Origin of the sequence: Paenibacillus antarcticus, from assembly GCF_001637225.1 — a bacterium.
GTDB classification, from domain to species: domain Bacteria; phylum Bacillota; class Bacilli; order Paenibacillales; family Paenibacillaceae; genus Paenibacillus_AQ; species Paenibacillus_AQ antarcticus.
Map to the genome: position 1 here is coordinate 57,672 of NZ_LVJI01000001.1, position 230,686 is coordinate 288,357.

232 protein-coding genes, 3 tRNA genes and 4 riboswitches (2 of these 239 only partly in view) are annotated in these 230,686 nt (G+C 40.3%); of the genes, 54 read left to right on the forward strand and 181 right to left on the reverse strand.

From position 1 onward, the window contains the following. The 5 genes from PBAT_RS00275 to PBAT_RS00290 all read right to left on the reverse strand — a co-directional run. Positions 1-675, reverse strand: partial view of an AraC family transcriptional regulator gene (locus PBAT_RS00275; RefSeq protein WP_068645764.1) — the 5' end (the start) only. The gene continues 939 nt to the left of window position 1, outside the view; only the first 675 of its 1,614 coding nucleotides appear in the window; it begins with the start codon at positions 673-675; its stop codon lies off the left edge, out of view. 107 nt (positions 676-782) lie between these two features. Further along, positions 783-1,754: an ABC transporter substrate-binding protein gene (locus PBAT_RS00280; protein ID WP_068645765.1), complete on the reverse strand. Its 972-nt coding sequence runs from the start codon at positions 1,752-1,754 to the stop codon at positions 783-785. A gap of 296 nt (positions 1,755-2,050) precedes the next feature. Continuing rightward, positions 2,051-2,124 (reverse strand) — tRNA-Arg (locus PBAT_RS00285). 127 nt (positions 2,125-2,251) lie between these two features. Next, positions 2,252-2,383: a hypothetical protein gene (locus PBAT_RS26145; RefSeq protein WP_276326507.1), complete on the reverse strand. Its 132-nt coding sequence runs from the start codon at positions 2,381-2,383 to the stop codon at positions 2,252-2,254. Positions 2,384-2,470: 87 nt separating this feature from the next. Next, positions 2,471-2,800 (reverse strand): hypothetical protein, encoded by a 330-nt coding sequence (locus PBAT_RS00290; protein WP_068645766.1) that lies wholly within the window; start codon positions 2,798-2,800, stop codon positions 2,471-2,473. Positions 2,801-2,957: 157 nt separating this feature from the next. On the opposite strand from PBAT_RS00290, the gene asnB reads away from it, so the two are divergent. After that, positions 2,958-4,802 carry an asparagine synthase (glutamine-hydrolyzing) gene (asnB, locus tag PBAT_RS00295; RefSeq protein ID WP_068645767.1) on the forward strand — a complete coding sequence of 615 codons (1,845 nt, stop codon included), beginning with the start codon at positions 2,958-2,960 and terminating at the stop codon, positions 4,800-4,802. Positions 4,803-4,877: 75 nt separating this feature from the next. On the opposite strand, the gene PBAT_RS00300 is transcribed toward asnB, so the two are convergent. From PBAT_RS00300 to PBAT_RS00310, 3 genes are all read right to left on the reverse strand, one after another. Next, positions 4,878-5,501 (reverse strand): XTP/dITP diphosphatase, encoded by a 624-nt coding sequence (locus tag PBAT_RS00300; protein WP_068645768.1) that lies wholly within the window; start codon positions 5,499-5,501, stop codon positions 4,878-4,880. Between the two features lies 1 nt (position 5,502). Then, the gene (gene rph / locus PBAT_RS00305) at positions 5,503-6,264 is read right to left on the reverse strand and encodes a ribonuclease PH (RefSeq protein ID WP_068645769.1); all 762 of its coding nucleotides are present in this window, start codon (positions 6,262-6,264) and stop codon (positions 5,503-5,505) included. 92 nt (positions 6,265-6,356) lie between these two features. Next, positions 6,357-7,427, reverse strand: a complete 1,071-nt coding sequence (locus PBAT_RS00310; RefSeq protein ID WP_068645770.1) for a GerMN domain-containing protein — start codon at positions 7,425-7,427, stop codon at positions 6,357-6,359. 122 nt (positions 7,428-7,549) lie between these two features. On the opposite strand from PBAT_RS00310, the gene PBAT_RS00315 reads away from it, so the two are divergent. Beyond that, the gene (locus PBAT_RS00315; RefSeq protein ID WP_068645771.1) at positions 7,550-8,125 is read left to right on the forward strand and encodes a phosphatidylglycerophosphatase A family protein; all 576 of its coding nucleotides are present in this window, start codon (positions 7,550-7,552) and stop codon (positions 8,123-8,125) included. Positions 8,126-8,260: 135 nt separating this feature from the next. Here PBAT_RS00315 and PBAT_RS00320 read toward each other — a convergent pair whose 3' ends face one another. From PBAT_RS00320 to PBAT_RS00330, 6 genes are all read right to left on the reverse strand, one after another. Then, the gene (locus tag PBAT_RS00320) at positions 8,261-8,410 is read right to left on the reverse strand and encodes a hypothetical protein (RefSeq protein WP_157091279.1); all 150 of its coding nucleotides are present in this window, start codon (positions 8,408-8,410) and stop codon (positions 8,261-8,263) included. A 130-nt stretch (positions 8,411-8,540) separates the two neighbouring features. Then, entirely contained in the window at positions 8,541-8,750 is a 210-nt protein-coding gene (locus tag PBAT_RS00325) for a hypothetical protein (RefSeq protein WP_068645773.1), read from the reverse strand. A gap of 51 nt (positions 8,751-8,801) precedes the next feature. Continuing rightward, positions 8,802-8,954: a hypothetical protein gene (locus tag PBAT_RS25055; protein WP_157091280.1), complete on the reverse strand. Its 153-nt coding sequence runs from the start codon at positions 8,952-8,954 to the stop codon at positions 8,802-8,804. A gap of 67 nt (positions 8,955-9,021) precedes the next feature. After that, positions 9,022-9,183, reverse strand: coding sequence for a hypothetical protein (locus PBAT_RS25060; protein WP_157091281.1), 162 nt, complete (start codon positions 9,181-9,183; stop codon positions 9,022-9,024). A gap of 64 nt (positions 9,184-9,247) precedes the next feature. Continuing rightward, complete coding sequence (locus PBAT_RS25065; RefSeq protein WP_157091282.1) at positions 9,248-9,415, reverse strand: hypothetical protein; 168 nt, start codon at positions 9,413-9,415, stop codon at positions 9,248-9,250. 205 nt (positions 9,416-9,620) lie between these two features. Then, positions 9,621-10,622 (reverse strand): MBL fold metallo-hydrolase, encoded by a 1,002-nt coding sequence (locus PBAT_RS00330; protein ID WP_149466381.1) that lies wholly within the window; start codon positions 10,620-10,622, stop codon positions 9,621-9,623. Positions 10,623-10,979: 357 nt separating this feature from the next. Between PBAT_RS00330 and PBAT_RS00335 the strand changes: the two genes are divergently transcribed. Then, entirely contained in the window at positions 10,980-11,789 is an 810-nt protein-coding gene (locus PBAT_RS00335; protein WP_068645774.1) for a TerC family protein, read from the forward strand. An 88-nt stretch (positions 11,790-11,877) separates the two neighbouring features. Here PBAT_RS00335 and PBAT_RS00340 read toward each other — a convergent pair whose 3' ends face one another. From PBAT_RS00340 to PBAT_RS00385, 10 genes are all read right to left on the reverse strand, one after another. Further along, positions 11,878-12,630 carry an ABC transporter permease gene (locus PBAT_RS00340; RefSeq protein ID WP_068645775.1) on the reverse strand — a complete coding sequence of 251 codons (753 nt, stop codon included), beginning with the start codon at positions 12,628-12,630 and terminating at the stop codon, positions 11,878-11,880. After that, positions 12,624-13,400, reverse strand: coding sequence for an ABC transporter ATP-binding protein (locus PBAT_RS00345; protein ID WP_068645776.1), 777 nt, complete (start codon positions 13,398-13,400; stop codon positions 12,624-12,626). Before PBAT_RS00345 ends, PBAT_RS00340 begins: the two co-directional genes overlap by 7 nt. Next, the gene (locus PBAT_RS00350) at positions 13,381-14,367 is read right to left on the reverse strand and encodes an ABC transporter substrate-binding protein (RefSeq protein WP_248912392.1); all 987 of its coding nucleotides are present in this window, start codon (positions 14,365-14,367) and stop codon (positions 13,381-13,383) included. The genes PBAT_RS00345 and PBAT_RS00350 overlap by 20 nt, the downstream gene beginning before the upstream one ends. A gap of 273 nt (positions 14,368-14,640) precedes the next feature. Then, entirely contained in the window at positions 14,641-14,865 is a 225-nt protein-coding gene (locus tag PBAT_RS00355) for a helix-turn-helix domain-containing protein (RefSeq protein WP_068527177.1), read from the reverse strand. Between the two features lie 249 nt (positions 14,866-15,114). Continuing rightward, positions 15,115-15,954, reverse strand: a complete 840-nt coding sequence (locus PBAT_RS00360; protein WP_068645778.1) for a YhcN/YlaJ family sporulation lipoprotein — start codon at positions 15,952-15,954, stop codon at positions 15,115-15,117. A gap of 218 nt (positions 15,955-16,172) precedes the next feature. After that, on the reverse strand, positions 16,173-16,526 hold the full coding sequence (locus PBAT_RS00365) for a hypothetical protein (RefSeq protein ID WP_068645779.1): 354 nt from the start codon (positions 16,524-16,526) through the stop codon (positions 16,173-16,175). An 85-nt stretch (positions 16,527-16,611) separates the two neighbouring features. Beyond that, positions 16,612-17,376 carry a glycosyltransferase family 2 protein gene (locus PBAT_RS00370; protein ID WP_068645780.1) on the reverse strand — a complete coding sequence of 255 codons (765 nt, stop codon included), beginning with the start codon at positions 17,374-17,376 and terminating at the stop codon, positions 16,612-16,614. Beyond that, positions 17,373-18,272, reverse strand: a complete 900-nt coding sequence (locus PBAT_RS00375) for a glycosyltransferase family 2 protein (protein WP_248912393.1) — start codon at positions 18,270-18,272, stop codon at positions 17,373-17,375. The genes PBAT_RS00370 and PBAT_RS00375 overlap by 4 nt, the downstream gene beginning before the upstream one ends. Positions 18,273-18,275: 3 nt before the next feature. Further along, positions 18,276-19,088, reverse strand: coding sequence for a glycosyltransferase family 2 protein (locus PBAT_RS00380; RefSeq protein WP_084402738.1), 813 nt, complete (start codon positions 19,086-19,088; stop codon positions 18,276-18,278). 184 nt (positions 19,089-19,272) lie between these two features. Continuing rightward, positions 19,273-23,934 (reverse strand): WIAG-tail domain, encoded by a 4,662-nt coding sequence (locus PBAT_RS00385; protein ID WP_068645781.1) that lies wholly within the window; start codon positions 23,932-23,934, stop codon positions 19,273-19,275. A 209-nt stretch (positions 23,935-24,143) separates the two neighbouring features. Here PBAT_RS00385 and PBAT_RS00390 point away from each other — a divergent pair, with 209 nt between their 5' ends. Both PBAT_RS00390 and asd read left to right on the forward strand, forming a co-directional pair. Continuing rightward, entirely contained in the window at positions 24,144-25,265 is a 1,122-nt protein-coding gene (locus PBAT_RS00390; protein ID WP_068645782.1) for a YheC/YheD family endospore coat-associated protein, read from the forward strand. A gap of 206 nt (positions 25,266-25,471) precedes the next feature. Then, positions 25,472-26,281: an archaetidylserine decarboxylase gene (gene asd, locus PBAT_RS00395; protein ID WP_068645783.1), complete on the forward strand. Its 810-nt coding sequence runs from the start codon at positions 25,472-25,474 to the stop codon at positions 26,279-26,281. On the opposite strand, the gene PBAT_RS00400 is transcribed toward asd, so the two are convergent. The 3 genes from PBAT_RS00400 to pdxR form a co-directional block, all read right to left on the reverse strand. Then, positions 26,278-27,138 (reverse strand): SDR family oxidoreductase, encoded by an 861-nt coding sequence (locus PBAT_RS00400; protein WP_246168293.1) that lies wholly within the window; start codon positions 27,136-27,138, stop codon positions 26,278-26,280. The two genes, asd and PBAT_RS00400, sit on opposite strands and share 4 nt — an antisense overlap. A gap of 112 nt (positions 27,139-27,250) precedes the next feature. Further along, the gene (locus PBAT_RS00405; RefSeq protein ID WP_068645785.1) at positions 27,251-28,045 is read right to left on the reverse strand and encodes a helix-turn-helix domain-containing protein; all 795 of its coding nucleotides are present in this window, start codon (positions 28,043-28,045) and stop codon (positions 27,251-27,253) included. A 45-nt stretch (positions 28,046-28,090) separates the two neighbouring features. Further along, complete coding sequence (gene pdxR / locus PBAT_RS00410) at positions 28,091-29,554, reverse strand: MocR-like pyridoxine biosynthesis transcription factor PdxR (protein WP_068645786.1); 1,464 nt, start codon at positions 29,552-29,554, stop codon at positions 28,091-28,093. A gap of 152 nt (positions 29,555-29,706) precedes the next feature. Between pdxR and PBAT_RS00415 the strand changes: the two genes are divergently transcribed. The 3 genes from PBAT_RS00415 (at position 29,707) to PBAT_RS26150 (ending at position 31,973) form a co-directional block, all read left to right on the forward strand. Beyond that, positions 29,707-30,321, forward strand: a complete 615-nt coding sequence (locus PBAT_RS00415) for a pyridoxamine 5'-phosphate oxidase family protein (protein WP_068645787.1) — start codon at positions 29,707-29,709, stop codon at positions 30,319-30,321. Positions 30,322-30,422: 101 nt separating this feature from the next. After that, the gene (locus PBAT_RS00420; RefSeq protein WP_068645788.1) at positions 30,423-31,721 is read left to right on the forward strand and encodes an aminotransferase class I/II-fold pyridoxal phosphate-dependent enzyme; all 1,299 of its coding nucleotides are present in this window, start codon (positions 30,423-30,425) and stop codon (positions 31,719-31,721) included. Positions 31,722-31,844: 123 nt separating this feature from the next. Continuing rightward, complete coding sequence (locus PBAT_RS26150; protein ID WP_276326509.1) at positions 31,845-31,973, forward strand: hypothetical protein; 129 nt, start codon at positions 31,845-31,847, stop codon at positions 31,971-31,973. 75 nt (positions 31,974-32,048) lie between these two features. Here the strand turns inward: PBAT_RS26150 and PBAT_RS00425 are convergent, their stop codons facing one another. The 5 genes from PBAT_RS00425 to PBAT_RS00445 form a co-directional block, all read right to left on the reverse strand. Next, positions 32,049-33,266, reverse strand: a complete 1,218-nt coding sequence (locus PBAT_RS00425) for an ABC transporter permease (protein ID WP_068646330.1) — start codon at positions 33,264-33,266, stop codon at positions 32,049-32,051. Positions 33,267-33,268: 2 nt separating this feature from the next. After that, on the reverse strand, positions 33,269-34,015 hold the full coding sequence (locus PBAT_RS00430; protein WP_068645789.1) for an ABC transporter ATP-binding protein: 747 nt from the start codon (positions 34,013-34,015) through the stop codon (positions 33,269-33,271). A gap of 110 nt (positions 34,016-34,125) precedes the next feature. Further along, a complete protein-coding gene (locus PBAT_RS00435; protein ID WP_068645790.1) occupies positions 34,126-35,607 on the reverse strand; it encodes a DEAD/DEAH box helicase in 1,482 nt (493 codons plus the stop codon). A gap of 249 nt (positions 35,608-35,856) precedes the next feature. Further along, positions 35,857-36,633, reverse strand: a complete 777-nt coding sequence (locus PBAT_RS00440; protein ID WP_068645791.1) for an SDR family NAD(P)-dependent oxidoreductase — start codon at positions 36,631-36,633, stop codon at positions 35,857-35,859. A gap of 88 nt (positions 36,634-36,721) precedes the next feature. Beyond that, the gene (locus PBAT_RS00445) at positions 36,722-37,180 is read right to left on the reverse strand and encodes a chemotaxis protein CheX (RefSeq protein ID WP_068645792.1); all 459 of its coding nucleotides are present in this window, start codon (positions 37,178-37,180) and stop codon (positions 36,722-36,724) included. A 376-nt stretch (positions 37,181-37,556) separates the two neighbouring features. Between PBAT_RS00445 and PBAT_RS00450 the strand changes: the two genes are divergently transcribed. Next, positions 37,557-38,459, forward strand: coding sequence for a LysR family transcriptional regulator (locus PBAT_RS00450; protein WP_068645793.1), 903 nt, complete (start codon positions 37,557-37,559; stop codon positions 38,457-38,459). Positions 38,460-38,484: 25 nt separating this feature from the next. After that, positions 38,485-39,297 carry a histidinol-phosphatase gene (locus PBAT_RS00455; protein WP_068645794.1) on the forward strand — a complete coding sequence of 271 codons (813 nt, stop codon included), beginning with the start codon at positions 38,485-38,487 and terminating at the stop codon, positions 39,295-39,297. A 138-nt stretch (positions 39,298-39,435) separates the two neighbouring features. Here the strand turns inward: PBAT_RS00455 and PBAT_RS00460 are convergent, their stop codons facing one another. From PBAT_RS00460 to PBAT_RS00485, 6 genes are all read right to left on the reverse strand, one after another. Continuing rightward, the gene (locus tag PBAT_RS00460; protein ID WP_068645795.1) at positions 39,436-40,011 is read right to left on the reverse strand and encodes a GNAT family N-acetyltransferase; all 576 of its coding nucleotides are present in this window, start codon (positions 40,009-40,011) and stop codon (positions 39,436-39,438) included. A 12-nt stretch (positions 40,012-40,023) separates the two neighbouring features. Then, on the reverse strand, positions 40,024-40,863 hold the full coding sequence (locus tag PBAT_RS00465) for a metallophosphoesterase (RefSeq protein WP_084402791.1): 840 nt from the start codon (positions 40,861-40,863) through the stop codon (positions 40,024-40,026). 45 nt (positions 40,864-40,908) lie between these two features. Beyond that, entirely contained in the window at positions 40,909-41,691 is a 783-nt protein-coding gene (locus tag PBAT_RS00470) for a DUF3891 family protein (protein ID WP_068645796.1), read from the reverse strand. A 134-nt stretch (positions 41,692-41,825) separates the two neighbouring features. Beyond that, positions 41,826-42,590 (reverse strand): succinate dehydrogenase iron-sulfur subunit, encoded by a 765-nt coding sequence (gene sdhB, locus PBAT_RS00475; protein WP_068645797.1) that lies wholly within the window; start codon positions 42,588-42,590, stop codon positions 41,826-41,828. A 48-nt stretch (positions 42,591-42,638) separates the two neighbouring features. Further along, positions 42,639-44,381: a succinate dehydrogenase flavoprotein subunit gene (gene sdhA, locus PBAT_RS00480; RefSeq protein ID WP_068645798.1), complete on the reverse strand. Its 1,743-nt coding sequence runs from the start codon at positions 44,379-44,381 to the stop codon at positions 42,639-42,641. A 12-nt stretch (positions 44,382-44,393) separates the two neighbouring features. Continuing rightward, the gene (locus tag PBAT_RS00485; protein ID WP_068645799.1) at positions 44,394-45,062 is read right to left on the reverse strand and encodes a succinate dehydrogenase cytochrome b558 subunit; all 669 of its coding nucleotides are present in this window, start codon (positions 45,060-45,062) and stop codon (positions 44,394-44,396) included. A 242-nt stretch (positions 45,063-45,304) separates the two neighbouring features. On the opposite strand from PBAT_RS00485, the gene PBAT_RS00490 reads away from it, so the two are divergent. Next, entirely contained in the window at positions 45,305-46,210 is a 906-nt protein-coding gene (locus tag PBAT_RS00490) for a LysR family transcriptional regulator (protein ID WP_068645800.1), read from the forward strand. An 83-nt stretch (positions 46,211-46,293) separates the two neighbouring features. On the opposite strand, the gene PBAT_RS00495 is transcribed toward PBAT_RS00490, so the two are convergent. Together PBAT_RS00495 and PBAT_RS00500 are read right to left on the reverse strand one after the other, a co-directional pair. Continuing rightward, positions 46,294-46,962, reverse strand: a complete 669-nt coding sequence (locus PBAT_RS00495; RefSeq protein WP_068645801.1) for a potassium channel family protein — start codon at positions 46,960-46,962, stop codon at positions 46,294-46,296. 39 nt (positions 46,963-47,001) lie between these two features. Continuing rightward, positions 47,002-48,291 (reverse strand): TrkH family potassium uptake protein, encoded by a 1,290-nt coding sequence (locus PBAT_RS00500; RefSeq protein ID WP_068646334.1) that lies wholly within the window; start codon positions 48,289-48,291, stop codon positions 47,002-47,004. A gap of 174 nt (positions 48,292-48,465) precedes the next feature. Beyond that, positions 48,466-48,606, reverse strand: a riboswitch (cyclic di-AMP (ydaO/yuaA leader). Between the two features lie 249 nt (positions 48,607-48,855). Between PBAT_RS00500 and PBAT_RS00510 the strand changes: the two genes are divergently transcribed. Further along, the gene (locus PBAT_RS00510; RefSeq protein WP_068645803.1) at positions 48,856-50,505 is read left to right on the forward strand and encodes a CPBP family intramembrane glutamic endopeptidase; all 1,650 of its coding nucleotides are present in this window, start codon (positions 48,856-48,858) and stop codon (positions 50,503-50,505) included. Here PBAT_RS00510 and uvrC read toward each other — a convergent pair. Together uvrC and trxA are read right to left on the reverse strand one after the other, a co-directional pair. Beyond that, positions 50,477-52,483, reverse strand: a complete 2,007-nt coding sequence (gene uvrC, locus PBAT_RS00515; RefSeq protein WP_068645804.1) for an excinuclease ABC subunit UvrC — start codon at positions 52,481-52,483, stop codon at positions 50,477-50,479. The genes PBAT_RS00510 and uvrC overlap by 29 nt on opposite strands. A 145-nt stretch (positions 52,484-52,628) precedes the next feature. Then, a complete protein-coding gene (gene trxA, locus PBAT_RS00520) occupies positions 52,629-52,946 on the reverse strand; it encodes a thioredoxin (RefSeq protein ID WP_068583151.1) in 318 nt (105 codons plus the stop codon). 231 nt (positions 52,947-53,177) lie between these two features. Between trxA and PBAT_RS25070 the strand changes: the two genes are divergently transcribed. Beyond that, complete coding sequence (locus tag PBAT_RS25070; RefSeq protein ID WP_149466384.1) at positions 53,178-53,336, forward strand: YqzM family protein; 159 nt, start codon at positions 53,178-53,180, stop codon at positions 53,334-53,336. Positions 53,337-53,419: 83 nt separating this feature from the next. Here the strand turns inward: PBAT_RS25070 and zapE are convergent, their stop codons facing one another. The 3 genes from zapE to PBAT_RS00535 all read right to left on the reverse strand — a co-directional run bounded on the left by zapE (position 53,420) and on the right by PBAT_RS00535 (position 56,444). Beyond that, positions 53,420-54,373 (reverse strand): AFG1/ZapE family ATPase, encoded by a 954-nt coding sequence (zapE, locus tag PBAT_RS00525; RefSeq protein WP_068645805.1) that lies wholly within the window; start codon positions 54,371-54,373, stop codon positions 53,420-53,422. A gap of 49 nt (positions 54,374-54,422) precedes the next feature. Continuing rightward, positions 54,423-55,937 carry a replication initiation and membrane attachment family protein gene (locus PBAT_RS00530; RefSeq protein WP_068645806.1) on the reverse strand — a complete coding sequence of 505 codons (1,515 nt, stop codon included), beginning with the start codon at positions 55,935-55,937 and terminating at the stop codon, positions 54,423-54,425. Between the two features lie 213 nt (positions 55,938-56,150). Continuing rightward, a complete protein-coding gene (locus PBAT_RS00535) occupies positions 56,151-56,444 on the reverse strand; it encodes a YuiB family protein (RefSeq protein WP_068583144.1) in 294 nt (97 codons plus the stop codon). A gap of 220 nt (positions 56,445-56,664) precedes the next feature. Between PBAT_RS00535 and hemQ the strand changes: the two genes are divergently transcribed. Then, positions 56,665-57,414 carry a hydrogen peroxide-dependent heme synthase gene (gene hemQ, locus PBAT_RS00540; protein ID WP_068645807.1) on the forward strand — a complete coding sequence of 250 codons (750 nt, stop codon included), beginning with the start codon at positions 56,665-56,667 and terminating at the stop codon, positions 57,412-57,414. Between the two features lie 123 nt (positions 57,415-57,537). On the opposite strand, the gene PBAT_RS00545 is transcribed toward hemQ, so the two are convergent. After that, complete coding sequence (locus tag PBAT_RS00545) at positions 57,538-57,783, reverse strand: hypothetical protein (protein WP_068645808.1); 246 nt, start codon at positions 57,781-57,783, stop codon at positions 57,538-57,540. A gap of 1 nt (position 57,784) precedes the next feature. After that, the gene (locus PBAT_RS00550) at positions 57,785-58,978 is read right to left on the reverse strand and encodes an NAD(P)/FAD-dependent oxidoreductase (RefSeq protein WP_068645809.1); all 1,194 of its coding nucleotides are present in this window, start codon (positions 58,976-58,978) and stop codon (positions 57,785-57,787) included. A 411-nt stretch (positions 58,979-59,389) separates the two neighbouring features. Between PBAT_RS00550 and PBAT_RS00555 the strand changes: the two genes are divergently transcribed. Next, positions 59,390-60,391: an NAD(P)/FAD-dependent oxidoreductase gene (locus tag PBAT_RS00555; RefSeq protein WP_068645810.1), complete on the forward strand. Its 1,002-nt coding sequence runs from the start codon at positions 59,390-59,392 to the stop codon at positions 60,389-60,391. A 170-nt stretch (positions 60,392-60,561) separates the two neighbouring features. Here PBAT_RS00555 and sda read toward each other — a convergent pair whose 3' ends face one another. Continuing rightward, positions 60,562-60,705, reverse strand: coding sequence for a sporulation histidine kinase inhibitor Sda (gene sda / locus PBAT_RS00560; RefSeq protein WP_139331558.1), 144 nt, complete (start codon positions 60,703-60,705; stop codon positions 60,562-60,564). Between the two features lie 299 nt (positions 60,706-61,004). Beyond that, positions 61,005-61,670 (reverse strand): YheC/YheD family protein, encoded by a 666-nt coding sequence (locus tag PBAT_RS00565; RefSeq protein WP_068645811.1) that lies wholly within the window; start codon positions 61,668-61,670, stop codon positions 61,005-61,007. 199 nt (positions 61,671-61,869) lie between these two features. On the opposite strand from PBAT_RS00565, the gene PBAT_RS00570 reads away from it, so the two are divergent. Then, positions 61,870-62,082 (forward strand): hypothetical protein, encoded by a 213-nt coding sequence (locus tag PBAT_RS00570; RefSeq protein WP_068645812.1) that lies wholly within the window; start codon positions 61,870-61,872, stop codon positions 62,080-62,082. A gap of 339 nt (positions 62,083-62,421) precedes the next feature. Here PBAT_RS00570 and PBAT_RS00575 read toward each other — a convergent pair whose 3' ends face one another. Beyond that, positions 62,422-62,784: a HesB/IscA family protein gene (locus tag PBAT_RS00575; protein ID WP_068583128.1), complete on the reverse strand. Its 363-nt coding sequence runs from the start codon at positions 62,782-62,784 to the stop codon at positions 62,422-62,424. Between the two features lie 280 nt (positions 62,785-63,064). On the opposite strand from PBAT_RS00575, the gene mqnE reads away from it, so the two are divergent. Both mqnE and PBAT_RS00585 read left to right on the forward strand, forming a co-directional pair. Continuing rightward, on the forward strand, positions 63,065-64,171 hold the full coding sequence (gene mqnE / locus PBAT_RS00580; protein WP_068645813.1) for an aminofutalosine synthase MqnE: 1,107 nt from the start codon (positions 63,065-63,067) through the stop codon (positions 64,169-64,171). 37 nt (positions 64,172-64,208) lie between these two features. Next, positions 64,209-65,270 (forward strand): NAD(P)/FAD-dependent oxidoreductase, encoded by a 1,062-nt coding sequence (locus PBAT_RS00585; RefSeq protein WP_068645814.1) that lies wholly within the window; start codon positions 64,209-64,211, stop codon positions 65,268-65,270. On the opposite strand, the gene PBAT_RS00590 is transcribed toward PBAT_RS00585, so the two are convergent. Then, complete coding sequence (locus PBAT_RS00590; protein ID WP_068583119.1) at positions 65,267-65,521, reverse strand: YuzB family protein; 255 nt, start codon at positions 65,519-65,521, stop codon at positions 65,267-65,269. The two genes, PBAT_RS00585 and PBAT_RS00590, sit on opposite strands and share 4 nt — an antisense overlap. 83 nt (positions 65,522-65,604) lie before the next feature. Between PBAT_RS00590 and PBAT_RS00595 the strand changes: the two genes are divergently transcribed. Further along, on the forward strand, positions 65,605-65,850 hold the full coding sequence (locus PBAT_RS00595; protein WP_068527273.1) for a NifU family protein: 246 nt from the start codon (positions 65,605-65,607) through the stop codon (positions 65,848-65,850). A gap of 187 nt (positions 65,851-66,037) precedes the next feature. Here PBAT_RS00595 and PBAT_RS00600 read toward each other — a convergent pair whose 3' ends face one another. From PBAT_RS00600 to PBAT_RS00630, 7 genes are all read right to left on the reverse strand, one after another. After that, positions 66,038-66,802: an SDR family oxidoreductase gene (locus tag PBAT_RS00600; RefSeq protein WP_068645815.1), complete on the reverse strand. Its 765-nt coding sequence runs from the start codon at positions 66,800-66,802 to the stop codon at positions 66,038-66,040. A gap of 147 nt (positions 66,803-66,949) precedes the next feature. Continuing rightward, entirely contained in the window at positions 66,950-67,741 is a 792-nt protein-coding gene (locus PBAT_RS00605) for a MetQ/NlpA family ABC transporter substrate-binding protein (RefSeq protein WP_068645816.1), read from the reverse strand. An 87-nt stretch (positions 67,742-67,828) separates the two neighbouring features. Next, positions 67,829-68,497 carry a methionine ABC transporter permease gene (locus PBAT_RS00610; protein ID WP_068645817.1) on the reverse strand — a complete coding sequence of 223 codons (669 nt, stop codon included), beginning with the start codon at positions 68,495-68,497 and terminating at the stop codon, positions 67,829-67,831. Next, entirely contained in the window at positions 68,497-69,513 is a 1,017-nt protein-coding gene (locus PBAT_RS00615; RefSeq protein ID WP_068645818.1) for a methionine ABC transporter ATP-binding protein, read from the reverse strand. The genes PBAT_RS00610 and PBAT_RS00615 overlap by 1 nt, the downstream gene beginning before the upstream one ends. A 95-nt stretch (positions 69,514-69,608) precedes the next feature. Continuing rightward, positions 69,609-69,749: riboswitch (SAM riboswitch) on the reverse strand. A gap of 85 nt (positions 69,750-69,834) precedes the next feature. Further along, entirely contained in the window at positions 69,835-70,599 is a 765-nt protein-coding gene (locus PBAT_RS00620; RefSeq protein ID WP_246168294.1) for a Cthe_2314 family HEPN domain-containing protein, read from the reverse strand. A 129-nt stretch (positions 70,600-70,728) separates the two neighbouring features. Continuing rightward, a complete protein-coding gene (locus tag PBAT_RS00625; protein WP_068645820.1) occupies positions 70,729-71,646 on the reverse strand; it encodes a COX15/CtaA family protein in 918 nt (305 codons plus the stop codon). A 144-nt stretch (positions 71,647-71,790) separates the two neighbouring features. Beyond that, positions 71,791-72,135, reverse strand: a complete 345-nt coding sequence (locus PBAT_RS00630) for a thioredoxin family protein (protein WP_068645821.1) — start codon at positions 72,133-72,135, stop codon at positions 71,791-71,793. 112 nt (positions 72,136-72,247) lie between these two features. Between PBAT_RS00630 and PBAT_RS00635 the strand changes: the two genes are divergently transcribed. Continuing rightward, positions 72,248-73,573: a DUF2515 family protein gene (locus PBAT_RS00635; RefSeq protein WP_068645822.1), complete on the forward strand. Its 1,326-nt coding sequence runs from the start codon at positions 72,248-72,250 to the stop codon at positions 73,571-73,573. 17 nt (positions 73,574-73,590) lie between these two features. Here PBAT_RS00635 and PBAT_RS00640 read toward each other — a convergent pair whose 3' ends face one another. The 7 genes from PBAT_RS00640 to PBAT_RS25510 all read right to left on the reverse strand — a co-directional run bounded on the left by PBAT_RS00640 (position 73,591) and on the right by PBAT_RS25510 (position 80,736). Beyond that, a complete protein-coding gene (locus PBAT_RS00640; protein ID WP_068645823.1) occupies positions 73,591-75,222 on the reverse strand; it encodes a putative polysaccharide biosynthesis protein in 1,632 nt (543 codons plus the stop codon). Between the two features lie 61 nt (positions 75,223-75,283). Then, entirely contained in the window at positions 75,284-75,769 is a 486-nt protein-coding gene (locus PBAT_RS00645; protein WP_068645824.1) for a DUF456 domain-containing protein, read from the reverse strand. 188 nt (positions 75,770-75,957) lie between these two features. Next, positions 75,958-76,698, reverse strand: a complete 741-nt coding sequence (locus tag PBAT_RS00650) for a Cof-type HAD-IIB family hydrolase (protein ID WP_068645825.1) — start codon at positions 76,696-76,698, stop codon at positions 75,958-75,960. A gap of 62 nt (positions 76,699-76,760) precedes the next feature. Then, on the reverse strand, positions 76,761-78,812 hold the full coding sequence (locus PBAT_RS00655) for a peptidoglycan D,D-transpeptidase FtsI family protein (RefSeq protein WP_068645826.1): 2,052 nt from the start codon (positions 78,810-78,812) through the stop codon (positions 76,761-76,763). Between the two features lie 202 nt (positions 78,813-79,014). Next, the gene (locus tag PBAT_RS00660) at positions 79,015-79,368 is read right to left on the reverse strand and encodes a helix-turn-helix transcriptional regulator (protein WP_068645827.1); all 354 of its coding nucleotides are present in this window, start codon (positions 79,366-79,368) and stop codon (positions 79,015-79,017) included. Positions 79,369-79,535: 167 nt separating this feature from the next. Then, positions 79,536-80,204, reverse strand: coding sequence for a hypothetical protein (locus PBAT_RS00665; protein ID WP_068645828.1), 669 nt, complete (start codon positions 80,202-80,204; stop codon positions 79,536-79,538). 370 nt (positions 80,205-80,574) lie between these two features. Beyond that, positions 80,575-80,736: a hypothetical protein gene (locus PBAT_RS25510; protein ID WP_169810067.1), complete on the reverse strand. Its 162-nt coding sequence runs from the start codon at positions 80,734-80,736 to the stop codon at positions 80,575-80,577. 166 nt (positions 80,737-80,902) lie between these two features. Between PBAT_RS25510 and PBAT_RS00670 the strand changes: the two genes are divergently transcribed. The 6 genes from PBAT_RS00670 (at position 80,903) to queF (ending at position 84,810) form a co-directional block, all read left to right on the forward strand. After that, positions 80,903-81,298 carry a hypothetical protein gene (locus tag PBAT_RS00670; protein ID WP_157091283.1) on the forward strand — a complete coding sequence of 132 codons (396 nt, stop codon included), beginning with the start codon at positions 80,903-80,905 and terminating at the stop codon, positions 81,296-81,298. 34 nt (positions 81,299-81,332) lie between these two features. Continuing rightward, complete coding sequence (locus PBAT_RS00675) at positions 81,333-82,037, forward strand: AIM24 family protein (RefSeq protein WP_068645830.1); 705 nt, start codon at positions 81,333-81,335, stop codon at positions 82,035-82,037. Positions 82,038-82,164: 127 nt separating this feature from the next. After that, positions 82,165-82,208, forward strand: a riboswitch (PreQ1 riboswitch). Between the two features lie 103 nt (positions 82,209-82,311). Then, positions 82,312-82,989 (forward strand): 7-cyano-7-deazaguanine synthase QueC, encoded by a 678-nt coding sequence (gene queC / locus PBAT_RS00680; RefSeq protein WP_068645831.1) that lies wholly within the window; start codon positions 82,312-82,314, stop codon positions 82,987-82,989. A gap of 1 nt (position 82,990) precedes the next feature. Beyond that, entirely contained in the window at positions 82,991-83,500 is a 510-nt protein-coding gene (queD, locus tag PBAT_RS00685; protein WP_068645832.1) for a 6-carboxytetrahydropterin synthase QueD, read from the forward strand. Continuing rightward, positions 83,493-84,266: a 7-carboxy-7-deazaguanine synthase QueE gene (gene queE, locus PBAT_RS00690; protein WP_068645833.1), complete on the forward strand. Its 774-nt coding sequence runs from the start codon at positions 83,493-83,495 to the stop codon at positions 84,264-84,266. Before queD ends, queE begins: the two co-directional genes overlap by 8 nt. A 46-nt stretch (positions 84,267-84,312) precedes the next feature. Continuing rightward, positions 84,313-84,810 (forward strand): preQ(1) synthase, encoded by a 498-nt coding sequence (gene queF / locus PBAT_RS00695; protein ID WP_068645834.1) that lies wholly within the window; start codon positions 84,313-84,315, stop codon positions 84,808-84,810. A 71-nt stretch (positions 84,811-84,881) separates the two neighbouring features. Here the strand turns inward: queF and PBAT_RS00700 are convergent, their stop codons facing one another. From PBAT_RS00700 to PBAT_RS00710, 3 genes are all read right to left on the reverse strand, one after another. Then, positions 84,882-85,715, reverse strand: a complete 834-nt coding sequence (locus PBAT_RS00700) for an EcsC family protein (protein WP_068645835.1) — start codon at positions 85,713-85,715, stop codon at positions 84,882-84,884. Between the two features lie 32 nt (positions 85,716-85,747). Next, a complete protein-coding gene (locus PBAT_RS00705) occupies positions 85,748-87,280 on the reverse strand; it encodes a potassium/proton antiporter (RefSeq protein ID WP_084402740.1) in 1,533 nt (510 codons plus the stop codon). A gap of 160 nt (positions 87,281-87,440) precedes the next feature. Beyond that, a complete protein-coding gene (locus PBAT_RS00710; RefSeq protein WP_246168295.1) occupies positions 87,441-89,231 on the reverse strand; it encodes a sensor histidine kinase in 1,791 nt (596 codons plus the stop codon). A 318-nt stretch (positions 89,232-89,549) separates the two neighbouring features. On the opposite strand from PBAT_RS00710, the gene PBAT_RS00715 reads away from it, so the two are divergent. After that, positions 89,550-90,479, forward strand: a complete 930-nt coding sequence (locus tag PBAT_RS00715; protein WP_068645837.1) for a hypothetical protein — start codon at positions 89,550-89,552, stop codon at positions 90,477-90,479. A gap of 70 nt (positions 90,480-90,549) precedes the next feature. Continuing rightward, positions 90,550-90,789, forward strand: coding sequence for an NHLP leader peptide family RiPP precursor (locus PBAT_RS00720; protein WP_068645838.1), 240 nt, complete (start codon positions 90,550-90,552; stop codon positions 90,787-90,789). 112 nt (positions 90,790-90,901) lie between these two features. Here PBAT_RS00720 and moaA read toward each other — a convergent pair whose 3' ends face one another. From moaA to PBAT_RS00735, 3 genes are all read right to left on the reverse strand, one after another. Further along, entirely contained in the window at positions 90,902-91,906 is a 1,005-nt protein-coding gene (gene moaA, locus PBAT_RS00725) for a GTP 3',8-cyclase MoaA (RefSeq protein ID WP_068645839.1), read from the reverse strand. Positions 91,907-92,099: 193 nt separating this feature from the next. After that, a complete protein-coding gene (locus PBAT_RS00730; RefSeq protein WP_068645840.1) occupies positions 92,100-92,651 on the reverse strand; it encodes a glutathione peroxidase in 552 nt (183 codons plus the stop codon). 126 nt (positions 92,652-92,777) lie between these two features. Further along, positions 92,778-93,803, reverse strand: coding sequence for a hypothetical protein (locus PBAT_RS00735; protein WP_068645841.1), 1,026 nt, complete (start codon positions 93,801-93,803; stop codon positions 92,778-92,780). Between the two features lie 268 nt (positions 93,804-94,071). Here PBAT_RS00735 and PBAT_RS00740 point away from each other — a divergent pair, with 268 nt between their 5' ends. From PBAT_RS00740 to PBAT_RS00760, 5 genes are all read left to right on the forward strand, one after another. Continuing rightward, a complete protein-coding gene (locus PBAT_RS00740) occupies positions 94,072-94,770 on the forward strand; it encodes a coiled-coil domain-containing protein (RefSeq protein ID WP_246168296.1) in 699 nt (232 codons plus the stop codon). A 302-nt stretch (positions 94,771-95,072) separates the two neighbouring features. Beyond that, the gene (locus PBAT_RS00745) at positions 95,073-96,089 is read left to right on the forward strand and encodes a polysaccharide deacetylase family protein (protein WP_169810068.1); all 1,017 of its coding nucleotides are present in this window, start codon (positions 95,073-95,075) and stop codon (positions 96,087-96,089) included. Positions 96,090-96,259: 170 nt separating this feature from the next. Further along, positions 96,260-97,420, forward strand: coding sequence for a sporulation protein YhbH (gene yhbH / locus PBAT_RS00750; protein WP_068645843.1), 1,161 nt, complete (start codon positions 96,260-96,262; stop codon positions 97,418-97,420). A gap of 234 nt (positions 97,421-97,654) precedes the next feature. Continuing rightward, a complete protein-coding gene (locus PBAT_RS00755; RefSeq protein WP_068645844.1) occupies positions 97,655-98,161 on the forward strand; it encodes a hypothetical protein in 507 nt (168 codons plus the stop codon). Between the two features lie 24 nt (positions 98,162-98,185). Then, positions 98,186-98,941: a basic secretory protein-like protein gene (locus PBAT_RS00760; RefSeq protein WP_276326515.1), complete on the forward strand. Its 756-nt coding sequence runs from the start codon at positions 98,186-98,188 to the stop codon at positions 98,939-98,941. A gap of 132 nt (positions 98,942-99,073) precedes the next feature. Here PBAT_RS00760 and PBAT_RS00765 read toward each other — a convergent pair whose 3' ends face one another. The 8 genes from PBAT_RS00765 to PBAT_RS00800 form a co-directional block, all read right to left on the reverse strand. Beyond that, entirely contained in the window at positions 99,074-100,564 is a 1,491-nt protein-coding gene (locus PBAT_RS00765; RefSeq protein ID WP_068645846.1) for a response regulator transcription factor, read from the reverse strand. Positions 100,565-100,607: 43 nt separating this feature from the next. Beyond that, complete coding sequence (locus PBAT_RS00770) at positions 100,608-102,335, reverse strand: sensor histidine kinase (RefSeq protein WP_248912394.1); 1,728 nt, start codon at positions 102,333-102,335, stop codon at positions 100,608-100,610. A gap of 141 nt (positions 102,336-102,476) precedes the next feature. Continuing rightward, the gene (locus PBAT_RS00775) at positions 102,477-103,310 is read right to left on the reverse strand and encodes a carbohydrate ABC transporter permease (protein ID WP_068645848.1); all 834 of its coding nucleotides are present in this window, start codon (positions 103,308-103,310) and stop codon (positions 102,477-102,479) included. A 2-nt stretch (positions 103,311-103,312) separates the two neighbouring features. Continuing rightward, entirely contained in the window at positions 103,313-104,206 is an 894-nt protein-coding gene (locus tag PBAT_RS00780; protein ID WP_068645849.1) for a carbohydrate ABC transporter permease, read from the reverse strand. A gap of 130 nt (positions 104,207-104,336) precedes the next feature. Further along, complete coding sequence (locus PBAT_RS00785) at positions 104,337-105,677, reverse strand: ABC transporter substrate-binding protein (protein ID WP_068645850.1); 1,341 nt, start codon at positions 105,675-105,677, stop codon at positions 104,337-104,339. 273 nt (positions 105,678-105,950) lie between these two features. Next, positions 105,951-106,301 carry a hypothetical protein gene (locus tag PBAT_RS00790; RefSeq protein WP_068645851.1) on the reverse strand — a complete coding sequence of 117 codons (351 nt, stop codon included), beginning with the start codon at positions 106,299-106,301 and terminating at the stop codon, positions 105,951-105,953. Positions 106,302-106,399: 98 nt separating this feature from the next. Beyond that, on the reverse strand, positions 106,400-106,906 hold the full coding sequence (locus PBAT_RS00795) for a CYTH domain-containing protein (protein ID WP_068645852.1): 507 nt from the start codon (positions 106,904-106,906) through the stop codon (positions 106,400-106,402). A 3-nt stretch (positions 106,907-106,909) separates the two neighbouring features. After that, the gene (locus PBAT_RS00800) at positions 106,910-107,872 is read right to left on the reverse strand and encodes a 3'-5' exoribonuclease YhaM family protein (protein ID WP_068583025.1); all 963 of its coding nucleotides are present in this window, start codon (positions 107,870-107,872) and stop codon (positions 106,910-106,912) included. Between the two features lie 252 nt (positions 107,873-108,124). Here PBAT_RS00800 and PBAT_RS00805 point away from each other — a divergent pair, with 252 nt between their 5' ends. Then, the gene (locus PBAT_RS00805) at positions 108,125-109,561 is read left to right on the forward strand and encodes a SpoVR family protein (RefSeq protein WP_068645853.1); all 1,437 of its coding nucleotides are present in this window, start codon (positions 108,125-108,127) and stop codon (positions 109,559-109,561) included. A 193-nt stretch (positions 109,562-109,754) separates the two neighbouring features. Here the strand turns inward: PBAT_RS00805 and PBAT_RS00810 are convergent, their stop codons facing one another. Continuing rightward, positions 109,755-111,650, reverse strand: coding sequence for a PrkA family serine protein kinase (locus PBAT_RS00810; RefSeq protein ID WP_068645854.1), 1,896 nt, complete (start codon positions 111,648-111,650; stop codon positions 109,755-109,757). Positions 111,651-112,044: 394 nt separating this feature from the next. Between PBAT_RS00810 and PBAT_RS00815 the strand changes: the two genes are divergently transcribed. Beyond that, complete coding sequence (locus PBAT_RS00815) at positions 112,045-112,809, forward strand: DUF2161 domain-containing phosphodiesterase (protein WP_068645855.1); 765 nt, start codon at positions 112,045-112,047, stop codon at positions 112,807-112,809. Here PBAT_RS00815 and PBAT_RS00820 read toward each other — a convergent pair. Further along, the gene (locus tag PBAT_RS00820) at positions 112,806-113,960 is read right to left on the reverse strand and encodes an aminotransferase-like domain-containing protein (RefSeq protein ID WP_149466385.1); all 1,155 of its coding nucleotides are present in this window, start codon (positions 113,958-113,960) and stop codon (positions 112,806-112,808) included. The two genes, PBAT_RS00815 and PBAT_RS00820, sit on opposite strands and share 4 nt — an antisense overlap. A 37-nt stretch (positions 113,961-113,997) precedes the next feature. Next, positions 113,998-114,654: a response regulator transcription factor gene (locus tag PBAT_RS00825; protein WP_068645856.1), complete on the reverse strand. Its 657-nt coding sequence runs from the start codon at positions 114,652-114,654 to the stop codon at positions 113,998-114,000. A gap of 166 nt (positions 114,655-114,820) precedes the next feature. Between PBAT_RS00825 and PBAT_RS00830 the strand changes: the two genes are divergently transcribed. Together PBAT_RS00830 and PBAT_RS00835 are read left to right on the forward strand one after the other, a co-directional pair. Then, positions 114,821-115,228, forward strand: coding sequence for a hypothetical protein (locus tag PBAT_RS00830; RefSeq protein ID WP_420848712.1), 408 nt, complete (start codon positions 114,821-114,823; stop codon positions 115,226-115,228). Next, positions 115,225-116,292: a phosphodiester glycosidase family protein gene (locus tag PBAT_RS00835; protein WP_068645858.1), complete on the forward strand. Its 1,068-nt coding sequence runs from the start codon at positions 115,225-115,227 to the stop codon at positions 116,290-116,292. Before PBAT_RS00830 ends, PBAT_RS00835 begins: the two co-directional genes overlap by 4 nt. 303 nt (positions 116,293-116,595) lie before the next feature. Here the strand turns inward: PBAT_RS00835 and PBAT_RS00840 are convergent, their stop codons facing one another. From PBAT_RS00840 to metA, 20 genes are all read right to left on the reverse strand, one after another. Continuing rightward, complete coding sequence (locus PBAT_RS00840; RefSeq protein ID WP_068594412.1) at positions 116,596-116,847, reverse strand: AbrB/MazE/SpoVT family DNA-binding domain-containing protein; 252 nt, start codon at positions 116,845-116,847, stop codon at positions 116,596-116,598. A gap of 111 nt (positions 116,848-116,958) precedes the next feature. After that, positions 116,959-117,423 carry a tRNA (uridine(34)/cytosine(34)/5-carboxymethylaminomethyluridine(34)-2'-O)-methyltransferase TrmL gene (gene trmL, locus PBAT_RS00845; RefSeq protein WP_068583005.1) on the reverse strand — a complete coding sequence of 155 codons (465 nt, stop codon included), beginning with the start codon at positions 117,421-117,423 and terminating at the stop codon, positions 116,959-116,961. A gap of 129 nt (positions 117,424-117,552) precedes the next feature. Next, the gene (gene serC / locus PBAT_RS00850; RefSeq protein WP_068645859.1) at positions 117,553-118,641 is read right to left on the reverse strand and encodes a 3-phosphoserine/phosphohydroxythreonine transaminase; all 1,089 of its coding nucleotides are present in this window, start codon (positions 118,639-118,641) and stop codon (positions 117,553-117,555) included. 263 nt (positions 118,642-118,904) lie between these two features. Then, positions 118,905-120,329 carry a type I glutamate--ammonia ligase gene (gene glnA / locus PBAT_RS00855; RefSeq protein ID WP_068645860.1) on the reverse strand — a complete coding sequence of 475 codons (1,425 nt, stop codon included), beginning with the start codon at positions 120,327-120,329 and terminating at the stop codon, positions 118,905-118,907. A gap of 254 nt (positions 120,330-120,583) precedes the next feature. Further along, positions 120,584-121,642: a 3-deoxy-7-phosphoheptulonate synthase gene (gene aroF, locus PBAT_RS00860; protein ID WP_068645861.1), complete on the reverse strand. Its 1,059-nt coding sequence runs from the start codon at positions 121,640-121,642 to the stop codon at positions 120,584-120,586. A gap of 251 nt (positions 121,643-121,893) precedes the next feature. Then, a complete protein-coding gene (locus PBAT_RS00865) occupies positions 121,894-122,850 on the reverse strand; it encodes a 4-hydroxy-3-methylbut-2-enyl diphosphate reductase (protein WP_068645862.1) in 957 nt (318 codons plus the stop codon). Between the two features lie 48 nt (positions 122,851-122,898). Next, complete coding sequence (locus PBAT_RS00870) at positions 122,899-124,362, reverse strand: sensor histidine kinase (RefSeq protein WP_068645863.1); 1,464 nt, start codon at positions 124,360-124,362, stop codon at positions 122,899-122,901. A gap of 1 nt (position 124,363) precedes the next feature. Further along, positions 124,364-125,053: a response regulator transcription factor gene (locus PBAT_RS00875; RefSeq protein WP_068645864.1), complete on the reverse strand. Its 690-nt coding sequence runs from the start codon at positions 125,051-125,053 to the stop codon at positions 124,364-124,366. Positions 125,054-125,199: 146 nt separating this feature from the next. Further along, complete coding sequence (locus PBAT_RS00880; protein ID WP_068645865.1) at positions 125,200-126,825, reverse strand: S1C family serine protease; 1,626 nt, start codon at positions 126,823-126,825, stop codon at positions 125,200-125,202. Between the two features lie 152 nt (positions 126,826-126,977). Beyond that, positions 126,978-127,628: a response regulator gene (locus PBAT_RS00885; protein ID WP_068645866.1), complete on the reverse strand. Its 651-nt coding sequence runs from the start codon at positions 127,626-127,628 to the stop codon at positions 126,978-126,980. Positions 127,629-127,630: 2 nt separating this feature from the next. Continuing rightward, complete coding sequence (locus tag PBAT_RS00890) at positions 127,631-128,689, reverse strand: sensor histidine kinase (protein ID WP_068645867.1); 1,059 nt, start codon at positions 128,687-128,689, stop codon at positions 127,631-127,633. Between the two features lie 5 nt (positions 128,690-128,694). Further along, positions 128,695-129,714: a cell wall-active antibiotics response protein LiaF gene (gene liaF / locus PBAT_RS00895; RefSeq protein WP_068645868.1), complete on the reverse strand. Its 1,020-nt coding sequence runs from the start codon at positions 129,712-129,714 to the stop codon at positions 128,695-128,697. A 193-nt stretch (positions 129,715-129,907) separates the two neighbouring features. Beyond that, on the reverse strand, positions 129,908-130,099 hold the full coding sequence (locus tag PBAT_RS00900) for a hypothetical protein (protein WP_068645869.1): 192 nt from the start codon (positions 130,097-130,099) through the stop codon (positions 129,908-129,910). 129 nt (positions 130,100-130,228) lie between these two features. Continuing rightward, the gene (locus tag PBAT_RS00905; RefSeq protein ID WP_420848719.1) at positions 130,229-130,846 is read right to left on the reverse strand and encodes a 3D domain-containing protein; all 618 of its coding nucleotides are present in this window, start codon (positions 130,844-130,846) and stop codon (positions 130,229-130,231) included. A gap of 257 nt (positions 130,847-131,103) precedes the next feature. Beyond that, positions 131,104-133,044, reverse strand: a complete 1,941-nt coding sequence (gene thrS / locus PBAT_RS00910) for a threonine--tRNA ligase (RefSeq protein ID WP_068645870.1) — start codon at positions 133,042-133,044, stop codon at positions 131,104-131,106. Between the two features lie 389 nt (positions 133,045-133,433). Next, positions 133,434-134,336 carry a putative sporulation protein YtxC gene (locus PBAT_RS00915; RefSeq protein WP_068645871.1) on the reverse strand — a complete coding sequence of 301 codons (903 nt, stop codon included), beginning with the start codon at positions 134,334-134,336 and terminating at the stop codon, positions 133,434-133,436. A gap of 284 nt (positions 134,337-134,620) precedes the next feature. Next, the gene (gene mqnC, locus PBAT_RS00920) at positions 134,621-135,754 is read right to left on the reverse strand and encodes a cyclic dehypoxanthinyl futalosine synthase (protein ID WP_068645872.1); all 1,134 of its coding nucleotides are present in this window, start codon (positions 135,752-135,754) and stop codon (positions 134,621-134,623) included. A gap of 131 nt (positions 135,755-135,885) precedes the next feature. Beyond that, positions 135,886-137,061 carry a trans-sulfuration enzyme family protein gene (locus PBAT_RS00925; RefSeq protein ID WP_068645873.1) on the reverse strand — a complete coding sequence of 392 codons (1,176 nt, stop codon included), beginning with the start codon at positions 137,059-137,061 and terminating at the stop codon, positions 135,886-135,888. Next, positions 137,058-138,242: an aminotransferase class I/II-fold pyridoxal phosphate-dependent enzyme gene (locus PBAT_RS00930; protein ID WP_068645874.1), complete on the reverse strand. Its 1,185-nt coding sequence runs from the start codon at positions 138,240-138,242 to the stop codon at positions 137,058-137,060. Before PBAT_RS00930 ends, PBAT_RS00925 begins: the two co-directional genes overlap by 4 nt. A gap of 21 nt (positions 138,243-138,263) precedes the next feature. After that, positions 138,264-139,199 (reverse strand): homoserine O-acetyltransferase MetA, encoded by a 936-nt coding sequence (gene metA / locus PBAT_RS00935; RefSeq protein ID WP_068645875.1) that lies wholly within the window; start codon positions 139,197-139,199, stop codon positions 138,264-138,266. A gap of 125 nt (positions 139,200-139,324) precedes the next feature. Continuing rightward, positions 139,325-139,453: riboswitch (SAM riboswitch) on the reverse strand. A gap of 461 nt (positions 139,454-139,914) precedes the next feature. Between metA and corA the strand changes: the two genes are divergently transcribed. Further along, positions 139,915-140,850 (forward strand): magnesium/cobalt transporter CorA, encoded by a 936-nt coding sequence (corA, locus tag PBAT_RS00940; RefSeq protein ID WP_068645876.1) that lies wholly within the window; start codon positions 139,915-139,917, stop codon positions 140,848-140,850. 60 nt (positions 140,851-140,910) lie between these two features. On the opposite strand, the gene PBAT_RS00945 is transcribed toward corA, so the two are convergent. From PBAT_RS00945 to PBAT_RS01005, 13 genes are all read right to left on the reverse strand, one after another. Beyond that, on the reverse strand, positions 140,911-141,924 hold the full coding sequence (locus PBAT_RS00945) for an HRDC domain-containing protein (RefSeq protein WP_068645877.1): 1,014 nt from the start codon (positions 141,922-141,924) through the stop codon (positions 140,911-140,913). A gap of 164 nt (positions 141,925-142,088) precedes the next feature. Beyond that, positions 142,089-142,970 carry an ROK family protein gene (locus PBAT_RS00950; protein ID WP_068645878.1) on the reverse strand — a complete coding sequence of 294 codons (882 nt, stop codon included), beginning with the start codon at positions 142,968-142,970 and terminating at the stop codon, positions 142,089-142,091. A 180-nt stretch (positions 142,971-143,150) separates the two neighbouring features. Beyond that, positions 143,151-144,275 (reverse strand): phosphodiester glycosidase family protein, encoded by a 1,125-nt coding sequence (locus PBAT_RS00955; RefSeq protein WP_246168298.1) that lies wholly within the window; start codon positions 144,273-144,275, stop codon positions 143,151-143,153. Then, positions 144,276-145,136, reverse strand: coding sequence for a 5'-3' exonuclease (locus PBAT_RS00960; RefSeq protein WP_068646339.1), 861 nt, complete (start codon positions 145,134-145,136; stop codon positions 144,276-144,278). Between the two features lie 119 nt (positions 145,137-145,255). Further along, positions 145,256-145,618: an arsenate reductase family protein gene (locus tag PBAT_RS00965; RefSeq protein WP_068645880.1), complete on the reverse strand. Its 363-nt coding sequence runs from the start codon at positions 145,616-145,618 to the stop codon at positions 145,256-145,258. Positions 145,619-145,620: 2 nt separating this feature from the next. After that, positions 145,621-146,640 carry an RluA family pseudouridine synthase gene (locus PBAT_RS00970; RefSeq protein WP_068645881.1) on the reverse strand — a complete coding sequence of 340 codons (1,020 nt, stop codon included), beginning with the start codon at positions 146,638-146,640 and terminating at the stop codon, positions 145,621-145,623. After that, entirely contained in the window at positions 146,637-147,206 is a 570-nt protein-coding gene (locus PBAT_RS00975; RefSeq protein WP_068645882.1) for a cob(I)yrinic acid a,c-diamide adenosyltransferase, read from the reverse strand. The genes PBAT_RS00970 and PBAT_RS00975 overlap by 4 nt, the downstream gene beginning before the upstream one ends. A 113-nt stretch (positions 147,207-147,319) precedes the next feature. After that, on the reverse strand, positions 147,320-147,928 hold the full coding sequence (locus tag PBAT_RS00980; protein WP_169810069.1) for a hypothetical protein: 609 nt from the start codon (positions 147,926-147,928) through the stop codon (positions 147,320-147,322). Between the two features lie 28 nt (positions 147,929-147,956). Continuing rightward, positions 147,957-148,217, reverse strand: a complete 261-nt coding sequence (locus PBAT_RS00985; protein ID WP_068645883.1) for an aspartyl-phosphate phosphatase Spo0E family protein — start codon at positions 148,215-148,217, stop codon at positions 147,957-147,959. Between the two features lie 107 nt (positions 148,218-148,324). Further along, a complete protein-coding gene (locus PBAT_RS00990) occupies positions 148,325-149,536 on the reverse strand; it encodes an aminotransferase class I/II-fold pyridoxal phosphate-dependent enzyme (RefSeq protein WP_068645884.1) in 1,212 nt (403 codons plus the stop codon). 16 nt (positions 149,537-149,552) lie between these two features. Continuing rightward, positions 149,553-150,053, reverse strand: a complete 501-nt coding sequence (locus PBAT_RS00995) for an Lrp/AsnC family transcriptional regulator (protein ID WP_068645885.1) — start codon at positions 150,051-150,053, stop codon at positions 149,553-149,555. Between the two features lie 181 nt (positions 150,054-150,234). Continuing rightward, the gene (locus PBAT_RS01000; protein WP_084402743.1) at positions 150,235-150,621 is read right to left on the reverse strand and encodes a spore coat protein; all 387 of its coding nucleotides are present in this window, start codon (positions 150,619-150,621) and stop codon (positions 150,235-150,237) included. A gap of 40 nt (positions 150,622-150,661) precedes the next feature. Further along, the gene (locus tag PBAT_RS01005) at positions 150,662-150,880 is read right to left on the reverse strand and encodes a hypothetical protein (protein ID WP_068645886.1); all 219 of its coding nucleotides are present in this window, start codon (positions 150,878-150,880) and stop codon (positions 150,662-150,664) included. 113 nt (positions 150,881-150,993) lie between these two features. Here PBAT_RS01005 and PBAT_RS01010 point away from each other — a divergent pair, with 113 nt between their 5' ends. After that, on the forward strand, positions 150,994-152,241 hold the full coding sequence (locus PBAT_RS01010) for an NAD(P)/FAD-dependent oxidoreductase (RefSeq protein ID WP_068645887.1): 1,248 nt from the start codon (positions 150,994-150,996) through the stop codon (positions 152,239-152,241). A 99-nt stretch (positions 152,242-152,340) separates the two neighbouring features. Here PBAT_RS01010 and PBAT_RS01015 read toward each other — a convergent pair whose 3' ends face one another. Both PBAT_RS01015 and PBAT_RS01020 read right to left on the reverse strand, forming a co-directional pair. Continuing rightward, positions 152,341-152,877, reverse strand: coding sequence for a hypothetical protein (locus PBAT_RS01015; protein ID WP_068645888.1), 537 nt, complete (start codon positions 152,875-152,877; stop codon positions 152,341-152,343). 138 nt (positions 152,878-153,015) lie between these two features. Further along, on the reverse strand, positions 153,016-155,379 hold the full coding sequence (locus PBAT_RS01020; protein WP_068645889.1) for an endonuclease MutS2: 2,364 nt from the start codon (positions 155,377-155,379) through the stop codon (positions 153,016-153,018). A gap of 148 nt (positions 155,380-155,527) precedes the next feature. On the opposite strand from PBAT_RS01020, the gene PBAT_RS01025 reads away from it, so the two are divergent. Together PBAT_RS01025 and PBAT_RS01030 are read left to right on the forward strand one after the other, a co-directional pair. Continuing rightward, positions 155,528-155,884, forward strand: a complete 357-nt coding sequence (locus PBAT_RS01025; RefSeq protein WP_068645890.1) for a phage holin family protein — start codon at positions 155,528-155,530, stop codon at positions 155,882-155,884. 228 nt (positions 155,885-156,112) lie between these two features. Next, on the forward strand, positions 156,113-156,499 hold the full coding sequence (locus tag PBAT_RS01030) for a cupredoxin domain-containing protein (RefSeq protein ID WP_068645891.1): 387 nt from the start codon (positions 156,113-156,115) through the stop codon (positions 156,497-156,499). A gap of 51 nt (positions 156,500-156,550) precedes the next feature. Here the strand turns inward: PBAT_RS01030 and zapA are convergent, their stop codons facing one another. From zapA to PBAT_RS01145, 26 genes are all read right to left on the reverse strand, one after another. After that, positions 156,551-158,416, reverse strand: coding sequence for a cell division protein ZapA (zapA, locus tag PBAT_RS01035; protein ID WP_068645892.1), 1,866 nt, complete (start codon positions 158,414-158,416; stop codon positions 156,551-156,553). Between the two features lie 143 nt (positions 158,417-158,559). Beyond that, on the reverse strand, positions 158,560-161,010 hold the full coding sequence (gene pheT / locus PBAT_RS01040; protein ID WP_068645893.1) for a phenylalanine--tRNA ligase subunit beta: 2,451 nt from the start codon (positions 161,008-161,010) through the stop codon (positions 158,560-158,562). A 27-nt stretch (positions 161,011-161,037) separates the two neighbouring features. Next, positions 161,038-162,072 carry a phenylalanine--tRNA ligase subunit alpha gene (pheS, locus tag PBAT_RS01045; protein ID WP_068646345.1) on the reverse strand — a complete coding sequence of 345 codons (1,035 nt, stop codon included), beginning with the start codon at positions 162,070-162,072 and terminating at the stop codon, positions 161,038-161,040. A 535-nt stretch (positions 162,073-162,607) separates the two neighbouring features. Beyond that, positions 162,608-164,464 (reverse strand): ribosomal protection-like ABC-F family protein, encoded by a 1,857-nt coding sequence (gene abc-f / locus PBAT_RS01050; RefSeq protein ID WP_068645894.1) that lies wholly within the window; start codon positions 164,462-164,464, stop codon positions 162,608-162,610. Positions 164,465-164,869: 405 nt separating this feature from the next. Further along, positions 164,870-165,196, reverse strand: coding sequence for a holin (locus PBAT_RS01055; protein ID WP_068645895.1), 327 nt, complete (start codon positions 165,194-165,196; stop codon positions 164,870-164,872). Between the two features lie 249 nt (positions 165,197-165,445). After that, positions 165,446-166,051: a M23 family metallopeptidase gene (locus tag PBAT_RS26155; protein WP_068645896.1), complete on the reverse strand. Its 606-nt coding sequence runs from the start codon at positions 166,049-166,051 to the stop codon at positions 165,446-165,448. After that, positions 166,048-166,455 carry a phage holin family protein gene (locus PBAT_RS01065; RefSeq protein ID WP_068645897.1) on the reverse strand — a complete coding sequence of 136 codons (408 nt, stop codon included), beginning with the start codon at positions 166,453-166,455 and terminating at the stop codon, positions 166,048-166,050. The genes PBAT_RS26155 and PBAT_RS01065 overlap by 4 nt, the downstream gene beginning before the upstream one ends. 108 nt (positions 166,456-166,563) lie before the next feature. Next, a complete protein-coding gene (locus PBAT_RS26160; RefSeq protein WP_276326512.1) occupies positions 166,564-166,677 on the reverse strand; it encodes a CD1375 family protein in 114 nt (37 codons plus the stop codon). Further along, positions 166,677-167,129 carry a hypothetical protein gene (locus tag PBAT_RS01070; RefSeq protein ID WP_068645898.1) on the reverse strand — a complete coding sequence of 151 codons (453 nt, stop codon included), beginning with the start codon at positions 167,127-167,129 and terminating at the stop codon, positions 166,677-166,679. Before PBAT_RS01070 ends, PBAT_RS26160 begins: the two co-directional genes overlap by 1 nt. Before the next feature lie 12 nt (positions 167,130-167,141). Next, a complete protein-coding gene (locus tag PBAT_RS01075) occupies positions 167,142-169,052 on the reverse strand; it encodes a sialidase family protein (RefSeq protein WP_068645899.1) in 1,911 nt (636 codons plus the stop codon). Positions 169,053-169,068: 16 nt separating this feature from the next. After that, complete coding sequence (locus PBAT_RS01080; RefSeq protein WP_068645900.1) at positions 169,069-169,749, reverse strand: tail fiber protein; 681 nt, start codon at positions 169,747-169,749, stop codon at positions 169,069-169,071. Positions 169,750-169,760: 11 nt separating this feature from the next. Then, complete coding sequence (locus tag PBAT_RS01085) at positions 169,761-170,402, reverse strand: hypothetical protein (RefSeq protein ID WP_068645901.1); 642 nt, start codon at positions 170,400-170,402, stop codon at positions 169,761-169,763. Then, complete coding sequence (locus PBAT_RS01090) at positions 170,395-171,567, reverse strand: baseplate J/gp47 family protein (protein ID WP_068645902.1); 1,173 nt, start codon at positions 171,565-171,567, stop codon at positions 170,395-170,397. The genes PBAT_RS01085 and PBAT_RS01090 overlap by 8 nt, the downstream gene beginning before the upstream one ends. Beyond that, the gene (locus PBAT_RS01095; protein WP_068645903.1) at positions 171,557-171,925 is read right to left on the reverse strand and encodes a DUF2634 domain-containing protein; all 369 of its coding nucleotides are present in this window, start codon (positions 171,923-171,925) and stop codon (positions 171,557-171,559) included. The genes PBAT_RS01090 and PBAT_RS01095 overlap by 11 nt, the downstream gene beginning before the upstream one ends. Next, positions 171,913-172,299, reverse strand: a complete 387-nt coding sequence (locus PBAT_RS01100; protein ID WP_068645904.1) for a Gp138 family membrane-puncturing spike protein — start codon at positions 172,297-172,299, stop codon at positions 171,913-171,915. Before PBAT_RS01100 ends, PBAT_RS01095 begins: the two co-directional genes overlap by 13 nt. Beyond that, complete coding sequence (locus tag PBAT_RS01105) at positions 172,296-173,090, reverse strand: phage protein (RefSeq protein WP_068645905.1); 795 nt, start codon at positions 173,088-173,090, stop codon at positions 172,296-172,298. Before PBAT_RS01105 ends, PBAT_RS01100 begins: the two co-directional genes overlap by 4 nt. Next, the gene (locus PBAT_RS01110) at positions 173,083-173,409 is read right to left on the reverse strand and encodes a phage baseplate plug family protein (RefSeq protein ID WP_068645906.1); all 327 of its coding nucleotides are present in this window, start codon (positions 173,407-173,409) and stop codon (positions 173,083-173,085) included. The genes PBAT_RS01105 and PBAT_RS01110 overlap by 8 nt, the downstream gene beginning before the upstream one ends. 16 nt (positions 173,410-173,425) lie before the next feature. Next, on the reverse strand, positions 173,426-173,980 hold the full coding sequence (locus PBAT_RS01115) for a phage baseplate protein (protein ID WP_068645907.1): 555 nt from the start codon (positions 173,978-173,980) through the stop codon (positions 173,426-173,428). Continuing rightward, positions 173,980-175,836: a phage tail tape measure protein gene (locus tag PBAT_RS01120; RefSeq protein ID WP_068645908.1), complete on the reverse strand. Its 1,857-nt coding sequence runs from the start codon at positions 175,834-175,836 to the stop codon at positions 173,980-173,982. The genes PBAT_RS01115 and PBAT_RS01120 overlap by 1 nt, the downstream gene beginning before the upstream one ends. 43 nt (positions 175,837-175,879) lie before the next feature. Then, positions 175,880-176,068 (reverse strand): hypothetical protein, encoded by a 189-nt coding sequence (locus PBAT_RS25075; protein WP_139331556.1) that lies wholly within the window; start codon positions 176,066-176,068, stop codon positions 175,880-175,882. Continuing rightward, entirely contained in the window at positions 176,031-176,339 is a 309-nt protein-coding gene (locus PBAT_RS01125; RefSeq protein ID WP_068645909.1) for a hypothetical protein, read from the reverse strand. Before PBAT_RS01125 ends, PBAT_RS25075 begins: the two co-directional genes overlap by 38 nt. Before the next feature lie 20 nt (positions 176,340-176,359). Beyond that, on the reverse strand, positions 176,360-176,752 hold the full coding sequence (locus PBAT_RS01130) for a phage structural protein (protein WP_068645910.1): 393 nt from the start codon (positions 176,750-176,752) through the stop codon (positions 176,360-176,362). A 12-nt stretch (positions 176,753-176,764) separates the two neighbouring features. Further along, entirely contained in the window at positions 176,765-177,769 is a 1,005-nt protein-coding gene (locus tag PBAT_RS01135) for a DUF3383 family protein (RefSeq protein WP_068645911.1), read from the reverse strand. Between the two features lie 5 nt (positions 177,770-177,774). Further along, positions 177,775-178,254: a phage neck terminator protein gene (locus tag PBAT_RS01140; protein ID WP_068645912.1), complete on the reverse strand. Its 480-nt coding sequence runs from the start codon at positions 178,252-178,254 to the stop codon at positions 177,775-177,777. Positions 178,255-178,303: 49 nt separating this feature from the next. Next, positions 178,304-178,495 carry a hypothetical protein gene (locus PBAT_RS25080; RefSeq protein WP_149466389.1) on the reverse strand — a complete coding sequence of 64 codons (192 nt, stop codon included), beginning with the start codon at positions 178,493-178,495 and terminating at the stop codon, positions 178,304-178,306. A gap of 5 nt (positions 178,496-178,500) precedes the next feature. Beyond that, positions 178,501-178,863: a hypothetical protein gene (locus PBAT_RS01145; RefSeq protein WP_068645913.1), complete on the reverse strand. Its 363-nt coding sequence runs from the start codon at positions 178,861-178,863 to the stop codon at positions 178,501-178,503. Positions 178,864-179,150: 287 nt separating this feature from the next. On the opposite strand from PBAT_RS01145, the gene PBAT_RS01150 reads away from it, so the two are divergent. Further along, positions 179,151-179,582 (forward strand): helix-turn-helix domain-containing protein, encoded by a 432-nt coding sequence (locus tag PBAT_RS01150; RefSeq protein ID WP_068646347.1) that lies wholly within the window; start codon positions 179,151-179,153, stop codon positions 179,580-179,582. A 16-nt stretch (positions 179,583-179,598) separates the two neighbouring features. Then, positions 179,599-180,009, forward strand: a complete 411-nt coding sequence (locus PBAT_RS01155; protein WP_068594461.1) for an ImmA/IrrE family metallo-endopeptidase — start codon at positions 179,599-179,601, stop codon at positions 180,007-180,009. A 114-nt stretch (positions 180,010-180,123) separates the two neighbouring features. Here PBAT_RS01155 and PBAT_RS01160 read toward each other — a convergent pair. From PBAT_RS01160 to ilvB, 17 genes are all read right to left on the reverse strand, one after another. Beyond that, a tRNA-Gly gene (locus PBAT_RS01160) sits at positions 180,124-180,194 on the reverse strand. Between the two features lie 18 nt (positions 180,195-180,212). Continuing rightward, positions 180,213-180,286: transfer RNA gene (locus PBAT_RS01165), tRNA-Pro, on the reverse strand. A gap of 337 nt (positions 180,287-180,623) precedes the next feature. Further along, positions 180,624-181,583 (reverse strand): aldolase catalytic domain-containing protein, encoded by a 960-nt coding sequence (locus tag PBAT_RS01170; protein ID WP_068645914.1) that lies wholly within the window; start codon positions 181,581-181,583, stop codon positions 180,624-180,626. Between the two features lie 317 nt (positions 181,584-181,900). Continuing rightward, positions 181,901-183,943, reverse strand: coding sequence for a ferrous iron transport protein B (gene feoB / locus PBAT_RS01175; protein WP_068645915.1), 2,043 nt, complete (start codon positions 183,941-183,943; stop codon positions 181,901-181,903). A gap of 80 nt (positions 183,944-184,023) precedes the next feature. Continuing rightward, a complete protein-coding gene (locus PBAT_RS01180; protein ID WP_068645916.1) occupies positions 184,024-184,260 on the reverse strand; it encodes a FeoA family protein in 237 nt (78 codons plus the stop codon). Between the two features lie 19 nt (positions 184,261-184,279). Continuing rightward, the gene (locus PBAT_RS01185; protein ID WP_068645917.1) at positions 184,280-184,495 is read right to left on the reverse strand and encodes a FeoA family protein; all 216 of its coding nucleotides are present in this window, start codon (positions 184,493-184,495) and stop codon (positions 184,280-184,282) included. A 265-nt stretch (positions 184,496-184,760) separates the two neighbouring features. After that, on the reverse strand, positions 184,761-186,065 hold the full coding sequence (locus PBAT_RS01190; RefSeq protein WP_068645918.1) for a DUF4129 domain-containing protein: 1,305 nt from the start codon (positions 186,063-186,065) through the stop codon (positions 184,761-184,763). Then, the gene (locus PBAT_RS01195; protein WP_068645919.1) at positions 186,062-187,183 is read right to left on the reverse strand and encodes a DUF58 domain-containing protein; all 1,122 of its coding nucleotides are present in this window, start codon (positions 187,181-187,183) and stop codon (positions 186,062-186,064) included. Before PBAT_RS01195 ends, PBAT_RS01190 begins: the two co-directional genes overlap by 4 nt. Positions 187,184-187,186: 3 nt before the next feature. Then, positions 187,187-188,155: an AAA family ATPase gene (locus PBAT_RS01200; RefSeq protein ID WP_068645920.1), complete on the reverse strand. Its 969-nt coding sequence runs from the start codon at positions 188,153-188,155 to the stop codon at positions 187,187-187,189. Positions 188,156-188,302: 147 nt separating this feature from the next. Then, positions 188,303-189,406 (reverse strand): ATP-binding protein, encoded by a 1,104-nt coding sequence (locus tag PBAT_RS01205; RefSeq protein ID WP_068645921.1) that lies wholly within the window; start codon positions 189,404-189,406, stop codon positions 188,303-188,305. Positions 189,407-189,638: 232 nt separating this feature from the next. Beyond that, positions 189,639-190,046: a hypothetical protein gene (locus PBAT_RS01210; RefSeq protein ID WP_068645922.1), complete on the reverse strand. Its 408-nt coding sequence runs from the start codon at positions 190,044-190,046 to the stop codon at positions 189,639-189,641. Between the two features lie 226 nt (positions 190,047-190,272). Continuing rightward, entirely contained in the window at positions 190,273-190,812 is a 540-nt protein-coding gene (locus tag PBAT_RS01215) for a peroxiredoxin (protein ID WP_068645923.1), read from the reverse strand. Positions 190,813-190,962: 150 nt separating this feature from the next. Continuing rightward, the gene (leuB, locus tag PBAT_RS01220; protein ID WP_068646350.1) at positions 190,963-192,042 is read right to left on the reverse strand and encodes a 3-isopropylmalate dehydrogenase; all 1,080 of its coding nucleotides are present in this window, start codon (positions 192,040-192,042) and stop codon (positions 190,963-190,965) included. A gap of 228 nt (positions 192,043-192,270) precedes the next feature. Next, positions 192,271-193,812: a 2-isopropylmalate synthase gene (locus PBAT_RS01225; protein ID WP_068645924.1), complete on the reverse strand. Its 1,542-nt coding sequence runs from the start codon at positions 193,810-193,812 to the stop codon at positions 192,271-192,273. 189 nt (positions 193,813-194,001) lie between these two features. Then, positions 194,002-194,994: a ketol-acid reductoisomerase gene (ilvC, locus tag PBAT_RS01230; RefSeq protein ID WP_068645925.1), complete on the reverse strand. Its 993-nt coding sequence runs from the start codon at positions 194,992-194,994 to the stop codon at positions 194,002-194,004. A gap of 211 nt (positions 194,995-195,205) precedes the next feature. Continuing rightward, positions 195,206-195,697 carry an acetolactate synthase small subunit gene (ilvN, locus tag PBAT_RS01235; protein ID WP_068645926.1) on the reverse strand — a complete coding sequence of 164 codons (492 nt, stop codon included), beginning with the start codon at positions 195,695-195,697 and terminating at the stop codon, positions 195,206-195,208. A gap of 1 nt (position 195,698) precedes the next feature. Then, the gene (ilvB, locus tag PBAT_RS01240; protein WP_068645927.1) at positions 195,699-197,441 is read right to left on the reverse strand and encodes a biosynthetic-type acetolactate synthase large subunit; all 1,743 of its coding nucleotides are present in this window, start codon (positions 197,439-197,441) and stop codon (positions 195,699-195,701) included. Positions 197,442-197,982: 541 nt separating this feature from the next. Here ilvB and PBAT_RS01245 point away from each other — a divergent pair. Then, positions 197,983-198,432, forward strand: a complete 450-nt coding sequence (locus PBAT_RS01245) for a GNAT family N-acetyltransferase (protein ID WP_068645928.1) — start codon at positions 197,983-197,985, stop codon at positions 198,430-198,432. A 7-nt stretch (positions 198,433-198,439) separates the two neighbouring features. Here PBAT_RS01245 and PBAT_RS01250 read toward each other — a convergent pair whose 3' ends face one another. The 9 genes from PBAT_RS01250 to PBAT_RS01290 form a co-directional block, all read right to left on the reverse strand. After that, positions 198,440-198,805: a hypothetical protein gene (locus PBAT_RS01250; protein WP_068645929.1), complete on the reverse strand. Its 366-nt coding sequence runs from the start codon at positions 198,803-198,805 to the stop codon at positions 198,440-198,442. A gap of 204 nt (positions 198,806-199,009) precedes the next feature. Next, a complete protein-coding gene (locus tag PBAT_RS01255) occupies positions 199,010-199,972 on the reverse strand; it encodes an ABC transporter permease (protein ID WP_068645930.1) in 963 nt (320 codons plus the stop codon). Beyond that, positions 199,973-201,052, reverse strand: a complete 1,080-nt coding sequence (locus PBAT_RS01260; RefSeq protein ID WP_068645931.1) for an ABC transporter permease — start codon at positions 201,050-201,052, stop codon at positions 199,973-199,975. It abuts the gene before it with no gap. Beyond that, entirely contained in the window at positions 201,045-202,583 is a 1,539-nt protein-coding gene (locus PBAT_RS01265; RefSeq protein WP_068645932.1) for an ABC transporter ATP-binding protein, read from the reverse strand. The genes PBAT_RS01260 and PBAT_RS01265 overlap by 8 nt, the downstream gene beginning before the upstream one ends. Positions 202,584-202,716: 133 nt before the next feature. Next, positions 202,717-203,754: a BMP family lipoprotein gene (locus PBAT_RS01270; protein ID WP_068645933.1), complete on the reverse strand. Its 1,038-nt coding sequence runs from the start codon at positions 203,752-203,754 to the stop codon at positions 202,717-202,719. Positions 203,755-204,078: 324 nt separating this feature from the next. Continuing rightward, positions 204,079-204,438, reverse strand: a complete 360-nt coding sequence (rplT, locus tag PBAT_RS01275; protein ID WP_068582652.1) for a 50S ribosomal protein L20 — start codon at positions 204,436-204,438, stop codon at positions 204,079-204,081. A 30-nt stretch (positions 204,439-204,468) separates the two neighbouring features. Continuing rightward, entirely contained in the window at positions 204,469-204,669 is a 201-nt protein-coding gene (gene rpmI / locus PBAT_RS01280; protein WP_068582648.1) for a 50S ribosomal protein L35, read from the reverse strand. Positions 204,670-204,686: 17 nt separating this feature from the next. Further along, positions 204,687-205,184, reverse strand: a complete 498-nt coding sequence (gene infC / locus PBAT_RS01285; RefSeq protein WP_068645934.1) for a translation initiation factor IF-3 — start codon at positions 205,182-205,184, stop codon at positions 204,687-204,689. A 266-nt stretch (positions 205,185-205,450) separates the two neighbouring features. Further along, positions 205,451-206,692, reverse strand: coding sequence for a glycosyltransferase family 2 protein (locus PBAT_RS01290; RefSeq protein ID WP_068645935.1), 1,242 nt, complete (start codon positions 206,690-206,692; stop codon positions 205,451-205,453). A gap of 583 nt (positions 206,693-207,275) precedes the next feature. Between PBAT_RS01290 and PBAT_RS01295 the strand changes: the two genes are divergently transcribed. Beyond that, positions 207,276-207,803, forward strand: coding sequence for a phosphatase PAP2 family protein (locus PBAT_RS01295; protein WP_068645936.1), 528 nt, complete (start codon positions 207,276-207,278; stop codon positions 207,801-207,803). A 51-nt stretch (positions 207,804-207,854) separates the two neighbouring features. After that, positions 207,855-208,988 carry an MGDG synthase family glycosyltransferase gene (locus tag PBAT_RS01300; RefSeq protein ID WP_068646352.1) on the forward strand — a complete coding sequence of 378 codons (1,134 nt, stop codon included), beginning with the start codon at positions 207,855-207,857 and terminating at the stop codon, positions 208,986-208,988. A 37-nt stretch (positions 208,989-209,025) separates the two neighbouring features. Here PBAT_RS01300 and trmB read toward each other — a convergent pair whose 3' ends face one another. Further along, positions 209,026-209,766 carry a tRNA (guanosine(46)-N7)-methyltransferase TrmB gene (gene trmB / locus PBAT_RS01305; protein WP_068645937.1) on the reverse strand — a complete coding sequence of 247 codons (741 nt, stop codon included), beginning with the start codon at positions 209,764-209,766 and terminating at the stop codon, positions 209,026-209,028. Positions 209,767-209,968: 202 nt separating this feature from the next. After that, positions 209,969-210,154: a hypothetical protein gene (locus PBAT_RS01310; protein WP_068645938.1), complete on the reverse strand. Its 186-nt coding sequence runs from the start codon at positions 210,152-210,154 to the stop codon at positions 209,969-209,971. A 240-nt stretch (positions 210,155-210,394) separates the two neighbouring features. Here PBAT_RS01310 and mnmL point away from each other — a divergent pair, with 240 nt between their 5' ends. From mnmL to PBAT_RS01330, 4 genes are read left to right on the forward strand one after another with little or no spacing between them, the layout of a single operon-like run. Then, entirely contained in the window at positions 210,395-211,348 is a 954-nt protein-coding gene (gene mnmL, locus PBAT_RS01315) for a tRNA modification radical SAM protein MnmL/YtqA (RefSeq protein WP_068645939.1), read from the forward strand. Position 211,349: 1 nt separating this feature from the next. Beyond that, complete coding sequence (mnmM, locus tag PBAT_RS01320; protein ID WP_068645940.1) at positions 211,350-211,931, forward strand: tRNA 5-(aminomethyl)-2-thiouridylate-methyltransferase MnmM; 582 nt, start codon at positions 211,350-211,352, stop codon at positions 211,929-211,931. 31 nt (positions 211,932-211,962) lie between these two features. Continuing rightward, positions 211,963-212,931 (forward strand): type I phosphomannose isomerase catalytic subunit, encoded by a 969-nt coding sequence (locus PBAT_RS01325; protein WP_068645941.1) that lies wholly within the window; start codon positions 211,963-211,965, stop codon positions 212,929-212,931. 57 nt (positions 212,932-212,988) lie between these two features. Continuing rightward, on the forward strand, positions 212,989-213,915 hold the full coding sequence (locus PBAT_RS01330; RefSeq protein ID WP_188016976.1) for an alpha/beta fold hydrolase: 927 nt from the start codon (positions 212,989-212,991) through the stop codon (positions 213,913-213,915). Positions 213,916-213,978: 63 nt separating this feature from the next. Here PBAT_RS01330 and PBAT_RS01335 read toward each other — a convergent pair whose 3' ends face one another. Together PBAT_RS01335 and recQ are read right to left on the reverse strand one after the other, a co-directional pair. Then, positions 213,979-215,751 carry a B12-binding domain-containing radical SAM protein gene (locus PBAT_RS01335; RefSeq protein WP_068646356.1) on the reverse strand — a complete coding sequence of 591 codons (1,773 nt, stop codon included), beginning with the start codon at positions 215,749-215,751 and terminating at the stop codon, positions 213,979-213,981. A gap of 18 nt (positions 215,752-215,769) precedes the next feature. Continuing rightward, positions 215,770-217,635, reverse strand: a complete 1,866-nt coding sequence (gene recQ, locus PBAT_RS01340) for a DNA helicase RecQ (RefSeq protein ID WP_068645942.1) — start codon at positions 217,633-217,635, stop codon at positions 215,770-215,772. Positions 217,636-217,815: 180 nt separating this feature from the next. On the opposite strand from recQ, the gene PBAT_RS01345 reads away from it, so the two are divergent. The 3 genes from PBAT_RS01345 to PBAT_RS01355 all read left to right on the forward strand — a co-directional run bounded on the left by PBAT_RS01345 (position 217,816) and on the right by PBAT_RS01355 (position 219,678). Beyond that, complete coding sequence (locus PBAT_RS01345) at positions 217,816-218,790, forward strand: RluA family pseudouridine synthase (RefSeq protein WP_068646358.1); 975 nt, start codon at positions 217,816-217,818, stop codon at positions 218,788-218,790. A gap of 224 nt (positions 218,791-219,014) precedes the next feature. After that, positions 219,015-219,353: a hypothetical protein gene (locus tag PBAT_RS01350; protein WP_068645943.1), complete on the forward strand. Its 339-nt coding sequence runs from the start codon at positions 219,015-219,017 to the stop codon at positions 219,351-219,353. Between the two features lie 136 nt (positions 219,354-219,489). Continuing rightward, positions 219,490-219,678: a hypothetical protein gene (locus PBAT_RS01355; protein WP_068645944.1), complete on the forward strand. Its 189-nt coding sequence runs from the start codon at positions 219,490-219,492 to the stop codon at positions 219,676-219,678. 99 nt (positions 219,679-219,777) lie between these two features. Here the strand turns inward: PBAT_RS01355 and PBAT_RS01360 are convergent, their stop codons facing one another. The 3 genes from PBAT_RS01360 to PBAT_RS01370 all read right to left on the reverse strand — a co-directional run bounded on the left by PBAT_RS01360 (position 219,778) and on the right by PBAT_RS01370 (position 224,427). Continuing rightward, a complete protein-coding gene (locus PBAT_RS01360; RefSeq protein WP_068645945.1) occupies positions 219,778-220,098 on the reverse strand; it encodes a rhodanese-like domain-containing protein in 321 nt (106 codons plus the stop codon). 126 nt (positions 220,099-220,224) lie between these two features. Beyond that, positions 220,225-221,535, reverse strand: coding sequence for a 2-oxoglutarate dehydrogenase complex dihydrolipoyllysine-residue succinyltransferase (gene odhB, locus PBAT_RS01365; RefSeq protein ID WP_068645946.1), 1,311 nt, complete (start codon positions 221,533-221,535; stop codon positions 220,225-220,227). A gap of 30 nt (positions 221,536-221,565) precedes the next feature. Continuing rightward, positions 221,566-224,427, reverse strand: a complete 2,862-nt coding sequence (locus PBAT_RS01370) for a 2-oxoglutarate dehydrogenase E1 component (protein ID WP_068645947.1) — start codon at positions 224,425-224,427, stop codon at positions 221,566-221,568. 286 nt (positions 224,428-224,713) lie between these two features. Here PBAT_RS01370 and PBAT_RS01375 point away from each other — a divergent pair, with 286 nt between their 5' ends. Continuing rightward, entirely contained in the window at positions 224,714-225,478 is a 765-nt protein-coding gene (locus tag PBAT_RS01375) for a YwaF family protein (RefSeq protein WP_068645948.1), read from the forward strand. A gap of 104 nt (positions 225,479-225,582) precedes the next feature. Here the strand turns inward: PBAT_RS01375 and PBAT_RS01380 are convergent, their stop codons facing one another. From PBAT_RS01380 to PBAT_RS01400, 5 genes are all read right to left on the reverse strand, one after another. Beyond that, positions 225,583-227,169 (reverse strand): copper amine oxidase N-terminal domain-containing protein, encoded by a 1,587-nt coding sequence (locus PBAT_RS01380; protein WP_068645949.1) that lies wholly within the window; start codon positions 227,167-227,169, stop codon positions 225,583-225,585. Positions 227,170-227,511: 342 nt separating this feature from the next. Continuing rightward, entirely contained in the window at positions 227,512-228,477 is a 966-nt protein-coding gene (locus tag PBAT_RS01385) for a glycoside hydrolase family 43 protein (RefSeq protein ID WP_068645950.1), read from the reverse strand. A gap of 53 nt (positions 228,478-228,530) precedes the next feature. Beyond that, entirely contained in the window at positions 228,531-229,379 is an 849-nt protein-coding gene (locus PBAT_RS01390; RefSeq protein WP_068645951.1) for a carbohydrate ABC transporter permease, read from the reverse strand. Between the two features lie 3 nt (positions 229,380-229,382). Beyond that, positions 229,383-230,327 (reverse strand): carbohydrate ABC transporter permease, encoded by a 945-nt coding sequence (locus PBAT_RS01395; RefSeq protein ID WP_084402746.1) that lies wholly within the window; start codon positions 230,325-230,327, stop codon positions 229,383-229,385. 66 nt (positions 230,328-230,393) lie between these two features. After that, positions 230,394-230,686 carry the end of an ABC transporter substrate-binding protein gene (locus tag PBAT_RS01400; RefSeq protein WP_068645952.1) on the reverse strand. It continues 1,039 nt past the right edge of the window, so only the last 293 of its 1,332 coding nucleotides appear in the window; its start codon lies beyond the right edge, outside the window — the gene reads right to left on this strand; its stop codon occupies positions 230,394-230,396.

Consider the following 230,686-nt stretch of genomic DNA (forward strand, 5'->3'; position numbering starts at 1 on the left):
TTTATTTACAAAACTAAGTGGAATTTGACCTGTAAGCTCCTTGAACATTTGCGAGTATTGCCATGGGAACACATTTACATCCGCAGCCAACTGCGCCACTGTCACTTGCACAGCATAGTTATTACTTAAATAATCGATTGAGCTTTTCACAGCACTCTTCAAATCCCGTACAGGGGACATGCTACTATTTTGCTGTAGCATATAGCGAAGGAATTCCCCAAACCGCACATGATTGAGATACCGCATGAATTCTTCTTTATCTTGACTATGTAAGTAGATCTCCTCCAGCAAATCAATGCACCGTGCGAACGGTACGTGGTTCCAGATACCCTTATATGGAAACATAGCAGGCTGTTGTTTATACTTATGCTCCGAGGTATTCAAATCTGGAATCCGAATCGCTTTAAACGTAATAACGTAGAATGAGATACTGTTTTTATATGTATGGATATGAATGACTTGATCTGGTTCCACAATAGCCAGACTTGCTTTGACAATTTCCTGAGTACCATGCCCAATATCTATTTCTGCTATGCCATCCGCAACAGCAAACAGCATATACTCCTCAGCCCCAATAAATTCCTCACTACTCATTTCGTCCAATTGGAGATACCGGATGCCTGTCATCATATAAATGATGGACGGGCAGCAGGAAGATACAACCTCGCTACTCATCATGCCTCCTCCTTTGATAATGAGAATCATTATTACAAGTGTAACGTAAAAAAGAAAGCTCTTCAATAAAATCTAAAGAACTTTCTTATTTGTCTTTCTAAAGCTATTTACTTCACTAAGAATTTCAGCAAATCATCCATTTTCATCGAATTCGCTGTAATCGCCCCTGATTGCCAATGCGATCGTTCTAGTTGATAAACATGGCCGTTTTTGACAGCAGGAATGTTTTTCCATAAAGGGTCATTAAGCAGGGCAACCGCCTTCTCATTGGACTTGGAGTCCCATGTACCATCAGAGGGGAAGATAATAATATGATCAGCAGTAAGCTCTGGTATTTTTTCTTGTGAAATAACATCGTGGGCCTCGATGTTCTTCACCCACGGGAACGGCTCCAAACCAAGGTCTCTGTAAATACTGCCTGTATATGCATTATTCAGACCGAACAGACGCAGCTCCGGCTTGTCCCCGACATCCAGACGAATGACCGCAACCGTCTCACGACCAATTGCCTCTTCCAACTTCTCTTTTGTAGTGGTAATTTTCTGTTTATATGCTTCTAATACACTAGTAGCCTTCTCTGGAATGCCGAGTAAATCAGCAACTATTTTTAGCGTTTCTTCTGCATTTCCAATTACTTCATCAGGCAAGCGATAAGTAGGAGCGATTTTGGAATACAATGGATAACTATCATCCATTCCCCCATTCAATATAATTAAGTCAGGATTATTTTCAAGCATAGCCTCCAAACTGCCGGTAATATCGAATAACGGAACATCCGTCATTCCTAAATAATCTTGTTTACCCCAGCTCGGATGATACCATTGCACAATCGGTTCCACACCCAACGCCAACATATAATCCTCTAAGTAAATACCTGCTACTCTTTGCGGCTTGACAGGAACTTCTACTTCACCAAAAGCATCATTAACCTTTCTTGTAACACTAGTCTCTTGCTTATTTTCTCCTTCATTCGTCGATGTTTCCTTTGCATCGCCACAGCCTGCCAAACTTACCATAATCGCCAGCAGTACGACCAGCCAACGTATCTTTCGTATACTTCCTATTATTTCGACCGCCATATTATTTGCTCACTCCCCTAGTTACTATTCGTTGTAATGAAATCATTATATAATCAATGATAATCATTATCACATTTTACCTGATTCTCATTGTATTCTTTCCATAGAACGATCTCAATGCACATATCCAACTACATTTTGCACAAATATCAGGTGCGTCAACAAGATTGTATATCCCGGGAGGGAGTCTCTCCCTTTGGTCGCTAACAATGATTATGCTCCGACGCCCCTTTTGGGGTTCTCATCCCCTAATACGAAAAAAAAAGCTCTCCATAAAGGAGAACTTTTTTGTGTGATGTCCCAGGAGGGATTCGAACCCCCGACCGACGCCTTAGAAGGGCGTTGCTCTATCCAGCTGAGCTACTGAGACACAATCTTAGATGACATTTAAAATTAATATCATTTAAAAAGGGTGCGTTATTTATTATAACGCATCCCCAGAATAAATCAATACTTATTTTATTTTTATTTATTTCACTACTCAATAAGCGTATTTCTTACTTATTACCACGACGCCAATTTGTTTTATCTTCTGTATGCATAGCTGCATTCTTAGCTACTACTTCTTCAGCAAATTCATTATTATGCGCATATTTGTTACCTTTATTTTTCTTGAATTTCTCAGCCACTTCATATCACCTCCTACTCCCTACGTTTAGTATGGTGATACCGGGGATCGAATATGAGTTATATTATTTGGATGGGATAGATTGTAACTAACCGTCATATGAATTGAGAAATGCGTTCACACCTGATTCCTTCATCTGCTTTCGAGTATCGATCGAACCGTACTCATAAATCCTTTGATATACGTCATCTAGTGCATTCTGATATGTCACATTCACTACACGCTCTGGCTCATCTGGCCAAGGAAACACAAATCCAAGAAATGCATTTTCTTCTTTTTCCTTTACTAATCCCATCAAATTTCTGATCTCCTGGGCCTCATCTTCTGTCGCTTCGATTTCCCATTCATAAGTCGTCGCACCCCTGGCCATTAGAACAGATCTTCCATGCACGGATACAAAATACTTATGTTTATTCACGACAACTTCCCCCTTTGTTCGACTCTGCGTGCATTGTACTCATCTATAGTTTTCCTTAAAGGACAGACATTTTATGCCTTCCTTCGGCATATTCTATATGACTTTGGTAAAAAGAAAGGACAGATAGGGTCAACCGACAAAGAGAGGATGAACCGTTATGTGCGGAATAACAGGATTTATACAGTGGAGCGGCGATTTAACGCAGGATTCGCAATTACTCGTCCAAATGACCAACAGCTTAGATAAACGTGGACCTGATGCATCTGGAACATGGATCTCAAATCCTTGTGCTTTCGGACATCGACGACTGAGTGTCATTGACCCAGAAAATGGTGCTCAACCTATGATCGTACATCAAGAAGATGATGTGTACGCCATTGTATATAATGGCGAACTATATAATGCTGCAGAACTTACGAAAGAACTACGCAATCGTGGATATCAGTTCCGTACGCGTTGCGACACTGAGGTATTGTTGGTGTCTTATATAGAATGGGGACCTGATTGTGTAGATCGTTTCAATGGTATCTTTGCTTTCGCTATATGGGATAGTGTGCAGCAACAAGTCTTTTTTGCGCGCGATCGAGTTGGTGTTAAGCCACTATTTTATAGTCATATCGATGAGACGCTTGTATTTGGTTCCGAGCCCAAAGCACTTCTGCAACATCCAAAAGTCGAACCTATTGTTGGACCTGAAGGATTAGCAGAGATTTTTGTAATTGGACCCGCTCGAACACCAGGACATGGGATATACCGCAATGTAAACGAACTTCGGCCTGGGCATGCCATGATCTTTAATCGTAATGGGCTTCGTACCTACGCCTATTGGAAGTTAGAAAGCCATGTACATGAAGATGATAAGGCAACTACAGCAATCCGCTTAAGAGAAATTCTTCAAGATACCCTCGAACGTCAATTAATATCTGATGTTCCGGTATGTACACTTTTATCCGGTGGATTAGATTCTAGCGCGTTATCTGCATTAGCCGTAGACTATTATCGTCGTTCAGGGCAAGGCCCACTACACACCTATTCCGTTGATTATGTAGATAATGATAAGCACTTCAAGTCTCACACATTTCAACCCGGAGCAGATGCCCCTTGGATAGAACGAATGGTAAACGAGCTTGGGAGCAAACATCACTACATTGAGATCGATACGCCAGAGTTGATAGGTGCACTTGAAGCCTCAACAAGGGCTCGTGACTTACCAGGAATGGTTGATGTGGACTCCTCTCTTCTGTTATTCTGCCATGAGATCAAAAAAGAGGCTACGGTCGCTCTCTCTGGTGAAGCGGCTGATGAAATATTTGGCGGATATCCTTGGTTTCACCGTGATGATATGTTAAATTCAGGAACATTCCCTTGGGCTGTTGCTCCTGAAATGAGAGCAGGTCTGTTATCACCTGAAATTAGGAATTGGATTTCTCCACTTGATTACCTAGGCGATAAATATTCTGAAGCTGTGAATGAAGTTCCTAAACTTGCAGGAGAAACTACCAAACAGGCTCAGATGCGAGTCATGTCTTACCTTAATATTACACGCTTCATGCCTACACTATTGGATCGTAAGGACCGTATGAGTATGGGGGCTGGTCTAGAAGTACGTGTCCCTTATTGTGACCATCGCCTAGTAGAATATGTATGGAATATTCCTTGGGACATCAAAATGACCGGAAATCGTGAGAAAGGTATTCTTCGTAAATCGTTAGAAGGTGTACTCCCTGATGATGTTCTATATCGTAAAAAAAGCCCTTATCCTAAAACACATAATCCCAATTTCTTGTCCGCTGTGAAACAACAGCTACTCACCATATTAGATGATCCGTCTTCTCCACTTCTCCCACTCATTGATGTTGCCAAAATTCGAGAAATAGCTGCTTCTTCAGATGCGTCTTCTAACTTGCCTTGGTTCGGTCAATTATTGTCAGGACCACAGTTATTCTCCTATTTATCACAAGTCGATTATTGGCTTCGCACTTACCATGTCTCGATTCGCTAAATAAAAAAGGTGCTGCCCCGAGGGGGTAGCACCTTTTTTACTTGATGGACACAAAGTTCATTCTTATTCATCCATTCATTTCTTCAATTGCGCGATTAAGTTCCGTAAAGCTATCCCACGATGACTAATAGACTGCTTCTCTTCTAATGACAGCTCAGCCATTGTTTTATCATACTGAGAAAGATAGAAAAGTGGATCGTAACCAAATCCCCCAGCGCCCGCTACATCTGAAGTAATCCATCCTGCCACAGAACCAGAAGTCTCAATATGCTCTCCGGAAGAAGGGTTATATAACACCAATGAACAAACAAAGCTCGCAGGACTTAACAGAGACTGCTCTGTATCTTCACCCATCCTTAATTGAACCAACTCTTGTAATAGCTTCTCGTTGTTTAACTGATCGGTCGCATGCTCACCCGAATAACGAGCAGAGTACACACCCGGTTGTCCATTTAATGCCTCTACACATAAACCTGAATCATCCGCAAGAACGGGGAGTCCTAAGCTATCTCCAACCGTCTTAGCTTTTTTCAGTGCATTAGCTGCAAAAGTAAGTCCGTCCTCTATAACATCTGGTATATCAGAATAGTCAAACATACTTTTCACTTGCTTGCCCAGCTGCGCAAAAGCATGTTCAAATTCTCTGACTTTCCCTTTGTTCTTCGTCGCAACAATGACGATATCTTGATCTAACTTCATGCTAGACTCCTTTTCCTACTGTGCCAGAACCAATAGATAGGGCAATCGGACCAAGAACTTCTTGTTGATATGCGATAATATCGCGGATACCTTGTTCCCCGATCTGAAGTAATGAATCTAACTCCTCACGTGAGAATGGACTTTCTTCACCCGTTCCTTGTAACTCAACGAATTGTCCACTTCCGGTCATAACTAAATTCATATCTACTTTAGCCTTGGAGTCTTCTTCATAATTTAGATCTAGCAACGTGCGTCCACCAACAACTCCTACACTAACGGAAGCCAAATAGTCAGTAATTGGGAATACAGGCAGTTTATGCTGTTGTGCAATCTTGTTCACCGCGATGCACAGAGCTACAAAAGAACCCGTAATAGAAGTCGTCCGCGTACCTCCATCAGCTTGAATAACATCGCAATCGAGTGTGATCGTACGTTCACCTAAAGCGTGTAAATTCACTACGGAACGAAGGGCTCTTCCAATTAAGCGTTGAATTTCCATAGTACGACCAGTAAGCTTACCACGATTTGCCTCACGTTGATTACGAGAATGAGTGGCTCTTGGCAACATAGAGTATTCTGCTGTTACCCAACCTTTTCCTTGGCCCTTTAAGAATGGGGGTACTTTCTCATCCACCGTTGCTGTGCAGAGTATTTTGGTATCTCCCATTTCTATATACACAGAACCTTCCGCGTATTTATTTACGTTTGTCGTTATATTCATTGTACGAAGTTGATCGTTATTGCGTCCGTTTGATCTCACTATTATCTGCCTCCTACATCTTAGCGTCCCTATTTTGCAAACCTTATTTTATCAAAGTGTAGGAATAAAAGCACCTTTTGAAGGAGGACCTTCTTTTAAATTGGTATTTCGTTAATATATTGTGGTCTTGATACCGGCTTACTGTAATTTTGATTATCATCACTTACAACTTTAGTATCACCATTCATTTGTATTTGTACTTTGTTACTCCCTACATTCTCTGTAACAGTTAACACGACAGACTGTAGTAATTGGGAAGGAATCTTCTCTCCTTTAATAAACATGTCCTCTTTGAGAGATACTGTGACTGTCCCGTCTTTGGCCGTCTTCACTGACTCTAAGGAAGTAGCTGATGTCATAACCTGCTCTAAGCCACCTCTTAGTTGTGGACCACGAATGAGCTCATTAAGTGCTGCCTTTAATGTATCCTGTCCAGGTTCCACTAGCCTAGTTACAGGTACATAGTATTGTACGCCTGCTGGAGATTCAGATGAGAAATACACCGTAACAGCGCTAGAGCGGGTAAACGTTGCCCCGTTCCCTTTTTCCAAATTTATTCCCATGCTTCGTCCGAGAGGTTGATCGAGTGGCGTATGTTGTAGAGGCATCTCAGTAATCTTCTCGCCATCTACCCAGAATTGAACCTGATTGATATTAGTATTGCCAGTAAGTGTCCACGTTACCGCCTCTAACATTTTTCGTTCGTTCTGGGCTTCATATTCAGTAAACGATTTATTAAATTCTACCACCGCGAGCTTCTTCTGCTTCTCGATTGTGACCGTCTTCACCTCAGTACCTTCGGGTAATACTGCCGTGAAACCTTCTGGAAGATATGCTGCATAAGGTCCGTCTTTGACCATCACTTCAAGGGATTGACGCAAGAGCATGTTATCCTTATTCTCTAAAGGTGGTAATCCTAATGACACTGGAGCCAAAAGTCCATATTGATCTGCTAAATAAACGGTCGATGTTGGTGTCATAGCCGTACCCTGAGGAGTCGGCGTGACACTACCATTCATAGCCTGCAGCATTTCCGATTCAACTTGAGCTGGCGGTGGATCAATATCCATCGATTGTTTAGTAAACCCTCCGCACCCAGACAATATAATAGGAACAGCCAATAAGCCAACGGCAGAGATGTTACGAATATTCATTTTTTTTGACATAATCTATGTACCTCCCTAACGATTTTAGATATAGTTTGTACTAGTATATATACGAGCTCTTTTCTAAAAAATAACTGTAAATGAAAATTTCCATCACATTACAAAGAATGAGGTGTAGCGCTATGAGCGATGTACGCAATCCATATTGTCTAAATAGTAAAGCCGTTTCAGATGCAACCTTCGAATGGCTCCATAAACGAGGAGTCACTATTCTTGAAATTGCTGAACTCGTCATGTTACTCCAGAAAAAGTACTATCCGACGCTTACAATGGAGGAATGCGTGCATAATGTTGAGATGGTCCTAAGCAAACGTGAAGTCCAGAATGCTGTCCTAACGGGAATACAATTAGATGTATTAGCAGAAGAGGGTAAGCTAATCTCCCCATTACAGGAAATGCTAGTCAATGACGAAGGACTCTATGGTGTGGATGAGATATTGGCTTTTTCAATCGTCAATGTCTATGGAAGTATCGGATTTACGAATTATGGATATGTAGACAAATTAAAACCTGGTGTATTAGAAAGACTCAATGATAAATCCTCTGGACAAGTTCATACCTTCCTAGATGATATCGTTGGTGCAGTTGCTGCGGCAGCTAGCAGTCGTATTGCCCACCGGAAACAAGCTGAGATAGAAGCTATCTACGCTGAAGAACATAATAAATTCGATCCTCTTGCAAAAGGAAGACCTGAGTAATCTTGTGGTAGCATTACGATTGCGATTATGCTAAACCCTGATGTGATTACAACAAAAAACAAAACGAGTAAGGACTCTAAAGCATCCTTACTCGTTATATTTGATGACATAGCTACCTACGCTACACGTTTGGTACTATGGAGTTACTGGTGGAACTACACCACCGCCTGCATAAGCTTCTGTAAAATCAGGATCAATATTTACAAGAAGATTCTTGTTGATATTCTTAGGTTTATTTATGATCTTAACATTCACTTTTATTTTACTAATGAGTTTCATTAGCATTTTATTTTCTTCTTTAAGTCTACGAGATTTTCTTTTAAGATGTCTTATCTTTCTACACCGATGACAATGACACATAGTTATTCCTCCTTTCTTGGAATTAGGATTCATCCTTATTCTTGCGTGCTTGTTATTATGGTGTTACTGGTGGAATTACTGGTAGCAACAATCCACCAGCATAAGCTTCCGTAAAATCGGGATCAAAGTTAATCAGTTTGTTCTTGTTGATATTCTTAGGTTTGTTAGTAATCTTGACATTCACTCTTACTTTACTAGTCAGTTTAGTTGATCTTTTCTCAACTCTGCGAGATTTTCTTCTTCTACATGGATGACAATGACACATGGTTAGTTCCTCCCTTCTAAATTTTTGTTTTTGTGTAGCATAATATGAAAGTTAGCTAATGCCGCCACCTTCACCGCTATATGCTTCTGTAAAATCAGGGTCAAAGTTAATCAGTTTGTTCTTGTTGATATTCTTCGGATTGTTTTTGATGCGCGTTTTGACAGAAACTTCCGTTTTCTTAACTGCTTTGAATTCTCTTGACATGTTGTGTTCCTCCTATCCTCTTGAATGTAGGTCATCAAAGGATGCTAGACTAGAAATGATGATTTGATTAAACAGTCCCACCGAAACCGCCATAATATGCACTAGCCTCCGTAAAATCAGGATCAATATTAATCAGTTTGTTCTTGTTGATGTTCTTAGGTTTATTCTCGATATAAGTTCTGACAGAAACCTTCGTTTTCTTTACCGCTTTGAATCCTCTTCTTGACATGGTGTGCTCCTCCTCCATGAGTATTGATTCCACTGAAAGCTGTCAACGCTAATCTACTAATAGGTTAGTCGATGTCACCATCAGCGATCCCCAATCCATAGGAACTAGCTTCTGTAAAATCAGGGTCAAAATTAATGAGTTTGTTCTTATTGATATTCTTCGGATTGTTTTTAATACGAGTTCTGACAGAAACCTTCGTTTTCTTTACCCATTCGACTTCTCTTCTTGACATTTTGATCTCCTCCTTTCCTTCTGGATTAATATATATTATGAAATCGGTGATAGATTTGTTTATGCTAATCTACTAGTAGATTAGTATATTCTGGCTTAATCCAAAGACAAACAAAGAAAAAGACTATATTCTTCTACTTAATGTAGAAAAACATAGCCTTCTAGCGTCCCATGGATCAACTTCTATACGACTTTTCTTATTAAAGTTAATTTGGAGGTTGAGGAGTTGTGTTAAAGATGGTTGCCCCATCCAACATCGAAACGGATGATTGTACTTTACCACGACGCACCAATTCCTGTAGATGAGCCAGTGCTTCACACATAGCAAACCTCATTTGGTGAAGAGACAGTTTTTTAGGAAATAAGGAAGTACAAATCTCAAACCCATTTTGCGGAGATTGAACGAGAAGCTTCTCGACTTCAATTAACCGCTGTTCGTGATGCGCTAGTAGATCATCTATTCGTTTATGAAACATAGAGAAGGGATGCCTATGCCCCGGAAAGACTTGATTGACCTCATATAGCTTAAGTTTCATCAAGCCATTCATAAAGCTATACAGAGGGTCAGGATCACTCCCTGGAATGAGACTGACGTTCGGTGAAATCTGTGGTAATACAGCATCACCACACATCATAATACCAAGTTCTTCATTATATAAAGAAAGATGTCCTGGCGCATGACCCCCAGTCTCTATAACTAGCCATGAAAGACCACCTAATTTCAGGTAACTTCCTCTTTCTACTATTGTAATATCAGGCGTCGGTGAAACCTGAGGGATGAAATCAAGTAAATGTTGCTCAATCTGACTTGCTAACTCATCAGGCAATCCGTGCTGTTGCAACCATAGCGTTAATTTAACGTTGATATCGGTGTCATTTCCCCACATAAGAAGCGATTCATCATAGGATCTTTGAGACATGTATACCTGAGCCCCACATTGAGATTGAAACCAACCCGCCAATCCATAATGATCGGGATGATGATGAGTCACAAATATTCCACTTACATCCTCGAGTGTATAACCTAACTTATCAAGTGCTTTCTTCCACTCATCTTCTGTTACGCTATTACGTGGTCCTGGATCAACAATCACGATACCCGATGAATTGTGTAGCACATAACTATTCACCCATCGTAGCGGATATGACATCGATATTTTAACTTGGCTGATCCCAAATTCCCAAGTAGTTATTTCCGGTATGTTCACTATGTATAATGACCTACTTCCCAATAATTTATTATCTTCTATTGACAATAACCCTAAATAAATATATGATTTTTCTATATTATTCTAACATATAAGCTAATTATATATATACCCGTAAAGGGGAGTAGCTGTTTAAATAAAGTCGTCAATACGAGAGATGTTTCTCCGGCTTTATTGGCAATTGTCATTTCACAATTGTTAGCGAGACCTTTACCAAATTGGGAAAACCTTTGATTTTTTAGAAGGATTTCACCTCTTTGGTAAAGGTCTTTTTTAATGTTTATCGTTGAAAGTACGTCAATTGACGTTTTTCTTATAGTTTTTGAAACATACTAAAGACACTAAGGGGGAGAAGAAATGGATTTAGGATTATTATTGGAGTATGGTTGGGTTCTTCTCGTACTTGTAGGATTGGAAGGGCTTCTCGCAGCAGATAATGCACTGGTATTAGCTATTATGGTGAAGCATCTGCCTGATGAGCAAAGAAAAAAAGCATTGTTTTATGGCCTTATGGGAGCATTTGTCCTTCGATTCGGTTCACTATTTATCATCTCATTCCTAGTCGATATCTGGCAAGTACAAGCTATTGGAGCCCTTTACTTATTATTTATCGCTGTGAATCATATTTTCAGAAAGCTCATTACCAAACCTAAAACGGATGAAGCTATTGAAGGTAGTAATGAGAAAAAGAAATCTGGATTTTGGATTACAGTAATCAAAGTCGAAATAGCGGATGTTGCCTTTGCCGTTGATTCTATTCTAGCTGCAGTAGCACTTGCAGTAGCATTACCTCCAAGTGGAATCGGACATATCGGGGGATTAGATGGTGGACAATTCCTTGTGATCTTTGCAGGTGGATTAATCGGATTAATCATCATGCGTTTTGCAGCATCTTATTTCGTTAAGTTGCTACATTCCCGTCCTGGACTAGAAATTGCTGCTTTCGTCATTGTTGGTTGGGTAGGTGTAAAGCTATCTATCATTACACTTGCTCATCCTTCACTCGGTGTACTACCTGAATCATTTGCACATAGCACAGCTTGGAAATTAACTTTCTATATTGTACTCATATTGATTGCAGTTGTTGGTTGGTTCATGAGCAGTAAGAATGAAGAGAAAAGCGATGAGAATCCTATCGCTGAAGCTGATAAACAACTAGGTCAATAAATATTTAATGGAATAAACAAGAGGGACCGACTCCTTGGGTAGATAGTAACCCATGGAAATCGATCCCTTTTTATTTCGTGATAAACAATTAATTCCGCCACTTCATAAATCTGTAATCAAGATAGTCCACCAATAGAAATAATACAAATCCCACCAGACTAAACAGCATAATGCCAGCATACATCTCTGTATAATCCATCCTTAACCAGGCATCCATAATAAAAAATCCCATGCCATGCTCTGTTCCATAGATTTCTGTGAAAAAAAGTATGGAAATGGCCGTACCCAACGAAATACGAATCGTACTGAGGATCACGGATAAAGCACCAGGTAATGTTACATGCCAGAATTTCTGTAATGCGCTTGCACCAATACTTGTTAATACATCGTATGTGCTGTCTGGAATTGCCTTTACGCCATCACGTACAGATATAATGACTTGAAAGAGTACAATCAACATGATCATCAGAATTTTGGATGTCTCACCAAGCCCAAAAAATAACATCACCACAGGTAATAAGGCTATTTTGGGTATAGGATACGTCAAATAGACAACCGGATCAAGAAGCTTATTCCATATTCGAGATCGCCCCATAAGCAATCCGATGGACATTCCAATCGTTAAAGCCAACAATACACCGGCAAAAATACGAAATAAACTGTAGCATACATCAAGCCATACCTTTTTTCCTTCCAAATGACCCATAGAGGAATATACAGCGAGCGGGCTTGGAAGAATCGAATGGTTAATAAGTACGTATGCGATATACCAGATCACATTCATACTGACAAATACGAGTAACAGTCTTAACACATGATGGCTCTTCTTATTGTTCACCATTGTTCTTGTATTACCTTTCTAATCCGCTTTGTCTGTTGAAAGAAATCGTCACTATCCCGCTTGTCCTCATGTTTAATACGAAATACGTGATCATTATCAATCAATACTTGATGATTTTCCTTGTTTGAAGGCATTACGATTATTTTTTCTCCAAGCAGAATAGCCTCTTCCACATCATGTGTAACAAATAACGTTGTCGCCGGATGAGCGATCCAATTTTCTAAAAAGAGCCGTTGTATCGTTTCACGTGTGACTGCATCTAGCGCAGAAAAGGGTTCATCCAGCAACATGATCGTTGGCTCAAGTGCAAAGGCTCTGGCGATCGCTACACGCTGCTGCTGACCTCCACTGAGCGACAATGGGTATCTCTTAGCTAAGTCAGCAATACCCATTGCTGCAAGCCAGTGTTGGATCTGCTGTTCTTGACTCTGTCTTTGATTTCTATACGGATGACTAATCTTCATCGCCATGTTTATGTTTGCATGAACTGTTTTCCAAGGAAGAAGTCCGTAACTTTGTGGTACGAGTCCGATCAATGGTTCTTGTGTATGGACGGATATTCCATCAAAGAGGATTTCTCCCTGATATTCTTTAATTAAGCCCGCAATGGTACGTAATAAGGTTGATTTCCCACTACCCGAAGGACCAAGAATGGTGTAAATGCTATGCTCTGGTACCGATAAATTGACACGACCAAGCGCCAATTGCCCATCCTTATATGTAACGGAAAGCTCCTTAATATGAAGTCCACTATTTCTTGAAGGCGACATCAGAGATCACTTCTTCAGGCGATATATTTTTGCTGAGTAATCCTTTTTCTCTCGCCCATGTAAAAGCCGCTTCTACCTCTTGTACGTTCACTTGATTCGCAGGAAGGTAATCAGGCACGACGATATCATTCTTCAGGCTCTCTGGATAACCTACTTCTTTAATAATGAGATCCATGTATTCCGATTGTTCATGAGATTTCATATAAGACACGGCATCATCATATGCCGCATACATGGCCTTAATACCTCGTTCTTTCGTGTCTATGATCGCTTGGGGGAACGCTAGAACAAATGGGTTCACTCCAGCATCCTTCGTTGAGCTTAGTACGCGCAAGCCTGCTGATCGGCCCATCGTAACAAAAGGCTCTGGCAAAATAGCTGCATCTGCCTTATTATTTTTTAACAACTCTAGTCTTGTCGGTATCTGTGGTACTTCTGTAACCTTAATATCTGCTTCAGTCAACCCGGCTTTTTTAAGCATCGTCGCAACTGTATATTCTGTAGATGTATTCTTAGATAGAATAACGGATTTTCCTTTTAAATCCTTAACTTCTTGTATTTCTTCATTTCCTGTTAATAAATCAAATTCTCCAAAGGTTGTACTAGTCACTTTCACATCCAGACCAGCCTCATTATAAATGGCAATAGCAATTAAATCCGCGCTGATTCCATCTAACTTATTCGCTTGAAATGCTACGTCACGGTCTTTCGCACTTTTGAACGTCTGGATATCCAGATTCACACCATGTTTCTTATCAAAACCCTGTTCATGGGCAATTAGAAACGGAATGGCATCGATTGAAGGTAACAACCCCAACGTTAATGAAGACCCACCTTCTGCCTCATTCAATTCCTTGTCTTTCGATGAACTACATCCAACCGCAAGTGCACTGATAAGAACCATCAGCATAAATAACATCATTACCTTTGTCGTCTGTCTTCTCTCCATAATCTCTCTTGCCTCCATATTCTGTCTAATACGTCTGATAAATCTCTTACGCTTCTCATTCATATCTTTGCGAATTAATTCACAAACAAGAAGAGGTTGTCCTTATAAGTCACACCTATGCAACCATAATTAATGCTATTTTACACTAAAGGTTATATTTTGTATATTTTAATTTAAGGTATTTCAGACCATATCGATATGATAATATGACAAAAAAACCTTCCTCTATGTCTTCCTCAAAGGAAAAGAAGACACAGTCAGAAGGTCGAGGGTGCTTTTTGAAGGCAGGATTCAAATAATGAGTTCGCCTTGCTTGATCAACTCAACTACAGCTTGCGAACGGCCTTTAACATTGAGTTTCTGCATAACATTGGAGATGTGGTTCCGCACCGTTTTTTCGCTTATAAATAATAGCCCGGCGATATCGCGTGTCGTTTTGTCCTGAACGAGCAGTTCAAAAACTTCACGTTCACGGTGGGTCAACAAAAATTTGCTATTGTGCTCGTTTCCCTTCAATGGTGTCACCCCTCCTTGCTCGGGTTTTTTATGGTATAACAAGGTAAAGGGATACAGTCAACTCATTCTATGAATAGCAAGGGGTAATGGTGCTTTGAATACATAAAATTAGGCTTATTCGATTGTTATCCTATCACCTCACATTTGATTTCGATAGAATCATGTTCATGAAGAAATAGAAAAATGCCAAGGCACCTGAGTCATTATCTCAGGAGTCTTGGCATTTCATTTATTTCAACTTGTACTGGGTTAGCGCCCCATCTTGTTCAAACTGTTTACAGGTTCATTAGTCACATTGGTTCCTGATGCAGTTGGGAAGATTCGATTAACCAATGTTTGGAATTCATTCACAATCCCACTAATTGGATGACCATTAGACACATCTGTTACAAAATTACCAACGCGATCCACGAATTCAGGGTTCGCTGATACGTATACATTTTTTACGCTAGGATCACTCTTCTTAACGAGATCAGCAATTTTGTCCTTCACTTCTTTAGTCATATACTGATCCTTATCGTTCACGACATCACCGCTCGGTGTAGGAGTAGTTGTTAACCCTCGCATTAAACCATTGCTTTGGTTCCCAACTGTTCCATAACCACTGTTAATATTATCATTAGCAGTAGTACCCATACCTGTACCTGTTATTGATGGTGCTCCAGCCCCCATCATGTTTCCATCATTACCTAGATTACTAATTCCTGTGCCTCGTGCCCCATTCAGGTTTGTTGATGTACCGCGTAAAGAAGTATTATTATCATTTATCGATACAGCAACATAAGCACTGTGGTCTGTTAACATGACATTTGCTGAGTTAACATCTTTCAATTTAGCGATTTTATCCGAAATTGCTTGGCTATGCCTTAAATTACCCATCGTGGTATTACTACGTGTATGCATACCATCGTTCACAGATCTCGTACCGTATCGATTAACATCATTGGTTAAATTTCTGGCAGATTTCATACTCTTGGTACCTACAGTATTGTCTGTTTTCGTTGTCCCACACCCTGTTAATCCAGTCACCGTCATTCCCAGAAGAAGTGTTGCAGATAGTAAGGACAAACTAGTTGTTTTTGCTCGCACTCTAACGCCTCCTTATGATGTTGAAAACTCTAATGTTAACATCATATAGAATGCTCTTTACCACTCAGTGCTATGCTGGAAAGGTTTTGTTTCTAATTCAAATAAAATACATTTTTCCCTTTTTTAATACATATAACAAATTGTCTAGCTCCGTCGCACTTGGTTAGAGAATCTTTATATCAAAAAAGCTGCACGAATGCAGCCTTATCACAAAAGCGCTATTGAGACTTATATCCTAACTGGTTACCATCTTCGAATCCTTGGGCAAATCCAGTATTAAAGCCTTTGTTATATGCTTCATCGTAACTTTTACTGTTTGATAAACCCTTACCAATCTCAGTAGTAGCTGTCTGAACGGGTACTACTGGAACTGAAGCAATTTTAGGTATTGGGATAAGGCGTTTTTTCTTACTAAGTAAAGCCTGTCGTTTTCTTCTAGTTGATTTGACCAATCGATAATATCGAGAATTCCATTTTTTATACTTCTTTAATTTCAACACCCTCGTGCTTACTTTACGTAAAGCACGTGTTCTTTTTAACCTGGACTGTACCTTCTTCTTCATCATCCTCATTATAATGCACCTCCTAGCGCATGCTTGCTACAGCATATGCTGAGGTCATGGGACGGTTCCTGATTTTTTACTAATAAGTGAACTTTTACGTTCCATCTTCTTCTTTATTAGGCAATAAAAAATCATAAGGATCCACATTCCATTTATCGATAAATAGTTGATGGTTTCTTACGACAAGATCGTGCCACCCTTCTGGATATCTTTTCTTAAAGCTAACACTTCCTTCATGATGAACAAGAACATCACCACACATTAACAATTTATATCCATTTGATCGTGCACGAAAGCAATAATCATCATCTTCAAAGTGCCCTGGTGAAAAACGTTCATCCAGCATGCCAATCGTATCCATGAGTTCCCTACGAAATAAGAAACATAAACCTACGATTCGATCCACAACTTGCCATTTTGAACAATTTGGGATGTTCCATTGCCCTGCTAATGCGTGAAATTGTTGCATATCTTCATAGTCACATGCCACTTTTTGTATACCACTCACATTCCTAGTTACAGGACCTACAATCCCGATTTTATCGTCGCTGTACAAAGCACTAAGCATATTCTTTAGCCATCCATCTGATACAATCACATCATTGTTCAGCAAAAGAATTTGGTCTCCAGACGTAGCCGACATTCCTAGATTACATGCAATCGGAAAACCAGTATTATTAGGAAGTGATATGAATATAATCTTTTCATTTCGACAATACTCTAACGTACCATCACTCGATCCGTTATCAACCACAATGATTTCGTAAGGCAAATCAGTATATATACGAATAGACTCTACACAAGAAATTAACAAGGGTAATCCATTAAACGTCGGAATGATAATACTAGTCACGCTCATATTAGATTCCTCCGCATCGCAAGTTGAGATCTTGACTCATTTGGCAATTGAAGCCTGACACCTGTCATTTCCATGACCGCACTTAATGCTTCCATATGATCCCCCATAATGAGGTGAGTAACTTCATTATCTAGGCCTATATTTCTAGCTCTCACACGATTATGGTTCACCACATCAACTCGGTGGACGCAAGCTACCTTAAGTCCTTTCATAATAGCCAGGGCTTGAGCCTTCGGAGGAACGATCAAGGACGTTACCCCTACCATTTGAATCGCACGCCGTGATAATGCATGTGGTACCGCTGTTAGTGAGTTTGCCTTCAGATCATCTCTATTTAATACTCGATTCAGGAAAATTTTACAACGTGTTACACTATCCTGCCGGTAAAAGGGAGGAACCCATGCAGAAATATCATTTAACGCAACGTCTACTCCCTGATCTACAGCAATCAAGAACGGCATAAGTTCACGTGCATTAATGACGATATCCCCATCCACATAAAGAACAATATCCGTATTCGTCAATTTCGTTCCTGCTGCTCTTCCTACATCATGACCTATTCGATCAGGATAGTGAATGATGATTGCCTTCGAGCTTTTTCTTACGACCTGAAAGCTCTGATCTGTACAACCATTTAACACAATCACAATTTGAGAAATAGGTAGCTTTTCCAATTCCTGCAATAATAGCCCTATGGTCTTATCTTCGTTACATACTGATATCACTACGGATGCAGAATGTGTTAATACACTCAATCCTTCATTCATGTTTTCATTCGCACGAAGGTTATTCAACAGCTGAGCTTCATCTTTGTGCTGATGCCAGTGCCGTTTAATGTATCTCGTTCTTCTCCTCAACTCAATTCGTGATTTGTCAGCCATTCGCTTCCTTCTCATCTCTCACCTCACCTTATCCCGCTTCCGCTCTAGATCCGAGTAACCCGCGCGAGATCCCTTTTGTTTCAATAACCAGTTAATGGCTTCCAGATGATCTCCTGTTATCATTGCTTCTAAGGGATCAACTTCATTCTTTTTTACGCGACGAGGATTTAATTTCCCGACCTGTATAGAATGAACTAACTTTACTTTCAACCCCTTGGATACCGCTATCGTTTGAGCAAGTGGAGGAATAGTTAAAGACTCTGCACCTATCTCCTTCAAAGCTCTTCGACTAATTGCATGAGGAACAGTCGTCAGTGAAGCACCCTTTAGATCAGCACGTCCCAACATGACATTTAATGCGTGCTTGGACAATATCACACGATGCACCGGTATCTGATGAATAGGTCCTCTATAATCATTCAGTGCAACATCTACACCAGATAAAACCGCCCTAACAAACGGTGCAAGTTGGAATGATGGAATAACCATATCGCCATCAATGAATAATAGTACTTTCCCCTTTGCCGCTTTGGCTCCAACAAATCGTCCCACATCATGCCCTAATGGGTCTTCTCCATGAATGACGATAGCTCCAAGTCTATTAGCTATCCTGTCTGTACCATCTGTGGAGCCATTGGTTATAACAATAACTTCCGTACTCGGATGAACACGAGCCGCTTCACGTATGACTGCTTCTATCGTTCTTCGCTCATTCAGAGCAGGTATAATGACAGATACCACTGGCAACTGGTGATTTCTAATGCTCACTTGTTTATTTTTAATGGTTGCCTGAGGCCGATGCCTTGTCTTGGATCGGAGCCTTCTCTGCATGGCCAATTTCCTCCTCAAACAAGAAATGGGAAATCATTCCTTCTACTATTCTCTTCACATTTTATGTTTCATCCGTCCCGTGGTAACGGCATTTGAGCAATAAGCTTCATTTACAATACCCACATGAAGAACGAAAAAAGCACGGAATCATCATTCCCGTGCTTAATCATTTATATGAAGAATCTTAGATAGACGGGCCTACAGCAATCCACGAAACAAAACCATACTTATGACGGCTACCTTGATTACGTACGACTTCAATAACTGCTGAGTCCTCTTGCTGGGACTTCAGTGCCGCATAGAAGAATGGATGACTGCACATCGCAACAATAACATAATGAATACTATCGAACGCCTGATCGAATCGTACATCAACCTCAACACTACTCTCATCACCTGTAAACACGAAAGCCGTCATTCCAAATTGCTGCATGGATGGGGCACCACTACTCGTAATTACTGGATCAAATGCTAGATGTGTTAAGGATACGGTATTGTCTGCCAATTTAGCGCCTTGCACCGCTCCATCTGCTAACTTCTCATGTCGGATACTATCATCAGCTAAAGACTCTGTTCCTACAGCTCCAGGCACCAGATGTTTACTGTCTACTGAATGCATAGCCAGATGTTCACCAAAGACTCCTTCCGCAGCAATTTTGGGACCATATACCGCTTCATCTTGAATATGAGCACGGGAGACTGAATTATCTTCAATATGTTCAGAGGACACAGAACCTGGCTGAAGATGCCGTCCACTAATAAGTTGATCCTGAATATGATGGGAAAGAATTATACCTTCCTGAAGATGCTTAGAACGGATTGACCCTGCTTGTAGATGAGATTCAGATATCAAATCTGGCTGTAGGTGATGCGTATATATCATATGGGACTTAATATGATTATCGGTAACTACGCCGTTACCGATATGCTCACTCTGTACAATCTCCTTCGATAAATGCTCGGATTGAATCGCTCCCGGCTGAATTTTATCCGAGCTTACGGCCTCGTCCTTCAAGATATCACTGTCTACTACGCCGCTTTGAAAGTGGGAAGTAACTAGTGAAGCGGATTGCAATTTGTGTCCACCAACACTACCTTCAGGAAGCCATTCTCCAGATTTCAACTCATCGCTCAGATGCGAAAAGGTGACCGAACTATTCTCAATATGATCAGAGGACACAGAACCTAGCTGAAGATGCCGCCCACTAATGAGTTGATCCTGAATATGATGTGGAAGTATGACACCTTCCTGTAGATGCTTAGAGTGGATTGATCCTTCTTGCAAATGTGATTCAGATATCAAGTCTGGCTGTAGGTGATGCGTATGAATGGTATGGGACTTCATATGCTTAGCTGTTACTATTCCGCTACCGATGTGCTCACTCTGTACAATTTCTTTCGATAAATGCTCTGATTGAATGGCTCCTAGCTGAATTTTATCCGAGCTCACAGCCTGATCCTTCAAGATATCACTATCTACTATGCCGCTTTGAAAGTGGGATGTAGCTAGTGAAGCGGATTGCAATTTGTTCCCATTAATACTGCCATCAAGTAGCCATCCTCCAGATTTCAACTCATCGCTCAGATGCGTAAGGGTGACCGAACTATCCTCAATATGTCCTGAGGACACGGAACCCGGCTGAAGATGCTTCCCACTAATGAGTTGATCCTGAATATGATGAGGAAGAATTACACCCTCCTGAAGATGTTTTGAATGGATTAATCCCGCTTGCAGATGTGATTCTGATATCAAATTGGGCTGTAGGTGATGCGTATGAATAGTATGGGACTTAATATGCTTAGCTGTAACCACGCCGCTACCGATATGTTCACTCTGAACTATGTCTTTGGATAGATGCTGGGATTGAATGGCTTCAGGCTGGATTTTATCCGAGCTTACAGCCTGTTCCTTCAAGATATCACTATCTACTACACCACTTTGAAAATGGCCTGTAGCTATTGATGCAAATTGCAATTTACTTCCGTCAATACTATGATCAGGAATCCATTGTCCGGATTTCAACTCATCGCTCAGATGTGAAAGCGTGACCGAACTATCCTCAATATGTCCTGAGGACACAGAACCTGGCTGAATATGCCGCCCACTAATGAGTTGTTCTTGAATATGATGAGGAAGAATTACACCTTCCTGAAGATGTTTAGAATGGATCGATCCTGCTTGCAGATGAGATTCCGTTATCAGCTTCGGTTGAAGATGATGCGAATGAATCGCTTGATTCTGAAGATGATCTGCTGTAACTGATCCGTTACTGAGATGCCCACTTTGCACAATATCTTTCGATAAATGCTGTGATTGAATGGCTCCTGACTGAATTTTATCAGAGCTTACAGCCTGTTCCTTCAAGATATCACTGTCTACGATACCTCTTTGAAAGTGGGAAGTGGCTAATGATGCGGATTGCAATTTACTACCATCAATACTACTGTCAGGAAGCCATTGTCCAGATTTAAGCTCATCTGCAAGATGTGAATATGTTATAATCCCTTTTCTCACATGATAGCCATGGATCGATTCCTGTTCGAGATGTTTTCCAGTAATACTCTCAAGTCCAATTTGTCGTCCGCTAACAGTACCAGAGGCTATCTTTTCACCTGTAACTGAACCATTCTGAATACTATCTGTGCCCACCGATGATGTTCCTAAATGTTCAGCCAGAATAGCTGACGTCTTAATATGGTCTGATTCTACAGCCTTTAGATTAATGTGCTGAGAGGATACCGAGCGTTCTGCTAGAATATCAGATTGTACCGCATTAGGACTCAACTGTTCGTAGCCCACAGATCGTAGCTCCAGCTTTTCTTTGGTAACACTTCCATCGGCTAACTTAGAAGTGGTTACGGCCAACTCACTCAGTTTATCCGTTGATACGCTTTCCGGAGATAACTTAAGCGAAGTAACAATATGATCCCCTAAATGGTGGGAAAGAACCGAGTTTGGTGAAATATGCTCATCTTTAACCGCCCCTGGGGCTATCTTAATGGATGTGATTGCTTGATTCTGCAGTAACGTTTGCCCAATACTCTTCTCTTGCATATGACGGGATGTTACAGCGCCATCTGTTAGATGAAAGGCCTGAATAGAGCCTTCTTGTAAAGCACGCCCACTAACGCTGTCATCCGCTAGATGTAATGCTTGTATTGCTCCTTGTGCAATGTTGTGGGATCGAACACCATCGCCCGCTATTTTCTCAGAAGTGACCGCAGCGTCTGCTAACTTGTCACTAGTGACACTACCCCGATCTAACTTCCCTGTTGTAACACTCTTAGCACCCAATGCTCGCTCTGACACGACTTCATACCCTAAATGAAATTCCTGAACCGAATCTGCCCTGATTTTGTCTGTTGTCACTGCCGCAGCTTGAATATGTTGTTCCGTAATGGCGTGTTTTGCTATGTGCTCAGATAGTACCACATCAGAATTGAGATGATTGGACGTGATTGCATGAGGAGCAATGTGAGTACCCAGTATAGAGGACTTAGCAATATGACGCGTATGAATCGCTTCATCGATGATTTTAGTTGAGATAATACTCTGATCAGCAATTTTTGAAGTTGTTACGGCCTGTTCGATGAGTTGCGTAGTTCCTATAGACTGGTCCACTATTTTCTTAGAGCTTATACTATGATCAGCAATATGGTAGGCGTCCACTACACCTTCAGCAATATGATTACTGCTCACAGCTTCCTTCTGTATATGCTTGCTTCGTATAGAATTTTGTGCCAACTGAAGTGATTCCACAGCACCTTCAGCAATGTGTCCTGATTGAACCGCTCCATGAGCCAATTGTTCGGAACCTATACTACGGCGTAAAAGCTGCTCCCCACCGATAGACTCTAGTGCCAAATGATTTGCTGTAATCACGTTATCCTGTAAATGCTTTCCTTCAATGCTAGCATCCATAATCTTGTTTCCTGTAACCGCATTGTCACGAATTTTGGATGCAGTGATAGCTAAATCAGCAATTTTTGAGTTATCAATGACATCATTGGCTAAATGTACGCTTTGAATGGCACTGTTCTGAACCTTATCTGAGGTTATAGAATGATCCTCTAACAATGCATTTGAAATAATCATATTACTTAAGTGTCTGCTTTGGATAGAAGCATCCGCAATTTTGTGAGATTCTATGGTACGATCACTTAGCTTGTCGGAGCTTATGCTCCCATCCTTCAATTTCTCACCACTAATGGATTTATCGGAAATTTTGTCGAATCCAATGGAGCCATCAACCACGTGTTCTGCATGGATAGAGCCCAAAGCAATTTTAGAAGAAATAACGGCTCCATCTGCGATATGGATACTCCCAACCACATAATCCTGCAATTGCTCACTCTGTATGCTACCTTTTTTCATTTTGGATGCATCAATTGCTCTAGGAGCTATTTTGTCTGCTGTAACAGCACCATCTGTTAGATCATCCCCATAAATAAAAGCTACTTTTCGGTTAGGATGTTGTTTATCCGTCAGCAACTCTTCTACCTCAATAAGTGAAAGTCCCTCTTCTACTAGAGAAGTAATTTCAATTTCCTCAACTTTATGATCTTCTAGAGTATGTTCTTCCTCCGTCTGATCTTCTGAACTAACTTCATCAATTTCAATCTTTGGAACTTCCTTAACCCTTTTAGCAATAATGGCTTCTAACACTTCATTACTCTGATCTAAAGGCGGAGCGGCTACAGAAAGAATGTTAACTTCCGATTTGTTATGGTGCTGATTTAATTTCGGCTTGTCGAGAAAACTCAGTTCCTGCTTATTCGGATCATCCACATAATAAAGAGGTGCCTTTTTACTTTTACTCGTTTTATTCTTCGTTGGTTTATTCAAAGCAGTTCTCTCCTTCCTGCTGTCTTTCGTCATAGGCATCCTATGCAAGATCATAGGCCATTGTCACAGAAGTCTAAACTTTATACTTATTCATTGAAAATAGGCCATCTTGTTGAGCATATTCGTCCAAACCATTTGTCTTAATTGAAAGTACACTGTTGAGAACACATACTGGACCTGAACTGAACATCAGACAAGGAGGAACGGTCATGCAGCAATTGGTTGGCATACTGCTTAATGCAAGCATGCACCGAGGCATACCTCGCTGCATTACGGGTCAGGAATCACTAGCAAATTATGAAGAAGGAGCTCAGGTCTATGGCTTAATCCCTGTGTTCCTAAAGCTAGAAGATATCGATTTGGAGACGGGTAGATGTGTTGCCTATATTAAGAACGATGCCGATTATGTGTTAATCGATATCCCCATTCCGAAGGTCATTCATAATCGTGCGATTTATATCAATAACAGTTCACATCTACGTATAAGTAGGTTACTCAATAGAGGTATTATTGTCTTCAATGTATGTAATCGTTATGGAAAAGATGAAATCCACCGTCGACTATCCTCCAACCCATCGTTAAATCCATTCCTTCCAAATACGGATACAGCTACACCTATAGCCATCCGTCGTATGATGAAGCAACATCATGATCTCATTCTGAAGCCTTGTCGTGGCAGTATAGGCCAAGGTATTATGCGGCTTCGTAAAGTTAATACGAAATGGATGCTCACTTACTCAAATACTCCTTCAATTGGAGAGTGGAAAACGATCACATTAAACAAAGAACAATTGCCTCCCATTGTGCTGCGTAGAATATCGCTTCAACCCTTCCTCGTACAAGAACGCATTCCTCTTGCTGAATATCAAGGTAATGCATATGATATCCGCGTAACGATACAACGAGGATTACAAGGTCTGTGGCAGATGACAGGGATGTATGCGAAGATAGCTCCATCTAACACTTTTGTAACTAACATCGCACAAGGAGCGACTGCTGTCCCAGTAGAATCCATACTTACAACTAGCATACCTTCCCAATCTCCCCTATCCGTGATCCAATCCATTGAACAGGTCACCTTGGAAATTGCATGGAGTCTCAGCACACAACTACCATGGCTAGCAGACTTCGGAATGGATATTGGGATCACCTCTGAGGGTAAACCCTATTTCATCGAATGCAATGGTCGAGATCAACGTTATGGCTTCCGTAAAGCCAGCATGATATCCACTTGGAGAAAGACATATGAGCACCCTATGGCATACGCTCATCATTTGTTAGAAAGCGATGTATACCGTAGAAACCTTCCTCATTCATACCATTACAATTAATACAAAAAAGAATGGATTGCGACATCAGACCTACCTCTGAAGTCCTATCCATTCTTTTTGTTGTTTGTAGTGATAATGAACTTGACTTAGCACAAGCTGCTACTTCCAAGCAGATGTTGCTAAATAACAAGAAGGAATTGATTTAAAATCTAAACTATGTCAATATATTTCAGAGCGCTTACGTAACCTCTGAAGGGAGAAAAACCATGGCAAAAAAAATACTGCGATTGATGACCGAGCTCTCCTCAAGAAAATCGATATCCCGAATAATGGGTCGTTTTTCTCACAGTAGTGTAAGCCGCTACGTCATCCCAACGTTTATACGAAACTATCAAATCCCCGTGTCTGAAGCGGAAAAAGATATACGTGAGTATCGTTCACTTAACGCATTCTTTACACGTAGACTGAAACCTGGAACGAGACCTATCGATGTGAATGAGCATTCTTTAACAAGCCCTGTGGATGCGCTTATTACAGCAATGGGAAAGATCTCAGCAGGAACTATTTTAAATGTAAAAGGACAAGACTATTCGGTGCAGGATATTCTTCATCATTCTCCCCATCTGGAGCTCTATAAGAATGGTTATGTATTCGTACTTTACTTAAGTCCGAAAGATTATCATCGCATCCACACTCCTGTAACAGGAGTACAGACGGAAAGTGAACATATTAAAGGTCGTGTTTATCCTGTAAATGATTTCGCAATGACTCATATGCGTTCTGTACTGTGCCGTAACGAAAGACTCATCACATATATTGCTCATTCATTTGGAGAAGTGGCCGTTGTAAAAGTTGGTGCAATGAATGTCAGTAGCATCCAATATACAGACGCCTCCGTGAACGAATGGAATAAAGGTGATGATCTTGCCTATTTTGAATTTGGATCGACCGTCGTTCTACTTATGGAGAATGATACCTTTACACCTCGAGAAGATATCAAAGTCGGAGATGCTGTACGTATGGGGCAACGTTTAGGTGATCTCCATGCTTCTGCTGCACAAAGTACAAACCATTAACCTTGGCGATGTAACAGCTTAAGAATGATGCGATGAAACCATCGATCTGGTAACCATTGTTTGGCAAGCATCGTTACTGTAGTCCCACGAGGAAGAGAATAACGAAATGATGGATATTGAACGGTAGCAATCTTAGCTATTAATTGGGCTACATCCAGTGGATTACCGCTACTTGCCGCACTTCGTTGCGAATATTGCAAGATGCGATCCAGTAACCCTTTATACGGAGAATGGGATGCCTGACTCATCTGAGAGAAACTCTTTCCCCAGATAGGTGTCCCATAGGCTCCTGGCTCAACGAGAATAACATCAATACCGAATGGCTTCACTTCCATGGCGAGACACTCGCTGAATCCTTCTAACGCGAATTTAGAAGAAGCATAGGGTCCATACCCTGGGAATCCAACATTCCCACTAATACTACTCATCTGAATAATACGTCCTCCTCCACCTTCTCTCATTAAAGGTAGAACAGCTTGCGTAACACAGACCATCCCTAAGAAATTAATCTCCATTTGCTCTTTCCACATCGATAAAGGAATTTCTTCAATCATCCCGCCTACAGCTACACCTGCATTATTGATCAGAATATCTAGACGACCATAATTATTCTGAATCTGATTCACCACATCCTGTACTTGATCTTCATTTCGAACATCCATTGCCACCACTTGAATAGATGACTCCACACCCGCTATCTGTGAGGCTTTCATTAACGCTTCCTTGTCCTCTGGATTACGCATGCCTGACACAACCATGAATCCCTCACGCGCAAGCTCCACACTAGTTAGAAGCCCAAAGCCGCTAGAACACCCTGTTATGAGTGCAATCTTACCTGTATTGTTGTTCTGAATCACTATGATCGTCACCCCTTTAATTTCATCCTATAACACAAAAAGCAACTTCAGATCAATCACAGGTCCAAAGTTGCTTTCATTCCTATTCATGTGTCTATCAATTCATCTCAATCTAACGAATTTCGGACGGATTCTGACCTGTATATTGCTTAAATTGCCTGCTGAAAAAAAAGATATCGCGGTACCCTAGAGTATCTGCTACTTCTGTAACATTCATGCCTGCATATAGCAGTAAATGTTGAGCTCTTTCGATACGCATCTTTATAATATAGGACTGAACAGGGGAACCTATTAAATCTTTGAATTTAATAGAGAAATAACGTGGCGACAGTCCAGCACGTGCTGCCAAGTCTTCCACGCGATGCTGGATTCCTGGATGTTGGCGTATATAGTTAGCTATTTCATGTATGACCTCAGTTAATTGATTACTTACTATTTTGAGAACAGGCTGATGGTGATCATGATTATCCTCACGCAGCAAATGGATCATCAACTGCTTGAGAATAAGCTGACCTTCCTCCTTAGCAGCATAGGTATTCACTAGAAATAACCGTACGTAACGAGCCAACATATATTCAAAATCAACCGTCTCTTGTAACCTTCGATAAGGACGTGGAATCTCAGTTACGGGCTCTATTACATCAAAGTGAATATAACTCAGCACCAATGGTTTCTGTGGATTGTGAACAGCGCTTGTGTGATCTCCAGGTCGAAATAGAAAGCAGCTTCCCTTACCAATTTCATAAGTTTCATCATTCCTTATGAGCGTACCCTCACCACTCCACACATAAAATAAATCATAATTAGGCAATGCCTTTTCTCTTTTTTGCCATTTCCAACTTGGTTCACACACAATTTTGGCTAATGAAGGTTTGATCTCAAAAGAGGACGGTGAAGCATGTAGCATATCTTAATCCCCCCTTTGTTATGTATTCTACTACACGTTATACGTTCATCTGCATCTAAATAATTGTTGCACATCCTGCCATGCTAGCGCAAGTCGATTTACACCTTCAAAGATCTGTTCATCATGAAGGTGAGCAAAGCCAAAACAAACGGCTATTGGACCGGGTTCGATTGTATATCTTTTAGCATCCATAAACTCCACGCCTCTGCGCTTCGAAGCCACTTTAAAAGCTTCAAATTGTTCAGCAGATCGCTGCCATAGTGCATACACATGAAGTCCAGCATCCCCAGGAATGAACCGGAATATTTCACTAATATGAGCAGAGATCAAGGTGCAGAATCGATCATGCCGTGTGCTATATATTCGAGTCATTCGTCGTAGATGTCGCTTATAATGTCCATGGATCATGAAATGCGCTAACGCCCTTTGTTCTAATAATCCTGGTGATATTGGATCATAGAATGCTTTGGCACGCGCTACAGGCTCAAGAAGTGCGTTGGGAATTAATGCATACCCTAATCGTAAGCCAGCAAACATTGTTTTGGAAAAAGAGCCTAAGTAGATGACTCTACCGTCACGATCCAACGCCTTTAGTGGTTCGATCGGCCGACCTCCAAATCTAAACTCACTATCATAATCATCTTCTATAATAATTGCCTCTCGCTCCTGTGCCCACGCTAAGATCTTCCTACGTCGTTCCAAGGAAAGTACCGCACCTGTAGGAAAATGACGACTAGGCGTCACAAAAAGTAACCTAGCATCCCAATCCTTAGGTATTAACCCTTCTTCATCTACGTCTCCTCGCACCATGGTGCCACCGCATGCTTCTACAGCCTTATGAATACCGAAATATCCTGGATTTTCTACGACAACACGTTCACCTTCGTTCACTAGAAGCTGTGAAAGAATCGCAATTCCCTGCATAGACCCACTAAATAGAACGATATTTGCTGCAGATACTGTAATTCCGCGTGTAATCCGTAGATATCCTGCAATAGCCTCACGTAGCTGAATATCTCCCTCGGGAGGAGTAGGTAACTCTAAATCTCCTCCTCCTTTTCCACCTGCATAAGCTAATGCACTACGCCATGTATCGTATGGGAAGTATTCCATAGGTATGGATTCAGGTAAAAAACTGATGGATCCCTCACATTTTAGACTATAGGAAGTTCGCTGTTGTCTCATCAATCTCAATCCCCAGGAAGATAACGTAATCTCAGCACTCGGTGCGTGCTCTATCGAAGATACTGGAGAAGGACCCGAGTGAGTCACAAAAGTTCCCCTTCCGACTTCCATTTGTACGTATCCTTCCGCAAGTAACATATCGTAACTCTGGGCAACTGAACCACGAGACATATCATAAAGATTTGCTAAATAACGAGTAGATGGAAGTTTGGAACCTCCTGCAAGTCTCCCATCTAGAATAGCGTCACGTAATGCATAATAAATGGCTAAATACTTGTAACGATATTCCTCTAAATAGGAGTCCAAATGCAAAGCAAGTTCCATACATACACCTTCTTCTTATATAAGATTATAAATTGGACTATAAAATATAATCTAAATTGGATCTTTTTACTTGTCAATCAATATCATACGATAAATCTATATTGATGAAGTATTTTAATCATACAAAGGATAGATTAGGAGACTGATGCGTGATGAGAAGACAAGAATTTAGCGTGCAAGAAGAGATGGAATTGAACCAATTCTTATCCGAGAACACCTTTGGGTTTCTAGGAACCGTCGATGATGAGGGGCGCCCACGAGTGACTCCGCTCAATTTTGTATATGATCAGGGTTTCTTTTACTTTCATGGAAGTCGTGTTGGAGAAAAAATGAGTCATATGCGTATTAATGAACAGGTTAGTTTTACAGTAGCCGATGAATATGCATTGATTCCTTCCTACTTTAGTAATGCTGCAATGGCTTGTCCTGCTACCTCCTATTTCAAAAGCGTCATGGTTAGCGGCACTGCTGAGCTTGTGCTCGACCTCTCTGAAAAAGGGCGAATATTCACATTATTTATGCAAAAGCTACAGCCAGAAGGAGGATATGATCCAATTGACCCTACTGATCCTCGTTATAATTCAAGACTACGGGGCGTTGCAGTCATGAAAATCATTCCTGAACACCAATCTGCCAAATTTAAGTTCGGACAAAATTTATCTAAAGCAGCCATAGATAATGTTATTAGTGGGCTTGAACTTAGAGGAAATAGCCGTGATCAAGAAACCATTGCACAAATGAAAAAGTACTGTCCTCATATGCCGTAATAAAGTATTTGTCAGTGACGTTTCCAAGGGTAAGTGGTATAATATGATCCAGTTAAAGCGGTAAATTATAACCATTAAACAGACTTGGAAGGATGGAAAGCATGAACCCACTTGCTGGACAATTGAATGAGAGCATTAAAGCTGGAAATTCACACGTATATGACATGTTATCGACACTTGGAAAAGAGATTTACTTCCCTAAAGAGGGAATTCTTAGCCAGTCAGCAGAAGCTTCAGCCCATGCTAAGAAATACAATGCTACGATTGGAATAGCCACTGAAAATGGAATTCCTATGCATTTAAATGTGATTCAAGACAAGTTGTCCGCATTCCAACCCAAAGATCTGTACAGCTATGCTCCACCTGCTGGTAAACCAGAACTTCGGACTGTATGGAGAAGCAAGATGCTACAAGAAAATCCATCTCTACAAGACAAGTCCTTTGGTAATCCGGTTGTAACAAATGCACTAACACATGGTCTTAGTATCATTGCAGATTTATTTGTAGATGAGGGCGATGCTGTTATTTATCCTGATAAGAATTGGGAGAATTATGAGCTTACTTTTGGTATACGTCGCCATGGTGAGACCGTTAACTATCCACTCTTCACGCAAGAAATGACTTTCAATAGTGCTGGGCTTCGAGAAGCTTTATTGGCCCAAAAAGATAAAGGTAAAGCCATTGTCCTTCTTAACTTCCCTAATAACCCTACAGGATACACTCCGGGGATTAAGGAAGGTGATGAAATTGTCGCAGTCATTAAGGAAGCCGCAGAAGCTGGAATTAATGTCGTTGTCGTAACAGACGATGCTTACTTCGGTCTTTTCTTTGAAGATTCACTTAAAGAATCCCTATTTGGTAAGCTTGCAGGACTTCATCCTCGTATACTTGCAGTTAAAGTAGATGGAGCTACCAAAGAAGAGTTTGTATGGGGATTCCGCGTCGGATTCATTACCTTTGCTTCTGAAAATTCTGATGTGATTGCTGCTCTGGAAAATAAGGCAATCGGTATTATCCGTGCAACAATTTCTAGTGGTTCACATCCTTCTCAGACGTTTATACTTGAAGCGCTCAAAGCGCCAGAGTTCGCTGCCCAAAAAGAAGAAAAGTTTCAAATCATGAAGGGCCGTGCCAATGCTGTAAAAGCAATCCTAAACAATGACAAATACAATGAAGTATGGGGTTACTACCCTTTCAACTCTGGCTATTTCATGTGTTTGAAATTGAAGACAGTAACAGCTGAAGCCCTTCGTACCCATCTGATTCATGAATATGGCGTAGGTACGATTGCTTTAGGAGAACATGATCTAAGAATTGCCTTCTCATGTATTGAGGAAGAATACCTTGAAGATTTGTTCCGTTTAATCTATCAGGGCATTCAGGATTTACAGTCCATTTAACTACAATAACCTTAGATAATGCATTTTTATTGCTTATGGTTTAAGGCCCACGCACCTAGTCCACTTCATTCATACAATACGGTGTATTAAAGAATACATCATGAGTGTGAAAGGGGAATAAACATGAGTGGAATAGAAGAAGTTAGAGGCGGTTGTGGGTGTGGCGTCGGTGGCGGATTATTTAATAACACGGGTGCTATCTTAGTCCTTTTCATCTTGTTGGTTATTATCACACGCGCTTTGTGGGTATAATGGATTATCGAGATTTCTTATAATGAATACAAAGAGAGGCCGAGGAGTATATCCCCGGCCTCTTTCAATATAATTTTACTCGTCATCATTGTCTTTATTGCCTTTACGCGAAAGTATGACACGAATAATACATGACATCACAATTCCAAGCGCAAGTGTACTCAATGTCAGACTGATATGTACCCATCCATCCCGAAGTAAAGGTAGCCAGAGAACCACAGCTACGATTAGGTGAACCTGAAATACAAAGGATGTAACATTATGCTGTCTACTATTCACAGGAATTGGATATATACTTAGCCAGAAAGACTCCTTGTGGAAACGTTGTAAAGACGATATTTGTACGCCTATTAGGAACAAAAAGAACAAATAAATGCCACTACCAAGCATAGTCCCACGTGTCCACCATACAAGTAAGAATCCTAATACTCCCGCACGTAACATAATCCCTAATATATCACTTCGCACAAAACTTTTCGTAAGAAGATACTTATATGCGGCACTTGGTTTCCACACGATTCGATTCCCTGCCTTAGAGAATATTCGCCGTGGATATACCCGTTGCTGTTGCTCAGGGACATTAACAAACCATCCTAACACCAACATAACTCGACCAATCTGGGATTCTTCTTTCGTAATCAATCGCTCCCAAGCTACTAGATGCTTCACGGGATAGGATAATGCGAATAAGTAGGTTACAAGCACAAGAAGTACATAAATAAGACTTTTCCCAACAGGCTCCCATAACCATGCACTCAGTGCCAACGCCATAACTGCCCAGCGAAGCAAGTGAAATCCCTTAGAAGCTCGAAGGGACACCATCGATAACTCTTTCCAACCACCGTAGCTAGATATGATTTTTAGAATACAAAGAAGGATGAGAAAGCTCCAGAATGACTTAGGTGCGACATCACTTCGAACATACAGCGGCCATGCTGTCAAGAATACGAGTGCTAATCCTATGAATTTGTACAAAACACCACTAACCCAACTACCTGATAAATAATCTTTCATTTTCGATTCCTGTGGTAGCAAGAACACAATATCAGGCGATCTTAGATAGGTTCGAACACTGCTACGTACAATCAACGGGAGCAGTAACACCAACATAATCCAACGAATAGGTAATCCTGCAGGAATATGTTGTACAAGAGATGTATACCAAGCTGAAAAAGCAATAAACATGAATAGAAGTAACACAGCCACGCCACTTTGCATGACATACCCTAAATAAGGGATAATTTCTCCCCAAAATTGACGACGGCGTTGAATACGAAGACTCTTCAGGTCCATATTCAAACCCTACCCTGTACGAGCGAATAGAACAGTTCCTCCAGCGGAGCACCCGGTTTACCTGCTTGTTCAGCAATCTGTTGAAGTGTTCCATGAGCGATAATGATTCCCTGATGCATAACGATAAATCGATCACAATAATTCTCAATGGTCGATAAAATATGAGAACTCAACAGAATGGAGGCACCTCCGGCTTTTAACTCCACCATGAAATCGAGCAGTGACCGAATCCCTAGAGGATCTAACCCTAGAAAAGGTTCATCAATAATATAAAGGGACGGACGAGCTACAAAAGCGCACATAATCATAACCTTTTGTTTCATCCCTTTAGACAAATGTATCGACAAACTATCCATCTTATCTTCCATCCGGAATAATGCAGATAACTTTCCTGACCGTTCCTCGAAGTCTTCTTTAGATACACCATATGCTCTTGCCGTAAATTCTAAATGCTCCCTAACGGTCATTTCCTCATAAAGTAACGGAGATTCTGGTACGAAAGCAAGCGCGCTGTGGTAAGTTTCTGAATCTTCCTCCCGCTTCTTACCTTTGACGCGAATATCTCCCTTTTGAGGTGTCATCAATCCCAAAATGTGCTTCATCGTTGTACTCTTACCTGCACCATTCAGTCCAATGAGACCGATCATTTCCCCAGTACCGACTTGAAAGTTAACATCATGGAGCACAGGACGATTGAGACTATAACCTCCAGTAAGTCCTTGAATTTCTAAAACAGGCATATCGCTCATTATTTTCACCTCGATTTTGATAACTATCATTTTACAGGTACGTAGAACCGACCGAGCTTCTTATTAAAGAGTACGAGTGACGTATTCTACGAATGACAGCCTAACTCCTGTTACTCTTTTTGCTTATCTTTCAACCACTTCGGTGCACCTTTATTTTTACGTACGCGTTCCCGCTCTCTTTTACTAGCTCCAGAAAGAGGTCTAGTTGATTTACGAGAAACTTCGGCTGTCTGACTAGGTGTATCAGAGCTTAGTTGCGTTGGCTGAATCGGCTCCGCACGCTTAGCAATTACTGGACTATCAACAGACCGATTCTCTTCACTTGTGATTTCTTTACGCGGTGTTACCTTGTCGCCATCAAACCGTTTACGACTCTCTTCACTTTTGCGGAAAGGAGTAGGCGCAGCTTCTTCTCTAGTTGCAACAAAAGGTGTTCTAGTCGTTACAGGTTCTTCCCCTGGCTTAATGATTTTTCCTCCGAACATCGTACGAAGACCAATTGGCGTTTTTAATTCTTGTATAAATTTCTTCATGATAAACGTCTGTCGGTCTGTAACAATGGAGACTACTGTCCCACTACGTCCCATTCTTCCGGTTCGGCCTGCACGATGCACATAATGCTCAGAGTCTATTGGTGGATCATAGTTTACAACCATCGTTAAACCTTCAATATCCAATCCACGTGCAGCTAAATCACTAGCAACAAGCACTTTGAATTTACCGTTACGGAAACGTTCGAGGACACCACTACGTGCCATTTTATCTGCATCCCCATAAAGCGCCTGCGTGCTAAGTCCTAAATGGTTCATCTTAGCTTCTACTTCTGCGATATCTTTGGTAGCATTCACAAATACAATTACTTTGTTGGGATTGTAATGGCGAATAAGACGGCGAAGCGTATCCGGCTTATCACGTTCTTGAGATACGAAATAGAGATGTTCTAACCCTTTTGCAGTCATTTGCTCTGGTTCAATTCCGACCTCTATGGGGTGCCTCATTTCTTTCTTCACAAGTGCCGCCGTCGCTTTACTAACCGTGGCGGAGAGAAACACCAGTTGGCGGTCGCGCGCCGCACTACGAATAATGCGTTCCACATCGCCTCCTGAACCAAGATCAAACACTTGATCTACCTCATCGACGACAATCGTTGTGACTGTATGCATCTTGATCTTACGCATTTCAACGAGTTCTTTTATTCGCCCTGGCGTACCAACAACTAATTGAGGATGAAGTTTTAGCTTCTCAACTTGACGTTTCATAGCTGCTCCACCAATCAGTCCCAACACACGAATTCCTTTATGTTCTCCATAACGTTCGCTCTCACGCACAATTTGCATAGCCAGCTCTTGTGTAGGTGCTAGAATCATCTTCTGTATCGTCTTAAGTTCAGGGTTAATCCCTTGCAAAATTAGAAGCAAATAAGCAAGCGTCTTTCCCGTTCCAGTCTGTGAATGTGCAAGAATATCATTTCCTTGCAATGCAGCTGGAATCACCTCTGCTTGAACAGGTGAAGGTGCGATTATTTCAAATTCAGATAGCTTATTTACCAAATCGATTGTAATACCTAGTTCTTCAAAAGAAGTTAAATTCATGTATGTCCATCCTTTATGTTCAAATCATTCTTATTCATTATATGCTAAAACAGAATTCCCACCAAATTCTTGTCCAAATTAATATTGAAAGTTCTAACCCCACATCAATTCCCACAAGAAGAAACGGCTACACCGTCCCTTAAGGACAGGCAACTGTCTCTTGAGAGATATTAAGAAATAAAGTATCAAGTGAATCTTTTACTTTCTTTTATTTTCAAAAAAACCGACTCTTATGAGCCGGTTTCCCCTTTATTTCTTATTCATTATTTTGTACGTTAGCTTGTCCGCCAATCGTGGAAATAATTGATAGAAGCGCATACCAATAGCAGCCAACCTTGGAAGGTTAATCTCCTCTTGTTTACGCTCAATCAGTCTTACCATCTTACGCGCAACAAGTTCAGGTTTCATCATAAACCAGCCTATATTGGAGACATATGTCCCTGTTGGGTCGGCCAACTCAAAGAATGGGGTATCTATAGGCCCTGGATTGACCGTAGAAACCGTTATGCCGCTCCCCCTTAGTTCTTGCCGCAGACTATTACTAAATCCATACACAGCGTGTTTAGTCGCCGTATATGATGTGGATCGAGCTGTACCTATCTTAGCTGCCATGGAAGCGACATTGACGATATGTCCATCACCCTTTTGTAGCATATAGGGAAGAACTGCCTTTGTACATCTTACAGTTCCCATATAATTCACATTCATCATTTCGCTGAATTCATCTTCAGACATTTCCAGGATCGATTCAAATTTACCATATCCCGCATTATTTAGAAGGATATCTATTCTACCGTATTCTTCGATCACTTGGTTCATCGACTGTTGCACTTGTTCTGTATCCGTTACATCCATCACAATCAGTTTATGTGAACCCGGAATTCTCTCTCCAATCGAATGAAGACGTTCTACAGAACGAGCCATCAATACAGGAATAGCACCCTGCTCAGATAAAAGAATCGCAGCTAATGCACCAATTCCACTTGAGGCGCCTGTTATGACAACCACTTTGTCTTTCAACATCATATCTGCATCTCCTACCTCAAACTTCGTGTCTAGTGATATTTCTTACTACGAAGTTTGATCTCCTAAGAATGAGCTTACGCTCTCTATTCTAAGAAATCATCACTTGAATATCCAATTCACCGATTCCAGCCATCATAAGTGGAATGCTAAGTGCCTTTTTAGAAAAAAACAAGGGATCATCTTGAGGACTTACAATTTTGGGAGGTGTAATATCTACGTTCACTCCTTGATTGTAAAGAATCGTACTCGCATTACCACTGATCATATTACTAAGCTCAGAGATAGCGCTTTTTCCCATTTCATCCATTTCGGTTATGACAAACCCACCCATCATCGCCGAGACGATTTTTAAAGCAACCGTTTCTTTCAATCCAAATACAACATTACCTGTTAACTGTCCGGTCATACCCACTTGAATCCATATATCGCCTTTAACTATTTCAATGTTTTTAATCCCTAAATCACCTGTAGAAGGTGATATGCAAATAACTTGTTCAATAACGATCCTTGCGGACTCTAGAAAAGGATTAATTATTTCCGCTTTCATATCAAAATGCCCCTTTACACTAGTCTGTTGGTAATGCACCAAAAGTCCCGATTATCGTTAGAATAATTATACTTAAATCCCAGCAATAATACATCATTTATTATACAAAAGTCTCACTTCAAGGTCCTTAGAACCTAATTTACATCAATTCACAGACAGTTATCTTATCCATTTATACAATTTCAATGAGGTGATCAGAAATCCACTTCTTCTTTATCGGTCTTTAACTCCCATTTTTGAATGGCTATTATACATATTATATAAAGAATATGTATTGACCTTCATTGCTCTACCCAAGCGTATCATCTATAATTTTAAATAATATGTATTTGAACGAGATCATAGAAATATAAGAACTATCATGAGGAGGGATGGCGTGAACATCAGTCAGTTAGAAACACTTGTAACCATTTCAAAGACTATGAGCTTTCGAAAAGCAGGAGAATTACTCAATCTTACGCAGCCTGCTGTATCAGCTCAGATCAAAAGCCTCGAGGACGAGTTCAATACTGTGCTTGTGGACCGCAACCAGCCTGTGACGTTAACGGATCGTGGTGAAGTGTTCCTCGAACATTCGAAGCGTATGCTATCTATCGTAGAAGAACTAAAGCAACGCCTCTCGGATTTGAATCACATCCCTCAAGGACATATCGTCCTTGGAACGACAACTTCTATAGCCATACAAATCTTACCTCGTGTATTATTTTATTTTCAAGATCAATTTCCACTCATCAAAACCACAATTCAGTCTATGGCATCCTCTTCGGTGTACAATAGCGTAGAAAATGGGCAAATTGATGTGGGCATCGGATACCTCATTGAACGTAACCCGAACTTAATGACTTCTGTCCTTTACTATGACACTTTCGAACTCGTCGTTTCTCCTAAACACCCTTTAGCCCAGAATCCTGTCGCCTCTATGGAAGCATTACGCGATCTACCACTTATTCTGCTCACACGTGATACAGTTGGCCGGAAGTTTGCTGATGAAATTTTTAAAAAGCATAAAATCACTCCAAACGTAGTCATGGAACTTTCAAGTAGTGAAGAAATAAAACGAATGGTGGAACTCAACCTTGGTGCCGCTATTATTTCTAAAATATCTGTTGGAAGAGAGCTACGTCTGGGTACACTAAAAATAATTCCACTTTTCGAACTTGAAGTCACGCATCCCGTGGGTGTCATTTATAAATCAGGTAGATATCTAAACTCTGCCATGCAGCAATTTCTAAGTGATCTCAAAGGCATGCCCGAGACACAATTTATAAGTTCTGAATAATTGAATATAAGGAGTGCACTAACCATTGAAATTTGATATTCACACGCACCATTATCGTTGTGGACATGCTGATGGAAATATTCGTGATTACATCGAATCCGCCATCTCTTCTGGTCTTCAAGTCATAGGTATCTCCGATCACACCCCGTACTTTGCTAGTCAAGAAAACCAGGCCTTTCCGCTTATTTCAATGGGGAAGTCCGAACTTAGAAATTATGTAGAAGAGGTTCTTCAACTTCAGCAAGAGTATGCCGGTACTATCGATGTATTGCTAGGTATAGAATCCGACTATTTTCCAGACCATGCTGAACTTTACAGACAGACGTTATCTAAATACCCCTTTGACTATATTATTGGTTCCGTCCATCAAGTATACGACGTGAGTATTTTCAATAAGAATCGTTGGAAAAAGTTCACACCTGAACAACATATCTCCGTTAAGAAAGAATACTACCGTCTCATTCAAGCCTCTGCAAAAAGCGGAGGATTCCAAATTCTTGGGCATCTCGATGCCATGAAAGGAAATTATCCTCCCTTTTCAGATATTCCTGCGGTTGAAATCATTGATGAGACGATGCAAGTCATAGCTGAATGTGGAGTTGCGATCGAAATTAATACATCAGGAAAGACGAAGCTTAGTGGGGGTTGGTATCCATCAGATAGTATGTTGGAGAGAGCACTCTATTATGGTGTCGATGTTACTTTTGGATCCGATGCCCATAAGCCTAGTCGCGTAGGAGATGAATTATCAGAGGTAAGCACCAAACTCAGAGAAATCGGTTTTAAAGAATGGGTCTATTATAAACAACAAAAGAAAGTTATCGTTCCCCTAACTTGAGTCATCGAGAAGACAAAAAAATGGACCCGTTATCAACGGGTCCTAATATATTATTCAAAAGGGGGGTTATGTAATAAGTATAACCATGCTCTGTTAGAGTTACGTAACGGCTATATTTCATTTGTGTAACAATAACCCTCACTTTGCATGAACTTGTCTATAGGATGTCTCGCTTAAGCGGAATTCATTGATCTCACTTGCAATACCCACTGCTCCATACCTAGTTGGAATCGTTCGTACCCACGTTAACCCATTGTTGGTCATAACCTTTTCTGAAGGTGCATTATCCTTATAACATCTACCCTCGACTTGTTGCAAGCCAAGCTCCTCAAAGCCGAATTTCAATAGAATCTTCAATGCCTCCGTCGCCAATCCCTGATTCCAGTACATACGATCAAGCATATATCCCAGTGTTGCTTTAGAATGAACTCTACTCCAATGTTGATAAGATATTAATCCTATAAGTTCATCAATGTTCCTTAACCAGATGCCAAAATGAATAAAGTTCTCTAATTCACGACTTAGAATTTGGTTGAGCATCCTCTTAGAACCAAAATAAGAATGATCCATATGAAAATTAGCACAATTTATCATTTGTAGATCAGAGAGAATAGCTCCCAAACGCTCCCCATCTATCTTCTCGATTCGTCTAAGTTGCACCCGCTCCCCTTCAAGTGTAGAAGAGTCCATAAACTCACGATTATCATCGAACATCCTTTTCCCTCATCACATACCCGACTTCTTGAACGTGAATACCGTCAGTTCTGGTCTACATAAGAATCTTATAGGTAGTTGTGTTACTCCAATTCCTCGGTTCACATATAACTTCATGGCACTGGATTCTAGATGATAAAGGCCCTGAATATATCGTTTGGATCCTATAGGTGTAATAACCGCACCCAACATAGGAAGACGCACTTGCCCTCCATGGCTATGCCCGGATATTTGAATATCAAAAGGATACAGCGCTGCAGTATCTGCATAATCCGGTTCATGCATCAGCAGTAAGGAAAAGGTTCCTTCAGGAATCCCTTTCAGTGCCTTCTCTGGATCAGGTAATCCGATTAAAAGATCTTCCAATCCTACAATGGCAATCATACTTTCATTTCTTCTCAAGAGCACATTTGAATTCTGAAGTACGACAAACCCTGAAGCTTCCAGCATCCGAACGATTTCGCCCGGTTGTCCCCAATGGTCATGGTTGCCTAGGATCGCATACTTACCCATTGGCGCTTTAAGAGAAGTTAAATATGGAATGGCTTGTGCCAGCGGCTCCGCACTATTGTCTACGATATCACCTGTGAAACAGATAACATCTGGGGATTGACTCATGATAGACTCCATTAGATTCTTTAGATGTGATTCATAAGAATGAAATCCCAAATGAAGATCACTAAATTGGACAACCTTCAACCCATCAAAGACGGGTGGTAACCTCTTGAATTCAAGCTCAAGTAATTCAAGAGAAAGTTGTCTGGGTTCCCATAACCAAGCATAACTACTTGAAAGTAATCCTGCACCTATCACAGTGGACGCACTAGAACGAAGAAATTGCCTTCTCGTCATCTTCAATTTTTCTCACTCCCCCCAGTATTCTAAGGTTTCACTTCATTACCTTGACTGAATTTGAAAGGAATAGTGTGTTTCTTCTGTCTTATAATAAGCTTCTGTAATTCCCATCTTAACAATATCCCTCTTGGATACGATTCTACAGGTCAGTTCAACCGAAAATGCGCTATCAAAAGGAAACGGTGATAGTTCTACGGTCGTTGGATTCTTCCAATAAGCCTGAATGATTTCACCCTCCGTACAATCGAAATACTCAGACACCGCAAACCCATCACGCCACCATGGAAATTCGTGTTCTTTATCTACGCCTGGTTCATTCAAACACAAATATAGCGATAAATCATCACAGAACTTCAATACGTGAAGATCATAATTAAGTTCACTATTGTTTGTGAAATCGATTAAATCTAACTCTAGTTGTATATGCTTTCTACGTTTCTGTTCCTGTTCCATATACTTCGTAAGGATCGGATGTTCGAAATTGGCTTGTACCAATAGCCTTTCGAAATGCAGACTACATAAGAGTGCTGCATAAGGACTATTCACCTGAATCTCGTCCAATCCTTTACTGTAGAAAGTCAGCTTAACCGCAACAGGGAAATCCATGAATGTATAGGGTGTATCTTGGGTATCATTCCAAAATGGATTGTCATCCAAATAAATCCAACCTCTGTCATGGTCTTTCACGGCATACAGAGCTTCCTTCCAGCGCTTACTGATTCGAAATCTTGCCGAATGCAAAGCTTCCGCAAATTTCCCTGCTAGTAAACCATGTTTGTGCTGATCAAACATGACCCAGTCATCCTTACGTTCTCTGCATATCATATGTATTCCTCCTAAAAATGAAGTGAACCACTTGCTCTATCTATTATAACTGCCCAATCAACGAACAGCACCTCTACGAATCTCACACATGTGACATTCGTAGAGGTGCCCATATTAATCGATTATAATTAAAATTATACGCCTAACCAACGCTTAAACATATGCTTGGTTGTGTCCTTATTCATTTCGGCAATAGATGTTGTTAATGGTATTCCCTTTGGACACGAGCGGACACAGTTCTGTGAGTTACCACAGCCGTCAATACCACCGTCCTCCATTAACGCATCTAAACGTTCATCCGCATTCATCTCACCTGTAGGATGGGCATTAAACAGCCTAACTTGAGAAATAGCTGCAGGGCCAATGAAATCCGTCTTCTCATTCACGTTAGGACATGCTTCAAGGCATACACCACATGTCATACACTTCGACAATTCATACGCCCATTGCCGCTTCTTCTCAGGCATACGAGGCCCTGGTCCCAAATCATACGTACCATCGATTGGGATCCATGCTTTCACCCGCTTAAGTGCTTTAAACATCCGAGTACGATCAATCACAAGATCACGAACTACAGGAAATGTACTCATCGGTTGTAATCGGATAGGTTGCTCCAAATTCTCAATCAGCGCGGCACAAGCCTGACGAGGTTTGCCATTGATAACCATTGAACAGGCACCACATACTTCTTCCAAGCAATTAGAATCCCAACATACGGGAGCAATATTCTTTCCTTCACTAGTTACCGGATTACGTTGAATTTCCATGAGTGAACTAATAACATTCATATTCGGGCGATATGGAATTTCAAACTCCTCTGTATAAGGCTTCGAATCCGGAGCATCCTGACGAGTAATAATAAACTTAACATTTTTCTTTGGTGCAGATGTTTCCGCCATATTTATTCCTCCCATAAGTTTTTGAGCGCGCTAACATACACGATTAGATTACTTTTCTTTCGAATAGTCACGAATACGTGGCGGGATCAAACTTACATCAATCTCATCATATGAGATCTGCGGACCCTCAGGCGTCCACTTCGCTTTCGTTGTCTTCAGGAACCGTTCATCATTACGCTCTGGATAATCCGGCTTATAGTGTGCACCCCGACTCTCATCACGTAACAAGGCACCTACTGTCATCGCATGAGCTAACTCCAACATATTCCATAGTTGACGAGTAAACGCAATGCTTGGATTGTTCCAGCGAGATTTATCATTCATGCTAATATTCTGGTAACGTTGCTTCAATTCTTTGATCTTCTCAATTGTCGCTTCAAGCTTGTCATTATAACGAACAACAGTCATATTATTCGTCATCCACTCACCCAACTCTTTATGAATAACATACGCATTTTCAGTTCCGTCCATAGCAAGAAGCTTCTCATATTTGTCTATATGTTCTTTCTTATAACGATCGAATACAGATGTAGGAACATCCTCTGCCTTCTTCTTAAGACCTTTAATATATTCGACCGCTTTAGGTCCAGAAATCATACCTCCATAAATAGCAGATACGAGAGAGTTAGCGCCCAAACGATTCGCACCATGATATTGGTATTCGCACTCACCTGCTGCAAATAGCCCAGGAATGTTCGTCATTTGATTGTAATCAACCCATATTCCACCCATTGAATAGTGGACAGCCGGGAATATTTTCATTGGAATTTTCCGAGGATCATCGCCCATAAACTTCTCATAGATCTCAATAATTCCACCTAACTTAACATCTAGTTCTTTCGGATCCTTGTGTGAAAGATCAAGATACACCATGTTCTCTCCATTTACCCCGAGCCCCTGATTGACACACACATCGAATATTTCACGAGTTGCAATATCGCGTGGCACTAAATTTCCATAAGCAGGATATTTCTCTTCGAGGAAATACCAAGGCTTACCATCTTTATACGTCCAGATGCGTCCACCTTCCCCACGTGCGGATTCGGACATCAAACGGAGCTTGTCATCTCCAGGGATAGCGGTCGGATGAATTTGAATAAACTCACCATTCGCGTAAAAAGCCCCTTGCTGATAAACTGCACTCGCAGCAGTACCAGTATTAATTACTGAGTTCGTTGTCTTCCCGAAGATAATACCAGGTCCCCCACTTGCTAATATAACCGCATCAGCTACAAAGGTATGGATTTCCATGCTTTTAAGATCTTGTGCACAAATCCCCCGACATACACCTTCATCATCAATAATTGCGGAAAGGAACTCCCAATTCTCACGCTTCGTTACTAATCCTTCAGCTTCATAACGTCGTACTTGCTCATCTAGTGCGTATAATAATTGTTGTCCTGTTGTCGCTCCAGCAAAAGCTGTTCTATGGTACTTGGTTCCACCAAAACGACGGAAATCAAGCAGTCCTTCAGGTGTACGATTGAACATAACGCCCATCCGGTCCATCAAATGAATAATACCTGGTGCTGCATCGCACATCGCTTTAACAGGTGGTTGATTGGCAAGGAAATCGCCACCATACACTGTGTCATCGAAATGCTCCCAAGGTGAATCTCCTTCACCCTTCGTATTAACAGCTCCGTTAATTCCACCTTGTGCACATACGGAGTGAGATCTCTTTACTGGAACTAATGAGAATAAGTTAACATGAGTACCCGATTCCGCTGCTTTAATGGTTGCCATCAATCCAGCCAAACCGCCGCCCACAATAATAATATTTGTTGTCATTTAGGTCACCCCTTAGCTTAAGACTGTCTTTAATGAATCTATAACGTTCAATGCAATATCGAACTCAACACCTCGGAAAGCAATAAGTGAAAGTACAAACAATACCGATACGATTACGAATAATCCCATACACAAGACTGAAGATACGCGTTGCGCACGAGGACCCACGGTAATTCCCCAGCTTACAAGGAAGGACCATATCCCATTGGAGAAATGAAATGCCGTTGAAATAATACCTACTAAATATAATGTAAATGTTAGAGGGTTCATTACGACCGCATGTATTATGCCTCCTAACTCTTCATGTGTTACATTTCCAAGGGCTACTTGTACGCGTGTCTCATAGACATGCCAAATAATAAACATGAATGTAATGACACCTGAAATACGCTGAAACAAGTACCTATAGTTACGTTCATACTTGTAAGAGCCCGCATTCGGTTGTGATTGATAGGCAATATACAGTCCAAATACACCATGATAAAGCAATGGTAACCAAATGAGTAACAATTCCATGAAGAAAACGAGTGGCAGGTTATTAAGAAATGCTACTCCTTCATTAAATTTGGCAAGTCCACCTTCAAATGCGCCAAAGTTCGTCACTAAATGCTCCAAAATAAAGAAACTTAGTGGGATCACTCCAAGTAATGAGTGAATTTTTCTAGCATAATAACCCTTCATAAAATGACTACTCCCCTTTCCAATAACAGCGTTTTCAAGTTTTGTTGTAAATAAATCCTATTAGGAAGTGATAAATGCCGCAAAATTCGACTAACTCATCCACATATTTCGACATTATGTGAACAACTTGTGGCACTTTCATGTTACTCCTTTTTATCTTATAATGGAATTGCAATATAATTATTATTTGTTATAACATAAACGCATATGTTGAATTATTATAGAGATTAGTGGGGTGTACCATGTTTGAATCCTTAGATGTGTTCGCTATCGTTGTGGAGCAATCAAGTCTTAATAAAGCTTCTAAACTGTTAAACCTCTCCCAACCTGCTTTATCACGAAAAATTGCCAAACTAGAGAACGATTTAGGGGTCAGTCTATTCCATCGTCGTGGTAAGCGCTTAGAATTAACCTCCATCGGGCATTTAACATATACCTTCGCGTTGGAGCAGAATAAACATCAGCAACAATTTCTACGGACGTTATCGCAACATAAGGATGGGAGTCAGATCTCAGTTACCTTGGGAGCGAGCCTTACTACATTACAAACAACTCTCCCTCCACTCATTAACACATTCATGGAAAGACATCCTACTGCAGAAATCAAGCTTGTTACAGGCAGAACCCATGAGATCGTCTCCGCACTCCGTGAGAAGAAAATCGATGTTGGAATCGTTGCTTCTTCTATCTACGAACGGGGCTTACACTGCATCCCGTTGTTTGAGGATCATTTGGAACTGGTGTTACCTATACATCATCCACTTGCCGAAACCAAAGTCGTCAATATGAAGCATTTACATGGCATGCCGATGATTAGCTTCTCAAGTGGGACATGGTACCGCAAACTAACAGATGAACTATTTCAAAGTACGGGTATTATGCCTGACATTCGGATGGAAATTGACTCTTTCGAAGCCATTGTACGCTTATTACCTACTTGTAAGGCTGTAACACTACTACCCAAATCTTACTTACATCAACAACTCCTTAATGATAACCAACTAAAGGTTATTCACATTCCCGACCTCAAAGAGACGAGAAGAACGACATCCTTAATCTATGGTGAATATACAGAGTTAAGCAAGGCTGCACGACAATGGATTGAAGAGACGGAAGCCTTATTCAACCGCTTAGATTTACAGTTATAATCTCCTACAAACCAGTATAGCCCAGAAAACCTACGTTTAAGGTTTCCGGGCTATACTGGTTTGTTCTATATGCGTTTAAATTTTTAATTATCATGCATTACTTCATTCTCAAACTGTTCAATATTCGCGTTCGAACCAATAATGACCATAATATCATCCGTTCGAACCTGATCCATCCCTGTTGGAGCTACTATAATTCCCTCTGCTCTGTGTAACGCTACGATACTACATCCAAATCTCGAACGCGTATTTATCTCTGTTAGTGTCTTGCCATTAAGACACACAGGAACTTTCATTTCTACTATGCTGTAGTCTTTAGAGAGTTCAATATAATCCAACAGATTAGGCGTTACCAGTTGATGTGCAACTCGAATGCCCATATCTCTCTCAGGATACACCACCCGATCTACACCTAGTTTCTCAAGTGCTCTTCCATGAAGAACAGAGATCGCCTTAGCTATGACTGTAGATACGCCTAAATCCTTTAGCAGTATAGCTGCAAGAATACTCGTCTGGATATCCTCTCCGATAGCCACAATGCCACAATCGAAATTACGAACACCAAGTGATTTCAACACTTCTTCATCTGAAGCATCTGCTACAACTGCATAAGTCAGCAAATCACTCATATCACTTACAATCTCTTCATTTCGATCAATACCTAGTACTTCATAATTCAGTGCCATGAGTTCTAGTGCTATCGACGATCCAAAACGTCCTAAGCCAATAACAACAAATTGCTGTTTTTTCATTCCTCTTTCAGTACTCCTTCATCTATCTCAATTTCCTTACTATCCTATAATAATTTTGCCTTCTGGATGACGATATAACTCTTTACCTTTTTTCGGTCCAAGAGCATAAGCCATAGTTAATGGTCCAAGTCGACCCGCAAACATCGTAAGGCTGATGAGGATCTTACCTATAAGACTAAGCTTCGTTGTTAATCCCATGGTTAAACCTACCGTACCGAAAGCAGAAGTTGTCTCATATAATATCATTAAAAAAGGACTATCTTCTGTCGTGGACAACACCATCGCTACACTCAATACGAGCAAGAGTGCAAGCAACGTAATCGTTAACGCCTTAAATATCCTTTCTTGCGCAAGACGATACCGGAACAACACGATATCTTCACGGCCACGCAACATCGAAATAACAGCTCCAATAATAATGGTAAAGGTCGTCGTTTTAATACCACCACCGGTCGATCCTGGAGAAGCACCAATAAACATCAGAATAATCATAAAGAATTGAGATGCCTGCCTCATACCTCCTAAATCAATCGTGTTCGCTCCAGCGGTTCTTGGTGTAACCGATTGGAAGAAGGATCCTAGAATCTTCCCTCCCCAATTCAGTGACCCTAGTGTTCTTGGATTGGAATACTCGAATACGAATATAACAATCGCTCCGAACACGATCAAGAATGCTGTCATGGACAGTACCACTTTGGAGTGTAAGGATATTCTACGTGTTCTCTTGAAATCCACCAAATCAGACAGAACAATAAATCCAATCCCACCTGATACAATCAAGAACATGACAACAAAATTCACTAGCGGATCATATACATAACCTGTAAGGCTACGGAAGTCACCGAACAGATCGAATCCAGCATTGTTGAACATGGAAATCGCATGAAAAATACCAAAGTATAAAGCTTTTCCAAAAGGCATATCAATAGACCATCGGATGGTCAAAAGAATGGCTGCAACACCTTCAATAATTAGTGAAAAGAATAATACCTTTCGAATTAAGCGTACGATGCCTTCCATTGTGTTCTGGTTCATCGCTTCTTGAAGCAGTAAGCGATCACGAAGTGAAATTCTACGTTTCAGTATTAGAGCAAATAAGGTCGCCATCGTCATAAAACCAATCCCGCCAACTTGAATGAGCATAATAATAACCACTTGTCCGAACATCGTAAAGAATGTCCCTGTATCTTTTACGACCAATCCGGTTACACACGTTGCTGATGTCGCAGTAAATAAGGCATCAATAAAGGCTAGAGGTTTCCCCGTTGTATTAGCGATAGGTAACGTAAGTAAAAGAGTTCCCAGCAATATAATGCTAGCAAATCCCATTACTAGAATTTGTGGAGGAGATAATTTGAACCAGCTAAACTTCCATTTCAATATGATCACCCCTTTTCAAAAATATAAGAAAGTATGTCGCTTTTTTTCACCAAAGGACTGCGCATCCATTTATATTTGGTCAACGAAAAAAGACACTGGAATTCCAATGCCTCTCGGGTTGGTTCCTGCTAGCATATCGCCTACGAGGTTAGCTGACGGATTCGGGTATGCACAGGTTACCCTATTCGTTGAATAAACAACGAAATTCACCCCATAAAAAATGGTTCCCCCATATTTCTTATGAAAATTCGGCGCATTATTGAATTGCATTCCGATTATAATCTTTATACAGGAACAGTACAAAGTCATTTTTGGAACAAATGTGTTGATATTGAATGAAAAGAAGCTAAATAATGCGTATGAACACTCAATCCCTCTCTTTATATATTATTACCTTCGTAATCATCTTGTTTTCGCACATCACACTTTACAATTACTGGATTTAGCGCTGAAATCTGTGTTATGTTAACTATACTCAAGAAGAAAGACCATCTAAATCTAGGAGGAAATTCAATGAATGTTACAGGACAGCCTTTGAAGCTCAAGACCAATTATAAGGTTCTGAGTTTACTCGGGGCTATCGGTCTGATTCTGTTTATGATTATCCAAGTGTTTCCTGGTACTGCATCGGATACATTGGAGCAGCAAAGCACCGGAATCATCACTAAGGAACAAGCTCTAGAAGTTGCAACGCAATATGCTGAGTCACAACTTCATATACATATATTGAGTAATCCTGACACGCTGGTTACATATCAATCTAACTCTGATATCTACGGTTATTTATCTAAAGAGAAACTAATAAAGAAGTATAATACAACTTTTGAGAAGAGATATCCTTACGATGTGTATCGTGTCCGTCTACAAGAGAGCGAACGTGGACCTTTTCTCAATATTGATGTACATATGAATACAGGGGAAATCGTAGCTTATGCGCAAGAAAAAGAAACCAACTTTGCCTCGACTGAACCTACGAAAGAATCCATGAGTACAACAAATAAGAAAAAACTCGCTGAACCATGGCTTACGAAATTAGGCTATGATCCAGAGAAGCTCACCATTGTGCAAAAAGACAAAAATACGCTTACCTATTCAGATTACAATGTAACCATTGGTGAGGCGGTATTACAGCTTAAGTTCGCTTTTGGCACAGACAGGATTGTATCCTTTCAACCTGCTTTTACAACACCTGCAGAACATACTGCTTATGTTGAAAAAGAACACACCAAAGCCGTCTGGTTAACCCTGCTAGGATATGGCCTTCTAACTTTAGCACTTGGCGTACTCGCTATTGTTTATAGTGCTTTGACAAGACGATATACCTCTTTCGTTAGAGGTATATTCCTAAGTTCCTTTTATTTCATTGTTTCTATGCTAAGCACTTTTAACATGTTACCTGCATTGGAAGCGGAAGGACTCACAGGAACATCCCTAATCTTAGGACTGATCTTTCAAGGTTTACTCACATTGGTCATGGCTGCGTTATTGTACTTCTCCCTGATCGGTGGAGATGGCTTATGGAAGAAGGAAGTTGGACTTAATCCGTGGCCACGTGGCAAAGAATCTGGGTATGGATCGTATGTACTTCATAGCATGTTTGTCGGATATTTATGGGCACTTATATTATTAGGTGTTCAATCGATTATCTATTTCATACTCGATTTAACGCTTCATAGTTGGTCTACAACAGATGCAAGTCAATCTCCAATTAACATGGTATATCCTTGGATGCTACCGCTATTAGCATGGGTTGCTGGAATTTCGGAAGAAGCGGTTTATCGCTTATTCGGAATTAGAATGATGAAGAAGATTGTCAAGAACACCTTTGTGGCCTGCCTGATTCCTTCGATTATCTGGGCATTCGGTCATACGCTTTATCCTATTTATCCCGTTATTTCAAGACCAATAGAGCTTGTCATAATCGGGCTTCTATTCAGCTTTATATTCCTGCGTTATGGCTACATTACTGTCATGTTCAGCCATGTAGTATTTAATAGCATTCTCATGGGTTTCAGCTTATTCACACTGAATGATACCACTAATATTACGGCCGGAATTGTATCTATGATCATGCCATTTATCGTAGCATCCGTGATATACCTGTTTTACGCTAGAAAAAAAGAGAAGCCGTATGTTACGACTCCTCCTGAAGTGCTGCAATAATTTGTGAGGCTAGTTTCTCACCAATAGAGAGAGGCCGGAAGTCTTCGACGCTGGCCTCTCTTATTTTTTTGAGAGAACCGAAATGCTTCAGCATCAGCTTACGGCGTTTCTCTCCCACGCCAGGTATAGCATCGAGCTGGGATGTAACCATCGATTTACCACGTAGTTCACGATGGAAGGTGATTGCAAAGCGATGCACCTCCTCTTGAATACGTTGTAATAGATAGAATTCTTGACTATCCCGAGGCAGTGTTATGACCTCTGCTGGCTCACCGATCATAAGCTGTGAAGTTCTATGTTTAACATCCTTCACGAGTCCACATACAGGAATAAACAACCCTAGCTCATTCTCCAGTACGTCCATCGCCGCAGCAATTTGTCCTTTCCCTCCATCAACTACTATCAGGTCCGGCATCTCCAAATTTTCCTTCAATACTCGTTCATACCGTCTGCGAATGACTTCTCGCATCGTACTATAATCATCTGCTCCAACGACGGTTCGAATCTTGTACTTTCTATACTCTTTCTTATCCGGTTTACCATCTATAAATACAATCATTGCTGATACTGGATTAGTTCCTTGAATATTAGAATTATCAAAAGCCTCAATACGATGTAGTGAATGAATACCAATGGCTTCGCCTAAGTTTGCAGCTGCTATGGATGTACGCTCTTCGTCACGCTCAATTAGTCTGAACTTCTCATCAAGAGAGACTCTAGCATTCTCAGCAGCCATCCCTACCATCTGTTTCTTCAATCCTCGCTGCGGTATATATACTTTAATACCCAACCATTCCTGAAGTGCAGAAACAATATTAACATCATCAACACTTCCCATTAAGAGAGATGCACGTGGATCATTAACAGATTCAGACTCACTTACAGATGTTTCATTTATATCAACCTTGTCACCATTAACTTCTTCAGCGTTCAGCATTACTTCATTCTGACCATTGCCTACGTTATTACCTTGTGTAATCTTAATCTCAATTCCAGCCTCTACCATATTCAGCTCGGGTAATAGAATTTCTTGCGGTAGCGCTGGATTGTCACTGTAATATTGTGTAACGAAAGTCATAAAGTCGCTATAGGCTTCCCCGTAAAATGGAAATACAGAAGCATGCCGCTGAACCATCTTCCCTTTACGCATATAGAGTATCTGAACACACATCCAGCCTTTATCGACTGCAAAGCCCAGAACATCCCGATCTCTTGTATCCGACGTCGTAATTTTTTGCTTCTCCATGATGGCATCAATGTTCATGATCTGATCACGAAGTTCTTTAGCTCGTTCGAAATATAGTTCTTCTGAAGCTTCCAACATCTTACGCTGAAGCTCCTTCTTTATGACCTCGTGTCCACCACTGAGAAAAGAGCTAATCTCTTGTATTATCTGATCGTAAGATTGTTGTTCGACCTCTTTCTCACATGGAGCTAGACACTGTCCCATATGGAAATACAAGCATACTTCCTTCGGTAGTACACCACATTTACGTAATGGATACATTCGATCTAATAACTTCTTGGTCTGCTGCGCGGCATAAGCATTTGGATATGGACCGAAATATTTCGCCTTATCCTTTAAGACACGTCGTGTCACTTCTAATCTTGGATGTAACTCATTCGTAATTTTGATATACGGGAATGTCTTATCATCCTTAAGCAGAACATTGTATCTCGGTTGATGTCCCTTTATGAGATTGCACTCCAAAATAAGTGCCTCCATATTACTTCCCGTTACAATATATTCGAAGTCACGGATATCAGATACGAGCATCTGTGTTTTACCATTATGACTCCCCGTAAAATAAGATCTAACCCGATTCTTAAGTACCTTTGCCTTACCAACGTAAATAATGGTGCCTTCACTATTCTTCATCAGATAGCACCCAGGGAGGTCAGGCAAGAGAGCTAACTTATTGCGAATATGATCCTGCGCCTTCTCTTTCTCTTGTATATCCTTGGTCAAATCATCCATTTGTATGTCATTACCTCCCCCAGTAAAATGACTATTTTCTATATATTAAAATCCAATTATGCTCTATTCTCAATTAGCTTAAGTATCCATCATTCTAATAAAGCGCCCCCGAAAAACCGGAGGCGCTTAGTGTATTGCTCAATTCTTACTGGTGCTTAGAAAGCATGTTCTTCAATGCATCTTTGGAGTTCAATCCAACTACTTTATCAACCGGTTGACCGTCTTTAAAGACAATCAATGTTGGAATACTCATTACACCAAAGCGAGATGCTGTTTCAGGATTCTCATCCACATTCACTTTAGCGATCTTAACACTGTCACCTAGTTCGGAAGATAGTTCATCCAAGATAGGAGCGATCATCTTACAAGGACCACACCAAGGCGCCCAGAAATCAACCAAAACCGTTCCTTGTCCTTCCACTTCTGTGATAAAGGACTGATCGGATACATTAACAATTGCCATGATATTTCTCCTCCTTATTTAGGAAAGTTCAATGAATTTAAACTGATACGTCTTTGTGGACAGTTCAAGTATACCACATTATTATAAGCAAAGGAAAATATCAAATCCAATAATATTCAGTAATTCTTTACAAGTTAATTTAGAATTGAGTATACTTGGGTTAACTCAGGTCTATTTGTATATGATTATTATCATGCGCAAAAACAAGATCTTTATGAGGAGGAATGAAGCATGGAAGCAAAAGTATATTTAAATGATCCTCGGGAACATGTAAATGAAGAACCCCGCGATGATTTTGGAGATTTAATGCTTGGATTTGGTGGAATGTTCTTATTCTTGGCCGTTCTATTCTTCGGAATGATCATCATCAAGTTCATTGTCTCTGGTTAATCTTGGATCATTAAAGGAACACCGAAAAGTCTGATCTCCTAATTTACTAGGGGATCAGACTTTTTAAATTTGGATATAGATAATTAGTGTTTACCGCGTTGATTTTCACCGTGAAGGTTAACCACATCCACGAATGGGGAGATTCGATCCATTAATCGTTGACCTTTATTTCCCTCTTCCCCATCCTTATTCGTAAAGCTAAGATGCTTCTCAAGACCATCAAGTGTGTAATTTGATGTATAGAATGTAGGTTTACGATTCATCCGATAGTTCAAGATAGACCCCATAATATGATCACGCGCCCACGGATTTAAATTCTCTGCCCCAATATCATCAAAAATAAGTAAATCACAGTTCTTCATCAGTTCTGTACTTTCCTTCAACTTCACATTATCCATCATCATAGACTTCAAATCCTCAACGAAGTCTGGCATGTAGACAATGACGCCAGTAAGCCCCGCGATCGCAAGTTCATGTAGCATATAACTCATAAGAAATGTTTTTCCCGTTCCGAAAGAACCATAAAGGTATAACCCTCGTGTGGATAGCCCATTCTCTTTCGTCTCACGAATATAGCGAAACACTTGTTGTACAGCAGGAGCACGCAGACGGTCCTTACCCATAATTTCTACTTCTTTATATCCTTCATTTAAAGCACGCTCATCTACATAGAAGCTCCGAATGCGCTTCTTCACCTGATCATCATGTTGTTTCGTCAAATGAAGCGAGCACGGTGCCTTCCGTTCATATAGCTCAGCATTCCCGTTCACCGTCTGTACACCTAGCTTACTGAAATGACCTTGAAAGTCATTCGGACAATTGGCAAGCCCGGGGCAGTTATCACAATTACGCTTGTCCCCAACATACTGATATAAGCGGCTTACGTTGAGACGCAGCTTAGAATCATCCAATTCAGGATAAAGTGTACGTAATTCCTTAATCAGTGGATGGCTGAACAGTTCATCTTCTATCGCTTGTGACTGTCGCCGAAATGAAGGATTCTTCATCTGCTGAAGTAATTCTCCTAAAGATTCCACGTCTCACCCTCCTTTAAAAGTCAAATGAATATAATGAGACTATTCATACTTAACCTTGTTTCTTACTTGCTTGAATTTCAGCAGCCATCTTCATCATTTCTTCAAATTCTTCTTCAGATACCAAATCACCTTGACTGTTATCCTTAGCAATTGGAATTTCCGGCTTCGCTTTGGTCTGCTTGTTGTTGCCGTAAGTTCGAGTACGCGACCCGCCTGATGCAGCTGCCTGTTTCCCTTTTACTTTAGACTGATCTTTGATGTATTGTACTGCCTTCTCGTAAGAATTTATCTGTTTCAATAGCATATTAGATGCAATAGCCTCTACAAAATTTCGGTTGATACGTTGATCTCCACCAGAAGCCAAAAGCGACATTAAATAATGAATAAGTACATTAATGACTTCACCAGGCAATTTGTAGCTTAGATCAATCTTTTCAAATATATCAATTAAATTATCCGGTACAGCGCCCGGGAAAAAAGTTTTAAGTAATTTCGTATAAGGTTCGTTTCGAAGCATCATATTATACTGATGAACATCACATTTCGATTTAAACTGTATCGGTACCTCAACATAATACTCCATTTGTACCGCATGTTCCAATTGAAGGGATCCCTCTGGATTGTCTTCCTCTTGTCGAATGGATATTATTTTGCCAGCTAACACTTCACGTTGTTCCTGCCTCTTCTTTCCTTGACGGAAGTGTAGGTTGGCTTGATGTTGCAATTCATCGAGGATGATATCTCCTTGCGGTGTAAATATACCATCTTCATCAAGCAGACGACATAAATCTTGAACATTCAGCTCATACTTATTAACAACATAATTCACAATGCCCATTTGTTCAAAGTTAAACCGAAGCTTCTCGACGTATTCTCGATTAACGGATTCTCTTGGAAAACGAAGAATAATATCAGCATAATTCAGGCCATTACTTTCTTCCCCTGCTTGCAGACCAGACTGTCTAGTCGTAGAAACTTCTGAAAGAGCTTGCTCTAACTCATAATCAATTACATGGGTATTCAGTTCAAAAATTTCATAAAAAGGTACTGAAATATTCTCTTTGTTCTGCTTGGCTCCTGACCATTCCTCAGGTTCCTTAATCCATAGTTCCTCTCGCAACGAGAGCACGGCAAATTTACCTATCTTATCTCGTAACAAGAGTGTTAAGTGCTGCGTATTAAAGAATTCCGTTGGAGATAAAGGTGCCGTTAATTCGTACTCGTACATATAATCGTCGTTCTCAGGTACATAGATACGACTTGTTTGTAACAGACCTACCGCTTCAAGCTTGGAAGCTTGCTCGATTAGAAATTTCCGCCCAGTCTCACTAGGTTCCATACCAAGGGTTAAGAAAAGACGGCGTTGTTGTTCTATTCTAGAATAACCAATTTTCTCTATAGGAAGTTGTTGAAACAACAAATGATAGAAACTTATAGCGAATGCACCGACCATGGGTTGATAGATACTATGGAGCATTCTGTTATCAAGACTGCTCAAGCAGAACTCGCGATAAACACAGTATTGATGGTTCTCGGTATAATGTAGAAGACTCTTTATGCGCATCGTTTACCTCCCATCGTTTACATTGACTCCTTCTATTCTATCATAATTCTTACTGTTCGTTCGACGTATTTCGTGTTTATATCACATGAATTTATATCCATCCTATGGGGTTTAATCAAATATCATCACGAACCCTTGATCATAATATGAAATCTTTGTAACAAACAACAAAGCAGCCCTTCCTAGGGAAGAGCTGCTCACAAAAGGCTTTCATTAGAACATGGTGTACCCACCTTGACGCAATTTCTTAATCGCCCATCCACTAATAAAGGCACCAACTAATCCAGCTAAACCCGTAAGATAGTCAACGATATGAAACGAACCTAGATGCGTTCCAAGCGGCATACTATGATCCCACAAAGAATATATAACAATAGGTAAGATGACAATTACAAACAAATAACACGGGAACCACGTCGTTTTCATTAACATATTAAGAATAAAGCCAATGCCGAACATCATCACAAAAAAAAGTACCATCAGTACAAGCACAGGGATAAATTGCATACGGGCTATTTCACCTCTTCTTCATATCGCGCCTATTCCATTATTCCAATAAAAAACGGCATAAATTAACATACGCTAGTAGATAGTTTACTAGAAAAATTGTCATGAAGCAACGAAGATTATGTAAAGATTGTGTCTTCGTTTGCTCTTATACTTATTCATGGGATACAATGTGAGCATAGCAATATGTAATTACCTATACTTAGGAGTGATTAAGCACATGAGTGAAGTCGCAACAACACTTGAAGGATGGTACTCTCTCCACGATTTCCGTTCTATGAATTGGTCCTCTTGGAAATCCGCTGATGATGAAGACCGTGCTATGGCACTGGATGAGCTTCAAGCATTTATGCAGGAATGGTCTACCGTCGAATCCACTCACCAAGGAAGTAGTACGGCGTATTCTATTGTTGGACAGAAAGCTGACTTTGTATTTATGCATCTGAGGGAAACATTAGAAGACCTTAATGCACTTGAAACAGCTTTTAACAAAACCATTTTTGCTCAATATACGACAAAAGAATATTCATATGTCAGTATTGTTGAACTTAGTAATTATATGGGTAGTGCAAATGGTGGAAATCCAATGGATAACCCAGAGGTTGTCGCACGTCTTAAACCCATTCTTCCGAAGAATAGATATATCTGTTTCTACCCGATGAATAAGAAACGTGAGCTTGCGGATAACTGGTACATGCTTAGCATGGAAGAGCGTCGGACTTTGATGCGTAGCCATGGCTTGATCGGACGGAGTTATGCAGGTAAAGTAAAACAAATCATCACGGGTTCTGTAGGATTAGATGATTGGGAATGGGGAGTAACTTTATTCTCTGAAGATGCACTTCAGTTCAAGAAGCTAGTATATGAAATGCGCTTTGATGAAGTTAGTGCTCGTTACGGCGAATTCGGTACATTTTATGTAGGTAGTTTACTAAGTAAACAATCTTTCGAAGACATGCTTAAATTATAATTTGCCGATCTCAATATGTATCTAATCATGGGCCTTCTCCTTATCAACATCTGGAGAAGGTCTTTATTACGTTAAAAAAGATTCATCACATTAGTCCTGTGACAAATCCTTTACTAGCTAATGCTATTCTTCTTCGTTTTGCTTCCTTGAATCAAGATATTCCGCCGTTGCAACATCCCGAGCACGGCCTTTCTCCTTCAGCCTTTCAATCGCCGGAAGAATCAGAATATCTACTTCTTTCTGAATCGTATAAGCCAAATCGTAAGCTTCTTGAGATTCTAAATGAGCTCCGACTTCCATTAGGGCATTATACCGGTCTAATTCTTCTCTCGTCAGTAAACCACGAACTTGTACGCTACAGTGTCTCATATTATAGGAATCTTCCTTTTTTCAGTACGAGTGTGATGCCGCCAATCGTATACAGATATCTCATATCTACAACCTTTTTCAACTGTGCTGCACTCCAACCCTTCATGAGCTTCGTACCTATAACGGCAACACCTTCACCTTTACCAAGCGATGCAACGGTTCCTTTATTAGTGAATTCAAATTTCCTAAGTTGCTGGTTACGGATGCTAGCAACCACGTTCTGTGCACAACATACACCTTGTTGCATAGCAATTTGTGCAGTTGGTGGATAAGGGCGCCCTTCTGGATTAAAGATAAGTGCATTATCACCTATAATGAATACATTGTCATGACCTGGAACGTGTAGTTGTTCGTCTACTTTAACTCGACCTCTCATCGTTTCGAACCCGGCAGCTTCAATCATACGGTTCCCACGAATTCCACCAGTCCACACCACAGTAGCCGCTTTAATCTCTTCACCCGTAGCAAGAAGTACACCCTCAGTTGTGCATTCTTTAATAGCAACACCCATTTTGAATGTAACACCTTTTCTAATAAGAACATCCATTGCATATTCGACCAGTTCTGGTGCAAATCCAGGCAATGCGGTTGGCGCTGCTTCAATATTATAAATGTTAACAAGATGAGGATCTACATCATATTCTTTGCACAGTTTAGGAATACGATCAGCTAACTCAGCTACAAATTCAATGCCACTGAATCCAGCTCCTCCAACCACGAAATTAATGCGTTCTTGAGCATTTCTTTCATTCTTATATTGAGCGAATTGATACTCGATATGTTTACGTATTAAGCGTACTGAGTTAATACTACGGATGGACATCGCATGTTCCGCAAGTCCAGGGATACCAAAGCTCTCAGGCTCTCCTCCTAAGGCAATGATAAGATAATCGTAAGAAAGTGTACCATCTTCTAGTATTATTTTTTTCTCTTGAGGGCGAATCTCTTGCACAGATGACTTCACCAAATCAATCTTGAATTCATCAATCAGATTTGAGATAGAAATACGAGTATTTTCTATACTATCTGTACCTGCAGCAGGCATGTGCAAATGAGTTGTCAAGTAATGATACTCATGTCGATTAACTAATGTAACGTCTGCTTCATTATACTTCAATTCTTTTTGAAGACGTTGTGCGGTTAGGATCCCTCCGTAACCAGCACCCAGTATTACTATTTTCGGAATATTACTCATAATCATTCCTACTCCTTCCAAATTCCTCTTTATATATAGTTTATAGCCAATTCACCCTTATATTTGTGAAAATAAACACATTAATAAAAGGGATAATAACACCATATCCCACTCCTGAGACATCCATTACTCTCTACTTTAGTCGTTTTAATACTTATAATCAAACTCACCAAAAAGCAGTTGTAAATTATATTATACACATCTGACATACTAGCTATATTATGCATAAATATCAAGGTTTTTTTCGAGGTAAAGAATGGCCATTCGACATATTTATATGGTGAAATTTCACATTCATACATTTTTCGCAATAAATCGTCTCTTTCAAACTTTTCATATCATAACGATCCGACTATAATGATTAAGATGTAATAAAAATAATTCACTTATTATACGGAGGTGCTTTACCTAATGACATCCCAACAACTTGGTGATGAAATGACTGACTTAATCATAATCGGGGGCGGCCCCGCTGGTATGTTTGCTGCATTTTATTGTGGAATGCGTCAAGCATCCGTAACTCTGATTGAGAGTATGCCGCAACTCGGTGGACAACTTGCTGCTCTTTACCCCGAGAAATACATCTATGATGTTGCTGGATTCCCTAAAGTAACAGCACAAGAACTCGTAGATAACCTACTTGAACAATTGAAACTGTTCAACCCTAATGTGCGTCTTGAAGAAAAGGTAGTCTCTGTCGTGAAGATAGCAGAACGCCATTTCATCGTTAAGACAGATCAAAATGAATATCATTCCAAAGCAGTAATTATTACTGCTGGTGTAGGTGCATTCGAACCCCGCAGACTTGAGATTCCGGGAGCAGAACGTTTCGAGAAATCCAACCTTCATTATTTCGTTAATGATCTAAATGCTTTCGCAGGTAAGAAAGTATTGATAAATGGTGGTGGTGATTCAGCGGTAGATTGGGCACTAATGCTAGAACCTATTGCTGAACAAGTCACGTTGATCCATCGTCGTGATAAATTCCGTGCACATGAACATAGTGTTGAGAATTTGATGAATTCGAAAGTGAATGTGGTCACTCCTACAGAAATTACTGAACTTCATGGGGATGATATCATTACAAAGGTAACCCTTTCAGATGTGAAAACAAAAGAAACACAAGAAATTGAAGTAGATGCAGTCATCGTTAATTTTGGATTCATCTCTTCTCTAGGACCCATTGCAGAATGGGGCATCGCAATCGAAGGGAATTCAATTGTAGTCGACTCTCGTATGGAGACTAATATTCCAGGTCTTTTTGCTGCAGGTGATATTACTACGTATCCTGGTAAGCTAAAACTTATTACCGTAGGATTTGGTGAAGCGCCAACTGCTGTAAATAATGCTAAAGTATATATCGACCCGGAAGCTCGTCTTTCCCCAGGTCATAGCAGTAACATGAAATTATAATTTTGTACTATTAAAAGGGTATCCAGTACTTGACGATTAATGTTTCAACGTCAACTGGATACCCTTTTTAGTCTGTTATTCTCATGTATGTTAATGATGTACTCACACCCCCGGTAAATTGAGAACCACAATAATTCAACATTTTGTCTACTCAATCAGTACATTCCAACTTAATAAGCGAGTTTCATTTGCTGAATTCCCAATTTACGTTTCTTTATTTCGGCTAATAATAGCTTTATGAAATCACGTTCTAACTTTAACTCTACAGCCAGATGATAAGAATCTAGTAACATTTCATCTGATAATATAGCCATGAATCTCACAACCTTTCCTCTTTTTTCCTAAATCCATCATATCAAACTATCAATAGTAGAACAAGCGTTCCTGATATCCACAGGTATCTGTGGAGAACCTGTGCATATTTTGTTAGTAACTGTCATAGACCTTATCAAAACACGGTGGGTAATGTGGATAAATGTTATACACAGGGGTAATTTCATTTCATTCAAAAAAAAATATATTTTATTTGAGAGCGAATTTTTTGGATTTATTCTGGAAATCTATTTTATTCATACTAGAATTCTCTTAACATTATAATAGATTCTCATTACTATTACTGAGGACGAGTATTCACTTCAAAAATCCATATTTGCCCTTTCATATCTATTCCATAATCGAATCCCAGTTGAGTGATCCCAGGGAATCTTTTTTCCATAATTGTTGTACAAACACTTGTTAATTTACTCATTTCTTGACGTTTAGCATTTACTGATATGTGATGTGATAAAGACCGGCGTAATCCTTCCTTACAAGTAAGCTGTGTGCCTCCTCTGCACAGGTTGGTGACAAATAACCCTGGCTTAGCAAGACGCCCAACCATTGAGCGGAATATCCACTCCTTTCCTTCCTTAACTACCTTAACTCGGTAATCGATGGGACGACCCTCAATCGTGGCAAGTTGAATTCCTTGTTGAATGAGATAGGACCTTGGTTTCTTCATTTTAAGAAGTATACTGTACATTTCTGCAAACCTCGAGTAACTAAAAGAACGTGAACCATGTGTAAGCATATATCCTTCAGCATTATATTTAACTCGTAATATCCCATTGCCACCTGCTCCAACATCGGGCTTTACAACGACCACACCATATTGACGGAGCATCGTTTGTAAATTCGTTATTGTTAAAGACTTCATCTTTGGGATGTATCTTGCCACTCTCGGATCCCTTAACAATGCCTCTGTCTTTAACCACTTACTCGCCAACTGCCGTCCTGACATATGCGACCCTCTCCTATCTTGCCGGTATATCAATAGCATACTCCCCGTCTATTACTCATTCTTGTATGATTGTCTCTTGCTCCACACCTAATTATTAATACTGTTAAATTTACACAAAATTATCTATATATTATTGGCTTACCTTAGAATATCGGATATACTCAAATGTAGTGATTTGTAAAAGGGGGTCTACGCGAGCGTGGCACAGGTATTTCAAATTTTGTATTGGATCGCAATTGTCGGTATGTCCGCAGCACTCGCTTTGACGACGTTAATGATCTGTGCGATTGGATTTAAGTTTATTAAGAGTAAACGAACTGTGTTAGGATTCAGTTGCATTGGCTTCTCTATTGCAATGGCATTGATGATTGTCTTCATGGTGAATCATACGTTTATATTACCCGCTTCGTAGAATTAGAATCGCTAAAAAGCCACTAGATTTAAGGTGATGTCTCACCCTTAAATCTAGTGGCTTTTATTTTAGATTGACCGTTACAATAACGAATTGTCCTTCCGAACAAGACAGTCTTCATCTTGTTCGTTAATCTTACTTCAATTGTCATAACCGATTGGATAGGAATGTTCACTGTTAAAGACAATATTTCCAGTATGTAAATCCGCATGCTCTTACGCAAAACTGCGCCTACTGTCACTTCTCACTCTTTTTTCAAGCACAAAAAAAACCTTTTGGAGTTGTATGTCTGCCACATACAACTCCAAAAGGCTGAAATCTGTAACGCCTAAATCCTAATTAACACTCGCCTTCAGGTGCTGGCTTCCCTGCATCTTTCGCTGTACGGAAACTCGCTCCGCAACCACACGATGCCGAAGCATTCGGATTATTAATCGTGAAGCCACCAGACATACCTGATTCTTCGAAATCAATTTCCAATCCATCGAGGTAAGTCAGGCTTTCTTTATCAACCACAACCTTCATATCATGCACATTCATATATATGTCATTCTCTGTTTCATCATCATCAAAACCCATCGCGTATGAAAATCCTGTGCATCCGCCGGGTTGTACACCAAGACGCAAGAACATATTCGGTGTCTCTTGTTCTGAAAGCATCTCTTTCAGCTTAACTGAAGCCGTATCGCTAATATTAATCATCGTTCAACCTCCTAATTGTGTCGTAGGTTAATTATACTCCAGAACCCTAGTACCCTCAAGTCAGTCAACCTATCTCGGACAATCATTTCATTTTTTTAACTCATCCTCTTATTGCGACCCAGTAATTCGCGGTCTATAATAGGAAATGAATGCATAATTTTTTTTGATGGACAATCTGAAAGCTACGCTACAAAAAAATAAGTCTATGCTTCCGAAGCGAGTTTTTTTTCGATACACAGTCTGGAAGCTACGCTACAAAAAAACTTTTAGGAGGAACTACATGACAACACTTATTACCCCTAATATAGATAGTCGAATGGCTACTATTATAGAAAAGGTGCAACAAGGAGAACGTTTAACTCTTGAAGATGGAGTCTACCTCTACGAGACTGATGATATATTAACGTTGGGACAATTGGCTAATCAAGTTAATCTACGTAAAAATGGAAAAAAAGTGTACTTTATTGAGAATATGAGTCTTTATTTCACCAATGTATGTGAATCTTATTGCGCCTTCTGTAATTTCCGCAAAGATCAAGGAGAAGATGGATCCTATACGCTCACTGGTGAGGAAATGGTCGAATATGTTAACCAACACATTCATCCAGGCATAAGAGAGTTTCATATCGTTGGAGGTCATAATGCTCATGTCCCCTTCCAATATTATGTTGACTCTTTACAGACCTTAACAGATCACTATCCTGATGTAACATTAAAAGCTTATACTGCAGCTGAAATCGAATTCTTCACACGTTTAAGTGGACTTAGCACAACTGAAGTACTACAGAAATTACAACAAGCTGGGTTGAAGTCACTTACTGGTGGAGGGGCTGAAATCTTATCAGATCAATATCGCGAGAAGATGAAGGTAGATAAAGCCAATGTTGAGCAATATTTAGATGTTCATCGTGCAGCTCATAAATTAGGAATGAAGACACATACAACAATGTTATACGGATCTATTGAAAGTCATGAAGATCGTATTCGCCACATGGTTCAGATACGCGAGCTTCAAGACGAAACGCAAGGATTCATGGTATTCATACCTTTATCTATGCAACCGAAGAATAGAAATGCTGGTATTATGAGACGTAATTCGGCTTATGAAGATTTGAAAACCATTGCGATCAGTCGTTTAATGTTGGATAATATCGATCATATTAAAGCCTACTTTATTAATATCGGCGCTCAACTTACGCAAATGGCACTCAGCTTCGGAGCTTCTGACGTGCATGGTACGATTATTAAAGAACGTATTAGTCACGCAGCTGGCGCGCTTACACCAGAGGGATTGACGCGTAAAGAACTAGTATGGCTTATTAAAGGTGCTGGGCGCATTCCTGTTGAACGGGATACTTTCTATAACGAGATTCAAATCTACGAGTAACATTATTCCTGATGTATGAGAGGATTGGAAACCACCCATGAGAAAACTAGTTATTCTCGGCGGCGGATACGGAGGGCTCGCTATTATTCAAGGCCTTCTTGATGACCACCTACCGGAAGATATTGAAATGATATTAGTGGATCGAATGCCCTTTCAAGGTCTAAAAACAGAATACTATGCCTTAGCAGCAGGTACTGCAACAGACTTAGAACTTCGTGTCTCTTTTCCCAAACACCCTCAACTTACAATCAAGTATGGTGAAATTGCCTCGATCGATTTAGAAGGTAGACAGGTTCTTATGGAACAGTCTGAAGATATTATCTACGATTATCTTATTATTGCTCTAGGTTGTACAGATCGTTATCACGGGATTGAAGGTGCCGAACAATTTACAAGCAGTATTCAATCCTTTTCAAATACGCGTAAGACATATCAACAACTTAATGATGTACGGCCTTATGGTCAAGTGAATATTATAGGTGGGGGACTCAGTGGCGTGGAGATGGTGTCGGAATTGAGAGAAAGTAGACCTGATCTGAATATCGCAATTCTCGACCGTCACAGCCGTATTCTCTCGTCCTTCCCATCTAAATTATCTATTTATGTGGAGCACTGGTTTCAAACCCACGACGTCGATACACGTTTTCAAGTTTCAGTTGACCGAGTAGAGGATGGTGGAATCTATAATGGTTCCGAGATCATTATGAGTGACGTTACTGTATGGACTGCGGGCATTCAACCTGTCCGTGTCGTACAGGATCTTCAAGTGGCCAAAGATCCGGGTGGACGAATCATTCTAAATTCCTATTCTCAAATCGCTGAGCACCCAGATGTCTATGTGATAGGCGATTGTGCCAGCCTTCCATTGGCACCAAGCGCACAAGCTGCTGGAGCTCAAGCGGAACAAGTTGCAGAAGTTATACATTCCTTATGGCGTGGAGACACACCTAAGTTACATCCACTCCGTCTAAAAGGAACACTTGGTGCACTAGGTAAAAAAGCAGGGTTCGGACTTATGGGTAATAAAGCCGTTCTGGGTCGCGTTCCCCGCTTACTAAAAAGTGGCGTTCTTTGGATGTCTAAACGTCATTTGGGTTAATCTAGATCCAGATCATCCCATGCTTCCGCTTCCTTTATCTTGGCAATAATAACATCATATAATTCGTCTGCACTCTCAGCAGTTACAATTTCACCATCTACCATGGCATATGGCATGAGGTAGCATTGACCACAATTCGTCAGACATCCATATTCGACGACATCGTAATCTGGGTTGGACTCTAACTTTTCCATCACGGTATCTGTGTCAAAATGCATATTGTTTGTACAAAATTCTATGATTGGTCTCAATTCTAATGCACCTGCTTTACTTATCTATTTTATTTTTATGTTCATTTGTAATATAATGATGAATAGGAAGGAGTTGAACACTTATGAGTGAAAACGTACAAAGCACCATGTATGATGAAGTATTAGACGTATTAGATAAACTTCGTCCATTCCTTCAACGCGATGGCGGTGACGTAGAATTGGTCGATGTCGAAGACGGTATCATAAAGCTAAGATTAATGGGTGCATGCGGCAGCTGCCCAAGCTCCACGATTACTTTGAAAGCCGGTATTGAACGTGCTCTCCTAGAAGAAGTTGAGGGCGTAGTAGAGGTTGTTCAAGTATTTTAATCTAAAACCTTAGAGAAATCTTCTTAATATTTTGAGAAAGTCTTGGACTTCGTGATCAACGATGCCAAGACTTTTTTTTAATATAAGAAAGTATAAGTACCACTTAATATGCCATTCCTTATATCACCTCTGAAACCGGTGCCGTCTTTGAACAAGGACCTCTTTGCCGTTTCGACTTGTATAAGACTTATATCCATGGCCGAATGGGATCAAGTCCTCCCGTAATATCCATGATATTGCCCGTAATAAAATCTGAGTCATCATGACACAAATATTGAATGACCCGTGCGATATCTTCTCCACTTCCCGGTCTTCCATTAGGTGTCTCTAGGTCTTCTATTCCTTCAACTTCAGCGATGGATTTCTCCTTGTTCATTCCCCTAATATCACCAGGGCACACCATATTAACCGTAATGCCATATGGCGCTTCTTCTACGGCTAATGTCTTCGTGAAAGAAACAAGCCCTGTTTTCGCGGCTGCATACACGGCTCGATGTGGCCAAGCCCTCGCTTCTCCTGCATGTCCGAATCCGAAATGAATAATTCTTCCCCATTTCTTCTTCCTCATCGAAGGAATAACCAAGTGGTCAAGTAACATAGCGCCGATCAGATTCCCTTGCATAAGCGAGATAATCTCAGCATGTGTATATTCCGTAAACAAACGTCGTTCCCGTATAAAAGGGCCAGCATTATTCACGATAATATCTGTACCTCCAAATTGATCATTCACTTGATTTATTAACCCTTCAAGTTGTTGTGGATCAGAGATGTCAGCTTGAACAGCAATACATTGCACACCCTTAAGCTCAATCTTAGCTCGCAACTCCTCTGCCTCTACAGCACTATGGACATAGTTCAGAACGATATTACAACCTTGATCTGCCAATGTAAGTGCTGTTCTCTTGCCTAACCCCTTCGCACTTCCCGTAATCAGGGCTACTCTCCCATTCAAATCTTTTCCTCCTCCAATGAGTGGTCATACCTTAATTATAGAAGATTTAGTCGACCTCTACAAATATAATCCCGCAAAAGCAACAAGGCTTTTGCGGGATTATGCATAAGTTCATTCCAACATTGAGGTGAAGGCTCTGCCGTCTATTTAGAATGCTGGGATAACAGCACCTTTATATTCATCCTCAATAAATTTCTTAACGTCAGCTGAAGTGAGTGCTTTCGCTAACTTCTGAATGGCTTCAGAGTCTTTATTATCTGGACGTGCAACTAGAATATTCGCATATGGGTTATCTTTACCTTCGATTAACAAAGCGTCCTTAACCGGATCCAAACCAGAATCAAGAACAAAGTTGGTATTAATAATAGCCAAGTCAACCTCATTCAATTGACGAGGGAGAATCGCCGCATCATGTTCAGTAATCACAAGATTCTTAGGATTCTCTGTAATGTCGCTCAGTTTAGATTCCACTGCTTTCGGATCTTTAAGCTTGATTAAACCATTATTCGCCAGCAGACTAAGCGCACGTCCTCCATTGGTAGCGTCATTCGGAATAGCAATATGAGCCCCATCTTGAAGTTCATCAATTGATTTCAGCTTACTGGAATAAGCACCTAGAGGTTCAATATGAACAGCTGTAACGGATACCAAATCCATTTTACGTTTGCTATTTTCACTGTCAAGATACGGCTGATGTTGGAAGAAATTCGCATCCAATTGCTTCTCGAATAACTGTGTATTAGGTTGTACGTAATCAGTGAACTCAATGATTTGGATCTTGACGCCTTCCTTTTCTAGTGCTGGTTGAATATGTTTCAGAATCTCAGCGTGAGGGACAGATGTTGCCCCAATTTTCAAGGTGTCTGATGACGATTTACCACATGCGGATAGAACGACTACGAGTGAAAGACTTAGAAATGCAAGTGCCCATTTTTTCATTTTCCATTCCCCTTTTCTTCGATAAGAATAATGTGATATATATGCGACCGAATGTACTATTCGGGTACTACCATAATGGAGACATCTTTATTTTCTTGTAAAATGACGAACCAGTCGATCTCCTGCCATCTGAAGAAATTGTACCAATATAACGATTAACACAACCGCTATGATCATAACTTCCTTTTCATAACGGAAGTAACCATATCGAATCGCTAAGTCTCCAAGTCCCCCGCCACCTACTTGACCCGACATTGCGGTGTAGGATACGAGCGTAATAATCGTAATCGTCATGGCTGCAAATAGACCTGGTCTCGCTTCAGGTAGTAGAACGCGTAGAATGATTTGTTGTGTTGATGCGCCCATCCCTTCAGCCGCTTCAATAACACCCCGATCTACCTCACTAAGTGATGTCTCTACCAACCTTGCAAAGAAAGGAGCTGCTCCTACAACAAGCGGAGGAATCGTCCCCAGAACTCCAAATGATACGCCTACAATCTCTCTTGTTATTGGGATCATCGCCACAATAAGAATAATAAAAGGTACCGATCTTAATATGTTAACCACAAAAGAAAGGACAACGTATACAGAATTTACTCTACGAGAAGATGATCGTGATGCAAGATAAAGAATAATACCCAGTGGAAGACCTAGGATAATAGTGAATATTGCCGATGCTCCCAACATTTTTAGTGTATCTAATATGGCAGTCGCTATCTCTTTCCAATCAATTAATGAGAAATCTAATCCACCCATTAGCCCATCACCTCCACTTCAAGTCCTTGTTGTATAAGTCTGTCTTTTGTTACTACAATATCCTCTGGATCACCCTCGAAACGTACAACCAATTGCCCATAAGGCGTATCCTTTATTGTGGAAATCGTCCCTTGTAATATCGCAAAATCGACTCCTGTCTCCCGGACAGTCTTTGAAAGAATCGACTCATAGGTTTTCCCACCCAAATACGTAATCTTCAGAACTTGTGATTTCAAAGGATAGTCCCCACTCATAGCTTGCTTGAAAAGCTCGCTATTGTCCGATTCCCCACGAATAAAGTCACGTGTAACAACATGTTTGGGCTTGAGGAATACGTCAGTTACGGCCCCTTGCTCTACAATGCCACCTTGATGAATGACAGCAACCCGATCACAGATGCTCTGAATGACATGCATTTCATGCGTAATGAGAACGATGGTTAAGTTGAATCTCTTGTTAATGTCCAGCAATAATTTCAAGATAGAATCCGTTGTTTGTGGATCTAAAGCCGACGTAGCTTCATCGCATAGTAATACTTCTGGTTCACTTGCCAATGCACGAGCAATACCTACGCGTTGCTTCTGACCACCCGATAATTGAGCTGGATATTTATCACTATGATCTTGTAATCCCACAAGAGCCAATAGCTCATTCACCTTCTTCTCAATACTACTCTTAGATGTGTGAATAAGACGTAATGGGAAAGCAATATTATCATAGACTGTCGCAGAAGAGAGCAGATTGAAATGCTGAAATATCATCCCTATTTTGCGTCGCTCCGTTTGCAATGCCTTTGTATTCAGAGCAGTTAAATTAACACCATCCACCCATACTTCACCTGATGTTGGACGCTCTAATAAGTTAATACACCGGATGAGTGTACTCTTCCCTGCCCCAGAATGACCGATGACACCAAATATTTCGCCCTTCTCGACTGACAGATCCAGTTCATTCAATGCTGTAGTTATATGCGTTCCTTTACCGTAGCTCTTTGTTAAATGCCTTAATTCAATCAAACGAAAGAACCTCCTTTATTAAAAATTACCCAAACAATATAAAAAGCCCATTTTTCTGAATGAAAAAGGGCTCTCTTTGTGTAAAAGACAATGCCTTCTCATCTACCAGAGTCGCTATTACACGCATCTGAAGGAATTAGCACCTTACATTGGAAGATAAGACTTTATGTCTCAATTCTTCAAATATCGGTTGCCGGGCTTCATCGGGCCTATCCCTCCGCCTCTCTTGATAAGAAAATACAATATGAAATTAAGTATTGTAAGTATAGAATGAATTATTACCTTTGTCAAAAAGAAATTATAACCAAGCTCCAATGATATTTACGTTTGTATATCTTTGCGTATCCATCTTTCACTCGTATAAGCATATACGGTAGATAGTGTTCTACTCACCATATCGACTCCTAGCTTTAATTCTAGCAAATGCTTGTCGACATCTTCTAGTATGATTTTATCATGGAGACCTTGATGGCGTTGCCAGAGATCATCTTCCATCTCGGCGTTCATATAGTGAATTTCCGCATTTCGACGTTTCCTAATATCATTAATTGGCTGGCGATATTCTTCCCTAATCGCTTCAAGTTTGCGCCCAAGTGATTGATGTGTGTGCTTATCTGAGAATTGACGTAACACTGTGAAATAGGAATATTGAGATTTAACCTTCGATGTTTCTAGGTCATAGACTTCGTTCAAGAAAGTTCCTAACTTGTCTAACAACGCAAATACTCGGATAAATCCATTCTTATAAAAGTAAACATACCGTGCGTAGTCCAACTGTTCTTTAACAGACATATCATCCATAAACCCAGCAATAACAATTGACTTTCTAAAAAATTCAGCCGCAACATAACTTTCATCTAGCTCCGTAAGTGAAGATACAAGGCCACGTGTCCAAATTTCGAGCTTACGCAGATCATGCGTCGGATCCTCATAGCGATTCATTTCTTTCTGAAGTAACGAAATCGCCTGTTCCATCTCTTTAAAAGCATTCTCCACATGGGGATTATTGTTCTTATGTGACAAGTCTCCAAATAACTCACTTAACATGGCATGATCTCCTGATCCATATTTAAAATGAAATAACACTACACCTACGTTACTCCTTCATCAATAGTATCCCCAGAAGTTGCTGTTACTATAGACTTGTTTGGCCCAATTTCAAAAGAAAAGCCCTTGAATAAGTTCGTAAACTTAATCAGGACTTTATCTACATAGTTATTTATTTAACTGCCATACTCTCACACTAAGATAACATAGAACGCCAAACAATGAAGATACGAGCAAGTTATGAAGTAACGCGGCAAATATATATAGTTCTGGATTATTTAAAGTGGCAATGATTGCTGCACCACTTAGCACCTGCATAAGACAGAGCGTTACCGCCACAATACCCAAAATTTGCAATTCACGATTCCCAAGGTTTCGGCGATAAGCAAAATGTGCGAGCGTCGCGATCATTATAAATAGTACGAGCGCAGCAACGCGATGCATAAAGGCAATGCCGACACCACCTGACAGTTCCGGAATCCATTCCCCATTACAGAGCGGCCATCCTGAACATCCTCCTCGAGCATCTGAATGACTGACATAAGCACCGATATATACAACCACATAGCAATAAATCGTTGTGATCCAAGTGAAATTCCTAAAAGAACGACTTACCCTTGGTACATTCACAAATTCAAAGTCACTCTTCGCCTTATCAACCCTACGTATTCCTAGCGAGAGCATTAATGCACTAGCAAATGCGATCAGAGAAAATCCAAAATGTAAGGCTCTCACGTATGAAGACTGATCATAAATAACCGCGAGCGCACCCATCACCGCTTGAACTAATACAAAGACTAGCGTCATTGCAGCATACATTCTTAGATCACGACGTTTGCTGTACAGCCAAAAAGCAATAACAACAGCTAGTGCACATAATCCAGCTAGTCCACTTACTAATCGATGGGAATACTCTATCAATGATTCCACCGTATGGGCCGGAATAAACTTCCCGTGGCACAGCGGAAATTCATGACCACACCCAAGGCCTGAATCGGTTTTGGATACAACGGTGCCACCAAACGTGGCAAAAAACATGACAAAAAACGTTAAATAACTGAGCCATTTCAACTGCTTGGTACTCACAATATCTCACCTGCTGATCAAATTATATTTTCAATATTACCATTCCAATTATACCTGAAAAATATCGCTCTTCCATAGCCCTTATGTGACAAATTATATAGAAAAAGAAATCATCACCCCTAGTGTATAGAAGTGATGTGACTTTTACTTATGAATCGAGTTGTATACATCTACCGCAGTATTCAAGAAACCTTCAATTTCTTCACGAGACTTACGAAGTTTATTTACATACCGAACAAGTTCTCTTCCATTGGTATAAGCCACAAAACTAGGTATTCCCAAAATGTTCTGCTCTTGACTCACTGTTCCAACTTGATCGACATCAACTTCCACGATTGTTAGTTGCTCTGAGAATTTCGCTTCTACTTCCGGCATAAATGGATCAATATATTTGCAATCAGAACACCAATCGGCTTTGAATACTGCTACGGTTAATTGGGATGATTGTATGGTCACATCGAATTGCTCTTTTGAAGTTATCTTTTCCATCAAATTCAGTCCTCCCAGTTATTTTTATATAAGTGAACCAAAATAGGGAGTGGAAGTCAAATTTTTGAGACATACTGAGAACAGGAACCTACCGTTAGAAAGGAAGTTAACTATGTCTTACAAGCATTCGGATTCCCACTTAATTGGTGATATGTTGAGTCTTGTTAAGACTCTTCCACAGCAAACAACGGAAGTACTAAAAGGAAAGTATGCCTGTTGGAAATTATCCCGCCCATTTCATAAACATCGCAGGAACTTGAATTGGAATGAAGCCGCAGCCCAAATTATTAGAGATCAAGTTGAACGTACCATTGATGAAATGAGTCGATCCAAAGACGTCAATATCTACAAAGAAGAAATCATTCAACCTTCCTTAACTGAAGTGGATGATGCCATCCTGAGACAAATACAAATCGATACTACAACGGCTAACAAAAGCAATATAACGCGAACCCAAGCCTACCTACAATGCTATAAATCCAATCCCGAGCTCCATTGGGCGTTGTTAGCCCATATGGTTTCACGTAACGGAGGATGGAATATGAGTGATTTGAAGGGTGGTTTGATAGCCGACCTCACGAACACCTCCCTAAGAGATGACATTTATCGAATGTTAGAACGTTGTAATGCGCTTATTTTTCAAGACGCCTATCCTCAACTGCAACTTTACATACATAGCAAGAATCAAGGTCGCAGTTACTTTCATCTATTACCTAAGTTTCATGTATCCTCATTCATGAATTCCTTCTGGAATAACTTTTGGATTGATCGAAACAGTGCCTTATTAACTGTTGGATTGATTATTAATGAGCAGAGCTATATTGAGGGTCGAGTGGTTCAACATAGCTATTTTCAGAAAAATGTCTTTCAAAGACCCGAATATAAGCTCCATCATCTCGCTCATGTGAATCAAATCCTTTTTCCTTTGGATAAAATATGCTCAAATGTTATGGACGATGAAAAACCCAGTCCTTCACCGGGATTAGTAGGCTTAGTATTAGAAAACTTCGGAGATATTGAAGAAAGAATTAATCTTGGAAAGTCTCTATATGGGCTACTTTTTGGATACAAGGACGTCCTAGAACGTGTAACTTCATATGCAACAAATACGACGTACCAAGGCTCAAGAAGTGAATACTGGCCCCATTTATTCACACTAGACAGAGAAACAGCACTGAACTCTCCCATAGAGAGCACAGTGCTGTTAGAACACGAATGGTTACCACCAGGACAGAGGATTTATAGTCCTGTTCTTATTCATGTATGGTTCGATATGCCTTATGACCCTATTCCCCACTACGATTGGCTGAAGAATAAGAATATTACTCAGTATATCTCTAAGCCTTCACGTCCTATTTTAATCGAAATGAGTCATGACCACCGATCTGCTATTCAGAAGACCGCGTTAGCTCATGATATCGTCCGGAGATTCACATAGCACCTACGATATTAATACTACCCTTTGTCATAGTTACGAATGCGCTTTGGTTGTAGTCGCATAAGTGGCTTAAATACTTTTTGTAGCATTCTTGGATAGCTCGCAAGTTCATGTTCCCTTAGAACGCCTAGTACAATTAACATCACCAAGTATATAATGACGACGACAGCTCCTACGATGAAACAGGTGATCAGGTAAGCCAATCTCGCTGGCATAATATGTACAAGTTGAATCCCTGCTTGATTGAGACCATATCCCACGCCCCCAGACACGACTACCGTGATTAGGAAGCTAACCCAACGTGTTCCAAGGATAGAGAATGGTACGATAACCTTAAGTAGTCTAATATTGAGCAGTGTAATAACCAGGAAACAAATTCCAGTTGCTGCAATAATACCGTAGACTCCAAAGAAAGGAGCCAATATGTAACTCGCCCCAAGTTTCACAAGAATTCCAACCATCACATGAACCATCGATACCTTTGCCTTACTGACTCCTAACAAAATTGAATTAGATGTCATCATCGTAATCTGAAATATAGTTCCTAGGGTAAGCAACATGATGATTCCGCTACCTGCCGTGTCCGTAAATATTGCACCATTTACAGAATAAGAGGCCGCACAAAGTGCTATAACCATCGGCATACCTGTTAGAATGGCAATCCTCATAGCCAATGTAATTTGTTGCTTCAGATACACCTGATCACGTCGTGCAAAAGCAGCAGATATAATTGGGATGAGGGAGGTACTAAGGGCGATTGCTAGTATCGGTGGTATCCCTGCAACTGGCTGTGCCCGACTACCCATAATAGCTAGAACTTGTGTTGCATACGCATCCCCTGACTGATCAATTAACAGCCCTTTAATAATGGATGAATCAATGAAGTTCACCGCTGGAACGGCTAGTGAAGTTAATACAATCGGGATAGACAATGTAAAGATATCTTTATAAATTTGAAGCATAGGGATTGAAGAACCTTGTCCCTCTTGAAGATGGAGCGCTCGATCTTGCTTACGCATCTTAAGCGTGAAATATAACATAACCCCGAAGGCACCAATACTACCTAGTACGCCACCGAACGACGCCCCTGCTGCAATGGTACTATCATCGAAACCTGTACGAAGTAATACGTAAGCCAGCACGATTGCTGTACCAACTCTCGCGATTTGTTCAACAATTTGTGAGATACCACCAGCCATCATATTGTTACGGCCCTGGAAATACCCACGCATCATCGCAATGGTGGGAAATAACAATAGTGCAGGTGCTAAAGTACGAATAGCAAACGCCGCTTCTGGTGTCTTTGTACTTCTAGCATAATATGGAGCCCATACATACAGAAGAACCGTCATAATCACCCCTATGACTGCTGAGAAGATTAAGGCAGCATGATAGATTCTTTGTGCCTCATGAGGTTTCTCCAATGCATAACGTTCGGAGACCATCTTACTCAATGTACTTGGAATACCCGCGGTCGCTACCGTTAGTAACATCAAATAGATATTATTGGATATGGTAAAGGATGCATTACCAACATCACCCAACATATGCTGTAATGGTACCCTTTGAACCAACCCAAGCACACGTGCCACAAGGGCTGCTGCTGCTAGAATAAGCGTTCCTTTAACAAACGATTCTTTCTTTCCCAAACTGATTTACCTTCTTTCTCACGAAAAGACAGCTCTCATTTCAACCATTACATAACGAACATTAATAGATGATGATCCATATAAAGAAAATCACAATCATAGCAATCTGCAGAATGATCTTCATAACCATACTACTAAACAATCCCACTAGAGATCCAAAACCAACTTTCGCTGATTTATTAACAGAAGAACCAGATAGCAATTCACCTATTAATGCGCCAAGGAATGGACCAATGATAAGACCAAAGGCTGGAATTATAAAGGGTCCAATAATAACACCTATCGTGCTATATATGACAGACTTACGTGAACCACCGAACTTCTTAGTCCCCCACGCACCTACGACGTAATCTGCTACAATTAGCACGACCACAATTAGCGTCTGAATGATCCAGAACATGACTCCAAACGAGTCAAAACTAAAGAACCAACCATAAACAAAGAAAGCTAAATAAATCGCAAGTGCACCTGGAAGTATGGGATATACAGCTCCAGCAAGTCCCACTGCAAATAAAGCGATGATGAGAATCCATCCAAGTAGGACCATTTAGTCAACTCCTTAAAAGTTTTTGGAAGCATTACTTCATGTTAATACTACGTCAAAAACTTACTTCGAAAGCATATACTTTTAAAGTTTTTGAGCGTTTCTCCATGGATCAACATCGAAAAAACTTACTTGAGAATCATATGCTTAAAAGTTTTTGGAAGCGTTACTTCTTGTAATACTCCAATCATCTATAACTCAAAAATATACTTCTTAATCACTTCCACAATCCCATCATCATTGTTGCTTGCTACGACAATATCAGCGACATCTTGTACTTGCTGTTGCGCATTCCCCATTGCAACCCCAAGTCCACACTGCTGAATAGCTGCTACATCATTCAAGCTATCTCCTACTGCAATAACTTCCGACATCTCAATACCAAGTAACTTACATACCTCGGCAATACCTGTTGCCTTGTTACAGCCCTCTGGATTAATCTCTAGGTTAAATGGTGAAGAGTTCGTAATCTCAAGTCCATTCATGTCCTGTAGCTTCATCAAAATTTGATGCCGGATATCGTCATCTTCCGTATGGTAACCAAATTTCAACCATTCACTATCTTCTAACGGCTCATTAAGCCAATTGTCCTTATTATAGACGTGCTGTACCGAATAAGCCCAGAACCACGTATCTAAAGATACTGCAATTTCGTATAACTCTTTGATCCGCTGTACATCAAATAAAGAACGACGATGAAGTTGATGGGGTGCCTTCCAAACCTCACTCCCATTCACAGTGACCATAGGTGTAGAAAGCCCTAATTGTTCGCCGAATGGCAATGCACTTTCAAAAGAACGACCTGTAGAAAGGCATACATGCACCCCTCTATCGGTTGCGTTCTTAATCCATTTCATCGTTTCTGATGAAATCTGGTGCTCATCATTTAGAAGCGTACCATCCATATCTAACGCTAAACACTTATATTTCATATTCACTGTAGCTTCCTTTCGAGTACATTCTCAACTACACACTTTGTACTTTGAGCAAAGATTTAGTCCGTACTTCCTTCATCTGTAGTATCCTTATTGCCCTTAGGTATTCCATCAAGCCCATACACTTCATCATAAGCGTCAAAAATCTTACGTGCAATCGGAGCCGCACTTTGGGATCCAAAGCCACCTTCAGGTATCATTACAGCTACAGCCAATACAGGGTTTTCACGAGGCGCATAAGCAATAAATACACCGTTATCGACTAACTCCCTACCTACCTGTTGAGTTGAAGTTCCTGTCTTTCGAGCAAAATCATACGGGAAGTCTCCAAATGAAGATACCGCACTATTCATACCTTTCTTAACCACATTCCAATAGGATTTATCGAAATTGACGACATTCAACACTTCTGGTTGGAACTGTTGAACCACATTACCTGCCTTATCAGTAATCTTACTCACAATCTGAGGCTTCATTCGTTTCCCTTCATTTGCAAGTGTAGCTGTATATTGTGCAAGTTGAAGTGTTGTATATTTCCCCTGCTGTCCGAATGATGCATACGCCATCCTAGACTGCACACTTTCAATATCGTTGTTATACTCAAGTAATCCTTTCTGTTCTCCAGGGAGACCACTTTCCGTAACAACACCAAGACCGAATTCCTTCATATACTTATCCCATTCACCAATGGCTCCAGCTCCATATTTACTATTTAGGGGAATCCCTACTTTATCCACCATAAATGCATTTGATGAATGTTCAAGAGCTCCAGCTGGGCTCAAAGGACCATAAACATGCCCTCCCGAATTCTGAATTCGGGTCTGATGCCCTTCCTTACCGAAGTAAGCCGCACCTTTGTCATAATACGTATAATTCTTGGAGAAGAACCCTTCGTTTAAGCCAATAAGCACACTAAGAGGCTTAATCGTTGATCCCAAAAGAACAACAGACTCTGGATGGTATCCTTTTTTACCCGAATTAAAAGAACGAATGGTTCCATTCTGGTAAATATACTCAATATTTTTCCAATTATCTGAAGATACGGCTCCCGATCCCCAAACATTGGTATCATAATCTGGCATACTAGCCATAGATACGATCTTCCCCGTCTTCACTTCCATCGCGACCGCAAAGCCCGTAGTAGCATCCCGATGGAGTTTGCCAGACACAGGATTCTTATGTAACCAATCTAACTGGTCCATAATCGCTTGCTCTGTCTTCATTTGAACATCTTTGTTAATCGTTGACCACACATCATGTCCTTTTTCGGGAGCGACGATATTATCCACACCTTCAGGCATGTTACGAGGATCAACAGGTATTTCCATGTATCCGTTCTTTCCACGTAATTCATCTTGGTACATCAATTCTAATCCATCAAACCCAACAAACTCGGATTCACTATACATTAGACCTGGATCTTTTTGTGTACCATTCTTCATTTCATCCGTAATTGTCTGATATTTATCTAATGTTTTAGATCTTTTGAAATCTTTAATATAACCTATGGTTTGAACAGCCACGGTGTCAGGATCATATTCCCTCTTATTCTCTTCAACAATCGTAATCCCTTGATAATCGGATTTATGTTCCATAAAGTAAGCATACTCTTTATCCGTAATATCCATCTTAATTCTTCTCGGTACATACCCAGAATATAATCTGTAGTTTAAGTCCAACGCCTTCAAAATATCTTCTTTAGTTAAGATTTCCCCGTTAGGATCACCATATTCTTTAAAAGCCGCTGCTAAATCCTCAGCCAACTTCTCAACTTCAGGATAGTTATCTCGCTTCTTGCCACCTTCAAGATCACTATAATTACTCTTCAACGTAACATACATGGACAGTGTTGGTGTAGAATAAGCCAACTTCACACCCTTGTCATCATATATAATCCCTCTTGCTGGAGAAATAGGTACATTCTTTACATCTCTACTCGTTTCTTCTCCTTTTAGCATCGGGCCCTCAACAAACTGTAATATAGCCAAACGTACGATAATAACACAAAATATAAGGAACGTACTGAAAAAAAACAGATTGATACGCAGATTAAAACTATCTTTATGTTTAGGTGATTCTTGCTGCGTTCGATCCGGTACGTAGTCGCTCACCGGTTGTCCTCCTTTAGATATTAACCACTCTCGAAGTTCATTTTCATGGAAATGTCTTTCTCATTCTATCATAAAATAACGACACCTTCATCTTCGCCATCTTCTCTCATTATGGATCATATCTTATAAAACACAAATATAAGAGGCTAAATTGTCATAGTTGCAATTTAGCCTCTTATTCTCACTCATCATTGAAAAAATATTAGAAATCTGAATTGTTTTTATAGCTTACAGCCATAACTTTTTCATAAGCACTTTCAAATTCTTGGGGAAGGAGCGGCTTGATCTGTTCCATAATATTAGATAGTGAGGCAAAGGCATGCATCTCCTTCACCGTCCAATCTAACGGATATAATGAGAAATCACCAATGAACTTATACCCCTTACCATAACCTTGGTGAAAGATAGGAATATGCATCGCGCTTAATACATCCATATCCCGATAGATGGTACGTTCAGTTGTTCCACATCGTTCTGCAAGCTCTCGAGCAAGAATTCCAGGCATGGCTTGTACAAGAGTAATGATACGCATTAACCGAATTAATCTATCTGTCATATTTTCCCCTTGGATGTAGTTATTTGGACTCATATTAAACACTCTATAAGTAGTCCTTTCGACTATCACCAGGGATTATCCTTCTTTTCAATCATTGAATTATGCAACTATTTTCCTAATAAAATTATTAGTTAGTATCAAAAAATCTATTTCAAGATAAATAAATGTTATAAATCTCCATATAGATCAATTACACGGTACATCTTTTCCGCCTCTTCCATCAAACTTAGATCGCCTGATTGAACAGCAGACAATAGCAACTCATCTCCTTTTCTTCTTAATATAAATTCAGCATGTTCTATATCGCCTAATTCAAATATTTCAATTGCTTCTTTCATGATCATAGAAGTCTTAAATAGTTTTACTTGCTTCTCAACCTTAAAATTACCTGTTTTTCGTAGGAGTCCCAAATTGTACGTATAATTCATATAAATCTCCTCAACCGCTTGTTCTTTCATCCGTTCACTATGAGAGCCCTTGAATCTCCATTGGGTGGATATTACTGGACGTTTACAAGCTGCATGAGACTTAAAGGAACATTCGATAACTACACACTGCTTCATATCAGTATATAAATGCCCTAGTGGAAGTTTTAAAAACGAATGTGGTGATTCTACTTTTCCATTACAGCCGTATGTACGAACTACTTTGATACCTGGTTCGAGCCATATCATTAATTCAACATCCCGAGCATAAAGTTTAGAAACTGATTTCGGACTGCTTGATTTCAGTTCTGAAGCATTCCACTCAATTAGTAAATATACGCTATCGGCTCCGGTAGCATATATGTATGAATGATTCCATGTATATGTAGCTTTAATATCTGCTGTATACACTCCACCACCTCCTGCTCTCACTAATATACCAATAGTAGAATGACATCATATTGTCAGGGAACATCAGTTCCCATCAAACCAATTGAGTTTTATTAACGGAAATTTCTGTTAATAACCCAATCCAATAACTAATTACAACGTATTCGAATAAAGTAAAAAAAGGAATACCACCTCATAGTTGAGGGGTATTCCCTTTTTTATATAACGTTCACCATTTACTTATTCTGTAAATATTTCTTTCTTTTGAGGGAGTTTTTCTCCTACCGCTGGAATACCACCAGAAATATTTACGCACCAAAAAATCAAGCCCCTCATCCAAAGAGACTTGATTATTCATGTCTTATTATCATATCACTCATCCTGACCTATTTTAGCTATCCGTTTTTTCAGTGATATTATGGGAATCTCTTTTCGCATGAGGTCCATTTACTATAGGTGCAAAGGTAACTTTATCAATAAGAAGACCATTACCGACTGGCTCTCCATTAACAGTAACCAACAATTTTCTATAATTTTTCTCTTTTTTCTGCATCCTTTTCGTACTCCTTTAAGTATTGTATAGATATATATACCCCAAATCTGATTGTTTGAAACGATAATTACAAATTTCATAACCTAAGCCTTTGGTTATATATTTAACAAATCACATTTCTGGAGGTGACCAAATGAGGATGCCATCATTCTTACTAAAATCCTGTATGACTAGCTTACTGATCTTGACTATTTGCATTTGTTTCTTTCAGTCTACTAAAGCACATGCGAATTACTTCACAGATTTCTATAATGGATTAGAGCAGTTCTCTGAACTTCCATCCGAAATTAAAGAATTAAAGAACAGTTACGAACAATCTCGTTCTGAGCTAAATGAAGCAAAGGAACGTGTTCAAACCTACGCAGAGCAAAATATTCAGCTCATGGAACAGAACCGTCAACTAACAGAAACTGTTCAATTATTAAAGCAAGCAGAGACCTCTCGTCAAAATCGAGCTAATCAAATAAAGAGTGTAGTCATTTGGGCGATAGCGCTAGCGGTAGGTTATTTTATTCTTACTCGAACGATTCGATTCGTAATGAGACGCTCAAATAAATGGTAAGTTCATATAACGTCTGTATTGGAGGTTCCATTTCATGAACATACAAATCAACACTGACAACAATGCCCCTATCGGACAAGCCGTCACCTTCTCTCTTATGAAAGGGGATCTCGTCCATATCCTGCATCCTGAACAGATCGTTGCCTATCGCGGACCTTCTAATGGGCGTAATGATCGTTTCATGAATATGAACCGCATGTATCGTAAGAGGAAGATGATCCAATCCGATATGTTGGGTCCTTCTCAATTCGTTGCTGCTCTGCCTCCTGGGTTTGCTATGAAATCAATAGACATTAATGAGGGTAGTGATCTGCTTTACGATTTCAGAAGTTTATTCTACTTTAGCGATGGAATCACGATGCAGACACGGATATTAAGTATGAAGAATATACTCGTAACTCATGATGTCATTAAAGTAAAGTTTTCAGGTACAGGGCAAATTGGCATCCTTACACAAGGACCGGTATGTCAAACTGAACTTCATCCTTCAGAGCCTGTATATATCGACGCTGGAAGTCTTATTGCCTATCCTGAGAATGCCAATCTAGAGTTGACCGTGTATGGAAATACATTAGCCAGCCAGCGCATGAACTATCATTGGAAAATGACGGGTAAAGGTACCGTACTCTATCAAGCAGGTCGTCAGAATAGACAATTAGAGAATGATCTGAATAATGACGGATTTATAAAGCGTGTGCTTAGAGAGATCATACCTTTTGGTAACATTTTTATAAAATGAGTGATCGATAACATCATTATATTCGTCATCATTAAACCACGTTATTATTGATATATGATTATTTATGTTATAATGGTGCGGTTCCACGTTATCCGACTGGGACAATTGAAGATAATCCATGCTTTGCATGGAAGAGGTTCGCGAACTCCCTCTATAAAAAACTATTCACCTTATTTTGTTGGGATAGAAATAAGGCTTGTTTTTGTGTTGGAATTAAGTTCATGAATCTCTTTTTCTTCTGTAAATCTAAAGAAGAATGAGAGGTTTTTTTGTGATGACTAACGACAAAGCGGTCGTCGTATTTAGCGGCGGCCAAGACAGTACCACGTGCTTATTTTGGGCTTTAAAAAATTTCAGTGAAGTTGAGACAATCACCTTCGACTACGGTCAGCGACATAAATTAGAGATTGAATGTGCTACTAGCATCGCTGCTGATCTCGGTGTGAAGCAGACAATCCTCGATATGAGTCTTTTGAATCAGCTTGCCCCAAATGCACTTACTCGTCATGATGTTGACATTACTCACGATGAGGGGCAGCTCCCTAATACCACTGTAGATGGACGTAATCTTTTATTCATGAGTTTTGCGGCCATTGTTGCCAAACAAGTAGGTGCTAGGCATTTAATTACAGGCGTATGTGAAACGGATTTCAGTGGATACCCTGATTGCCGAGATGTATTCATCAAATCACTCAATGTCACACTCAATTTGTCCATGGATTATGGTTTTGTTATTCATACACCACTGATGTGGCTGAATAAGGCCCAAACATGGCAAATGTCTGACGAGTTAGATGCTTTCAACTATATCCAAGAACGTACACTGACGTGTTATAACGGTATCATCGGTGTTGGATGTGGCGAATGTCCCGCATGTAAACTTAGACAGGCTGGTCTGGATCAGTATCTAGATACACGTAAAGATTCTTCGTCTACTCAAGGTGGTGCCTAATATGAATCCTACACCTGGGGAGTTCCGAATCATCGATAACCTTCAACGCTTAGGAGAAGGTATTCAACGCGACGAGCTAAAGTATCACACCAAGAGAGTGCTCGTATGTAAAGAATTCACCTTCGACGCAGCTCACCATTTACATGCCTATGAGGGCAAATGCAAGAATCTTCATGGCCATACGTACAAAGCGGTCTTTGGAATCAGTGGTGTACCTAATGACATTGGAATCACCGTTGATTTCAGTGAAATCAAGAGTATTTGGAAAGAACGTATCGAACCCTATCTCGATCACCGCTATCTTAACGAGACCTTACCTAAGATGAACACAACGGCAGAGAATATGGTCGTCTGGCTGTTTGAAGAAATGGAGCAAGCACTTCAGGACTCGATTCACCTCGACCATGAAGACATTCCACACGCCAGCGTAATGCGTACAGAGTTTGTAAGACTATACGAGACTCCTACCAGCTATGCTGAATCAAGACGGGAGTGGATGCTAAGTGAGTAGTCAGCATCCTAAAGGTCATTTCGAAGATTCTAAACCAGCTCGTCGTCTCCCGATTCTTGAAATATTTGGACCTACTGTCCAAGGTGAGGGGATGGTCATTGGAAGGAAGACCATGTTTGTTCGTACCGCTGGCTGTGACTATCATTGCTCTTGGTGTGATTCAAGCTTCACTTGGGATGGTAGTGGGAAAGATCTTATTAAGCTCCTAAGTCCTGAGCAAATCTGTCATGAGCTATATCAAATAGGTGAAGATAGATTCTCACACGTAACGCTATCTGGAGGAAACCCAACCCTACTTCCACAACTCGGAGAATTAATCCAGTTGTTACATGATCGGAACATCACCGTCGCAGTAGAGACCCAAGGATCTAGATGGCAAGATTGGCTTATCGATGTTGACGAGGTGACATTGTCTCCTAAGCCACCTAGTTCAGGTATGATCACGGAGTGGAGGACATTAGATATTATCGTAGACAATTTGAAGCAACGACCTGCGAAATATTCCCATAGCTTGAAAGTGGTTATTTTTGATGAAGCCGATTTAGACTATGCCGTTACAGTCCATCTTCGCTATCCTGATACTCTACTGTATCTGCAGGTGGGGAACTCGGATGTACACACGATGGATTCTACACAACTCACAATGACTTTATTACAACGCTATGAATGGCTCATAGATAAGGTCATGGAATCCTCTATTTTAAATAACGTTCGGGTATTGCCTCAGCTTCACACTTTAGTGTGGGGTAATAAACGGGGCGTTTAATACGGAATATACACATAATAAATCGAACTAAAAAAGGAGTATCATCATGCCTGGAAGACAACCTACTGAAATGGAAGACCTTACGTTACTAGGAAACCAAGGAACGAAATACCTTGTGGAATACGATCCATCCATTCTTGAAAGTTTTGATAACAAACATGCGTACCGCGATTATTTCGTCAAATTTAACTGTCCTGAATTCACAAGTCTGTGTCCTATCACTGGCCAACCTGATTTTGCCACAATCTATATTAGTTACATGCCAGATGTTCGTATGGTAGAGAGTAAATCACTAAAGTTGTACTTATTCAGCTTCCGTAATCACGGCGATTTCCACGAAGACTGCATGAACATTATTATGAATGATCTCATTAAGCTTATGGATCCCAAATACATTGAAGTCTGGGGTAAATTCACTCCACGCGGAGGAATCTCCATCGACCCATACTGTAATTATGGACGTCCAGAAACGAAGTATGAAGAAATGGCACAACATCGCCTGATGAATCATGATATGTACCCCGAAACAATAGACAACAGATAATAGTAAATAAGCGGGGGGATGTCCCTAACCATTTCATCAATGATTATTGAACCATCCCCCCAAATATTATTTTATATTTGTTTCAGATCCTCGATCTTTCTTAGAATTCTTCGTTTCTTATACAGCATCTTACCTGCCTCAGATACATCTTCAATCGTTGCTTTATTACTAATAGATCCAAAGACGATACCCGCAACGGGAACAAGTTGAAATAATTTCTTCCATCCGAAGCTATCCATATAAGTCTGAACAACTTCTTGCCATCCTTTTAGTTGAGAAAATACTTGTCCCTCGCGTTCCTCATCATCAAATTGTGCTAATTCTTCAAGTATCGCCTTCTTCCCTACGACATCCGCTGAGGAGAACTGAAGGCACTTTACAATAAATATCCGCTCATGCTTGTCGGTAGGATCAAAACCATAGCACAATGCTAGCTCTTGCAATACTTTGAGAGAGAGACCCAGAACGAGGGGAATATCCGCAGCGATGGTAAATACCCCACCAACACCCGTTGTCGCTCCTTGGGCAGCAGCAAATTTCACTCGTCTGGATATCAAGTCATCTGCAACGCCATCTAATAGAGCCAGTGGTAATTTACCCACATCTTGAAGCGCAAAAGATCCCTCTTCGTTGTGATCAGTGTTATTCTGTGATGCTTTTTCTAAACGTTTCATCATCGTGTTGTGGTGTACCAAGTATTGCCCACCCGTCTGAATAAAACTTCCGATCTCATTTATCACTAAACCTAACTTTTCACGTATCCCTTTGGGTGTTAATTTATCTAAAATCAAAAACGGAACCCGACCAATTTTCTCCCATATAAATACCTTCTTCTGTGTCTTCTCCCACTTTATAATATTGCGAAATTCATCCTGTAGCTGTTCCGATGTCTCTTGATCAACCATTGTTCTAACTCCCCTTTACAAAGTCACCACAATTATGATTCTTCATCCTCTAACATGTCTGTTACTTTTTCCTTTTCTTTAGGTAAACGCACATCCTTTGTTAGTGCGATTGGTAAAGAAGGTGATGTTAATATGGCCTTTAACTGCTTGCGCTTCGCTTTTGGACTTAGAACATAAAGTGTGTCTCCTGCTTCAATCCTAGTATTTCCTCTCGGTGTAATAATCTGTTCATTACGGATGATCGCAGTAAATAAAATATCCTCTGGAAGATCGAGCTCAATGATTTCTTTTCCTGTAATATCCATAGAAGAGTTCACTTCAAGATGATTAATCTCCGATTTGGTCTTACCTAGGGCAGTTAGCTCCAACAGTGATGGATTGGAAGGTTTAATATCTCCCGCTAATCCTAGTTTTTTAGCAAGGGGAGAGATCGTAGCTCCTTGAATCACAGCCGACGTAAGCACTACAAAGAAAACCACATTGAAAAACAATTGTCCATTCTCCAATTTAGCCATTAATGGATAAGTAGCCAGAACAATGGGAACAGCCCCACGAAGTCCTGCCCAAGATATAAGCACTTTTTCTTTTACCGAAAATTTAGTGAACATGGTACTTACAAATACACCTAGTGGTCTCGCGACTACCATTAGAATCAATGATAAAGCTAAAGCTGGCCAAATAATCTCTGGAATTTTTGCAGGAAATACTAGCAATCCTAGCAGTACAAACATCGTAATCTGCATCATCCAAGCAAAACCCTGATTGAAGTGCAAAATTGACCTACCATAGGCCAAATCAGAGTTTCCCATAACAATGGCCGTCACATAAACAGCTAATAATCCACTACCATGCAACATTGAAGTTGAGCCGTACGACAGAACAACAAATCCGAGAGCCATAACCGGATAGAGTCCAGAAGAATCAAAGTTAATATTATTGATAACATAAACAGCTAACTTACCAATAACAATCCCTAAGATCAACCCTAATCCCATCTCCCAGATAAATGAAAAGAACATGGCCCACATCGACTGATCTGGGTTCTGAATCCATTCTATCAATGAGATCGTTAGAAATACAGCCATAGGGTCATTGCTACCCGATTCAGCTTCTAAAGTTGATGTGATCCGTTTACGTATATTCTTGCCTCCAAGGACAGAAAATACAGCCGCAGCATCCGTTGATCCTACAATAGCCCCGAAGAGAAACCCTTCCGCCCAGTCAACACCTAGAATATATTTAGAGCATACACCAACTACAAAAGTCGTTATGAGCACACCCACGGTTGCAAGTGATAATGCAGAACCCATTACCGGCTTAATATCATCAAACTTCGTCTGCATACCACCTTCAAACAAAATAACAATCAATGCAAAAATCCCAACAATTTGCGTTACAAAAGCATTGTCATAATAAATAAATCGACTCACAACCATCCCAACTGCGATAAACAATACAAGCGCGGGCATACCTAGTCTAGAAGAAAACTTCGTCGTGAGCACGCCCACCAATAAAAGACCTGCTACAAGCATAATAAGTGAATTCACGAGTGTAGTAGTATCCATATTCTCACCCCTTATTTCATTTGGATCTAGCTACAATAAATCTATAAGCAATATAAACACAATGGTTCACTCACCAAACATCCCTTATTGTTCCATGAAGTAAAAATTCATTAGAATAACAAATAAAAGGGCGCTACAGTTGTACTGTAGCGTCCTTTTATTATCCTTCAGGAGTTGCATCATGATACGCAGCAGGAAAACGAATGATCGCTTCGGTTCCGACGCCCTTCTCGCTATTAAATATCACGTTCCCTTCCATTGCTTCAATAATGCGGAATGTCACCATGAGTCCAAGTCCTGTACCTTTGGTCTTCTTGGAATAGTAAGGTTCCCCTAATCGCTTAATCTCTTCAGGATCCATACCCTCTCCGTTATCACGGATATGAACGACAACCTGTCCTGCTTCATGATAAGCCCAAATACGAATATGCCCCTCTTGAACTAAAGCTTCTATACTGTTCTTAATCATATTGATGAGTGCTTGTTTAAATTTCGAAGAATTACCATGAATCAACAGACCAGGGGGAATATTTGTGTATACAGTCCCACCTTCAAAATTAGCTAAAGGCAATAAAATCCCTTCTACATGCTTAAATTCCTCAGATATATCAAGTAAAGTGATCTGTTCTAGTCCAGGTTTAGCAAATGTTAAAAAATCGGTTATGATATTCGATGCTCTATCTAACTCTTCAAGGGCAAGTTGTAAATAGCCCTTTTCTTTCTCTTGTGACTTCTCTTCCAATAATTGTAGAAACCCCCTTGTAACTTGTAGCGGATTTCTAACTTCATGAGCTACTGATGCTGCTAATTCGCTAATAATGTCCATCTTCTCAGATCGCTGTAATTCATTATTAAAACGTTCGAGTTCCTTAGAATATTCAACAACTCGACGATGATTTAAGGCGAATTTCCTCCCTAGTAATACAATTAATGAAATTACAAAGCCTATCACTCCCCATTTCCATAGAAATATTTCATAGTTACCATGTTGTGAATAGAACCATATAAATTCTGCTATAACGACCAATGACAATATCGCAAATCCTGCAGCCATAATCAAAGCATCTTTATTACCTTTGATTGCATAATAAGTAGCATTGATTACCAAGATAAGCCCTTGGATAATAATCAATATACCTAAGATGGTTCCCGATACAACATGATAGACACTATATAGTGAGTTATTGAGAAACATATTAATAACGATCACCGAAAAACAAAGAAGGGAGTACATCATTTGAAACTTGCGGAAATTAGTAATAAACCCATAATACCCTTTCCCGATCATATTCTCGAAGATATAGGTTAATCCAGGTAAGAAAGTTAATAATGCCATATCAAATAATATCGTATATACCTTCCCATACTCTCCATAATGAGTGTATAAATATGGCGAGTACGTTATGATTAATATTCCAATTGATACTAATACAATAGCTAACGATAACCAATCAGACATCTGCTCTTTTCTCAAGAAAAATGTACAAATAAACATGACTATAGCAATAAATATGATTGAACTCCCGAAGATGATATCAATTAAGTTATCTTTGACGAACATGGTAAGAAGCGTTTGATAGTTACCTACTAATATCTCCTCAGCCATTCCCATTCTGCCTCTCTCCGAATGCAATTTCATAACCAACTCTTTACCTACATCCTGAGATTTAACTGGCAGTAAAATTCTATTCACATCATACGTGTGGGACCTATTATTCTCATAAATCTTCACATTGTCTAAATAGATGGAAATTTCTTTCGCATAGATTTTATTGATAAATATAGCTGAAGCGGAGTTATCTATAGTTGGTAATCTGAATTTAACCCATACGGTACCGGAATCATGATCAGTATCCATTATCACTTGACTGGAGTTACGCCAAGTCCAGGTACCAGAAGAAGGAATCCCACTTATGTTCTTTCTAATCTCACTATGACTCTGATCCCACATAAATTGCCACCTTGTAATCTCGGTGGAATGATTTCTTTCCTCTATTGTATTAGATGCAAAGATAGTATTAGTGGAAGACATCAGGATTACGATTAATACTATAATTATCTTACTAACCATTCGATTCATAAACACACCTCAAAGAGTTCCGATATATTAGTTTACTTTCCTAACTAAAATTCGACAAACTTCGTGACTTCCCTGCACTAAGAAGCCATGACTTTAAAAAAAAATAAACACATATGTTTAAATTTTACAAATTATTGAATATAATCATTTGGAAGTATATGTTAAAATAATGAAAAGAGGTGTGATTCCATGCAATGGTATAAAGACTTTGCGAACCAAATAACACAAGTCTTTAATGAGTCACAACGAGTAATAGCTACATTCCCGTCGCCACATAACATTAAAGGTCTCGCATACTTAAGTACATTTGATGCCCAAGAAGAAGAAAGCTCGAAGAACTATATTTGCTACCTCTTACCTTTCTGGTTGAAGGAATTGATTCCTTTGAAGGAAGAGGATTATGTCAAATTATCTGTAGGTAATGTGTTTGCTATGTTATATTTCTTTATTCAGGATGACATCATGGATAGTAAATCTACGTTAGATCGAGATCAAATACCCCTTGCCAATTTATTCCATATGCAGTTCTTAGAAATTTACAGATCTTACTTCCCTTCCGATTCTCCATTCTGGGACTACTTCCACCAATACATCATCGAATGGACAGATAGCGTATCCAATGAACATCAACAGGATTACTTTCAAACCAACTTAGTCATGACGGCCCGTAAGGCCAGTCCTCTCAAGCTATCAAGCACAGGCGCTTTGGTTCTATCAGGTCAGTCTGAGCTAATCCCTTCACTATCGGACTTTATCGATCATGTCCTCATTACATTACAAATGTCCGATGACTGGATTGATTGGCAGGATGATTGGGCGGATGGTAGTTATAACGGGTTATTATCTATGATTCAAGCAGAGAATGGTCGTGAGGGTGCTCTGAGCTTAGACCACATTAAGAACGCTATCTACGTCCGAGGTATTATGAAGCGTTATACAGAAATTGCCAGTGCAAATCATACATATATTCAAAAGTTGACATTAAATATTCCATACCTTGCTTCATTCCATGAAACACTTGTTGAGCACTTAATTAAGGATGCAAACCTTATCGAAAAAGATAAATTATTGCAAGAAAAAGGGGGACTCCATTATTGGTTGTCGAAAAATATGATTTAATGATAGATTTGTATAATAATACATGTTATTCTTAATAAGTAAATAATAACCATTTGAAAGGGTGATTCTATTGACGCATCAGGCTCTTCTTCAAACTCAAATCATTAATAAAGCATGGGAAGATCCAAGTTTCAAAGCACAACTCTTGTCTGATCCTAAAAGGGCTATCAAAGAAGCACTCGGGGTCATCATTCCCGAACACATTAAGCTTCAAATGGTGGAAGAAACATCCGATTTATTTTATCTAGTTCTCCCTTCTAACCCATCTGAGAATAACTCCAAAAACAATGTAAGCAAGATAACCTGGTAGTCAGACTACAATTATTATCTGCTCTATAGATGAGTACAAAAAAAGGGTTGGGACTGAGACAATTACTGTCTTCGTCCCAACCCTTTTTGGCATTACAAATCATCATTTAGAATTAACCACCAATACGAGACATTTCAACCTTAGTTCCTTCTTTAATATTCTTACCTCGATCTATAGAATATCGATCATTACGGTTATACCATATATCAACGAGATGCGATGTAATGTCTTCATCAGAAACACCTGAGCGAAGTAATGGGAGTAATTCATAGCCTTTTGTTGCAAATAGGCATGTATATAACGTGCCCTCTGAGGACAATCTCGCTCTTGTACACGTAAAACAGAATGCATCACTTACGGATGAGATGATACCAATCTCTCCTTTTCCATCTAGAAAACGATAGCGTGAAGCAACTTCACCAGAATAATTTGGCTCCATTGGTTCTAACGGCCACTCACAATGAATCCGTTCTATCATCTCTTTCTTACTTACCACTTGATTCCAATTCCACCCATTTGTATTTCCAACATCCATAAATTCAATCAAACGAAGAATATGCCCTCGATCTCGGAAGTAACTTACCATAGGGAGAACGGATTCAACGTTCATACCTTTTTGTACTACCATGTTCACCTTGACCTTAAGTCCCGCTTCTGCGGCTGCCTCAATTCCATTTAGAACAGGTTGCACATGAGAACGACCACCATTCATATGCATAAACGTAGAGTCATCTAATGAATCTAAACTTACTGCCACTCTCATTAACCCGGAATCCTTCAATAATTGAGCATGTTTAGCCAAAAGACTACCATTCGTTGTAAGCGCAACATCCTCAATTTCTGGAATTTGAGATACACGTTCAATAATTTCAGGCAAATCTTTACGGAGTAGTGGTTCTCCACCAGTAATACGTATCTTCTGTACACCAAGAGCCGTAAATAGTTGAGCTAAGCGTATAATCTCGTCAACACTCATCATTTGTTTCTTAGGTAGGAAAGCATAATTTGTATCAAATATCTCTTCTGGCATACAATATCTGCATCGAAAATTACAGCGGTCTGTTATTGAAATCCTCAAGTCTCTTAGGCTGCGATTGTATTGATCTTGTGTCTGCATCTCATCACTCCATTAAAGTCTTCTTCAATAGATCCAGCCTATTTATCTACATTATAAACGATTAATAGGGAATTAAGCTCATCATGTTTCAATAAAATCTACACAAAGTACATTTCAACTATTTCCATTCTAATATATATAAAAAGCTCCAGAAGCTATTGATAAGCTTCTAGAACTTTTTTTATTCTATATTTTATTTGTTCAATTCAGCTTCAATGGCAGGCTCTAAATCTAATGGATCGACTGGTGCCTCAAATCGACTAACCACTTCACCATCTCGGTTAATCAAGAATTTAGTGAAATTCCATTTTATATCGTTGCCTATTAATAACTCTGGATGTCTATCATTTAACATAGCATTCAGCATTTTGGCTGAAGAATTGTTCAGTACAAATCCTTCAAATGGTGCTTGTTCAGTTAAATATGAGAATAATGGCATCTTCTCTTGCCCTCGTACATCCACTTTCTCAAACAGTGGAAACGTAACGCCATAATTTAATTGACAGAAGGTATGTATTTCATCATTACTGCCGGATTCTTGCTCAGCGAATTGGTTACATGGGAATCCTAATATTACCAACCCTTGTTCCTGATATTTATCATATAACTTCTGAATATCTGAGTATTGTGGAGTAAATCCACATCCACTTGCCGTATTCACTATTAACACTACTTTCCCCTTGAATTGTTCAAGGCTTGTCTCTACCCCACGAATATTGTTAGCTGTAAATGAATAAATACTCATTATCTCATTCTCCTCTGTTGAATCCTTATGTTTCGTAGGAAGAATCTATCATTTCAAAAACTCAATGTCAAACTCTGCCTCTCATATTGATATCAACTTAAGGCTTCTATAAAGAGGATAGAATGATTACTGTCCTCCCAAATGATATTCATATGCGCTCCATGTGTCATACCCCAAATCATACACGGTATTCTGAAATTGGTTCAACCATTCTCTACTCCGAACCATTGCTGATAACGAACCAATATCCGTCTGAATACCTAATGGGAGGCTAGGATATGTCGCTCTAATCTGTGATGCAAAGACTTGATAACCCTTAACATAATCGGGTGACAATAACCTTTGCATCCAGTCTGGCCAATGCGTCTGTAGAAAGTGAATATCTGGCTTCACAAGCCCAATCATAGATACCGCGTCAACCCCTTGCCATTCCTTTATTTTCTCTACTGCATTTGGTGAGTTCACAGCAAGAGACCAAGTTGCTACTCGTATATCTGGACGAACCGACCTTACGCCATCCACCCCATTGATCATCTCATCAACAAATCCATTTACAGCCCTTACTCGAAATGAAATCCACTGACTATATATTTCAGGAGTGTTCAGATAATAATTGGACGCTTGCTTATTCGTGAAATTCGGTATGTCCATACCACACTCCTTATGGAAGGCTGCACTTGCGAAGTTCCCTACATCCCCATATATCCCTCTTTGTATACCATCCCATTCAGGAAAATAAGGTTCTGCAATTTCGATTCCATCAAAAGGGTACTCTTGCACCAGTCGAGATAATGCTGCTTTCTTCCATCCTATATATTCCGGAGCAAAAAGAGACAATCTCTCGAATCCATCCTTAGGATCTTTCAGCATACCCATCCGCCAATCTTGCCAATGTGTGGGTAAATGACGCGTATCGAAGGTTCCGTTCCCAATAACCATTGCCCATACGGTAATCCCCCGTTTATGAAAAGCACCAATTAAATCGCTTGATACATTGTACTCATCCACAACGAAATAATGGACGATAAGATAACCCGCATTTTTAATTTCATCAGCTATACTCTCCGCTGTACGATTTAAGTAATAGGGAAACAAAGGATCTATCTGAATACTAGGTCCTAGTAATATGGATTTTGTCGAAATTCCATTCATTTTCTTATCAACTCCTACATTACGAATCGTCGTTAAACGCTATCGATTTTCCCTGTAAAGTCTTATACAACTAGACCTGCAGTTATAATTACCTATGAATTTATCGAAAATCCAAGCCTACAGACACGGGCTTTTTATGTCGAAATAACACTAAAAATAATCGATCTAAAAACCGATATTATATAGTAGGATTTTTTAATTATGATCTTTAATTGTCATTTTATACGAACAACTAAATAATGAATCGATTTAAAGGGAGCTGTATTTTGTGGCTGATAACATTAATTCCACTAGTAAAACAAGGGGATGGTTTAAAAATGTTCTAACCGCTCGCACCGAGTCAGAAAGTAATCATATAATCACGCAAGCGGGTCATGAAATTGAGCATGTGGAGACGAGTAACGATCCTTCGAAACTTGACTATGAATTACTAAAACAGGATAAAACAGCTTTCGATTTAGTTGTTGCTGTTGAGAATTTATTGAATGACCGCCAATTGTCCCAATTTAAAAGTAAAGATACCGAAGATCAATTATTTAACGCAAATGAAAGTATTAATCGTCTTAAGAATGAGTTAAGTAAGAGGGAACATTTGATTCTTGAGAAGGAGAATGAATTCAGAGGTCTTGAGGATAAATTGACGAGTAAACAAATGAGCTATGATCAACTCCTTGAGGATTATAAAGACTTTCAGAGCTCCTCCAATAGCGGAATCGAGAATTTAAAATATCAGCTTGAAAAAGAAAGAAATAAATACGCTCATCTAAGCGAAGAGTTTACCAAACATCAATACGAAAGTATGCAAAAGACTCAAGAACTAGAAGAGAAACTAAGAGATTCAGAAGCAGAGAACTTAAACATCTCAAGCCAACATCAAAAAATTGTGGAAGAAAAAGCTCAACTATTACAGACCATTACAGATTTCACGACACGCATGTCTTTTTCATTTGCACCTCCAAGTGAATGAACATCTCTACTCACTCCTGAAAGGAGGGAAACTCTATCCACTCTTACACTGAGAAATGGCTGGAACTTCTATCTGTTGATAAAGGAACCAATACCTATACCATTCATATCAAATTTGCCTTTAAAGAATCTATACTATTGCAATGGGAACTTGATGCTTATACAGCAGATCATATTATAAATATTACTGATGTAACGCAGAGGGTCAAATACAGATTATCCTTGCAGTGCTATTTCAATGCAACGCATAATCATCACTATAGTTACTTAACGAAATATAATCGTGGAGTTAGCGAAAAGATTATGTTTGCATGCTCTGAGTCCTATTCAGCACAAATTTCAACCTTGAGAGAAATTCAAAATCTGGATGCATTAAGTCTCATGCCCTTTATTACACCTCAACCCGTTGTAGAGGAAGCTCAAATGGTGAATGTCGAGTTGAGCGGGATTACCTCTTTGAAATCAAATAGAAAATTGATGACTAGAGGGTCACGATTACTCATATCCACCGTAATCATAGCTATGTTATCCTTTCTCTACATTCCAGAGTATTCGTATATAAGTGAGAAAGTATTTGCGAATGTCTTCACCGTATCTCCTAATATACCCGCGCCAGTTACATATGCATCTGAAGAGAATCCTGAGAATTATGAATCAAATCTAACTGCTCCTTTAGAGGAAAAGATCCTACCAGAGGTAATCCTGACTTCGGAAGTTGCAGAACCTAAAATACCAACTAAGGTTACTCTGGTCAAGGCAGTCAGTTTCAATGTACCTTCTGGATCAGTCGCCTTAACCTTTGATGATGGTCCTTCCATTTATACGAAGGAAATCGTTAATATTCTGAATACATATAATGTTGGGGGAACCTTTTTTTTCGTTGGAACCCAAGTTCGCAAATTCCCTGAAGCTGTCAAGTATGTAGATGCTAACGGATTTTCTATAGGAAATCATTCTATGACTCATGCTAATCTACCGCAATTATCTGCTACCGATCAGCAATATGAGCTACATCAAACCAATCAATTCATTCAGCAAATCATAAACAAACCTGTTCTTCTGTTCAGACCTCCTTATGGATCGCGAGATGACAATCTCAATGCACTTGTCGCAAATAGCAACATGAGAATGGTATTGTGGAATAATGATCCTGAAGATTGGAATACACGAGATTCGCAAAAAATACTTCATTACATTATGAATAGCAAGTCCACTGGATCCATTATTCTCTTACATGAATCCAAAGAAACATTAAAAGCCCTCCCATTAATTATTCAATTTCTACAAAAGCAACAACTTGAAATTTCAAGTTTAATCTAAATGTATGATTTCCATTAACAGATTTCGTTACATATCGTAAGACTGCTGAGTCACAACAGCAGTCTTTTTGTTTATTCACACTTATCTATCACATAACCCCTCTCCCCGTGAATATACTTACTTAATAACAGACCACACTGTGCCGTATAAACCATTGGGAGGTGTCTACTATGTCATCGTCACCCCAGCCTTATTCGTTCATTGTTTCTCGCGAAGACTGGTCTCTTCACCGAAAAGGATACCAAGATCAAGTCCGCCATCAACAAAAAATACGTGATGTGATTAAGCAGAACTTACCTGACCTCATCACCGAAGAAAATATCATCATGTCTGATGGAAAACAGATTATTAAAGTTCCCATTCGAAGTCTGGACGAATATAGGTTTGTTTATAATTTCCAGAAGCAAAAACATGTTGGGCAAGGCGATGGGGATAGCCAAGTTGGAGACGTTCTCGGTCGGGACCCCGCACAGAAACCAGGCAAGGGTGATAAGGCAGGCGATCAACCAGGCCAAGATACTGTAGATGCAGAAATCAGTATCGAAGAGGTAGAGAACATGCTTTTTGAAGAGTTAGAACTTCCCCATTTACAATCGAAAGACAAGGAACAGATTGAGACGCACAAGATCATCTTCAATGACGTTCGTAAGAAAGGAATGATGTCCAACCTAGATAAGAAAAGAACAATCCTTGAGAACTTACGTAGAAATGCATCAGCTGGTGACCCAGGTATTCATGGCATCAATCCTGATGATCTAAGATACAAAACATGGGAAGACGTTGTGGTTCCCGATTCCAATGCTGTCATTATCGCAATGATGGATACTTCAGGCTCCATGGGCTCATTCGAGAAATATTGTGCTCGTAGCTTCTTCTTCTGGATGAATCGTTTCTTGCGCAAACAGTACGAGAATGTTGATATTGTATTTATTGCCCACCATACGGAGGCTAAAGAAGTAACCGAGAATGAGTTCTTTACGCGTGGGGAAAGTGGTGGCACCATCTGTTCATCTGCCTATCAGAAGGCACTCGAGATTATTGATCAACGTTATCCTCCTGCCAAGTTCAATATCTATCCCTTCCACTTCTCCGATGGTGACAATTTAACATCAGACAATGAGCGCTGCGTGAAGCTGATTGGTGAATTACTTAAGGTCAGTAACATGTTCGGATATGGCGAGATCAATCAATACAACCGGAGCAGCACCCTGATGTCTGCCTACCGAAACATTAAAATAGATCAATTCATGTATTACGTTATCAAAGAAAAAGGTGAGGTATATCAAGCACTGAAGACCTTTTTTCATAAGCGTGAAGTTATACAAAATTAAGTTGTCTGAGTATCATTTCGCATGATGTTACATGAAATAGGAACATAACGCCATTGCTACCTCCTCATTACAGGAGGTAGCAATGGCGTTTTTAATGACTCAATGGAATGACGTCCAATTCTACTAAACTCTTATTTTTCATCCTTTTATTCCATTTTAGACATATTTCAACCAAAATCAGACAATATAACTCCATTAACTCAATAGGGATAATGATAGTATTTAAACCTATAATTGGTAGATTTAGGAATATGTAGTAATTGGACTGAAATTGATTCGAAGGATAACGAAGTTTTCTTTAAGCGTCATCAAAAAATCCACTACTTTTTAGATTCTAATACTGCTTATCAATACTATCGGCTGGAGTTACAGAATAACAGCGGTGACAAACTCCAGGTTGGAGAAGTAACGTTATCCAGTACGAAAGATAAATGGCATGCGATCGATCCGATCTATGTGTTGAATGATATCGATACTGCTGACAACAGTCATTTATTCGAAGAAGCCCTACCGAACTATCAGCAGGAAATAACAGCAATAGCACGTGATGTTGCCAGCAAGCTATTTAATGATCCGAAAGAGCTTACTAATAATCCCAAGAAAATTGATATTGGTCTCCATACCCCCGGTGACGTTGCAGGCACAGACTCTCAAAGGGGGTACGTCGATTTCTCCAGTACACACCTTAGAGATACATATAATGTTACCTCCACAATCCAACCACTAAGAATGATGCTATAAACTATAAAGCTGCTTAAAGAAGAAATCAAAGGCATGCTTTATCACGAGCTAGGTCATCTGTATCAATACAATAGCCAAAGCACTCTTCCCGGCTATTTGACAGAAGGTGTAGCTGATATGGCACGTTCGGTTTACGGATATAACGATCGTTATACCGAGAAAAAAGGGGGAACATGGGATGATGGCCAACACACTGACAACTTTTTACTTTGGCTCACTGAAAACAAACACGCCGGAATCCTACGCATCATCAATGCTAGTCAGGTGAATTGGACGGAAGACGTATTTAAGACAGTCTTAGGGGAAGATGTAGACTCATTATGGGATCAATACCAACAGTCATTCGCACCAACAAAACCAACACTTCCTCCATTTCCTGAAATAACTGTTAGTGGTGAAAATGCTCCTAATGGGATTAAAGAATATGCCATAGACGGCGACAATAATACGAAATGGCAGACAACTGAGAATCGTGGTTGGTTGGAGCTTAATTATGGTGTACCTACTTTCATCAATAGTTATGCCATTACTGCTGCCAATGATCTGAAAGAGGCGGACCCTAAGAACTGGACCTTAAGAGGATCTCATGACGGCATTAATTGGACATGGCTTGATATGAAGGAAAATGTAACATTCGTTAATCGCAATCAAAAGAATACCTACTATTTGAACCCTCATATCGTTGATAGAGCTTTTCAATACTACCGTCTGGAGTTACAAAACAACAGAGGTGACAAACTCCAGGTTGGAGAAGTCATCTTATCAAATATTCAAAGTTAATGATCGATGAAATCCGATTATGAAGATCAAGAATTTGCATAAATAACTATAAAAAGAGTGTCCCAAATGTCATTGATACTATGACTAGGGACACCCTTTTTTTAGTAACGTTCATCACAATTTCAGCTTTATCTATATCGAAATACGTTTATACTCATTAGGCGTGATGCCAACAACACGCTTGAATAACTTGTTGAAATAAGCAGGATCCACATATCCGACCTCTGCTCCTATTTCATGCACTTTCATATCAAGTGAATTTCTAAGTAATTGTTTGGCTTTCGTAATACGGACTTCAATAATGTAGTCCGTAAGGGTTAGCCCTATTTCCTGCTTAAACAGCTTGCTCAGGTAACTTGGTGTTAAATATACCATGTTAGCTAATGTATTCAGTTCAGCATGTTGATTATAGTTGGCCGTAATCCAGCGCTTTACAACTTCTACCGCTTTATCCGATCCTTTTAGACGCTGGACACGGATTTCAGTCAACTTAGCTGAAAAAGAAGTGTTAAAGAGGGTCTCAATCTCATTCACAGACATGCTAGACTGGATTTTTTTATACCCGACTGCGTTATTTCCTCTGTCGATTACCTCGAACTCTGGTAGTTCTTTTTCTGCTGTTTCTTCAACCATACGGCAGATACTAATAATCATGTTTGTCGAACAACGCTGAGTCCTAACAGCAGAGAATACATTATGAAGTTCTTTCATTATTCCAGTCAAATTTAGAATCTGAAGCTCATGAATTAGTGAATCGCGGAAAGTATTAAATAGTTCCGCGATATCCGCAACCGACTGTTTGAGATCTCTAACGTGTGCATAATGAAAAGTAGAAGTCGTATAGATACCGGCATCGCAGGCATGCTTTGCTTCAAGATAGGCAAGCCTTATCTTGTCTACTTCCATATAGGAGTGGCTCGTGCCCACATGTAAGGAATAATCTGAAGACGAAGCTTGTACATAACTCTCGATAATTTGATGCGTCACAGAACTGAGTATCTCCTTAGAGTAACAGATCCAAATATGAATACCATTCTGTATTTCTATATAATCGAATAGAAAGACTTTCTCTTGTCGTAAAGTAGCTGTAGCATGCCAAACAGCTTCTGGATGACTTCCTTTAAGAACAAATATCGAAAAATGAGGATAAGGCAAGATGAAATTGTCCAAAAAAATGGCTGAAGGCTCCTCCACTTGAAGTAACGTGAGGAGCAACCCAGATCGTTGACGTTCATTATTGTCCGCCTGTATTCTCTTCTCTTCATCTAATTGGTAAAGCAACTCAAATAATTGTTCCTTATTAATCGGCTTCAGCAAGTAATCAACAGCGGAACAGCGAATGGCCTCTCTTGCATAATTGAATTCAACGAATCCACTTATTAGAATGGAACGGATATGGGGATGACTGACTTTAAGCTCTCTAATTAGCTCCAATCCGTCAATTTGAGGCATGCGAATATCAGTAATAACAACATCGATATCGAGTTGTGGTAACTTATTTAGCATCTGCATCCCATCAGGGAAGATACCAACCACTTGGAATTCAACGTTTTCTTTACTGATCATTCTAGCCATACCGTCACGTATTAAAATTTCATCATCAACAATAACAATACGTAGCAATCCGAATAACCTCCTTCCGTTCACTACATCATTCATTGTTTCTTTAAGAGGAATCCTTTATATGGAGAATAACACGTGTTCCTTTCCCTGGCTCGCTTTCCACGTGTAGCTTGAACAAGCTGCCATAATGAAGCCGAATCCGTTCGTTAACGTTACGAAGTCCGATTCCGAACATTTCTCCAGATGCTGCATTCATTAGGCTGTTATTTAAAGAATCTAGTATGATCTTATCCATACCAACACCGTCATCTTCAACACAGAATACAGCTTTCCCATTTTCTCTCCAAGCTGAGATGGTAAGCGTACCTGGACCCATCTTTTGATCTAATCCATGAAATACCGCATTCTCGACAATCGGCTGGAACACAAGCTTAATGATAGGAAGTTGAAGAAACGCCTCTGGTACTTCAATGATTAGTTGAAATTTATCTGGAAAGCGAATTTCCAGCAGATTAAAGTAGTTCCGGACATGGTCGAGTTCATGTCTGATCGTAACGGATTCCTCACTACGAACGATTCCATAATGCATCTGTAGACCAAGTAAATAAGTGAGCTCTGCTACACGCGGATCATCATTGGACTCAGCCAGCATACGGATAGACTCCAGTGTGTTGTAAATGAAATGAGGATTAATTTGGTTCTGAAGTGCTCGCATATCGGCCTTTTGTTTGCGTTTCTCAGTTATTGATACTTCCTGGAGCAATTCCTTCATCCGTATAATCATACGGTTAAAATGAATCCCTAGCATTCCAATTTCATCGTTATATTTAGGTTGAATCCATACGTCTAGATTTCCATACTTCACCTGTTTCATTAATCGTACCATTGATTTCAATGGCTTGGTTAACGCGTATGAAATGATGGTGGCTACGCACAGCGCAAACGCGATAATCAATAATGTGGTAAACATAAGCGTATTACGGTTCTTCTCCACCGGTGAAAGAATTCGGACCAGTGGTATGGTTACCATCGTTGTCCAGCCAGTCTGCTCCGAAACAGTATAAGCTACTAAATAAGATTCACCCTCGGATGTGATTTGGAAATGGCCTTCAGGTTGATCTATCTTATTTAGTAAAATCTTATACTTAGGAACCAGATTATTAGCCGTTTCATCACCGGCGTACACTACTTCACCTTTGTCATCAACAATCAGGGTATTACCCTGAGTAACAGCATTTACAGGGCCAATGATGCCTTTGAACAAACTGATATCCACATCAAACACAAGAATACCAATATGTTTCAATGTGCTCACTGAAGAAATGGTACGGAGAACACTGATGACTTCCCTATGTTCATACGAATTATAACGAATCAAATGCTTGCCAAGAATGATAGGGGCTACCCCAGCTTCTTCAGTCAGTAACTTCCATCTCGTAAGTCGATCTTCGGGGAATAACTCATTGATCCTAGGATCTTTATCATTAAAAATGTAATCGTATTTGTCTACCAGATAAACAGCTAGAATCTCTTCCTTTGTATGACTCAGATAACTTAGAAACATCGACATGCTTACATTCTTATCCCAGTCGTTATTCTTCTGCTCTAGATAGCGCTGAACATCGGTGTTATATAGTGGTAATGCCGTATATCTCTTTAAGTCGGCAATATATCGGTCAATCGTATCCGAGGCATTCGATGTCATCTGGATAGCGCTCTCCGTGGCATTTTTTAAATTGGAATTAACCATTGAACGAGAAGAAAGGTAGCTCACATAGGTGATAGGCATCGAGATCAGAAACACAAATATGATGATCAGCTTTCGCTCCATTGGCAGGTTTGCAAGGAACAGCCACATTTTGTGCAATATCCCTCGAATATATGAGAACATAGCTATGTTTCCTTTCCCTACTCTTTATTCTTAAAACTCCTCTGGACCCAGTTACCTAGTAGCCATAAAACCTATCTTCTCTCACTTAACAGAACCGCTAGTAACCCCTTCAAAGATGTACCGCTGTAAGAACACGTACAAGACCACTGTAGGCAGCAGAATGAGTAAAATAGCTGCGCAGATCATATTCCAGTCCGCCGAATTCACGCCTTGAAATCGCATGAGAACAGTCGTAACTACCCCAAGGCTTTGTTTGGGCATATAAAGATAAGGAATGTACATGTCATTGTATATACTTATCGTTTTTAGAATAACCAAGGTCGCCGTAGCCGGAGTAAGCAATGGAAAGATAATCGAACGATAAATTCTAAAGAGGGATGCACCTTCGACCATAGCACTTTCATCAAGATCGTAAGGGATATTACGGATAAACTGTAAATAAAGAATAATCTGAATGACATCCGCACCAATATACAATACAATCGGGGCACCCAAGGTATTATAAAGGCCCAGACTTTTAATTATCCCAAAGGTAGCCACTTGAGTAGTGATACTGGGAATGACTGTAGCTACGAGATAAGCTCCGAATATCATCCGTTTCAACTTAAAGGAAAATCTACCAAGTACATATGCTACCATTGTCCCTAATAGAATGTTAAAGGTCAATGTAATAATAATAATGATAAGTACATTACCAAAACCAGTTAACAATCCACCACGTTGAAACACAGTTATGAAGTTGTCAATATTAAAAAAGCTTTTTGGAAGCGTCAAAGAGCTACTAGCATTAAATTCATCTGTAGACTTAAAAGCATTAACAATAACCACATATAGCGGAAATAGAACGACGAAAACGCCAATGAGCAACGTAACATATTTTATATAATCAATAAAATGAAATTTGGAGTTGTTCATGTCTACTTATCTCCTCCCCGACTAAGAACAAATTGCTGCAGTAGCAGTACAATGACAACAAAGAGAAGCAGAATGATGCTCATTGCCGAGGCAAGACCATAATTATTATAAGCAAAGGCTGATTCTATGACACGCATAACATATGTTTGACTGGCTCCCGCTGGTCCACCTTTAGTTAGTACAAACGGAAGGTCAAATACTTCTAATGCACCTGTTACGGTAAGGAATAAGTTCAATTGAATAACGGCCTTCATATTAGGAAGCGTAATTCTCCACAACGTTTGCATGGCATTCGCGCCATCAATTTTGGCAGCCTCATAAATATCTCGGGGAATAGCCTGCAGAGAGGCAATATATATGACCATATTATAGCCCATGAATCTCCAGAACCCTGTAGAAGCGAGTGAGTAATTGACAAGACCCTCTGTTCCAAGCCAGCTGGTATTTCCAAGACTGCTTAATCCGATACTATTCAGCAACATATTAAGCGAACCATTAGTTGTATCAAATACAAAGCCAAACATAAAGGCCACAGCCACTCCGTTCATAATGTATGGAAGAAAGAGTATAATACGAAATCCATTTTTCCCCCGTAGCTTACTACTCAGAATGATCGCGAAGTAGATTGCTACGATGTTCTGGAGTATGCCCATCACTAAATAAGCGAAGTTATGTTGAAATACTTTGAAGATGTCGGAATTTGCGAAAACCTCCTTATAATTACTGAGTCCGACCCAAGGCTTCTCCGGGCTATATCCATCCCAATTTGTAAAGCTATAATATATCAATTTCACCGCTGGGTAATACGTGAATAGCCCAAGTAGTATCATCGGAATCAATAGGAACGACACGATAATAATAGTCTTCTGTTTATGATAAGAAATCGATTCAAACATCGTTACATCCCTCTTTCTTAAAAGAATTGGAATTGACGACAAAATGGATTATCCATAGAAGCGATAATCCATTATGCACCGAGAATTACAGCTACTAGAACTCGTGTTTTAGAGTATTATGCTATTCTCATTAATATCCAAGATCCTTTTTCGCTTTAGCCCATGATTTATTCCACTTGTCTAAGACGGTCTGTGGGTCCTTAGCGAGAACGAACTCCTGAACCACTGCTGGAAGATCAAGTTGTGCTTTGTTGCTAATCTCGGTAACTTTAGGATCATCTACAGTTCCTTCCACCAACGTTACGCCTGTAGCCTGAAATTCTTTTAGTTGAGTGAGTTTAGATTCTTTGCCTTTCAGAGGTGAGATAAATCCGGCAAAGTCTTCATATCCTGATTCTTCTATCATCCATTTCAGAAATACTTTAGCTGCATCTATATGTTTACTATCCTTAGCCACAGCATAGAAGTTATCAGGACTCAATGTAGCCGTTACTGTTCCTGAATTATCATATGGTAATGGGAAGAATCCTACATTATCAGACGTAGTTCCCGCGCCAATAATCTGATTGATGACCCAGTTACCTAGATAGTACATAGCGAACTTGCCGGATGCGATGTCCTTTTTTGATTGCTCCCAGTTTGTCGAGTTAATGTCCTTTTCTAAATATCCCTTTTGATTTAACTCCTTGAGCAGGCCGAAGGCCTTACCATAACCCGTATCCATCGTGAATGGAGCGTCTTGGTTCAGCTTTTCATTGGGGTAATTAGGATCACCTGCAATGAGGCGCGGCGTATCGAAAGCCCACGTATTAAGAGGCCATTTATCCTTGAAGTTGGAAGCCAAAGGAATAACTCCGTTAGCTTTCAGCTTTTCACAGGCCGCGAGGAATTCATCCCAAGTTTTAGGTATGTCCGTGATACCGGCGTCTGCAAAGGCTTTTTTGTTGTACACGATCCCCGAAGTAGAGTTACCCGTTGTAATACCATATAATTGACCGTCCTGCGATTTGAAATCTTTGAAGGTAACCTGATCAGTCAAACCAAGATCATCCAAGGATGCGAAGTATTTCGGTAAATCAGAGTTAGGAATCTGCGGAATGAACATCACATCCGGAAGTTCACCACTAGCCATTCTAACTTTGGCTTGTTGGTTGTAATCGGTCTGAGAGCCCTCGAATTCAACTTTAATATTAGGATATTTCTCATTAAAGCGCTTTGCATATTCGTCATACTCTTTACCAATCATATCTGTTCTATTTGTCAGGAATGTGATTTCACCACTAATAGCTGTAGATTCATCAACCGCTGGTTCTGTTGTGGCATTTCCAGCAGTGTCTCCGTTTGTATTTGCAGCAGGTTTCTCTGAGTTTGTTCCAGCGTTGTTATTACCCTTACTTGAACCACAGCCCGTTAAGGATAACGAAAATATTAAAATAATAACAAATCCTAACGAAAATAGCTTCCTACTCATTTAGCATTCCCCTTTTTCATTTGATGATAACGCTTACATTTACAATTATATAGCCAGCATTGCACTCTTAAAATGTACTGTATTACTATTTATTGTCTTCATTTGTTATCTTTATGGAAAACAACCTCTTTATTGACAATAAAAAATACCCCCAGAATTACATCGGATAAATAAACCAGGGGTTTATTCCAATGTTTATTCTAAGGGGTGCACTTCAGTGATCACACGAGCGTTTTTTACTCATCCATGATCCTATGATTCAATTCACGATCATTATGAATTTCGATTCACTTGAAGCAATGAGATCTTCTTAATCGTTATGGTATCTTTCACTGTTTCTTCTGAAATGACATTCAACTTGATAAGACTAGCAATTTTGGTAGGATCGGCTTTTGAAATCATCCTCCAGACACTCGGATCAGGTAAGGCATCATATAGCTTGTTATCGTCATATTCTTTTCTATCCTGAGACACAATCTTCACATGATAATGACCTGTTTGAAGTTCTGTCAGCTCTTCTTGCGAACAGTGACTGATGATTTCATTTCTAAGATCTCCTAATTCCTGTTCTATTTCTTTTTGCTTCTTTTTCAGTTGAAAATATCGTTTCACTTTCGTCTCCATGAATTCACGCCTCTCCCTTTTTTACATAGATATGCTGAGAGAGTCGCTTTTATACGAAGGTGACCTTGTGAGAAATCTAAATCTAATTCATTTCATTATTACTCGGAGAATTGTTCTTGAAGATCTTTCCATACTTTTTTGTTACTATACTGTTTCTCTGCGCTTATATCTTTACCGAACCAATGTGGTGCTACGAAGGCATTCGCTTCCTCAATGGAATCAAATTCGACCTCAACCACGATCAGCTCAACTTGATCATAGTAATCAATTTCAATAACACTATCTTCCCATACTGCCGTAATTCGATTCTTAGTTAAAGGGATAGCGTCAAATGCCTGGACAATTTGATCATATATCTCCTCCGAGATGAAATATTCAATCTCCTCACGGCTAAGGCCATTACCTTTCTTGAATGTATGGGTAAACGTCATTTCATTCGTATCTAAATCAATGATCCTACGAACTCTCAATTCCTGATTACTATCTATGGCAAGATACGTCTGCTCAATACGATGTTCCGTACGGAATTGTAGCTTGCCTTCTTCCTCTGCTGATAATACGGGCATTTCAGGTAGAAGAAACTTACGTTCAATTTCTAGAGGCATATGTTATAGCTCCTTCTTCATGCGATAAATCGCTTTATTCTCTAATCCACGAATGAAAGGCGTCCATTCCTCTGTCTCCGGGGTCGTATCCAGCGCATCCTCGACCATCTGTAACTTAGCATCCATAGCATCAATGAAGTGAAGAGCTACAGCCTCTGCCATTTGTGGCTGAACGGGACTGCCCCACTCACCTAAGTTATGATGGGATAGGACCATGTGCTGTAAACAAATCACTTTCTCAGAGTGAAGATCAATATCGCATCTTATCGCTGCTTCCGTAATCCAATTCGATGCCATAGAGATATGCCCTAGGAGTTTACCTTGAACACTATATTCTTTAACGATTCCAAGCTCCGCTGTTAGCTCTTCCGTCTTAGCTATATCATGTAGAATAATTCCTGCCTTGATCAGATCTGCATTTAGAAATGGTCTCTGTTTGCAGATAAATTCCCCAAGTTCCAACATGCGAACCATATGATAAGACAATCCCGCGTAAAAGGCATGATGGTGCATTTTAGCAGCTGGATAATGTAACAGTTTATCTTCTACTTTGGTAACACAGAAGTTAACAATCGTACGCATCTCTTCATCTTGAATACTATCTAACGTCTGCTTAATGGTATACAACAGATCTATTGGCTTAACTGGAGCAGCACGAATAAAGTCTGTTATGTTCACACCATCTTCGTCTGTTACTTTACGCATCTTTGAAATCTTGACTTGTAGCCGTTCACGGTAGGTATGTGCGATACCCTGCACCTTCACAAGATCCATAGGAAAGAATGTTTCCTTATCTGTAGCACTCGCATCCCAGAACTTCGCTGAGAGTTGACCACTTGCATCTCCAAGGACAATATCAAAGTAATCCTTAGGTGGTGTCCCATTTGTCTGTTTCACTTCTAGCTCTTTCAATATATAAAAGCCAGTAAATTCATCTTGATTCGTTAACTTATTAATTAAAGTCATGTGTTTACCTCCAACATGAAATAAAAACCATCTTATTTTTTGTTACAACAAATCATTTCTCATAACTATCTACAATAACATATCTGCTCGTTACCATGTTAATTCTACACTTATCTTTATCATACAACATAACCTTAACAATAGGATACGCCAAGGAGAGGAACGATCAATGTCGAATATCTCCGCTCCTTCTCACATATACATCATATGAACCTAAATTTTCTCCTTACAGAAAGGGGGAAGCTCATTAGCATGCATCAGGATGAAATAACCGCACTAGAGCGTTCCATAGCAGAAATCACCGAGATTGCCACGGGCTTCGGATTGGACTTTTACCCAATGCGCTACGAAATATGTCCCGCAGACATTATTTACACATTCGGAGCCTACGGCATGCCCATCCGATTCTCGCACTGGTCCTTCGGGAAGACTTTCCACAAAATGAAGACGCAGTATGATTTCGGGTTGTCAAAAATTTATGAACTAGTTATCAATTCTAATCCCTGCTACGCTTTCTTGCTTGATGGAAATTCATTAATCCAGAACAAATTGATTGTGGCACACGTCCTTGCTCACTGCGACTTCTTTAAGAACAATGCCCGTTTCAGTAAAACAAATCCTAGCATGGTGGAGAGCATGTCTGCCACTGCAGAGCGAATCAGTCAGTACGAGATCAAGTATGGTCATAAACAAATCGAAGAATTCCTTGATGCGGTACTGGCGATCCAAGAGCACGTCGATCCTGACCTCGTTAGTCCATATCGTCGGAACCGATACGACCGCAATGGCGATGGAATAACTGACTCCGGTCATGAGAAACCAGACGCACTGGTAACAGGATTCGAGGATTTATGGGCGTTAGATGGAGACAACAAGAATAACAATCGTAACATAAATCAGCCCAAGAAGTTCCCTCCACATCCAGAGAAAGATCTCATTTGGTTCATCCAAGAATTCTCCCCTAATTTAGAACCTTGGCAACGTGATGTCCTAACGATGCTTAGAGATGAGATGCTCTACTTTTGGCCGCAAATGGAGACTAAGATTATGAATGAGGGCTGGGCTAGCTATTGGCATCAACGCATCTTACGAGAATTAGACCTTACATCCGAAGAAACCATTGAATATGCCAAGCTCAACTCAGGGGTCGTACAGCCTTCAAAGAATAGCTTAAACCCTTATTATCTTGGGCTCAAAATATTTGAGGATATTGAGAAACGTTGGGATACCCCTACGGGTAATGATTCACTTCTCATAGGATCTAAACCTGGGTCAGGGAGGGCCAAAATATTTGAAGTGCGAGAATTAGACTCGGATACCTCTTTCATTCGTAATTATATGACGAAAAAGCTCGCGGATGACTTGGACTTATATGTTTTTGAGAAAAAAGGTCCCGAGTGGACCATAACCGATAAATCATGGGAGAATGTTCGGGATCAACTCGTCTACTCTCGCGTAAATGGCGGTTTCCCTTACTTGGTTGTACAAGATGGTAACTATGATGATAACGGTGAGTTATTCTTAAAGCACATGTATGAAGGAACCGAGCTAGATCTCAAATATGTGGAGCGTACATTGCCTTACGTTCATAGGTTATGGGGTAGAACCATACATTTAGAAACGACGATGGAGAACAAAACGGTACTATTTACATTTGACGGAAAGAAGACCGCTAGAAAATTCATTTAATCTAGCAGCCAACAACGACGAAGCTACTACTCATGGATGCATAACAAAGGACACGCATATCTGTGTGTCCTTTGTTATGCATCCATTTATTTGTTCAGCTATTAACAAATAAAAATAACCTTAGGTCCCCCAAATTTATGGAGTCGCCAGGTTATCTTTAAATTCATTCATCTTACTTCAACATACCTCTAGCTTAACGATTCAGTAAGCTTCCTACATATTTCAACAGCTCATTTGCACAGATGGGGCAGTATCCAATATCTTCGATAAGACGTTTACTTACTTCATTAATACGTTTCAGTTGGTTCCCATCTGGTGTCTTTGTGGAAGTCGTGATCTTCACGATATCTTTCAGATCAACAAACAGCTTCTTCTCTATCGCTTCACGAAGTCGGTCATGATGATTGTATTCGAATTTCTTACCTTTTCTCGAATAGGCAGAGATACGGATGAGAATTTCTTCACGGAATGCTTTCTTCGCATTCTCCGATACCCCGATCTGTTCTTCTATAGAACGCATCAGTCTTTCATCTGGATCCATTTCCTCATCCGTTAGCGGATCACGAATCTTGGACCAGTTGCAGAATGCTTCTATGTTATCGAGATAATTCTCAAATAATGTTCTAGCTGATTCTTCAAAAGAATATACGAATGCCTTTTGAATTTCCTTCTTAGCAAGCTCATCATACTCTTTACGTGCGATAGCTACGAAATTAAGATAACGCTCACGTTCTTCTTTTGTAATGGACGCATGTTGATCTAGTCCATCCTTGATAGCTCTTAGTACGTCGAGAGCATTAATACATTGAAGATCTTGCTTAATGAGCGCGCTAGAAATTCGGTTAATGACATAACGTGGATCTACGCCCGACATCCCCTCATCTAGATATTCATTCTGCATTTCCTTCAAATCTGCTTCTTTATAACCCTCAACTTCCTCACCATCGTACATACGCATTTTCTTGACGAGATCCATCCCTTGTTTCTTAGTCTCTTTAAGGCGAGTAAGAATTGAGAAGATGGCCGCAGCTTTAAGCGCATGTGGGGCAATATGAATGTGATTCATATCGCTTTGCCCTATTAATTTAGCATATATTCTCTCTTCCTCCGATACCTTCAGGTTGTATGGAATCGGCATAACGATCATACGTGATTGTAGTGCTTCATTCTTCTTATTAGAAATGAAAGATTTATATTCGGTTTCATTCGTGTGGGCTATGATGAGTTCATCTGCAGAAATCAATGCAAACCTTCCCGCCTTGAAATTTCCCTCCTGCGTCAAAGATAGTAGGTTCCACAGGAATTTCTCATCACATTTCAGCATCTCTTGAAATTCCATCAAACCACGATTTGCCTTATTCAATTCCCCATCAAAGCGATACGCACGTGGATCTGATTCCGATCCAAACTCTGTAATCGTAGAGAAATCTATACTTCCCGTAAGATCGGCTATATCTTGTGATTTCGGGTCCGACGGACTGAATGTTCCAATCCCTACACGTCCCTCTTCAGATATCAATACCCGTTTCACATGTACTTTTTCAATATCTCCACCATATTCCGTCTTCAATCTCATTTGGCAAGAAGGACACAAACTACCTTCAATTCGAACGCCCAGTTCTTTCTCCACATCAGCACGCAGATCCATCGGAATTAAATGCAGTGGTTCTTCATGCATCGGGCACCCATCAATTGCATACACCGCACCTTTATCGGTCTTCGAGAATCTCTCCATTCCGCGTTTCAAAAGGGTTACGATCGTTGATTTCCCTCCACTAACAGGACCCATAAGTAGTAGTATCCGCTTACGAACATCTAGACGCCTAGCTGATGAGTGAAAATACTCTTCAACAAGCTTCTCAACAGAACGATCCAGTCCAAAGATATCTTGGTCAAAAAATTTATACCTCTTATGTCCGTTAACAACCTCTGTGCCATATGAATCGATCATTTCATACACACGAGAATGAGCAGTCATGGCAGGCGTGGGATCTTTTCGAAGTAATTCAATGTAATCTTTAAATATGCCATTCCACTCCAACTGATTGCTCTCTGCACGATAAGCTGCTACACGTTCGAAAATATCCATGATTGGTACCTCCTATGACTTATGATTGGAACTGGCATCACCAAATAGAAACAGTCTCGTCGTCCTTTTAAGGAGTTCATGCCTCCGGTGCAAGCGACGTTTCGTATCGCTTTTAGCTTATGTTTCCGTTGCAAGCAACACTTCGTATCGCTTTTAGCTTATGCTTCCGATGCGAGCGACACTTCGTATCGCTTTTAGCTTATGCTTCCGATGCGAGCGACACTTCGTATCGCTTTTAGGTCAACCCCTTATAGCTTGAAAAAGTGTACTACATACCTATGCAAGAAAGTGGGTTTAGTTGACCTATTTTTATCAATATAGAGTTTGTCTTTTTAGAAATGCTATAATTGATAACGAATTACGCGTGGAAAAAGTCAATGAAGGAGACCTCTACATGGCCATTCAACACGAAACCGAACTATATGAACCTTTAAAACATTTTTTTGAGGAACAAGGATATGTCATTAAGGGAGAAGTACGTCATTGTGACTTAGTAGGAATACATGAAGAACAGACTGAACCTTTAATTGTAGAAATGAAGAAGACGTTCAATCTCTCGCTGTTACTGCAAGGGATGGAACGCCTCAAGATGAGCTCACACGTATATTTGGCTGTTGAACGTAGCCGCGCTAAACGAGGGGCTGTAAACCAACGTTGGGGTGAATTGTCAACGCTATGCCGACGTTTAGGCCTTGGACTAATCACAATTACCTTTTACAAGACCAAACAACCGTTTGTTGAGATCCTCACAGAGCCTACTGACCATGTGAAACCTCAGACAAAGAACAAACGTCGTCAATCAAAGTTAGTTAATGAGTTCCGTGAACGTAGTGGGGATTATAATATAGGTGGAAGCAATCGTGCGAAGCTCGTAACAGCATACAAGGAAAAAGCACTTCGTATCGCCCTCCCCCTTCAGCATGCTGAATCTTGCGGCGTATCTCCAGCATCCCTACGTAACATTACTGGCATAGGAAATGCATCTTCCATACTACAACATAATTATTATGGTTGGTTTGAGCGCGTCTCTCGTGGTCGTTATACCCTTACGCCTTTAGGTATTACTGCTTTAGAGCAGTATCGCAACGTCCTCGAGGTATCATCTTCACTTCAGTCATTAGCTAACATCACGGAATATGAAACAGAACAATCTGACTAACTTCTAGCCGTGAACTCACTTACGGCTTCACTAATTAATTGCATACCTTGTATTAATTCACCTCTCCTGGGTTGGGTGAAATTAAGACGAATTCTATCAAAACCATCCCCCTTGTCCACACAACATAATGCTCCTAGGCAGAAATCTACCCCCTTAGGAATGGAACATTTCAATAAAGCTTCGCTCCGCAGACCTTCTGGCAGCTGGATCCATATAAACATTCCTCCTAAAGGAAGATCATACCTAGCACCTCGCCATACAGGTTGGTTTAACAACTTCTTCATCAGTTCCAGTCGAATGTTATATTCACGTCTCACTAGAGCAATATGATTACGCCAATCAAAAGTTGTGGATACCAGTAATTGATATAATATTCGTTGATTCAAGGCACTTGATTGACAGTCTCCTAAGGGCATCTCAGCACACATCAATTCAATCAACTTACGCTTTCCAATTACCCATCCTGTTCGTAATTCAGGTGCCACCGTTTTATTAAATGATCCCAAATATAGCACTTGTCCTCCCACTTTTTGACCTCCATCAAGTCTAAATAATGATGGATATCGCGTACTAAATGACACTGGATCCATTGCTTCGTCAAAATAAAGATCTCCGTACGTATCATCTTCCACGATCAAAACGTGACGTCTCCGACATAGGTCAAGTACTTGTGCTCTTCTCTCTAGACTCCAAATAACTCCTGTTGGATTCGTGAAATTAGGAGTCACAAATAGGAATTTGGGACTTGTAGTATTGATGAATTCTTCTAGTGCATGAAGAAGTACCCCTTGCGCATCCGCATCAATCGGAATAATCGTCGCCCCCCGCATCCGCAATAACTCCAGAATACTCGGTGACGTAGGATTCTCAACAAGCACAGTATCTCCCTGATCTACATAAACACGTGTCAGTAACTCCATCCCCTGCTCATTACCCGTTGTTAACAGGATCTGATTAACATCTACTTCTATTCCCTTATATTGCTGCCATTCGGACTGAAGCCATGCTCTAAGTGGCATGTATCCCTCTGAGCTTTCATTCTGCATTGGCAGAATATCGTCTGTTGTATGCTCAGCTATCAACGGGAATAAATCTTGATCTGGGAGCTCCTCTGCGAGTGTTATCGATGAATCTTGCAAAGAGTACTTCATAGACCACCCTCCTCTATATGGCTACAAGCCACTATAATTATATGTATAAAGGGCGGATCGGAGACGAATAAACGGCAAACTTTTCGATGGCTTGGGCTCGCGTGTTAACGCCCAACTTCACATATATTCTTTGTAAATAATTATCTATCGATCTGCGACTGAGTTCAATTTCTGTTGCTATTTTATCATATGTAATTCCTCGAACGACACGCCGCATGATAAGTATTTCTGTCTCCGATAGTTGGAAGAAGTCATGTGTATTCTGTGGCGAAGTCACCGGCCATATCCCATTCTTCAACCACTCTAATGGTATAAAGGTATATCCTTCACGAAGACCCTCTATGAGAAGAAGCAATTGTGTTGGAGAAGCCTGTTCAGATAATATCCCGCTTGCTCCGAGATTAAGTAATGATTGAGCTCTGAGCAGCCCTTCTTCATCCGATACAATAACAACATGGCTTGCTTGCGATTGCGACTTAATTTGCCCCAAAACACCTTCCAATCTACCCTTTGACCATAAATAATCAAGGAGAACTAAATCCGGTTGCATTTCTTTAACCATATGTATTCCTTCAGTAATACCTACTGTCATTCCTGTCACATTTAGATAAGCTTGTTCTTCTAGAATTAACTTCGTACCTAACATACTCGTGGGCTGACCACCCAAGATAACGACTCGCCAAACTAGCGACATGTATAAAATCCTCCCAGTCATTGTAGACAGACATAACGAAATTGTATCTTACTAGTTACAATAATCGACATTTAATATCGATAATTGTGTGAATTTTTGGTTTTTTGCGAAATTGATAAGGTAATGATAGAATGGGAACTTGTCAAAAATAATAGATTAAGATGAGGTGATCACTATGCCTTCGTCAACGGAGACTAACTATGAACGTCCCAAAACCAAACGTGGACCTTCTGTCAAAGCTTTCTTGCTACTATGGATCATGCTAATTAGTATCGGGATAACAGCCGCGTATATGTATAGTAACGAGCTTAAACAGGACATGCTCCAACAACTGCAAAATGAAAATCAACAACAGATGACTCTATTAAAAACGGAATATGAGTTAAAACTCACAGAACTATCCGCTCAAGTCGAGGAACTGAATAGCAAGGTGCAATCATTTAATGAATTACTTACATTCACTAAGGATAATGCGACAACTAAAACCGATAACAGTAATAAATTGTATACACAACTAAATGAGGTCAAGAAACAACTTGACACTCTACAGAAAAAGATGGACCTTCTCAAATGAGATTGCAAGTCAAGCAGATCAATCGCTTTTTCTTACTAGCAACAGCACCTTTTATCGGGGTTATATTCTGTCTCATATTCATCCATCCATCTGTGAAATTAAATATGAATACGAGTCTCTACCTACCTAATGGTTCTATTCATGATACATCGAAAGACATTGTACTCCAACTGAATGATGCAGAAGAAATTGTAAATAGTACCCTTGCAACGATACGTCATACATCAGAGTTATATCAAAAAACACTTGATACTACAAATAACATCGTAAAGACAACTATATCACAAGCACTTAAGCCTGAGTACATCTACAATAGAAGAATCACTTCTAAACTTGGCACACCTTATCAAAAAGTAACGAGTGATCGTATAACCCTTGAACTCTATAAAGTTAACCCCGGCGTATATCAAGGTCACGCTATGAAGATAAAACTTAAAGATCCTAAGGCAATGAAAATGAGTCTAGGTAGTGACGTTGTCGGTGGTTCTGAGACGACGCTTGCGGCTGTACAACGTTATGGCGCTATTGCTGGCATCAATGCTGGAGGATTTGCTGATGGAAAGGGCAAACGTTATCCTCTAAGTACAACGATTATGAATGGACAATATCTGACCGGATTTGAATCGAGTTTTAAAGATCTCTTCTTTGTAGGCTTAGATAAATCGGGTAAGCTCATTGGGGGGAAATTTCACAACAAGGAGGATCTTGATCATCTAAATCCTTCGTTTGGGGCAACCTTTGTCCCCGTATTACTCCACAATGGTCAGAAGGTACCTATACCATTGCAATGGCAAACATCACCTGCTCGGGCACCACGTACGGTTATTGGCAATTATAAAGATGACCAACTGCTGGTTATCGTTATCGATGGATATAATGAGAGTGGTGGATCAGGTGCGACTTTACAAGAACTTCAAGATAGATTGCTTCAATTAGGTGTACGTGATGCCTATAATTTAGATGGTGGAGGTTCTTCTTCCCTAATCTTCAATGGAAGAGTCGTGAGCAAGCCTTCTGATGGAAGTCTTCGTCCAGTACCCACTAATTTTTTGTTTTTTAAATAAAAATTAAATGGTATAATAAGTATAGCGAGGTAGTTTTACAGGAGGTGGCATGGTGTCTTTTTCATTAACTTTTTGGATTGTTGCATTGGTTCTAGCTCTATTCATGATCGGCATCCTCACATCATCTTATAACGATGATAAAACAAAAGGTCTTTAGGTTAATCGCTATGTTGGCTTCCTCACGCTGAGGAAGCCTGTTTTATTTGTCGTATTGTTCGGGTTCGTCTGTAGGTTAATCTATGTATACGAAGAAAAAATCAAAAAAAAGCACCACGTTAAATCGCGATGCCCCCATTATATGCATTAGGCCCGAAGTAAATCCGTCATCTCTGACTGGCACTGTGCACAAATAAGACGTTCTTTGAATTCATTCACTTCTTCTACTGAACCACAGAACACACATTTGGGACGATATCTTTCCAAAATAATATGATCTCCCTGGACCAAAATCTCTACTGGGTCCCCTTCATTCATCTGATATCTTTTTCTCAATGATTTGGGTAAGACAATTCTCCCCAACTGATCCACCTTACGAACCACACCAGCAGGCTTCATATGGTACTACACTCCCCTATCAAAAAATATAGTAGTCCCACAACGTCTAAAAATGGGTCTATCTTAATAGTTCGATATGATTATGTCGAATCCTGCTGTGTTCGACAATTTTTATCTTAAATCATTGAAATCTAGTTGTCGCAATGCCTCATATACAACAATTGCCGCCGAATTGGAGAGATTTAATGATCTAACCTGCTCACCCATTGGTATCCGCATGCATGTTTCAGGATTAGCTTCAAGTAATTCTAGTGGCAACCCCTTTGTCTCTTTACCAAATACAAAAAAGTCCCCATCCTGATATTCAAAGTCACTATATCTTAAATTAGCTTTTGTCGAGGCATAGAAAAACCGGCTGCCCGCATACTTCTCTTGCACCTCTGCAAATGAATCATGATATTCAATATGAACAGCATGCCAATAGTCTAAGCCTGCTCTCTTTAATGTCTTATCATCGGTAAGAAACCCAAGTGGGTGAACCAAATGCAAATGTACACCTGTCGCAGCGCATGTTCTTGAAATATTTCCTGTATTTGCCGGTATTTCCGGCTCCACAAGTACGATATGTAATGCCATGATGATATCCTCCATCTATCTATTTATAGTTAGTATAACCCCAATTGTTCCGCGGGACCACAACAAAAGCCCTCCACCAAAGGGTGGAAGGCTAAGAGTACTAGAAAGTAAATGACTAATCAACTTTCCTTACCCATGAGTCTTTTGAAAATGTGACATGAAATCAGCTAGTGCTTTACAACTCTCATAAGGAACCGCATTATAGATCGAAGCGCGTAAACCGCCTACACTACGATGGCCTTTGAGACCCACAAAGCCTTCCACTTCTGATTCTTTAATGAACTGATTCTCAAGTTCCTCAGAAGTCAGACGGAAAGTGATATTCATAATCGAACGGCTACCTGCTTCAACAGGTCCCCGATAAAAGCCACCACTGTTGTCTATTGTATCATAGATAAGCTGTGCTTTCTTGCGGTTAATCTTCTCAATTCCTTCAAGAGCACCTTGCTCTTCCACCCATTTCAATACTTCATTAACCATGTATACGGAAAAAGCAGGTGGTGTGTTATACAATGAATTGTTTGAAGAATGTGTATTATAACGTAACATCGTTGGGATACTCTTCGGTGAGTTATTAATTAACTCTTCCCGTGCAATAACAACTGTAACACCGGAAGGTCCTAGATTCTTCTGAGCTCCTGCATAGATAAGTCCGAATTGATTCAGATCAAATTGACGGCTGAGAATATCACTGGACATATCGCCAATCAATGGAATACTGCCTGTGTCAGGAAATTGTTGATATTGAGTACCTTCAATCGTTTCATTGGAGGTCACATGAAGATAAGCTGTATTATCAGACAATTGAATATTACTAAGATCAGGTATAGACATAAACTTGTTTGCTTCAGATGTAGCTACAACATTTGTTTGTCCAATTAGTTTGGCTTCTTTGATTGCTTTATCAGCCCAACTTCCCGAGTGAACATAGCTAGCAACCTTACCTTCGGATAGCAAGTTCATAGGAAGCATTGCAAATTGCGTACTTGCTCCGCCTTGTAAGAACAGAACTTTATATCCCTTTCCGCCACCAAGTAATGATAGCAGACGACTTTCTGCTTCATTATGTACTTCTTCATAAACTTTACCGCGATGAGACATCTCCATAATGGACATTCCTGTATTTCTGAAATCCACAAATTCAGCTTGTGCACGTTCTAGAACTTGAAGCGGTAGTGCAGCAGGTCCTGCATTAAAATTATAGGCTCTCTTAGTCAAGTGTACTCCCCACCCTTTCTCTTTCTTCTTTTATATTTTATGTTTTATGATACCGCAATGATAGCAGTATTCCTACCACCCATCAAGTATGATTCGCACTTTCGAACTTAAATCTAACATTAAAATTATTTATAGGTAAAGACATTTTTATTTATCAGGTTAAAGCGACACAGTGGAAACGCATTCTTTATTCTACATTCAACAAGGAAGATCCTTCGGGAAGCCCGAAGGATCAAGATAATTTATGATTTTATATACCCATTCTAGCAATCGAAGTAGAGGCTATATTCATGTGGATGAACACGAATGCCTACTGCCTTAGCTTCAGCACGTTTCATATTGATATAGTTATCAATAAAGGACTTAGTAAACACTTCACCTTCTGTTAAGAATTCAAAGTCTGCTTCCAAAGCATCTAACGCTTCGTCCAAGGTACCTGGTACACTGCGGATTTTGAATTTCTCTGCATCGGATAATTCATAGATATTCGTATCCATTGGACCATAACCCAGTTCTTGAGGATCAATCTTTCTCTTGATACCATCAAGACCAGCCATCAACATTGCTGAGAACGCAAGATAAGGGTTAGCTGTGGAATCTGGTGTACGGAACTCAATACGGCATCCTTTAGGCGTTACAGCGGCTACTGGAATACGTACGGCTGCGGAACGGTTACCTTTGGAGTACACAAGGTTTACTGGAGCTTCATAACCAGGAACCAGACGTTTGAATGAGTTCGTGGAAGGATTCGTTAATGCAATCAATGCTGGTGCATGATGCAGTATTCCACCGATATAATGTAAAGCCATTTCACTCAGGTTAGCATATCCACCCTTCTCATAGAAAAGAGGTGTGTCGCCGTTGAAAATGGATTGGTGAACGTGCATCCCGCTACCGTTATCTCCAAAAATAGGTTTCGGCATAAATGTTGCAACTTTACCATATTGGCGTGCTGTATTGTGAACGATATATTTATAAACAAGCAAGTTATCTGCTGTTTTCTTCAAAGTATCAAAACGGAAGTTGATTTCAGCTTGACCCGCTGTTGCCACTTCATGGTGGTGACGTTCTACGCGCAATCCTGCTTCTGCAAGCAGACGGCACATTTCACTACGGATGTCTTGTTGCGTATCTACCGGTGCAACTGGTACATATCCACCTTTAACACCAACTTTAAAGCCTAGGTTACCGCCTTCTTCTTTACGATTCGTATTCCATGCAGCTTCTTCCGAATCTACGAAGAACGAAGAACTGTTCATGCCACTTTCATAACGCACATCATCAAAGATGAAGAATTCAGATTCAGGTGCGAAGAATGCTGTCGTACCTACACCGCTCTTCTGCAAGAACTCTTCTGCTTTAGCAGCAATTCCGCGTGGGTCACGTTCATAACGTTCGCCATCAGGCGTATGGATGTTACACATAATGTTCAAAGTAGGGTGAGCAGTGAATGAGTCAATAAATACGGCTTCAGGATCAGGCATCATAACCATATCTGATTCTTCTATGCCGCGAAAACCGGTAATTGAGGAACCATCAAACGCAACCCCGTTAACAAATGTTTCTGCGTCTACTTCTGAAGATGGTAATGAAATATGATGAGCACGTCCTTGTAGATCTACAAAACGAAAATCTATCCACTCAATATTATTATCCTCAATAATTTTCAATACGTTCTCAACTGACATTTCCTTTTCCCCCTAAATTCCGAACATTAACCATCCAATTGATTAACAATGTTCATGATTTCTTTTATCTGATGTCGCAATTATAAAACGTATTTTTTTTAACGTCAATACGTATGTCAGGTATTTCTTTTCAATATGTCATATTATCTAACATAAGTGTAGAATTATCTAAATAACAAAAAACCATTTCCGATTTTATAACAAAATAGGAAATGGTTTGAATTTTTTTAACGATTCAATTTAGACAGTTATCATTATACTCTTGAAAGAAATTTCTCTGCTGGAGATTTCTCTGTATTGAAGGTTCTACCTACAATAGGAGCCAATTTCTCTAAATCTTTCAACAGTTCTGCAAATTGATCTGGGAACAGAGATTGTACACCATCACCCGTCATTGAATTATCAGGGTCGGTATGCATTTCAACAATAAGACCGTTAGCACCCGCAGCTATAGAAGCTTTAGACATCGGAGCTACCAATTCACGACGTCCTGTACCATGACTTGGATCAGAAATCACCGGCAAGTGACTTAATTGTTGCAATACAGGGATAGCAGCTAAATCAAGCGTATTACGAGTATAGGACTCAAACGTTCTAATGCCTCGTTCACATAACATAACATTTGGATTTCCTCCAGCTAATATATACTCTGCAGCATTCAGTAACTCATCGTAAGTTGCACTGAAACCACGTTTAAGAAGAACTGGTTTGCCACACGTTCCTAGTTTACGTAGTAAGTCGAAATTCTGCATATTGCGGGTTCCGATTTGTAAAATGTCCGCATATTCAGCACAAATGTCTACATATTCAGGAGTCATGACTTCAGTAATCGTTAACAATCCATGCTTCTTTCCTGCTTCTTGCATCATAATAAGTCCTTCTACACCAACACCTTGGAAGCTATAAGGACCCGTACGTGGTTTAAATGCCCCACCCCTTAACACCTGCCCTCCAGCAGCTTTGACCAATGCAGCGATCTCATCAATCTGTTCAGCTGACTCTACAGCACATGGTCCTCCCATAATAACAATCTCTTTCCCGCCAATCTTCACACCTTTAATATCAATGATCGTATCTTCAGGGTGGAAATCTCTGCTTGCCAGTTTGTAAGATTTAGAAATCTTAACCACGCTCTCTACACCCTTCATTTGGCGTAAATGTTCGGATAACTTGGGGTTTACACTACCAATCAAGCCGATAACGGTGCGATCTGCTCCCTTAGATACATGAGCCTGTAAGCCCTCCTTCTCAATCACTTTTACTATTTCCTCTATTTGTTCGTCCGGCGTTACATTCGAAGTTATTACGATCATAATGTATGTCATCCTTTCCTCGTATCAATTTTTACTAACACGCTTAGACGCTTGCACGCTTTTAAGCTTTTATGCTTTTATGCTTTTAATGACTAAAGCAAATATACCCGAAGTTACGTATCCCGTCAAGTCCAAATACATGGGTTAAGCGCAAAAAACTCGAAAGAAGAGCACTCTTATAAAAAAAGTGTCTATCTTTCGAGTCCTATTTCTTATCCATAATCATTAGTTAGTTCTTAGTTATACATGGGTTATATTATCGTATTACTTTTCACTTTAACAGATGGAAGTAGCTTCTTCATGTTAACTGTTCGTACCGTTTCCCATGTACCCGAATCGTTAGGATCATACTGTTCAAGATATCGTATAACTTCCTTCGTAATAGGTGTAGGTGTAGAGGCACCTGAAGTGACGGCAACTTTAGAGATTCCTTCAAGCCACTCTCGCTTAATTTCAGTTACATCACCGACCCGATAAGCAGTCACGTTAGCTATTTCCTCGGATACTTGTGCAAGACGATTCGAGTTATTACTCATTGGATCACCTACAACGATCACTAGGTCTGCTTGACCGGCTTGTTCTGCAACCGCTTCTTGACGTACTTGTGTTGCTAAGCAAATTTCATTGTGCACTTCAGCAGAAGGGAATTTCTCTAATAATTTCTTCATTATATGTTTAATATCCCACTGACTCATCGTGGTTTGATTCGTAATAACAATGCGAGTGGAATCCAAATGGAGATCCTTAATCTCCTCTTCTTTTTCAATGAGATGAACATGATCTGGTGCGATACCAATAGCCCCTTCAGGCTCTGGATGTCCACCTTTACCAATATAGATCACTTCATAACCATCATTGACCTTTTCTTCAATCAGAACATGGGTCTTGGTTACATCTGGACAAGTTGCATCTACCGTTGTTAACCCTTTGTCCCGAGCAATCTTACGCACTTCTGGTGATACACCGTGAGCGGTAAATATGACAGTCCCACTCTCTACCTTATCAAGAATATCAAGACGGTTAGCACCATCCAATGTAATAATACCATCATCTTCAAATGAATTCGTGACATGGCTATTATGAACAATCATACCCAATATATATATAGGCCGGGGAAGATCTAAATTCTGAGCCGCTTGGCGCGCAAGCACCATAGCATCAACAACTCCATAACAATATCCCCGAGGAGAAATCTTAAGCACTTCCATGGTATCAACCTCTTTTCATTAACTAACCTTATTCTTATTCATTATACCTTATTCCAGAGGGACAGGAAAGATCATTGGGAGCCAGATAATAAAGGTTGTCCCTTCATCAACGCGTGTTACGACTTCTATAGAACCATCCATTTCTTCAATAATCCATTTCGCGATGGACAATCCTAGTCCAATGCCTTCTGTGACCCCTCTAGATTGATCCGCACGATAGAAACGTTCGAAGATTAATGGGACATCCTCTTTTTCCATCCCAATGCCTGTATCCGCTATACGTAACCCTATTTGATTCTGATATCGAAATGCATCTAGGGACACCTGACCTTCAGGTGTATATTTGAAAGCATTCTCAATAAATATAAATAACATTTGTTGCAAATAATCCTTATTACCGAACACATACACACCATTTAGTGTAGATAAATTACCTATGATCCATTCGGCTTGATGAGGCAGAAATTGTGCTCGACGAACAACTTCCTCAACCAATGGTTCAAGTGGAACCGGAGATTTCATAAAAGTCTGTCCTGTATCTGCACGAGCCAACGAAAGCATGTCACTTACAAGTTGACTCATTCGTTTGGCTTCATCGGAAATATCACTGAGTGCTTCTCTAGACACGATCTGTAATGTTTCCTCATCCATGCTAGGACGTTCTCCCGATTCTTTATCCCACATTTTTTGAAGTAGATCAACATTTCCTCGAATCGTCGTAAGCGGCGTTCTCAGTTCATGTGAAGCATCTGACACGAATCTTCGCTGTGCTGCATAGGCGTCTTCTAATTCTTTGTAGAATCCATTCATCCGACTGAGCATATTATTTACGGTTCCTATTAACTGACCAATTTCATCCTGAGGACCATTATACTCAATCCTTACGCTAAGATCTGCGCCTTTCTGGATTTGATTAGCCGCCTCAATCACTTTACCTATCGGGCGAATCGATTTATGGGCAAGGAATAATCCTAAGCTCGATGCAATAATAATCATGATCGCCGAACCCAGTACGAGAATATTTTGAAGTCCGTCTAATAGATTTTGTTCAGGCAGTGTATGGGCAGCAACTTGGAGAAGACCTATAATAGGACCTCCGTTATAAGCTGGAATCGGTGCTTGATATATAAGAAACGGATTTCCATCAATTTGGATACGGCTAATGCTTTTTACCATTTTTTCAGGTGAGATTGAGGGAACAGGAATTTCAATGCTCATTCTTTTTAAGTTCTGATCGAGTATATTTACACCTGTTGTATAATCGTGTATCTGTGCGATGATCTGAGTCTCGTCAAAGTTACTAACCGTTTTCTTAAATGTAAAACCAACTGTTCCTGTAAACGGATCGAGAGTTATCGATGGATCAATTCGTTTTATCTGCTGATCAATTCGTTTCTCCACTTCATTGTACGTATTATAATAAACAACACCATATACAATCGATCCGAAGATAATAAGTGTTACAGCAAGAATGGCTGAATACCATGCCGTTAATCGAAGTCGGATGGACATATTATGTATCCCCTCTTAGAATGTATCCTGCTCCACGGATCGTCTGAATGATTCGTTTTCCTCCATGCTCTTCCATCTTTTGACGTAACATCGCTATATATACTTCTAATACATTGGATTCTCCGCTATAGTCATAACCCCATATCTTATCCATGATCAAATCACGAGATAACACACGCTTTGGATTCTGCATAAATAAGTTCAGTAGTTCAAATTCTTTAGCCGTTAACTCTAATCGAACACCACCCCGAAGTACCTCTCTTCCATCCATATCCAAGATAATGTCTTCGTAGCTTAGCTTTGGTTCCCCCGCTTCATTCAGTCCAGGTTTACGTCGAAGTAGCGCACGTACACGAGCTAGCAACTCTTCAAGTGCAAAAGGTTTCACTAAGTAATCGTCTGCGCCAAGATCTAATCCTTTAACACGATGTTCAATCTCATCTTTGGCGGTCAGCATTAGAATAGGAACTTTACTTCCACCTTCTCGAAGTCTTCGGCATACTTCGAACCCATCTACCTTTGGCATCATAATATCTAATACAACTAGATCCGGCTCGCTATTAAGGATCATACTTAACCCCTCTGCACCGTTTACCGCTGTTGAAACATCGTATCCTTCAAAAGCAAGTCCTCTACGTAACATAGAAATAATCTTCTCATCATCATCAATCAGTAAGATAGTAGAACGCATACATCATAACCCCTTTAATAAAACCTATTTATAAACATGTTGATGTTTCTTCTGTCATCTCTACTCTACGATAACATATAGCAATAGCGAAAGGAGAGAATCCCTTCCGCTATTACTGTTAAACATTTCCGATTGTTGTTCTATTATTACTTCGTTGTGATGTTGAAGTCATTCTTATTTCCAATCGTTACAGGAAGATTAATTTCTTTTCCATCCCGAACAATATTCAAAGTAACCTTGTCTCCCACTTGTTTCGTCTGAATGGACTCAACAAGTTCCGCACTCGTAGGATACTTCGTATCATTAATCCCTACGATAATATCATACGGACGAACATCTGCAACATAAGCAGGCGATTTAAATGTAACTTCAGTAACAACAGATCCTTCTTTCAACGTTGATCCCATTTGTTCTGCTACCTGACTGGTCATTGTGAGCAAGGAAGCACCAATGAATGGAACTGGTTTTTTTGGTATTTCTTGATTATTCTTAAGCTGGTCCACAACTTCCGAGATTACACTCGTTGGGATAGCAAATCCAATGCCTTGTGCATCAGCACTCACCGCAACATTCATTCCGATGACTTCACCATTAAGGTTCAAGAGAGGTCCGCCGGAATTACCAGGATTAATAGAAGCATCCGTTTGTAATAAATGTTCGTACTTACGCGTACCACTACCATCTTCTTCATTGATATCTATCGTACGTTCCTTCGCACTAAGCACTCCGGATGTAACTGTATGATCAAATCCTTGTGGGTTACCTATAGCTACGACGCCTTCTCCTACAGACATATTATCCGAATTACCCATAGGAAGGGTAGGGAAATTATTGTCGCCCTCAATCTTAAGTACCGCTAAGTCAAGTTCTTTACTTGATCCAAGAAGCTTAGCTTCGTAAGGCTTATTATTACCTTCTATTGTCACTTGTATCACATCTGCACCATCAATGACATGTTGATTCGTCAAGATATAACCCGTTTTATCATAAATGAACCCAGATCCTATACCGTAGGGAATCAATTGTCCTGATTTAGAATCCGAGGATGATCCGTTTTCTTCGCTACTACTTCCGCTTCCGCTCTTCCCTTGATCGCCAAAGAAATAGCTAAAAGGATCATTTGAATAAGGATTAGTCTGTTGGCTACTTCCTGACTTAACCAACGTTGCAATCTTCACGACCGCAGGACTTGCTTCTTTAAATACCGTTGCTACATCCCCTGGCTTCGACAACGGTAAAGACGTTGCTGTAGCTGAAGATGAGCCTGATTTATTATCAGGAGTTGTTACGATTGATCCGCTTGACTCCATTGGAGCAATTGCCGTAAGCACTGAATCTGGTGTGAACAAGTTCATACGATCAGCCGTAAACATCAGAGACGTAATGACCACCATCCCTGCTAAGAATGACACCAAAATCGTTTTAACCGAGCTTTTCGGTTTCTTGCTATATTGCCAGTTGCCGTTTCCACCGTTCCCACCATTTCCTCCGGAACCACCATAGTTGTTATTGCCTCCACCTTGGCCGCCTTCTGAAGAACTGAATGCGTTTACCACCGGTAAGTTGCGAAGAGGTCGAGGTGGCGTCACGTCCACTTTATCTCTATCATAAGAATTATCTTCATTCTGTATCACACTATCTTCACTTATCGATTTAAACGGTCCGTAGGAATAATAATAGGAAGAACCTGATTCTGAAGACTCTTTACTTTTTGACATTTCCTGATCCAAATCTTCTTCTAATCGTCCAAACTTCTCATTGCGTTCATCCATCTTTAATTACCTCCTATACCCTTACCTTTATTGTAGGCGGGATATTATTTAACTGTTCTTATCATGACCTATAAACCTTAATGTCACATTAAAAACAATTTAAAGAGAGATAAAACATCAAATAATAGATTAACCTTATGTATACTATAGACCTACGCCCAGCCTTTACGATGTGCAAAGATCGCGAGCTGAGTTCGATCATCTAATTCACACTTCATTAGTAAGTTACTGACATGTGTCTTGACTGTTTTAATACTAATATGTAGTTCCTCCCCAATATCCTTGTTACTTTTTCCTTCTGCAATAAGGAGGAGTACTTCCTTCTCACGTTCAGTAAGCCCAGATGCATCCGCTTCGACCATTCTTTGGCGAATGCCCCGTGTTAGAGCCTGAGAGACATCCCCTGTCATCACGGGCATGCCCCTAAAAGCACCTTGTAGCGCATATATTAGTTCTTCCGCTGATACCGTCTTAAGGACGTAACTAACTGCTCCTGCTTCTATAGCATCTACTACTAGATTATCTTCAAGGAAACTTGTTAAGATAACAATTTTCATAAGAGGATGTTCCTTTAGAACCGCCTTAGTGGTCTCTGCTCCATTCATTATTGGCATCATCAAATCCATGAGTATCAAATCCGGAGGACCATCTGGGAATCCAAGTCTCAGCATATCCAATGCTTCTTGACCGTTCCTTGCTTCCCCAATAACTTCAAACTTCGGTTCCAACATTAGATACGTTTTGAGCCCCATACGCACCATATCATGATCGTCTACAAGTAGAATCTTTATGTTGCCTTCCATCGCTATTCTTCCCCCTCATTTGTAGAATTCAGAGAATCATTCTCTCCTGGCGTAAACTTAGGAATATGTACACGGATCGTCGTCCCCGCGCCCTCTTTACTAATGATTTCTACATGACCGCCCAATTTCTCTGCTCTTTCTCGCATGGTAAGAAGACCATATGATCCTTGTTTTTGTAATCCTTCATTAAACCCTTGACCATCATCACTCAGACTAAGAACCACCTGATGTTGCCCTTCTCGCAAAGACATACTCACTAAGCTCGCATGTGCATGTTTCACAATGTTTGCCATAGCCTCTTGAATTATAAGAAACAATTGATGTTCTATCGCTTCAGATAACTCACCTTGCAACTCTAGTTCCTTTATCCCTTTAAGACCATTTTGACGACAATAATCAGGAAACCATTTCTCTAGCGCCTCAGCCAAGCTCGTACCTTCAAGTTCCACGGGCCGAAGTTGAGCAATGAGTGCACGCATTTGTTTCTGTGCCAGATGGGACATACTAATTAGCTGTTCCATGACCATCTTCCCCTGGTCCTCATTGTGTACCATCACCTTAGGAAGAGCCGATGCAGACATATGAATGGCAAAGAGCTGCTGACTGACTGTGTCATGCAGATCTCTTGCCATTCGTCGCCGTTCTTCAATCACTGCATTCTCTGCTGACTTCTCATTCTTCACTACTTCTTGTACGCCTAATCGTTGTAGTAACTTCATCTTCTTCTCTACCGTATCCATCATCGTATTGAATTCGTAGTACACACGTGCGAACGATTGATCTTCTGCTACAGGCATCCGAACAGATAGATTCCCTTTGGCTACCTGTAACATATTAAGATCTAGAACATCAATCCCACGTTGAATACGCTGACCTGCCATATAACCTATAACCACTGTGAATATGATAATACCCAGCGTGTAGTACAACCACATCACATTGTCCTTCACTTCAATATATCCCATGTAAATCCCCATATATATAACGCCAGCCATAACGACTCCACTTAGTAAGAAATAAAACAGCAGCAACCATTTCGTGTTCTTAAGAATTTTCACCATTCGCTTTAACCTACCGTATTGACTTTAATATCACCAATGAAGGCACTGACATTAATGACTATTTTCTTTTGAGATTCTCTGAAATAAGGTGAGCAAGTTTGAACAGAACTCATGAACCCACTTTTCGATTGAGATAATATGGACATATCACCAATAAAGGAACTTGAGTTCACCTTGATCCCCAAATCCATATCATCGGGAACATATATTTTTATATCACCGATAAAAGCAGAAATATTAATCTTCGTTTTACCGTAAGGAATTTGAGCTTTCGTTAGATCAAGAACTGTATCTCCAATAAATTGAGATATGTTGGTCGGCTTTAGTTCGAAATACTCTCTTCCCATATGAACGTCACCAATAAAAGCCGATTTATTTACCTTTTCTCTATTAACAGAGCTTTCGAAGTTGTCGAACTCAACCTTGTGTCTTTTATGTCTTCTATCGTATTTGTGATGCGAATCTTCTTCCTCATACCCATCACTATCATCAAATTCATAACTGTTACGTTTTATTTCATTTTCTTTTCTATTCCCAAATGAAGCTCCAAACTTCTCTTCAAATTGCTTATCTAACGTCGACTGAGATCCTCCATCTAGATCTGACAAATTCGGTAGTTCAGATGGTTCAGGTGGGAACCCCATCGGCTCAATCGGTGCCTTCATTTTCTTACTAGATGCAGGACGATTCGGCTTGAATATGACATGAAGTCCACATAAAATTAAAAATCCAGGCACTAAGAACTTAAAGAAATCACCAGGACTTACAATATACCAATCTAATGCACGTGCTTGAAAATAACCTCCAATGGCAATAAGAATGAACGCGCCTAAGAAGGAGCCACCTTGACCACGTGAAGTTAGCAAATTTTTCAAACCAGCATATATTAATATCAGCGGCCAATATGTCGAAATAATAGATCCTAAGCTAATATCCACATACCCCATTTGCTGAAGCAAGAATATAACACCTACACCAATAAGCACAAATCCACCAAAGAAACGATCAGACCATCCTTTTCTCATGCTAAGCTCTCCTCATCCTCTTTCGTTATCCTTAGTGTACAACAGACTTAGCATTTCTGAAACAGACTACAGAATGATAAATACTCAGTCTTGAGGCGGAGAACTACAAACATAAAGAATGCCCTCACCATATAGGTTAAGGGCATTCTTGGCTTGTCCGAAAGTATGTTAGAGCTCACACTTGAATCACTAATTAGTTTTGAGATTCAAATTCTGCATTATACTTTTCATTTGGTGTCTTGTAATTTTCTTGCACTTTATTTGGTTTCTGAATTTGACCGTTTTCTTCAGCAAATTCAGCATTAAACTTTTCATCCGGTGTTTGGTAGTTATCTTGCACTTTCTTTTGTCTTGAATTTTGATTCTGATTTTGATTATTTGCCATGAGATTTTCACCTCCTCTTAACTTGCATTTGCAAGCTTTAAGTAGGGCTACAACTCTTTTCCCCAGTCCATAGTATGTAACAAGGGCAGAAATTTATGCAGCATCGGTGAAATCAAAATATCTTCATAATCAAATCGATTTTTCAAGCACAAAGCTAGGTAATGATTTATAAGTTTCGATCGCTTGACCTAGACTCCTTAACATCTTTTCTGTGCATTTCCCATTTCCTCGCCTAATCACTTGTACTTCCACACTTTTCTTGCCCCATTCTTTATACACTTGTTTTGTTGTAGCGAAATAGAGGTCTATCTTGCGTCCCTTGATGGCAGACCCTGTATCCGCGACAACTCCGTATCCGTACCCTGGAATATATAGAATGCTACCTAATGGAAAGACTTTAGGGTCCGCAGCAATCGTCGATATCTTATTCTTATCACGTTTCACCTTAACTCCAGAATAGGTAATCCCATATTCCGGATGGCTCGGCCTTTTGCCAGTAGATTCATATCCAGCAGTGTAACCCGTTGCGACAACCTTAACAGTTCGAATGACCTGTTCCTGACTTGGAGCTGAGACTGTAATGGACGGAGCCTTAACTTTACTTGTTGTTTGCGTTGTTACTTTCTTAACTGTTGGTTTCGTTACTTGCTTGGTCGGTTGCTTTACCGTCGATATCGTTGCAATCTTGTTTGTATTAGTATCACGAGCATAATATAGCTGTTGTTGGTAACATATATTTGCTGGCATCCCAGCAGAGCTACACTGTGCATAACTCATGGAAGCAGCATAGGATTTATTATCCCCAATCACCGCACCAATCAAGAATACACATATCACAATCCTTTGCCAAACATTAATTCTAATCATAAGAAAATCTCCCCCTTACTAGCGAGGGTTCCCATTACAACAGATATATATACATAAAGGATTGTCAGACCTTGTATTCTTGGCCTGACAATCCTTTACTAAATTGATAACTATTATGAATCATATATCGTTAGAAATTATGAAATACGGTGATTTGAGATCTCGTCTTTCAGCATGGCAATGACCTCATCGAGAGGTTTAGCCCCGATATCTCCCTCACCACGTTTACGAATCGCAACCGTACCACTATTCATTTCATTCTCACCAATTACAAACATATAAGGTATTTTTTCAAGTTGGCTTTCACGAATTTTGTAACCAAGCTTCTCATTACGTAAGTCAGCTTCAACTGAAATACCGCTAAGCTTCAACTTGTCTACAACCTCGTTAGCGTATTCTTCAAAGGCACCCGATACCGGAATAACCTTTACTTGAACCGGAGACAACCATAATGGAAGTGCACCCGCAAAGTTCTCAATCAAGAATGCAGTCATGCGCTCCATCGTACCAAGAATACCACGGTGGATAACGACTGGACGATGTTTCTGTCCATCATCACCGATAAATTCTAGATCAAATCGTTCTGGTAAGAGCACATCAATCTGAGTTGTAGAAAGTGTCTCTTCCTTCCCAAGCGCTGTCTTAACCTGAACGTCCAACTTCGGACCGTAGAATGCTGCTTCGCCTTCTGCTTCATAGAACGGAAGTCCCATTTCTTCTACAACTTCACGAAGGATACGTTGAGTGGATTCCCACATTTCATCATCTGGCCAGTATTTCTCAGTATCCAGAGGGTCTCTGTAAGACAATCTGAAGCGATATTCTTTGATTCCAAAGTCTTCATACACTTTAGTGATCAGTGTAACAACACGTTTGAATTCTTCCTTTATCTGATCTGGACGGCAGAAGATGTGAGCATCATTTAGCGTCATTGCGCGAACACGATGCAATCCTGTCAATGCCCCAGACATTTCGTATCGATGCTGCATCCCAAGCTCAGCGATACGAATCGGTAGATCACGATAACTACGCATATCACTCTTATACACCATCATATGGTGAGGACAGTTCATAGGACGTAATACTAATTCCTCGTTATCAAGAACCATTTTAGGGAACATATCATCTTGGTAATGCTCCCAGTGACCTGAAGTTTTGTAAAGTTCTACATTACCAAGTACTGGCGTATATACATGTTGGTACCCAAGATTTTCTTCCATATCCACGATATAACGTTCCAATGTCCGACGCAATTTGGCGCCTTTAGGTAACCACATCGGAAGACCTTGTCCAACAAGAGGTGAGAAAGTGAACATTTTCAACTCTTTACCTAATTTACGATGATCGCGTTTCTTTGCTTCTTCTAGGAAATGCAAATGCTCGTCCAATTGTGCTTTTTTAGGGAAAACGGTTCCGTAGATACGTTGTAACATCTTATTCTTACTATCGCCGCGCCAATATGCACCAGCAACATTCATCAACTTAAATACTTTAATTTTTCCTGTTGAAGGTAGATGTGGTCCACGGCAAAGATCGAAAAATTCACCTTGATCATACATCGAGATGATACTATCTTCAGGAAGATTGTTAATCAATTCTATCTTGTATGGATCTCCAAGATCACCGAATATTTGCAATGCTTCTTCACGACTAACCTCTCTGCGTACAATCGGTAAATTTGCACCAATAATACGTTCCATTTCTTTCTCAATCTTCTGTAAATCTTCTGGGTTGAGAGGATGCTCAAGATCCATATCGTAAAAGAAACCATCTTCAATCACAGGACCTATGCCTAGATGTACCTCCTTGTTACCGAACAAACGCTTCACAGCTTGTGCCATAACATGAGCAGTACTATGACGCATTACCTCGATACCTTCTGGTGAATCCAGTGTTACAATTTCAATAAGTGCTCCTTCTTCTAATACGGTAGACAAATCAACTACAACACCGTTGAGCTTACCCGCTACAGCATTCTTCTTCAGGCCACTACTAATGGATGCGGCTACATCTTCAATACTGCTACCTTCAGCATACTCTCGAAGCGAGCCATCCGGTAATTTGATACTAACTGCCATATTAATTCCTCCTAAGTTTTTCTAATCTTCAAGAAAAAGACAACAAAAAAACACCCGTCCCGGTCAAGGGACGAGTGTTATCACCCGTGGTTCCACCCTAATTTGACAATTGAAACTACATTCCTTCAAACGTTGAATGCACAAACAATGTCCTTCATCAGCATTGTGTAACGGTAATGAACCGGCGATTCTTACTGTTCTCTAAGATATATCCAATAGAGGAGTTCATAATCGCAACTACAAAGGGGTAAACCAACGCCGGTACTGAAGGGAATTACAGCCAATGTTCCCTCTCTCTAAACAGCCCTATTGTTCGTGGTTCATGTCTTCATCAATGCATTTGGTCAATTTAACAGTTATTATAATTCTACCTGATACTAAACGTCAAGTCATATCTTCTCTTTCTCCCTAAAGAAAACATCGCAGTTTGGGCAATAGTGGCATAATTCGACTCTTTTATCGAATATTTGTAACAATGTTTTGACTGCGGGCATTTGTGGATCACGTGTATGAAGTATTAATTTACCTGGCGATACCGAAATAAGTGTACTCACAACGGCGTCTTCCATTTCCATATCTTGTTGATCAATTCTTTCTACAAAAACACCTTCGGTTAATTTCGTTTCCAAGGGATTCATATTCTCATCAAATAATAACAGTTCCTGTCCTCCCTTATGCACGACATGAACTAATGGAATTTGTGGCTCCTGAAAATATACAAAGTACTTGAGTAGACCTACAAATTCTTCATATTGCCGATCAACTAAGAACTCATCTACGGCATATTCGATAATTTCCCGCAGCTCTATACCATAATTTTGAAGGCGAAAGGATATAAATCCATCTATATTTAATACAGAACTCTCCAGTAAGCATTGTTGTAAGCTCTTAGAGAGCATCCGATAACGACGTTTCCATGGTTCGTTCGGAGTACCTTTCCCTTTCTCTAACAAAGAGACACAATGCTTAATAATTTTCTCAGACTCCTCTTTACCAGAGAAGTCAAATTCATCCCGAAGCAATGTTCTAATTATATGTTGTTCCTTTATTTCTAAGATGATTTCAGCAGCTGCCTCTGCCGCAAGCTCATATAGAGCGGTCATTCCATCGCCCATGGAGATTTTTTGTTCATTCCCCATGCATTGCCATACTGAAGTACCTTCACTTGAAATACATGAGAATTTCAATGTCTTGTATTTCTTATGTAGTTCTTTGTTTTTTCTCGAAACAATGTTTTCAAATGTCACTTTTTCTGCGGCTGCTGTCGTAGCTGTTATGCTGAATAGTACCATGGAGAACACTCCTTTCATTATCCTTGTTAAGTATATGGTCCCTGAACAGAGGATATACGGAAGGGGTTAGTGGAAAACAAGCTAACATTTCTCAGTTACGTACTCACAAGCATTCTTAAGCTGACACATCCGGTGAAAACAAGTAGAAATGGCAATGCCGTCCTTTTTATCCAGGACGGCATTCGTTCATAGGAAATATAAGGAGTAGCGATTATAAAAAAAGGGACTGATCCTAGAGGTCATGATATAGACCTTTTGGGACAGCCCCTTAAACTGGGTAATATTTAATTTTGCATTACAAAATCACGATCAATCGTTGTTCCTTTTTCAAACACTCTCAAGATATCATATTTAGTGTTTCGTTGTGCTGGAATTTTACCCGCATCACGGATCAGTTCAACGATCGATTCAATATTCACTTTATGAACTGCTCCCGCAGAGGAAACCACGTTTTCTTCCATCATCGTACTTCCGAAATCATTGCATCCGTAGCTCAATGATAATTTACCAATTTCAGGTCCCATCGTTACCCATGAAGACTGTAAATGTGGCACATTATCAAGTAAAATACGACCAACGGCCACCGTCTTCAAGTAAGCCTCCGGTGTTTCCCGTTCACGTACAAAGTTTGTATTATCCGGTTGAAATGTAAATGGGATGAATGCCAAGAAGCCTTTGGAGTTATACTTATTCGTAATGCACTCATCTTGCGCGTCACGAATGCGCATCATATGCAGTGCTCTTTCTTCCATCGTTTCGCCAAACCCAATAACCATCGTAGCGCTAGTGTTCATTCCTTGTTTGTGCGCAATTTGCATAACATCCATCCATTCGCGCCAAGTACCTTTCAATCGGCTAATCTTTTTGCGAATACGATCATCCAGAATTTCAGCGCCTCCGCCTGGAAGCGAATCTAGTCCTGCTTCATGAAGCTCACGAACCACTTCTTCTAGTGATAATCCTGAAACTTTATGCATCGTGCGTATTTCAGCTGGTGAGAAGGAATGCATCGTAATATTAGGGAAGCGTTGCTTTATCCCTCTGAGCAGGTCCGTATAATAAGTAAATGGAAGATCTGGATTGGTTCCACCTTGCATCAAAATTTCGGTACCACCCACATCCTCCGTTTCTTTAATCTTCTGAAATATTGCCTCATCCGGTAGCACATAACCTTCACTTGAACCAGGTGCTCTGTAAAATGCACAGAACCGACAATATGTATCACAAATATTAGTATAGTTAACGTTACGCCCAATAACGAAAGTCGTTATCGGATCAGGGTGTATCCGTTTCATGAGAATATCTGCTGCATGTCCTAACTTCTCAATCTCGTCACTCTCCATAAGTCTAACGCCTTCTTCTAGATTAAGACGTTCTCCACGAATTGCTTTATCTAATATACGATCTACTGTATTCATAAAGGCAACCTCCCTTGATATGATAATAAATAATATGATATTTAGAATAACATTCCAACTATCTCATCTTAACATAATGGACTCATAAGAAAAACAGCACCGTAAAAAACGATGCTGTCTGACGTTCGTTCTTAGTCCTCTTGAAGCGCCTGATTGAGATCATTAATTAGATCGTCAATATCCTCTAACCCGACAGAGAATCGAAGTAATCCGTCCGTAATACCTCGTTCAGCACGCACTTCAACCGGCATAGCTGCATGGGACATCATCGCAGGATAAGATAAAATACTCTCAACAGCCCCTAAGCTTACGGCAACTAAAGGGATCTGGACTTTATTGAGCACTTTCTTCGCACGTTCACCTGATCCAACATCGAAAGACACTACTGCGCCATAACCTGTGGACTGTTTCTCATGAATTTCTCTGCCTGGGTGGTTGTTCAATCCAGGATAGAACACAGCAGAAATATCCTTTCTTTCATTAAGCCAAGAAGCAAGCTTCCCAGCACTAATTTCACTTTGATTCATACGCACTTTCAGTGTCTTCATTCCACGAATAAGGAGCCACGAATCCTGCGGACCTAGAACGGTACCTAATCCATTCTGAAGCTGCTTTAACTGTTGTCCCAGTGAAGCTGTACGAGCTACGGTAAGTCCAGCCAGAACGTCACTGTGTCCCCCTAGAAACTTAGTGGCACTATGAATAACAATATCCACACCTTGTTCAATTGGACGTTGATAGTAAGGCGTCATAAACGTATTGTCCAACATCGTAATAAGATCATTCTCTTTAGCCCAGTTAGTGACCGCTGCTACGTCTGTGATTTTCAATGTAGGATTAGACGGTGTCTCCATATAAACAGCCTTCGTATTTGACTTGAGCGCTCCCTTTACCTGATCTAAATCTGTCATATCAACGAAGGTAGTCTCAATACCTAATCTGCTAAGAATACTTGTTAATAGTCGATACGTTCCACCATATACATCCTCCGTAACAATCACATGATCTCCTGTGGAGAATAACATGAATGTACTAGAGATCGCAGCCATTCCTGAAGCGAAGGCTAACCCTCGCTCGCCACCTTCTAATAGTGCGATATAATCTTCTAACGCTTGACGCGTTGGATTGCCAGAACGACTGTAGTCATATTGAGGTGGATTAAATACATCTTCATGATGAAAAGTTGAGGCTTGGTAGATTGGAACGCTAGATGCCCCAGTCGTACGGTCAATTTCCGATCCGAAATGAATTAGCTTAGTAGCAAAATCTGCTTGAGAATGGTTTCCGGATTCTTGTTGATTACTCATCCTTGTTGTCCTCCTTCAATTTCTTCCCGAGCTGCATCAAGTGCCCCTCCAAGATCTGCGATTAAATCCTCCACATGTTCTATACCAACAGAGAAGCGGAGTAATCTATCATCCACACCGATTGCCTCACGAATTTCCAGAGGGATGTCTGCATGGGTTTGCACAGCTGGATAAGTCATCAATGATTCCACGCCACCTAGGCTTTCTGCAAAAGCAATCAATTTAATATGTCGAAGTATGGGCTCCACGTAACGAGCATCTGTCACTTTAAAAGAGAATATGCCGGTGTTGCCGCTACATTGCTTCTTCTGAATATCATGTCCTGGGTGATCCTTCAAAATGGGATGAAATACTTCCGCTACGGCAACATGCGTAGTTAAGAATTCAGCCAGCCGAATCGCATTACTCTCATGTCGCTCCATCCGCAGTGCCAATGTCTTCATTCCACGCATCAGTTGATAAGAATCTGTCGGTCCGAGAACGGATCCGATAGAATTATGAAGGAAGAACATCTCTTCTGATAATTCCTTACCTTTCGTGACAATGATTCCTGCCAATACATCATTATGGCCACCCAGATACTTCGTTGCACTATGAACAACAATGTCGGCTCCGAGCTCCAACGGACGCTGAAAGAACGGTGTCATTAACGTATTATCTACAATCGTAAGTAATTGGTGCCTTTGTGCCCACAGACAGACAGCTTCAATATCCGTAATCATCATCAATGGATTCGTAGGTGTCTCAATAAAAACAGCCTTCGTGTTCGGACGTCTATTACTCTCTAACGCATCCATATCATTCGTGTCCACGTAAGAGGCCGTGATTCCAAATCTAGAAAGAATGCGTTCGAACAGTCGATATGTACCACCATATAAATCTAATGAAACAATAAGATGATCCCCTTGACTGAACATTGCAAAGACAGTCTGTAATGCAGCCATTCCTGAGCTACAAGCGAAACCTGCATCGCCTGATTCGAGTTGAGCGGAAGCATCCTCTAACACTTTACGGGTTGGATTCTTCGTCCGTGAGTAATCAAACCCTGTACTTTTGCCTAATTGAGGATGGCGAAAAGCGGTAGCCTGATAGATAGGGAAATTGATCGCTCCTGTTACTGGTTCCTCAATGGATCCGATCTGAGCTAATCTACTCTCTATTCGTAATCCCTTCTCATTCATAAGCTTATTCCCCTTTGTAGATTATATTTGTGGCCAAACTTCCATCGCATCTCCAATATCAAACGGTGTCTCTTGGTATACATAATAATTCAGCCAATTTGCGAATAATAAACTTGCATGTGCACGCCAAATTGCTGGAGGTACACGATTAGGATCATTTTTTGGGTAATAATGTTTAGGCAAATCTATTTCTAACCCTTTGGCTACATCACGTTCATATTCCCATTTCAATGAGAAGGGGTCATATTCAGAGTGTCCCGTGACGAATATTTGCTTGCCATCTTTCGTAGCCACAATATAAATACCGGCCTCTTCAGATTCTGACAAGATCTCAAGTTCAGGAATGCCTTCAATATCCTCACGACGGACTTCCGTATGACGGGAATGTGGCACATGAAATACTTCATCAAACCCTCTTAATAATTTAACATTAGGTAAATTGATCGTATGCGGGAATACCCCAAATATTTTCTCTTTCAGTTCGTATTTCGCAACTCCAAAGTGGTGGTACAGCCCTGCTTGAGAAGCCCAACATATATGAAGGGTTGATGTTACATGTGTCTTACTCCATTCAAAGATTTCTTGTAATTCATGCCAATAGTTAACATCTCTGAATTCCATTTGTTCCACAGGTGCTCCTGTAATAATCAGACCATCAAAACGACTAAATTTTACTTCATCAAAAGTTTTATAGAATGTTCTCAAGTATTCCTCAGATGTATTCTTGGAAGTATGTGAGCTTGGATGTAACAATACAATTTCTACCTGAAGGGGTGAGTTACCCAGTAGACGGAGTAGTTGTGTTTCCGTCGTCTCCTTCGTAGGCATTAAATTGAGAATCGCAATTCGCAGGGGACGTATATCTTGGTGATAAGCAAGACTTTCATCCATGACAAAAATGTTCTCTCCAGCAAGTATTTCCTTCGCTGGTAACGTATCTGGAATCTTAATCGGCATGCTGATTACACTCCTTTGGCTGACATCGGCGATAATCATGAGTAAAGGGTTCTATAAACAAAAACAACCTAAATCCATAGGAAATATCCATAGGAGAAAGGTCATCATCGTTAATCTATGCGCCTCTCTCATCTCTCAAGAAGGATTTGCCAACAATTCGACAAATCTTCCTGCAAGAATTAGCACCGTACGTTTATTAAACGCCGGTTGCCGGGTTTCATCGGGCCTGTCCCTCCACCTGCTCTTGATAAGATTTCGCTTTATTCATTTGTAGTTTAATATTTTTTGGTAAAATTTATACCTGAATTCACTTTAAATCATAACGTTACCTTCGTCAAGAAGAGAACTACCTTTTCAAAGAAATTTTTCAATCCGTTAACACCTAGATCGCGCAATGATCATAAGCTATAGACTAGACGTAACAACCTTTTTTCTTCTTGAAAGGATGTTAGGAGGACGTTATACTAGACAAGTATTACATTCCTATAAATGAAGAAGAGGTGACATGGAAGATGGACGGCGACCCGAAACCCCAGCTGATGAATTATATAACACAACCGCATAGGACTAGAACCAGCCTGTTGGAGGAAGGAGCTATTCAACTTCTCCGTGTGTAAGTATTATCTTACCTTTAACTTCAAAGACTGACCTCTTTTCTATGCGCGTAACTTAGCGCTACCCATGGCTGATCATGGGGATGAAGGAGTGACTACTAATGAAAATTCGATTGGTTAATACAGGGGTGTTCACCCCAATTGATGACATCCAAACTACACTTACCCCACCTGAAGAAGGATTCTACTGGATCGACGCAGATGCAGAAGACCTTACTTTATTGCAACCCCTCTTTTCTTTACATGACTTAGCTGTTGAAGACTGTCTCAGTGAGGATGAACAACGTCCTAAGATTGAAATATATGAAAACCACTACTTCATCGTAGTCAACAGCATCAGGTTCGATGATGAAGAAATTTTCTTGCGCGCCCTTAGTGTATTCTTAGGGAGAAATTACATTATCACGGTTACGAATCAAAAAATAAATGAGCTTCGTTCATTGAAACCCATCCTTTGGGAACAAGAAGTCAGTTCACCCGATCGATTCTTATATTTTCTCATTGACTTAGTGGTGGATAACTACTTTTCTGTAGGTGACCGGATCGAGGCCAAAATCGAGAAATTAGAAGAAGATATTCTAATGCATACTAAGAAATCTCATCTTATTGAAATCATTGGACTTCGAAGTGAGATATTGTGGTTAAAGAAAGTTCTTGGTCCACAAAAAGAAGTTATTAACATTCTCAACAAAAAAGATCTTCGACTGATCGACGACCAATTGCAGAAATATTTCAGTGATATTTATGAGAATGCTGTAAAAATTACTGAAACATTTGAAACATATCGTGATCTGATGGGTAACTTAAGAGAAGCATACCAGTCCAGTATTGCTAACCGTGCGAATGAAATTATGAGAGTATTTACAGCCATTACAACCATCTTCATTCCGTTAACACTGATTACTGGGATTTATGGAATGAACTTTACAAACATGCCTGAATTAGACATGAAATACGGCTATTTCATGATTATAGCTATCATGGCGACTTTGGGTTTCGGCATGTTCCTTATATTTAAGAAGAAAGATTGGCTCTAATCATTGCACAAGGACGAAAGGCGCTCTGTCTACAGAGAATCTTTCGTCCTTGTGTCATATTTAACCGACGTTCCTTCTAGAATCTTGATCCCGTCGAAACCGAATACGAATCATTCGTATGCGTTCGTATAATTGATCTATATTACCTCTAGCCAACGTATCTTTCCCTTCCCCATACACCTTCTGTAGTACTGGCTTCAAGAAATTATCTCCGAGTTCTTCAAATGCCGACCATACAGCATTCTGCTCGACAATAGCCATTTCTTGCAGTTCAATCTGTATAAGATGCTCGGTGTCATAACCTTCCTTCTCCAGTTCCTCCAAAGCTTCAATGATTTCTTTCCGAGGCGTGTTACATACCTGTTCTAACTGCTCTACGTTCTTGCCTTCCGATATTCCCATCATAAGCGTGCGACGCATCCTATACTGATCTAGCTCAAGTCTGTATTTCTGTTCCTTCTGCTTGAATACCCAAGTCATGTAAACCTCTTCATTTAATTCAGCGTAAACCCAATTTAATGGAAAGGTATGATTGCGTGTTACTTTAGCTGTGATTTCTAAAATATCAGTGCCATAATCCCCTGCTTTGTTATCTCCCACTCCCGGTAGTTGCAATAGTTCCTCAACATTGTGCGGAATAAAGCTACTGATTAATCGTAATAATTTATTACTTGCAATGAAATACGGAGCCTTACGTTCAGAGACAGCTCTCCTACGTCTCCATGCACATAACTCGTTGTATACATTTTCATCAGGATGATGTTCACTATAACAATACAATTTCTGAACACTTTGACCACGGTAACGTTGTTCTTCCTCTTCATGAAATACGCCTTCTATAATGGGTCTGTAACCCTCTCCAAGCTTGATGGCAAGGCCGTGACGATAAATACACAACAACTCATTCCATGAAACACCTTCGTACCATGAGGAATCAAGGTATTCTTCATTTATCTGGAAATCTCGCCATCCAAGATGCCAAATTCCTTCCTCCTCACCAATCCATACTTGTGCTACTGCTTCCTCATCACTTCTAGATCCTTTGACTAATCGATTCATAAAAACAACCTGCATTTTTCATCCCTCCCATCATTCAGCACAACACGCAAAAAAAGCACCACCCTTACAATAATGTAAGAGAGGTGCTTCCTCGGTCGAACCATGTTATACTGTTACCCCTATAATACCATATACTGTCATTTCGTCAACGATAATTCATATCTAGACATAATGAGAAATTAAACTTCCTCAAGTGCTAACCGTGCAAGTGCTAATGCACCACATAGTCCTGCATTATCACCTAGCATAGGAGAGACAATATATTGCTCAATATCTTTATTAATGGATGAATGCTGTACATATCCATTCAGAAGGCTACGAAGCTCACGATGAATCAATGGAAATAGTTGACGTTGCTTCATAACCCCACCGCCCAAAATAATCTTTTGCGGGGATAAGATCAAGATATAATTCATTAAAGCTTGTGCTAAATAATACGCTTCCATTTCCCATGCCGGATGTTCCACATCGAGTTCAACACCTTGTAATCCAGAACGCCCGCTAATTGCTGGTCCTGCAGCTAGTCCCTCTAAACAATCCGCATGGTAAGGGCACGTTCCCTTGTACGAATCCTCTGGATGACGCCGAACGATGATATGTCCCATTTCAGGATGAGATAATCCATGCAACATCTTCCCATTAACGACAGCTCCTGCCCCAATACCTGTACCTACAGTAATATACATACAGCTATCTAAGCCTTGTCCAGCACCCCATAAGTGTTCACCTAGCGCTGCCCCATTCACATCTGTATCGAAACCTATAGGCATATCAAAATGTGATTTCATATATCCAACGATATCATACTGACTCCAATGAGGTTTGGGTGTGGTCGTAATATAACCATATGTATCGCTTTCTTTAATGGGATCAATGGGTCCGAAAGAACCAATGCCAATCGCTTCGATGTCTTTTCCTTCAAAAAAAGCCACTACCTGAGCCATCGTTTCTTCTGGTGTTGTTGTTGGAAAACTAACTCTTTCTACAACTTCGCCATCCTTTGTTCCAATACCACAGACGAACTTCGTTCCTCCTGCTTCAATCGCTCCTAATAAACCCATGTGTCAACATCCCCTTCTGCTCAAGCTGATTTCCCCCCTATTATATTATATTATTCTGTTTGTAGATACAACGAAACGATACAATATGTGAGCGCATCCTGAGCATTACCATCATTGTATAACATGACCACGCATCATAAATGAGGCGTGGTCATGATGAACATTTATTTTATTGATACTTTACGGATTTCTATTTAGGTTATTCCCAAATACTAACGTATTACTAAGTAATCGTCCTGCTGATGTCAGTACTTTCCCTCTACCATACAGCGCAGAGGACGCGCCTCCATCCAGATTCATAGCTTGCTTTGCACCCAGTTTCTGCATCACTTCAGCCCACTGTTTCATCGTTGCACCCGAGATTGTGGCAATCATCACAGAACCATCTGCCATGATCGCAATTCCACTACGCGCAGCAGCACTACTTAATATCTTCTGGTCTTTAAATCCTTCTGCCGTAGGCGTTAATGCAACCTTACCGTCCTTCACAAGTCTTGGTCCAGCTCCAACTGCCGTAATGACTTCCTCCCAAGGAAGGGCTTGTCCCTGATCATCTTGATAAGTAACATTCATCTCTACATCTGCTCCAACTTCAAAGCGTTCAGCCATCGACTTTTCTGTACCGTTACATACGAGAACATAGCCCTTCTTCGGAATCATAACATTATCATTTGGCACTTTCTTGGTAACTTTCCCGTTCTCTATCACAACGGCAATACCACCCTTAAATCCAACGTAACTCCCACGATTCTCTGTATATAAAATACTAACATTAGCATTCGTCGAAGGTGTCCGATTAACAAAGGTCGCATACCAACTCAAGGGACTACCTACACTTCTAGATACTGTACCTTTGATACTCAATCTAAGTCTATCCATAAGTGCGGTTCCGTCAGATTTAAAACCAATCGTCGTTCCATAGTGTCCCATATGCACAATCTTTCCGTCCACAATGAGATTGCCATAAGGATCAGGTGGACCTCCATAAGCTTCAAAGAAAGCACCGCTTATCGCAGCTTCTCCGCGATATGCTTTTACGATGGCATTAAAGTCTTGTGTTAACCCCACTTTACCCTTAGCCAGCCCAACAGTACTTGGTACTCCTTTAGGAATAGACGTGGTCTGTACTGTAAAACTTCGTCCACTAACCGTTACCTTTTTCACTTCATTTCTAATAGTAGCACTAGATGATGCATAGGATGTATTCATATATCCAGGTAGTACAAAGGATAATGTCATGACTACCACTAGCATTCCAATACCTACTCTACTTATTCTCTTGGATTTGAACCATGACCTGCTCACCTAGACTGCTTCAACTCCAATCAATTGACATAGACTCTTCATTTCCAATTCTTCGAATTTCGATGATATCAGAACATTGTCTATTTCAAGCTGGCAACCATCAACGGCACACTCTACGGGAACTTCACAATGAATTTCGGCGAGTCTACGTGATAAATGTAGCATATCTAGATCATTCTCAATCTTAGTACGTACACTCGAAGAGAGTTGATCGAGGTTCTCAAGAATCCCTTCAATCGATTGGTATTCCTGAATAAGCTTGATCGCTGTCTTTTCTCCTATCCCACGAACACCGGGGTAATTATCACTAGCATCACCCATAAGTGCCTTCATATCAATAATTTGACGAGGATGAAGTTGTCTTTCTTCATATAAGGATTCAGGTGTGTATACTTTATAATTACCTTGTCCTTTTTTCATTATAATGACACTCGTAGCCGGACTCACGAGTTGAAGTAAATCATGGTCACCCGTTAATATCGTAACATTCATTTCTTTACTGATCTGTGTTGCTAACGTACCAATGCAGTCATCTGCCTCAAACCCTTGATAACTAACATTAGGTATTCCGAAACTCTCAATGACATCACGGATCAGAGAGAATTGAGGAATAAGATCATCAGGTGCTTCCGAACGATTTCCTTTATAAGCCGAATATTCCTCAGCACGAAAAGTAGTCCCACCCAGATCCCAACAGCAGACGACATGACTTGGTTCGAAGGTCTGTACAGCATCCCAGAAATAACGGACAAATCCATAGATAGCATTAGTAGGAACGCCAGCCTTTGTACGACGAATATATCCACTAGAAGCCGATGCAAAATACGCTCTAAATAATAAAGCCATGCCATCGACTAGCATTAACGATTGTTGTTTTTGACTTGTCACTCTTTTAACCGCTCCTTATATAACTCTTTCTTCCGCACAAAGGCGGTGATAGGTATAGTATATCATACCTCTAACAGGGCATTATCGAAATACTAGCTTCCCCAAACATTGGCATATTGCTCTTCTTTAAAGCCTAGCGTTACCTGCTCCCCATCACTTACAATAGGTCGCTTAATTAACATTCCATTTGACGAGAGCAGTTCGATTTGTTCTTCACGGGTCATGTTGGCAAGCTTATCCTTTAGTCCCAAGCTTTTATATACTTCGCCGCTCACATTAAAAAATTTCTTGAGTTCTAGCCCACTGTTATCAATTAATTCATTTAATTCAGAGACCGTTGGCGGATTCTCAACGATATGACGAATTTCAAGGTCATGTCCATTTGCTCGTAACCATTTCGTTGCATTACGACATGTACTACACTTTGGATATTGATAAATAACAAGGTTGCTCATACTTATTCTTCCTCCTTCATTATATTCTGAAGTAATTGACCTCGAAGTGCTACCATATCCGTTGGAAGTGGTGCAGTAATGGTCATCCGTTCTTGCAGAATCGGATGAACAAAGGACAACTCCGATGCATGTAACGCTTGACGACCTATCAGTCGATCAATCCTAACCACTTTATTCTCATCCATCAAGTTCTTCTGAGTTTCAGTGCCAGCGAGTTCATTATCCTGATCCGTTTCCATTTCAACATAAATAGGATGTCGATAATACGAGTCCCCTATCAACGGACATCCGATTGACGTCATATGAACACGGATCTGATGTGTTCTACCTGTCTCCAACTTTAGTTGTACCATACTCGTCTGATTGTATTGTTCAATGACCCAGTACCGTGTCAGTGAAATATACCCCGTTGGTGTCACAATTCTACGATGAGGATCCAATGGGTCTCTATCAATAGGACCATCTACCATTCCTTCAGGGGGACTAGGCACACCATGGACCAATGCAATATATTTCTTATCAACCTCTCCATCTATCATCTGCTGAGAGATATGTTGATGGACGTAGGGATTCTTCGCAATAACTAAGACGCCCGTTGTCTCTTGATCAAGCCTATGAACGGGTCGAAAGCGAAACGATTTCCCTTGTTCAAGCCAATAATGAACGACTCCGTTTGCTAACGTGTTGGTATAATGACCACTAGTAGGATGAACAATGATGCCAGCCTCTTTGTTTACAACCAACAGATCGTCATCTTCAAATAAAATATCAAAAGGAATGGGCTGAGGTAAAATATCTTCCGAAGTCTCCTGCTCCATCCGTATTTCAACCCTATCTCCACTCCTTACATAAACACTAATATACACTCTCTCGCCATTTAGCTTGATCCCTTCCTCGGTCTGTTTCAGTCGTGTTAACAGTTTGCGAGAAATGTTCATTTTTTTTTGCAAAATCGTCTTTAGTTTCCATCCCTCTTCTTCGGCGGAAACGACGTATGCGATTGGATTATAATATTGGCTCATTTCTCTGATTTAAACACCTTTTGACTACGTACATATTCGATGTCTGCTACTCCTTTACGTGCGTTCACCGTTCTTGCAATTACGAAGAAATAATCAGACAAACGGTTTAAATATTTACGTACATCGGGATTGATATCCTTTTCTTTGCCTAAAGTCACGGTTCTACGCTCTGCTCTACGACACACTGTGCGGCAAACATGAAGAGTGGAAGATATCATATCTCCACCAGGTAGAATAAATCGCTCGAGCGCTGGGTTCTCTTTCTCACACGTGTCTAGCCAAAGTTCCAATCGCTCTACCAATTCGCCTGTCACCTTATATTTACTTTCACTTAGCTTAACAAACGCTAAATCCGAACCACAATCAAACAACTCATGTTGTATCTCTAACAACTGTTCCTTCAGATCAGCAAACAATTCACCCTCCATGAGGCTAATCGCTTGTCCTACGAAACAATTCAACTCATCAATCGTTCCATAAGCTTCTACTTGATGATCATCTTTGATCACTCTGCCTCCAATGACAGAGGTTTCACCTTTATCGCCTGTACGTGTGTATACTTTCATTTGGAATCCTCCTAAAAGATTTTGAAATAGCATCACTTCATCGAATAGTCTTCGTTTCAAAAACTTACTTCGAAAGCATATACTTAGTTATTGGAAAAGCATTGCTTCTATTATTATTCCCCAATCATGAGCTTCATCACTTTAACTGAATTCTCAACTGAATTTGAGGAGAATGGAATGGTAGCATATAATCCTTCCGTTCGGAAGTTCATACCTTGAAATATTTTCATTTTTGAGAGAGGGATTGCAAAAAGATGCTTCTCAGAGACTATCTCATTTGTTGCTTCATCCGTTACGCCAGCCTCAAACACACCCTCAGGGAATTTCTCGGAATCGAACTCCTGATCAAGGACCCTATGAGCACCCTGCTGACTATATCGTTTCATAACATCTTCAGGCACAATGATAATCTCATGTTCCCCAGCCGCGTATTCTATCAATACTTTTTGCTCAACATATAATGCCGCTGCCGAGATGCTAACCTTAAGATCTTCTCCAAGCTTCTCTTGTAGTTCCTGCTCTAACGGCTCCCTAATATCTGAAGGGCTTTGTGAAAGATCCGTCATAAAAATAGAAACATCTGCATCATTCCCACAACCTGCCAACATCAAGATACTCGCACAAATTAGAAGCCATTGTCCAATACGTTTCAATGTCTGTTCCCCCAATCGATAATAAGAACAATATAGCATATATAGTGGACAGATAAAAAGAAGGCTCATCATTACGAGCCTCCTTGTAAACTACATATTATTTTTTAGGGAGAATGTTTTTCATGTATTCATTTATCTTTAAGTCTAGCAAACTACTAATTTCAATAACGATTTCAGAAGTAAATGACTGCTCTTGGACAAATATTTGTTCCATCTTGCTGCGGAGCATTCGAATTTCATCTTCCAACGTAAACTCTCTATTCGAAGATTCGTTCGTTTTGCTTGGCCATTTACCAATCTTCCCTTCGGAGATATAACCCCCCCGATATTTGGGCATATCATAATCAGCACAAAACAAATCGAATCCCTCCATTAGATAGTTTCTGCTCTTAAAGACAAATTATAACATAAAATACTAATAATAAAAGTGAACATATTGTTAATTCTCAAAAATAATCAGCTAAATTAGCCTTTTTTCAGTTTTTCTACAAATCCGCCTATTCGATCAAGCGCCTCAGTCAATTGAGCAACGGAAGTCGCGTAGGAACAACGAAGAAAACCATCCCCGCCGAGTCCAAAGACGTTACCCGGAACCGCTGCTACTCTAGCTTCTACAAGCAGTCTATGCGCAAAATCATCGGATGATAAACCGGTACTTTGAATGCTCGGAAATGCATAAAATGCCCCCTGAGGTTCATGACAATCAAGCCCGATATCACGCAATCCCTGAACAATCAACCGTCTACGCTGGTTATAGGATTCCATCATTCGATCTTTTTCCTCTAAGCCATTGGTTGTTAATGCTTCTAATGCAGCAACTTGGCCCATCACTGGAGCGCACATCACCGTATACTGATGAATCTTTAACATCGCTGCAATGAGGTCTTCGTGTGCACATGCATAACCCATACGCCACCCTGTCATAGCAAATGCTTTAGAGAATCCACTCACTAGCACGGTTCTATCCATCATTCCAGGAATAGATGCAAAGCTAACATGCTTCTCACCATAGGTAAGTTCAGCATAAATTTCATCAGAAATAACAATGAGATCATGTTTCTCTATCACTTTAGCAATAGGTAACCAATCATCATACGTCATAATTGCACCCGTTGGATTGCTTGGATAAGATAATATCACTACTTTGGATCTAGGTGTGATCTTTGCTTCCAAAGCCTCCGCAGTTAATTTAAAACCATTCGCAGACGTTGTTTCAATACCAACTGGGATGCCTCCACCAATAGCAGTAATCGGCGAATATGACACATAACATGGTTCAGGAATAAGGATTTCATCACCCGGAACGATCAATGCACGTAGTGCTAAATCTATCGCTTCGCTTCCCCCTACGGTAACGAGTATCTCCTTCGCAGGATCATATGTAATTTGGAAGTTCGTATCCAAATATTGACCAATAGCCTCACGAAGTTCAGGCATTCCTGCATTAGAGGTATATCCCGTACGTCCTCGTTCTAAAGAGTAAACACACGCTTCACGTACGTGCCATGGTGTAACGAAATCTGGCTCACCCACACCAAGCGTAATAATATCTTTATTAGCTGATACTAGATCAAAAAATTTACGAATGCCCGAAGGAGCGATCTCCCTGACGAGCGGCGCTAAATAGGATTCCATTGATTTTTTGTGCTCTGTTGCACGCCCTTCATTCAAGATCATCACACTTCCTCCTTCTTCATGGAGAGATCAAGAGTCGAGTATCTTCTATGTGATCCTCGAGAATAATCCCATCTTGTTTATATTTCTTCAGAATAAAATTGGTCTTCGTTGAAAGTACAGAATCGATTGGTGATAATTTCTCAGACACAAAGTTCGCTACTTCTCTTAAGTTTTGTCCTTCTACTTCTACAAGTAAATCATATGCACCAGACATCAGATATACCGATTTCACTTGAGGATATAAATAAATACGTTCTGCAATCCCCTCAAATCCACGCCCACGTTCCGGTGTAATCTGAACCTCAATCAGGGCTGTTACTTTCTCATCTTCAATCTTGCTCCAATTCACCACAGCAGAATATTTCACAATCACATGATCACTCTCAAGCTCTGCTATCGCCGTTGTAACTTCATCTTCGCTAACACCAAGAAGAGTAGACAATAAAGCCGGGGACCTTCTCGCGTCCTCTTTTAAAAGGTCCAACACCTTCATTTTAAGATCGTTTAGTTCCTTCATAAGTTATCCTCCAGTGCTTGCTTTTCGTGGGCACTGATATTAATAAATGTCATACCCGCGTAAAAGAGATTAATACATATACTACAATATTTTGAGGTCTATGCATAGAAAAAAACCGTCCCACTTGGCCCGGAGCCTTATGAGACAGTTATTTCATATAAAATATGCTTTTTCCAATCGATTACATATATTGTGTGCTTCCCGATTGTGATTGTTGTTGTTCAGCATTAGGAATATATCCATTTTGTATATCATTCCCTGTTTTTTGGCTCACGAATTGACGAGATTCTTGTTGCGTCTTTTTAGATGCTTGAACGTGCTTATCTAATTCAGAACGTGGCGCTTGACTAGGTAGTGAATACTCCGTTTGCTGCTGCATCAGGGTAAATACTTCCCCCTGTAATCTCAATGTATCATTCGTCAAGTTCGTAAACATCTGACGTACAGACGAACAATTAGATTCTGTCGCTGCTGTCAAATATTCTCTAGAGGTTCTTTTCAAATCAGCCACAATCGTATATAACAAATCCTTTTCTGGCATAAACGCGGAATTATTCTGAGATGTCACGTTAGTATCCTCCTCTATAATAGTGTTTGCTGCATTGTATCTATTGAATTTGCGTTGGTGCTAATTGTTGGTGTGCTTCTAATGATTGTACGAGTTGATCAAGGTGACTATCCAAACTTCGAATATAGGATAAACATGCTTGTTGAATGATTGTATTCTGTGTCGTTGCGGCTGTTGCAGCACATTGCTTGATCAATAAGTTCTCATTGGTAATGGAATCTGAGATGTAGGAAAGCTCTTTCGTTGTTAATGGTTGCATATGCGTCCCTCCTGGGTAAGTATATTTTGACAAAGATAGTATCTCCCGACCTTTTATTAATATGTGAAATTCATTTGTAATTCTAATCCTAATACTATAAAGGAGTGTTGATCGTGACCCCATTAAATGTTGGTTCCCTACTTTGGTCAAAACCCTCTGTTACAGCACCACAATATTCAGCGCTTGAACAAGATCTTTCGTGCGATTGTCTTGTCATTGGAGGTGGTATGGGGGGAGCATTACTTTCTTACATGTTATCTTTGCAGAAAGTCAGCACTATTCTATTGGACAAAACAAAGATTGCTACAGGGAGTACCGCTGCGAATACAGGACTCTTGCAGTATACGAACGATAAATCACTGACATCATGTATCAATACATTCGGTGAAGAGGCAGGTGTACGGTTCTATAAGTTATGTGAGGATGCTATGAAGAAACTGCATGACATCCAAGACGACTTAATCATGGAGACACAGTTCATTCCACGTAATAGCCTTTATTATGCAAGCACAGAACAAGATGTTTCTATGATTCAAGAAGAGTACAATAATCTCAACCATTATGGATTTAACGTTGAATACTGGGATAAGGATCGAATATCTTCCACGTTCCCATTCACCAAACCGGCTGCTCTATATACGCATGGAGATGCAGAAGTTAATCCTTTTCAAATGTGTCATTCCTTAGTTGCTACAGCTGCAAACAACGGAGTACAAGTCTATGAGAATTCAGAGGTCATTCGTTATGAGTACCAGCAAGACGGCGTGATTTGTCATACGAGGAATCATCGTATTTTTGCAAAGCATGTCATTTTCGCTCTAGGTTACGAGACACAAGAGATGAAAGCTGATCGCAATGCCATTCTAACCACTTCATATGCTATCGCTACCAATCCCGTAAAGGATCTCAGTAGTTGGCATGAACGATCACTTATATGGGAATCAGCACGTCCTTATTTGTATATGAGAACTACATCAGATGATAGGATTGTAATCGGAGGCCTTGATGAGCATCTCTTGAACCCTGAAGATCGTGAAGTACGACTCATCAGTCAGAGTCGAAAATTGCTTCAGGAGGCGGAGGCGTTATTTCCTGAAATAGGCCCCTTAACAATAGATTATTCTTGGGCCTCTGTCTTTGGGTCAACCCATGATGGACTTCCCATGATTGGGCCACATCCACAATATCCACACTGCTACTTTTTAGAGGGTTATGGAGGTAATGGAACCGTGTATAGTATGATTGCTGCTGAATTAATAGCAGATATCTTAACAGGAAACCCAAGAACGGATGATCTTGAATTATTCTCCTTAACCCGAACTACTAAACCATCTCCTCCTTCAGAACATGTATCGGCGTAATCTGGCAAAGAGACAAATAACCCGATTGGCATTATCGCCAATCGGGTTACTTGCTAGTCAACTTTTTTTGATACCACTAACTTATATTCTATATAATAATTATTTACTTAAGCCTTGAACAAGTCTTAAACGATCTTCCTCAGAAAGCGTTGTCTGAACGTGGAAGCAGCCCGTGCAAATGTACATATCCACTGTGAATGGTGTACTTAGAATTGGGGACTGTAGTGCTTTAACTACCGTAGGTTGGAACCCACTATCTGTCACTTGTTGTCCTGCTAACAACATATATTCATGACAATGAGGACACTCAGGAACTTCTTCCTGTTCATCTAATACTTTTTCAACCATTTCTTCGTAATTCATCAAATCGTGACTTGTCTCATACTTATCAAGTGCACGAATGGTTGGCGTGGCACGAATAACATCTTTTTCCCAGAAAGGGTTAATCGATAGTTCATCTTCGCCTTGAGCTGTAATGACTTCAGGTTCAAGTTCCTCATCGTCCTCGTCAATACCAATGTTGAGTGTACGATATTCATTTAGCTCATTCTGACAATGCGGACATTCTTCTTCTGGACCTAGTTCTTCATCCCATACAATTTCTGTCTGACACCATGGGCATACTGTTGTTTCCATGAAACCTTCCTCCTAGCTATTCTTCAAATAAACAATTCCGGCTACTATAAACATAACAGCGGCAACAAATAATATACGTATCAAGTTTTTCATAGGGATGACACTCCTTACAACTGAACTTAAACGACGCAAACATACTTAATGCAATTCAGCGACGGTAACACCATTTCCGCCTTCGCCATAATTGCCCAACCGATAACTTTTAACATGTCTATGCTTACGAAGGTACTCTTGCATACCTGTTCGAAGAATACCAGTTCCCTTACCGTGGATAATACTTACCTGACCTAAATTGCTCAAAAATGCCTCATCAATGAAACGATCGACTTCCATCAACGCTTCTTCGAGGTTCGCACCACGCAGATCTAGTTCACGACGAATATTGTCATCTCGCGTTCGTTTAACCATTGTAACACTCTTCTGCTTTTGTGGTTTATCTGTTTGGTTCGCATTCAAGAGTTCCAAATCATCTAAGCTAACCTTCATTTTCATAATACCTAATTGTACCATGGCTTCTTTATTTCCCGTAAGTTCTACAACATGCCCTTTTTGGTTCAGACTGTATAGTCTTACCTCATCCCCAGGTTCAATCGTACGAACTTTAACTTGATTCTTGGCCGGCGTTTTCTTACGTTGCTTCGGCTCAGCTTCTTCAAGTTGCTTACGTGCCGCAATTAACTTGTGTTCTTTCACCGATGCGCCTTCAGTCATTGCAAGCTCGCGCAGTTCAGAAATAATTCGTTCTGCTTCAGCGCGAGCTTTGTTGATCACTTCTTGTGCGTTAAGCTCTGCTTTTTCCAATAGCTTCTCACGTTGTTCATCCAACTTCTCGAGCTCTCGTTGATGCTGACTTCGTAGTGCCTCCATCTCTTTACGGAGCTGTTCAGCTTGTTTACGCTCAGTCTCAGCACGCAGGCGATTGTCCTCAAGAGAAGCGATCATGTGCTCTACACGCATATCTTCTTCTTTCACTTCACCCCGAGCAAAATCTAATATGTTTTTCTGTAATCCCAATCGCTCTCCGATAGCAAATGCATTACTTCTTCCCGGAATACCGATCAATAGACGATATGTAGGACTCAATGTATTCACATCAAATTCCATACTCGCATTAATAATGCCTTGACGTTCATAAGCATAAGCTTTTAATTCACTATAATGTGTCGTTGCCACCATGCGACAGTTCGTACGGTGAATGTGCTCCAGAATGGATATCGCTAATGCAGACCCTTCTGCAGGATCCGTTCCAGCCCCTACTTCATCCAGCAAGATGAGACTTTTAGACGTCATTTGCTTCAATATCCGAATAATATTGGTCATATGACTGGAGAACGTACTGAGGTTCTGCTCAATACTTTGCTCATCCCCAATATCTGCAAATATGGCGTCAAACACACTTAGTTCGCTACCCTCTTCAGCTGGAACGAAGAATCCTGACATTGCCATGAGACAAAGAAGTCCTATCGTCTTCAGCGTAACCGTCTTACCTCCCGTATTCGGGCCAGTTACGATAATGGAAGTATGCGTCTTGCCTAGTTCCACATCAATGGGAACAACCTGTTCCAATGGAATAAGCGGATGCCGTCCTTTTTTTAGCTTTAGAAATCCTACATCATTCATTTGTGGCATCGACGCTTTCATCACATGTCCTAATCGTGCTTTGGCAAATATGAAATCGAGGTCTCCAACCACACCAACATCTATAAGTAACATTTCTGCTTCATCACCAACAAGAGCCGTTAATTTCTGTAAAATAACTTCAATTTCACGTTCTTCTCTCATCCGTAATTCACGCAGTTTATTATTCATCGCTACGATGACCTCAGGTTCAATGAACAGCGTTGCACCAGAACCGGATTGATCATGAACGATACCACCGAAGTAAGAACGATGTTCTGCCTTCACCGGTATAACAAAACGATCCCCACGAATAGTCACCAATTGATCCTGAAGCATCTTAGAGACGGTAGAAGAGCGAATCATTGAATCCAGCTTTTCACGAATACGAACTTCCCCAGTTCTAAGTTCTCTGCGAACCTGTGCAAGTTCTGAACTTGCCGAATCCATGACCTCAGCACTGTCATCTATACAAGATTTTATAGCATCCTCAAGAACCTTCTGTTCAGAAATCCCTTCACTTAACGTGAATAGAATCTTAACTTCTTCATCCTCATGAATGTTAGCAATGAATCGTTTGATACGTCTAGATCCATAAATAGTATTACTTATAGCCAGCAACTCGTGTGGATTTAACGTTCCACCGATCTGTGCTCTTTTTGTAGCTGCAGAGATATCTGTTATTCCTCCAAAAGGAGGCGTTCCCTTTAATCGATCTACGGTATAAGCCTCATTCGTAGCATTTAATTGTTGTGTGACGGACTCTAAATCCGTAACCGGTTTAAGTTGTTCTACCGCCAGTTTTCCCATACTTGTCTGGGTATAGCCCGAACATTTATTTAAAATCTTGCGATATTCTAAAGTATGCAAAATTTTGTCGTCCAAGATAATTCACTACTCCTTTCAACCTTGACTTTATTATAACGAAACCAACCCAAATTCGCTATTTTGAACTTCCGTACATAGTTTCCTGATAATTGAATACAATAACACTTGCATAACACATTAATCATGTGTAAAGGAGGCCAATTGCATGCACTTCCTGGGTCATGTCGTTAGATTCATTGTAGCAGCACTGGTGTTAATGGTTGTAGGTTGGATCGTGCCACAGTTTTCCGTAGGTGGATTCTGGAGCGCTCTTATTCTCGCTCTAGTTATTGCCTTGATTAGTTGGGTTGTAGAAGGTATATTCGGTAAACGAATAAATCCTTTTGGTCGAGGCATTGTCGGGTTTCTAGTCAGTGCATTAGTGATTTACATTGCCCAATTCATCGTTAGCGGTGTCAGCGTAACTATGCTTGGCGCTCTGATAGCTGCACTGGTCATTGGAATTATTGACCTCTTCATACCGGTGGCAACACCCTATGATGCAGCTCGTGATCATCGTTAACTAGAGCGTGAACAATAACGCTTAGTACCCACATTACAGGCAAGCCCCTGTTCCATGGAACAGGGGCTTGCCTGTGGCCAAATATTCATTGAGATTAGCGATCTATCGTACCTTAAACAAACCATACTTTGTTCACGAATCTTTCAAATCATCATGTGCAAAGACGTTTCCTATAAGGTATGATATTACTATATTTGTCACAATATCATGCCTATGGGAGAGTGAATTATGAAAAAATTACTTGTATTAATCATAAGTTGCGTACTTTTAATGACCTTATCTGCATGTGGAGGAGACAATTCCTCAGCGAATTCTTCCAATAGTGGGGTAACAGACACCGGAGTAGCTCCAAGCGAGGAAATCGTCATTAAAGCCACAAACTATACGTTCGACCAAAAGGAGTATCGCATTAAAAAAGGTGATACTGTTAAGATTGTATTTGAGAATGAAGCAGGTAATCACGGTGTTCTGATCCCTGGACTAGAGCTTCAACTTGATAAGAAACATCCTTCCAAAGTCATTACGGCAGACAAAGCTGGTGAATACGAGATTATTTGTTCCGTATTCTGTGGCTCTGGACACTCGGGTATGATCTCCAAACTTATTATAGAATAAACACACTTTGATCGCCTCACTTCCATAGAAGTGAGGCGATCATTCTTGTATTTAACTTTTATCTTGTTCGATTAGTTCAATCCACTCGTTATATTCACTTTGTAACTTTCCGTATTCCTCGCTGAGCTTTCGATGTTCTTCCGTAAGCTCTTTCGTCTGTTCTAATTGTATCTCATGTTCCAACTGTAGAAGACGATATTGATGAGCCACAAGTTCGAAGGACTCTCCGATCTCAAGTAACTCACGAGACACAGTCTCCTTTTCACCACGTAACTCTTCACGTTGCTGTTCTGTCACTGCAATCTCCTGTTGCCAAATTTCTAACTCCGCCTGAAGTTTCTGTTCTTCTGCTCCCCAGGAAGATTGCTTACTCTCAAGTTGTTCATATCGTGTAGTCCACTCTTCCAATGAGCGCTGAGTGATCTCTAGCAAGTTATGATTCTCGGATTCACGAGAAGCGGCTTCTACTAACTTATCTTGTAACTCTTTCAATAAGCGTTCCTTCTCTTCTTTCTCTTCTAGCAACAACAGATTTTCTACTCTTGCATCCTCATCACGTCTCACCGTTTCACGATAAACCTCTTGTACCTCTTCATACTGTTGCTGGATATTCAGCAAATCACTCTCAAGACTCTGGCGTATATTCACTTCCAGCTCAGATTGCTCTTTCAGTACGGTAAGTTCATCATGAGCAGCTTCTAATAAGGCCTGATTTTCGGATTCACGAGATGAAATCTCTATTATCTTATCTCGTAACTCTTTCAATAGCCGTTCATTCTCTTCTTTCTCTTCTAACAACATCAGATTCTCTAATCTTGCATCCTCATCACGTCTCACCGTTTCACGGTAAACCTCTTGCGCCTCTTCGTATTGTTGCTTAAGAAGCAGTAAATCATTCTCAGCTGTTTGACGTCTGTTTACTTCCAGCACAGATTGCTCCTTCAATACGCTAAGTTCATCATGAAGTGACTTCATGCCAGATTCGAGTGTCTCATGCTGTTCAGTACCTTCTAATATAATACCTTCCAATCCAGAAATTTCTTCCATTCTCTTGTCAGCAAGCATCTTCCAAGACTTCGTTTCTGCCGAAAGCTTGTTCACTTCAGCTTCAAGTTTGCGGGCAGTAGCATCGCTCGCTTCAAGAGATTTTTGTAACAACTGACGGGCCGTCTCAGACTTAGCTAGACTATCCTTGATTTGGTTCGATTCATTCTGTAATTTCGTAACCTGTGTTTGAACAGATTGTTGCTCAGCCTTAGCCGTCTGTTCTCTTTGTACCGACTGCTTATATTGTTCATTTAATTGCGTGTGCGCTTCTTGAGCCGTTTTTAATTCCTTCTCAATCCCACGCAATTTCGTCTGCCCTTGATTGTTATTATTTCGCAGATCAACAAGTTGCTTATCTAACTCTAGAACAGACTGTTTATACTTCTGCTCTTGGCTAGCTTGATTCTGTGTTAATTGTTGATTCTTGACTATTTCCTTATCAAGTAAAGATTTATTGTTCTCTAATTGTTGTTGTAATTCAGCTTGTACTCGATTAAGTTCCGTCTGAAGTTCTTCTTTCTCTTTAACAACCACTGCTGATTCCTCTTGTTGCTTCAACAACTTCTCCGCCTGTTCCGTACGGTTGTCTTGCAACTTCAAGATCTCAGCTTTCAGTTCGCTACGTTCTCCAGTAAGCATCTTGAGTTCATTACGAACTTCCTGAGTCTGAATGGCTTCCTCAGCCATATGGACAGCAGCGAGCACCGCGATCTTGGGGGTATCGAGCCTAGTGTGATTCTTAGATACGGCATTCATTCGTTCATCAACGTACTGAGCAATTTTTTTCATATAGTCAGAACTGCTTCCGACAAGTTTATAAGAAGTCCCGTAGATTTCCACGGTGACGCGATTACGATCGGGTATATTCACTGTTGTTCCCTCCTTCATATGTGTTGACTCTTAGTTGTCTGATTCGCAATCGTCATTTCCACAATTTAGATGTTTTTCATTCCTAAAAAGGTCACATCGAATCATTAAGTCTATGGATTCGATGTGACTGTGTTCAATTCCTGCTATTTCCTTAATTCAGCTTCAAAAGTTTGTTCTAATGCCGTTACAACAGTTCCATGTACCGTCGTTATCTCTTCATCCGTTAATGTGCGTTCCTGATGACGATATAAAAGTGAGATAGCAATACTCTTCTTATTCTCACCTAGTTTACTTCCTGTGTACACATCAAATACCTGTACGGTCTGTAACAATTCGCCCGCAACTTCACGAATCTTAGTAAGTAATGCTCCGGCTTCCGTGCTCTGATCTACTACAACTGCAATATCACGCTCAACAGCTGGATAACGTGGTAAATCACGATATTTCAACTCATAATCCGTGTTATCAAATAATGGTTGTAGCAATAATTCCGCAACATAGACATCTTCCAGATCTCGATCAATTTGCAATTGAGGATGAACTTGACCAAGTGTACCCAATAACACCTTAAGGCCTGATCCATTGTCTAAGTAGATGGAAGCAGAACGACCAGGATGGTATCCTTCTGGTTGATTGGCAACATAAGTTACTGAGTCCTGCAAGCCAAGGTGATTAAACAACGACTCAAGCGATCCTTTGAGATCAAAGAAATCAACTGGCACCGGAGTAACATTCCACTGTTTCTGCCCCTTATTACCACTAAGCAATAAAGATAAGACCGGTATTTCCTTCGGCTGTACAGTCAATTGTTCTTCTTCCGTAAAGAAGACATGACCTATTTCAAATAATGCTAAGTCAGGATGTTTACGGTTCACGTTGTACGTTGCCGCATCCAACATCTGAGGAATAATACTTGTACGCAGAACACTACGCTCTTCACTCATTGGCATAGATAGTTTAACAGGCTTACTACCTATTGTTAGTGATGGAAATACAGCTGTTAGATCGGGATGTGTAAACGAATAGCTAATTAACTCCTGCCATCCTCCATGTGTTAACAGTCTCCGTAATTCACGACGTAAAGCTTGGGGTTTCGTGTATGCACCAGGAGTCGTTGGTCCTTCAATAGGTGTCGTTGGAATGTTATCGTACCCATAGAGTCGAGCAATTTCTTCCATAAGATCAACGTCGGTTGTAATATCACCGCGACGCGTTGGAACTCTTACTTCGATAATCCCCTGAGCCGTATCAGCACAATCGAAATTCAAGCGAGCAAATATTGTTTTCACTTCAAGCATAGAAAGGTCCGTACCCAAGACACCATTCAACTTCTCAAGGCGTAATGCAATCGTTACTTCTTGTGCAGGTTCAACGATTGATTCAACAATACCACGATGCACGCTGCCCTCTGCATGACTAGCGATCAATGAAGCAGCTCTATTCAATGCAGGAATAACTGCACCAGGGTCGACTTCTTTCTCAAATCGTAGACTCGCTTCGGAACGAAGACCTAACTGGCGAGACGTTTTACGTACAATTGCCCCGTCAAAATTAGCCGATTCCAATAGAATATTCACCGTTTGATTTGTTACTTCTGAATTAGCTCCACCCATGACACCCGCAAGGGCAATAGGTTTCACACCGTCCGTAATAAGTAACATATGAGGCTCTAGCTTACGCTCTTGCCCATCCAAAGTGATCAATGTCTCTCCTGCTTTAGCAAGGCGAACATCGATAGCACCTTTATTCAGCTTATCCGCATCAAAAGCATGAAGTGGCTGACCATACTCCAACATCACATAGTTCGTGATATCTACGATGTTGTTGATCGGACGTACACCCGCTGCCATCAAACGATTCTGCATCCATTGTGGAGACGATGTGATCTTAACTCCAGTAATATAACGAGCAGCATAGTGACTACAGAATTCCGGTGTGCTAATCTGAACAGAAATATGTTCTGCTGCAGTATCACTTACTTCAAAGAGTTGTTCTAGTGGATCTGGTATATTCACTTCACGACCTAGGATTGCGCCAACTTCATATGCTGCACCGCGCATACTAAGACAATCGGAACGATTAGGCGTCAAATCAAAATCAAGCACTTTATCATTTAATCCAAGTACATGACTAATAGGCGTGCCAATCTCTACAGATTCTGGAAGGACAAAGATACCTTCTTGTTGCGCTTTAGGTAGTAATTTCTCATTCAATCCTAGTTCTTTAGCAGAACAGATCATACCCTGAGATAATACGCCACGAAGTTTTGCTTTCTTAATCTGCATACCATCAGGCATGGTAGCACCGATAAGCGCTACTGGAACTTTCTGACCTGCGTCCACATTCTTCGCTCCACAGACGATCTGTAGTTCCTCTTCTAATCCTGCATTTACGATACAGATATTCAATTTGTCAGCGTCCGGGTGTTTCTCTTTACTGACAACATAACCAACAACGATCTTATCCACGCCTTTATTGCGGTTCTCAACCTCATCTATTTCAATACCTGCACGTGTAATTTGTTCTGCTAAATCCTCAGCAACTACGTTCTCTAATGTAACGTAATCCTTCAGCCATTCTGTTGATACCTTCATGACGATCCCCTTCCTCTTTTTACAAATTTAAATCCTTGAGAACTGCTTCAAGAAAGCCATATCACTATTGTAGAAATGACGAATATCGTCAATACCATATTTAAGAATCGCAATACGTTCTACACCCATACCAAATGCAAATCCTGTGAATTTCTCTGAATCATAACCACCCGCTTCTAATACCTTCGGATGAACCATTCCGCAACCTAGAATCTCTAGCCAACCCGTCTGTTTACACATCCGGCATCCACTTCCTCCACACTTCACACACGTAACATCCACTTCTGCACTAGGCTCAGTGAACGGGAAGAAACTTGGACGAAGGCGAATTTGTGTATTGGCTCCGAACATTTCCTGAACGAACTGTTGTAACGTTCCCTTAAGATCACTCATACGAATGTTCTCGCCGATCACAAGACCTTCGATCTGATTGAACTGGAAGGAATGCGTCGCATCATCATCATCACGGCGGTATACTTTACCAGGGCATATGATTTTGACAGGAGATTTACCATCCATGCTCTGCATCGTACGCATTTGCACGGGTGACGTCTGTGTGCGCATTAACAATTCTTCTGTAATATAAAAGGTATCCTGCATATCGCGAGCTGGATGATCCTTAGGTAAGTTAAGTGCCTCAAAGTTGAAATAATCCGTCTCTACTTCAGGACCTTCCGAGATATTGTATCCCATACCAATGAATACTTCTTCAATATCTTGAATGACCTTGTTTAAGGGGTGAACGCCCCCTTGTGACATCGGACGTCCAGGTAATGTAACATCCACTTTCTCAGCTTGTAGACGTTTCTCAGTCTCTGCCTTTTGAAAAGCATTTTGTTTGACTTCGATCACACTCTCGATCGCTGCACGCACTTCATTTCCTACTTGACCGATGACAGGTCTTTCTTCTGCGCTCAAAGAACCCATGCCGCGTAGAATCTCAGTCAATGCGCCTTTCTTACCTAAATACTTCACACGTAGATCATTCAAATTCTCTGGACTGTCCACCTCTTGCAACTGAGCCAGAGCCTCATTCTTCAATGCTTCCAATCTCTCTTTCATAGCCATTCAAGCCCCCTTAATCCATAAATGTACGTTAGATTTTAAACAAAAAAGGCCCTTCCTCCCGAAAAAAGGGACGAAAAGACCGTGGTACCACCCTTGTTAGACATCATGTCACTTGAACACAACATTCTCACTTTAAACGATGTAACGGACGTGAACCGGTACCCTCTACTGTCATCGCTATACATCCTGACTACATCAGGATACGACAAGTTCAAGGAACTGCTCCGGAGGGAACTTCAACAGCCTATTTCTGTAGAAACGCTCTCAATCAAACATACGTTTCCTCCCTGTAAAGAGGCACTGCTTACTCTTCTCCATCATGGCATTTCATTCATAACACTCTATTCACTAATTATAGCATAATTGTGCCTAGTGGCAAGAAAAGACGGATACGCCGTCCCATAAGAACCGTTATTCGTTTCTTCGAAATATAAGAAGTAGCGTATCATGTGAAACTTAAGCTTTCTTATATTTGAAATTACTGCTACGAATTAACAACCATTAAGCTGAGTAATTTATCTTAACTTATTTAAAGACTCTTTAATTGCTTCTGAAGCATTCGAATTTCTTGGAGACGTTCTATTTCCTCCATTTCCGTCCCCCCCTCATCACTAAGCAATCGTGTAAGTGTCCATTCTAACGCCATTCTTTGATTATCTTGTGTTGAATCGCCGCTTGCCCCCACTCTTTCCCGCCTTAAGATATGCTCTTCTTCCTCCTCTAATGTTCCTTCGAACAGCTGAGGTTTCTGAGCCTCTGACAAGGTCAGCAAGCGATTCGCCAACTTACGTACTAACATTCGATCATGGGAGACGATGACAAATGCACCTGAGTAAGACTGAAGTGCATCTTCAATGACTTCTCGAGTAGCGATATCAAGATAATTGGTCGGTTCATCCAGAACAAGAAGATTGGCTCCGCTGAAATAGAGCTGTAGAAAAGCAGCTCTACATCTTTCTCCCATGCTCAGATCCCCAATTCTTTTGAATACATTCTCACGGGGAAATAGAAAACATCCAAGAATCGTTCGTGCATTGGTCTCTGTCATATCTGGCAAAGAAAGAAGGCTATCTAACAGGGTCTGTTCCATGTTCAGTCCTTCCAGCTCTTGAGAGAAATAACCAATCTTTAATCTTGGATGCATTCGTACCTCACCTGCTTGAGGATTAAGCTTATTCATCATCAGTTGTAACAACGTGGATTTCCCCATACCATTCGGTCCGCGTACCGCAAGGCGGTCACCTCGTGAAATAACAAGATCCAACTTATCAAATAAAGGGTTCTGTTCTGTAAACCCAAATGTGATTTCCTTCAATTCCACGAGGTTGCGTGCTCCAAAACCCTCTGTCTCCAACTGCATTTTCACACCGGGAGCATTACGCGGCTTCTGTACACTCTGTGCATCCAATCTGTCCATTTCCTTTTGCTTCGCATGATAACGGGAGATATTCTTCTTGGCCTTCGATTTGTAGAAGCTTGTGGCACTTGGCATTTCTTGCTTGGAAGCTGCTTGATCTGCTTTATTGAACCATTCCTGGTATCTACGTATAGATTCCTCTAGCGCTTTCCTAGCCAGCTGTTGTTGCTTATACAACGCCTCTTGTTCACGAATCTCTCTGTCCTTCTCGCGACGATAATCAAGATAACCGCCGTTATATTTCTTCAGCCCTTGATTCGTCAGCTCGCACACACCTGTAGCTACGTGGTCTAGGAATGTTCTATCATGAGAAACAAATAATACGGTCCCCTCATAATCGTTCAACCAATTCTCTAACCACAATATACTGGACTCATCTAAATGATTCGTCGGTTCATCCAGTACTAGAAATTTAGGACGATGAACAAGTAAGGATGCAAGACGCACTCTTGTTTTCTGCCCACCGCTTAATTGAGAGAATGGAATTCCCCATAGTTCAGCACCAATGTGAAGTATATTTAGCATCTTCTCCACATCTACTTCCCATTTGAATCCGTCCATCCGTTCATAGCGCTCCAACCAATCACCATACTCTTCTAACAAAGATTCATTCGGATCCAGTATATTTATACGGTGACCAAGCTCCTCTTCCAATCGCTTCATATGCCACTTGATCTGATATAACTCGGTGCTATCAACCTGCGCTGCTTCCAGTGTAGTTATTCCCAATAAACCTGCCGAAGTTTGTTTCATAAAGCCCCATTGTGATCGAGGGAGTCCACGTTCAATTATCCCTTCGGTGGGTTCTTCCTCACCTGCTAATATTTCAAGAAGCGTTGTCTTGCCAACGCCGTTACTCCCAAATAGTGCTAGTCGTTCACCCTCATAAATGTCAATATCCACTTGTTCAAAGCAGACATTCCCTTGCCATTCTTTAGCCAAATTTCTACCACGTACGATATTCATCATCCATCATCACCCTTTCTAAATGTACAAAAAAACCGCAGGCATAGGCCTACGGTGAAAGGTTATCGATAAGATGACGTAAACAGAGAGAAACCGTCAAAGAGGCCACTTAGCCCATTTACAACGATACACCCTAATTTGGACACACCTATCCTCACCCCTACACACCGTAGAGACTGCCTGTTTCACTTACATGCAGTTTATTGAGAAATAGATGGTTTACTTCATGGGCGTCGTGGTTACCTCGTCATTCGTATTTGTTAATTACTGGTTACAGTATACCAGAAAGGATTCAGGAATGGAACTCGTAGTTATGTAAGATGCTGTAAACGAAAAAAAAGACCCCTTGCCAAAAGCAGGGGCACTGAATACAGAAGATCATTGCTTATTTACTTTGTTATAAATCGATTACTTCTTATCATTATTCTTATTGTCTTTGCCATCTCTATTATCTGGATTCACTATTGAGTTACCAGATCGTTTATTAAACGCTAACTCAAACAATCCTGTAGCTGATAATCCTGCCAGCCCTCCGCCCCATAATCTCTCTACTGTCTGCAGATCGGTGAACGGGTAAAATGATAATCCCAAAAGTAGTCCAATGAGCACTCCAACTAAAGGAATAATATTCTTAGGTAGATTTATCGTGATTTTGACCAATTGAACAACCGCCATGACAAATACGGATAACAGCGTAGCAAAAGACAAGACATCATTTAGATTCTGATTCACCATCAGTTATCACTGCTCCTTTTCACAAATCAAGAGAATGAAGTAATTCACTATACCTTGGAGGACTTCATAACTTGCTTGGGGGTCAGATCCCCTTGAGAATAAATATGTTGTAAATATGATAATAGTCCATGCTAGGACAAATTGAGTGGGGTGGAAGTTCGAAGGATGGAAGTATACACAAATAAGCCCCACCGACCGAAGTCAGCAGGACTGTTGTTCAGATTCGCAAGTCTTGTGAATTTGCTTTGCTTATCCATTCTGTTTCATTTGTCCTGAAGCCAACCGTAATTCATCAGCCAATCTACCAATCTCCTGTTTATCTGCTGGTGTCTTGGCATTCCCCCAAGCTGGCTTAAGGTACTTATCAATGATGGCGTTGGCGTCTTTCTTATCTAGGTTTGCTAGCTCCTCGTTGGAATAGAAGTCTTGCAAGTATTTCGTAGGCTCAACCACACCGCTTTCCGTCTCCGTATATCCATATGAGGGGGCGCAAGCTTTACGAATCTCGTAATGAAGGTGTGCACCTGTTGACACTCCTGTACTACCTTGAAAACCCACCTTTTGTCCTCTTTTCACCATATCCCCTACCTTTACCAAAGCAGCAGACAAATGAGCATAACAATGAAGGTAACCTTTGTTATCCTTGATGGCGACTACGATACCGTAGCCTCCGAATCCCGAACCCTTGATACCCTCTTTCGCATGAATGACTTCACCAGATATGAATGCATTGATCGGACCATTCGAAGGTGTCGTTACAAGGTCTTCACCTCTGTGGAACTTAGGTGTTTGATATACCGGATGCATACGCATACCAAATGGACTAGTTAGCCTGTAAGATTCAAATGGATTCATGATTGATCACCCCCCTTTTGTTTGAGAATGGATATGATGTCTTTAATCTTATTCGGTAAGGGCAGTCCCATCCTTCCATAGTTCTCAGTCACTGAAATCAGTTCATTCGTTAAATAGAAATAAATTGAACCCACCATAATAACATTGGTCCCAAATAACTCGTCTAATCGGTGTGCCAGAATCACGACAAGGATCATAAGCCCTTTTTTAGCTAATCCCCAAAATCCAACGTTGCTACTAAGGCCGTTACCTAACTTTAATGAAGCAGCTATTCCCGTTAAATAATCGATCCCCATCGCAAGTAGAAACAATGAGATCAATTCAGACCATTCACCTACCAAGTAAGTGGCCGCTGATCCTAAAAGAGCGATGCCCCACTTTAAAAGCAAATCTAGTCTATCCATGTCCCATCTCCTCCTATTTTGATATGAAAAAATAGCCCCCGAGGATTCGGGGGCGAAAAAAATACGCCTTAGTGGCGATGTGGTGGTGCCTAGTTGCACAGTTTCGTCCTACTCCGTAATGTCGGCATCCAATAAAGCTTGTGTACTACTCTTCCATGTTGAAGGAACGTTATCTATTTCCCATCGACCTGCTTTAATTAGGTTGTAATATATCTTCGCCATTAAGCCACACCTCCAGTTATGATTGACGCTAATTCCGCAATTGCAAGCTGTGTCTCCATCTTGTCTGTTTCGCTTACGCTTGCTAACTCAGCTACCGCCAACATTAACTCGGTATTCTGCAATTCTAAATTCGCGATTTGCTCCGTTAACGGCTTTCCGAATACTGGCGGCGCTTCTGGCTCGCTTAGATCGGGATAGCTAAACTCTAATGTTTTTGTCGATACGCTCACACGGTACCCGTTTTGTAATTTGAATTCCTCTTTATAAGCAACATAAAGAAGTTCTAAAACACCTACAGATTCAGGGTTTCTTTCTGACAGCTTTGAAAATGAAGAAAAATCACTTTCAATAGATGGAGTAACATAATCATCAAAAACAATTCTATCCCCTGTGTTTACTAGAACCTCGCCACTAACAACATCATAGTAAATCCTGCTTCCTATCTTCTTCATACTCTCCCCCTCCTAATCTTCATATGCCATAACGGTATAAGTTCCCCCTGAACTCCAAAACTTTAAATCAAGTGAGGTTGTGCCGACGTTGCTCGGTGTTGGTGCATTGGTTGGTGAGGTGAGTTGCTCTACAGCATTAGTAATAGGGTTTCTAAATAACGACCAACTACTCCCGTATGTGTTGGATACTATAATGGATCTCCACGTAAAACCAAAATTTATAGCAATTACGGCCCCCGTACCTACATGAGTACCTACATATTTCGCCTTACCTTGCTTTAGTGTGCCAACTACACCGTTAACTGTTATGTTTTCGCGTAGGTTTGACGGGGTTAGACTTGATAAGTTAGATTCTAGTTTATCGATTAGTCCATCAAGAGAGTCACCACCACCATAAACTAAATCATTGAGTTTAGATTTAACAGCAGGAAGGAAAACCCCTTGTGTATCCTGTAACGCCTTTGTAACTTGTTCAATGTCCGCACCTGTAGGGAGTCGCTTATCGAATGTGTATGTCCAAGCATCAGTACCCATAGATATGGTTAATATATTACTCGCGGCGGTTGTGGCATACTTGCCAAACTTCACAGCATCCCACTGCACTTGTGTAAGCCCCACTGTGAGCGCTTGACCACTTATTGCGGTCTTCGTGCCTACGGTAACACCATTTACTTTCTCGGTGATGGTGGACATAGTGTTGTCCGTTGTGATTGTGTATACCAGTAGGCTGTCTTTGCTTGACTTAGCACCGATTGATCCCTGTGCAACTGAGTTAGTTACCACTCCCCACGTTCCATAGAATCCAACTTTTGTATCACCCTTATAAATTAATAAAGGCATTGAAAAATCGATCGTGACATCATCTAAAGCAGAAGGATAAAAATTATATCCAGCCACAAAATGATATTGTTTTGCCCATACCCCACCTATGTTTTTAACATGGCACACACCATAAAAACTACCAGTATACGTTATAAATATTTCATTTCTTTTGTTCGCACTTATAGATGGAAAATAAAAACTAGAATTATTATTCGCTACACTGTCGGTCACTATCTGAGGAGTAGACCAAGAGGTTCCATTATCATCAGAATAAGAAACACGTATATTATCTGCGGAGACTGTCGCATCCTTACCATGCCACGCTACCCATATACGCCCATTGGTTAATCCATTAACTGATTTAGGTACGAACACAGCAGATGGACTCGATTGGGCATATCCTGTTGCCCCACCTGTTTGATTATATATTCTTGTATAACCAGTTTGCCAAACTCCACTATTGCGAGTGTAAGCAACTACTAAAAATGTCGAATTTGAGTTAATCCAAGTCGCAACGATAGTTGGATTATTATTACTACTAACAACAATACTTGGCTGGATTACAGTCAGATAACTATCAACATAGTTTGTAATTTGATCCACCGCACCCCATGTCACCGCCCCTGTACTAGCATTAATAGCCCCTTTTGCATATCTAAGATTAAAGGTTGGATATGTTGTATTTTTGCTTGACCATGTGGCATGTAGTTCTGTTCCTGCTTCATTTGTGGCTAAGGATACGTTGCCCAATGCTGTTTGACCAATGTCTACATTGAAAATAGCTCCAGAAATACCGTTAGCAATTAAGCAATTATACCCATAGCATTGAACAGCATTGTTTAACCATGCACATATAATGTAAACATTGGTTCCATTGGGGACAATGGCTACATCTTGAATACTTCCTGATAAAGCATGTGTATATAGTAATGAAAAAGTAGCGCCATTATTTATACTTTTGTATAACTTATATCCTATTTCTGTCAAATCTTTTACAATGGCAATTAGCCAACCATTGCTCAACCTAACTAACTTCTTACCCCCATTACCACTCGTATCATACGCACTTGCAACAACCGTTGAATCTACTATACTAGGCATTTAAACCACTCCTTTCCTATGATCCTAAAATTCCATTTATCGCCGCAATGAGAGGCGCGGTATCAACTCCTTCACCCTGTAAGATAAAAGCCGCTTTAGATGCGCTGTATCGAAATGTATACACTCCGTCTTTTTTAAGGTTAGATAATGCTCTGCCGTTTGCGGTCAAAGGTATAGCCCCTAACGCGTTCGCATTAATTGTCGCGGCTCCTGTTGAATCTGCATTTATAGTAGCTACGATACCCATGCCATGCTTATATGCGGTCAGTGAAGGCAATGTAACGGAATAGGCGTTGCCTACGTTAGTTGTATCGACTACCGCCGGATGGTTCACATAATCCGCCTTATGCGCAGCAACAGTATCACTTAAACTCTTCACCGCCTTCGGCGTAGCAGCCTCCGTCTCTGACGTACTATCTACCGCACTACTCAGCCGTGTGATCCCTTTCACCATTAACGATGCATCAGGAATATCTACATCCACCCCTGCAATGGCTTCTGCTATTCTTTCCTCCACATATGTTTTCTCCGCCGCCTTGCTCTGCAACTCCTGAAGTGATTCAGCGGTTAAGTTCATGAACCAGTTCAACCATGCTGCTGGCGGGCGGTCTTCTACTTCCCAACCTATATTTCTTTTGGATTCGGGAGGCTCAATTCCTGTTGCTCCCCATTTCGGTGCTTGTTTAATAAAACCCACGATAATCCCTCCTATATCGGTAATCCATAATCATTACCTGGTACATATACTTCTCCGAGCGTTCCACCTAGGTTCATGTCTGGGTCAGATAATCCGAAAATATCATGTTGTAATCCATCATAAATGGATGATAATCGGAAAGTCCCTGCTAGTTCAATCTGAGCGACTCTAACTCCGGCTGCTACTGTCTTTTGGATGATCTGTCCGAACTGCATAGGAGACATTCCGACTTCATTCAGTCTTTTGATCGGTACCCTTGTCAATGTAATCCCTGCGGGCTCTGGATCATGCGGATCACTGAACTTCTCTTGAATCTGAATGTCTTTATAATCACAATCCAAAGCCAAGGACAGTACTCGTATAATCGTGTTAATGTCTGTTTTCGATAGATTTCTAGCGATCTTAGACTTTAACAGCACCCTATACACTTCATCTGTCGCAGCGCCACGTGGCTGAATGACATTCTGCCCGATACGATCCAATGTAGAACCTTGTGCCTTATCAATGTCCCGCCACTCTCGAACCTTCTCAAGCGAAGTATTTAATTCATCCATCTGACCATACAGAATACCGATTAACTTACCGATATTACTGTTCGGATTCTTGTTGAATACGTCTGCGAACCGCGACATCATATCTTTCACGCTAAACATGACGATTCACCACAATGTCCTTGGCATTAATCTGTGCGACTTGATACCGTTCTAAAGTAACGTTAGCCTCTTCTAAGACATCATTTTTGCCCACTTTTAACGTGAAATCCTCTATCCCTTCAATCTGATCTACTGCACTAACCAACTTGTTGTATACCGCAGGTGCGCCCATCGACAATCCGTTGTAGTAGCTGCCACCATCTTCTCCACCAATGTAACGAACAATGGCTGAACGAATTCGCTCATCCCCATCTGCGGGGTACTGCTCATTGGTCTTAAGTGTGACATCAACTTGTAAGAGTACTTCTTGCGCCCGACTGAATTTCACCTCATGACCATAACCACCAATATCTAAGACCGTCTTCACAACATCACCGTAAGACTCAATGCCACCGGCTCCAGTTGAAAATATAACTTGGGCAATCTCCTCATCATTTCCACCAAGCACATAACATTGGTAGGTATGAGGAGGACGCCCCGCTGCGTCCAATTGATTAGTGAAATTCTGAATAACTGTAGCAGCTCTAACGGTATTAATTCTAAGCAAGGCTCCAATTAAGGCATCTACAGAAGCCGCACCGCCACCCGCTACCGACTGAGTAAACAAATCTCGGAATTCGGAGTCTGTCATTTTCTCTCGTCCACCTGTGGTAGGTAGTGGATTAGTTACTCCCGTAACATTTGGGGCTGGATTTACAATGACGATAATCGAACCCACAGAGACGTTACCTCCCTGACCTGGTTCTACAGCTTCAATAGGAACTGTTGCTGTACCATGACTACCAAACGTTATTTCTTCCGTTGTATCGAAGTAGACTTTCGCCTCTGTTGCGATACGAAATCCTTGCGCTAACGTGTGACCCACCGTTCCTGTCAATTGAACAGAACCTCTAGCATATTGATCCAATACCCGAGTGATCCCCACATGAGGCCCTAATCGATCCAAGCTACTGCCTTCTGCACTATTGATATAACTACTGTTGTATACATCCTCTGCCGTCACCCATAACTTTGAGAGAAACCATGCAAAGATACGTAGAATAATGCCTAACGGTGATCTTTCGGAAGTATTCACTTTATCCCCAAACGTCTCTTTCGCCTTATCATTCATTTCTGCAAAAAGATCCTCAAACCGTCTGCGCTTAAATCCTGTTCTATCCAGCACCAATACTCACCTCTTTCGCTTGTATCCGTTCTCCCTCTGTACTGGTAGCATCAAATGTTACCAGTAGTGTTCGGGAATTCTTGTCGATTGTGAAGTTGATAACATCTACAGACTGAATTCGTTCTTCTTGCATCAGTCCTTGTGTCAATTCTTCACGCATCTCTTCCTCATTGATCTGTTTCCCCAGAAATGTAGAGAATGTAATCCCCATGTCCGGGTTCAGAAACCATTCGCCCTTATTCGTGCCAATTCCAATGTGACAACATTGAGCGATTTCCTCTGTCCCTTCCACCATCACTAAATTACCCGAGGCACTCATTAGAATATCTCCGGTCTCACTCAACTTTAGAGACTGCATGCAAACACCCCCACAATAACTGCATCATTCACATCATGTCTTCTTTCCGTATCTGCGGTTGCCACCTGCCCATTTAGAGCATTCTTAATCTCCCGATCAGCACACACAACATATACCGTATCCCCAGATTTAAAAGACGGCCTATACACCTGTTCTACCTCATTCACTTTGAATCGATGTCCAAGCGCCGGTACGCCCTGAATCATCGCAGGATCACCTTCTGACGTTCGGACGAGTGGCTGCACATCAGCCTTACATGTGGCTTCATCAAATGAAATGACGCGACATGGGAAGCCCACATGAACGGCATTTAATTGGTGAACCATCATCTGAGCTATTACTTGGGACAATGTTGAAGCAGGATCATTTTTCACATGATAGCCTCCATTTCCGTAGTGAAATCCCCTGTGCGACTCATATGGTGCTTACCACTCCGAACATATAAGCGACCTTCAAATTGTTGAGTTACCAGATCAACAACAGACGCAGTTGTAATTCGATGCTGTAATTGTGATGTGAGATGATATCCTTTGAATCCACCCTCTTCAAATCGTTCTGGCTTCCCAATGAGGCCCGTCCCTTTGGATAATCGAAACACCTTGTCCCCTGCACGACGTAAACTTCGCACGTAGAGTTTTCCTTTGTTAATAAAGGTCGATGTACCACAATCTTTCGCTACCTTTGCAAGGATCTCAATGACAACTCCTTTGGCTGTGTAACCCTCTTTATACTGATAGTCCACATTCAGGTCCATTTGAGCTATAGGTAGCTTAATCAATGCAGCCATTTGCTTGATGATGTAGCTAGCGGATGTATTCTTGGCAAATGAGGTCTCTTTCACTTCTTTCTTAGCGTAATTCTTGGCCTCACTGTCTAACACAAAGATCGATGTCACTTTATCAACACCATCCCATTGTGTCTCCACCTTTGAAATATAGCCCTGAAGCATGAGTCCCACATCTCCACGATAACCACCATTCATTTGCAAGAGGGCATCACTCTTGATGTTGTTTAACGTCTTATCGGATAAGTTCCAAATCTTAATCTCACTCTCATTGGGCAAAATATCATTATCAAAAGGAATAGTAGCTTCCATTGCAAAATCATCCATGCTGAATTTACGATTGGCGACAATCATTTCTGCTACTCGCCCAAAGTTAACCATCCGTATCCTCCCCATTATCAATGACATATAAAAAAACACTCTCAGAGAGTGTTTCCCAGATCACATCTATACTGTTCTCAGATTCATCGTATGGGATGATCGAGATCTTAGGGAACCGATGATCCATGACGTCATAAAAGAGGGGCATCGCATAGATCAACTTCTCTCCTACAACTAATATTTCCCCATCTCGTTCTAAATCGACTGTAAAGAAATCATAATCCTCGTTATAATTCACTTCGAAGGTAAATAGCTCTTCCGCAAGTGAAACATCAAATCGATACGGAATAAGATTCTTTTCAATATCAATATAATTCATACTACCTCACCCTCCTCTACATCGGCATTTCCCACGGAGTTCCTCTCTTATGTGTGGATTTCGGCGCCTTTGACGTTATTGTCTTCTTAGGAGTCGTCTTCACCGTATTGGAGTTACTATTAATCGGCTTTGCCGCACTATTCTTTTTACTAAGAGGTTGCTTCACTCCAGCGTTCGCAGCCTTGGCGACTTGTGCTTTGATCGGTGCTGGAAGAGGAACCTTAACATAAGACGAACCGGCAATCCGAACTTCCTTCATGCTCAACGTAAACGCGAAACCATCCATTATCGTATGATCATGCTTAGGAGAGAACCCTGAGATTAATCCTCTAAACGTAGTTCGTCCCGAAAATTGAACGATCTCTCCTTGATCCTGAGCTTTCACAATCATCGCCCTTATGCTAACTGCATGATCACCAACAATAACGCCGCTAATCGAAAGGGTCCTAGCTTTACGCTGAACATGATCGCTAAGATCGATATCCCTATCCACGGGTTGATCCGTGATTTCTACTTCATAACTCGGGCTCTCATCTTCTACTAGAATGTAATGACCGTTGAGTAACGCCATTAACTCATCGCCCCCAATCCGTTACGACGTAGTACGCTTTCTAATATTTTTTGAACTTCTTGGGCAACAACAGCACCCATATTCTGTGCATTCGGTAACGCGCCTGAGCCACCTTCTACAGTCACAGGGACGGTTACATGAATAGCGACTCCACCATTACTTGAAGCTATTCTAGCTGGATAGCTTCTTGCTGGATCTGCGGATGAATAAGCTTTGTTCTCCGCAGCCGTCATGACTCGTTCACCCTTGTGGAGTTCAGCGATAAATCCATCGAAAGGGACATAATCTAATCCTACCGCTAGACTCTGATTAACAAGGGGGCGACCACCGCCAGCAACACTGCTGGTACTTGAAGTAGTGACCTTAGTTGAAATCATTGGTATTTCAGGGATATGTTTTATTTTGATTTCCCCAAACCCAAGAATTTTCGAGATACCACTAATACCAACACTTATTCGATCAATCATATTATTTACTAATCGAATACAGTCATTAATAATAGTAGAGATCGTCTCCCTGGCATCCGCTGGTATTTTTGTCCACAACCCCAAGAAAAAACCACTTATTTCATTTACACAACTATAGAATATTTCAACTAATTTTGGTCCGATCGTTCCCCAATTTTTAAAAATTAGCATTACACCTGCCACAGCAACTCCTACTGCAACTACAAGCGCGATCATAGGGAGAAATGGTGCGATCATCGCCAATCCGGCAGATGCTGATGCCCATTGCGCAGCAATCCATACTGTTATCAATGGCATCAATATGGCTGCAATTACTCCTGCAACTCCAGCAATTACTGGACCCAAAACATCAAAATTTTCAATAAAGAACCCCAAAACAGTATTTACTAAATTTAGTAATGGTACAAGACCCTGACCAAGAGGAATGAGAAGACCTGACTGGATCAATCTTCCCATTATGGCGAGTTCTTGTCCTGGTGAATTCATTTTCACTTGATTCATCTGTGCCATTGTATCCTTCGTCATATTAAACTGACTTCTAGCTGTCCCCATTGCAGCAATAATAGGTGCATCTAATGTTTTAAATTTATCGCCCATTAAAGCAACACCTATGGAATTACGTTTGACGGGATCTTCAATTTGAGAGAGCATCTGCATAATTCCTGTGAACGCTTCTTTTGCCTTAGGACCGCCAGCAGTAAAGGTACTAATCATTTGATCTGCATTCAAATCAAGAGCTTGGAATGCTTTTTTCGTTCCAACTGATCCATTCGTAGAAAACGTGCTAAATTGTTCAATCGCAGCACCTACGGTATCTAGACTAAGAGCACCACCTTTCGATCCAGCTGCTAATGTATTAAACATATCATTGGCCGTAAATCCTAACTGTTGAAAGGGTTTGGAGTATTGATTAGCCACTTCTACAAGCTTTCCTGATTGATTCAACCCACTTTGAGCACCTTGTGCTAATAGCGCCATAGATTGTTCAGAAGTAATGCCAAAGGTTTGCATCATTGTATCTGCACTCTTCACAGATTCTTTAACTTCAAAGCCGAATGCATCCCTCAATAACAACGCATTCTTAGTCGTATTCTGAAGATCATCCCCTGTCTGCTTGGTAATCTGCATCGTTGTTGATATAGCACCAGACAAATCTCCCCACGACTTCCCGAAATTATCTTTGTACAAATTATTAGCAACAACCTCGGTGGCCTTCATCTGTGCATTAGTAGATCCCGTAGCTTGTTGGATCATCCCCATAGCATCAGCGTATTGACCCGCTGCGCTTATCAAATTCTTTCCCGTAGATATAGTACTTTTAGCACCTTTGGCAGCTATGTTCATCTGTTTAACTAAATCTGTTAACGATTTGTAGGCTCCTTCACTCAAATAAACCACCTCACATGAAAGAAAGAGCACCCAATTTGGGTACTCATTTCTTATTCATTTCCTTTTTTTGATGCTCCATATAGATATCCAAGGCTGCATTGGCTTCTGCGAGATCGTCATTATCCATCTTATCCAGATCACTGTACGAAATCTTCATGTCAGATAACATTAGCCGCCACATGAACCAGTTTTCTTTAGCTTTCCTGCGAGCTTCCGCCTTGCTGATGGTCATCTGAGTCACCTTCTTCGTCTTGCCCCGAGATGAATGCGTAAGCCGCATTAATGACTTCCGTATATTCCTTATAATCTGAGAAATCATCAATTTTCAACTTGGGATTTACAACAACATGCTTCAATACTTCTTCGGCTAGACGTTCCTCAAGAACAACACCGTGCTTGTTCATTGCAGCATCTTTAATTTTGGATACGGTACGTACGCCCGGATGCTGGAACGTATATTCCTTCTCTAATGCTTTGGATGTATAATTCTTCTGTTTAAACATGAATGATCGTCTCCTTTAGTTTACTCGACCACATGGTCAAGACATTGAATTTCATACTGACGGTCTTCTGCTTCATTACCGTAAGTACGTGTTGCCGGCTTTTTAACAAATGCTTGCGTAACGGTGATGGTTTCTTTAGGTTCACCGTTGAAAATAATGGAGATAGGCACAAGAGTACCCGTCCGTGCTAGCTTGTCCAAATATGCTACTTGCGGACTTGTCGGAAATAACGTCAATGTGAGTGTCCCTAATGGGTTATTCACTTTCGTCATCACAACATCCCCCTGTGACCCTACCTTAGCCGTCTGCGCATCTTCGTCCTTCTCAAATTCCACCATATCTTCTGAGAATCCAGTAATATATATCCCACCAACGGTCACCGTCAGGTCCATCGGATCATAAGTCGTTGCCATAGTTATCTCTCCTTACAGCTTAATTACGCCGCTTATTTTAGTTTTGTGAATAGCTCCTGCCAATTCGAATGAGAATGAACCGTCATTGTATTCCCGCTTCTCGCGATCCGCTGGATCAACTTGAGAGCGCGGTTTAAAGGTTGTGCTATATAGAGGTAACCCGTCTTCATCTCGAGCGATCATCCCATTCATATCTGCACGCTTGAGCACCGTCTTCACTTCGCCCTCAATCTGGGAAATCCCTGTGTTGTCATAGCGCACCTTATCTTGTCTGTTGAACAGTTTCTGTACAGCAAGTTCGATGCTCTGTGTGATATAGTCTTGGGAATGAATAATATCAATATATTCTCCACTAACGGTCTTACCTTCACTTGTAACGTCATCGCCAGCTTTGGTGACATAGGTATTTGCACCAAGATCGTGAATACTCAGCAATTCCGTGGTATCCATATCTACAGGTGCAATACCTCGTAGCGTCAGATTCTTCCACGTCAAGCTCCCTGGTGCTGTTGATGCTGCTCTACCTACCCATGCAGCCTCAGGATAATGAGATACATCTTCATGATAGAACAGGGCAGTACGTGTGAGTTTCTTAGCCTTAAAAGTAGCAAGGTTCGCTTTATCACTACTATGAGCAATAAACAATCTTGTCCCATTCTGTTCTACTGCTTCGGCAATAGTTGTAATATCAGCAATTTCTGTAGATGTAGACAGAAGGAAGTACCAATCCTTCGTAAATATCTTACCTACCAAGTCGCCTAATGTTTCTCCTATTGTCTTATGAAGCATAATAGCAATCTCAGCAGGTGAATTATCTCCTTGATTCAAGAGGGCATAGGCCGCCTTGTACACTTCTGTATTCTCAGCAAAATCTTTCTTAACCGCTTCTAAATCTGCATACGTTGTATACTCCAACCCACTTACGCTTGCACCAATAATCATTGGTTTACCAAAACCAAGCTTAGGTGTCGGACGCTGAATATCGATCGATACCGTTACATCATTTCTTACTGACACAGTCCTCAACTCCTCTGAATTTTTGTTTGTTCAATCCATTCTAAATCTGACTCCAAGATATCTAGGGTTCGGAACTCTACGTCAAATCCTTGGCGACGCTCCCATACCGTACCGTTCTGAATATCTCGATTTGTGACTGATTCTACCTTTGCTACTACCACATTAATCTTTTCTTTCAGTTCTGCATGTCCCTTTGACTTAAACCAATCACGAGCTGTCCATGCATTCTGTAATCGGACGACATTGTCATCATCGAAAGAAAGATAAGTCATTGTGAAATGTACCGTTTCGCTCTTCACAAGCTTGTCTCCCAATTGCATGACAACTGGAAATCCCCGACTACTATGGAACACATCTGAGAAATCACAGGTGATCCATGCGCCTTCTGGCTTGTCACCCGTTCCATTCGTTACAACAACTTCCTGACCAACATGTGCAGATAACCCCGCGATAATTAGGGTACGAATGTTCTCCAATGCAAGCATAGGAACCTCCTCTCTTAGAAACATTACCTTGTCAAATCATAGAGTGGTCTTACCTCCGTTCCCCCGCACCGCACCCTTGACGATTCACGTCTAAGGTCAATGAACTGACCCACAGCACAGCCGAGTTTCCGCAACGATAAGGGGTAGCAGATACACCCAAGAGTGTGTTCCTCTCTATGAACCAACTATATCGCGCATCCCCCGCCAGAAGACTGTCACGTTGCCGCCACTTTACCGTCATTGTTGTCAAATCACTCCCCAGAGCTTCAAGCTTTCGGTGATCATACTAACACCCTTCTCAATCCTACGGTCTACAGTTCTCTCACTCATGATGCTCCGAAATTGTATAGATGTAAGAACATAACTTCGTGACTTGAAATACCGATGCTCAATGATACGTTTCACTTCATCATCTAATATAAGAGAGTGTGCTAGAAGTACGTGGTCGACCAAGTGCTTATATGATGTATTTACCTGTTGTTCTTGTATTGTTAAATCCTGTTTATGTGATAAACCCATAACCATCTGGCACATCTTAGGATAATCTCTCAAAAGAGCTTTAGTAGCTTGTTTATCATGTTTAGTGACTGCGGATAATACAACGTTCATGATGTAACCCCCTCAATCCATATGGTATAAATGCTCTACTTCAATAAAATAATAGTAAATTCCAATACTTACCTCATGTAAATAATGTAAGGTAATCACGACATTTTGTAAAAGTTCATATTCCGTTAAATTTGCCCATTATGAATTGAAAACGTCCTATTTGTCGTTAATTCACGTCTAAAATCTCATTATTACGTGTATTTACGTCAATATAAAGTATTGTATGACCGTCTTTATGGAGTTATAATAATATACACATGTCGGTGTTGCCGACAAAGGATGAGGGAGTGGACAAGGTGAATATCGGGGATCGAATCAAAGAACAACGCAAATCAAACAAACTTACACAAGCTGAATTAGCAGAACAAGCGAACTTGTCCCGCTCCTATCTAGCAGATATCGAACGAAATCGTTACAACCCAAGTGTAGAAACTCTAAAATCAATAGCGAACGCTCTTCATATTAACCTCTCTCTATTAATTGAAGAACAACCAGATGACAAAACTACAATACCTGAATGGGCAACCTCTAAGGATAAAAGAGACTTCAAAAAAATTCTTGAAGATGATGGAGAATTGATGTTTGATGGAATACCATTGAATGAGGAAGACAAACGCAAAATTAAAGATGTGCTCACGGGATTGTTCTGGGAGGCCAAACATATGAACAAAGAAGCACGGAGAATAGGTCAGGAACAACGACAAAATAATAAAGACTAACGATAGGGTGAATGCTATGGATGAACTTGTTAACAAACTTATTCGTAAACACAAAACCAATGACCCTTTCGCTATTGCTCATAACATGAATATTTCCATTCGTTATGCTGATCTAGGCAATCATACGCGGGGTATTTATCATAGAACCCTGCGTCGCAGATTCATCATCTTACATAATCAGCTATCACCCGAATGGCAACGTTTTATCTGTGCACATGAATTAGGTCATGATCGCCTACACAAAGGGATTAATCGATTCTTCATCGATGAGCAGTCTTTCTTTCATGCAGGGAAATATGAACGACAAGCCAATCGATTTGCCGTTCATCTATTAACTGCATCTGATTCCCTAGATCCGAACGAATGCGTACAGCAGTTCTTACAACGGAACCATATTCCTGAAGAAGTATATCCTTTTTATTATTAGTATCTTTTGCATGCCTTAAAAACGAACATAAGTTCCCATTCTAATCTTCTCTATCTAAAAATAGACAAACAAAAAAGCCCTTGATGACCAAGGGCTTCAAAGTTTAACATATGAAGCGGGTGATGGGAATCGAACCCACGCTATCAGCTTGGAAGGCTGAAGTTCTACCATTGAACTACACCCGCATTAATAAAAGAAAAGAATCGGGACGACACGATTTGAACATGCGACCCCCTGGACCCAAACCAGGTGCTCTACCAAGCTGAGCTACGTCCCGACATGTCTAATGACTCAATAAATATTTAAGAGTACGAGAAATAATATACCACATATAGACCTCAACAGCAACTATATTTCATACCGTTCTCATGAATTAATCATCTTACTTACGCTCTTCATTATGTTGCGTCGTCTTCTTTATTCTCTCTCGTTAAATATATGATCTATAAATCACAATATTCATCGCTTAGCTTACATGTTCGTACAAATATAGCCCAACGTTCTTTCCTTCTTGATCATCACAAATAAAAAGGCGTATCCAATGATCTTCTCATTGGATACGCCTTTTGAAATTCTTATGTAACACAGTGACCAGTATATCAATCAAAAAGCTCTTATTTCTTTTCAAATGTCACTTCAGGAGTCATCAATTTATCATAGAAATCTACAGATTTATCTTTATTCTCTGATGCTCTTAACGCCATTGCCGATCGTGGATGCTCATCAAGCGTTCCTGTAATCATGTAAGGAATAATATATCCCCACTCTTCCTTCTCACGTAAAGCAATCATCAACTGTTCGATCACATCAAGTACTGGACGAAGCTTGTACTGCGTGTTCTTCAACTGCGATACAAGTAGCTCTGTAGGACAGTTACCTGCTGCACGACCCATTCCATATACAGAAGCGTCTAACAGTTCAACGCCCTTCTCTGAAGCAATCAATGTGTTAGAGAAAGCAAGTTGTAGGTTGTTATGTGCGTGAATACCAAGACGTTTGTTAGGTAAATGAGTCTGGAACTTCTCTACCAAGAACGTAATATCTTTATGATCCAGACTTCCGTAAGAATCCACAATATAGACGATATCAACAACACTTTCTTTAATCATCTCAAATGCTTCAACAAGCTCATTCTCCATAACATTAGACAGAGCCATGATATTAAGTGTCGTCTCATATCCACGATCATGGAATGTTTGAATTAATTGGAGAGCCTTGTCCACATCTTTGATATAACAGGCTACACGGATAAGGTCAATCATACTCTCTGAGCGATTCGGAATGTCATTCTCATCTACACGTCCAATATCAACTAGAGCAGACAGCTTCGTGAATCCCTTTTGAGGAATGACTTTTCTAAGAAATTCATCATCTAAGAATCTCCAAGGTCCCGCGTCCTCTGCACCCTTGAGTAATTTAGGAGAATTCTTATATCCAATTTCCATATAGTCAACGCCAGCTTCATTTAAACCAGCGTATAATTTCTGGACAAATTCAATACTGAAATCCCAATTATTAACTAGACCTCCATCACGAATGGTACAGTCTACAATTTTACTTTGATTTAATTTCATTGAACTAATCTCCTCTCACCTTTACACTATTACTTCATCATACTTGAATCAAGAACACGATGTAAAGGGTATTAAACATGAGAATCGAACATTTTCACCTTAACTTTTTAGTAATCCATTGTTATTGCGTATCACGATGTGGACAGGAACAATTCGTAGTCTCTTGTAATGAACAACCTGAGCAGGTCGTTTCTCCCCTCTGAAGGCGTCTAACATTCTTTACAACGATAACGATAACCAGAGAAAAGATTAATCCTCCCAGAATCCAATTAATCAATAGTATCGCCTCTCTCTCAATAGAAATATACGTTTGACGATTAACCAAGACCAAGTAACTTCCCACCCTGATAGACGATAAGAGAGACAATCCAAGCCGTAGCCGTCTGGTATCCTACCGTAAACAACGTCCACTTCCATGAATTCATTTCTCTCTTAATCGCAGCAAACGCTGCAATACAAGGCATATATAGTAGCGTGAATGTCATAAATGCGTAAGCCTTCAGTGGTGTGAAGTACGTCTGAAGCGAGGCCATAAGTTCCACTGAACCTTCTCCTACCTCACCTAGATTGTTTAGAATACCCATAGTAGCTACGACTGCTTCTTTTGCAACAAAACCGGTTAGAAGGGCAACTGATGATCTCCAATCTCCGAAGCCAAGTGGAGCAAAGAATGGCGATATAAAAGTTCCCACGGATCCAAATATGCTACCACTGACTTCATCCCCCATTTGGAGTGAGAAATTAAACGTTTGACCGAACCAAATAATGACTGATGCCGCAAAAATAACCGTTCCAGCCTTCTTAATAAATCCTTTTCCACGATCCCACATATGAATCATCAGACCTTTAAATGTAGGAATACGATAAGGAGGAAGCTCCATAACGAAGGCTTCTGCTTCACCTTTGAAAAGAGTCTTTCGGAGTAAAATTCCTGACAGTATGGCAACAACCATCCCTAATAAATAAAGGGAAAATATGACTAAGCTCTGAGCATTCGCAAAGAATGCAGCTGCAAACAGTGCGTAAACAGGAAGACGTGCTCCACAGGACATGAAGGGAGTCAATATTATCGTCAATCGTCTATCTTTCTCATTCTCCAGAGTCCTTGTAGCCATAATGGCAGGAACACTACATCCAATCCCCATAATCATTGGAATGAATGATTTACCGCTTAGTCCTATTTTTCTAAACATTCGGTCCATCATGAATGCCGCTCTAGACATATATCCGCTGTCTTCTAGTATCGCTAGAAAGAAGAATAGAATCATAATCTGAGGTACGAACACAAGAATGCTACCCAGACCAGCGATGATCCCACCTACAATCAGAGAGTCCAACCATTCTGCTGCTCCTGCGCTGTGAAGTAATGTAGTCACTGTATCTGCTAATGCCACATTCATGAGATGATCAATATAATCAATGGTGAATGTTCCAATAAATCCAAAGGTGATGGTGAATACCACATACATGATAAGGAGAAACAACGGAATAGCGAAAATCCGATGCGTTAGAATTTTGTCCATTTTATCAGATACAGTTAGTCCACCAACACTTAGTTTCTTTTTAACTGATTTACTAACGACTTTGGAGATAAACTGATACCGCTGATCCGCTATGATCGTCTCCATGTCATTGTCATATTCTTGTTCTAATTGGTCTCGAGTTGCGCGGATTGCCTCTATTAGCTTATGATTCATCTTAATGTTAGCTGTAACGATTTCATCGCCTTCAAGTAACTTTACCGTTGCAAACCGTGGTGGATACATCTGTCCAAGCATAGGAGTAATGAGCTCACTTAACTTTTCCAAGCTCTTTTCAATTTTCTCTTCGAATAAAGTTATCGATTCAGCCAATTGTCCTGATGCTGCGTTTTGAGCCACTTGAAGTGTCTGTTCAATCAACTCTTTAGTACCATGAGCTTTGTTAGCTGAAGTTGGAATGACAGGTACACCTAGCTGTTTCTCTAACCGAGGAATATCAATTTGATCACCTCTGGCTTCAAGAGCATCCATCATATTAAGCGCGACAACAACCGGTATCCCAAGCTCAATCAGCTGTGTTGTTAAGTACAAATTTCGCTCAATATTTGTTGCATCCACGATATTGATGACCACATCCGGTCTTTCTTCCAATATGTAATTTCTAGAAATGATTTCTTCTAATGAATACGGAGATAATGAGTATATTCCTGGAAGATCTATGACCTTAATATCTTCTTTGAATCTTCTAGCTTTGCCCTCTTTCTTCTCTACCGTTACGCCTGGCCAGTTACCCACATGCTGTGTGCTCCCAGTGACTTCATTAAACATTGTTGTTTTACCACAGTTCGGGTTTCCCACAAGTGCAAATCTGAACGCCATTCCTCTAACCCCCTACAAACTAACTGAGAACAGTTCTCAATAATTGTTATATTTTAAAAGCTACCGATGGTGAGCAGCTTTTAGCTCTCAAGCTTTTGAATCATAATATTGCTTGCATCTGCTTTCCGAAAAGTTAATTCATAACCTCGAATATTCACCTCAATGGGGTCCCCCATCGGAGCTACCTTTCGGACTAAGATCTCCGCACCACGGGTGATACCCATGTCCATTAACCGCCTTTTTACTGGTCCTTCTCCACCCACCCGAACGATAACCACTTTATCTCCAGGCCTGCATTCATTTAAGGTTGTCTCCATCTCTACTCTCCCCTTCAAGCTACATCTGAACTAACAATTGCTGTGCAATTCCTTTACTAAGAGCGAGTCTTGAATCCTTCACATTCACAATCAAATTTCCACCATTCTCTGAAATGACCGTAATTAGCGCGCCTGGAACCATCCCCAATCCTTCTAGAAATTTTCTAGTCGAATCCTTAGCTCTACAGACATTGATAACAGCCGATTTACCTAGTGGCAACATCGTTAAAGGCATTCCTCAATTCCCCTCTCTATTTCATCTATATCCTATTGCATTCACAAATTTATAATATTACTAACACTCATTTTCACTTTCTACAGTGAGATTGATAACCAGTATCAACGTTAACGTGTTCTAAATGTACTGATTTTCACTAAAGATTGTCTGTGATAAAAGTCATTCCTATGCCGTTCTATCCAGTTCCGAATCACAAAAAAATGCTAAGCCTTTTTAACATTGGCTTAGCAATCCTTCATTAACATATCATTGCATATGAACTTTATTTACTATCTTTCAAATGATCAATCGCAGCCTTCCATTGATGGTCTTCCATCGCCTTGTTACCGTAGCGTACATCATTATAAAGCGAGGTAATATTGTTCACATCGGAAGCAGACAGCGTCGATTCTCCCTTCTTATTTCCTTCCAACAGAAACGCGATTTCATTGGGAGTCTGAGAAGTTGAGTATACTAGCCCCTCTCGAATAGCTCTTTGAACCATACGTTTATAGTAGTAACGAACCTTTCCGTGAGGATTATCCGGTAATAAATTTCTCTTACGTCTAAATGAAAAAGAGCGGCGATTCTTTTCAATCTTCTCGACCTTATCCCTATAAGTGATATTGTCCGTTAGATGTTGAGTGGGAGAGCCAACTCCTCTGGAATAAAGGTTTGCTATGAATTGCCCTATTTTCACGGTGATAAACCTTACTATTCTGAATAAAATGTATATAACGACTAACGCTATAATAACTTTAGCCGTCCAATATAATAAGTCCATCCATAAAGAGGATCCTGCTTCCTTTGGAGTACCTTGTTCTATTGGAAATGCTTCAGGAATGGGTGCTGGTTCAGGATTAATAGGTTTAGGCCTTTGGTTCATCATGTCAATAATTCTACTTAACCAATGGGCAAATTGATTCCATAACCAATACAATCCTTGGCTTAATTGCGTAAATGCACCAAAGATCACCATACAGAAGATAACCAACATACTCCATCCACGATTTACTCGTACAAATCCTCTGAAGGCACCTAGTTGAGTAGAATGATTACTTAATGTTTCCCTACGAACCTGTTCTGAATTGAGTCGAAGTATCCATGAACAAAGAGAGATTAACCCTGCCATATATAATGAACCTGCATCTATGGCCGTTAGAGACAGATTATTAGAAAATATAGACAGAACTAACGTACATCCGATACCTTGTAATTGATATATCGGCGAGAAGGTTACTTTCCAACCTTGTTCAGTAAGACTATTTCCTCTAAATGCTACTCCTATCAGAACCACACATAATATCCAACCTCGTATTCCTGAATTGAATTGACCTGTAACCGCAAAGATCAACCCTCCTGCAAGCAATATACAAACCCAGTTCATCCATCGCTGTCTCTTACTTAAGAGAAGTGAAATTACAATTCCACAGGTCCCAGCAATCCACATCATTCCAGCAATGTACAAGGATGATGATAGCAGTACATAATGACTTATGACTACAATAATGGCATAGTAAGCAGCTATTTCAAAAAAAACAGTCATCGGAAGCGTGCTGAATACTGTTATTCTTTTGCCTATATTCATGAAATAACCTCCTGCATCCTCTCGCCCATAGACACTACGTCAACGACTGGAAGAACCATAACACTGTTGCCTTTTGAGCGAAGACGCCATATCAGTTCTTCTATTGCTTCAGAAACATGACCCGTAATCATGAGATAGTCCCATGTCTCTCCATCAACTCTGATATCTAGCTCATCTTTGAGAAATTGCTCAAAGGACTGCAGACACTTCATTTCAACTTGAGCCATTGCTTTCAATATGTCATCTAAATGGGATTTTCCATATCCTGGGGATATGCGTATCGCTTGCATTGATTGACTACCATGGATCGCATTATGTCCAAATCCTACTTTCATTCCCTGTTGAATGAGGTGGGAAGCAGCCGTCGCGGCATATGATAAAGCCTGCTCTATCATTTCTGGATTACTTACCACATTCCACATGTGCTCATTTACTTGAACATTTACATACACGATGACTTCAGGGTTAGCGGTATACCCTTGTTTATAGACTTGCAATTGTCCCGCTCGTGCACTTGCTTTCCAATGAATACGGTTCATAGGATCATTTCCCGAATACTCTCTTGTACCTAATATAAGAAATGGGTCCTCTACTACCCAACGAGACACTTCTAGATCTCCTTGCCAAGTGCGATAGGAGGATGGCATATTGTCAATAGATAATAGCGTTGGATATACACATAATGATACATTCACAGGTACTAATTGTGTTGAAGAGAATAATCCGATGAGATCGCCACCAGACATCGACACTGTCTCTAAAGAGTATAGACCTCGATTTAATGCTATAAATGGATGTTCCCTAGTAATTTTGTTATAGGGTTTCAACGTAAACACGCTTCGATGATTCTGATATATGTTACCTTTACTAATCTGTATGACTTCCTTAGATAGAAATGAAAATGATGCGGGCAACATGGCTTCCAATCTCAACCAGATGATGGGTATCCACTTTTCATTCGAGATCACTTCGACCATTTCTAATGAATCACCGGCATAACAATGATCCTTAGTCAAATGACGAGAGTAGGAAGTGTGTCTTAACACTGGGATACCGAATATAATACCTTGAATGAGAAGAACAAGAAGGCAAGCACAACACAACCATACAAAGGTCATAAATTACTTCACACTGCTTTCTATTTGATCCTCGCTTGGAACTGGAACATGATGTAGGATCTCCTGTAATAGCTGTTCTGCTCGTCCTTCCTGTTGTTGAAGACGATTTCTAAAAAGCAATCGATGCGACAATACCGAAGGGACCATATGTTTAATATCATCTGGCAGAACATAATCTCGACCTCTCACAGCTGCAAATGCCTGAACAGCTCGAAGTAAAGCTTGTGTCCCACGAGGACTCACCCCAAGTGATACATCCGTATGATTTCTAGTAGCCTCTGCGATTTGAATAATATATCGTAAGAGATCATCTTGTATTTGGACTGATAAATAGGATGCTTGCGCTTCAACAATATCTTCCTGTGAGACGACAGCCATTATTTTCTGGCTTACCTCGAGCGACGTAGTACGCTTTAATATTTCAATCCCTTCATTCATTGAAGGGTATCCTAGTTTCATCTTAAGCATGAATCGATCCATTTGAGCTTCTGGAAGAGGGAATGTCCCTTGATTATCTATCGGATTCTGAGTAGCTAGAACTATAAATGGTCGTCCAAGAATATGAGTTTCTCCATCGACACTAATCTGGCGTTCCTCCATACATTCCAATAGACTCGCTTGTGTACGAGGAGTAGCACGGTTAATCTCATCCGCGAGCACCATATTAGCGAACAGAGGCCCAGGACGAAATTTGAAATCGCCCTCTTTTTGATTGTAGAAGTTAATTCCCGTCAGATCAGATGGAAGTAAGTCAGGGGTAAATTGAATTCGTTGAAAAGAACATTCCATCGACGCAGATAATGTTTTCGCTAATAACGTCTTACCCGTTCCCGGTACATCCTCGAGGAGTATATGTCCCGAAGCAATTATTGCTGTTAACAGCAGTTCCACTGCTTCATCTTTCCCAACAATAATACGACTAACATTATTCTTCAGTTTATTAGATAATTCTTGAATATGTTGTACTTTCATCAAGGCCATCTCCTTAGGAAACCGTTTACAATTATATCTCTCATTTCTCGCTATATTCTCTTTCATTATAGCATTTTGCTATCCTTGATATATCAAACAACAAAAAAAAGCATCTCCATTAACAACCAGAGACACCTCTTAAAAGTACTATTTAATATGTGGTAGTGTTATCTTGAAATGTGTTCCTTCGCCCAAATCACTATTCACGTAAATAAATCCTCCATGATTTTTTATAATTCGATAACTCACTGAAAGACCTAATCCTGTCCCAGTTTTCTTCGTCGTAAAAAAGGGATCAAACAGGCGAGCCAATATATCATGATCCATGCCTTTTCCATTATCACAGATATGGATCTCTACATTTGTGCTTACTTGTTCTACATGAATATGAATCATTCCAGCATGATTATGGCCCAAGTCTTCAATAGCATCCATTGCATTCTTAATAATATTTAATATGACTTGTTTAATTTGTTTCGAGTCAACCGATATATATAAAGGAGCTTCCCTATCTTGCAGAGTGATTTGGCAGCCATTCATCAATGCTTCGCTTTCGCTAAGAAGGACAACCTCCTTCAACAAAGATGACACATTAATAACTGACATTTGTGGCGCTGACGGCTTGGAGGAATTTAAAAACTCACTAATAATATCATTAGCTCTATCAATCTCCATCAAGATAATTCTTGCATATTCATCTTTACCCATATGTAGTAAGTGCGGTCGCAACAATTGAATAAACCCCCGAATCGCTGTTAAAGGGTTTCGAATTTCATGTGCGATCGATGCTGAGATTTTACCTAACATTGCTAGTTTATCATTCTGATATGCTGTTTCCTCTATTTGCTTATAGTCGGATACGTCCTTTGCACTCAGTAAGAAATCTCCATTCATTTGATCTCCATAAGTTAACGTAAGGAGCCAATGATTTCCCCGGTCATCACAAAATTCATGATGTCTTTTTTTATGAAAAATAGTCTCACGATATATCCTAAGCAATTTCCGTTTGTTCAAGCGGCTTAGTTGGGGATGCCGTAAGATTTCTGTTAGTGTGCACCCGATGAGGGCGACACGGGGTATCTCGAGTAGCTTGGCCATTTGTACATTAACAAACGTTAGCATTCCATCTCTGTCGAAGAGAATAATTCCACTATCAAGGTGTTCAAGTATGTTCTCATATTTATCCTTAACAAGTTGTGTTGATTGAAATGTCTGTAGTGATTTTAATAATGTTTCTTGGGTTTCACTCAACTCGATGTTCCCCCTTTTATCAAGAATGATAAATAATTATAATGCAACAGACGACTTTTTTCCATTTTTTTCATATACCAATCATAGACAGAGTCTAGGAACAACGTCAATCAGAAATACTGTCGAAAAAGATAAGATAAAGGTCTACAATACAAACTATTCAATTTTTAACATAATAAAGAGCCCTCGCACAGACGAAGGCTCTGAAGAAAACGTATTTTTTAATACGCGATTAGGCTTTATTATGAAGGCGAAGTCTTCGTTGACTCATCACAGCAAGTCTTGTCTTAAGTTCTCTCTCCCATTTCTCATCTTCCAGAGTCTTAGCTACTGCAAGCAAATCCAAAGCCATGTCTATTTGATTCTGCACGATATTTTTTGGATCCTCAGTTTCACGGTTTACTACATTCTCAAAAATAGCCTCTTCATCTTCCGTTACATAATCTTGAAAATCCACCTCAAAGGCGCCATCTCCATGTGCATACTCTGCAAGGATCTCGTATTCATTCTCTACTTTGTAATGAACTTCTACCCGATGACATACTGGACAAAAAAGTAGGGGAACATTATGGACTTGGGTGCGGTAATGCTTCAAAGTTCCTTTTGTACCAACCATACTCGCTCCACAGCAAAAACTCATTATAGTTCACCCTCCTCAGATTTCATCTATCATGATTTAAGTTATTCTTTCCCAAGGCTCACAATACCTCTTTTTTTCTTGTATATATTTTATATATATTCAACAATATTTTTAAGTTTCAAACAAATTCATTCTTTCGATAAAAACACCCCTTAACCGCCATTTAATAGCAGGTAAGGGGGGGGGATTAGTATACGTATATCAATGATTAGATTACATATTATTTTTAAAGATTTTTGTCACCAGGTTTCCAGTTCATTGCACATAGTCCGCCAGATTGTAGAGCTTGAAGAACACGGATTGTTTCTTCTACGCTACGACCTACATCGTTATGGTTAACGACTTGATATTTCAATTCGCCTTCTGGATCAATAATGAACAAACCACGAAGTGCGATACCTTCTTCTTCAATAAGGATACCGTAGTCACTAGCAACCTTTTTAGTAATATCTGAAGCCAATGGGAAGTTAATGTTACCCAATCCGTTGGAATCTTTAGGTGTAGTCAACCAAGCTTTATGACTGTGAATGGAGTCCGTACTTGCGCCCAACACTTCAGCATCTAATACTTTGAATTGACCATAAGCATCACTTAATGCTGTAATCTCAGTTGGACATACGAATGTGAAATCCAAAGGATAGAAGAACAATACAAGCCATTTACCACGATAATCGGACAAGCTCACTTTTCCGAAATCTTTACCATCTCCAGTAACAATCTCCATTGTGAAATCCGGAGCTGCCTTACCAACTAGACGTTCTGCCATGATACGAATCCCTCCTTAATATATGTAACAGAAAATATGCTATTCTCTTGTTTAAAGTGTCAAAAAACTACAATATAAATGCTATCATCCAGAGAAATCAAAGTCAAGATTAAAGCTATTTTTTATTTATAATTATTATAAATAAATAAATTATTTTTTCATTGCTGCAAGGATTAAATCACCCATTTGGCTTGTTCCAATTGCTTTACTCTTATCTACTGCGATATCGCTAGTACGATGACCTGCATTCAATACTTCAGCTACAGCTTCTTCAATTGCGCTAGCAGCATCTTCATATCCGAATGTTATGCGGAACATCAATGCGAGTGAAAGAATCGTTGCAATTGGATTGGCCAATTCTTGTCCAGCGATATCAGGTGCAGAACCATGTACCGGTTCATACAGTCCATAACTTCCTTCACCCATAGATGCGGAGGATAACATCCCGATTGATCCAGTTAACATTGCCGCTTCATCACTTAGAATATCTCCGAACATATTCTCTGTAACGATAACGTCGAAGCTAGAAGGACGACGTAGAAGTTGCATTGCACAGTTATCAACAAGGATATGTTCTAGTTCAACATCTGGATATTCCGGAGCAAGACGGTTTGCAACTTCACGCCATAGGCGGGACGTTTCAAGCACATTCGCTTTATCAACAGAAGCTAACTTCTTACGTCTTTTCTGTGCGATCTCGAAACCTTGACGGATAATACGCTCTACTTCGGTTACGTTATACACACATGTATCAACCGCTTCTTCACCTTGATCACCTTGACGTCTGAATTTCTCTCCGAAATAAATACCACCCGTTAACTCACGAACAACCATTAAGTCTGTACCTTCAAGTACTTCCGGCTTCAATGTTGATGCATCTTTCAAACAATCAAAGACAACGGCAGGGCGTAGATTTGAGAAAAGTCCTAATTCTTTACGAATAGCAAGTAATCCAGTCTCTGGGCGAAGTTCTTTTGGATTATTATCCCATTGAGGTCCTCCAACGGCTCCAAGAAGGACTGCATCTGCATTCTTACAAATATCTAATGTCTCTTGTGGAAGAGGCGTACCCTTCTGATCAATTGCGATTCCACCAAATAATGCATGCTCTGTTTCGAAGCTATATCCAAAAAGTTCTTCCGTACGTTTCAATACTTTCAATGCTTCTGCAACAACTTCTGGTCCAATTCCATCTCCGGAAATGACTGCTATTTTCTTAACTTCTGACATCATAATAATCGCTCCTCTTTATATAAAATACACTGTTTTATTTCACCTATATACTGTTGTATCATACTTTCTATTGATTTGACAAAGATATAGAATCTATGAGGTTGATAGCTTTCACCTATAAGGTATGCTATACATGCAAATAAATTCGGAATACACAAAAATGCAGGTCTAACCCATAATAATCCATGGTAGACCTGCATTTTTGTATGTAACAACCGTATATAATTACAGTTTAACATTCTCACGATTACTGAAAGTAACACGCTTTTCTATTAGTCGATTTAATGCATCAACATAAGCACGTGCACTCGCTTCTAATATGTCCGTACTCAGTCCACGCCCTTGTGCAGATACACCATTCTGGGTAAGCACAACATGTACTTCACCAAGCGCATCTTTCCCATGGGAAACTGATTTAATAGAATAATCGTCAAGTGTGACTTCTTCTAACGTAGCTTTGTCAATCGCATTATAGATCGCATCTACCGATCCGTTACCTTCTGCTTCCTCGACCAACACTTCATTCGCTTCTTTAACAATACGAACTTTAGCCGTTGGAACCGATGTATTTCCATAAGTAACATAAATCGTTTCGAGCTTAAATACTTCTACAGTATCTACAAGTTTCTCTTCAATCAGTGCAAGAAGATCATCATCGGATACTTCTTTCTTCTTATCAGCTAGGTCTTTGAATTTTGCAAAAGCCTCATTCACCTGAAGATCATCCAATTCATAACCTAAATCAATTAGCTTTTCACGGAATGCATGTCGTCCGGAATGCTTACCTAGAACAAGCTTACTTTCTTTAAGGCCAATCGATTCAGGAGTCATAATCTCATATGTCGTTTTCTCTTTTAACATACCATCTTGATGGATGCCTGACTCATGTGCAAAGGCATTAGCCCCTACAATAGCCTTATTTCCAGGAACGACCATTCCCGTTAACTTACTAACTAAGCGACTGGTACGTGCAATTTCAGACAATTGAAGCGAAGTCGTAGCATTGAAGAATGATTGGCGTGTCGCCAAAGCCATCGCTATTTCCTCAATCGCTGTATTTCCTGCTCGCTCACCAATCCCATTAATTGTGCCTTCAATTTGGTCAGCACCATTCTGAATAGCCGCTAATGTATTTGCCGTTGCCATTCCTAAATCATTGTGACAATGTGCACTCAATTGAATTTTCTCAACATCGGGTACATTTTCTTTAACAAATTTGAAGATTGCGCCATATTCGGATGGATTCAAGTAGCCCACTGTATCTGGAATGTTTACCACAGATGCACCCTCTTTGATAGCCATACCGACCATTTGAGCTATGAAATCATATTCCGTACGCCCAGCATCCTCCAAGGAGAATTCAATCTTCGAGAAATACTTACGAGCATATCGGAGCGCAGATTGTGCTGTTTCTAACACTTGTTCTTTGTCCATCCGTAGTTTGTGCTTACGGTGAATCGGTGAAGTTGCTAGAAAAATGTGAATACATGGATCTTGAGCTCCTATTAAAGCTTGACGAACAGCATCAATATCTTGCTCACGAGAACGGGAAAGACCGATGACTGTCACATCCTTAACCGCTCTTGCAACAGCATTTACTGCTGCAAGATCTCCTGGAGAAGCTGCTGGAAATCCAGCCTCCATACGATCAACACCCAATTTTTCTAATTGATGTGCAATCTCTACCTTCTCACGCGTATTCAAGTTCACACCTGGAGATTGTTCTCCATCTCTTAATGTGGTGTCAAAAATATAAATTTTCCGCATGACAGACACCTCCTTAACATATATGATTTCCTATTAAAATATCCAATGCGGCTCACGCATGTAAATGTGCACGGCCGCATTGGAATACCCTTTAAACGATATACTTTATCCCTCCAACGTCTTAAAGTACAAATGTGTCAGAGATAGAGTACTATTTACCAACATTAGTATGATTGAGATATGATTTAATTATTTCTTGCTCCAATGCATCATTTCACGTAGTTGTGCTCCAACCACTTCGATTGGATGATTTGCTTCATTACGGCGAGTAGCGTTCATGAAAGCATTGTTAGATTGGTTCTCAAGGATGAAGTCACGAGCAAATTTACCTTGTTGAATATCTGTCAATACAGCTTTCATAGCTTTCTTCGTTTCGTCAGTGATCACGCGTGGACCTGTAACATAGTCACCGTATTCAGCTGTGTTCGAGATAGAATCACGCATACTTGCCATTCCACCTTCATAAATCATGTCCACGATCAATTTCATTTCATGTAGACATTCGAAGTAAGCCATTTCAGGAGCATAACCAGCTTCAGTCAATGTTTCGAATCCTGCTTTAATTAATGCAGTAACTCCGCCACATAGAACCGCTTGCTCACCGAACAAATCAGTTTCTGTTTCTTCACGGAAAGAAGTTTCGATTACTCCTGCACGTGTACAACCAATACCTTTAGCATAAGCTAATCCGATTTCTTTAGCTTTACCTGTTGCATCTTGCTCGATTGCGATCAAACCAGGAACGCCAAATCCTTCTTCATAAGTACGACGTACCATATGACCAGGTGATTTAGGTGCTACTAGAAGTACGTCATTTCCAGCTGGAGCAACAATTTGTCCAAAATGAACGTTGAAACCATGGGAGAACATCAATGTTGCATCTGATTTAAGATTTGGTGCAATTTCGTTGTTGTATACAGAAGCTTGAGTTTCATCAGGCATAAGGATTTGAATCACATCTGCACGACGAGTTGCTTCCGCTACAGAAAGAACTTCAAAACCATCATTTTGTGCTTTTTTGAATGATTTACCTTCACGAAGTCCGATAACTACGTTCACACCACTATCACGCAAGTTCTGCGCTTGTGCATGTCCTTGGCTACCATAACCAATAACTGCCACCGTTTTTCCTTTCAATACGTTCAAATCTGCGTCTTTTTCATAATAAGTTGTAACTGCCATTTTATAAGTCCTCCTTTAATTTTAAAAGAACCCTCAATGATGATCCATAAATTGTAATAAACAAATTTTGAATTCATCTTTAAAGAACGGGTGTTTCAAAGATTCACTAAAGTGAGTGTAGACTTGTGAATCTCTCAAACGCCCGCTCTTTAAGAGAGGGCATTTATCTCATATCATTACATCACATTGTTACATGCCTTACTTTATTACATTACTTCGTGTCATTTCCTCGAGTCATTGCCGTAACACCCGTCCGAGATATCTCACGGATACCGTACGGTTTAAGCAATTCAATCATTGCATCAATTTTAGTCGTATCTCCAACTACTTGGACCATCATGCTGTGTGTACCAATATCAACAACCGATGCACGGAATGTATCTACGATACCCATAATTTCTGGACGTTCGTTTGTTTCTGATTTCACTTTAATTAATGCTAATTCACGATCAACCATAGGTTTAGATCCCAAATTAATGACCTTTATAACATCAATCAGCTTGTATAACTGCTTCTCGATCTGTTCGAGTGTTTTATCGTCACCGATCGTTACAACAACCATTCGAGATAATCCAACTTCTTCAGACTGTCCAACCGTGATACTTTCAATATTGAACCCGCGTCTTCCAAAAAGTCCAGAAACTCTTTGAAGTACGCCGGGTTGATCATTTACAAGTATGGAAATCGTATGTCTCATCGTCATATTACTCATCCCCCATCAACATTTGATCAATGGTCGATCCTTGAGTAACCATCGGATATACATTTTCGTACTTATTAACAACGAAATCCAATAGAACTGGACCTGGAGTATCAAGTGCTTCCTGCCATGCAAGCCGCGCTTCCTCTTTCGTCGTTGCCCGAAGTCCCTTAACACCATAAGCTTCCGCTAATTTAACAAAATCAGGACTGCCCGCAAGATCAATATGACTATATCGATTCTCGTAAATAAGTTCCTGCCATTGTCGAACCATGCCTAATACCTGGTTATTAATTATAACGATCTTAACAGGAATATTATTAATAGCACAAATGGCTAATTCCTGCGAACACATCTGAATTCCTCCATCTCCATTGATGGAGATAACCAAACGTTCTGGTTGAGCCATCTGTGCACCAATCGCCGACGGTAGACCATATCCCATCGTTCCAAGTCCACCTGACGTAATCCAAGATCTAGGATGATTGAACTTGTAGTATTGTGCTGCCCACATTTGATGTTGTCCTACATCCGTTGTAACAATGGCTTCACCTTTCGTCGTTTCATTCAACATCTCGATAACCCATTGAGGTTTCAATACGTCGTCTGCATCTGTATATCTGAAAGGATATTCTTGCTTCCACTGTTGAAGTTGAGTTCTCCATGCGTCCGCTTTGTCGTTATAACTCACCAACGGGTTGATCATCTCAAGAACCGTCTTCACATCTCCTACGATCGGAATATCTACCGCTACATTCTTACCGATCTCTGCAGGGTCAATATCAATGTGTACAATTTTGGCATGAGGTGCGAATCCATTTAGTTTACCTGTTACACGGTCATCAAATCGAGCACCAATATTAATCAAAAGATCACATTGTTGAATCGCATTGTTTGATGTATAGGTACCGTGCATTCCTGGCATTCCCGTCCATAACTCATGTCCGCTTGGGAATCCACCAAGCCCAAGAAGTGTAGTCGTAATTGGAATTCCAGTTCGTGTTGCGAATTCAAATAACTCTTCATGTGCCCCTGAGTAGATCACGCCTCCACCAGCAAGAATATAAGGACGTTTAGCTTCACTAATGGCCTGTGCTAACTTATCAACTTGCAACTTGTTAGGTACAGTACGTGGATTATAACCTCTAACATTGAACTCTTCAACCGGTTTAAATAGCGTCTTCGCTGCCGATACATCCTTAGGAATATCAATCAACACTGGACCTTTACGTCCTGTATTCGCGATATGGAATGCTTCATGAATCACTCGAGGTAAATCTTCCACATCTCTTACCAAGTAGCTGTGCTTAGTTATTGGCATCGTAATTCCGGTAATATCTGCTTCTTGGAAAGCATCCGTTCCGATTAAAGTTGTAGCTACATTCCCCGTGATAACTACCATAGGTACAGAATCCATATATGCTGTAGCAATTCCTGTAACTAGGTTTGTTGCTCCAGGTCCAGAGGTTGCAATACAGACACCTACTTTACCGCTAGCTCTTGCATATCCATCTGCCGCATGTATTGCTCCCTGTTCATGACGCGTCAATAGGTGCTTGAAATCATCGAAGCCATACATAGCATCATAGATATACAGTACAGCTCCACCAGGATAACCAAACACACAATCTACACCCTCCAATAGAAGGCTGCGTAGCAATACTTCCGAGCCAGTAATGACTTCCGGTTTCATCCATTTCTCTCGTAATTGCTCTGTTGACGTCTGCTTTGGAATTTGCTCGTTCATCAGTCATCCCCCTCTCAAGATTACACCTATTACAATATTTCGGAACAAAAAAAACCTTCGTCCTTCACAACAGACTTATCTCTGTGTGAGGGACGAAAGTTTATATCTTCCGTGGTACCACCCAAGTTTGCTTTAAGTTTCACAACAAAAAGCCTTATCAAGTATAATTTCTTATACCTGTGGTCTATAACGTGGACCAATCGATTTTCCCTAGTAGGCACTAATGCTTTTCAGGAAAACAGCTCAGAGGTGAGCTCGTATAAAAGGGATTTTGGTGGAGGTTGCAGCAAATCCTCTCACTCTCTGTACTAAGAGCCCTTAAAACTTCGTCCTCTTCATTGCCGATGACATAATTTAGTCGTTAAAATGTTACATGTATTATATGATCCATCCACCACTATAGTCAATACCCTTATTTTAAATTTATTTATGAATGAATTTTTCTTCATAGTATTTTGTTTCCAAATTATAGCACACAGTCTCCCCTATAACACATATGATGCAATAAATTTACTGACTAGTGAGGGGAGGAATTACCTGCATGATCCGTTACAGAAGACCCAAACAGGATGATTCCACTATTATACAATTAATTGAATCTGAACTTGTACCATTATCAAGTATGGATGAAAAACAAATCTTAGATATAAAAAAAGATCTACCTAAACGCTTAACAAACGGCGTTACGCTAGTAGCTTCACCATATTATGAGGGGGATGCCGTAGGATTTGTCCATTTCATGTTACACGGTGACTTATTGTATATCGATATGTTGGCCGTTGCACCCGCTGCACAGCGCAAGCGTTGGGGAAACTTGTTAATGGTTCAAGCAGAGCGATTCGCGCTGTCTCGCGGATGCAAACGATCCAAAGTCATGGTAGATACCATCAATACAATCGGACTTACCTTTTATAAAAAATTGGGATATACGCCCACTCGTATCCATCCAACCAGTAAAATATATGAACTAGAAAAGCAACTGCAGGTATAATCAGAATTTAGAAGAATCCTCCGTAAGGTGGATACCCTCCGGCATAGGGGCTACCATAATTTCCATACGCATTTCCGTATTGATTTCCGTATTGATTTCCGTATGCATTAGGTGCTACTTTGGGTCCACCAAAACCACCATATCCTAAACCACCAGTAACATAAGGCGCTGTTCCAATCGCCAACAAGTCAAATAACACCAACGGAATAATGGCTTTAATCTGTACTTTCTTTCCAGTATTTCGTTGCATAATGAGACGATTTCCGGAAATTCTCAGCAGTTTTCCAGAAACAAGCGTACCATCCTTTTTAGTTGCAGTGATATTCTTCCCTATCCATTTACGTGCTTGACTCTTCGTAACCGAGTGCTTCATGTTCTCCCTCCTCCTTATCGTTCAAATACAATGTATTCTAGGGATTGACCTATCGCTTGTTCATTAGCCCTATACAATGCCCAAGTAACTGATAATGGGTACAGAGACTCTACAAAAAGTCCTGCTCTAAATTCTATATATTGAAATACAAAACACCACACCCCTTCAAAGGAGTGTGGTGTTTTGTATTTCAACTTCTAGACTTTAACGTTTACCCGGATCGTAAGGTTCACCTAACGCCGAAGGTGCAGAGGACCTTCCAACTGCAGCTACTAGTACAACAATCGTTAATACATATGGGAGCATGTAAATGAAATCTTGAGGGATATTACTTGCCCAATCAAATAACTGAAAATAACTACCCATAGCTTGAAAGAGACCAAATAACACAGCAGCTCCAAGAGCCCCAATTGGATTCCATTTCCCAAAAATCATCGCAGCGATAGCGATAAATCCTTGACCTGAAATCGTATTATGAGCAAACATACTCGTCGTGGTTAATGTGATTGTTGCACCACCAAGAGCTGCCAAGGCACCACTCATCATGACTCCGGTATAACGCATACGACTCACTTTAATACCCATCGTATCCGCAGCACTAGGATGCTCTCCTACTGCACGTAAACGCATGCCAAACGTTGTCTTAAACAGAACGTAATACGATACAAATACCAAAATAACTGCTAAATATGTTGTTGGGTAATGATGAAATAACACTTCCCCAATAAAAGGAATATCAGACAAACCGAAAAAATTAGTCTTCCGGAAGACTTCTTGTAACAGCGGCGTTTCTCCTTCACCGTTAAAGAGAAGTCTAACTAAATACAATGTGCTTCCAGCAGCTAAAAAGTTAATAACGATACCACTGATCGTTTGATCTGCTTTAAAGGTTATCGAAGCTACTGCATGTATCAGAGACGCAATGATACCCATTACAACCGCCGCTAATAATCCAATATATGGAGATGCAGCACCCATGCCTGCACCCTCAGCATAATAAGTTCCTACGGCAGCAGCAAAAGCTCCAAAGACCATAAGCCCTTCAAGACCAATGTTAACTACGCCGGAACGTTCTGAGAAGATACCTCCCATAGAAGCAAAGATAAGTGCTGTAGAGAACACCAGCGTTGTGTTGATGAGTTGGCCAATCGTTGTTATCCAGTCCATTTACAACACCTTCTCTTTCTTACGTTTGAGGTATAAAGGCTTAAGTACCCAGCGTACAATTCCTTGAGCAGCAATAAAGAATATAATGGAACCAATCACAATTCGAATGATTTCAGGAGGAACTCCCGCACCGAAACTCATACCCGATGAACCGGAAGTCAATGTTCCAAAGAGAGCAGCACCCATTATCGTCCCGAACGGATGATTCATACCAATCAATGCTACCGCAATACCATCAAATCCAATACCTGGTGATCCTGTGAATATATCTTGATAATGGAAGACCCCAAGTACCTGAAAAGCACCGCCAAGACCAGCAAAAACACCACTGATGAACATAGCCTTCACGATATTCCCCTTCACATTCATACCTGCGTACTCCGCTGCATTTGGATTGTGTCCTACAGCTCTAAGCTCATAACCCTGTTTACTCTTCCACATATATATATAAAAGAACACAGCAGCTAAAACCGCTAGCAAGGTACCCATATGCATACGTGCATTATCCATCAACATAGACAATCCTTGAAGCGAAATCGATGCTGTCGGTTGAATATCTACTGATTTCTGTTGACCCTCCTGAAGCAAAAAGGTTCTCACAATATAATTACTGAAATACAAAGCCGTCCAATTCAGCATAATCGAGACAATAACTTCATTTACGCCACGTTTCGCTTTTAGATAACCAACAATACCTGCCCACAAACCACCACATAAACCTCCAGCGATGATTGCTAGGGGGGCATGAATCAAAGCAGGTAACCCTGTAATCTTAATCCCTATAATGGATGCAGCTGTCATTCCAATGAGAAATTGTCCTTCTGCACCAATATTGAATAGACCTGCACGAAAAGCAAAAGCTACTGCGAGACCTGTCATGATAAGAGGTGTGATTTCACGAATCGTCTCACCAAAACCATACGAGTCTCCAAATACAGATGTAAATAATGAACTGTATGCAAGTATCGGGTCATATCCACCTGCAAGCATAATCACCGCACCTACAATAAGCCCAAATATCACGGCAACCACAGGAATAATGATACTATCAAGCGTAAATATTTTCATCAATTTATTCATGTTGCTTACCTCCCGATGTACTACCAGACATCATTAAACCTAACTCTTGATCATTTGTCTGTTCAGGCAGTACTTCTCCGACAATTCGACCTTCATAGATCACGACAATTCTATCTGCTACATTCATAATTTCATCTAATTCAAAAGATATAAGTATGACAGCTTTCCCTTGATCTCTTTGAGAGATTAGTTGTTGTTGTACGAACTCGATCGCCCCTACATCTAAACCACGTGTAGGTTGAGCTGCAATTAGAAGTTCTGGTTTTTTATCTATTTCCCGGGCTATAATCGCCTTTTGTTGATTACCACCAGATAACGATCTTGCCTTAGTCTCTATACTTGGTGTTCGCACATCGAATGCTTCAATTAATTTCTTTGCTTGCTTATCAATTTCTTGTTGATTTAAGAAACCACCTTTATTAAATGGCGCCTTATAATATGTTTCCAGAACCATATTCTCACTCATCGAGAAATCTAGAACTAGCCCATGTTTATGGCGATCTTCTGGGATATGAGATACGCCTTGTTCTGACACAAATCGCGGGGTACGATTCGTGAGGTCCAACCCCTTCATTGTCACTGAGCCACTATCCACTTTGCGTAAACCCGTTAAAGCCTCAATAAGTTCACTTTGTCCATTGCCATCAACGCCCGCAACACCAAGTATTTCACCTGCTCTTACATCCAAAGACAATCCATCGAGAACAGAGACACCCTCTTTATTCTTCAACATCAGATCTCGAACTTCTAGAATTGCTTCTCCTGGGGTAGCAGCTTTTTTGTCAATTTTGAAAGAAACATTTCGGCCGACCATTTTTTCAGCTAACGTATTGGGATTTGTTTCAGATGTCTTCAATGTATCTACGACTTTACCACGCCGTATAATCGTTACTGCATCAGAAATATGCATAATCTCTTTAAGCTTATGTGTGATCAAAATAATAGATTTACCTTCATCTACCAATCGTCTCATAATAGACATAAGGTCTGTGATTTCCTGTGGCGTTAATACCGCAGTTGGTTCATCAAATATAAGAATATCTGCACCACGATATAGGGTTTTCAATATTTCAACTCTTTGTTGCATACCAACCGAAATTTCAGAAACTTTAGAATTAGGATCTACTTTCAAACCGTATTGATCAGATAAGCTTTTGATCTTTGCAGTTGCTGTCTTATAATCAAGATGAAATCCTAATTTTTTGGGCTCCATACCTAAAATAATATTCTCTGTTACTGTAAAGGGTTGTACAAGCTTAAAATGCTGATGCACCATGCCAATGCCCAGTTCAATTGCCTTATTCGGATTATCGATACTGACAGGTTTACCTTTTATTTCAATACTTCCTTCATCAGGTTGGTATAATCCAAATAGGATATTCATTAGTGTGGATTTCCCCGCACCATTCTCCCCCAGCAGCGCATGGATTTCTCCCTTATGCAACTTCAGACTAATAGAATCGTTGGCAACAATGCCGGAAAATCGCTTTGTAATTTGCTTTAGCTCCACGACTGGGTTTGCTGCATCCATGTTATCACCCTTATACTTTATTTAAAGTCTCGTCCAAATGAAAGGCTTACAGATAAGAACAAGGCCAGTCATAATAACTAGCCTTGTCATTTGTAAACTTCATTTTTTTTGTTAGTGATCGTTAAAGATTCGACTATTTTTTTGTAACATCTTGCGGAACTTTAACTTCTCCGCTAATAATCTTAGTTTTATATTCTTCTACTAATGCTAACACATCAGCAGGCACATTCTTATCAGATGTTTTAGCAATACCTACGCCATCATCTTTTAGACCAAGTTCAACTGTTCCACCTTTGAATGTACCATCAATAACTTCTTTGGACACTCTTTGAACAGCTGCATCAACACCCTTAACCATCGATGTCAAAGTAACTTCATCCCCAAATTCTAACGATTGGTCTTTATCTACACCGATAACCCAAACCTTCTCACCGTTTTTAACACGTGCAGTTGCTTCGTTAAATACGCCTGTTCCAGTTGCACCAGCCGCATGGAAAACGATATCCACGCCAGAATTATACATATTAGATGCGATGACTTTACCTTGGTCTGGCTTATCAAATGCACCAGCATAAACATTATCTACTTTAATATCAGGATTCACAGCAGCTACGCCTGCATTAAATCCAGCTTCGAAACGTGTAATAACTGGAATTGGCGCTCCACCTACGAATCCAACTTTACCTGTTTTTGTCATTTTAGCTGCTACAACACCAACCAAAAATGCACCTTCATGCTCAGAGAAAGTAACCGATTGAACGTTTGGTGAATCTACTACAGCATCAATAATAGCAAGCTTAGCATCTGGGTTCTGATCTGCTACAGTTTTGATATCTGCACCAAGATCGAATCCAATTCCCCAAGTAAGCGCATATCCGCCTTTAACATACTTGTTAAGGTTAGGTGTGTAATCTGCTTTACTCTTACTTTGTAGGTATGTTGCTTTTGCACCTGTTTCCTTTTCAATAGACTTAAGTGCTTCCCATGCAGATTGGTTAAAGGATTTATCATTAACTCCACCGACATCAGTAACCATTCCGATTTTCATATCTGATTTAGCACCACCAGTAGCTGTTTCACCCGCTGGCTTTTCCTCATTCTTACCACAACCAGCTAAAACTACGGATAAAGATAATGCCAACACAAGTGATGCATTAAGTATTTTTTTCATTTTCTATTTTCCCCCTTAAGAATTTATCCCTAACAATTGAAGGGATCTTCAATGAACAAATTATACAATCTAAAAGTGATAAAATCCAGTAAATCGCTCACGCAATGTCAACTTATTTAAATAAATTTCATTAAGAAAACGCTTTATCGATTTAAAACATACAAGCGTTACTGAATAGGTGTTATATTATGTAACACGGAATCATTTATTCCGTTAGCTTTAATCCCATAAAACAATAGGTTTTTGATTCCACTTTACTCATACTATTTCCATTATCCCAAGAAAAAAACCGCCATAAGCTAGCGGTTTTATTAGTACAATAACTTAAGCATTAATTTTTTCTTTAGCAACAGCTGCGATAGAATTAAATGCGTTGATATCATGAACAGCCAAATCAGCAAGCATCTTACGGTTAATATCTACACCAGCTAATTTCAAGCCGTGCATTAATTTATTGTAAGACAATCCATTCATACGTGCTGCAGCATTAATACGTACGATCCATAGTCTACGGAAATTACGTTTAGTCTGACGACGGTCACGGTATGCATAAACCAATGATTTCATTACTTGTTCTTTTGCTGTTTTAAAAATACGGTGTTTGGAACCGAAATAACCTTTAGCGAGTTTCAATACTTTCTTATGTCTACGACGAACGACAAATCCGCCTTTTACTCTTGCCATATTAGTAAACCTCCCAATAATTGTTGTTAACTATCTCAAGTTAGATAAGCCTTGTTTTAGACGTTTAACGTCTCCTGGTGCCATCGTCGGGTTCGTGCCAAGCACACGTTTTTGACGTTTGGATTTATGTGATAAAAGATGGTTTTTGAATGCTTTATAGCGCATAACTTTACCTGTTCCAGTAATTTTAAAGCGGCCTTTAAGACTGCTATGTGTTTTCATTTTAGGCATTATAGTTCCTCCTCGGATTATTGAGCTTTAGGAGCCAATATCATAATCATACTGCGACCTTCAAGCTTCGGAAAGCGTTCTACAGCGGAATGCTCTGCTACTTCTTCTCTCACGCGTTCCAGAATCTTCTGTCCAATGCTTGCGTGTGCAATTTCACGTCCACGGAAACGTACAGAGCATTTAACCTTGTCGCCCTCTTTTAAGAACTTAACGACGTTGCGAAGTTTAGTCTGGTAGTCATGTTCATCAATGTTTGCTCGGAACCATACTTCTTTGGTATCCACGATCTTCTGGTTCTTACGAGCTTCTTTGTCTTTCTTCTGCTGCTCATAGCGGAACTTGCCGTAATCCATGATGCGGCACACTGGCGGTTTTGCCTGAGGCGCTACATTTACCAAATCGAGATTAAGATCCGTTGCCATCTGCAGCGCTTCACGAATCGGAGTAATTCCGATTTGTTCACCTTCTGCACCCACCAGGCGAACTTCTTTCGCCCGAATTTCGTCATTGATCATATGTTCCTTACTGATAACCGTCCACCTCCAAATTGATTCATTTCGCAATCTGTAAAACAAATAAAGGGATGCTGGTTCAATCTACCAGCATCCCTTTTGATCAATTCTTCATGAAATATCCCATTCATAAATCACTGGATCAAATACCAGCCAACTAATCTTACATTGGTCAGGTGAGAAGCCGGTGCTTCTGCTTAAATCCAAATATTCATTTAACATGCTTGAATAATATATCACATCAGACATAACAAGTCAACTTTTAATCGTTATACTTGTTTGCTTTGTACGACTTCTTCCATTCTAACAACTCGTGTATGCTCTGTATGGCTCCATTGTTTGTTGTTCTGTGTAAAGAATGCATAGACCGTGATTGGGTACCAAGAAAGCAGATAGATTGGAAACAGAATCAGGTACTGATAAACCTTTTTATATGTTACTTTCTCTAAAGCCATAGCTACGAAGAAAGTTGAAATGTTAGCAACAATCGCTACAAAACTTAACCAAAATGGTAAATATCCATAGATATTAGCAATGTTAGGGCCTTTAAAGAAGGCAATATCAACCCACATCGCCCCTGTCATAAGAAATGTCAGAAGTACGATATATACGTTAACTCCATACAAAGCTAAGTCAAATTTAACAAGGCTTCTTTCCTTAATACTTTGCCATAGCAATGGGAAAAAGTATCTACGTGCTACTGTAAAGTGTCCCTGCATCCAACGAAGACGTTGTCTTGATGAAGCTTTAAAAGTGAGTGGTTTCTCATCGAATACTTTGGCATCGTAATTGAATTTAGGGTATACGTTATTTTGAACACTACGCATTGTAAATTCTAGATCCTCAACCAAGCTTGTAGCTCCCCAGCCCATTTCTTTCAACAACTTAGTCTCAAAACACATACCCGTTCCGCCTAAAAAGTTAGCCATATTCAAATTGTGCCGAGATAGCTGCCACAAGCGATTAATGTACCAGTATGAAATTCCATAAGCTGCCGTAATCCATGAATCTTCTGGATTCTTGGTATCAATGTAACCCTGGATAACACGTGCGCCTCCAGATAGATCATCATTCATTTCACTGAGAAAATTCGGTGCTGCCAAGTTGTCAGCGTCAAACATAACGATTGCGTCATATTCGCGAGGCATACTCCAAAGTTCTTTCAACATCCACTCAATCGCATATCCTTTACCCCGAAGAGTCGGGTTCGTGCGTTCACAAGCGTTCATACCATGCGCACGAACGATATCCGCAGTACTGTCTGTACAGTTGTCACAAATAACAAACACATCATACAGTTCTTGTGGATAATCAAGCTTTTTCAAATTCTCCATAAGAGCCCCGACGACCTGCTCTTCATTGTGTGCCGCCACTAACACGGCGAATGATTTGGTCGTTGGAAAATGTTCTTTCTTCTTTTTCCTATACATACCAAATAAAGAGAATGTAAATTGGTACACACCTATCACGGCCAAAATAAGCTGGAGCGTGACGAAAATAGCGTCTATCATAATTCTCTTAACCCCCCTTTTTTTACCCTTTAATTCTTATCTGTTTGTTTTTCTCTTTTTCTCTATTTCTCTTTTTCTTTGTCCCTTATGACCCTTTTTGAACATGTCGTTTTTATCACCTTAATAATAATGTATGTTTTTGAATACTTTGTCAAAAGGCCTTAGACCCTTTCTTGATCCAAAAATAAGATAAGAGCCGTTATTTAACTGTGCTGTAGTATTCTAGTCTCAACATAGTGATGATTAGTTCTTATTTTCATCCATTTGCTAATTATTTATTTCTCTTTCCTCCTTTTTTTATATTCCATTTCCTATATGAAATGATTGTTCCTATATAAACAGACGTAATAAGCATCGAAAAAGTTGACATACCATTTAATTTGTTTAAACATATTTGTTTGCATCTGAATCATTGTACGTTCTAAACAGGGTGAAAGTCAAAAAGCAATGATCCTTTTTATACGTTTCGCTTGAAAATTTAAGCAATTAAAAATATGATGAAATGAATAGATTAAGATATGGAAATGATACTAAAGGCTCACTGCCGAACACCAGGGCTTTAAGGCCATAGGAGAGGAATAACATGAGACAACTCATCTTTAGACTTCAGAAATTGGATCAGCGATTATTCCAATGGATTAACGGTCGGCTACATAATCATATCCTAAACTTCTTCCTATATTATCTAACCAATTTGGGAGGGGCTACATTCACTATCAGTGCCAGTCTATTAGCATGGGCATTCGGTTCGCCTTCATGGAGTACCGCTGGAGCACAAGCAGCTATTGCACTTGCTATAAGCCATATTCCTGTTGCTATAGCTAAGAAGCTATACCCACGAATTAGACCGTATCTAGCTTTGCCAGATACGAATACATTCCGTAATCCATTAAGTGATCATTCATTTCCATCAGGTCATACGACTGCAGCATTCGCCATCACGATTCCTTTTATAACTGCAATTCCTGAATTGCTACCACTATTTCTCAGTCTCAGCATCATTGTTGGTTTCTCTAGAATTTATCTTGGACTTCATTATCCATCAGATGTTCTAGCAGGCGTTGTTATTGGTACATCTGTAGCCACAATGACAGTTGCAATATGGGCCTAAAGTAGATAAGGTTATAATATGGAAAACCTTGCAGGAATAGGTGATTGTAAAGTGATTAAAAAAAGAGTGTTATTGTTATCCGAAGGCTTTGGTGCAGGGCATACTCAAGCAGCTTATGCACTCGCCAGCAGTATTCGTAAACTGTCACCAGATATTCAGACAAAGGTGCTTGAGTTAGGTAGTTTTTTAAATCCTAGAGTGGCACCATTGATCATTACAGCATACAAAAAAACGATCACTTCTCAACCTCGTTTGGTTGGTTTGATGTATAGACATCAATATAAGAAATCGCTCAATCGTCTTACGACTTTAGCACTACATCGTATCTTTTATACGCATACTCGAAATGTCGTAAATCAGCTTCGCCCAGATGTCATTGTATGTACCCACCCTATTCCAAATGCCGTCATTTCTCGACTAAAACGTTTAGGTGTAAATGTTCCTTTGTGTACTGTTATTACGGATTATGATGCCCACGGTACTTGGATCAGTTCTGAAGTAGATCGATTTCTAGTCTCTACGTCCGAAGTCAAATACAAGCTTATGAGGCGTGGTGTTCCACTGTCTCATATTCAAGTTACAGGAATACCTGTACACCCTAACTTTTGGGAGCACCCTAGTAAGGAAACTATTCGTGATAAATTCCATTTCAAAGATATGCCAACGGTATTAGTCATGGCAGGCGGTTGGGGTATTACTAGCGATGATATTGTGAATGACTATCTTTCAAATTGGAGCGATCGTATTCAGATTATATTTTGTCTTGGGAGTAATGAGAAATCACGTCTCAAAATGGAAAGTGATCCTAAATATAATCATCCTAACATTCATTTATTCGGTTTCGTTAAAGAAATCGACCAATTCATGGAGGTATCTGATATACTCATCACGAAACCTGGAGGAATGACTTGTTCTGAAGGATTGTCTAAAGGAATTCCTATGCTCTTCCATCACCCTCTCCCAGGTCAAGAAGAAGAAAATTGCCAGTACTTTACTGCTCAAGGATTGGGCGAGCCGATTACTAAGATCGCTGTTATTGAGAAATGGATGAACAAGTTGATCTATGATTATGAAGAAATTAGTAATCGTAGACAGAAATATCTCGATAACATCGCTAAATATCATCCGATGCAAAGTGCCAAGAGTATTATTGATATGTTTGAATTAAACAAGGTGACCTCTTAAGAGGTCACCTTGTTTAATCTAACTTATGTTTAAGTACTCACACTTCCAAAGATGGCTTATTCTCTTGAAGACGATACTTCTTCAACCGCTCATCCATATATCGCTGTAATGCTTGTTCACCAACCATGACTTCACAGCGGTTGATATACATTCCCTTACCTACGAACTTAGATTCATACTCCGTCATGACGTTCCATTCTGGAAGACCTTCACGATGTAGATCTAAGGAAATATTATTCATCTGTAATCCATAATCAGCAAACGAATTCAATGAGAATTCAAATAATGTCTGCGAATCGGTCTTAAGGTGAATTTCTCCATTTGAATTCAGAAGCGATACATATTTCTCTAGGAAACGAGGGTGTGTCAAACGACGTCTACCATGTTTAGCTTTTGGCCACGGATCACTGAAATTAAGATAAACGCGCTCTAATTCATCCACTTCAAATACCTCATCCGCATACTCTACATTAGCAAACGCTAACCGTACATTTGGAGGAAGAGTGTACTCACTTTCAGACCATACATTCATAGCTTTCTCGGCAGCACGTCGAATCAGTTCATCATACATATCAATACCGATAAAATTAACGTTCGGATTATTAAAGCTCATTTGGCTAATGAATTGTCCTTTACCCATCCCAAACTCAACATGGATTGGATTATCGTTTCCAAACAAGGACGCCCATTTCCCTTTATACTCTTTAGGGTCTAGAATAACGAGTTCCTTTTGCCCCTCTAGACTTTCTCTTATGCCTTTTCTACCACGTAAACGCATGTTTTCCCTCCGCTTTCATTTCTATATGGATTCAAATCAAGAGATCATTCCCGAAAGTCATCACTATTGCAATATTGTGCCGAAGTTCTAAGCAAATGTAAAGAGCCAAAGAAAAAAGAATTCTGTTCCCTCAAAAAAATAGGGGAGGTACAGAATTCCTAGTTCTTTATATTTGGAATTTGGTCCAACAAAGTCACAAATCTTAATCTGTTGGATGGTTTTTTTGAATATTGAATGTCTTTTCAAATGCATTACGAATCTTTCTTTGAGCTGCTGCTTTCACTTCATGATTTCCGTTAAATTCTACACCTGTTAACGAAAGAGCTTCATCCGGAGTCAAATCTACTGCAACCGTATTGTTTCCATCAAGCTGAGCTATTGAATTCATGCAAATCACCTCACGGATTATTATGTTTCATAACGTCACGAACTATGAATTCCAGTATTAAAATCCTGATATTCATTGTCTGACCTTCAATATAATATTAACATATTATGTAAGCTTTTTCAATGATATTCCTCTCTAGTTTTCGCCTGTTTTCAACCGATTCACATTACTTTTCCCCTTCTTTTTGCTATAATAGTTGCTGTATGTCTTATACAAAGGATTTTACAAAAGGAGCACCACATGAATCATTCACCTAGTGCTAACCCATTATTATGGGGAGATAAAAGATTTCATACATGGAATTACGAAATGCATCAACAGTTTAATGATAAAGTATTTAAAGTTATGCTTGATGCAGGGTTTACTTGCCCGAACCGTGATGGTTCTATAGCTAAAGGTGGCTGTACCTTCTGCAGTGCACGGGGATCTGGAGACTTTGCAGGAAGTAGACGTGAAGATCTTGTTACTCAGTTCAATACGATTCGGGACAAGCAACATCAGAAGTGGCCTAATGCACAGTACATCGGCTATTTTCAAGCTTATACAAACACTTACGCGCCTGTTGAGGAGCTAAGAGAATACTATGAAGTTATTTTGAAGCAACCTGGCGTTGTTGGACTATCTATTGCTACTCGACCAGATTGTCTACCCGATGACGTAATTGAATATTTGGCAGAATTGAATGAACGTACGTATCTCTGGGTTGAGATGGGACTACAGACGATCCATGACTCCACTTCTGAACTTATTAACCGTGCTCATGATACAGCCTGTTATGAAGAAGCTGTCGCTAAATTACGTAAGCACAATATTCGCGTGTGTACCCACATCATTTACGGCCTTCCTCAAGAAAGTCACGAGATGATGTTAGAGACAGGCAGAGCGGTTGCCAATATGGATGTCCAAGGCATTAAAATTCATTTACTTCATCTCATGCGCAAAACACCCATGGTGAAGCAATATGAAGCAGGTTTACTACGATTCTTAGAAAAAGATGAATATATCAAACTCATCGTTGATACGCTTGAGATGTTGCCACCCGAAATGATCGTTCATCGACTTACAGGTGACGCCCCAAGAGATCTGCTAATCGGACCTATGTGGAGCCTTAATAAATGGGAAGTTCTCAACGGTTTCGATGCTGAGCTTAAAGCGCGTGACACTTGGCAAGGTAAATATTGGAGGGATAATTGAAATGGGATTTCTCTCCGTTATCAGCTTTGCCCATAAGCTAGTTGCTGAGCGACTGCGACCTGGAAGCATCGCTATTGATGCGACCATGGGAACAGGCACTGATACCCTATTCTTAGCAAAAATTGTTGGACCAAAAGGACATGTCTACGGATTCGATATTCAAGAGGAGGCTCTTATCCTCACCCAGCAAAGACTTGATCAACATATAGAGTCTTCCATATCGCCTGTAACCTTACTGCTTCAGAGCCATGCTGATATGTTGAAGAGTATTCCACAAAGCCATCACGGCAAGCTAACTGCCATCATGTTCAACCTTGGATACTTACCAACAAGCGCTTCCAATAAAGAAATCATAACATTAACAGACAGCACCATAGGTGCACTTCAGGCTAGTCTTGAGCTCCTTCGACCCGGAGGCGTATTAACCATTGTATTGTATCCAGGTCATCCAGGAGGAGATACAGAGTCAGTAGTTGTTAGACAATGGGCTTGTGCTATTCCGCAATCCGTTGCGCAATCCATTATTTATCAACAGCTACAACGCACTGATGCACCTTTTACAATAGCACTAGAAAAGAAATAAACGACTAGCTAACATGAGAGGATGACTAATTATGATTAAGCCTTATCCATTACAATTTCAACCTGAATTCAAAGAACGTGTATGGGGAGGTAGAGCTCTAGAACAATTCGGACTCAACTTACCTGAAGGCCATATCGGAGAAGGTTGGATGATTGCCGATCACCCGAATGGAACAACTAACGTCATGAATGGTGAACTTGCAGGACTTGGATTAGATCAAATTCGTGAGCAATTAGGTAAGGAATGGTTCGGAAGCAAGGGATTCTCAGAAGTCAATGGACGTTTCCCTCTTCTTATTAAGCTACTCGACTGTAATGATGACTTATCTATACAAGTTCACCCTAAAGATGATTACGTTGGATTACCAAAAGGCGAATTGGGTAAAACTGAAATGTGGTACGTACTTGATGCGAAACCAGGTTCCAAAATTATCTATGGATTAAACGAAGGTGTTACTAGAGAAAGTCTACAACTAGCCTTAGCAAATGGAACAGTTACCGACAGTTTGAGAGAAGTACCTGTAGAAGCAGGTGATACGTTCTATATCCCTTCAGGTACGGTTCATGCACTTTGTGCAGGCGTAGTTGTTGCAGAGATTCAACAGAACTCGGACACGACTTACCGTCTGTACGACTACAACCGTCCAGGATTAGATGGTCAACCGCGAGATTTACATATTGAAGATTCATTGAACGTTATTGCTTATGAAGGCTCTGGTGCCACAACCATGAAGACAGATGCTGTAGTACCGGGAGAATGGCTGACCCTAGCAAGCTCTCCGTACTTTATCGTTGAGAAAGGTATTGTTTCTGGGAACTGGACACTCACAACTACACCTAATAGCTTCGCGATTCTTGTCATCTGTGAAGGACAAGGCGTATTGAAATGGGACGACGGATCATTAGATATTACAGCAGGTCAATGTATTCTATTGCCAGCCAATTTACTACATTATGAACTTGAAGGTAATGCTACTGTTCTACGTACTTATCTTCCTTAATATCATATGAATTAATCAGCATTGATTTGATTGTCATTGTAAGGGGGGGACGTTTTTTTGGAAAAGCGTTCGTTTTCATTAATTAATCAGCAAGGGATGTCTCTTCACGTTTACGAGTGGCTTCCCGAGGACGCGATCCCATTAAAGGGTGTCGTTCAAATTGTTCATGGTATGGCTGAGACTGCAGACCGGTATTCAAGGGTAGCCTCACCTCTTTGCGAATTGGGGTATGTTGTTTATGCTCATGATCAGCGTGGACATGGCAAGACCGCCAAAAGTATTGAATCGCTTGGAGACTGCGGTGAGGATTGTTTTAACGGCATGGTCAATGACATTCTAGAACTAGGTGATTTTCTAAAAAGTAAGTATGGAGATATACCTCATTATTTATTCGGTCATAGTATGGGGTCATTTCTAACACAACAAATCATGGAGCATCATGGTGAACAATATTCAGGGTTTATCCTATCTGGGACAAATGGTCCCCAGTCTAACCTTGGCTTAGCCAGGAGCATAGCGCTGATGCAAATAAAACTCCAAGGCGCCCCCCATCATAGTCTTATGCTGAACGCGCTGGTATTTGGACGATATAATCACAAAATATCACCTACACGTAACACATTTGACTGGTTATCTAGGGATGAAGATGAAGTGGACAAATATATACAAGATCCCTATTGTGGTGAGGTTTGTACAGCTGGATTCTTTCGTGATTTCTTCGGATTATTACGGGACATTCAGAAACCAAGTAGTTATCGTACAATCCATAAAAATAAACCTATCTATATATTTGCCGGCGATGCGGATCCCGTTGGATCTTATGGAAAGGGCGTGACTCGTCTTCATCAAATATACCTGAAATTAGGAATAAGCGATGTAGAGTGCCGACTCTATCCTGGTGGAAGACATGAGATGCTGAACGAGATTAATCGTGATGAAGTAACTGCTGATCTGCTCGACTGGTTAGCACGACACAATAAATGATAACAAACTAAAAGGCTATCTAGTCCATTGCGGACCAGATAGCCTTTTGATTGTTCTTATAAATTACAGCAATGCCGCAGGTTCTAACTTCCACGTAAACCAACGAGGACGCTCCGTTTCATCTTGCTGATACAATACAATCAACAAGGTCTGTTGATCTGTTCGATCTGATGCCTTGCTTTCTTCGTTCAATAATGCATCCAGATCGAATGGGAGTACATCCATCACCGCATGTTTCTGTAATCCACGCTCATCCAATTGAAGTGCTGTAAACTCTGCAGATACTTGCTCTGGATGTGCTGCAAGCGACTTCATATATACCGACCATTTATCTTTAGTTAGTCGTTCATCCCACCATATGGTTCGTGGTTTATATTTGTGATTCTGGAAATAATCCAGTTTCATTAAACCAAGTATTATGTCCATCCGTTGAACACCTCGGAATTCGAGGAACTTTTGAAGACGAAGGAAAAGATCTTCCAATTGATGTCCTATCTTCTGCCAACCCTGACCTTCCCAGTAATCTCCAAAGTCCTGGAAGAAATCAAATGGAGAGTCAAATTCATTCTTCATAAGATACTTCAATGTGTGGTCCATACGATGCGCATTCCAGAACTTCTCAAGTACGTCTTCAAGGCGTTTCAAGTGGATAATATCTGCGAACGAAAGCTTATTACTACTTAATATTTCATACGGTGCGTATTCCATATACTTATATTCATACTTCTCCGCATCAATTCGAAGCCCCGTACCTCGCAACATCTTGAGGAAACCTAATTGTAATTCTTCGGGTTCCATTGCAAATACATCATTAAACGTCGTCCGAAACGTATCATAGTCTTCATCTGGTAATCCAGCAATTAGATCGAGATGTTGGTCGATGTTTCCGGAGGCTTTGATTGTGTTGACCGTACGAGATAACTTCGTGAAATTCTGACGACGTTTAACAAGTTCGTTCGTGACGTCGTTCGTAGATTGTACGCCAATTTCGAATCGGAATATACCTGGAGGGGCATTCGCCGCTAAATATTCTAGTACCTCAGGACGCATGATATCGGCAGTAATCTCGAATTGGAATACGCACCCACGGTTATTTTCGATAATAAATTCAAACATTTCCATCGCATAGTTACGATTAATGTTAAATGTTCGATCAAGAAATTTGATAATCTTAGCCCCGTGATCGATCAAATACGTAATGTCCGATTTCACACGTTCTATATCGTAATAACGCACACCCACTTCAATACTGGATAGGCAGAATTGGCAGTTAAATGGGCAACCCCTACTCGTCTCAAAATAAACAATACGTTTGCCCAAATCCGGGATATCCTCGGGGAAACGGTAAGGTGACGGTAGCGTATTTAAATCAATTTTGGGACGTCCAGGATTGATCACAATCTCGTCGCCTTTACGGTATGTTGTACCATATACAAAATGGAATTTTCGATCACCTTCAATCGTCTTCAACAGGTGATGTAATGTCTCTTCTCCGTCACCCATCACGATGTGATCGACATTCTTAATACGCTCCATCCAATGTTGTGTATCATAAGACACTTCGGGTCCACCGAGTACAATCGTTACCTCAGGCATCACTTGTTTAACAATATCAACAACCTTGATCGTCTCTTCAATATTCCAAATGTAACAAGAAAACCCAATGACATCCGGCTTCCTTTGATAAAGATCGGATACAATATTCATCACCGGGTCTTTGATCGTATATTCAGCAAGTTCAATGTCGAACTCTTTCTCGCTATATGCTTTTAATAACCGAATCGCTAATGACGTATGAATATATTTAGCATTTAATGTAGATAAAACGACTTTCATCATTCACACAACTTTCTTTTATTCATAATCATCTGTGTATCCGTCATGATTCTGGTTTTGGAAGAAGTCCAAGAATGGCTTCCCGTATTTGCGGAATTTCACTTCTCCAACACCTTTGATCTGCAGAATTTGTGACTCTGTCTGTGGACATACCACACTCATTTCACGCAATGTCGCATCGTTAAAAATGATATAGGACGGTACATGTTCCTTACCCGCAAGCTCACGTCGAACGAGGCGTAATTGTTCAAATATCGTCTCATTAACTGCAGACGGTGAAATATCTCGACCTCTAGTCTTACTATAACTGCCTCCAACTGCTCCACTCGTCCGTGTTCGACGAGCAACTCGTTGCATGACCTGTCGTTGTCCTTTAAGTACATCAGCAGCTAATGGTTGAAGTTTTAATACCGGATATTGTCCTTCAGAGAGAGATAAATACCCGTCTGACGCCATTACGTTAATCACTTCTGAGATTTCCTTTTCCGTCCGATTGGACATCGCGCCATACGTGGATAGACTTTCGAATCCATACTGTAGTACTTTCTTGTTCCGAGATCCTTTGAGCACCGAAGCAACCATCGATACACCATATCGTTCACGCATACGATGAATGCATGAGAATATCTTCTGAGCATCAATGGTCATATCGATAAGTTCCCTGTCATCCGTACAAGAACTACATGTTCCACAAGGATTGCCTTCATGAACTTCCCCAAAATAATCTAACATAGCGTTACGTAAACAGCGATTGGTATAGCAATAATCTAACATTTGTTGCAGCTTTCGATAATCGTTATGTTTACGTTCATCATCTAATTGATTCTGCTCAATTAGGAACTTTTGAGTCATGATATCCTGCCCGCTGAACAGTAGGATACATTGACTAGGTTCACCATCACGACCAGCGCGACCTGCCTCCTGTACGTAGGCTTCCATATTCTTCGGCATACTGTAGTGGATAACATAACGTACGTTAGATTTATCAATACCCATTCCAAAAGCATTGGTGGCTACGATCACCCGTATATCATCATACAGGAAGCCTTCCTGACTCGCTGCTCGCTCAATATCACTCATCCCTGCATGATACCGACCTGCAGAAATGCCAGCACTCTGAAGACGCTCGTATAGTAAATCCACATCTTTGCGTGTTGCAGCGTAGATGATTCCTGTTTCATGAGCATGCTCTGCTGTATATGTCATAACGAACTCGCGCTTGTTCTCACCCCGTAGTACGGACATTGCCAGATTATCACGTCCGAGACCTGTAACAAATACCTGTGGCTCTCGAAGACGTAATAATTTCACAATATCGTCCATGACTTCTGGCGTAGCCGTTGCGGTGAATGCAGCTACAATTGGCCGTTGCGAAAGCCCTTCGACAAATGGAGCAACTGATAGGTAACTTGTCCGGAAATCATGTCCCCATTGAGATACACAGTGTGCTTCATCTACGGCAATACAAGAAATCGGGAGATAAGACATTTGTTCGCGGAACCAATCCAGTTCCAGCCGTTCTGGTGCCACATACAGCAACTTCAGATCGCCTTGTGATGCTGCTCGGATTCGGTCATTAACTTCTTTTCCACTAAGCGTGCTGTTAATGAAAGCTGCAGATATTCCTGCGGTAGTAAGCGCATCTACTTGATCCTTCATTAATGAAATCAATGGTGATACGACGAGTGTAAGTCCAGGAAGCATCAATGCAGGAATTTGATAACAGATGGACTTTCCTCCACCCGTCGGCATAATCCCTAAAGTATCTCTGCTATCTAATAAGCTTGATACAATATTTCTTTGACCTTCACGGAAATCCGGATAGCCATAATATTTCTGAAGATACGTCTGTGCACGATCCAAGGTCATAGATTCCATTATCATCATTTATACTCCTTAATACACTTAATACACCAATAACAAATCTTCTTATAATATAAGTTTACTGGGCTTTGATCGAATGAGCAACCCAAGTAGGATCACTCGACTTTCTATATCGTAGCATTGCACCATCACTCATGGTATTATTGGACAGGAAACCACATGAGGATGGAGAATTATGATATGAAGAATAAACAGCGTTCTGGCCAAGGCCAACAACAATCTTTTAATAAAAGCAAAAATAAACCAAACCCAACACAGCGTAATAACACATCCAATAACAAACAATATACGGTGAAGGAAAATGCTGAACTATTGGCATTTTTATTGAGCACGCTATCAAATATCGGACGCAACTCGGTTAAATCCATGTTAGCTCGCGGACAAATTTATGTGAATGGTAAAGCTGTTACTGCCTATAATTTCCCACTAGAGTCCGGAAATACAGTAACTGTCTCTAAAGATAAGATTATAGAAGAAGTCCCACTGGTTGGACTCCGCATTCTGCATGAAGATGATGATATTATCGTTGTATATAAAGAAGCTGGTCTACTGTCCGTCGCCGCTTCTCAGGAAGATGAGCTCACAGCTTATCGTCAACTGACAGCACATGTCCGAGAAAAAAATCAAAGCAGTCGCATATTTGTAGTACATCGTCTTGACCGCGATACGTCGGGTGTAATGATGTTCGCCAAGAAAGAAGAAGTAAAGCAGAAGCTTCAGGACTCATGGCAGGATATGGTCAAAGAGCGTACTTATATTGCATTGGTTGAAGGCAAAGTTAAGAAACCTGAGGGCACGATTAAATCGTGGCTCAAGGAAAGTAGTACGTTAAAGATGTTTTCCAGCCCGCATCCCACTAACGCACAACTCGCGATAACACATTATAAAACATTACAAACCAATAGTTATTTCTCTCTGCTCGCAGTTAATCTCGAAACAGGACGGAAGAACCAAATTCGAGTGCACATGGAGGACATTGGTCATCCAATTGCAAGTGATAAAAAATATGGTGCGAAGACAAGGAGTTTAGGTAGACTTGGCCTTCACGCACAAATATTGGCTTTTGAACACCCAACAACAGGTGAAGTCATGACTTTTAAAACAGAAATTCCAAAGACATTCCTAAATCCTTTCAAAGATGCTCCCATTCAATAAAGAAATAACTTATGCGCAACCTTAGAGGTCAATAAAGAACCTGATCTATATTCATCCTACTTGGATAAGTATAGGCGAGGTTCTTTTTTTATATAAATCTTCGCAAATATAAGTACACAACGTAATTTCAAAAAAAAGCATACAAAAACATGCCAACGCCTTGCTTTTCTGATTATACCCAGTATAATACTTGGTATAAACTCAAACAAAGGAGACAATTAATCATGAATATAAACCCCATTGTATATGCCTCATTATGGACAGATGATTATTTAGATCTTCTCAATTATGCTAAGCAGTTAGGAGATCTCGCGTGGCAAGAAGAAATTATTGCGAAGCTGACATTCACTTCTGAAGAAATGATTCAGTCTCTCATGCTAGATGAAAAAAGAGCTGTGTTGTGGCAAGAATTTGATGCGATTAACGATAAACTTCTTGAAATATTTGATGAAATTGAACAGTCCCAAGATGACAGTGAGCTATTACGTTTGACGGAAAAAATGTGGGATTTGAAAATCCAGAGGGTTAATATTCATCATAAGATTCGTTCAATAAATATCTAATATAAATAAAAGACTTGAAGCAGACTACTTCGTTAGATATCTATTAATTTGATTTCATTTGAGAAACATTATCAATTAGAAGATAGATATGGTACAATATTGTTCGAATCCACTTTGACGAAAAGGAGTCGAACAGATGAAGACAGTAACGGCACAACATGCCGCTTTGCACATTGATGACTATTTAGACCTTCTGAATTTGGCTAAAAAAGTAGACGATCTTAAATGGCAGAAAGAAATCATTCGTAAACTTACAAGAATGAACGATTCCAATTCATCCTCTAAACCTAATGACTATGAGTCTAATCCCATACAACATCTATAGATACTATCGCACTTCTAAATATGTCATCTAAAAAATTTCACACCAGAAGGGGCTACCGAATATTCGGTAGCCCCTTCTGGTATTCTATACTAAGTATACTTACTTACCGAATACGACTGGGCCTTCCCATGCTAACATACCGCCCGACATATTTATCACTTTATAACCTTGTTCAGTAAGGTACTCACAAGCTCTGGCACTACGACCACCACTACGACATACCATGATCGTTACCTGATTGGCATCAAGTTCTTGATGGCGTGCTGTTAACGTCCCAAGTGGAATATGCTTCGCTTGGGAGATATGGCCTGACTCCCACTCATCGTCTTCACGAACATCAATAATATCAATCTTCTCACCTTTAGCTATCATTTCCTGAACTTCTTCAACATCCAATTCATTTACCGGTGTATTACTCATTTATGTCACTCCCTTTAATCCTTCATTCATCCATATAGGTTACTTTCTCATGGTAACATAAGTAGTTCACTTTATAAAACAAGCAGACCACGTGTGGTCTGCTTGTTATTATCAATATAATTGCTGTTATCCTTCAAGTAATAATGATTCAGGATCCTCTAGCATTTCCTTCACTGCAACTAAGAAACGTACAGCTTCACTACCATCTACGATACGATGATCATAGGAAAGTGCAATATACATCATCGGACGATTTTCCATTCTCTCCTGATCAATAGCAATCGGACGCAGTTGAATCTTATGCATTCCTAGAATACCTACCTGAGGCGTATTAAGAATCGGTGTGGATAACAAGGATCCAAATACCCCGCCGTTAGTAATGGTAAAGGTACCTCCTTGCAATTCCGAGATGTTCAGTGTATTCGTACGCGCTTTTCCTGCTAACTCACCGATTGTTCTCTCTATTTCCGCAAATCCTAACCGTTCAGCATCACGTACAACAGGTACTACCAATCCCTCCTTGGCTGAGACAGCAATTCCGATATCGTAGTATTTCTTAATAACAATATCTTCTCCATCAATTTCGGCATTAAGAAGAGGGAACTTCTTCAAAGCACCTACAACAGCCTTAGTAAAGAACGACATGAACCCAAGACCCACATCATGTTTCTCTTGGAAAGCTTGTTTACGTCTCTTACGAATATCTAGGATTGCAGTCATATCAACTTCATTAAATGTCGTAAGCATAGCCGCTGTTCTTTGTGCTTCCACTAATCGTTTAGCAATCGTTGCACGACGACGTGACATACGTTCGCGTACTGTTGGTTTGGAGTTCTCAACCAACTCCGGCTTCGCTGCAACCACTGCTGGAGGACTTAGCTTATTAGCCTTATCTTGTCCATTTGAAGAAGAGTTCACCTTGTCACTAGGAGATTCGGAGTGATTACGAACATTTTCTTGATAGATACGACCCTTCGTATCGCGATCTTGCACCTGTTCTAGATCAATTCCACGTTCACGTGCTAATTTCCGGGCAGAAGGTGAAGCTGCTAAGAAAGATGCACTATCAGCAGCTGCTGAGGGTTCAGCAGCTCGTGTCATTGTAGCGACTGCAGCAGCTTTCTGCTCCGACGCTTGCTGTTTCTTATTTTCAATCTGAGCAGGCTCTTTAGGAGATGATTCTCCAAGACTCGCTGCTTCCCCACCTGATTGGATTCGACCAATAACTTCACCAATCTGAACGGTATCGCCTTCTTGTCTGAGAATTTTCTCTAATACCCCATCTTGCTCAGCACTGATCTCTAAATTTACTTTATCTGTCTCAAGTTCAAGAAGTACATCCCCAAGGTTAACGGAGTCCCCTTCTTTCACATGCCATTTGTATATCGTTCCTTCTGTAATGGATTCTCCCATTGCGGGTACAGTTATATTATTCAAGTCTTCTACCTCCTCATGGACATATTAGTATTATTTCGTCTGAATCGTTTCCTGTTGCAAGCGAAGTGCCAATGAAATAATCTGTTGTTGTTCAAAAATATGAACCTTCTGATAACCACTAGCCGTACTTGAGCGCTCAGGACGACCATTGTAAGATACGGTTACTCCGGCAGGAGATATCGCACGAATACGTGGTTCAATATAACGCCACGCCCCCATATTTTGAGGTTCTTCTTGAACCCACACGATCTCTTTAAGATTCGTTAATCGACCCAGTATTTCCTTCAATTCGCTCTCAGGGAACGGATAAAGTTGTTCTACACGTGCAATATGCACCCAGTCCGGACGTTTAACTTCTTCATTATCTAGAGCCTCTTCCAGTTCTACGGCAATTTTACCGGAGCACAGAAGTAAACGTTCTACGCTTTCAGGTTTTCCTCCTAGACCAAGTTGTTCCAATACCCGTTTGAACGATCCTTCACTGAACTCGGAACTGGAAGAACCTACTCTAGGATTACGAATCAAGCTTTTCGGAGACATGATGATAAGCGGTCTTGCCTCTTCCGTCTCAGTAAGAGCTGCCTGACGACGCAACAAATGGAAATACTGTGCAGCGCTAGTTAGGTTCGCTACAGTCATGTTATCGTCTCCTGATAATTGGAGAAAACGTTCGAGCCGCGCACTGGAGTGTTCAGGTCCTTGGCCCTCATATCCATGAGGTAGTAGCATAATCAGACTTGAATTCTGTGTCCATTTGGAACGTCCCGCTGAAATGAACTGATCCATTATCACTTGGGCACAGTTTGAGAAGTCACCATATTGCGCTTCCCAGATGACCATCGTTTCTGGTGAGAATACGTTGTATCCATACTCAAAACCAAGTACAGATGCTTCAGATAACGGGCTATTATGGATAGCAAAGGATGCCTTCGCTTGCGGCAATTCATGTAACGGACAATACGTCGCACCAGACTGCGGATCATGCAACACTAGATTCCGATGTGCAAATGTCGCACGTTCCGCGTCTTGCCCACTGATACGAATAGGTTTGCCATCCGAAAGAATCGTTGCGAAAGCCAATGTCTCAGCAAGTCCCCAATCTACCTTCTCACCCTCATTCAAGGAACTGTTACGGCGTTCTAGAATACGTTGTAACTTCGGATAAACTGTAAATCCTTTAGGACGTTTCAGAAGATCTTTATTAATCTGTTGAAGTTTATCCAATGATACTGCGGTAGATACAGGTTGTGGCAATTCAGGTACAAGAACAGCAATACTCTGCTGAGCCGCATTCTGTACATCATTTCGTTTCATTAGATCATAAGCATCCTTCATGCGATTAATGACACCTTGCTTGAGTTGCTCAGACTGCTCTTCCGTAATCCGTCCTTCGTTGGATAACTTCGTAGCATATATATTACTTACGCGTTCGTGATTTCTAACTTTTTGATATATCAATGGTTGAGTCGTATCTGGATCATCCGTTTCATTATGTCCATAGCGACGATACCCCACAAGATCAATCAAGAAGTCTTTCTTAAAGCGATTACGATATTCACTCGCCATACGCATAGCAGCAATACATGCTTCAGGATCATCCGCGTTTACGTGAACGATCGGAATTTCATATCCTTTTGCTAAATCACTAGCGTAATGAGTGGAACGAGAGTCTTTACTCTCTGTCGTGAAACCTAGATTATTGTTCACAATAATATGAATGGTTCCACCGTTCTGGTATCCTGGTAATTTGGTGAAGTTCAATGTTTCCGCAACAATTCCTTCTCCTGGAAAAGCAGCATCACCGTGAATGAGAACCGTTGCCGCCTTGTTCACATCTTGTTTAGGATATCCAGGTTGTCCCCGATCTTCCTGAGCTGCACGGGCATACCCTTCTACAACCGGATTAACGAACTCGAGGTGACTCGGGTTGTTCGCTAATGTAATTCTCGCTTCAAGCTCATTGCCATCTTTTAATAGACGGTTCGCTCCTAAGTGATATTTAACATCACCGGTCCAACCATAGTTGATACCTGTGGATCCCTCTGAAGGTATCAACTTTTTGTTCGGTGAATTATGGAACTCTGAGAAAATATTCTGATATGGCTTACCAAGTACATGCGCCAATACGTTCAATCTTCCCCGATGTGCCATTCCCATCAAAATATGCTTCGCACCACTACCTATCATTTGGCGTAACATTTCATCAAGCATTGGAACAAGGACATCATTCCCTTCAATAGAGAAACGTTTCTGTCCTACGAATGTTCGATGAAGAAACTCTTCAAATTGCTCTACTTGATGTAATCGTTCTAGTAGTGTTGTACGTTCCTCTAAAGTCAGCCCAGGTGAAGGAGATTCGGCTTGAGTGTTTAACCAGTTCCGTTCTTCCTCCTCGTGTACATGACTAAATTCATAAGCTATAGTACCTGTATATAATTCATGAAGTCGCACAATAGCGTCCCATCCTGTAGTGACATCCTCAGGCGCATTATGCCAAATCAAGGAAGATGGAAACGCTTTTAAATCTTCTTGCGACAAATGATATCGTTCTGGTTGTAGCAGCCTTGTGTCAGATGCAGGACGAAGTCCAAGTGGATCTATGTCTGCCTGTAAATGACCATAGGCACGAATATTCCATACAAGCTTCCCAGCGTCCACACCTTTTTTCAACAAATTTCTGTCCCATGAAATACGATCACTTGGTGCTTTCGGAGCCGAATCTTCATCAGTTATTGAAGTTGGTGCTCCCCACAAACCAAATAAATGTTGGAATGTTTCATCCACAGAAGTTGGATTGTTTAGATACCGATCATACTGTTCATGTACATAACCAAGATTGGGGCCGTAATAAGTTTGCCACGGATCGCTAGTCTGTTGCTTATTCGTTATCATTGTCGGATATACCTCCGTCTTGAGCTATAATAGTTACTTTTGGAATAACTTTCTAAAATCTCATTCTTTGATCTCTTCTATTATAGTCCTTTGTAGACAATAGCTGAAATAACCATTTCATATAGTTATGATCTAATAAACAGATCGATCACATATCATATCTAAGATTTCCTACAGAAAAGATGTCTTTTACTAAACCCTCACTGAATCATCCATAATTTTGGTAATATAATAGTAATACCCTTAATTCCCTATCTCCAATACGATTCATGAAAGGAGAATTTCAATGCCAGATTCTTTTTTTGACTATCAAAGCGCAAATGCTTTCCACGCCTACTCCACAGCCCATCTCATTCAAATTGTCATTCTAATTATCCTATGCTTATTAATGTTCACACTGAGATCCGCTATTAAAAGAAAGGCTTCAGCTAAAAGAACGATTCGTTATGTGATTGTTGGAATGTTGATATTATCAGAAGTCACGCTCAATATTTGGTATGTCTCACAAGGAATATGGCGTACCCGAACATCATTGCCCCTTGAATTATGTAGTGTAACTTTGTTATTAGCCATTATTATGCTTCTAACTAGAAGCCGTTTATTGTATTCGATTGTTTTTTTCGCAGGAATGACAGGGGCACTTCAAGCTGTACTCACACCAAGCTTAGACTATACATATCCACATTTCCGATTTCTACAATTCTTCATTGCTCATTTCGCTATTATTCTTTCGGCATTATATATGACATGGGTTGAAGATTACAGACCAACCTGGAAATCGATCGGAGTCGCCTTGATTTTCTTAAATGTCCTTGCCGTTGTCGTCGGAATCATCAATTATATGATAGGTTCTAACTACATGTTCTTGATGCATAAACCACTTACGCCATCTATCATTGATTGGTTAGGTCCACATCCCTATTATTTATTATCCGAACAAGGTATTGCACTTCTTTTCTTCACAATACTGCACTTGTTATTCTTCGTATTACCTGGTTCGTGGAAGCAACATTCTCAAAAAAATAATTCAAAAGAAAAGTCTTATCTATAGGTTAGAGAAAATAGCGTGATCAATAAATGTTGAATGAAAAAATGGGTGAGTAGGAAACCCCCTACTCAACCATTTTGTTCTACCCATAGCTATTTTAGACTGAACTAAGGACGCTCTATTAAGATAGCTTTACTATCGTTATCCCACTCTACGGTAGAACCTAACGCACCAGCTATAAAATGAAGGGGTACATAATAAGTTCCTTCAACTTTCATGAGCGGCTCTGAAAGTTTTACCTTTTCACCATCTACAAGTGCTTGATTAGACCCATTCTTAAGAACAATTGTCGAACCTGTAATATCATCAATAACAGTAATTTGTTTCAATACACTGTCCCATTTGATCTCTGCATCAAGCTCTTCAGCAAAATACCGAATGGGTACCATCTTCGTTTGGTTCACATCGATAGGAAGAGCATAATCATAGTACCAATCATATTCCTCATCTACTAAGGTATTCATGTAGAAATATTTCTGACTAATATTCATATCCTCTTTAATGAAATGATAGGCATCAGATTGATTATCGAAATTACGCAAGAACTTTCCTGGTGTAGCTAGATTCGCATTAAGCACATCTACTACAAGGGAGCCTTTAGATATATCAATTTTATTTGCGATAACCGCCTTGTTAACGTTCCAGATCTCACTTGTTGAATGAACCTTGATTTGCTTAATTGGTAATTCTAATGTTGTTGGAATCTGAACGGTAAGATCAATCTTTTGCTTACGTACATTTAAACTCTTATCAAACATGAAATCCATAGCTAACACTGTGTCTTTACCGAACAATTCTTTCATTTCAGGCGTTTCAGTAAACATTTCATTAACGTTCTTATCATAATCTACAAGCAACTCATTCAATGACTTCTGTAATTGATTCGTCAAGTAGATCACGGTAGCTTCTTTGTCATCGAGTAAGTTATTCAATGTGCCTAAGCCTAAAGGAAGTTCTACCTCATCTAAATATTCCTCGCTACTTGATACGCCTAATTCCGATTTGAATATAGGATAGTACACATCATATAACGTACCTATTAATTCTTTGACCCCTTCCTTATCCTTGGACACACTCGTTAGGAAGGATTTAGCCAGACCCACCAATTCATCTCCACGAACATCTATATGAAGCTTCTGAAGACTCATCGCTTCACCGTACACACTCTCTGTTACGGAAGATACAGATACAGATTCTGGATTAGATGCGTTCTTAAATAAGAATTTACCTAGATTGGACATTAATTCAAGTGCTTGTTCTGATGTTTGCAGATCAGCAATATCTATACCAGAATCTGCATACATGGAGTCGAGAGATACAGAGATAGGTTGTTTAGCTCCTTGTACCCATAAAACAAGATTATTCTTATCTACAGATAGATGGAACGGTAGCTTTTTACTAGCTAAACTTAATGTTCCTTCAACGGAACTCGTTGATACATCTTGTACCTTAGCATGGTCAATGGTTAATGAAAATGAGTTTATAAGTTCAATCATTTCTTGTTCTTCTTCATTCATTTCTGTACCTGAAGGAACAATTTCAAGTGACAGCGTTTGTTTCGATTCTGAGGACTTGACCGTAAGGTTATCAGAAAGAGACTTACTAATATCCAACCCTCCAACAGATTGACAACCCGCTAATATAAGAAGCATAGACACTAAACATGATGCCAACAACACTTTCATTCGTTTCATTATTTACTCCCCTTCAAAATAATTTTTTTGGAATACATTACCTCAGTATGCCAGTGAGATATGGTTTATGTAAAGAGGAATATATGAGCTATTAAAAGCCGATATGATCATTGTGTTTCATAGTCCTGTGGGGTCTCTATCTATACCTTATTCTAGTAATTTCCTCTCTATTCCTCCACAATGTCATTGTTGGTTTAGACCTAAGGGGTTCTTCACCCTATTCTTCACTCAATGCACAGCCATCTAGCATCGTAAGCTCTCCAATAACTCGTTGCTTTTTGTGTAAAAAATAAGCCAAAGCAGTCCTCTGCTTTGGCTTCTCGTATATAGGATTAATAAAAACTACCCTTGGTCATCTGGCACCGGAAATCCAAAATTTGGCGTTCCGTTCAAATTCCAAGTGAAAACTTGGGCCCTCGTATGCCGATTCGGATCATATAGGGGATCACCGTCAATTTCTGTATAATTTCTGGCATGATATACAATGATGTCCTCCGTGTCATCAGACGATCGCGTAAAGCTATTATGTCCTGGACCATATTGTTCTGTTGTCGCGTTACTCTGAAATACCGGCACACTGGATTTAGTCCAGGAGACTGGATTTAGCAAGTCACTGTCTACTGAAGCATGCAATAGTCCCATGCAGTAGTTATGATCTGTAGCACTTGCCGAGTAACTTATATATATAGTTCCGTCATGCTTCACTACCGCTGCTCCTTCGTTAACTTTGAATCCGATCATCTCCCAATCAAGCTCAGGTTGTGAAATCATGATTTGAGGCCCTTTGATACTCCAAGGGTTATCCAATTCAGCAATATAGAGATTCGAGTTCCCTTCAATTTCTGGGTCTTTTTGCGCCCATACTAAGTAGGATATCCCTTTATGATCAAACCTTGTGGCATCCAGCGAAAAAGACTCCCAATCCGTATGAATCTGGCCCTTTTCTATCCATGCACCTTCAAGGGGATTGTCCGCTTCGTTCTCCAGTACGAACATACGATGGTCAAATATACCCTCTATTGTGTCTGAAGTATGCGCTGCAGCATAATAGAGATACCATTTGCCAGCGCTGTAATGAATCTCTGGTGCCCAAATATTGGCGCTCATGAGTCCACTTTCATGTTTTCTCCAAATGGTGAGCGGTTCTGCCTTGCCCAATTCATTCAAGACCCGAGATCTTCTAATTTCTATTCGATCATATTCTGGTACAGAAGCGGAAAAGTAATAATATCCGTCCGTATGTTTATATACCCAAGGGTCTGCACGTTGTGGAAGAACCGGATTATTTATCTTCTCTTTCGGAAACATGAGGGTTTCTCTCCTTTATTCTATCCATTATGGATTCTATGGTGATGGTGATATTAACCTTTTACTCCACCGGCTGTCATGCCCTCAATGAAGTATTTTTGGAAGAAAACGAATACGATTAATACCGGAATAATAGCAAATACAGAACCGGCGATCAGGATCTTATAGTTGTTGCCGTAAGGCGTAAGTAATGTAGACAAACCGATCGGAATCGTAAGTTTGTTGGTACTATTAAGTACAATGAGCGGCCACAAGAAGTTATTCCAGCTTGCCAGTGCTTGTAATATAGCCATGGATGAGAAGGCTGGGGCCATAAGCGGCATCATAATTTTGAAGAAAATTCCATACTCTGTACAACCATCAACACGCGCTGCATCAAGGAAATCCTTGGGTAGCCCTCCTGCATACTGTCTGAAGAAAAAGATCGGTAACGGCGCCACAACAAACGGTAGGATAACCCCCCACATGTTGTTGATGAGGTGTAGAGAAATCGAAAGCTTATACATAGGTAGCATAATAATCTCAATCGGTATGGCCATAATAATAATCACAAGTGCAAATAGGGAATTACGCATTCTAAACTTATATACAGCAAAGGCATATCCAACCATAGAAGACAGTAGCAGACATAATAACGTAAAAGTAAAAGTGATAAGAATACTATTTTTATACCAGGTTACATAGTGCTCTTTCGGAGAAAATAAATTAGTGTAATTGCTGAACGTCAGTAGATCTCTATCCAACCTCAAATTCAGACCATTTCTAAGTAATTCCTGAGCTGGTTTGAAAGATGCGATTGCCAATGTAACAATCGGGAAAAGTGCAAAGATGGCAAGTGCTATAAAAAGAAGTAATAGTAGCACCCGATTTAGCGACCATTTGGATTTCTCAGCATATTTCATCGGCTACTCCTCCTTTTTAAATAATCCGAACAGATTTAATTGAACGAATGTAATGATCATGGTAATGGCTAGCAATACGATTCCGACAGCTGCACCGATACCCAGATTATTCTGTTCCCACCCACTACGGTACAGGTAACCTACTATCGTAAGCCCGATATCTTTAGGTGAGCGATTGCCGTTCCACAGCATGTAGCTTTCTGTAAACATCGCAAAACCGCCATAAATACTGATGGTGAAAACGTATACTGTGATTGGTTTCAACAAAGGAACGGTAATGTTAGCGAATTTATTCCATATGTTTGCTCCATCTATTTCTGCTGACTCGTATACCTCTTTAGATATATTCTGTAGACCAGCCATGAAGTAAAGCATATTAATACCCATCCATCGCCAACATGCCAGAATGAGTAAGGTCATCATCCCGAGCCATCTTTCACCCAACCAACGTTGCTTGTCTAAACCAAAGCTAGTGATTAACGTATTCATGAGTGAGCCTTCCAGTTCGCCGAATGCAAGCCGGAATATTGTTCCCGCCACTACTACTGAAGTTAAAGCTGGGATGAATAAGGTGGAACGGAAAAAGTTTTTGAACATCATTACTTTAGAATTTAGGAATACCGCCAACACCAGCGGAATGGGTATCAATAAGAGTAATGATAGCGCCGTATAAATCGCGCTGTTCTTAATTGCCTTAAGAAAGGTAGGGTTCCAAAGTTCCTTATAATTCTCAATGCCGATAAATTTAGTTGAACCTGGTACAATTTCCTGAAAGCTCATAATAAATGCTGATATTACGGGGTAAGCAAAAAATACAGAGAACGAAATGATAAATGGAAGTACAAATACATAAGGGGCCAGTTTCTGTGAATAGAGCAGGCTGGACATGGATGTTGATCCAGACGTTTGTTTCACCTGGGTGACTTTAGGCGTATTAGTATTACTCATGAACCGCAACCCTCCTTTGGTAATAATGCATCACTAGCCTTAGGTAGTGATGCATTATTATACAAGTTATTTCAATTCTGCATTTACTTCTTTCAATACGGTTGCAGGGTCTTCATTATCGAGTAATATACGCACGTTAGTTTGTGTCTTAATAGCGTCGATCACTTGAGGTGTTTTCTCTCCAATGTTAATACCTTCAATCTCACCTTTAACATCGTTCAGAACGTCGAAAATGTTGTCCCCGAAATATTCCGTGAATTTGTTAGGCTCTTTCATTGCTGGATCATCCCATACATCTGAACGGAGCGGGTCAAAACCTAGAACCGTCCATGTTGCAATACTGCCTTCTTTGGAGAGTT

What these genes read in the sequence shown, in the direction of transcription:
- PBAT_RS00280 (WP_068645765.1), bottom strand. Translation starts at nt 1,754, where the DNA reads ATGGCGGTCGAAATAATAGGAAGTATACGAAAGATACGTTGGCTGGTC.
- asnB (WP_068645767.1), top strand. Translation starts at nt 2,958, where the DNA reads ATGTGCGGAATAACAGGATTTATACAGTGGAGCGGCGATTTAACGCAG.
- PBAT_RS00300 (WP_068645768.1), bottom strand. Translation starts at nt 5,501, where the DNA reads ATGAAGTTAGATCAAGATATCGTCATTGTTGCGACGAAGAACAAAGGG.
- PBAT_RS00310 (WP_068645770.1), bottom strand. Translation starts at nt 7,427, where the DNA reads ATGTCAAAAAAAATGAATATTCGTAACATCTCTGCCGTTGGCTTATTG.
- PBAT_RS00315 (WP_068645771.1), top strand. Translation starts at nt 7,550, where the DNA reads ATGAGCGATGTACGCAATCCATATTGTCTAAATAGTAAAGCCGTTTCA.
- PBAT_RS00320 (WP_157091279.1), bottom strand. Translation starts at nt 8,410, where the DNA reads ATGCTAATGAAACTCATTAGTAAAATAAAAGTGAATGTTAAGATCATA.
- PBAT_RS00325 (WP_068645773.1), bottom strand. Translation starts at nt 8,750, where the DNA reads ATGTGTCATTGTCATCCATGTAGAAGAAGAAAATCTCGCAGAGTTGAG.
- PBAT_RS25055 (WP_157091280.1), bottom strand. Translation starts at nt 8,954, where the DNA reads ATGTCAAGAGAATTCAAAGCAGTTAAGAAAACGGAAGTTTCTGTCAAA.
- PBAT_RS25060 (WP_157091281.1), bottom strand. Translation starts at nt 9,183, where the DNA reads ATGTCAAGAAGAGGATTCAAAGCGGTAAAGAAAACGAAGGTTTCTGTC.
- PBAT_RS25065 (WP_157091282.1), bottom strand. Translation starts at nt 9,415, where the DNA reads ATGTCAAGAAGAGAAGTCGAATGGGTAAAGAAAACGAAGGTTTCTGTC.
- PBAT_RS00335 (WP_068645774.1), top strand. Translation starts at nt 10,980, where the DNA reads ATGGATTTAGGATTATTATTGGAGTATGGTTGGGTTCTTCTCGTACTT.
- PBAT_RS00340 (WP_068645775.1), bottom strand. Translation starts at nt 12,630, where the DNA reads ATGGTGAACAATAAGAAGAGCCATCATGTGTTAAGACTGTTACTCGTA.
- PBAT_RS00345 (WP_068645776.1), bottom strand. Translation starts at nt 13,400, where the DNA reads ATGTCGCCTTCAAGAAATAGTGGACTTCATATTAAGGAGCTTTCCGTT.
- PBAT_RS00350 (WP_248912392.1), bottom strand. Translation starts at nt 14,367, where the DNA reads ATGGAGGCAAGAGAGATTATGGAGAGAAGACAGACGACAAAGGTAATG.
- PBAT_RS00365 (WP_068645779.1), bottom strand. Translation starts at nt 16,526, where the DNA reads ATGAGGATGATGAAGAAGAAGGTACAGTCCAGGTTAAAAAGAACACGT.
- PBAT_RS00370 (WP_068645780.1), bottom strand. Translation starts at nt 17,376, where the DNA reads ATGAGCGTGACTAGTATTATCATTCCGACGTTTAATGGATTACCCTTG.
- PBAT_RS00375 (WP_248912393.1), bottom strand. Translation starts at nt 18,272, where the DNA reads ATGAGAAGGAAGCGAATGGCTGACAAATCACGAATTGAGTTGAGGAGA.
- PBAT_RS00380 (WP_084402738.1), bottom strand. Translation starts at nt 19,088, where the DNA reads ATGCAGAGAAGGCTCCGATCCAAGACAAGGCATCGGCCTCAGGCAACC.
- PBAT_RS00390 (WP_068645782.1), top strand. Translation starts at nt 24,144, where the DNA reads ATGCAGCAATTGGTTGGCATACTGCTTAATGCAAGCATGCACCGAGGC.
- asd (WP_068645783.1), top strand. Translation starts at nt 25,472, where the DNA reads ATGGCAAAAAAAATACTGCGATTGATGACCGAGCTCTCCTCAAGAAAA.
- PBAT_RS00405 (WP_068645785.1), bottom strand. Translation starts at nt 28,045, where the DNA reads ATGCTACATGCTTCACCGTCCTCTTTTGAGATCAAACCTTCATTAGCC.
- pdxR (WP_068645786.1), bottom strand. Translation starts at nt 29,554, where the DNA reads ATGGAACTTGCTTTGCATTTGGACTCCTATTTAGAGGAATATCGTTAC.
- PBAT_RS00415 (WP_068645787.1), top strand. Translation starts at nt 29,707, where the DNA reads ATGAGAAGACAAGAATTTAGCGTGCAAGAAGAGATGGAATTGAACCAA.
- PBAT_RS00420 (WP_068645788.1), top strand. Translation starts at nt 30,423, where the DNA reads ATGAACCCACTTGCTGGACAATTGAATGAGAGCATTAAAGCTGGAAAT.
- PBAT_RS26150 (WP_276326509.1), top strand. Translation starts at nt 31,845, where the DNA reads ATGAGTGGAATAGAAGAAGTTAGAGGCGGTTGTGGGTGTGGCGTCGGT.
- PBAT_RS00425 (WP_068646330.1), bottom strand. Translation starts at nt 33,266, where the DNA reads ATGGACCTGAAGAGTCTTCGTATTCAACGCCGTCGTCAATTTTGGGGA.
- PBAT_RS00430 (WP_068645789.1), bottom strand. Translation starts at nt 34,015, where the DNA reads ATGAGCGATATGCCTGTTTTAGAAATTCAAGGACTTACTGGAGGTTAT.
- PBAT_RS00435 (WP_068645790.1), bottom strand. Translation starts at nt 35,607, where the DNA reads ATGAATTTAACTTCTTTTGAAGAACTAGGTATTACAATCGATTTGGTA.
- PBAT_RS00440 (WP_068645791.1), bottom strand. Translation starts at nt 36,633, where the DNA reads ATGATGTTGAAAGACAAAGTGGTTGTCATAACAGGCGCCTCAAGTGGA.
- PBAT_RS00445 (WP_068645792.1), bottom strand. Translation starts at nt 37,180, where the DNA reads ATGAAAGCGGAAATAATTAATCCTTTTCTAGAGTCCGCAAGGATCGTT.
- PBAT_RS00460 (WP_068645795.1), bottom strand. Translation starts at nt 40,011, where the DNA reads ATGTTCGATGATAATCGTGAGTTTATGGACTCTTCTACACTTGAAGGG.
- PBAT_RS00465 (WP_084402791.1), bottom strand. Translation starts at nt 40,863, where the DNA reads ATGACGAGAAGGCAATTTCTTCGTTCTAGTGCGTCCACTGTGATAGGT.
- PBAT_RS00470 (WP_068645796.1), bottom strand. Translation starts at nt 41,691, where the DNA reads ATGATATGCAGAGAACGTAAGGATGACTGGGTCATGTTTGATCAGCAC.
- sdhB (WP_068645797.1), bottom strand. Translation starts at nt 42,590, where the DNA reads ATGGCGGAAACATCTGCACCAAAGAAAAATGTTAAGTTTATTATTACT.
- sdhA (WP_068645798.1), bottom strand. Translation starts at nt 44,381, where the DNA reads ATGACAACAAATATTATTATTGTGGGCGGCGGTTTGGCTGGATTGATG.
- PBAT_RS00485 (WP_068645799.1), bottom strand. Translation starts at nt 45,062, where the DNA reads ATGAAGGGTTATTATGCTAGAAAAATTCACTCATTACTTGGAGTGATC.
- PBAT_RS00490 (WP_068645800.1), top strand. Translation starts at nt 45,305, where the DNA reads ATGTTTGAATCCTTAGATGTGTTCGCTATCGTTGTGGAGCAATCAAGT.
- PBAT_RS00495 (WP_068645801.1), bottom strand. Translation starts at nt 46,962, where the DNA reads ATGAAAAAACAGCAATTTGTTGTTATTGGCTTAGGACGTTTTGGATCG.
- PBAT_RS00500 (WP_068646334.1), bottom strand. Translation starts at nt 48,291, where the DNA reads ATGGGATTTGCTAGCATTATATTGCTGGGAACTCTTTTACTTACGTTA.
- PBAT_RS00510 (WP_068645803.1), top strand. Translation starts at nt 48,856, where the DNA reads ATGAATGTTACAGGACAGCCTTTGAAGCTCAAGACCAATTATAAGGTT.
- uvrC (WP_068645804.1), bottom strand. Translation starts at nt 52,483, where the DNA reads ATGGATGATTTGACCAAGGATATACAAGAGAAAGAGAAGGCGCAGGAT.
- trxA (WP_068583151.1), bottom strand. Translation starts at nt 52,946, where the DNA reads ATGGCAATTGTTAATGTATCCGATCAGTCCTTTATCACAGAAGTGGAA.
- PBAT_RS25070 (WP_149466384.1), top strand. Translation starts at nt 53,178, where the DNA reads ATGGAAGCAAAAGTATATTTAAATGATCCTCGGGAACATGTAAATGAA.
- PBAT_RS00530 (WP_068645806.1), bottom strand. Translation starts at nt 55,937, where the DNA reads ATGCGCATAAAGAGTCTTCTACATTATACCGAGAACCATCAATACTGT.
- PBAT_RS00535 (WP_068583144.1), bottom strand. Translation starts at nt 56,444, where the DNA reads ATGCAATTTATCCCTGTGCTTGTACTGATGGTACTTTTTTTTGTGATG.
- hemQ (WP_068645807.1), top strand. Translation starts at nt 56,665, where the DNA reads ATGAGTGAAGTCGCAACAACACTTGAAGGATGGTACTCTCTCCACGAT.
- PBAT_RS00545 (WP_068645808.1), bottom strand. Translation starts at nt 57,783, where the DNA reads ATGAGACACTGTAGCGTACAAGTTCGTGGTTTACTGACGAGAGAAGAA.
- PBAT_RS00550 (WP_068645809.1), bottom strand. Translation starts at nt 58,978, where the DNA reads ATGAGTAATATTCCGAAAATAGTAATACTGGGTGCTGGTTACGGAGGG.
- PBAT_RS00555 (WP_068645810.1), top strand. Translation starts at nt 59,390, where the DNA reads ATGACATCCCAACAACTTGGTGATGAAATGACTGACTTAATCATAATC.
- sda (WP_139331558.1), bottom strand. Translation starts at nt 60,705, where the DNA reads ATGGCTATATTATCAGATGAAATGTTACTAGATTCTTATCATCTGGCT.
- PBAT_RS00565 (WP_068645811.1), bottom strand. Translation starts at nt 61,670, where the DNA reads ATGTCAGGACGGCAGTTGGCGAGTAAGTGGTTAAAGACAGAGGCATTG.
- PBAT_RS00575 (WP_068583128.1), bottom strand. Translation starts at nt 62,784, where the DNA reads ATGATTAATATTAGCGATACGGCTTCAGTTAAGCTGAAAGAGATGCTT.
- mqnE (WP_068645813.1), top strand. Translation starts at nt 63,065, where the DNA reads ATGACAACACTTATTACCCCTAATATAGATAGTCGAATGGCTACTATT.
- PBAT_RS00585 (WP_068645814.1), top strand. Translation starts at nt 64,209, where the DNA reads ATGAGAAAACTAGTTATTCTCGGCGGCGGATACGGAGGGCTCGCTATT.
- PBAT_RS00595 (WP_068527273.1), top strand. Translation starts at nt 65,605, where the DNA reads ATGAGTGAAAACGTACAAAGCACCATGTATGATGAAGTATTAGACGTA.
- PBAT_RS00605 (WP_068645816.1), bottom strand. Translation starts at nt 67,741, where the DNA reads ATGAAAAAATGGGCACTTGCATTTCTAAGTCTTTCACTCGTAGTCGTT.
- PBAT_RS00610 (WP_068645817.1), bottom strand. Translation starts at nt 68,497, where the DNA reads ATGGGTGGATTAGATTTCTCATTAATTGATTGGAAAGAGATAGCGACT.
- PBAT_RS00630 (WP_068645821.1), bottom strand. Translation starts at nt 72,135, where the DNA reads ATGGAAAAGATAACTTCAAAAGAGCAATTCGATGTGACCATACAATCA.
- PBAT_RS00635 (WP_068645822.1), top strand. Translation starts at nt 72,248, where the DNA reads ATGTCTTACAAGCATTCGGATTCCCACTTAATTGGTGATATGTTGAGT.
- PBAT_RS00645 (WP_068645824.1), bottom strand. Translation starts at nt 75,769, where the DNA reads ATGGTCCTACTTGGATGGATTCTCATCATCGCTTTATTTGCAGTGGGA.
- PBAT_RS00650 (WP_068645825.1), bottom strand. Translation starts at nt 76,698, where the DNA reads ATGAAATATAAGTGTTTAGCGTTAGATATGGATGGTACGCTTCTAAAT.
- PBAT_RS00660 (WP_068645827.1), bottom strand. Translation starts at nt 79,368, where the DNA reads ATGACAGATAGATTAATTCGGTTAATGCGTATCATTACTCTTGTACAA.
- PBAT_RS25510 (WP_169810067.1), bottom strand. Translation starts at nt 80,736, where the DNA reads ATGCAGAAAAAAGAGAAAAATTATAGAAAATTGTTGGTTACTGTTAAT.
- PBAT_RS00670 (WP_157091283.1), top strand. Translation starts at nt 80,903, where the DNA reads ATGACTAGCTTACTGATCTTGACTATTTGCATTTGTTTCTTTCAGTCT.
- PBAT_RS00675 (WP_068645830.1), top strand. Translation starts at nt 81,333, where the DNA reads ATGAACATACAAATCAACACTGACAACAATGCCCCTATCGGACAAGCC.
- queC (WP_068645831.1), top strand. Translation starts at nt 82,312, where the DNA reads ATGACTAACGACAAAGCGGTCGTCGTATTTAGCGGCGGCCAAGACAGT.
- queD (WP_068645832.1), top strand. Translation starts at nt 82,991, where the DNA reads ATGAATCCTACACCTGGGGAGTTCCGAATCATCGATAACCTTCAACGC.
- queF (WP_068645834.1), top strand. Translation starts at nt 84,313, where the DNA reads ATGCCTGGAAGACAACCTACTGAAATGGAAGACCTTACGTTACTAGGA.
- PBAT_RS00700 (WP_068645835.1), bottom strand. Translation starts at nt 85,715, where the DNA reads ATGGTTGATCAAGAGACATCGGAACAGCTACAGGATGAATTTCGCAAT.
- PBAT_RS00705 (WP_084402740.1), bottom strand. Translation starts at nt 87,280, where the DNA reads ATGGATACTACTACACTCGTGAATTCACTTATTATGCTTGTAGCAGGT.
- PBAT_RS00710 (WP_246168295.1), bottom strand. Translation starts at nt 89,231, where the DNA reads ATGTGGGATCAGAGTCATAGTGAGATTAGAAAGAACATAAGTGGGATT.
- PBAT_RS00715 (WP_068645837.1), top strand. Translation starts at nt 89,550, where the DNA reads ATGCAATGGTATAAAGACTTTGCGAACCAAATAACACAAGTCTTTAAT.
- moaA (WP_068645839.1), bottom strand. Translation starts at nt 91,906, where the DNA reads ATGCAGACACAAGATCAATACAATCGCAGCCTAAGAGACTTGAGGATT.
- PBAT_RS00730 (WP_068645840.1), bottom strand. Translation starts at nt 92,651, where the DNA reads ATGAGTATTTATTCATTTACAGCTAACAATATTCGTGGGGTAGAGACA.
- PBAT_RS00735 (WP_068645841.1), bottom strand. Translation starts at nt 93,803, where the DNA reads ATGAATGGAATTTCGACAAAATCCATATTACTAGGACCTAGTATTCAG.
- PBAT_RS00745 (WP_169810068.1), top strand. Translation starts at nt 95,073, where the DNA reads ATGTTTGCATGCTCTGAGTCCTATTCAGCACAAATTTCAACCTTGAGA.
- yhbH (WP_068645843.1), top strand. Translation starts at nt 96,260, where the DNA reads ATGTCATCGTCACCCCAGCCTTATTCGTTCATTGTTTCTCGCGAAGAC.
- PBAT_RS00770 (WP_248912394.1), bottom strand. Translation starts at nt 102,335, where the DNA reads ATGGAGCGAAAGCTGATCATCATATTTGTGTTTCTGATCTCGATGCCT.
- PBAT_RS00775 (WP_068645848.1), bottom strand. Translation starts at nt 103,310, where the DNA reads ATGAACAACTCCAAATTTCATTTTATTGATTATATAAAATATGTTACG.
- PBAT_RS00780 (WP_068645849.1), bottom strand. Translation starts at nt 104,206, where the DNA reads ATGTTTGAATCGATTTCTTATCATAAACAGAAGACTATTATTATCGTG.
- PBAT_RS00785 (WP_068645850.1), bottom strand. Translation starts at nt 105,677, where the DNA reads ATGAGTAGGAAGCTATTTTCGTTAGGATTTGTTATTATTTTAATATTT.
- PBAT_RS00790 (WP_068645851.1), bottom strand. Translation starts at nt 106,301, where the DNA reads ATGGAGACGAAAGTGAAACGATATTTTCAACTGAAAAAGAAGCAAAAA.
- PBAT_RS00795 (WP_068645852.1), bottom strand. Translation starts at nt 106,906, where the DNA reads ATGCCTCTAGAAATTGAACGTAAGTTTCTTCTACCTGAAATGCCCGTA.
- PBAT_RS00800 (WP_068583025.1), bottom strand. Translation starts at nt 107,872, where the DNA reads ATGACTTTAATTAATAAGTTAACGAATCAAGATGAATTTACTGGCTTT.
- PBAT_RS00805 (WP_068645853.1), top strand. Translation starts at nt 108,125, where the DNA reads ATGCATCAGGATGAAATAACCGCACTAGAGCGTTCCATAGCAGAAATC.
- PBAT_RS00810 (WP_068645854.1), bottom strand. Translation starts at nt 111,650, where the DNA reads ATGGATATTTTCGAACGTGTAGCAGCTTATCGTGCAGAGAGCAATCAG.
- PBAT_RS00815 (WP_068645855.1), top strand. Translation starts at nt 112,045, where the DNA reads ATGGCCATTCAACACGAAACCGAACTATATGAACCTTTAAAACATTTT.
- PBAT_RS00820 (WP_149466385.1), bottom strand. Translation starts at nt 113,960, where the DNA reads ATGAAGTACTCTTTGCAAGATTCATCGATAACACTCGCAGAGGAGCTC.
- PBAT_RS00825 (WP_068645856.1), bottom strand. Translation starts at nt 114,654, where the DNA reads ATGTCGCTAGTTTGGCGAGTCGTTATCTTGGGTGGTCAGCCCACGAGT.
- PBAT_RS00835 (WP_068645858.1), top strand. Translation starts at nt 115,225, where the DNA reads ATGAGATTGCAAGTCAAGCAGATCAATCGCTTTTTCTTACTAGCAACA.
- PBAT_RS00840 (WP_068594412.1), bottom strand. Translation starts at nt 116,847, where the DNA reads ATGAAGCCTGCTGGTGTGGTTCGTAAGGTGGATCAGTTGGGGAGAATT.
- trmL (WP_068583005.1), bottom strand. Translation starts at nt 117,423, where the DNA reads ATGGCATTACATATCGTACTTGTGGAGCCGGAAATACCGGCAAATACA.
- glnA (WP_068645860.1), bottom strand. Translation starts at nt 120,329, where the DNA reads ATGTCAGTTGAGAACGTATTGAAAATTATTGAGGATAATAATATTGAG.
- aroF (WP_068645861.1), bottom strand. Translation starts at nt 121,642, where the DNA reads ATGATCGTAATAACTTCGAATGTAACGCCGGACGAACAAATAGAGGAA.
- PBAT_RS00865 (WP_068645862.1), bottom strand. Translation starts at nt 122,850, where the DNA reads ATGGAAGTGCTTAAGATTTCTCCTCGGGGATATTGTTATGGAGTTGTT.
- PBAT_RS00870 (WP_068645863.1), bottom strand. Translation starts at nt 124,362, where the DNA reads ATGTCCATCCGACTTCGATTAACGGCATGGTATTCAGCCATTCTTGCT.
- PBAT_RS00875 (WP_068645864.1), bottom strand. Translation starts at nt 125,053, where the DNA reads ATGCGTTCTACTATCTTACTGATTGATGATGATGAGAAGATTATTTCT.
- PBAT_RS00880 (WP_068645865.1), bottom strand. Translation starts at nt 126,825, where the DNA reads ATGGATGAACGCAATGAGAAGTTTGGACGATTAGAAGAAGATTTGGAT.
- PBAT_RS00885 (WP_068645866.1), bottom strand. Translation starts at nt 127,628, where the DNA reads ATGGAAGGCAACATAAAGATTCTACTTGTAGACGATCATGATATGGTG.
- PBAT_RS00890 (WP_068645867.1), bottom strand. Translation starts at nt 128,689, where the DNA reads ATGGTGAAAATTCTTAAGAACACGAAATGGTTGCTGCTGTTTTATTTC.
- liaF (WP_068645868.1), bottom strand. Translation starts at nt 129,714, where the DNA reads ATGAGAAAAGGATGGTCTGATCGTTTCTTTGGTGGATTTGTGCTTATT.
- PBAT_RS00900 (WP_068645869.1), bottom strand. Translation starts at nt 130,099, where the DNA reads ATGGCAAATAATCAAAATCAGAATCAAAATTCAAGACAAAAGAAAGTG.
- PBAT_RS00905 (WP_420848719.1), bottom strand. Translation starts at nt 130,846, where the DNA reads ATGCCAGCAAATATATGTTACCAACAACAGCTATATTATGCTCGTGAT.
- thrS (WP_068645870.1), bottom strand. Translation starts at nt 133,044, where the DNA reads ATGGCAGTTAGTATCAAATTACCGGATGGCTCGCTTCGAGAGTATGCT.
- PBAT_RS00915 (WP_068645871.1), bottom strand. Translation starts at nt 134,336, where the DNA reads ATGGTACTATTCAGCATAACAGCTACGACAGCAGCCGCAGAAAAAGTG.
- mqnC (WP_068645872.1), bottom strand. Translation starts at nt 135,754, where the DNA reads ATGAATACAGTAGATCGTATATTAGATAAAGCAATTCGTGGAGAACGT.
- PBAT_RS00925 (WP_068645873.1), bottom strand. Translation starts at nt 137,061, where the DNA reads ATGAGTAATCAACAAGAATCCGGAAACCATTCTCAAGCAGATTTTGCT.
- PBAT_RS00930 (WP_068645874.1), bottom strand. Translation starts at nt 138,242, where the DNA reads ATGAATGAGAAGGGATTACGAATAGAGAGTAGATTAGCTCAGATCGGA.
- metA (WP_068645875.1), bottom strand. Translation starts at nt 139,199, where the DNA reads ATGCCGATTAAGATTCCAGATACGTTACCAGCGAAGGAAATACTTGCT.
- corA (WP_068645876.1), top strand. Translation starts at nt 139,915, where the DNA reads ATGAAAATTCGATTGGTTAATACAGGGGTGTTCACCCCAATTGATGAC.
- PBAT_RS00945 (WP_068645877.1), bottom strand. Translation starts at nt 141,924, where the DNA reads ATGCAGGTTGTTTTTATGAATCGATTAGTCAAAGGATCTAGAAGTGAT.
- PBAT_RS00950 (WP_068645878.1), bottom strand. Translation starts at nt 142,970, where the DNA reads ATGGGTTTATTAGGAGCGATTGAAGCAGGAGGAACGAAGTTCGTCTGT.
- PBAT_RS00960 (WP_068646339.1), bottom strand. Translation starts at nt 145,136, where the DNA reads ATGCTAGTCGATGGCATGGCTTTATTATTTAGAGCGTATTTTGCATCG.
- PBAT_RS00965 (WP_068645880.1), bottom strand. Translation starts at nt 145,618, where the DNA reads ATGAGCAACCTTGTTATTTATCAATATCCAAAGTGTAGTACATGTCGT.
- PBAT_RS00970 (WP_068645881.1), bottom strand. Translation starts at nt 146,640, where the DNA reads ATGAGCCAATATTATAATCCAATCGCATACGTCGTTTCCGCCGAAGAA.
- PBAT_RS00975 (WP_068645882.1), bottom strand. Translation starts at nt 147,206, where the DNA reads ATGAAAGTATACACACGTACAGGCGATAAAGGTGAAACCTCTGTCATT.
- PBAT_RS00980 (WP_169810069.1), bottom strand. Translation starts at nt 147,928, where the DNA reads ATGAGCCTTCTTTTTATCTGTCCACTATATATGCTATATTGTTCTTAT.
- PBAT_RS00990 (WP_068645884.1), bottom strand. Translation starts at nt 149,536, where the DNA reads ATGATCTTGAATGAAGGGCGTGCAACAGAGCACAAAAAATCAATGGAA.
- PBAT_RS00995 (WP_068645885.1), bottom strand. Translation starts at nt 150,053, where the DNA reads ATGAAGGAACTAAACGATCTTAAAATGAAGGTGTTGGACCTTTTAAAA.
- PBAT_RS01005 (WP_068645886.1), bottom strand. Translation starts at nt 150,880, where the DNA reads ATGCAACCATTAACAACGAAAGAGCTTTCCTACATCTCAGATTCCATT.
- PBAT_RS01015 (WP_068645888.1), bottom strand. Translation starts at nt 152,877, where the DNA reads ATGGAAACAACAGTATGCCCATGGTGTCAGACAGAAATTGTATGGGAT.
- PBAT_RS01025 (WP_068645890.1), top strand. Translation starts at nt 155,528, where the DNA reads ATGCACTTCCTGGGTCATGTCGTTAGATTCATTGTAGCAGCACTGGTG.
- PBAT_RS01030 (WP_068645891.1), top strand. Translation starts at nt 156,113, where the DNA reads ATGAAAAAATTACTTGTATTAATCATAAGTTGCGTACTTTTAATGACC.
- pheT (WP_068645893.1), bottom strand. Translation starts at nt 161,010, where the DNA reads ATGAAGGTATCAACAGAATGGCTGAAGGATTACGTTACATTAGAGAAC.
- pheS (WP_068646345.1), bottom strand. Translation starts at nt 162,072, where the DNA reads ATGAAAGAGAGATTGGAAGCATTGAAGAATGAGGCTCTGGCTCAGTTG.
- abc-f (WP_068645894.1), bottom strand. Translation starts at nt 164,464, where the DNA reads ATGATGAATATCGTACGTGGTAGAAATTTGGCTAAAGAATGGCAAGGG.
- PBAT_RS01055 (WP_068645895.1), bottom strand. Translation starts at nt 165,196, where the DNA reads ATGGTGAATCAGAATCTAAATGATGTCTTGTCTTTTGCTACGCTGTTA.
- PBAT_RS26155 (WP_068645896.1), bottom strand. Translation starts at nt 166,051, where the DNA reads ATGAATCCATTTGAATCTTACAGGCTAACTAGTCCATTTGGTATGCGT.
- PBAT_RS01065 (WP_068645897.1), bottom strand. Translation starts at nt 166,455, where the DNA reads ATGGATAGACTAGATTTGCTTTTAAAGTGGGGCATCGCTCTTTTAGGA.
- PBAT_RS26160 (WP_276326512.1), bottom strand. Translation starts at nt 166,677, where the DNA reads ATGGCGAAGATATATTACAACCTAATTAAAGCAGGTCGATGGGAAATA.
- PBAT_RS01070 (WP_068645898.1), bottom strand. Translation starts at nt 167,129, where the DNA reads ATGAAGAAGATAGGAAGCAGGATTTACTATGATGTTGTTAGTGGCGAG.
- PBAT_RS01075 (WP_068645899.1), bottom strand. Translation starts at nt 169,052, where the DNA reads ATGCCTAGTATAGTAGATTCAACGGTTGTTGCAAGTGCGTATGATACG.
- PBAT_RS01085 (WP_068645901.1), bottom strand. Translation starts at nt 170,402, where the DNA reads ATGTTTAGCGTGAAAGATATGATGTCGCGGTTCGCAGACGTATTCAAC.
- PBAT_RS01095 (WP_068645903.1), bottom strand. Translation starts at nt 171,925, where the DNA reads ATGCAGTCTCTAAAGTTGAGTGAGACCGGAGATATTCTAATGAGTGCC.
- PBAT_RS01105 (WP_068645905.1), bottom strand. Translation starts at nt 173,090, where the DNA reads ATGGTTAACTTTGGGCGAGTAGCAGAAATGATTGTCGCCAATCGTAAA.
- PBAT_RS01110 (WP_068645906.1), bottom strand. Translation starts at nt 173,409, where the DNA reads ATGAATTATATTGATATTGAAAAGAATCTTATTCCGTATCGATTTGAT.
- PBAT_RS01115 (WP_068645907.1), bottom strand. Translation starts at nt 173,980, where the DNA reads ATGGCGTTACTCAACGGTCATTACATTCTAGTAGAAGATGAGAGCCCG.
- PBAT_RS25075 (WP_139331556.1), bottom strand. Translation starts at nt 176,068, where the DNA reads ATGACCATCAGCAAGGCGGAAGCTCGCAGGAAAGCTAAAGAAAACTGG.
- PBAT_RS01125 (WP_068645909.1), bottom strand. Translation starts at nt 176,339, where the DNA reads ATGTTTAAACAGAAGAATTATACATCCAAAGCATTAGAGAAGGAATAT.
- PBAT_RS01130 (WP_068645910.1), bottom strand. Translation starts at nt 176,752, where the DNA reads ATGGCAACGACTTATGATCCGATGGACCTGACGGTGACCGTTGGTGGG.
- PBAT_RS01140 (WP_068645912.1), bottom strand. Translation starts at nt 178,254, where the DNA reads ATGCTTGCATTGGAGAACATTCGTACCCTAATTATCGCGGGGTTATCT.
- PBAT_RS25080 (WP_149466389.1), bottom strand. Translation starts at nt 178,495, where the DNA reads ATGACGGTAAAGTGGCGGCAACGTGACAGTCTTCTGGCGGGGGATGCG.
- PBAT_RS01145 (WP_068645913.1), bottom strand. Translation starts at nt 178,863, where the DNA reads ATGAACGTTGTATTATCCGCAGTCACTAAACATGATAAACAAGCTACT.
- PBAT_RS01155 (WP_068594461.1), top strand. Translation starts at nt 179,599, where the DNA reads ATGGATGAACTTGTTAACAAACTTATTCGTAAACACAAAACCAATGAC.
- PBAT_RS01170 (WP_068645914.1), bottom strand. Translation starts at nt 181,583, where the DNA reads ATGAAATTAAATCAAAGTAAAATTGTAGACTGTACCATTCGTGATGGA.
- feoB (WP_068645915.1), bottom strand. Translation starts at nt 183,943, where the DNA reads ATGGCGTTCAGATTTGCACTTGTGGGAAACCCGAACTGTGGTAAAACA.
- PBAT_RS01180 (WP_068645916.1), bottom strand. Translation starts at nt 184,260, where the DNA reads ATGGAGACAACCTTAAATGAATGCAGGCCTGGAGATAAAGTGGTTATC.
- PBAT_RS01185 (WP_068645917.1), bottom strand. Translation starts at nt 184,495, where the DNA reads ATGCCTTTAACGATGTTGCCACTAGGTAAATCGGCTGTTATCAATGTC.
- PBAT_RS01190 (WP_068645918.1), bottom strand. Translation starts at nt 186,065, where the DNA reads ATGAATATAGGCAAAAGAATAACAGTATTCAGCACGCTTCCGATGACT.
- PBAT_RS01195 (WP_068645919.1), bottom strand. Translation starts at nt 187,183, where the DNA reads ATGACCTTTGTATGGTTGTGTTGTGCTTGCCTTCTTGTTCTTCTCATT.
- PBAT_RS01200 (WP_068645920.1), bottom strand. Translation starts at nt 188,155, where the DNA reads ATGAAAGTACAACATATTCAAGAATTATCTAATAAACTGAAGAATAAT.
- PBAT_RS01210 (WP_068645922.1), bottom strand. Translation starts at nt 190,046, where the DNA reads ATGAGTTTTTGCTGTGGAGCGAGTATGGTTGGTACAAAAGGAACTTTG.
- PBAT_RS01215 (WP_068645923.1), bottom strand. Translation starts at nt 190,812, where the DNA reads ATGGCAGAACGTCTAGTTGGTAAGGCAGCTCCGGATTTCACAATGGAG.
- leuB (WP_068646350.1), bottom strand. Translation starts at nt 192,042, where the DNA reads ATGTCAGAAGTTAAGAAAATAGCAGTCATTTCCGGAGATGGAATTGGA.
- PBAT_RS01225 (WP_068645924.1), bottom strand. Translation starts at nt 193,812, where the DNA reads ATGCGGAAAATTTATATTTTTGACACCACATTAAGAGATGGAGAACAA.
- ilvC (WP_068645925.1), bottom strand. Translation starts at nt 194,994, where the DNA reads ATGGCAGTTACAACTTATTATGAAAAAGACGCAGATTTGAACGTATTG.
- ilvN (WP_068645926.1), bottom strand. Translation starts at nt 195,697, where the DNA reads ATGACGATGAGACATACGATTTCCATACTTGTAAATGATCAACCCGGC.
- ilvB (WP_068645927.1), bottom strand. Translation starts at nt 197,441, where the DNA reads ATGAACGAGCAAATTCCAAAGCAGACGTCAACAGAGCAATTACGAGAG.
- PBAT_RS01245 (WP_068645928.1), top strand. Translation starts at nt 197,983, where the DNA reads ATGATCCGTTACAGAAGACCCAAACAGGATGATTCCACTATTATACAA.
- PBAT_RS01250 (WP_068645929.1), bottom strand. Translation starts at nt 198,805, where the DNA reads ATGAAGCACTCGGTTACGAAGAGTCAAGCACGTAAATGGATAGGGAAG.
- PBAT_RS01255 (WP_068645930.1), bottom strand. Translation starts at nt 199,972, where the DNA reads ATGGACTGGATAACAACGATTGGCCAACTCATCAACACAACGCTGGTG.
- PBAT_RS01260 (WP_068645931.1), bottom strand. Translation starts at nt 201,052, where the DNA reads ATGAATAAATTGATGAAAATATTTACGCTTGATAGTATCATTATTCCT.
- PBAT_RS01265 (WP_068645932.1), bottom strand. Translation starts at nt 202,583, where the DNA reads ATGGATGCAGCAAACCCAGTCGTGGAGCTAAAGCAAATTACAAAGCGA.
- PBAT_RS01270 (WP_068645933.1), bottom strand. Translation starts at nt 203,754, where the DNA reads ATGAAAAAAATACTTAATGCATCACTTGTGTTGGCATTATCTTTATCC.
- rplT (WP_068582652.1), bottom strand. Translation starts at nt 204,438, where the DNA reads ATGGCAAGAGTAAAAGGCGGATTTGTCGTTCGTCGTAGACATAAGAAA.
- rpmI (WP_068582648.1), bottom strand. Translation starts at nt 204,669, where the DNA reads ATGCCTAAAATGAAAACACATAGCAGTCTTAAAGGCCGCTTTAAAATT.
- infC (WP_068645934.1), bottom strand. Translation starts at nt 205,184, where the DNA reads ATGATCAATGACGAAATTCGGGCGAAAGAAGTTCGCCTGGTGGGTGCA.
- PBAT_RS01290 (WP_068645935.1), bottom strand. Translation starts at nt 206,692, where the DNA reads ATGATAGACGCTATTTTCGTCACGCTCCAGCTTATTTTGGCCGTGATA.
- PBAT_RS01295 (WP_068645936.1), top strand. Translation starts at nt 207,276, where the DNA reads ATGAGACAACTCATCTTTAGACTTCAGAAATTGGATCAGCGATTATTC.
- trmB (WP_068645937.1), bottom strand. Translation starts at nt 209,766, where the DNA reads ATGCGTTTACGTGGTAGAAAAGGCATAAGAGAAAGTCTAGAGGGGCAA.
- PBAT_RS01310 (WP_068645938.1), bottom strand. Translation starts at nt 210,154, where the DNA reads ATGAATTCAATAGCTCAGCTTGATGGAAACAATACGGTTGCAGTAGAT.
- mnmL (WP_068645939.1), top strand. Translation starts at nt 210,395, where the DNA reads ATGAATCATTCACCTAGTGCTAACCCATTATTATGGGGAGATAAAAGA.
- mnmM (WP_068645940.1), top strand. Translation starts at nt 211,350, where the DNA reads ATGGGATTTCTCTCCGTTATCAGCTTTGCCCATAAGCTAGTTGCTGAG.
- PBAT_RS01325 (WP_068645941.1), top strand. Translation starts at nt 211,963, where the DNA reads ATGATTAAGCCTTATCCATTACAATTTCAACCTGAATTCAAAGAACGT.
- PBAT_RS01335 (WP_068646356.1), bottom strand. Translation starts at nt 215,751, where the DNA reads ATGAAAGTCGTTTTATCTACATTAAATGCTAAATATATTCATACGTCA.
- recQ (WP_068645942.1), bottom strand. Translation starts at nt 217,635, where the DNA reads ATGATAATGGAATCTATGACCTTGGATCGTGCACAGACGTATCTTCAG.
- PBAT_RS01345 (WP_068646358.1), top strand. Translation starts at nt 217,816, where the DNA reads ATGAAGAATAAACAGCGTTCTGGCCAAGGCCAACAACAATCTTTTAAT.
- PBAT_RS01350 (WP_068645943.1), top strand. Translation starts at nt 219,015, where the DNA reads ATGAATATAAACCCCATTGTATATGCCTCATTATGGACAGATGATTAT.
- PBAT_RS01355 (WP_068645944.1), top strand. Translation starts at nt 219,490, where the DNA reads ATGAAGACAGTAACGGCACAACATGCCGCTTTGCACATTGATGACTAT.
- PBAT_RS01360 (WP_068645945.1), bottom strand. Translation starts at nt 220,098, where the DNA reads ATGAGTAATACACCGGTAAATGAATTGGATGTTGAAGAAGTTCAGGAA.
- PBAT_RS01370 (WP_068645947.1), bottom strand. Translation starts at nt 224,427, where the DNA reads ATGATAACGAATAAGCAACAGACTAGCGATCCGTGGCAAACTTATTAC.
- PBAT_RS01375 (WP_068645948.1), top strand. Translation starts at nt 224,714, where the DNA reads ATGCCAGATTCTTTTTTTGACTATCAAAGCGCAAATGCTTTCCACGCC.
- PBAT_RS01380 (WP_068645949.1), bottom strand. Translation starts at nt 227,169, where the DNA reads ATGAAACGAATGAAAGTGTTGTTGGCATCATGTTTAGTGTCTATGCTT.
- PBAT_RS01385 (WP_068645950.1), bottom strand. Translation starts at nt 228,477, where the DNA reads ATGTTTCCGAAAGAGAAGATAAATAATCCGGTTCTTCCACAACGTGCA.
- PBAT_RS01390 (WP_068645951.1), bottom strand. Translation starts at nt 229,379, where the DNA reads ATGAAATATGCTGAGAAATCCAAATGGTCGCTAAATCGGGTGCTACTA.
- PBAT_RS01395 (WP_084402746.1), bottom strand. Translation starts at nt 230,327, where the DNA reads ATGAGTAATACTAATACGCCTAAAGTCACCCAGGTGAAACAAACGTCT.